Raw genomic sequence first — 220,642 nt, forward strand, 5'->3', positions numbered from 1 at the left:
TCCCGCCCCCCGGGCCAGAACAAGTGGGCCGGCAAGCCGGCCGGCGTGGTGACGGCGTCGATCGCCGCGATCGGCGGCTTTGGCGCCAACCATCACCTGCGCCAGTCGCTGACTTTCCTGGACATGCCCACCCTGCAGCAGCCCGAAGCCTACATCGGCAAGGTTCAGGATCTGCTGGATCCGGCGAACGGAAAGCTGAACAACGACTCGACGCGCGAATTCCTCAGGAAGTTCATGGACAGGTTCGCCGCCTGGATCGAGCGCGTCGTGCCGTCCGACCGGCAATGAATGATTCGGTGAATGCCGAATATGCTCCAGGCTGGCCCGGCAGCGAACCGCGCTGGACCTCGAGCGCGAAGACCGGGGTGGGTACGTCGCTCGGCCCCGGCAGCCAGGTCTGGTTCACGCTGAGCCACGGCATCCTGAACGAGATCTACTATCCGCGCCTCGACTCGCCCTGCACACGCGACATCGGGCTGATCGTCACCGACGGCCGCGAGTTCTTCTCCGAAGAAAAGCGCCACGCATCTTCGCAGGTCAGCTACCCGTTCAAAGGGGTGCCGCTCTACCGGCTGAGCAATGCCTGCGGCGAAGGGCGCTACCGCATCGAAAAGGACATTCTCGCCGATCCGACGCGAGATGCGCTGCTGCAGCGCACGCGCTTCGTCCCGCTCGTCGGCACTCTCGGCGACTATCATCTCTACGTCCTTGCCGCGCCGCACCTCGGCAATCGCGGGTGGGGCAACACCGCCTGGCTCGGGGACTACAAAGGCGTGCCGATGCTGTTCGCGCAGCGCGAGCGCTACTCGCTGGCGATCGCGTGCAGCGCGCCGTGGCGCGGGCGCTCCGCGGGTTTCGTCGGGCGCAGCGACGGCTGGCAGGACCTCGCGCGCCACCGGCGCATGCGCTGGGAGTACGCCCGCGCCGAAAACGGCAACGTCGCGCTCATCGGCGAAGTCGACCTGCAGGCCTGTGCCGGCCACTTCGTGCTGGCGGTTGGCTTCGGCGGGACCCCGGCCGAGGCCGGCCATCACGCGCTCGCGAGCCTCAATCAGGGCTTCGAGGCGACGCAGGAAGTCTACGTGCGCCAGTGGCAGGACTGGCAGCGAAGCTGCCTGCAAGTCGCCGATGATGACCCGGCGGCCGGATACGACGCGTACCGCGTCAGCGTGATGGTGCTGCGCACGCACGAGTCGAAGCTCATGCCGGGCGGGCTGATCGCCAGCCTGTCTTTCCCGTGGGGCTTCACCAAGAGCGACGACGATCTGGGCGGCTACCACCTCGTCTGGCCGCGTGATCTGGTGGAGTCGGCCGGCGCGCTGCTCGCCGCCGGCGCGCATGACGACGTACGAAAGGTGGTGCGCTATCTGCAGACCACCCAGGAGGCCGACGGCCACTGGCCGCAGAACACGTGGCTCGACGGCACCCCGTACTGGAACGGCATCCAGATGGACGAAGCGGCGTTCCCCATCCTTCTTGTCGATCTCGCGCACCGCGAGGGAGCATTCTCCGAGCAGGACCTGGAGCGCTTATGGCCGATGGCGCGGCGCGCGGCGGGCTTCCTGGTGCGCAACGGCCCCGTGACGCAGCAGGACCGCTGGGAGGAAGACGCCGGCTATTCACCCTTCACGCTCGCGGTGGTCATCGCCGCGCTGCTCGTGGCGGCCGAGATGGCGGACGCGTGCGGCGAGCCAGGTGTCGCCGCGTATCTGCGGGAAACGGCCGATGTGTGGAACGACTATATCGAGCGCTGGACCTACGTCAGCGGGACGCCGCTTGCGCAGCGGGTGGGCGTGAACGGCTACTACGTGCGCGTTGCACCGCCCGAAGTCTGCACGGTGGCGTCGCCCGCCGAGGGCTTCGTGCCGATCAAGAACCGTCCCCCGGGCGAAGCGGTGGCCCCGACCGAACAGATTCTCAGCCCCGACGCGCTGGCGCTGGTGCGCTTCGGCCTGCGTGCTGCCGGCGATCCGCGCATCGTCGATACCGTCAAGGTGATCGACGCGCTTCTCAAGCTGGAAACGCCGCGCGGCCCGGCCTGGCATCGCTACAACGATGACGGCTACGGCGAGCACGAAAACGGCGCCCCTTTCGATGGCACCGGCCGCGGCCGCGCGTGGCCGTTGCTCACCGGCGAGCGCGCACACTACGAGCTGGCCGCCGGACGCCCGGATGTCGCTCGCAAGCTGATGCGGACGATGGCGGCGTTTGCCAACGACGGCGGCATGATGCCGGAGCAGGTCTGGGATGCGCCCGATATCGCCCGGAGGGAACTGTGGCTCGGCCGGCCATCGGGTTCGGCGATGCCGCTGGTGTGGGCACACGCCGAATATGTCAAGTTGGCGCGCTCGTTGCGCGAGGAACGGCTGTTCGACATGCCGCCGCAGACCTTCGAGCGCTACGTCGCGCGCAAGGCGGCATGCGCCCATGGCTTCTGGCGCTTCAACCACAAGACGCGTTCGTTCGCGGCCGGCCGCACCCTGCGCATCGAAGTACTTGCTGGCGCGACCGTGCACTGGAGCGACGACGGCTGGCGTACGGTGCACGACACGGCGACGCAAGACACCGGCCTGGGCGTGCACAAGGTCGATCTGCCCACCGAACGGCTGGTGCCCGGCGCGGTCGTTGCCTTCACCTTTTTCTGGCATCAGGCCGGGCGTTGGGAAGGTGCCGATTTCGACGTGCTGGTGAGCTGACGTGACGCAGCGGCCTTTCGACGCGCAGTCTCGTCGAACTGATCGGGATTCTGAAGAAATCGGTCAAGGGCGCAATGATCGTCCATCCGGCGGCGAAGGCACGCCGATACGGGGCCGCAAGGGCACGCGCACGATGAGCGGCGGATCTTCGGCGTGGCGTGAATGCCCATGGCTGCCGGGTGCACCGGCCCGCTGCGCTTCCTCGGACGCGTGGAGGTGTCTGCCGAGGCGCCGGTGCCCGCCATTCGCCGCAGACGCCGGCGCATCGCAGACGACATGGAGGACAGCATGGCCACATCACTCGTGACACCCGACATGGCGCAGGACGTCGATCCGCAGGAGAGCCGGGAGTGGCTCGACTCCCTGGACTCGGTGCTGGAGCACGAGGGCGGCACGCGTGCCGACTATCTGCTCGACATGCTCGTCGACCACGCGCGGCGCTCGGGAACGCACCTGCCATTTCACCCGACCACTGCCTACGTCAACACCATTCCCCCCGCGCACGAGCGCCAAATGCCCGGCGATCCCGCGATGGAATGGCGCATCCGCTCGCTGATCCGCTGGAACGCCCTCGCGATGGTGGTGCAGGCGAACCGGCACAACCCGGGGATCGGCGGCCATATCGCAAGCTTCGCCTCCGCCGCCACGCTGTACGACGTGGGTTTCAATCACTTCTTTCGCGCGCCCAGTGATGCGCACGGGGGCGACCTCGTGTACTTGCAGGGGCACTCGGCGCCCGGATTCTACGCGCGGGCCTTCCTCGAGGGGCGGATCAGCGAGCAGCAGTTGCATGATTTTCGCCGGGAGGTCGGCGTGGATGGTCTCTCGTCGTATCCGCACCCCAGGCTGAAGCCGGACTTCTGGCAGTTCTCCACGGTGTCGATGGGCCTCACGTCGCCGATGGCGATCTACCAGGCGCGCTTTCTGAAGTATCTGCACAACCGCGGCATCCTGGATGCGGCGGACCGCAAGGTGTGGGCGTTCCTGGGCGACGGCGAGATGGACGAACCCGAATCGCTGGGCGCGATCACGCTCGCCTCGCGCGAACGGCTCGACAACCTCATCTTCGTCATCAGCTGCAACCTCCAGCGTTTGGACGGACCGGTGCGCGGCAACGGCAAGATCATCCAGGAGCTCGAGGGGATCTTCCGCGGCGCGGGCTGGAACGTGATCAAGGTCATATGGGGCTCGTACTGGGACCCGCTGCTCGCACGCGACAGCAAGGGCCTGCTGCGCAAGCGCATGATGGAGTGCGTCGACGGCGAGTACCAGGCTTTCAAGGCCAAGGGCGGCGCGTACACCCGCGAACACTTCTTCGGAAAGTACCCGGAGCTGCGCGAGATGGTCGCCCATCTCACCGACGAGGACATCTGGCGGCTCAATCGCGGCGGCCACGATCCGCACAAGGTCTATGCCGCCTACGCCGAGGCCGTGAAGCACGAGGGGCAGCCCACGGTCATCCTGGCCAAGACGGTCAAGGGCTACGGCATGGGCGAGGCGGGCGAAGGCCAGAACATCAGCCATCAGCAGAAGAAGATGGGTGAGGACGCCCTCAGGGCGTTTCGCGATCGCTTCAGCATTCCGATCAGTGACGAGGCGATTGTCGAGGCGCCCTTCTACCGGCCGCCGGATGACAGCCCGGAGATCCGCTACCTGCACGAGCGGCGCAAGGCGCTGGGCGGCTATTTGCCCAGCCGGCGGCGCGCCCACAAAGCGGTCATGGCGCCCGCGCTCGAGCAGTTCGAGGCGCAGCTCGCGGGCACGGGCGAGCGTGAAATCTCCACCACCATGGCCTTCGTGCGTATCCTCGCCGAGCTCCTGCGCGACAAGGCGATCGGCAAGTACGTCGTACCCATCGTGCCCGATGAGGCACGCACCTTTGGCATGGAAGGATTGTTCCGCCAGATCGGCATCTACTCGGCGGCGGGCCAGCTCTACGAGCCGGTCGACGCGGGCCAGATCATGTTCTACAAGGAGACCAGGGACGGCCAGATCCTGCAGGAAGGCATCACCGAGGCGGGCTCGATGTGCTCGTTCATCGCCGCGGGCACCGCTTACAGCAACCACGGGGTCAACATGATCCCCTTCTTCTGCTTCTACTCCATGTTCGGCTTTCAGCGCATGGGAGACTTCGCGTGGGCGGGCGCCGACATGTGCGTGCGCGGGTTCCTGATGGGCGGCACCGCGGGGCGCACAACGCTGGCAGGAGAGGGACTGCAGCACCAGGACGGACACAGCCAGGTGCTCTCAGCCAACATCCCCAACTGCATCTCCTATGACCCCACCTACGCCTACGAGCTGGCGGTCATCATCCAGGAAGGCCTGCGCCGCATGTTTCAGGAAAGGGAGGATGTCTTCTATTACGTCACGATGATGAATGAAAACTACCCGCACCCGGCCATGCCGGAAGGCGTCCGCGAGGGGATCCTGAAGGGGATGTATCTCCTGCGTGAAGGCGGTGCCAAGGGCAAGGAGAGGCCGCCGCGGGTACAGCTGCTGGGCTCGGGCACCATCCTGCGCGAGGTGCTCGCCGCGGCCGACCTGCTCGAGGGCGACTTCGGAGTAGCCGCCGATGTCTGGAGCGTGACCAGCTTTACGGAGCTCTGCCGCGAGGGTACCGACGCAGAACGCTGGTCCATGCTGCACCCGGAGCAGCCGCGGCGGGCGAGCTACCTGGAGACCTGTCTTGCGCAACGCGCCGGGCCGGTCATCGCCGCCACCGACTACGTGCGCCTGTTCGCCAATCAGGTTCGCGCGCTCGTGCCGAGGCGCTACGTGGTGCTTGGCACCGACGGTTTCGGCCGCAGCGATACCCGCGAGCAGCTCAGGCACTTTTTCGAGGTGGATCGCCGTTACGTGGTGATCGCAGCCCTCAAGGCGCTCGCCGATGACGGCGACGTACCCGCTGCGACGGTGACGGAGGCCATCAGGCGATACGGCGTCGATCCGGAGAAACCGAATCCCGTGACGATGTGACCTCGGACATGACTCGTCCCCTGGATCAGGCCGGCGGCGATTTGTACCGGGCGCTCGTGGAGTGCGCAGCGGACGCAATCATCTTTGCCGACCGCGAGGGACTGATACGGCTCTGGAATTCCGGTTCGGAGGCGCTTTTCGGCTACGCCGCGAGCGAAGTCATCGGCCAGAGCCTGGATATCATCATTCCGGAGCGGCTGCGGCGCGCGCATTGGGACGGCTATCGCAGCGCGCTTGCGGCGGGACACACGCTGCACGGGCGCCACGCACTGCCGACGCGCTCGATGCACAGGAATGGCTCCAGGCTCTACGTCGAGCTCAGTTTCAGCGTCGTCAAGGACGCGCAGGGCACGGTGATCGGCGCCATGTCCATCGGACGCGACATCACCGCGCGATACCTGAAGGAGCACGAGCACAAGGCGCGTGCCGACGGATCCGGCGCGTGACGATGGCGCGTTCGGGACATGCCCGGTGCGGGGATCCCCCGGAAGGGCGGAGGGCGATGAGCTGCCCGGCCTCGATCCTAGTAGCCCGCGAACTCCTCGGTGCGGATGTTGTCTTCGTTGACCTTGAGGCCGACCAATAGCTGACGCATCGCCTTGACCATCCCTTCGGGCCCGGACAGGTAGTAGATGGGCCGCGTCAGATCCGGCACGTACTTCTTCACCATCTCCGCGTCGATTCCACCGCGTTCGCCTCGCCAGTCGCCGGGCGCCGAGTCGGCAATCGCCACGTAAGTGAAGTTCGGATTTTCCCCGGCCAATCGCTCGAAGTCGGCCTTGAACGGAAAATCGACCGGCGTGCGGCTGGCGTGCAGCAGCGTGATCCGGTGCGCGGTCCTGTCGTGCGTCGCCTGGGCGATCATGCTGCGCACCGGGGTGACGCCGATTCCGCCGATGATGAACACCGCGGGCGTGGTCTCGGTTTTATGCAGCGTGAAGTCGCCGTAGGGAGCATCGAGTTTCACTTCGGTACCGAGCGGCAAGTCCCTCAACACCCGTTTGAAAGCCGTATCGCGCATGCGTGTCGCGGCGACCAGGTCGGGCTCGTACGGGGCCTGCACCAGCGAGAAGCCCCGGGTATTGCCTTCCGCGTCCGTCTGCGGCGGGTCGATCAGCGTGAAATCGGCGAACTGGCCGGCACGAAAGTCAAAGCCCTCCGGTTTGGCGAAATGAAATGCCATGGTTTCGCGTGCGACCGTCTCTTTCCTGATCAACTTTACCTTTGCGAGCATGAATCACCTCTCGTGTTGTAACTGCGGGGTTCTGACCGCGCCCTTTTCCATGATCAACCGGATGGCGGGAAAGGCCTTCTGCGCGACTTCGGGCACCGGCTTCCAGCGCCTGTCCGGCGCATAGCCGAAGGGCTGCGTCCCGGGCCCGTCCCCGGGCGTGCCGACGACAATGCGACCCACCATGCCGGCGGCTTCGTGCGGTTGACAGAAATAATCGTAGACACCGGGCAGGGAGAATGTGTGCTCGAACGTCGAACCCTTGGCCGGATATTGGGCGAGCAGGATGCCCGAATCCCACGATTGCGCCCGGTCAGGGATGCGCCGCTCGTGATTGCCGTTGCGCGGGTCATACGCCGTTGTGGAATGGTATCCATCGACCTGTACCCAGCGCACGGTATCACCCGGCTGGATGTGAAGGCCGATCGGATCAAAATAGACCCGCGAGCCGTCTTTCGACATGACCGCACGCACATCGAAGGTGCGAGCCGCGGCTGCGGAGCCGGTCAGCAGCGCCGCCAGCAGCACAAGCAACCCATATCGACCGATAGGCCCCCGACGGCGCTCAATCATGGCGTGACATGCCGTGCAGATATCGTCGAAAGCCGGTCGGCCCTATTTGAGATCAGTGTCCTGCCGATGCTTGGTAATCAGCCACTCGATCACGTGGTAGTGAGGCTCTTCGACTCCGGGATGGCCGGGGTTGTAAACGAAATCGGTGTGATCGATTTTCAGATTGCCGAGCTTGTGCCCCATGTTTTCGTAATTCTTGTGGCCATTGAGGTCTTTCAGGGGCACCATGTAGACGACGTTGGCCAGGTGGCCCTTCTTGTCGTAACCCAGAAACGGCCCGATCGGCAGCGTGGCCGGATCGACGTACAGCACCCCCAGTCCGGGCAGATACTCCGGAAGCGTGACGAGCGTACTGACTTTCTTGAAGGCGGCGGGCGGCGTGGTATGGATATCCGCCGCGGCAGACACTCCGGTGATGGCGACCAGACACAGCGCCGACACAGCGCCCAAGACGAACCGATAAACGCGATTCATGGCCATTTCCCCCTGCGTAGTTGGAATAAGACATGCAAGCGACGAATTTGACGCCTCACTCTATCTTCACCAGCATTCATTTCGCTGTCGGGCTTTCATGACAGTTTCTGTCGGATTTCATGGAGACCCTCCGGATAGCGGGCAGCGGCTCCGTCCAGGCTGGCGAGAACTCAACCGTTACGCCGGAAATGGCCCAGGCGCCGCTGGCTGATCGCCGCAGCGCTCTCGCCGTATTCGCTCTCGTGTCGGCGCTCGGCCTGATCGTCCTGGATCTGTCTACCTGGGCTCCGCTAGACGTGGCCTCGATCTATGGCCTGCCTTTGATGCTTGCCGGCGCCACGCGTGATCGAAGGGTGCTATGGATCTTCACGGTGTTGCTCATCGTTGCGACTCTCGTCGTATATGCCCTGCAGTTCGGACCGGGCTCGCATACGCTGCGGGAGCCTGTCTTCTACAACCGGCTGCTCGACGTCGTGTCATTGCTGGCCATGACAGGTCTGCTGCATATCTGGATCACTTCGATACGCACGAGCGAAGCTCGCGCACGGTTGATCAAAGCCCAGGACGAGAGGCTCGAGGCAGCCAGACTTTCCCATAGGCTGGTCGAGGTGCAGGAAACCGAGCGGCGCGCGCTCGCCAATCAACTCCACGACCTGGTCGGACAGAAGCTGACCGCGCTCGGCATCAACTTGGAGATCATGAAAGCGCCATCGGGACCGCCGGACGCGACGAAGGACAACGCGCGGCTGGAGGATTCGGCGAAACTGGTGCAGGAGACGATCGAAAGCATCCGCAATGTGATGGCCGAACTCAGCCCTGCGGTGCTGGGCGACTTCGGCCTTGCGCCGGCGCTGCGCTGGTACGCCGAACAGTTCAACAAGCGCACGGGGGTGGCCATTTCGGTGCAAGAGCAAGGGCAGGCGCGCCGGCTGGCGGCGCGCGCGGAAGAGGAGTTGTTTCGCATCGCCCAGGAGGCGCTCGCGAACGTGACCAAGCACGCCCGGGCCCGGGAAATCGTGGTGACATTGGAGTTCATGCCGCGGGACATCCGCCTGAGCATCGCGGATGACGGGTGCGGATTCGACGCGACGGCGCCTCAAGAGCCTTCGCGGGACGATGGCTGGGGGTTGATGATCATGCGCGAGCGGGCGGCGACGGTGGGCGGGCAATTCGAGGTGGAGTCGGCGCCAGGGCGCGGGACGCGAGTCAGCGTCATCTTGAGGAGTGATGCCCCATGATCAGGGTGCTGCTGGCGGACGATCACGCGGTGGTGCGCGACGGCCTGCGAGCCCTGCTGGAAGCGCAGCAGGACATCGAAGTGGTGGGGGATGCAGCGAACGGACGCGAAGCCCTGCGCCGGACAAAGCAACTGCAGCCGGACGTGGTCGTCATGGATATCGGCATGCCCGAGATCAACGGAATCGAGGCGACGCAGCTCATGCACGATGCGTGTCCCTCGACGCGGGTGCTGATCCTGTCGATGCATTCGACCACCGAGCACATCTTTCGCGCGCTGCAGGCGGGAGCGAAGGGCTATTTGCTGAAGGATGCCGCCGGCCACGAGGTGGTGGACGCCGTGCGCACCGTGCATCAGGGGCTGCGCTACCTCGGCCGCAGGATCACTGCCACCGTGGTCGACGATTACATCGCCGAACGCCGCCAATCAAGCCCCCTGGAAGGCCTGAGCCGGCGCGAGCGACAGATCCTGCAATTGGTGGCGGAGGGGAAAACGAGCGCCGAGGTCGCGACGATGCTTTTTCTGTCGCCGAAGACGGTCGACACCTATCGCAGCCGGATGATGCACAAGCTCGGTATTACCGACCTGCCCGGCCTGGTCAAGTTCGCCATCCAGCACGGGGTGACGCAGCTCGACTAGGCGCTCGCAGCGTTCTGCTGCGTCGGGACCACCGCTGCAGGAGAACCCGGCGCGAAACCGGGCATCAAGGATCCCTCACAGGAAGTGTCGACGTTCCCCGGCACCGTCGCGGACGATCCGACATCACACTCCTGCAAACGCGTCTGCCAGTACGGCGACGCGGGTCTGCGCGCTCGATGAACCACCCGATCGAAACACGCCGTCTCACCGCGAGTCTCCGAAGTGCGGAGAGCGTGGCTCTTCGAGACGCCTCATCAGAAGAAGGAAGCAATATGGACAATCTTCAGGAAATCGGCGCCAACCTGGTTGGCCTCGGCCCTCTGGCCGGTTTGGTCGGTGTCTGGGAGGGAAGCGACGGCACGGATATCTCCCCGGGCAAGCCTGACCGGAAGGTGAACGACACCGAAAGGAGCTATCGCGAGCGGTGGGCATTTGAAGTGATCAGCCCGGCGGTGGAAAACCATGATCAGAAGCTGCGCCAGGTGGTCTGCGATACCAATGCCTGGCGCGGAACCCGATCCACGGCGGGCAAGGAGGCGGGAGAAGCCTTCCACGCGCAAAGGGGTTACTGGATTTGGGATGCCGCCACCAAGATGGTGCTGAACTCGTTCAGCGTGCCGCGCGGTATCGTCATCAACGCCGGCGGCACGGCGGAACCCGACGCGACATGTTTTGAGCTTGTGGCGCAAGCAGGATCGGAGACCTACGGCATTTGCCAGAATCCCTACCTGCTCGAGAACTTCAAGGTGGTGCGCTACAGCCTCAAGCTCACGCTGAACCGGGACGGCAGCTTCGACTACGAGCAAGACACCCAGCTCGAGATCAAGGGTCGCGGACTGCTCCACCATACCGACGCCAACCACCTCAAGCGCAAATCCTGAGCATCGGTCAAGCGGAGCATCAAGGATTCCTGACCGAGACTGTCGGAGATTCCCGATAGCCCGGCAATCGGGCCGGTATGACACTGCTTTCACCGAGGGATTGCTGCGTCGCCATTTTCCGCCTCCCGCAGCGACGCCGCGCGGGCTCTGCGCAAGTGCGATGATTCGCGGGGGCGTGCTTTTCGGGAAACTTCGGCGCATGGACAAGGTTTCCCGTATTCGATCTGGGCATGTTCCCAGCCAAGGAGCGATCGTGGCGACATCGAAAAGGATCCTTGCGTTAGTGCTCGCGGGTGGACAGGGTACGCGCCTGCGCCCGCTGACGAACGAGGATGCGAAGCCGGCACTGCCGTTTGCAGACGGCCATCGCATCGTGGATTTCGTCCTGAGCAATCTCGTCAACTCGCGGATTTCACCCATCTACGTTCTGGCGCAGTACAAGCCGCACTCGCTGATCCAGCACCTGAGCATGTGCTGGGGTCTGTCTTCCCTCGACGAGAATCGTTCGTTGGAGGTCATTCTTCCCGGCAGGGGGAGCAACGCCAGCGGCTATCGAGGCACCGCGGATGCGGTCAATCAGAACCTGCATCTGATCGAACGGCATGAGCCCGACCTGGTGGCCGTGTTCGCGGCCGATCACGTCTATCGCATGAACATCCGGCAAATGGTCGAGTTTCACGAACTGCGCCAGGCGGACGTGACCGTCGCCGCGGTCCCCGTCCCGCTGGAGAGGGCATCGTCCTTCGGGATCATCGGCGCCGATGCCGACGGGCGCATACGCGAGTTCCAGGAAAAGCCGCAGCGTCCCAATACGATGCCGCTCAGGCACGACTACGCCTATGCCTCGATGGGGAATTACCTGTTCATGCCGGAAGCGCTGATCGAGGGGCTGCGCCAGGCGGACGCGCTCGGCGAGTATGATTTCGGCCGGCATGTGTTGCCGCGCTTCGTGCAGAGCCATCGGACCTACGCGTACGATTTCGCCACCAACAGGGTGCCGGGCATCGAGCGCGACGAGGAGTCCGCCTACTGGCGCGACATCGGTACGGTCGAGGCCTACCAGGCGGCGCTCTCCGATGTCGCCGGCCCGAAGCCGCGCTTCCGGCTGTGGAACACCGAGTGGCCGATCCGGGGCAACGCCGCCGAGGCGGTTGCGGGCTGTGCGCTCCGGACCATGGCAGCGCCCATGCTGCAACCGCCCAGGCAAGCAGCGGCGTGTGCCCACATTGCCGGCTGCGAATAGGGGTGACACGGGAATATCGCGGGCGGAGGCTTCGGCTGCGGGGAATCGGCACAACCCGTGTCAAGAATCTCCTACCCGACGCGTCAGGACTTCCCTGTACCGGAACCGCTGGCGAAATGCCATTGTCACCGAACCCCCGCGAGGCTCACGGGCAACCGGTTTCAGCAATGGAGACGACCATCATGGAAATAACCGCGTCCAGGACGCCTGTGGCAGCAGCGATCTTCTGCGCTTTCGCGATGGCGGCATTTGCCACAGCGACTGACGCCGCGGGTCCGGCAACCGAGGTCTACGTCGCCAGGCTGCAACCGATGAACGCCGCGCCGACACATCACGAGACTACGGGCACGGCCAGGTTCGAGGTTCAAGGCGACAAGTTGACGATTACGGTGAGTGTCAAGGGTGCGGCGCCGAACATCACACACTGGCAGCACTTCCATGGGTTGAAGGTGAACCGGGCGGCCGATTGCGCCACGCAGGCGGCCGATGCGAACGGCGACGGATTCATCGACCTGATCGAAACCGAACCGGCATCCGGCACCACGATGGTTCCGTTCGACGACATGCCGGCCGCGATGGACGTCGCCCACGGCACTTATCCGAAGGCGGACGCCCACGGCAACTACACGTACCGCAAGGTCGTTTCGTTGAAGGCGTTGACTGCGGCGTTCGCCAAGGCGTTCGACGGCCAGCCGCTCGGCCTGGACACGCGCGTCCTGCTCATTCACGGCGTGCCGGCCGATACCAGGCTGCCGGCAACGGTGAAGTCGCTCGGCCCGATACCGGCGCACGTCACGTTGCCAATCGCCTGCGGCAGGATCGAACGCGCGGGACGGTAATCCGGACGGCGACCCCAGACTCCCTCGCTCGTGGCCGGGCCGGGTCGAGCTCCCCGGCCTTGCGCACCCATGCGGACCCGCGCAGCGAACGGTTGCGACCCGCCGATCGATTCAGTTCCGCTTTCGTGGTTTCCCGCGTGCGGGCTTTGCCTTGGCGGGCTGTTGAGTGGCGGCGACGTGACGCAGGCCGACCAGCGCCGGCGTGACGTTTTTTGCATCGGCATCCTGCGAATAGACGGCATAGGCGGGGTACAGGAACTCCGGGGCTCCGCGCACCAGGCTCAGGCGGCCGTTGCGCAGATAGGGGGCCACCGAGTGCATCCGGAAATACCCCGAACCGCCTACCTTGAGAATGTACTGGAGTCCGAGGGGACCAAGGTCGACATACGTGCCCGGGTTCGACAGCTCCGGATGGGTCAAATCATGGTGCGCGACGAAATCAGCTCCCCAGTCCACATACACGTAGGCGTCCGGGCGCACCGCACCCTTGCGCCGCGCTTTCGTCACCATCACGAGCTTCTCCTTCATCAGCAGCTCGATCTTCAGTCCCGGCCTGTGCTGCGGGGCATACGTCACCGCGATGTCGATCACGCCCTGGCTCACCTGGTTCATCAGCCCGTCCGGCAGCCCGACTTGCGCGCGCAGCGCGAGGTGCGGCGCCGAGCGCCGCATCCATACCAGCCAATCGAGCAGGAACGGATTCCACAGGCTCAGCTCGCCGGCAACGGCCACGACGGCGCGCAGTCCGGGTGGAACCGCCACCTGCTGCCGGGCCCGCTCCCAGACCTGGACCAGCAGCAACGCGTAGCGCGTGAACTGCTCGCCGGCGGGCGTCAATGAGGCGCCGGCCTTGTTGCGCACGAACAATTTCCGGCCGAGCAGGGCTTCGAGCGTGTGCACCCGCACGCTTACGGCAGTCTGCGTGACGTGGAGCCGCTCGGCGGCGCGCACGAAACTGCCGCAATTCATGATCTCGAGAAAGGTGCGCGCCAACGTGATGTCCATGGGCTGTCTCCGGAGCGGACCCTGTACCCAGCATGAACAATACTCGATTCAAATACGATTAAGTTTCGTTTTACTCGATCCCGATCCAGGTCGAGCATGGTGGCACCAGCCGATAAGGATCGAGGATGGCGACTGAAGGTGACGCGACAGCTGGAACCCGCCGCAAGCGCGCCGACTGCCGGATCAATCGCCGCGGCGTACGCCGGCCGATCAAGCTGAAGCGGGTGTGCGAGAAGCCCGAAGAGGCTGACGGCCTGCGCGTCCTGGTGGACAGGCTCTGGCCACGCGGCCTGAGCCAGGGTCAGGTCGCCGCGGATCTGTGGCTGCGCGAAGTGGCGCCGAGCAACACGCTGCTGCGCTGGTTCGGTCACGACCCGCGCCGCTGGAGCCAATTCCAGCAGAAATACCGGGCGCAGCTCGCCCAGCAGCCGGAATTGCTGCATACGCTTGACGATCTGCGCCGGCGCACGCCGATCACACTCCTCTTCGGTGCGCACGACGAAGCACGCAACAACGCGGTCGTCCTGCGCGACATTCTGGATGCCCGGGGAGGGAGTCCCATGAAAATGGGAGACTCGGATGCCGCCGAAACGCCATCAAACTGAGGAGTAAGCATGAACCGAACCCGGCTGCTGCGCGATCTCGGCCAGAGTCTCTGGCTGGACAATATTACCCGCGAGATCCTCGACAACGGCACACTTGGCCGCTATATCGACGAGTTCTCGATTACCGGGCTGACCTCGAACCCCACGATCTTCGAACACGCGATCGGCAACACCGGCGCGTACGATCGGAGCATTCGCGACAAGGCGGCGGAAGGAAAAGCCGGCGAGGCGCTGTTCGTCGAGCTCGCGCTGGAAGACCTGCGCCGCGCAGCCGATCTGTTCCGGCCGGCGTTCGACGCCAGTGACGGCGTCGACGGCTGGGTATCGATGGAGCTCTCGCCCCTGCTTGCCGACGACACCGCGGGCAGTATTGACGCGGCGGCGCGAATCCAGCGCCAGGCCGAACGGCCGAACCTGTACGTGAAGATTCCCGGTACGCCCGCCGGCATTCCCGCGATCGAGGAATCGATCTACGCCGGCGTGCCGATCAACGTCACGCTGCTCTTTTCGCGCGAGCAATATCTTGCCGCGGCCGAAGCCTATCTGCGCGGGATCGAGCGCCGCATGGACGTCGGCCGCGATCCGCGCGTCGGTTCGGTCGCCTCGCTGTTCGTGAGCCGCTGGGACAAGGCGGTGAGCGGCACGGTTCCAGACGAGCTGCGCAACCGGCTCGGCATCGCGATCGCCGGACGCACCTACCGCGCCTATCGCGAGCTGCTGGGCTCGCCGCGATGGCGCAGGCTCGCCGCCGCCGGTGCGCGTCCGCAGCGATTGCTCTGGGCCAGCACCGGCACCAAGGACCCGCAGGCCTCGGAGACCCTGTATCTCGAGGCGCTGGCGGCGCCCGACACCATCGATACCATCCCGGAAAATACCCTGCACGCCTTCGCCCTGCGCGGAGACGTAGCGGGACCGCTGCGGGACGACGGCGGCGATGCGGAGCGGGTGCTCGCGCAATTCGCGCAGGCCAGGGTGGATGTCGACGCGCTCGCGCTCGAATTGCAGCGCGAGGGTGCGCAGGCGTTCGTCAAGTCGTGGCAGGCCCTGATGCGGCGCATCGCCGACAAGAGCAAGGCGCTCGCCACCGCCGGCTAGGGAAACGCCGGACGGCGGTCCCTCAGACCTGCGCGGGCAGCATGGCCGCGGCCGGGGAATCGTCCGCAACGCTCGCCCGTGCCTCCATGGATGCGAGGAAACGCCACACGAACCCGAGCGTCACCAGCAACAGCCCCGGATAACCCACGCCGGCAAGCAGATACGGCAGCGTCGGGTCGCCATCCACGCGAACCCGCGGCAGATTGAAGCTGAGCAGCCCGAACGTGACGATGGCCCCGAACACCCACATCACCATCAGCCAGATGCCCGCTTCGAACCCGGTGAGCGGCCGGCGCCAGCCAGTGGCGGCGCGGGGCGTTGCCACATCGGCGTGTGCTGCGTTGCGCATGTCACCGCCGGCCGGAATCCGTACCCGTTGCCCCAGCGTGAACAAGTCGTAGGCGAGGATGCCGGCGCCCGTGGCGAAGACGATGCCGAACAGCGGCAGCAGCAGCTTGTAGACGCCCATCGCGGGCGAGACATCGCCGCCGAACCAGTCCAGCCCCAGAATGCGGTAGACATAGATCTGCACCGTGCCGCCGATGGAAAACGCGAACGCCATGCCGAGGATGCCGGTGAATACAAACCAGAACCCGAGCTTGCCCAGGCGCTGATCGTAGTGCGGAGCCTCGCGCATGATCGGTATGGCGAAATAGGCTGCCGCGATGCCGAGCATGCCGAATGTGCCGAAGAGCGCCAGGTGCGCGTGCCCCGCCGTCACCCAGGTGCCGTGTGACCACACGTTGGTGAGCGCGAAGGTCATGATGAAGCCGAGGATGCCCGCGCCGACCAGCTCCAGCACTGTCGAGCCGAGGAGAAAATAGAACGCCGGCGCGTTCTCCAGCGGGAGCTTGTTGGTGTGCGCGTCCAGGTAGATATGCCAGAAGCAGAATACCAGCGGCAGTGGCTCGAGCGCGCTGAACAGAGACCCCCAGAACTGCCAGAACTCCGGCGTGCCGACCCAGAAGTAGTGATGCGCGTTGCCGATCAGCCCGGACAGCCAGACCAGCGTGATGCCCCAGAACACCGCGAAGCCCACCGACCTGATATCGGCCTTGAACATCAGCACCAGGAACATGCCGATCAGGCTGATGTGAATGACCTCCCACACGCCTTCCACCCAGTAGTGCACCACGAACCAGCGGAAGTATTCCTGCAGGTCCAGGCGCGCCACGTAAAACAGGCCGAATACCCACACTGCCATCAGCGCGGTGACGCCGAGACCAAGCCCCCAGTGCACTTCGTTCCACTCGCGCATCGGCGGGAACGTGCGCAGGACCACATAGCAGACGATGGCGAAGCCCACGAGGATCAGCAAGCCGGCAATCCGCCCGGCCTCCAGATACTCCAGCCCCTGCTGCAGCCACGGCTGCCCCAGCCACCAGCCGGCGATGCCGCGTTCGGCCAGGAACTGGGTGAAGAAATTTCCCACCACGATGACGATCATCGCAAGGAACAGCAGCTTGATCAGGCCCGGCGCCACCATCTCCCGCCTGGACAGCAGCGGACTGACAAACAGGATCGCGCCGATGAAGCCGCTCACGATCCACATGATGCCCAGGTTGAGGTGCTCCGCGCGCACGACGTTGAAGTTCATCACGCCTGAGAGCAGGGTCGGGTCGACGTGCTGGGCGGCGAGGATCATGCCGTCGGCGACCTGGATGACGAACAGCACCAGCATCAGCATGAAGAAGCGCAGGCTCAGCCGTTGGGTCTGGTATTCGATCCGCATCACTGCTTCTCCAGGGTGTGGAGGTAGGCCACGATGGCGTTGACTTCATCGTCCTTCAGCAAGGTATCGTAGGCAGGCATCACGCCGGCCGGATAGCCCGCCACGATCTTCGCGTTGGGCTTGAGGATCGATTCACGCAGATACGCATCGTCCGCGGTGACGGTGCTGGCGTCGGCGAGCCTGGTCTTCGAGTTGTACATGCCACCCCAGCCGGGGCCGACCACACGTTTGGCATCGGTCGCATGACAGGCCAGACAGCCGTTGTCCTTCACCAGTTGCGCGCCGCGCGCCGCGGGATCGAGCGCGGCCCTGGCCGGTTCCGGTGCCGCGGCAGCAGGAGCCGCCGGAGCCGCTGGCGCGCCGCCATGCGCAAGCTGCAGGCGGCGAGCCAGGCCCGTCACCTCCACCTTCGGCGGCCAGCCTTCGGTGTTCATTGCGGAGGTGTACTTGAGGAAGGCGATCAGCTGGCCGACTTCATCCTTGGTGAACGGCAGATTGGGCATGTGCGTCGTGCCGCCGCCGCGCCGCTCGATTTGTATCGCCGCACCGGGAAATTTTTTCAGGTAGGCCTCGATCGAGCCGGCGCCGGTATCGGCCTGCTGGTCGGGATCCGGCAGTTGGGCACGGACCGCCCCCATGGTCGGCCAACCTCCCGCCGACGGCAGAAACGCCGCCAGCCATGCGGGCCCTACGCGCTTGTATTCTCCGGTCAGATCCGGGCCCAGGTAGGCGCCGTTGCCAACCAGGGTGTGGCAGCCCATGCAGTTGTAGGCCTGAAACACCCGTTTGCCCTGGTCGGCCGTGTACTTGCCGTAGGTGATCAAGTCCGGCGTCGTCTGGCCGCGCGAGTCCAGAAACGAAAAAATCGACAGCACGATGAAGATCGCGGCCATGAGCGCCAGCATGAGCAGCGCGCCGCGCCGGCGTGGCGTCTCGCAGCTGCTGCCCCCGACGCCGCAGCTCACGAGCGCTTTCCCTTGTCGGCGAGCACGCGCGGATCGGCCGCTGCCGGTGCGGCAACTTCCGACGTGTCATGCAGAAACAGGATGCGAAGGCTGCCGATGAAGACGTAGAACACGTAGACAGCCAGCACGAAGCCGGACACGAAATAGATCCACCATGCCGCGTGCGATTCGGGCCAGTATTCGAAGTCGCGCCAGAATGGCCACGACAGCAGGAAGGCGGCCACGCTGGCCAGCAGTGAAAGGGTGAGATCCGTGAGGCGCTGCGTCATGCGATGACTCCTCGAACGGGTATGCGCGCAGCCCGGAATCGTCGAGCTTCACCAAATCGGCTGCTCGATGGAATCGCGCGAGTGACGACCGTAATGCAGGGGTCAATATTGGCCCCGTCGTCCGGGCGGGGTCAAGCCAGCGCACGCTCGAAAGACCATGCCGGGCGCACGGTTGTTATATGCATTGCCGATGAGGTGCCCCGGCGGCGAACGTGCGTTGACGCGGGTCCACCGCGGGCACTTTCGTGGTTGTACCTACGTGCGGGTTGACTCAGGTCAATGGTCGCCGCCCGCCTTGGCTCATCGTGGCGCCTGAAGTGGGCGCCGTTTAACCAATCGCAAAAGGCTCCCGCCGGAAGCCGCTACGATTTGAGCTTCATCAGGAGGAGGCCCGCTTGTTCCAGATCCGCATACACGGACGCGGCGGCCAAGGGGTGGTGACCGCTGCGGAGATGCTGTCCGTCGCGGCATTCCTCGAAGGCCGCCATGCCCAGGCTTTTCCCAGCTTCGGCTCGGAGCGAACGGGCGCCCCGGTGGTGGCCTATTGCCGTCTGGACGACCGCGAGATCCGCCTGCGCGAGCCGATCATGGAGCCCGACGCGATAATCATCCAGGACCCCACGCTGCTCAACCAGGTGGACGTTTTCGGGGGCCTCGTGCGCGACGGCTACGTCATCATCAACACCTCGCGCACCTTCGATGCGCTGGGCCTCGGGGATTTCGTGAAGGACTTCCCGCCCGAGAAGCTGCATGCCGTGCCGGCCACGGAGATCGCGATGAAGCGGGTCGGCCGGCCTTTGCCCAATGCGGCGCTGCTGGGCGCCTTCGCGGCCGCCACGGGGCTCATATCACTCGAATCCGTCGACAAGGCGATCCGCGAGAAATTCCCCGCCAAGATCGCCGCGGCCAACATCCTCGCGGCGGCCGATGCGTTCAAGCACGTGCGCCACGGGGCAGGAGCGACGAGCCATGCTGAAGCAGGTTGAAGGTTCCAAGGCGGTCGCCGAGGCGATCGCGCTGTGCCGCCCCGAGGTGATCTGCGCCTATCCGATCTCCCCGCAGACGCACATCGTCGAGGGACTGGGCGAGATGGTGAAGAAGGGCGAGCTCTCCCCGTGCGAGTTCATCAACGTCGAAAGCGAATTCGCCGCCATGAGCGTGGCCATCGGCGCTTCGGCAGCAGGGGCGCGGGCCTACACCGCGACGGCAAGCCAGGGACTGCTGTTCATGGCCGAGGCCGTCTTCAACGCCGCGGGAATGGGACTGCCCATCGTGATGACGGTGGCCAACCGCGCCATCGGCGCGCCCATCAACATCTGGAACGACCACACCGATTCCATGAGCCAGCGCGACTGCGGCTGGATCCAGCTCTTCGCGGAGACGAACCAGGAGGCGCTCGACCTGCACATCCAGGCCTTTCGCCTCGCCGAGGAGCTGTCCGTCCCGGTCATGGTCTGCATGGACGGCTTCATCCTCACCCACGCCTACGAGCGAGTGGACATGCCCACGCAGGCGCAGGTGGATGCGTTCCTGCCGCCCTTCGAGCCCAGGCAGGTGCTGGACCCGCAGGAGCCCGTGTCGATGGGTGCCATGGTGGGCCCGGAGGCGTTCATGGAGGTGCGCTACCTGGCGCACGTGAAGCAGATGCAGGCCCTCGAGCTGATCCCGAGCTGGGCGGCCGAGTTCCGCAAGGCGTTCGGCCGCGACTCCGGCGGCCTCATGCACGGGTATCGCATGGAGGACGCCGAAACCGTGGTGGTCGCCCTGGGCTCGGTGCTGGGGACGATCAAGGACACCGTCGACGGACTGCGCGAGAAGGGTCACCGGATCGGCGTGCTGGGCATCACGTGCTTCCGCCCGTGGCCGACGGCGGCCATCGGCGAGGCGCTCGCCAGGGCGAAACGGGTGGTCGTGGTGGAAAAGGCTTTCGGCGTGGGCCTCGGCGGCATCGTCTCGGCCAACGTGCGCACGTCCTGCCCCGGCTCGATGGACGAGGTGCACACCGTCATCGCGGGACTGGGCGGCCGGCCGATCACGCGCGAGTCCCTGGCGCGCGTGATCGTGCAGGCCGAGCAGGGCAGCCTCGCCTCGCTTACCTTCCTCGATCTCAACCAGGCCGCCGTCGATCGTGCGCTCGCGCGCGAGCGCGGGCATCGCCGCACCGGTCCCATTGCCGAGGCGCTGCTTCGGGACGTGGGCCTCGTCACCGCGCAGCTTCGCTAGGAACCGGCCGTGGCCGGGGAACGAGCCGCCAGATTGGAAAAGACATGAGCTTTCAACCGGTCAAGTTCTACCAGACGGGAACCTTCACGGTGGGCAACCGCCTGCTTCCCGATGCCGAGCGCTCGGTGCAGTCGACCGTGCGGCGCACCAACTCGCTCAATTCCGGCCACCGCGCCTGCCAGGGCTGCGGCGAGGCACTGGGAGCGCGCTACGCCATCGACGCGGCCATGGAGGCCACCGACGGCCAGCTCATCGCGGCCAACGCGACGGGGTGCCTCGAGGTGTTCTCGACGCCTTACCCGGAGACCTCGTGGCAGATTCCGTGGGTCCACTCGCTTTTCGGAAACACCGCGGCGGTTGCCACCGGCATCGCGGCGGCGCTGCGCGTGAAGGGGCGCGCGCAGACGCGCGTGGTCGCGCAGGGCGGCGACGGCGGCACCACCGACATCGGCTTCGGATGCCTCTCCGGGATGTTCGAGCGCAACGACGACGTGCTCTACATCTGCTACGACAACGGCGGCTACATGAACACCGGCGTGCAGCGTTCGTCGGCCACGCCGCCGGCCGCGCGCACCGCCACGACGGCCGCAGTGGGCCTCACGCCGGGCAACGTCTTCGGGCAGGGCAAGGACCTGCCGCTCATCGCCATGGCGCACGGCATCCCGTACGTGGCCACCGCGATCGTGTCGGAACTGCGCGACCTGGAGGCGAAGGTCCGCCGGGCGATGGAATTCCGTGGCGCCCGCTACCTGCACATCCTGGTGCCGTGCCCGCTGGGCTGGGGGCACGACTCCGCGCTCACCATCCGCATGGCGCGCCTCGCGCACGAGAGCGGCATCTTCCCCGTCTTCGAGGCGGAAAGCGGCGAGGTGACCGGGGTTTCGAAGATCCGCCACCAGGTGCCGGTCGAGGAGTACCTCAAGCCGCAGAAGCGCTACGCGCACCTCTTCTCGCCCCAGCCGCGCGAGGACGTGATCCGCCGCATCCAGGAAAAGGCGGACCGCAACATCCGCAAGTACGGCCTGCTGGAGCAGGGATCATGAGAAAACCCTTCGCCATCACGCTGGACCCGGGCTCCAGCCTCGCCAACCACACCGGATCGTGGCGCACCAGTCGCCCGGAGTACCTCGATCGCCTGCCGCCCTGCAACCAGGCCTGCCCTGCGGGCGAGAACATCCAGGCGTGGCTATTTCACGCCGAATCCGGCGACTACGAGGCCGCCTGGCGCTCCCTCGTGCAGGACAATCCCATGCCCGCGGTCATGGGCCGCGTGTGCTACCACCCGTGCGAGGGCTCCTGCAACCGCGCGAATCTCGACTCCTCCGTGGGCATCAATTCCGTGGAGCATTTCCTCGGCGACGAGGCGCTCAAGCGCGGCTGGAAATTCGACCCGCCGGCGGCATCCACCGGCAGGAAGGTGCTCGTGGTCGGGGCCGGTCCCTCGGGGCTCTCGGCGGCGTACCACCTCACCCGGCTCGGCCACAAGGTCACGATCCACGAGGCGGGCCCCATGGCGGGCGGCATGATGCGCTTCGGCATCCCCAAGTACCGACTGCCGCGCGACGTGCTGGACGGCGAGGTGAAGCGGATCCTCGATCTCGGGGTGGAGCTCAAGGTCAACACGAAGGTCGACGATGTCCTCGAGGCGAAGAAGGCCGGCGGCTTCGACGCGGTTTTCCTCGCCGTGGGCGCGCACATCGCCAAGCGCGCCTACATCCCCGCGGGAGAGGCGGCCCAGATCATGGACGCCGTGCAGGTGCTGCGCGGCATGGAAGGGGAGACCAAGCCCCTGCTGGGCCGGCGCGTGGTCGTCTACGGCGGCGGCAACACGGCCATCGACGTGGCCCGCACCGCCAAGCGCCTGGGCGCGGAGGAGGCGATGATCGTCTACCGCCGCACGCGCGAGAAGATGCCGGCGCACGACTTCGAGGTGCAGGACGCGCTCGAGGAGGGCGTCCTCATCAAGTGGCTGTCGACCATCAAGGAGGCGGGCGAGGGCGCGATCACCGTCGAGAAGATGGAGCTCGACGCGAAGGGCGTGCCGCAGCCGACCGGCGTGTTCGAGAAGCTCGAGGCGGATTCCGTGGTGCTGGCACTCGGCCAGGACGTGGACCTTTCGCTCCTCGACCGCGTGCCGGGCATGGAGATCGCCGATGGCGTGGTGAAGGTGGGCCCCAACATGATGACAGCGCACCCCGGCATCTTCGCCGGCGGCGACATGGTCCCCGCCGAGCGCACGGTCACGGTGGCGATCGGCCACGGCAAGAAGGCGGCGCGCCACATCGACGCGTGGCTCAATGACGGCGTCTACCAACCTGCTCCGAAGCATGAGGTCGCGATGTTCGCGAACCTCAACACCTGGTACTACTCGGATGCGTCGAAGTCGGTTCGCCCGATGCTCGACATGCAGAAGCGCGTGACCTCGTTCGACGAGGTCGTGATGGCGCTGGACGAGTCGAACGCGCTGTTCGAGGCGCGCCGCTGCCTTTCCTGCGGCAACTGCTTCGAGTGCGACAACTGCTACGGCGTGTGCCCCGACAACGCGGTGGTGAAGCTGGGGCCGGGCAACCGCTTCCGCTTCAACTACGACTACTGCAAGGGGTGCGGCATCTGCGCGGCGGAATGCCCTTGCGGGGCGATCCGCATGGTGCCCGAGGAGATCTAGCGCTTCGCCGGCCCGCGCGTCTGTCCGGCGAGGGTCAGTAGTGCATGCGCGGGGTGACGGGCAGGGGCGCGGTGGAGCGGCAGTAGGCGCGAACCACGGTGCCCTGCGACTCCAGCATCGCCGTCTCGCCCTCGAGGTAAAGCGTCCAGGCGCCGTCCACGTACTTCTCCTGCGCGGCGCTCTCGGCCTTGCGCAGGTTCACCGCCGCGCCATCCACGGTCACCACCGCCTGCATTCCGTCGGGGGTGCGCCGGACCAGCATCTCGCGGCCTTCGGCGCACCGGTAGGCGATGTTCTCGGGAAGGACCGCCATTTCAGGGCCGTAAACGCAGCCGCAGAGCAGGAAGGCGGAAACGAAAGCCGATGCGCGCATGACGTGGGATCCGGGAAGGAATGCCGGATCATATCCCGGGACCGGTTGCCGGGCCCGGCGCCCCCCGCAACCGGCTGCTTGCCGTTCCCCCGTGCCTCCCCGACAATGGGTGTCCGTCCCGCCCCAAAACCAGAAAAATGGCTCTCCCGGCACGCACATACGCGAACGCGCTCGTCCTGGGGGTGGCCGGCAGGCTCGACCAGGACAACTGCGAGGCCTTCCGTGCCGACCTCATGGTGCAAGTCGAGCGATCTGCCCATGACGGAGGCGCGGTCATCCTCGACCTCTCCAGCCTGGAGTACGTCTCGAGCGCAGGGTTGCGCTGCTTCATGCTGGCCTCGCGCCAGGCGAAAGCGCAACACGGCCGGATCTTCGTCGCCGCCCTTCAGCCGATGGTGGCCGAGATCTTCGAGATCAGCCACTTCAACATGGTCTTCCAGGTCTTTCCCACGGTCCGCGAGGCGCTCGCGGCCGCTTCCAACGAGGCCGCGGCGGCCTTCGACCAGGCCTGACCCCGGGTCAGGGACAACATGTCGATGCGCATCCGATTCTGGGGTACCCGCGGCTCGATCCCGGTGGCCCTCACCTCGTTCGACATCCGCGACAAGCTCGCGCGAGCCCTCGTGGAGGCCTCCGGGCGCACCTTTGCCACCTTCGAGGAGGCGCACGCCTACGCCTCGACCGAGCTGGATTTCTCGCTGACGCACACCTTCGGCGGGCACACCCCGTGCGTGGAGCTGGACCTGGGCGCAGACGAGTACTTCGTCTGCGACATGGGCAGCGGCGCGCGTCCCTTCGGCGTGCACGTGCTCGCGAAACAGGCGCGGCGCCCGGCCACCGTGAACGTGTTCATGTCGCACGTGCACTGGGACCACATCATGGGCTTTCCCTTCTTCGGCCCGGCCTACGTGCCCGGCACGAAGATCCGCATCCACAGCTGCCACGACGTTTGCGAGCAGGCATTCCGCCTGCAGCAGGCCGCACCGTGCTTCCCCGTGGATTTCTCCCAGCTCTCCGCCTCGATAGAGTTCGTGAAGCTCGTGCCCGACCAGCCCACCGACGTTTCGGGCCTCACCGTGACGCCGCACCTGCAGCTGCACTCGGGGGATTCCTACGGCTACCGGTTCGAGAAGAACGGCAAGACCGTCATCTACTCGACGGACTCGGAGCACAAGCTCGAGAACCGCGCCGAGGCCGAGGGGTTCGCGGCCTTCTTCCGGGATGCGGACGTAGTGATCTTCGATGCGATGTACGCGCTGGCGGACGCGATCAGCGTGAAGGCCGACTGGGGGCATTCGAGCAACATCGTGGGCGTGGAGCTTTGCCAGATGGCGCGCGCGCGCCACCTCGTCCTCTTCCACCACGAACCGGCCAATGACGATGCGACGCTCGAGGGCCTGCTCAGGGAGGCGCGCCGCTTCGAGGAGCTCACGCGTTCCGGCGAGCCGCTGAAGGTCTCCGCCGCCTACGACGGACTGGAGATCGACCCCTGAACGCTTCGGGGGCGTTTCGCGTCGCGGCGCTCGCCCTTCTTGCGGCGTTCTCCTTCCTGCTCGCGACGTCCCCGCCTCCGGTGGAGCGGATGCGGGGCCTTGTCTTCGACGCCTACCAGCGCGCGATGCCGCGCGAGCGCCGGGCCGACCTGGTGCACGTCGTGGTGATCGACGATCGCGCGCTCGCCGCGTATGGCCAGTGGCCCTGGCCGCGCAGCCGCGTGGCGGAACTCGTCTCCCGGATCGCCGATGCGAAGCCGCTCGCCATCGGGATGGACATCTTCTTCCCGGAACCGGATCGCCATTCGCCGGCGGTGATCGCGCGCAGCATCGGGCAGACGTCGCCCGAGATTGCCGAATGGCTGCAGCGCATGCCCTCCACCGACAAGGCGCTCGGCGACGCGCTTCGCAAGGCCCCGTCCGTGCTCGGCGTGGCGGGGCTGGGCGATCCGGACCCACGCTACGCCGGCGCGCCGCAGGGCCCGGCCGTGCGCTACCTCGATGGTGCGGGAGAGTCGATCCGCCGCTACGCGGGCCACCTGCGCAACATCCCCGAGATCGACGAAGGCGCGGCCAGCCACGGGCTTATCAGCGTGGACTTCGAGGGGGGCGTGGCGCGCCGCCTGCAGCTCGTCGCGCGCTTCGACGCGTCCACGGTGCCCGCGATGGTGGTCGAGATGATCCGCGTCGCGCTGGACCGGCCGCTCACCATCGCGCCGCTGTGGGGCGGGCGGATCGAGATGCGCTTCGGGGACTATGCGGTGCCGGTGCAGGTAGACGGGAGCGCGTTCCTGCACTATGGGCACTCCGATCCCGGCCGGTTCATTCCCGCCTCGGATGTCCTTTCCGGGAAGTTCGATATCTCGCAACTCGGGGGCCAACTCGTCATCGTGGGGTTCACCGGGCTGGGCCTGCAGGACCTCGTCGCCACGCCGCTGGGCGAAACGGTCTTCGGCGTGGAGAACCACGCGCAGCTCGCGGAGACGATCCTCGAGGGCCGGTTCCTCAGCCGCATCGGGCTCGCGCCCCGCGTCGAGGCCGCGCTTCTCGTGGCGTTCGGCCTGGGCATCTTCATCCTCGTGCCGCGATCGAGTTCCCTCAGGGCAACCGCCTTCGTGGGGCTCGGCATCGCAGTGCTCTTCGCGGCCGGAATCGTCGCGTTCCGCTACGCGGGCCTCCTGTTCGATCCGGTGGGGCCCGCATTCGGCGCGATCCTGGTCTTCGGCGCCATCCAGGCCGGCTCGCTCGCGGAGGCCCAGCGCCAGCGCCAGCAGCTTCGCGAACAGGCGGCGCGAATGGCAGGCGAGCTCGACGCCGCCAAGCGCATCCAGATGGGATTGCTGCCCGACCCGAGGGAAGTCTTCGCCGCCGATCGTCGCGTCGACGTCGCGGCGCTCCTGGAGCCCGCGCGCACGGTGGGCGGCGACTTCTACGACTGTTTCATGCTCGATGACCGGCGGCTGTTCTTCCTCGTCGCCGACGTCTCGGGCAAGGGGCTGCCCGCTTCGCTCTTCATGGCGTCCGTGAAGTCGATCCTGAAGAGCTCGGCGCTCACGGTGCAGGGTTCCGTGGGCGGCATCCTCGTTCGGGCGCAGGACGAGATCCATCGCGAGAATCCGGAGTCACTCTTCGTGACCACTCTCGCGGGCGTGCTGGACCTGGAAACGGGCCAGCTCGAGTACGCCAATGCCGGGCACGAGCCGGCGTGGTCGCACCAGCCTCGCGGCCTGCCCGAGCGGCTCGATGCCTCGGGAGGGCCGCCGCTATGCGTGCTCGACACCTACAGCTATCCCACGACGCGGCGAACGCTCATGCCGGGCGAATGGTTGCTCGCTCTCTCGGACGGGGCCACGGAGGCCATGAACCCCGCGAAGGAGTTCTTCGGCTCGGAGCGGCTGCGCACGTCGCTGGCGTGGCTGGGCGACGAGACGGACGCGCTGGCGATCGTGAGGCGGGTGCGCGACGACGTGCGGCGATTCTCGGGAGCGGCGGAACCCGCAGACGATCTGACGCTCTTCGCGATCCGCTGGGTCGGACCCGAAGGCTCCCTCAACGGACGCTGATCTCCACGCGGCGGTTGCGCGGCTCGGAGACGTTTTCATCCGTGACCACCAGGAGCTCGCGCTTGCCGCGCCCGGCGGCCTGGATGCGCTCGGATGCGATGCCGAGGGCGACCATCATTTCACGCAAGCGCTCGGCCCGGGCGAGCGAGAGCTTGTCGTTGAACGCGAGGTTGCCCACGGTGTCGGTGTGGCCGATGACGACGATGTCGGGCGCCGGGCGGCGCTTCAACTCGGCGAAGACCTTTTCCAGCTCCACGCGCGAGGCGGGCGTGAGTTCGTCCTTGCCTTCGAGGAAATAAAGCACGAAGGTCGCCGGGCGGCCCGGCAGCGCCTCGATCGTCGCGCCGAAGGTGCGATTGACTTCCTCTGCGGAGAGCGTGGCAGTTTCGGCGAGACCGTTCGACCCGACGCGGCTCGCGGAATAGGCCCGGTCCAGCACCTGCTCCGTCGCGCCCGTGCGCACCACGATCGAGCCGACGTGGCCCGAGGGGCCGGGGATCACGGCGAAGAGTTCGGGGGCAACCGGCCTCGGCGGAGCACTCGCGCATCCCGCAGCGGCGAGCAGGAGAAGAACGGCCGCGAGGCGCATGAATCCTTCGGGGCTCAGCGCGCGGCGACGGGCGCGGCGGGCGGTTCGTCCACCTGGACCACGAATTCCGTGCCGCGCACGGCCATGACCGAGGAGGGGGTACGGATCTTCATCGATTCAGGGGACTGCTTGACCATCTTGCCCGACACGGCGGCCAGCTTGCCCTTGCGCAGCGACCCCTCGAACTCGCCCGCATAGGTGGTGGTGTCGAAGCTGTACTTGTCGATGGCGAAGACGCTGTTGGGACCCACCGAGACGAGGCTGTTGTCGGAAAAGGTCACGCCGGCAGAGCCGTTGGCGCCCGTGACGAGCACGTCCGAGGAGCGAATCGGCATGCCGACCGTGGCGTCCATGCGCTTGCCCTCGCGCTCGACCTGCACGGCGCCCTTGGCGACCTTGACCTGGCCGATGTCGGCCGCCAGTGCCGTGGTTGCAAATGCCAGGGTCGAAACGAAGATCCAGGACGTCCGCATGGTCGCCTCCTTGAGGGTGCGGGTGGAGAATGGAACCATTCTATAATGCCCGAAACGGTGAAACTGTGAACGCGATCACAACGCGAATAGGGATGTTTCCGTCCCGCCTGGATGCCCTCAAGGGAGCCCGCGAGTTCCTCGAGCGCTTCTGCGCGGGCGCAGGGGTGGCGCGCCAGCCGTGCCTGAAGCTGAACCTGGTGGTGGAGGAGCTCTTCCTCAACACGGTCAAGCACGGCCATCGCGGGGGTTCGGACGCCCCTGTCTGGATCACGCTCGCCTCCGAGGACGGTGCGATCCGCATGACCTACGAGGACAGCGCCCCGCCCTTCAACCCGTTCGCGGCGGCCACGCGCGAGATGCTGGAGGCGCTGGCCGGCTCGAGGCGCGAAGGCGGCCTGGGGATACTCCTCGCGAACGGGCTCACGACGCAAACGGATTACGCCTACCTGTTCGGGCGCAACCGCATCCGCCTTTCGCTCGCGAGCTGACGGATTGAAAAAGGGGACAGACCCACTACTGTCCGGTTAACGTGACGGGGTGAGACAAAAATGTCTTATCTGACGAGACGTTACGGATGATTCAGCTTGGTGCCGACTTGAATGTGATTGCCGGTTTCGGCGATGTTCTCGGGTATCACAAGCCCGGGGACGCTCTGCACGTCGGCAAGACGCTGTTCGCGCAGATCATGGACTTCGTGCCCTGGACGAGTTTCCGGCGCATCGTGACTCGCTACGGTGGCGACCAACGCGTGCGCACACTCAATTGCGCCGAGCAGTTCCGCGTCTTGGCGTTTGCACAGCTGACGTGGCGGGAGAGCCTTCGCGACATCGAAGCGTGCCTGTCGGCGCAAGCCGGCAAGCTCTATCACATGGGTTTGCGCGAAGCGGTAGCGCGCTCCACGCTGGCCGATGCCAACGAGTCGCGCGACTGGCGAATCTGGGCCGATTTCGCGCAAGTGCTGATTCGCCGGGCGCCACTTGTACGCCTCGGACAGCCTTGCCGTGGATCTGGCCAACACGGTATACGCGCTGGATTCGACCACCATCGACCTGTGCCTGTCGGTGTTTCCTGGGGCGCACTTCTGCTCGACCAAAGCCGCGGTGAAGATGCACACCCTGCTCGATCTGCGCGGCAACATCCCGAGCTTCATCCACGTCAGCGACGGCAAGCTGCACGACGTCAATGTGCTCGATCTTCTGGTGCCCGAGTCCGGCGCCTTCTACGTCATGGATCGCGGCTACACCGACTACGCTCGACTCTACGTCCTGCACCAGGCGGCGGCGTTCTTCGTCACCCGCGCCCGATCGAACATGGATGCCAGGCGCCTGTACTCCGCCCCCAGCGACCGCAGCACCGGCGTGATCTGCGACCAAACCATCGCCCTCAACGGCTTCTATGCGAGAAACGACTACCCCGAGCAGTTGCGTCGCATCCGCTTCAAGGTGCCCGAATCGGGCAAGACCTGGTGTTCCTGACCAACAATACGACCCTGCCGGCATTGACGATCGCCGCGCTCTACAAGAGCCGTTGGCAGGTCGAGCTGTTCTTCAAGTGGATCAAGCAGCATCTGCGGATCAAGCGCTTCTATGGCACCACGGAGAACGCCGTCAAGACACAAATCTGGACGGCCGTATCCGTCTACGTGCTGGTGGCCATCGTGAAAAAGGAGTTGCATCTCGAAGCCTCGCTCTACACGCTGCTACAGATTCTCTCGGTCACCGTATTCGAAAAAATGCCGCTGCAACAAGCCCTTGTCGACGATGCGCGACTCTTGACCAACCCCCTCAACCCCAACCAACTGACTCTTCTCGGTTTTTAACCGGACAGTAGTGGGACAGACCCCATTTTCAGGAAAAGGGGTCTGCCCCCTTTTTCACCTCCGCCACTCAGTCGTCCAGCCCGAAGAAGCCGCGGATGCGCGCGAGAATGTCCTCGTGGGGCGCCACGCGCTTGGTGTCCACCCCGACTGACCCGATCCGGTCGGTGAGCTCGGTCTGGCGCGCGGCGAGGACCCTCGAGATCTCGCCGGCGATGTCGGGCCGCGAGCGCAGCACCTTCTCGAAACCGGTCTTGTCGAGCCGGTAGCACCCGACGTCGCTGCGCGCGGTGATGGTGGCGCGGCGCGGCTCGCCGGTCATCATGCCCATTTCGCCGAAGAGGTTGCCCGAGGTGAGCGTGGCCACATGGGTGCGCTCCCCGCCCACTTCGTGCCACACGTCGGCCTCGCCGCTCACGACGAGATAGAGCCAGTGCGCCACGGCCCCCTGCCGGGTGATGGTGTCGCCTTTCACGAACGGCGCGTCGACCAGGTGCTCGGCGAGCTCGCTTCGCTCCTCGTCCGAAAGCGTGGCGAACAGGTCCACCTTCGAGAGGGCGGCCTGGCGGCGCGCCATCTCCTTCTCGTGCTGCGCCTGGCGGTGCGCCTCGTTGTCCTTCACGATCAGGCGTTCCTCGCGCGGGGCGACGATGGGCATGGCGTGCCGCGTGAGCGCGGCCAGCGCGTGCGCCCGCACGATGGAGTCGGTCACGTCGTCGGGCCGCATGTCGGTCAGGAAGTACCGGAGCGCGAAGCGCCCGATCCCGTGCTCGACCCGCATGAGCACCGCCGTGGGCACGGGATCGCTCGCCACGTTCGGAATTTCCGCGTTGGTCACCGCCCTCACGAGCACCTCGCATACGCGCGGCGGCGGGTGCGCGAGATCCAGCTCGAACCAGAGCCACCGGCGCCAGTAGGGCTTGGGATCCGCCCGCGAACCGATCACCGTGAAGCGGTTCTTCACCAGCCAGCCATTGGGGATCACCACCGTCTCGAGGTTGCGCGTCTCTACCGCCGTGTAACGCCAGCGGATCTCGGTCACCCTGCCGGTCGTTTCCTCCACCTTCATCCAGTCGCCCACGCGCAGCGACTGGTCGATCTGCAGGGCGAGGCCGCCGAGGAGGTTGCCGAGGGTCTCCTGCATCGAGAAGGCCACCACGCCCGTGATCACCGCGGAAGTCGCGACGAGGCTGCCCAGATCCACGCCCGAGAGGCGCAGCCACACCAGCCCCCACGCAACCGTGATGCCGGCGGTGACGAGGTCCTCCACGATCGTCGCCGGCGTCCACCGCAGGGCGGGCATGAGGACGCGGAAGATGAGGATGCCCGCCATGCGGATCAGCACGTACCCGACGAGGATCGTGGCGGCATCCGCGAGGATGCCGGCCATCTTTCCCCCGCCCACGGAGTGCATCAGCGCGTCGGCGAACACCACCAGCGCACAGAAGCCGAGCAGCACGAGGGCATTGCGGGTGCTCGCCCGGTCCTTCGGCCGCAGCGCGAGGAGGACGAGTCCCAGCAGGAGCGCCACCGCCATGGCGGTGGCGATTTCCGTGCGAAAGATGCTGGCGGCGTTCACGCCGCTTTCACAGCCGCGACTCGATCTGGTCGCACAGCCTTTCGACGACCGTCACGCGCGCGAGCAGCTTGTCGTTGGCGGCGATGAGGTTCCACGGGCTCGTCTCCGTTGACGTGCGCTCGATCATGTCGCAGATCGCGCGCTCGTACTGAGGCCACTTCTTGCGGTTGCGCCAGTCCTCGTCGGTGATCTTGAAGCGCTTGTAGGCGATCTTCTCGCGCTCCTTGAAGCGCCGCAGCTGCTCCTGCGGCGTCACCGCCATCCAGAACTTGGCGACGATCGCCCCCGCGTCGGAGAGCTGCGACTCGAAATCGTTGATTTCGTGGTAGGCGCGCATCCAGTCGGCTTCCGAGCAGAACCCCTCCACGCGCTCGACGAGCACGCGGCCGTACCACGAGCGGTCGAAGATGACCGCCTTGCCGTGGCCGGGGATGTGCCGCCAGAAGCGCCAGAGGTAGGGTTGCGCCCGTTCCTCGTCGGTGGGCGCGGCGATCGGGATGACGCGGTAGAAGCGCGCGTCCATGGCGCGCGTCATGCGCCGGATCGTGCTGCCCTTGCCGGCCGCGTCCATGCCCTCGAAGACCATCACCAGCGAGCGGTCGCGCATCTTCTTGTCGCGCGTGAGCTGGTTCAGGCGCGCCTGCGCGCTTTCCAGCCGCTTGTCGTAGGCCTTCGGCGCGAGCGCGCGCTTGTAATCGAGGCTGTTGAGGATGTTCTTCCTGTCGATCGGAGGTTCGGGCGGCGGGGCGGCGGGCGACACCCGGGGCGCGGCCCCCTTGAGGCGGGCATTGAGCGCGTCGAGCAGCAGCTTGCCCGCCGTGAGGGAACGGTACTCGGGGTCCGAGCCCTCGATCACCTGCCAGGGCGCCTCCCCGGTGCCCGTCTTGCGCAGCGCATCCTCGCAGATATCGACGAACTCGTCGTAGTGCTTGAAGCGCTCCCAGTCTCCCGCACCCACGCGCCAGGCGGTCTTCCTGCTTGAAAGCAGTTCCTTGAACCGCTTCTTCTGCGCGGCCTTGGAGAGGTGGAACCAGAGCTTCAGGACGAGCGCGCCTTCCGCGACCAGCATGCGCTCGAAGTGCCGGATGCGCTCCAGGCGGTGCTCGAACTGCGCGCGCTTCTCATGGCCCATCACGCGCTTGAGGATGGGGTCGGTGTACCAGGAGCCGAAGAGGATCCCGATGCGCCCCTTGGGCGGCAGCGCCTGCCAGAAACGCCACATCTCGGGGCGCTCGCTCTCGTTGTCGGTCATGGCCCCGAAGGCGTGCGTGTGGATGTGGCGCGGATCCATCCACTCGTTGAAGAGGTTCACGGTCTCGCCCTTGCCGGCCCCGTCCACCCCGTTCACGAGGATCACCACGGGAAACTTCCCGTTGTCGAGGAGATCGTACTGCGCCTTCAGCAGCGCCTGGCGCAGGATCGGTTCCTCGCGCCGGTATTCCGACTTCTTGAGCTTGTGGCCGATTTCAGCGGATTCTAACATCGCGGCTTTTCTCCTGGGCAAGCTTGCCGGGTTTCAAGGTACCTTCAACGGGACCGGTCGTCCAACGCGAGGCGGCGCGCGCTGTCGTCGCGAAGACCGGTGGCCTTGCACAAGGCCGGCGGGCAGCGGAACCGGTAGTAGCGCGCATTCAGGTGCACGGCGACGTCGTCGATCTCGTCCCCGGTCCACGCGAGCCCGAGGTTTTCGCTCCACCGGCGCACCCAGCCGCGCACCGCGTCGAAATCCGCGGCGAGGCGTGCCTTGCGCCCGTGGACGCTCTCGGCATGGCAATCACCGCAGCGGGCCTCATAGAGGATGCGGCCGCGCTCCCCGTCCGCCGCCGGGGCGGCAGGGGACCCTGCAAGCGTCGCGAGGAGGAGGGCAATGGCTGGATACGGAGCGAGGCGCATGGGAGATCCTGCGGGCGCGTGCAACCCAGTCTCGCACCCGGCCTGGGGCGTTGCTTGTCCTGGATCAAGCGGGAGGCGGGGCTTCGGGGACGGGCGGCTTGCGGCGCCAGAAACGGCGCTCCTTCGCGGCGTCGGCGAGCGCCTGGGCGGCCGCTTCGACGCCGGCCGCTTCGCGCGCGGCGAACCAGCCGCGCGCGAACTCGACGAACCCCGCTGGGGCGGAGAGCTCGTGCACGTGCGCAAGCGCGTTGGCGCAATCGTTGGCGAGCCCGAGCGCGTCCTGCGCGCGCGAAAGCCCGCGCACGTGCCGCTTCACCGGCCCGGCCCGGAACAGCGACCCCAGGAACTCCACGGCGTAACGCTGGCGCTTCACCAGGATGCGCAGGCGATGGCGCCCGGCGGCATCCAGTGAGGCGAACGCCGCAGACCGGGCGGCGACGCGCTTGGCACCGGCGCGCAGCCTTCGCGAGGCGAAGTCCTTGAGCGGTTCCGCCTCGTCCGGCGGTTCCGGCGGTTCGCAGACCCGGCGCGCGAGCCGGATCATCGCGAGCCCGTAGCGCGGCGAGACGATGGCTTCGCGCGTGACGCGACGCGCCTCGCGCTGGCGGGCCCGGGCGCGCGCGAGCAGGGCTCGCCCCACCGCTGCGTCACCCTGCGCCGCGATCAGCGGCGGCAGCGTCTCGGTCACGAAGACGTCCCAGTCCCGGCAGCGGCCCAGAATTGCCGCAGCCCAACGCACGTCCTCGGCGAAGGCCGCATCCTCGCCCGGCAGGTGCGCCTGGCGGAACAGCCGCAGCGCCGAGCGCAGGCGGCGAAACGCCACCCGCAGCTGGTGCACGAATTCGATATTGGGGCTGGACAGAACCCCGGCTTCGTTGGCCTGCGCGTGGGCCACGCAGGCGGCAGCCAGGCGTCGCGCCGCTTCGCGCGTGTCCCCGGCATCCTCGATCGACTCGTGCAAGGCATGGACCGGCTTGCGCCCCGAGGCGCCGGCGAGTTCGAGGCCCCGCGCAAGCTTGGAAGCAGGCTCGGGCCGGAGGGCAATCGCCGCGGCGAGGGCTTCGGCCAGGTCGAAGGCGGCTGTGACCGGCCCCTCCAGAACCTCGATCTCGATCTCCTCGATGGGCGAAGCGCGACCGCGCGCGAGGATCTGCCCCTCGTCGAGCGCGACCTCGAGTCGCGAGCCCGGCTGCGGCGACACGATCCAGCGGGTGCGCCGGAACTCGGTCGCGAGGATGGGCGCCAGGCGCTCATGCAGCGTTTCGGCGTCTGGCAGGTCGGCCAGGGGCGTTGCGGCGAAGCGGGAAAGGTCCAGTTCAGGGCCACGCGCGGGGTACTCCCACTCGGGACGCTCGTGCAGTCCGGCCAGGGCTTCGCCCGATGCCTTGAGCGTGGCGAGCCATTGCCTGCCCTCGCGGCGCAGGCGTAGCTCCAGTCCGTGGCGGGCCAGTTCCTGCGTGGGCGTGTCGAAATACAGCGCCGAGCAGCGGCTGCGGCTGGACTCGAGGCCGGCCAGCGCCGGCGCGAGGGTGACGCGAGCGGCTTCGCCCGGGGCCAGCGCGAGCTTCAGTTCGGTTTCGTGGGGAGGGAGCGGCATGGGAGCTTGGGTCGCGGTTCCCACACTACGCAAGATTCGTCTGGCCTTCCACCTCGTCCAGCCTTTCACCTCGGCCGCCCCCGCGGCGCGGCGGGCGCCGTTTGCTACCATGCGCGGATCCTGGCTGGGGCTTCCGGCCGAACCAAGCCTGTAACCGAACCGGTACGGGGCGCGAACTACCCACTGCCATGCACGCTGTCCTTCCCCTCCTCGTCCAGACCGATTTTCCGCCCATCCACCGGCGCGGGGTGGCGATCGTGCAGGCGAACCTCGGATACGTCTGCAACCAGACGTGCCTTCACTGCCACGTGAACGCGGGCCCCACGCGCACCGAATCGATGTCGGGCGAGACCGTGGAGCGGTTGCTCGAGTACCTGGCATGCAGCGGCGCCGGCACGCTCGATCTCACCGGGGGCGCTCCGGAGCTGAACCCGCATTTCCGTCCACTCGTCGCTCGCGCTCGCGCGCTGGGCGCGAAGGTGATCGACCGCTGCAACCTCACGATCCTCGAGGAGCCGGGCCACGAGGACCTCGCGGAGTTTCTTGCCGGGCACCGGGTGGAGGTGGTGGCCTCGCTTCCCTGCTATACGGAGGAGCTGGTGGACCGGCAGCGCGGAAAGGGCGTGTACGAGAAGAGCGTGCGCGCCATCCGCCGGCTCAACGAACTGGGCTACGGCCGCGAAGGCTCCGGGCTCGTGCTGAACCTCGTGTACAACCCGCAGGGCGCGAGCCTGCCCCCTTCGCAGGACAAGCTCGAGGCGGACTACAAGCGCATCCTGGGGGAGACCTTCGGCATCGGGTTCAACCGGCTCTTCACGATCGCCAACATGCCCATCCAGCGCTTCGGCTCGACGCTCATTTCCAAGGGGCAGTTCAACGAGTACATGCAGCTCCTGCGCATGTCGCACGACGACGCGAACCTCGAGGGCGTGATGTGCCGCTCGCTCGTCTCGGTGGACTGGCAGGGCTACGTGTACGACTGCGACTTCAACCAGATGCTGGGGCTTCCCATCCGCGTGGCGGGCAAGTCCCGGCCGCACCTGGCCGACCTGACCCGCCGCGACCTCGGCGGCAACCCGATCGTCGTTCGCGACCATTGCTACGGCTGCACCGCGGGGCAGGGGTCCTCCTGCGGCGGCGCGCTGGGCTGACATCGACTTGGAAGACAGCCCCGGGCGAAGCTGCCCCACCACCTATCGATATTCCCCGCGATCGTTCGACCGCCCTGCGCAGATCGAGGCCGAAACGTTCTACGTGGTTGGCGGGCTCTACGGAAACGTGGAGTCGCTCGATGAGATCGTCGCGATGGCCGCACGGGAAACGCACGCGGTGAAGGTGGTCTTCAACGGCGACTTCCACTGGTTCGACACGGCCGCCGACGATTTCCATCGCCTTTCGGAGGAGGTTTCCCGGCACGCCGCCATCCGCGGCAACGTGGAGACCGAGATCGCAGGCGAGGATTCGGGCGCCGGCTGCGGCTGTGCCTATCCCGCCGACGTGACCGACACCGAAGTGATGCGTTCCAACAAGATCCTCGAGCGCCTGCGCGAGACGGCCCGCGAGCATCCGGCCGCGCGCGAGGCGCTCGCGCGCCTGCCCATGCACCTGGTCGCGCGCGTGGGAGATGCGCGCGTGGGCATCGTCCACGGCGACTGCGCCTCGCTCGCGGGATGGGGGTTCGCCCAGCCGGCGCTGGACGACCCGGGCCAGCGCCGCTGGCTGGAGAATTCGTTCGCCGACGCCAGGGTCGATCTCTTCGCGAGCAGCCACACGTGCCAGCCGGCCCTGCGCTCGTTCGATTTCGGCAGCGGCCCGGTGGCGGTTGCCAACAACGGCGCCGCGGGCATGCCCAACTTCGCGGGCGAGCACTTCGGCGTGCTCACGCGCATTTCGGTCCACCCGGCCGATCAATCGCTTTACGGCACGCGCATCGCCGGTGCCTTCGTGGACGCCCTTGCAATTCGCTACGATGCCCCCGCCTGGGAAAGGCGCTTCCTCGCGAGCTGGCCGGAAGGGTCGAGTGCCCACCAGTCCTATTTCAGGCGCATCGCCAGCGGAACCGGCTTTCCGCGAACGCTCGCGTTGCGGATCGCGGCGTGAAGCGATGAAAGCCGGGAAGGTCCTCGTCGCCGCGGCTCTCGTCGCGCTCGTTGCCGCGTACTTCGCCTTCGATCTCGGGCGCTATCTCTCGCTCGACTACTTCAAGGCGCAGCAGGCTGCCATCGAGGCGTTCTTCCGGTCGAGCCCCCTCGCGTCGGCCGCGATCTACTTTGCCGTCTATGTGGCCGTGACCGGGCTGTCGCTCCCGGGCGCGGCGATCCTCACGCTGGCGGGGGGCGCGATCTTCGGCCTGCCGTGGGGCGTGGTGATCGTCTCCTTCGCCTCCACGATCGGCGCCACGCTGGCCTTCCTCGCCTCGCGGTTCGTGCTTCGCGACTGGGTGCAGGCGAAATTCGGCGACCGGCTGAAGCCCATCAACGACGGCATCGCGAAGCAGGGCGCGTTCTACCTCTTTGCGCTCAGGCTCGTGCCCGCCTTCCCGTTCTTCGTGGTCAACCTCGTGATGGGGCTCACGCCCATCCGCACCGGCACGTATTACTGGGTGAGCCAGGTCGGGATGTTCGCCGGGACGGTCGTGTACGTGTACGCCGGCACGCAGCTCGCGCAGATCACCTCCCTCAAGGACATCCTCTCGCCGGGGCTCCTCGGCGCGTTCGCGCTGCTCGGCCTGTTTCCGTTCTTCGCCAAACGCATCGTCGAGGGACTCGCGGCGCGCAAGGTCTATGCGAAATGGAAGCGGCCGGCGCGGTACGACCGGAACGTGGTGGTGATCGGCGCGGGCTCCGCCGGGCTCGTGACCTCCTACATCGCCGCCGCCGTGAAGGCAAAGGTCACGCTGGTCGAGCGCCACCGGATGGGCGGCGATTGCCTCAACACCGGCTGCGTGCCCTCGAAGGCGCTCATCCGGTCGGCGAAATTCCTGTCGCACGTTCGCCGGTCGAGGGAGTTCGGCATCCGGGGGGCAACCGCCGACTTCGATTTCGCGCAGGTGATGGAGCGCGTGCAGTCGGTGGTGAAGGCGATCGAGCCGCACGATTCCATCGAGCGCTACGCCGGCCTGGGCGTCGATGTGGTCGCGGGCACGGCGCGCATCGTGGATCCGTGGACCGTCGAGATCGCGAAGGAGGACGGCACGAAGTCCACCCTCACGACGAGGAACATCGTGATTGCCGCGGGCGCGCGCCCCGTGGTGCCGCCGATCCCCGGCCTCGCGCAGGCGAACCCGCTCACCTCCGACAACGTCTGGCAACTGCGCGCGCTTCCGAAGCGCCTGGTCGTGCTGGGCGGCGGGCCCATCGGGTGCGAGCTCACGCAGGCCTTCGCGCGCTTCGGCTCGAAGGTGACCCAGGTGGAGATGCTGGAGCGGATCATGATCCGCGAGGACCCCGAAGTGTCGGCGCTCGTACAGCACAGTTTCGAGGCCGACGGCGTGTCGGTCCTCGCGGGCCACAAGGCGAAGCAGGTGGTGGTGGAAGGCGGCGAGAAGTTCCTCGTGGTGGAGAGCGAAGGCGGGGAGAAACGCATCGCCTTCGACGACATCCTGGTGGCCGTCGGGCGCGTGGCGAACACGGCGGGCTACGGGCTCGAGGAACTGGGCATCCCCACCACGAAGACGCGAACCGTGGAGGTGAACGAATTCCTCGAGACCGCCTACCCCAACATCTTCGCCTGCGGCGACGTGGCCGGGCCCTACCAGTTCACCCACACCGCGGCGCACATGGCGTGGTACGCCTCGGTGAACGCGCTCTTCGGGCGGTTTCGCCGGTTCAAGGTGGACTACTCGGTGATCCCCTGGGCGACCTTCACGGAACCGGAGGTGGCGCGCGTCGGGCTGAACGAGCAGGAAGCGAAGGAAAAGGGCATCGCGCACCAGGTCGTCACCTACGGCATGGACGACCTCGACCGCGCCATCGCGGACAGCGAGGCGCACGGCTTCGTGAAAGTGATCGTGAAGCCCGCAAGCGACGTGATCCTCGGCGTCACGATCGTGGGCGAGCACGCCGGCGAGCTCATCGCGGAGTTCGTTGCGGCGATGCGCCACGGCATCGGCCTGAACAAGGTGCTTGGCACCATCCACATCTATCCGACGCTCGCGGAGGCCAACAAGTACGCGGCGGGCGTGTGGAAGCGCTCGACTGTCACGCGCGGGCAGATGGATTTCCTGGGCGCCTTCCACGACTGGACGCGCGGCGCAGGCGGCCTAGGCGGGGTTCTCGGGCGGGTGGGCTCCCTGTGGTTGGACAAGCGTCCCTACCACGACCGGACGGGAGAGTGACCCCGTGATTCGCGCCGCCATTTTCTGCGCCGCCCTGGTGCTCGCCGCTCCGGCGCTCGCTTTCGACCACTCGCACGCCGCGTGGGACGCGCTGGTGAAGAAGCACGTGCGGCTCGTCGACGGCGGCAAGTCGTCCCGGGTGCGCTATGCGGATTTCGCGACGGACCGCGCTGCGCTGAAGGACGTACTCGCGGAATCATCGAAGGTGGACGAGGCGCAGTTCCGGGGCTGGACGAAACCGCAGCAGATGGCGTTCCTCATCAACGCCTACAACGCGTGGACGGTGGAGTTGATCCTCACGAAATACCCCGACCTCAAGTCGATCCGCGACCTGGGGAACATCCTGTTCAACAGCCCCTGGAAGAGGAAGTTCTTCACGCTCTTCGGCCGCGAGTCCTCCCTCGACCAGGTCGAGCACGAGATGCTGAGGAAGCCGGGCGTGTACGACGAGCCGCGCGTTCACTACGCGGTGAATTGCGCCTCGGTGGGCTGCCCGATGCTGCGCGAGGAGGCGTTCGTGGCCGCCCGCCTGGACGCCCAGCTGGAGGAGCAGGCGCGGCGCTTCCTGTCGGACCGGTCGCGCAACCGCTACAGCGCGCAATCGGGAAAGCTCGAGGTCTCCGAGATCTTCAAGTGGTTCAAGGAGGATTGGTCCTCCGGCTACCGGGGCATCGGGAGCGCCGGCCCGGTGAGCTCCCGCGAACAGTACTTCGCGCGCTACGCCGACCTCCTCGCAGACGGGCCCGGGAATCGCAGAGTCGTGGCCGAGGGCCGGGCACCCATCGACTTTCTCGACTACGACTGGTCCCTCAACGACGCGCGCTGAAAAAGGGGTCTGTCCCCCTTTTTTCGGGATAATCCCCGTGTGAACCACCTTTCGATCATCATGCCCGCCCTGGACGAGGCGGCGGGCATCGCCGCCAGCCTCGCCGCGCTCAAGCCGCTTCGCGAGCGCGGCGCGCAGGTGATCGTGGTCGATGGCGGCAGTGGCGACGCCACCGCCGCCATCGCCGCCCCGCTCGCCGACCGGGTGATCGTTTCGCCGCGCGGCCGCGCGGCACAGATGAATGCCGGTGCACGCATCGCCGCGGGCGACACGCTTGTCTTCCTTCACGCCGATACGCGCCTGCCGGAAAGCGCGGACCGGATCGTGCTCGAGGGCCTCGATGCCTCCGGGTGCGACTGGGGCCGCTTCGACGTGTCGATCGAGCCGGGGTCGCCGCTGCTGGCCCTCGTGGCTGCGCTCATGAATGCGCGCTCGCGCCTGACCGCCATCGCCACCGGCGACCAGGCCGTCTTCGCGCGGCGCGAGGTGTTCGCGCGCGCAGGCGGCTTCCCCGAAATCGCGCTCATGGAGGACATCGCCTTTTCGAGGGCCATGAGGCGCCTTGGCCCCCCGCTGTGCCTTCGCGAAAGGGTCGTGACATCGGCACGTCGCTGGGAGCGCGGCGGGACGCTGCGCACGATCCTCCTCATGTGGCGGCTGCGGCTTGCCTACTTTCTCGGCGCCGATCCCGCGCGCCTTGCCGAACGCTATGGCGCCGGCCACGCCATCCGGTAGCGCGGCGCAGGTCGCCGTGTTCGCCAAGGCGCCCGTGCCCGGCGAGGTGAAGACGCGCCTTGTGCCGCTGCTCGGCGCGGGCGACGCGGCGGAGCTGCACGCCACGCTGGTTCGCCATGCGCTGGCCACGGCCCGGAACTCCGGCGTCGGGGCCGTGTCCCTCTGGTGCATGCCGAACACGGGCCATCCCTTCTTCGCCGCGTGCGCCGCGGAATTCGGCGTCGATCTCCACGAGCAGCGGGGCGGGCATCTCGGCGAGCGGATGGCGCGCGCCTTCGATCGGCTGCTCGCTTCCGGTCCGGCGCTTCTCGTCGGTTCCGATTGCCCGTCGCTGCGCGCCGACGACCTGCGCGCCGCGGCCGGATCGCTCTCCACGCACGACGCGGTGATCCAGCCCGCGGAGGACGGCGGCTATGTCCTCGTCGGGCTCGCGCGCACGGCGCCCGGGCTCTTCGAGGGCATCCGCTGGGGCGAAGCGAGCGTGATGCGCGACACGCGCGCCCGCCTGCGCGAAGCGGGCGCCACCTGGCGCGAGATGCCCACGCGCTGGGATGTGGATCGCCCCGAGGACTACCGGCGGCTGCTCGCCTCGGGGCTCCTGGCGGAGAGCGGCCGGTGAGGACGCTGGCCGCCATCGCGGCCCTGCTCGTGACCCTCTGCGCATCGGTGCACGCCCGGGCATCCGGAGCCGACATCGCGCCCTTCTCGCGGGCGAAGCCGGGAGCGGCGCTGCCCGAGGGGTGGCGGGCACTCGATCTTCCCCGCATCGCGCCGCCGGAGATCGCGCTGGTCGAGGAAGGGGGCGCCACGGTCCTGCGTTCGCGTGCCGTTTCCGCTGCCGGCACCGTCGCCTACGCCCTCGACGCCTCGCCGGCCCGGTACCCGCTGCTCGCCTGGCGCTGGAAGGTCGATCGCGTCGTCGCCCGGGCCAACCTCGCGCAGAAGAGCGGCGATGATTTCGCCGCGCGCGTTTACGTCTTCTTCGACGTGCCCGTCGAGGCGCTGCCCTTCGGCGTGCGCCTGAAGGCCTTGCTCGCCCGCGCGGTGTGGGGAGAGACGCTGCCGACCGCCGCGATCTGCTATGTCTGGGACAACCTTCATGCGCCGGGCACCAGTGCATGGAATCCGTACACCGATCGCGTGAGGACCGTGGTCTTGCGAAGCGGCTCGCCGGGCGCCTGGGCCGAGGAGGCACGCGACCTCGAGGCCGACTTTCGGGCCGCGTTCGGCCCGCAATGGATGGGCCCCGCGCCGCGCGTCACGGGCATCGCGGTCGGCAACGACACGGACCAGACCGGGGAGACGGTCACGGCGTGGTTCGGCGATTTCTCGCTGGGGGCGCGGCAATGAAGCGCCTGGTGCTCCTGGGGGGCGGCCATGCGCACGTGCACGTCCTGAAGACCCTCGGCGATGCGCTCGATTCCACGGTGAGCGTGACCCTCGTCACGCCCGTCGAGCGGCAGGTCTACTCCGGAATGGTGCCGGGGTTCGTGGCGGGGCATTACGCGCTCGAGGCGTGCGGCATCGATCTGGTCCCGCTCGCGATGCGGGCGCGGGCGCTCGTGGCGCGATCGGCCGCCACGCTCGTGAACCTGTCGATGCGGGAGGTGATTCTCGCCAATGGCGAGATCGTCCCCTACGATGTGCTCTCGATCGACGTGGGATCGCGCCCGTTCACCGGAAGCGCCCGGGGCGTCGCCGAGCACGCCGTCGCCGTGCGGCCGCTGGAGCGCTTCGTCGAGGGTTGGGAGCGCGTTCTCGCCCGCGCCAGGACAGGGGGCATGAACTCCGTATCGGTGGTGGGTGGCGGAGCGGCCGGCATCGAGCTTGCGTTCGCGATGGCCCACCGCTTTCGCAAGGAGGCCGGGGACGGCGCCCCGCACGTGCGCGTCATGACGGACGCCAACGCGTTCCTGCCCGAGTATCCCAGCGCCGTGCGCGGCCGCCTCCTTCGCCTCGCCGGCGCGCGCAACATCGGCACCCACGTCGCCAGCCTCGTGGCCGAGGTGGGGCCCGGTTTCCTGCGCCTGAAGGACAACATCGAGTTCGCGACCGACGCGACGTTCTGGGTGGCGGGCGCCGCGGCGCTCGAATTCATCCGCGACTCGGGCCTGCAAACGGACGAACGGGGCTTCCTCGCCGTGAACGACTTCATGCAATCGGTTTCCCACCCGGAGGTGTTCGGCGCGGGCGATTGCGCGACGAATCGGGAGAACCCGCGCGCGAAGGCGGGCGTCTTCGCGGTCCGCGCGGGCCCTGCACTTGCCGCCAACCTGGTCGCCGCGCTGCACGGCGGCCTGCTCGAGCGGCACGTGAGCCCGCGACGCTTCCTCGCGCTCATCTCCTGCGGGAGACGCTACGCGGTGGGGGCTTACGGTCCGCTGTCCTTCGAGGGCGGCTGGGTGTGGCGCTGGAAGGACCGGATCGACCGCCGCTTCCTCGCGAAGTACGCGCCGGAAGCGCTGGCGCCGTCGCGCTAGGAGCCCCGGGCAGCCGCGGCATCCCCCGCCGGCGCCTTGCGCGCGCGGATGCGCACCACCTTCACCATGCGGTTCTGCACCTGCAGGATCTCGACGGCGTGCCCGGAGACGATGAGGGCGGTGCCGGGCTCGGGTATGTCCTCGAGCGCCTCCAGCACCAGCCCGTTGATCGTCTTGGGCCCCTCGAGGGGGAAGTGGAAGCCGGCCTTGCGGTTGAGCACGCGCAGCGGGCACGAACCTTCGGCGATGACCGATCCGTCGGCCTCCTTGCGCAGGAGGCCTCCCGACATCGGCTTCTGGCTGGTGAACTCGCCGACGATCTCCTCGAGGATGTCCTGCAGCGTGACCAGGCCCAGGATCTCGCCGTATTCGTCCACCACCAGGCCCATGTGGCGCATCTGGTCCTGGAAGTTGGTGAGTTGCCCGAGGAGCGGCGTGCCTTCCGGCACGTAATAGGGTTCGCGCAGGATCGCGCGAATGCCGTCCCTGTCGAGCGGCTCCCGGCGCGAGGCGTTGAGGAACTTGCGCACGTGCAGGATGCCGGCCACCTTGTCCAGGCTGCCCTCGAAGACCACGAGCCGCGTGTGGTGCGCGGTGGAAATGGCCGTGCGGATGTCGTCGATGTCGTCCTCGAGGTCCACGGCTTCGATCTGCCCGCGCGGCGTCATCGTGTCGTCAACCGTCATGTCCTGCAGCTCGAAGAGGTTGAGGAAGATCGACTGGTGCTTCGGGGGGATGAACTTGCCGCCCTCCAGGACCAGCGTGCGCAGTTCCTCCATCGAAAGCGGCTGCGCGGCCGCCTGGTTCGTGCCCCCGATCCGAAGGACCTTGAGCATGCCGCGCACGAACAGGTTGATGGCCCACATGAGCGGGCGCGTGATGCGGATGAAGCCGGTGAGCGGAAAGGACGCCGCGAGCGCGAGCTGCTCGGAATAGGTGGCGCCCAGCACCTTGGGCACGATCTCCGCGAAGACGAGGATCACGACGCTCGCGCAGGCGGTGGCGATCGCGAGCGCGAATTCCCCCTCTCCGAAGAGGCGCCTGCAGATCTCGGCCACCAGGATGGTGGTGGCCGCGTTGATGATGGTGTTTCCCGCCAGAATGAAGGTGAGCAGCTCGTCGGTCCTGCCCAGGAGTGCGCCGGTGAGCCGGGCGGCGCGGCTGCCCTTGCGGATGAGGTGCTTCAACCGGTAGCGGTTGAGCGACATCATGCAGGTTTCCGACATCGAGAAGAAGCCGGAGGAGGCGAGCATCGCGGCAAGCACGACGAACAGCCAGAGGAGCGGAATGTCGTCCGTCACGAAGGGCGCGTGGCCGCTAGCCGCGCTGCAGGATGATCTCGAGGACGAACTTGGCGCCGACGTAGGACAGCAGCAGCGCGATGAATCCGCCGAGCGTCCAGTACACCGCGCGCTTGCCGCGCCATCCGTAGAAGTAGCGTCCCGCGAGGAGCCAGCCGAAGATCACCCACGACAGGATCCCGAAGACCGTCTTGTGGGTGACCTGGAACGGGCGCTTGAAGAGCTGCTCGGAGAAGAAGATGCCCGAGACGACGGTGAGCGTGAGCAGCACGAAGGCGGCGAAGAGGATGCGGAAGAGAAGCGCCTCCATCTCGAGGAGCGGCGGCACGCTCCTGAGAAAGGGAGGCATCACGCCGCGGTGCAGCCACTTCTGCTCCGCAAGCATGACCACGGCGTGCATCGTCGCGACGATGAAGAGGCTGTAGGCGAGCATCGCGATGGCGAAGTGCAGGGTGAAGAGCGGGTCCCCGCCGTAGTGCACGAGGTAGCGCGCCGGCAGGAAAGCCTGGAGGATCACCGCCCCGAGCGCGATCGGCGCCCACAGGCCCTGGATGCTCGCCAGGCCGGGTACCGCAAGGCTCGCGAGCCAGTAGATGACCACGGTGAGCCAGATGAGGAGCGAAATCGAATTGGAAACGCCGAGGTTCAGGCCTTCGTCGATGACGATGCCGTTGTAGACCAGCATGCCGTGAAGCACCAGGGCCACGGGCAACAGAACGCCCTCGAGTCGAAACGCGCCGCCGGTCGCCGGGCCGCTGGCATGGGCGGAGCGCCAGGCGATCGCTGCGAGGGCGAGCCAGCAGGCGGCGGTGCTAGAATAAAGGGCTGAATCGGGCATTTTCCTGGCCTTCGAAGTCTACACCAATTCCCCTCGGGCCCCTCCCATGCTGGACGCACTGACGCAGCGGCTTTCCTCCGTTCTGAAGACGATGCGCGGCCACGCCCGCCTCACCGAGGAGAACGTGGGCGAGGCGCTGCGCGAGGTGCGCATGGCGCTCCTGGAGGCCGACGTGGGCCTGCCCGTGGTGAAGGACTTCATCGCGCGGGTGAAGGAAAAGGCGCTCGGCCAGGAAGTGCTCGGGAGCCTCACGCCGGGCCAGGCGCTGGTGGGCGCGGTGCACGGCGAGCTGATTGCCCTCATGGGCGGGACGAACGCGCAGCTGAACCTCGCGACGACACCGCCCGCCGTGATCCTGCTTGCCGGCCTGCAGGGCGCAGGCAAGACCACCAGCGCTGGCAAGCTCGCGCGGCTCCTGAAGGGCGCGAAGAAAAAGGTGCTGCTGGTTTCCGCCGACGTGTACCGGCCCGCGGCCATCGAGCAGTTGAAGTCCCTCGCCGGCCAGCTCGCGATCGACCTTTTTCCCTCCGACGCCTCGCAGAAGCCGGTCGAGATCGCCGCGAACGCCCTCGACTGGGCGCGCAGGCACTACCACGACGTCCTCATCGTGGACACGGCCGGGCGGCTGGCGATCGACGAGGCGATGATGGCCGAGATGAAGGCGATCCACGCGGCCGTCAACCCGGTCGAGACGCTCTTCGTCGTGGATTCGATGCAGGGCCAGGACGCGGTCAACGTCGCCAGGGCCTTCGGGGAGGCGCTGCCGCTCACCGGCGTGATCCTCACCAAGCTCGATGGCGATGCGCGCGGTGGCGCGGCGCTGTCGGTGCGCCACGTCACGGGCGCGCCCATCAAGTTCGCCGGCGTCTCGGAGAAAATGGACGGCCTCGAGCCCTTCCATCCGGAGCGCATGGCCTCCCGCATCCTTGGCATGGGCGACATCGTCTCGCTCGTCGAGGAGGCGAGAAAGTCGGTCGATGAGGGGGAAGCGAAGAAGCTCGCCGACAAGTTCCGGAAGGGCAAGGACTTCGACCTCGAGGACTTCAAGGCGCAGATCCAGCAGATGAAGAAGATGGGCGGCGTATCCGCCCTCATGGACAAGCTTCCCGCGCAGCTCACCCAGGCGGCCAGCCAGTCTCCGGACCTGCAGGAGAAGTCGATCCGCCGCACCGAGGGCATCATCAACGCCATGACGCCGCTCGAGCGCCGCAAGCCCGAGCTTCTCAAGGCCTCGCGCAAGCAGCGCATTGCCGCGGGTGCGGGCGTGCCGGTGCAGGAGGTGAACCGCCTCCTCAAGCAGTTCGAGCAGATGCAGAAGATGATGAAGATGATGCGCTCGGGCGGGCTTGGCAAGATGATGCGCAACATGAAGGGCATGCTGCCCGGCATGCGCTGACCTGGCGCCGCCACCGGCGGCGATATTCGGGAGTCGCGATGAAATACTTCGCTTGCACGATAGCCGCACTGGCCGTGCTGCTTGCCCTGCGGACCGAAGCCGCGGACAGGATTGTCGTCGGCCAGTCTGCCCCGCTCACCGGATCGAATGCCGAGATCGGCAAGGACATCCGCGACGGCGCGGCGGCCTGGTTCAGGCGGGTCAACGAGTCCGGCGGCATCCACGGGAAGCAGGTGGTGCTGGTATCCCTCGACGACAGGAACGACCGGAAGACCGCCGGAGCCAACGCGGTGAAGCTCGTGAACGAGGCGGGCGCGGTCGCTCTCTTCGGCTTCGCTTCCGCCACGCTGTCCCTGGACGCGATGCCCATCGTGAAGGAGAAGAAGGTACCCTTCTTCGCCCCGTTCACGGGCGCGGACGCGATCCACAAGCAGGGCAATTTCGTCTTCGTGATGCGCGCCTCCTATGCCGACGAACTGGTGAAGATCCTCGATCACTGGAAGTCGCTGGGCGTCACCCGGGTCACCGTGGTCAATTACGACGACGAGATCGGCAACCAGAACTACGCGACCGTCGCGCGGCTCATGGAGGGCGCCGGCAAGAAGGCGGTGGGCGTGAAGCTCAAGCGCAACGCCGACGTCGAGAAGGCGCAGATCGACGCCATCATCGCGAGCGACCCGCAGGTGGTCGTGGCAACGACCCTCTACGGCGCCACCACGCAGGTCATCCGCGGGCTGAAGGCGGCGGGCAAGCCCTACACCATCACCTCGCTCTCATTCGTCGGCCCCAGTCAGCTTGCCAAGGCCGCAGGACCGGACGCCGCGGGCGTCTCGGTGGCGGGCGTCGTGCCGCCGCCGCCCAAGACCACGGTGCCGGTCGTCAAGGAATGTGGCGACGCGATCCGCAAGGCGGGCCTCCCGGAGCTCAATTACACGAACCTGGAGGCCTGCATGGCGGCCAAGGTCCTCACCGAGGCCATGAAGCGGGCCGGCCCCCACGTCACCCGTGAAAGCCTCTACCGGGCGCTCAACGGGCTGGGAAGCCTCGACGTGGGTGGCTATGTGGTCAATTTCTCGCCGGACAATCGCCACGGCAATCACGACGTGGAGCTCGCGGTCATCGGCAAGAACGGCCAGTTCCGCTTCTGAGGGGGTGTCGGACGGCGTGTCCGGCGCTGCGGCCTGCCGGGTGGGTTTCTCCCTGCGGCCGGGCGAGAAGGCCGGGTGAGGGGCCTATTGCGTGGAGTTCCCCAAGCCCTTATAATGCAAGGCTTTTCCGCTTTCTGGCCAGTCGGCCCGTCAGCACTTTCAGCCACTGTTACCCGTTATCAACGGGATTGGAGCCACCATGGTAGTCATCAGACTGGCGCGCGGCGGCGCGAAGAACCGCCCCTACTACACCGTCGTCGTCGCCGATTCGCGCATGCCCCGCGACGGGCGCTTCATCGAGCGCGTCGGCTTCTACAACCCCAAGGCCGCCGGGAACGAACCGGGTTTCCGGATCGCGCTCGACCGCGTGACGCACTGGGTTGACCGGGGCGCGCAGCCTTCGGACGCGGTGAAGAAGCTGATCAAGCGTGGCAAGGCCCAGCTCACCGCCCAGCCCGAAGCAGCCGCCACCTGATCCCGCGGGTTCCCCGTACGCGGGGGACGAGTCGCGGCTGGTGGTGATGGGGCGCATCCTCGGCCCCTTCGGCATCCAGGGCTGGGTCAAGCTGAGGACGTTCACCGAATCCCCCGACGGCCTCGCGGACCATCCGACCTGGTGGCTGCGGACGAAGGCGGGCTGGCAATCGGCGGCGCTCGAGGACTTCAAGGTCCGTCCCGCCGCCGTCAGCGCAAAGCTTTCGGGCGTGCAAGACCGCACGGCCGCCGAACTGCTCCGGGGCTTCGACGTCGCGGTGACCCGGGAGGATCTCGGGGAGGCAGGCGCAGGCGAGTACTACTGGCTGGACCTGGTGGGGCTCGCGGTGGTGAACCTGCAGAATGAAGCGCTGGGGCAGGTGGAAGAATTGCTGAGGACCGGCGGGTCGGACGTGCTGGTCGTGCGCGGGGAAAGGGAGCGGTTGATCCCCTTCATCGCGGATTACGTGAGGAGCGTCGACCGCGACGCGAAACGCATCACGGTGGACTGGGAAGCGGGGTACGACGTCTGATGATGCGCTTCGACGTGGTCACGATCTTCCCTGAGATGTTCGAGGCGGTGACCCGCCACGGCATCACGCGGCGCGCGCTGGAGGAGGGCGGTTTCGACTTCCAGGCGTGGAACCCGCGCGATTTCGTGAACGACCCGCACCGCACGGTCGACGACAGGCCCTACGGAGGCGGGCCGGGGATGGTGATGATCCCGGGGCCGCTGGAGCAGGCGATCGATGCCGCGGTGGCCAGGCAAAAGGCCGTTGGGGTGGAAAGGCCGCAGGTGGTGCTGCTCTCGCCGCAGGGCGAGCGTTTCGCCGACGCGGTGGCGAGGCAACTCGCCGGGTTGCCGGGCGTGGTGCTCGTCGCCGGGCGCTACGAGGGGGTGGACGAGCGCCTCATCGAACGCAAGGTGGATCGGGAAATCTCGATCGGCGATTACGTGACATCCGGCGGGGAACTGCCGGCGATGGTGATGATGGACGCGATCGTGAGGCTTCTGCCGGGCAGCCTGAACGACGCGTCGAGCGCGTCGCAGGATTCCTTCTCGGAAGGATTGCTGGACTGGCCGCACTACACGCGGCCGGAGGTGTGGAAGGGCGAACGGGTGCCCGAGGTGCTGTTGTCGGGCAACCATGCCGCGATTGCGCGGTGGCGCCGCAAGCAGGCGCTCGCGCGGACGTGGGCGAGGCGGCCGGACCTCATCGAAAGCCGGGCGCTGTCGAAGGAGGACGCAACGCTGCTCGAGGAGCATCGTCGCGAGCAGCAGGAGCAGGAACAGCAGTAGCCATGGGCCGTGAAAAACAAACCCCGCGCACCAGCCATCAGGGCTGCTCTGCCGGAAGGGCCGGAAGGCCGGACATCGAAAGGGAGCATTCATGAATCTGATCCAGAAACTCGAGCAGGAAGAAATCGCGCGGCTGGCGCGCAAGATCCCCGACTTCTCACCCGGCGACACGGTGATCGTGAAGGTGCAGGTGGTCGAAGGCGACAAGAAGCGCGAGCAGGCCTACGAGGGCGTGGTGATCGCCAAGCGCAACAAGGGATTGAACTCCTCGTTCATCGTGCGCAAGATCTCCAGCGGCGAAGGCGTGGAGCGCACGTTCCAGACCTACTCGCCGGCCGTCGCCTCCATCGAGATCAAGCGCCGCGGCGCCGTTCGCCGCGCCAAGCTCTACTACCTGCGCGACCGCTCGGGCAAGAGCGCGCGCATCCGCGAGAAGCTCTCCAGCGTGGCCGCCCGCGAGGTGCTGCCGCCGGTGGACGAGGCTCCGAAGGAGGCTCCGAAGGTTTAGTACCTTCCGCAGCCGCCGGGACGAAAGGGCCGCCTTGCGCGGCCCTTTTCATTGCGCATCGATCTGCGACAATCGACAGGTGCCTCGCATCCACCTCACCCGTATCCCCGTCGCCGCCGCGGACATCGACATCAACGAGCACGTCAACAACCTCGCCTACCTGCGCTGGATGCAGGACGTGGCCACGGCGCACTCGGCGGCGCAGGGCTGGACGCTCGAGGACTACCGCGCTCTTGGGGCCGGGTGGTTCGCCCGCTCGCACTACATCGAGTACCTCCAGCCCGCGCATGCCGGGGATGTCCTGTTGCTGCACACCTGGGTGGCGTCGATGAAGTCGAGCTCCTGCCTGCGCCGCTTCCTGTTCCGGCGCGAAGGCGATGGGAAGGTCGTGGCAACCGCGCAGACGCGCTGGGCCTTCGTCGATTTCGCGACCGGCCGGCCCGTCCGGATTCCGCCCGAAGTCGCATCCGCCTTTTCCATCGTGCCGGATGACGATCCGGAGCTTTTCGCCCTGCCTGCGCCTTCGCGCGCGTTCGACAAGCCCTGACGCAAGGCGAATTGCCGCGACTCGGTCTTCGGGGAGACGGCGCTGGAAGAGAGCGATGGCTTCGTCCTCCACGGGGGTCGCGTAGACTTCGCACTCGACCCACCGGAATTCGGAAGTCGGCGATGGATTCGCGGTTGCGTGGCAGTCTCGTGGCGCTCGTGGCCTTTCTGCTGCAGGGCGATGCGCTCGCGCAGTGGGGAAAGGCACCGGCCGGGCCGGCTACGCGCATCGAGGCGGTCGACGCCTCGGGCACGCCCATCGAAGGCGTCGCCTTTTATGTGATGGAGCACTTCTGGTATCCGAGAGGGCACTCGGGCGGCTACAGCAGCGCCTGCGCGTTGCACGGGACGGGTTTCTCCAAGGGCACGCTGCCCGGCCGCACGATCGCCCTTGAGCGGGCCCACGATCCCGTCGGCCGCACGCCCTTTTCGGACACCTTCCGCGCCGGCCTCGCCTTCAAGCCGGGGTACTGCGCGACGCCGCGCGGTGGCAACAGCTGGTACCTCACGATGCTCGGCCCCGCGCCCGTCGCCACCACCTCCCGCGATCACAAGGCGGAGCAGGGGGAACTCGCGCGCGGCATCCGCGCAGCGCTCGTGCCTTCAAGGGACAAGGGCGCCTATCGCCTGCGCTACCTGCAGCGCGTGGTGCAGGAGGCAGCCTGTGGCCTGGGCGACGACGCCTTTCGCGTGAACGGCGAGATCAACGCGGTCGCGAAGCTGGCGCTCGCGGAGGCCGAGGGCCTCGCGAAATCGCCCTACGAGCGGCGGCTCCTGGTGCGCATTCGCGAGCAACTCCGCCTGCCCGAGTCGGCGGCCGTGTTCGAGAATCCGATGATCGCCGCGGCCGCGCAGAACGACGTGGTCGCGCTCAAGGCCATGCTCGCGGCGCCCACGCAATACCGGGAGGAACTCTGGGTGGGCGCCACGAAGCCGTATCGCACGGTCTCGATCAGCCGCACCTCGGACGGCAAGGAGACGAGGAGCGAGGGGCACACCGGCCGCGTAATCGACTCGGGGCCGGTGTCGCTCGACGGGCCGGGCGAGAGCGGTGCCACGCCCCTGGTGGTGGCCACCCTCGCAGGCGCGGCCGATGCCGTGGATTTCCTCCTCGCGGCCGGCGCCAACCCCAACTTCCGCGTGCAGCCCTGGGACGAGTCGCCCTTCGAGGCGTTGGTCACGAAGATGGTCTCCACCTGGGACGACCGCGTGGACGACGCGCTTCTCGCCCGCTACAAGCGCATCTACGCAAGCTACCTGGATGGCGCCGCGAAGCCCGACATCACCCCGCGCTTTCGCGAGCAACTGGGCCGCAAGACGCTGAAGTCCTACGGGCCACGCCTGCAGCCCGTTTGGGACGCGGTGCTGCCGAAGATCGCGGCTCTGCCCGAAGCGAAGCCTTCGTCGCCGGATTGCGGCGCGGGCGTCTAGCCTTTTCAGGCCATCGGACGACGTCCCGGCCGGCGGGAATGGGGCCTACATCTGGGCGATCTTCCACTCGCCGTAGTGCTTCGCGAAGCTCACGATGCCGCCCGTTCCTCCTTCGCGATCGACCGCGTACTCGGCATGGGCCTCCAGCTGCATGGCTGGAGCGAAACTGCGCACGGTGTCGGCCATTTTCTTCATGTCCGCCGTGGACAGCTTTTCGAGGATGGGGGCCCATTTTTCGAGCACGTTCGGGGTGAGGCACGCGCCTGCGGCCGCGCGGTCGCCCTTGCGCAAGGCCGCCAGGAAAACCTCCCACGTCTTCGTCGGTGTCGCGTAGGTCGGATCCGGCTCGAGGCGAAAGCCCACCCTTGTCGCCTTCGAGAGTCCCGCCGCGGTTGCCGCCGTCGCGCCGCGCGCCGCTTCGAGCTGTTCCGGCGCCAACGGCTTGGCGCGGGCTTCCCGGCCGGGATCGCGGTAGGCGAGCAGGTTGCCGACGAATTGAGCCGCCAGGAAGCCCGTCGGATCGTTGCGCAGCAAGTCGGCGGACAGGTCTCCGGTGTCGGGTTGGGCGAGGAGGGAGTACAGCGTCAGCAACGCGAAGCGATTCGGCCGCGCCGCGCGGATTTCCGCCAGGAACTGCTTGCCGCGGGCGGGCTCGTAAGAGTAGAAAAGCCCCTGGCGCCACGGCATGCCCAGTCCCAGGATGAACACGGCACTTCCCGCCGATTGCGCCGACTCGAGGGTGACGCTGCCACCGAAGCGCTTTCCACCCTTCAGATTGGCGATCTCCGCCTCGATCCACTGTCGCACCCAGTTCTCGCCGACCGTCCCGTTGCCGCGGGTCCACACCGCGTCCTTCGCTGCGCGCCGCCTCGCGAGCAGCGACTCCCATCGCGCGAGGGCGCCCTTCGGGTCCCCGAGATCGTGCTGGAGCGTGTCGGCTGCCGCGACCGCGCTCTCCAGCATCCCCTCCTGGGCGAGGCGGTCAAATTCCGCGAGCGCCTTGCGCGGATTGCCGTGCCGGAAGCGATACCAGAGCGCCGCGGAGTGGCGTCCTTCACGGTAGATGGTCTCGTGTATCCGTCCGTCCGCACCCGCCTCATCGATGCGCTTGCTCCACTGCGCGAGCGATTCCTCCAGTTCGGCGGCCGCCTCGGCCGACACGTCGGTTCCCATGAGCAGCCGGGTGACGCGCTGCGAGGCAAGACTGATCCGGCCCACGGCTTCGCGGGATTCGGCCTCCCGCTTCATGGTCTCCGCGCCCGCCGATCCTTGCGCGACGTTCTTCTCGAGCTGCGTGATCGGATAGTCGAGGCGCTGGTTCCCGGGCTCGCGGGCCTTCGTGGCACGCGCTGCCTCGAGCGTGCGTTTCCAGAGATCCGGATCGGGAATGGCAACGACGGCGCTCGCCGCGTAATCCGCGCCGGCGCCACCGACCGCGACGAGGGCCACGAGGTCGTCACGGCCTTCGGCCACGCGGTGCGACTGGATCGTGCGGACGAGCCCCGGACGAAGAGGTTCCGGAACGGGATCGCCGAGCGAGGCCCGCAGCGCGCGGTAATCCAGCGGCCGCCCGCTCTTGTCGTCGGCGATGGCGCCCAGGAGGATGACCGCATCCTGCAGGGCGGACGATTCGGCCGGGCGCTCCAGGTCCTGCCGGATCCTGGCGAGCATCGCGGGCGGCGGAAGGCGCTCGTCGAGCGCGAGGAGCGCGCGCGAGAGATCGGTGACGAACAGTTCGCCGGGCGGGCGCGTGAGGAGAACCTCCTCGATGAACGGGTGCGCTGCCGTCACCTTGAGGCGCGCCAGCGTCGCGAGGAAGGTCGGCCGCACGGAGGATGGCATGGCTTCCCGCAGCGCGAAGAGGGGTTCGCCGAACTCCGGATTGGCCGTATTGAGCAGCGGCAGGAATCGCGTCTCGGGGGGCCAGACCGGGCCGATCGCCCGTGCCTTGAGCAGGTCGAAAGCCGGCCGCGAGCGCCAGCGGATGGCGTTGAAGATCTGCGAGAGCGCCTCGGTCATTCGCGCGTCCGGCTTCGACCTTGCCAACTGGGCCAGCACCGCGGCTTCGACGACGGCGACCTCGCGCGGCAATTCCTGGCCGTGTTCGTTGGCGAGCGTCGAACCGCCGAGCCCGTCGCGCCACAGGTTGACGAGGCGGGGCGCCCGCATCGCGACGATCGCCTCGAGCCCGTCGACGCGCTTCTCCTCGCCGAGGCGGCGGGCCATGCGCAATGCCGCGTCGCCATGCTCCTGGCCCTTGGCGACCGGCGGCGTGGCGAGCGCCGCTTTCTCCTCGACGCTGAGGGCGGCGAGCGACAGCCCGGGCGACGACGAGATGGCGACGGCGAGCGCGGCGAGCAGGCCGATCGCGCTTCTCACGGCGACCCTGCCGCGAACGTGTCGCACGCCTTGAGGCTGCCCGTATCGAACCCGGTTCGGAACCAGCGCACGCGCTGGGCGGAGGACCCGTGGGTGAAGGAATCCGGGACCACGTGTCCCCCGGACTGCTTCTGCAGCCGGTCGTCCCCGATCGCGGCGGCGGCGCCGAGGCCCTCCTCGAGGTCGCCGGGCTCCAGCAGCCCCCGCTCGCGCTGCGCGCGATGCGCCCAGACGCCCGCGAAGCAGTCCGCCTGCAGCTCGGTGCGCACCGAGATCCGGTTGAACTGCGCGGGGCTCAAGCGGCCGCGCATGCCATCGACCTTGGCGGAGATCCCGAGGAGTTTCTGCACGTGGTGCCCGACCTCGTGCGCGATGACGTAGGCCTGCGCAAAATCCCCAGGCGCTCGGAATCGATCGCGCAGGTCGCGGTAGAACGCGAGGTCGATGTAGACCTTCTCGTCGCCGGGGCAGTAGAACGGCCCCATCGCCGCCTGGCCCGTCCCGCAGGCCGACGGGGTGGACCCGGAAAAGAGCACCAGCTTCGGCCGGCGGTAGGCGGACCCGCCCTCGCGGAAGATGCCCTCCCACGTGTCCTCGGTGCTCGCGAGCACTTTCGAGACGAAAACCGAAAGCTCGTCGCGCGGCGCCCCCTTCGGGGCGGGCTGCCTCGACTCCACGGGGGCGGCGACCTGCGCCGCATCGAGCACCGTCTGTGGATCGATGCCGAAGTACCACGCCACCAGCGCGATCACGATCGTGCCCAGCCCGATGCTGCCGCCGGCGCCGAGGCCGCCGCGGCGGTCCTCGACCTGGTCGCTTTCCCGCTCGCCGTCCAGCTTCATCTCTCGTCCCGCTCGAATAGGGGGGTGCCCATCGTATCGCGCCTCAACCCAGGGCGGCGACCCACAGCGGAATCGTGGCCATCGACAGGACGGTGCCCACCGTGATCTGGGTCGCGACCGACGAGCCGTCGCCGCCCATGCGCACGGCGAGGATGTAGGCGCTGGAGGCCGTCGGAAGCGCTGCCCACAAGACGAGCACTCCGGCCGGAATACCGGTGAGCCCCAGGAACTTCGCGCAGGCGAAGGCGGCCAGCGGCATGGCGAGGAGCTTCACGCCCAGCCACCATCCGTGCGCCGGCGTGCTCGCCCGGCCGCGCTCGATGCGTAGCGCCGCCCCCACCGCGAGGAGCCCGGCCGGCAGCGCCGACGAGCCCAGCAGGCTGAGCGTCTGGTCGAGGAATCCGGGCATTCCCACGCCCGAGAGGTTCCAGGCGAATCCCGCCAGCGTGGCGACGACGAGCGGGTTGCGGGCGAGCTCGAGCCAGAAGTTCGTGCGCGCGTGGGCGGCGAGCATGCCGACGGCCCCGAAGTTCGCGAGCGGAATCACCGTGCCGAAGAGGATCGCCGCGACGGCCACGCCGGGAGGCCCGAAGACGCTGCCCGCAACCGCGAGCCCGATGTAGGTGTTGAAGCGGAAGGCGCATTGGAAGCACGACGCGGCCACCACGGGCTCCACACGGAAAAGCGGGCGCGCGAGCCACGCCAGCGCCATGCCGAGGATCATCACGCCCCAGGCGCAGACCACGACGATGCCCAGGCTCGCGAAGTCCAGCGTCGACACCGCGATCGAGCGCAGCAGCAGGGCCGGGAAGAGGACGAAGTACACGAGCTTCTCGAGCCCCTCCCAGAACCCGCGCCCGTAGTCGAACCCGCGCGCGAGCGCCAGTCCCACGAGGATGAGCACGAAGTTGGGAAGGATGAGGAGGGCGGTCTGCATGGCCCTACAGCGCCTCGCCCTTGCCGAAGGTGTTGTGATAGACGTGCGCCGCCGTGTTGACGAGCGAGACCCGAAGCTCCACGGGGCGGTCGCGAAAGGTGAGCGCCACGCGGCGGATCTCGAGTAGCGGGCTGCCCGGGGGAACGCCGAGCAGGGACGCGTTGGCGCCGGCGGCGAGGCTCGCGCGCAGCCGCTCGTCGGTGCGCAGCACGTTGATCCCGTAGCGGCTCTGGTAGAGGTGGTAGATCGTGTTGTCGCGCGCGGCGAAGATGCGCTCGTTGAGCCCGGGGAAGAGCGCGGCCGGCAGGGTGATGTCGTCCACGATGACCGGCCGGCCTTCCAGCGAGAGCACGTTGCGGATGCGGATCACGCGCTCGTCGCGGCCGATGGCGAGGGCCTCGGCCTCGCCCGCGCCGGCGCGCCCGCGCTCGAAGGACGCGGTGCGCACGTCGGGATAGGCCTTGGTGCCGTCCGCGCCCACGACGTGGAAGAAGTGGAACATGAGCCGGCGCCCGTCGTGGGAGGTGACATAGGTGCCCTTGCCCTGGCGGCGCACAAGCGCGCCCTGCGCGACGAGGTTGTCGACCGCCCTGCGGATGGTGCCGATCGCCACGCCGAAGTGGGCCGCGAGCTCCGATTCCGACGGGATCGCCTGGTTCGCCTTCCAGCGGCCGGCGGCGATGCCTTCGGTCAGGTGCGCGCGCACTTCCTCGTAGAGCGGGCGGTCGGGCGGCAGGGCCGGCGAGGACACGCGGCGGGCAGTGGCGGGCATGGCGGGAGCATAACATGCAACTCATCTAGTTGACTTGCCCGAGAGCCGGGGCTAGGATCGCCGCTTCCGCTATGAGGAGGGCGAAATGATCCATTTCGTGGTGCATGACGAGGGCGATTGCGTCGGCGTGGTGGTGGTCGAGGGCGTGAAGGCCGGCGACACCCTGACCGGCTGGATCATGGACCAGGACCGGGAGATCACGTTCAAGGCCGCGAACGACATCCCCATCGGCCACAAGCTCGCCATCAAGGCGCTGGCGAAGGACGCGACGGTCATCAAGTACGGCACCGACATCGGGCGCGTGGTGGCCCCCATCGGCGTGGGTGAGCACGCCCATGTCCACAACATCAAGACCAAGCGGTGGTGAGTGATGCGGGGGCGAACCCTTGGAACACGGATGAACACGGATAAAGGCAGATGAACACGGATAACGACTAGGCGGGATGCTCCAGTGGCCGCAATAGCCGGTCCGCGAGCCCGATCATGTCAATCTCAAGTTTCCTCCGTGTTCATCTGCCTTTATCCGTGTTCATCCGTGTTCCAGGGCGCTCTCCGGGCGCTTTTTCGGGGGGCGCTCCTCCCGGGGGGGTTTTCCCCTGGCTGGGGTTGCCCGGGGGTGGGCGTCCAAGGGTTCGCTCTTCCAAGGGTTCGCCCTTTCCAAGGTTTGCGGTAACTACATGCACTTGAGGAAATCCAAATGGACCTGAGCAAAGCCAAGTTCTGGGGATACAAGCGGGAGAACGGCCGCGTCGGCGTGAGGAACCACGTCGTCATCCTGCCCGTCGACGATCTGTCGAACGCCGCGGCGCAGGCGGTGGAGAACAACATCAAGGGCACGATGGCGCTGCCGCACCCGTACGGGCGGCTGCAGTTCGGCGCGGACCTCGACCTGCATTTCCGCACGCTCATCGGCACCGGGTCCAATCCCAACGTCGCCGCGGTGGTCGTCATCTGCATCGAGGAAGGGTGGGCGAAGAAGGTGGCCGACGGAATCGCCGCCACCGGCAAGCCCGTCGCCTGGTTCGGCATCGAGCAGCACGGCGACCACGACACCATCATGCGCGCCTCGAAGAAGGCGAAGGAATTCGTGCAGTGGGCGAGCGAGCTTCAGCGCGAGGAGCGCCCGCTCAACGACCTGTGGGTCTCCACCAAATGCGGCGAATCCGACACGACTTCGGGTTGCGGCGCCAACCCGACGGTCGGCAACGCCTTCGACAAGCTCTACCCGCACGGCACCACGCTCTGCTTCGGCGAGACCACCGAGCTCACGGGAGGCGAGCACCTCGTGGCCGCGCGCTGCCGCACGGACGAGGTGCGCAAGAAGTTCCAGTTCATGTTCGACCGCTACCAGGCCCTCGTCGAGCGCCACAAGACGAGCGACCTGTCGGACTCGCAGCCCACCAAGGGCAACATCGAAGGCGGCCTCACCACGATCGAGGAGAAGGCGCTGGGCAACATCCAGAAGATCGGGCGCAAGTGCCTCGTGGACGGCGTCATCGACAAGGCGGAAACGCCCACCGGGCCGGGGCTCTGGTTCATGGATTCATCCTCGGCTGCCGCGGAAATGCTCACGCTGCTCGGGGCCGCGGGCTTCGCGGTGCACTTCTTCCCGACGGGCCAGGGCAACGTGATCGGCAACCCGATCCTTCCGGTGATCAAGCTGTGCGCCAACCCGCGCACCGTGCGCACGATGAGCGAGCACGTCGACGTGGATGTCTCGGGCCTGCTGCGCAAGGAAATGAGCCCGGACCAGGCGGGAGACGCGCTGCTGGAGTGCATGTTCCGCACGGCCAACGGGCGCCTCACCGCGGCCGAGGCGCTGGGGCATCGCGAGTTCGTCCTGACGCGCCTTTACGAAAGCGCCTAGCGACCGCGTCGACGGGGGACGAAAAGGTACGAAATGGGGTCGGGGTACTTTGCATAAAAAACGGGCATTCGAGGTTTCATTGCCCGTTTTTTATGCAAAGTACCCCGACCCCATTTCGATTCAAAGTAATCTGATCCCTTTTCGATTTTCGCGGACAATGGCGCCAACGCCCGGTCACAGGGCGTCCCGGAGGAGTGGATGAGCCAGCCCGCAGCGCCCGACGACGACCTTCTGCCCGACGACGGGCTTACCGAGGAACTCCGGCACAAGGTCGAGGAGTTCATCGCGGAGGAGGAAGGCAGCTTCAACCGCTACAAAGGCTGGCTGGCGGCGTTTCTCACCCTGGTCGCGGTCGGCACCTCCGCCTTCCACCTCTACGCGGCCTACGGAATCGTCCGCACGGACCTGTTGCGCGGCATCCACGTGGGCCTGATCCTCTTCCTGTCCTTCATGCTGTTCCCCGTGGCGAAGCGATTCCGCGACCGCCTCATGTGGTTCGATGTGGCGCTTGCGCTGCTGTCGCTGGTGGTGATCGGCTGGATGATCTTCGGCGGGGATGCTTTCGTCGACCGCAACACGGACCCGGAGACCTGGGACATCATCTTCGGCGTGGCGCTCATGCTGCTCGTGGTCGAGGCGACGCGCCGCACCTCGGGCTGGATCATGCCCATCGTCATCGCCTTCTTCATCGCCTACGCGTTCGCTGGGCCGTGGCTGCCGCACCCGTGGACGCACCGCGGGTACGACCTGGGGCGCCTCGTGGGGCACATGTACATGACGCTCGAGGGCATCTTCGGCACGGCCGTGGACGTTTCCGCGACGCTGATCATCCTCTTCACCATCTACGGTGCGTTCCTGCAGTATTCGGGCGCGGGCAAGTTCTTCCTCGACTTCTCGTTTTCGCTCATGGGGGGCAAGTCCACCAGCGCCGGGCGCGCGGTGGTGATGTCCTCGTTCCTTCTCGGCGGGCCGTCGGGTTCGGGCGTGGCCACCACGGTCACCATCGGGGCGGTGGCCTACCCGATGCTCGCGAAGGCCGGTTACGAGCCCGCGGCCGCGGGCGGCCTGCTGGCGGCGGGCGGCCTGGGCGCGATCCTTTCGCCTCCCGTGCTGGGCGCGGCGGCTTTCCTGATCGCGGAGTTCCTCAAGATCTCCTACCTCGACGTGGTGAAGATGGCGGTGATCCCGACCCTCCTCTACTACTTCTGCCTGTATTTCATGGTGGAGCTCGACGCGCGCAAGTACGGGATGAGCGAGTCCACCTACGAGGCGGTGGAGAGCGCCTGGACGCTCAGCAAGCGCTACTGGTACCACTTCCTGTCGCTCTCCTCGATCGTCATCTTCATGCTGATGGGCTTCTCGCCCACGCTCGCGGTCTTCTGGGCGACGGTGACCGCGTTCCTGGTGAGCTTCTTCCGGCGCGAGTCGGCGCTCTATCCGCGGCGGTTCATCAAGGCGATGGAGACGGGCACGACGGGCGTGCTCAACGTCGCGGCCACGTGTGCCTCGGCGGGCATCATCGTGGGCGTGGTGACGCTCACCGGCCTGGGGCTCAAGTTCTCCTCGATCGTGATCGACTACGCTGGCGGCAGCCTCGCACTCACGGCGATCTACACGGCCCTCACCGTCTGGATCGTGGGCCTGGCCGTTCCGGTGACGGCCTCCTACATCATCTGCGCGGTGATCACGGCGCCCGCGCTCATCACGCTGGGCGTTCCCGACTACGCGGCGCACATGTTCATCTTCTACTACGCCCTGCTTTCCGAGGTGTCGCCCCCGACCGCACTCTCGTGCTTCGCCGCCGCCGCCATCACCGGCGCGGATCCGTACAAGACCACGCTGCAGGCCTGGAAGTACACGATGCCGGCGTTCGTCGTGCCCTTCTTCTTCGTGCTCGACCCGATGGGCAGCGGCGTGCTCCTCGTGCTGCCCAAGGGCGCGAACTGGTGGGAGGTGGCCTGGGTCGTCTTCCTCGTCTTCGTGGCCATTGCCGCGCTGGCCGCCGGGCTTCAGGGTTGGCTGCTCAAGAAGACGAACCTCCTGGAGCGCACGCTTCTCGTCCTGGCGGGCTTCCTCGTCATCATCCCGGTGAACAGCCTCGATGCCGTCGGCGTCGGGCTCTTCGCCCTCGTCTTCGTAATCCAGATGCTGCGCCACCGGCGCGTGCCCGTCCCCACATGACCGAGCGATACGCCCCCGCCCCGCTCCTGGATCTCATGCGCCGCGCGCTCGAGAACTCGGGCGCCACGCCCGCGATGGCCGCGGCCACGGCCGCCGCACTCGTTGCGGCGGAACTCGACGGCATCCCTTCGCACGGCGCGTCGCGCATCCCGCAGTACTGCGGGCACGTGAAGAACGGCCGCGCCACCGGCTCGGCCGTGCCGCGGGTCGTGCGCGAGAAGGGCGGTGCCTGCCTCGTGGACGCGGGCGGCGGGCTCGCGTTCGAGGCGTGCGCGCTTGCGGTGCGCGAGGCGATCGCGCGCGCCCGGCAACACGGCGTGGCCTTCGCCTCGGTGACCAACAGCAACCATTTCGGCGTGGCCGCATTCCACGTCGAGCCCATCGCACAGGCCGGCCTCGTCGGTCTCGCCTTCGCAAATTCCCCGGCCGCCATGCCCATGTGGGGCGGCAGGCGCGCTCTCTTCGGAACCAATCCGATCGCCGCGGCCTTCCCTCGCCGCGACGCTCCCCCGATCGTCGTGGACTTGAGCCTTTCCGAGGTGGCGCGCGGCAAGCTCATGGTCGCCGCGCGCGAAGGCAAGGCCATCCCGCAGGGATGGGCACTCGACCGGGACGGCCACCCGACGACCGATGCCAAGGCAGGTCTCGAGGGCATGATGCTGCCCGCCGGCGGAGCCAAGGGCGCCATGCTCGCGCTCACGGTGGAGCTCCTCGTGTGCGCGCTCTCGGGGGCGTCGTTCGGTTTCGAGTCCGACAGCTTTTTCACCGACGCGGGCCGACCTACGCGAATCGGCCAGGCCTTTCTGGTCATCGATCCCGATGCGCTGGCGGGCCGCGAGGTGTTCCTGGAACGCATCGAGACGCTCGTCGCCGCGATGCTCGCGGATGCGGGCGTGCGGCTGCCCGGCGACCGGCGCCGCGCCAACCGCGAGCGGATCGCGGCCGAAGGCATCGCGCTCGCGCCGGAACTCGCCGCGAAGATCCGTGCCCTGGCGGGAGAAGGCTGAAATCGGTGGCGCCCTTCCAGGCCTGCGTCCGCGCGCCCTTCGGCACCCTCGGCGTGTCGGCGACGGATACGCATGTCACGGGAATCCGCTACCTCTCGCCCGACGTGCCGGCGATGGCCCCGAGGAAGAATACGGTCGCCTACCTCGCCTGCGTCCAGCTGCAGTTCTACCTGGACGATCCCGGCTTCGAGTTCGAGCTGCCGCTCAAGCTGGCGGGGACGCGCCACCAGCTCGCGGTGTGGGAGGCGATGCAGGCGATCCCGGCCGGCCAGACGCGCACGTACGGCGAACTCGCGAAGCAGATCGGGTCCTCGGCGCGCGCAGTGGGCGGCGCCTGTGGCGCGAACCCCATTCCGGTCGTGGTCCCGTGCCATCGCGTCGTGGGCGCGGGCGGCGCCCTGGGAGGCTTCATGGGCGCGCGCGAGGAAGGTTTCGAACTTTCGATCAAGCGATGGCTGCTTGCGCATGAAGGCGCCCGTCGAGGGTGACCTTCGCCTCATCGAGCGCTTCTGCGACTCGCTCTGGCTCGCCGACGGACTGGCGCGCAACACGCTCGAGAGCTACCGGCGCGACATCACCCAGTTCGCGGCATGGCTCGCGGCCGATCCGGGGGCGGGGCTCCTCGCGGCCGGACCCGGGCACCTGCATCGCCACCTCGCCTGGCAGGTGGAGGCGAAGAAGGCGAAGCCGCGCAGCACCGGGCGGCTCGTCTCCACCCTCAAGCGTTTCTACCGCTTCGCGCTGCAGGAAGGACTTCGCCCCGACGACCCTTCGGCCGACATCGAGGCGCCCAAGCTTCCGCGATCGCTGCCCAAGTCGCTCAGCGAGGCGCAGGTCGAGGCGCTGCTCGCGGCGCCGGACCCCGAAGCGGACCTCGGGCTTCGCGACAAGGCGATGCTCGAGACGCTCTACGCCAGCGGGCTGCGCGTCTCCGAGCTGGTCGGGCTCAAGGTGCAGCAGGTGAGCCTGGACATGGGTGTGGCCAGGGTGCTCGGCAAGGGGGCGAAGGAGCGGCTCACGCCGTTGGGCGAGGAGGCGCTCGACTGGATCCAGCGTTACCTGAAGCTCGGCCGCCCGGCGATCCTCGGGGCGAAGAAAAGCGACGCGCTCTTCGTCACCGCGCGTGGTGGCCCGATGACGCGCCAGGCGTTCTGGGGGCTGGTGAAGCGCTACGCGGCGCGGGCGGACATCCGTACCGCCATCTCGCCGCACACGCTGCGCCATGCGTTCGCCACGCACCTCATCAACCACGGGGCGGACCTGCGCGTCGTGCAGATGCTTCTCGGGCACGCCGACATCTCCACCACGCAGATCTACACGCACGTGGCGCGCGAGCGCCTGAAGCGCCTGCACGCGAAGCACCACCCCCGCGGATGAGCGAGCTCGCGCAGCTTCCGGCCGTCTTCTGGATCGTGGCCCCGATCACGATCCTCTTCGCCTACACGGTGTTCGGCATGTCGGGTTTCGGGTCGACGGTGATCGCCATTCCGATCCTGGCCAACTGGCTGCCGCTCACTTACCTCGTGCCGCTCATGGCGCTCGGGGATCTCGTGGCGGCGATCACCGTGGGCGGCTCGAACCGCCGCCACGTGAGCGGGCCCGAGCTCAAGCGGCTGCTGCCCTTCATGATCCTGGGCATCGTGCTGGGCGTCACGGCGCTCGTGAACGTCCCGCAACCGCCGCTCAAGGTCGGGCTCGGAACATTCACGATCGTGGTGGGCCTGCACTCGATCCTCAATCCGGCGCCCCGGGGAACGATCTCGCCGTGGTGGTGCGTTCCCGCCGGGACCGTGGCGGGGATCCTCGCGGCGGTATTCGGCGCGGGAGGCCCGGTCAACGTGGCCTATCTCGCGGGCCGGCTGCGGGACAAGAGCGAGATCCGTTCCACGATCTCGACCATCATTTCCGTCTCCGCGGCGCTGCGCACATTGCTTTACGCGATGGCGGGCCTCGTCCTCAAGACCGGGCTTTTCGCCGGCTTCGCGCTCGCCGCGCCGTTCGCGTGGGCGGGGCTGGCTCTCGGGTCGCGGATCCACGTGGGGTTCACGCAGACGCAGATGCGGCGCGCCGTCGGCGGCGTGCTCATGGCGAGCGGCGTCGTGCTCCTCGCGCGCATGCTGCCGGGGTGAACGGGGCCGGGCTGAATGGGGTCGGGTTACTCCTTCACCAGTGCGCCGATGTGCGATCATTCATGGCTTCGCTGGAGGCGCAACCCGACCCCGGGAAGCCGCAAGGACGCGTAACCCGACCCCATGCACACCGGAACACCGGCCACCGCCTTTCTCGCACAGCATGGCGTGGCCTACACCGAGCATCTCTACGACTATATCGAGCACGGCGGCACGGCGGTGTCGTCCTCGTCGCTGGGCGTGCCCGAGCACGAGGTGGTGAAGACGCTGGTCATGGAGACGGACAAGGGCGAGCCGCTCGTGGTTCTCATGCACGGCGACCGCAAGGTCGCCACGAAGGAGCTCGCGCGCGCAGCGGGCGCGAAACGCGTCTTCCCTTGCAAGCCGGAGGACGCGACGCGCCACTCCGGCTACCTCGTCGGGGGGTGCTCCCCGTTCGGCACGAGAAAGAACATGCCCGTGTACATGGAAAGCTCGATCCTCGCGCTCGGGCGCATCTACATCAACGGCGGGCGACGCGGCTACCTGCTGGGCATGCCGCCCTCGGAGTTGACGCGCGTGCTCTCGCCCATTCTTGTTGCCGTGGGGCGCGAAGAGTAATCTCGCCCGCTCCCCATCCGAACGACGGACACGCGCATGCACGCCAGCGAACCAGGCCTTCCGCTCCCGGGACCGGCCGCCAACGACCCCGGGCCCGCCAGGCTGGTGATGCCGGGCCGGAAGGTGCGAGCCGGCGCGGGCGTGGACTGGGTTGCCGACGGCTGGAGGCTCTTTCGCAAGGCGACTCTCATGTGGATCGTCTTCCTCGTCCTTTTCTGCCTCATCCACCTGGGCCTGGCGATGGTTCCGCGGGTCGGAATGCTGCTTGGCAATCTGGTCTCGCCGATCCTGCTGGGAGGCATCGCGCTGGGCTGCCGGTCCCTCGAGACGGGTGGCGAGCTGGAACTCGAGCACTTCCTGGCCGGATTCAGGCGCAATACGGGCCCGCTCGTGGCCATCGGGGTGCTCTACACGCTGGGAGAGGTCGTCATCCTGGCCGTGTTCGCGCTCTTCGCGGGGATGGCGTTCGTGTCGGCCATGGTCCGGGGCGACGAGGCCGCGATCCTGTCCACGCTTCCCGCCGACCCGTTGTGGCTCGCGCTGGGAGGGCTGGTCTGTGCGTCGCTGGCGATGCCGCTCATGGCGGCGTACTGGTTCGCGCCCGCGCTTGCGATGCTCCATGACATCCCCGCGATCCCGGCGATGAAGGAGAGCCTCGTCGCGTGCGTTCGCAACTGGCTTCCGATGCTCGTTTACGGCCTCGTGACCGGCGCTCTCCTGGTGCTCGCGATCATTCCGCTGGGCCTCGGGCTCATCGCGTGGGCGCCGCTCATGCTGGCGACGATCTACACCGCCTATCGCTCGCTATTCACCGAGCCGGACGACGAACCCGCCTAGAGGATTCGCCCCATGGCCGTGAGGGCGAGCGAGATCAGCACCGTGGTGGTGATGGGCAGGTACACGAGGCGGCCGCGGAAGCGCACGGTGATGTCGCCCGGAAGCCGCCCCAGCCCCATCTTCGAGAACTGCGGGGCGAAGAATGACAGGACCACCACGGCCACGACGATCACCAGCACCCACTTCAGCATGGGGCGCTCACTTCGCCGGCGCGCCGGATCGCTCGATGGTGACGCCTACCTTGCGCACGTTCCGGATGTGCCCCAGCTTCGCGACGGAAAGTCGCACCCAGGGCGACTTAAATTCTCCCGTGACGATGCCGGCCAGGTGCTCGGCCAGTGCCTCCAGCAACCCGAAGCGGCGCGCAGCAAGCTCGGCCGTGAAGCGTTCCACGACCTTCCCGTAGTGAACCGTGTCGTGGATGTCGTCCGTGCGTCCCGCGGCCGTGCCGGGGATGCCGATCTCCACCTCGAGCTCGAGCGTCTGGGGCCTGAGCTTTTCCCAGTCGTAGATGCCGACCCAGGCGTCGACGCGAAATTCACGGATGAAGATGGTGTCCATCGGGGAGCCGGGAGAAGGGGATTTTCGAGGGCGTATTGTAGAGTATCGACATGATCGCACTCTTGGCCGTCGTCATCGCCTACCTCGTCGGCTCCATCCCCTTCGCGGTGGTCGTGACCCGAGCGATGGGCCTGCCGGATCCGCGCACCTTCGGCTCCGGCAATCCCGGCGCCACCAACGTGCTGCGCTCGGGAAACAAGGCGGCCGCGGTGCTCACCCTGGCCGGCGACGCCCTCAAGGGCTGGGTCGCGGTGTGGGGGGCCTCGGGGCTCGGGCTTTCGGCGGGAGTCGTGGCGATCGTTGCCGTGGCGGTGTTCCTGGGCCACGTGTTCCCGGTCTGGCTTCGCTTCAGGGGGGGCAAGGGCGTGGCAACCGCGGCCGGCGTGCTCTTCGCGATCGACTGGCGCGTGGGCCTGGCGGTCCTCGTGGCCTGGCTCTGCGTCGTGGCCGTGAGCCGCTACTCGTCCTTGGGCGCGCTCACGGCATCGCTTTTCGCCCCGGTGGCGGTATATTTCGTTCTCGGCGCCGGTCCGCTCCTGGCCGCCACGTGCGCGATGTGCGCCGTGCTAGTGTGGCGCCATGAAGCCAACATCCGTAAGCTCCTGCGCGGCGAGGAAAGCCGCATCGGCGCCAAGAGGACCGGGACATGACCCCGAATAAGCCGGCCGTGGAGTCCGACGACCTGGATTTCACGAAGCCTGCCGCAATCCAGCCGCCGGCCCCGACGCCGCAGCAACTCGCCACGGCCCACAAGGAGGCAGCCTCGGGCGGCGCGGAACTGCGCCAGGCCGGCTATTACGTCGCCATCGCGCGGCGCGCCGCAGCCAAGGTGCCCCCGCGCAACGGCGAGCGCCACGCCCTGCTCGTGATCGAGGACGACCCGGATCTGTCCAACCTGCTCGCGGAGATCTTCAGCGTCGCGGGCTTCGAGGTGCGCCGCGCCGCCAATCGCGCCCAGATCAACGCGGAAATCAACAAGCCCATGATGCCGGACCTGATCCTGCTCGACATCGTGCTGCCGGATGCCGACGGGCTGCAGATCCTCTCGCGCCTTCGCGCCCATCCCAAGTACGCGCGCATGCCCGTCATCATGATGACGGGCAAGGCGGAGGCCGCCGACGTGAAGGCGGGGCTCGCCGCCGGCGCCGACGGCTACGTGAGCAAGCCGTTCAGGATGAGCGCGCTCGTGGCCGCCGTGAGTCTCGTGCTGGGCAAGACCTAGCCGCGCCGCGGAGGGATTCGCCACCACGTCGCGGCGACGAACGCCCCGAAGGCGACGTAAACCGTCGTGAACACCCACCCCGGCGCGTTCCAGTAGAGCAGCGCGCGCACCCCGCGCTGGATGAACCCGGCATCGTCCGCGCTGCCCCGAAGGGCGTCCTCCCAGATCGTGAGCGGGCAGGCGTAGCCGAGCGCCGATTGCACGGCCACGAACGCGATGGCGGCCAGGTGCAGTCCCCGGAACCACGGGTTCCTTGCCCAGCTTCGATCGAAGGCAGCGCCCGCCCAGATCGCCACGAGCCCGCCCGCCACGAAGAGGACGAAAGCGGCGTGCAGCAGGAGGACCAGGTCGGCGAGCATGGCGTGGGGACCGGAAAAGGGCGGGGTGCGACCCCGGGTGGCTGCAGCCACTATAATCGGCGCTCGCCGGGGGGTCACCGAGGTCTGCAAGGGCCGCCCTTCGCCCCAATCGATGGAGGCCGACCACCATGCACAGACTCCTCTTCCGTTCGCTTGCCGCCACCTTCTTCATCGGATTCGCCACCGGCGCTCTTGCGCAGAAGACCGCGGGCGACATCCCGGTCGAGACGTTCTTCAAGCGCGCCCAGTACGGGCAGGTGACGCTTTCGCCCGACGGCTCGCGGCTCGCGGCCCTCACGCCGCACAAGGGGCGCAATAACCTCGTCGTCCTGGATCTTGCCAAGCGCGCGCGCAACGTCATCACGGCGTTCGACACGATGGACGTCGCCGACTTCTTCTGGATCAACAACGAGCGCCTGTGCTTTCGCGTGGCCGACGGCCAGGACGTGACCGGGCGCTTCACCTACCGCGGCTCCTACTGCGTGGACCAGAGCGGCGACAACGTGCGCGACTTCACGCGCTTCGGCCTGCGCGGGCTGACGCTCCTTGCCCGGGTCAACGACGACTCCGGCAACGCGATCATGTCGATGTCCGCCCGCACGAGGGACTCGCAGGACGTGTACCTGCTCGACACGAAATCGGGCCGCTTCGATCTGCTGACCTTCGATTCGCCGGGGCGCGTCTCGCGCTGGGTGATCGACCGCGACAACGTGCCGCGCGTGGCGGTGAGCCACCCCGAGCGCAAGGACCGGAACTCGCTCGCCTGGACGCAGGTCTGGTACCGGGACGGCAAGGAGGCCAAGTGGGAGATGCTCTGGGAGTATTCCGAATTCGCCCAGGGCGCCCGGAGCGATGAATACGCCCCGATCGCATTCGACTACGACAACGCGACTCTCTACGTGTCCCACAACGCCGGCCGTGACAGGATGGCGATCCACAAGTACGACACCCGGGCCCGCAGAATGGGCGAGCTGGTGGTCGAGCATCCGCTCATCGACCTCGATGGCACGGACGGCTATTCGCGCCTCGTTTTCAGCCGCCAGCAGAAGAAGCTGCTGGGCATCCGCTACAGCGCCGACCGGCCATCCGTCGCGTGGTTCGACACGGACATGGCGAGGCTGCAGAAGCAGCTCGACGGAACCTTCCCCAAGACGATCAACGCCATCACCCTCGCCGAGGACAACGAGAAGCTTGCGCTGGTGTACGCCTACTCCGATACCGATTCCGGCATGTACCACCTGCTGGACAGGTCGAAGCCGTCGCTCGAAAGCCTGGTGCGCACGCGGGAGTGGCTGCCGCCCGAGCTGATGTCGGAGCGCAGGTTCATCAAGTACAAGGCGCGCGACGGTCTGGAGATTCCCGCCTGGGTGATCATCCCCAGGGGTTCGTCGGGCAAGAACCTGCCGCTCATCGTCCACGTGCATGGCGGGCCATGGGTGCGTGTGTACGGAGGGGCGGACTGGGGTCGCCCGGACGGGCAGTTCTTCGCCTCGCGCGGCTACGTCGTGCTGGAGCCCGAACCGCGCGCCTCGACGGGCTTCGGGAAGAAGCACTACCGGGCCGGGTTCAAGCAGTGGGGCCAGGCCATGCAGGACGACCTGAACGACGGGGCGTTGTACCTCGTGAAGGAGGGCATCGTCGATCCGAAGCGCATGGGCATCTTCGGGGGCAGCTACGGGGGTTATGCCGCCGCCTTCGGCCCGGCGCGCGACCCGGATTTCTGGAAGTGCGCGGCTCCGTTCATCGCGGTCACGGACCTGGGGCTCATGCAGACGATCGCCTATTCCGACACCACCCGGCTTTCCGACTTCCTGGAGACCGACTTCAAGAAGATGGTGGGCGACTCGGATGCCGATCGCGAGATGTTCGCGAAGACTTCCGCCATCCAGCAGGCCGGGCGGATCAAGGTTCCGATCTTCCTGAGCATGGGCTCCGACGACGAGCGCGTGCCGATGGCGCACGGCGATCGCTTCAAGAGCGCGCTCGATGCGGCAGACAGGAAGGACGTGGAGTACGTGATCTACCCCGGCGAGGGGCACGGCTACAACAAGGACGAGCACGTGTTCGACTTCTACAGGCGGCTGGAGAAGTTCTTCGCCGGGAACCTGAAGTAGGAAAAAGGGGACAGACCCCATTTCCCCGCAAATCGGGGAATGGGGTCTCTCCCCTTTTTCTACTTCAGAAGGGTGCGCCGGATGAACTCCACCGTCGCCTGGAACTGGAAATCCAGGTTGGACTTCTTCCGGAACCCGTGGCCCTCGTCGTTCGCCAGGAGGTACCACGCCGGCGTGCCGTTCTTCTTCAGCGCCTCCACGATCTGCGCGGATTCCGTCCAGGGAACGCGCGGATCGTTCCTGCCGTGCACGATGAGCAGGGGCTTCGTGATCTTCGTGGCGTGGTTCAGCGGCGTGATCGACTTCATGAACTCGCGCATCGACGGGTCGCGCTCGTCGCCGTACTCGACGCGGCGCAGGTCGCGCCGGTAGGATTCGGTCCGCTCGAGGAAGGTGGCGAAGTTGGATATGCCGAAGGAGCTCACCGATCCCGCGATGCGGTCGGCATAGCGCACGGACGCCGCCAGCGACATGTAGCCGCCGTAGCTGCCGCCCATGATCATCACCCGGTTCGCGTCGAGTCCCGGCTGCGTGTCGATCCAGTCGAGGAGCGTGCCCAGGTCCTTCACGGAATCCTCGCGCAGCTTCCCGTTGTCGAGCGTGAGGAAGGTCTTCCCGAATCCCGATGAGCCGCGCACATTGGGGTAGATGACGGCGATGCCCAGCTCGTTCACGAGGTAGTTGTTGCGGCCGATGAAGCCCGCGCGTGCCTGCGACGCGGGCCCGCCATGCACGATGACGACGACCGGCCGCACGCCTTCGAATTGCGCCGGCGGATGGTAGTAGAGCCCGGTGATCTCGCGCTCGTCGAAGCTCGTCCAGCGGATGATGCGCGGCTCGGAGAACGCGGTCGCGTTGAGGGACGGGCTGTTGCCGTTGGTCCACCGCGTGACCCGGTGCTCATTCACATCGTAGGAAAAGACATCGCCCGGCGACCGGGACGACGCATGCGTGAAGGCGATCTCGCTCCCGTCGCGGCGCCACCGCAGGCCCGAGATCACACCGGATACGAGGGCGGGGCGGGGCGTCTCCTTCAGCGTGCCGATGTCCAGGAAGCGCAGCACGTGCGCGCCCGCCTCGTTGGTCACGAACGCAAGGCGCCGGGCCGCCGCCGACAGGGCGATGTCCTCGACGTCGAACTTGAGGTTGGCCGCCAGCGCCTTCTCGCGCCCCGTCGCCAGGTTGATCCACGCGACGTGCCGGAACTCGGCGCCGCGGTCGCTGATCGCAAAGAGGCCCTTGCCGTCGGGCGCAAAATGCGGGTCCGCGTAGTACACGGGCTCGCCCTTCGTGGCCGGCGTCAGCCTGCGCCGCTTGCCCGTGGCGACGTCCATCAGCCACACGTGCGATTCCTCGGCGGACACGTACTCGATGTAGGCGAGGCGCCGGTCGTCGGACGAGAAGCGGAAGGACGTCCAGCCCCCCCCGGGGAGCACCGCCAGCACGCGGGACTTGTCGGGAGCGAGCGGATCGGCCAGGGTCACCGTCGTCTTCACCTCGCGCGAGGCGTTGTGGCGGTCGATGGGCACCGTCGTGAACACGATGCGATCGCCCTTGTGGTTCCACTCGGGCGCGCTCGCCCTTTCTCCCGCCGGGCTCACCGGGAAGGCCGCCTTCGTGGCGGGGTCGTAGCGGTGGATGCGATAGACCTCGTCGCCGCCGCTGCCGCTCGTGTAGAGCAGCCACGCGCCGGCCCGGGGCTCATAGCGGCCGCCGGAGACCGCCTCGGGGAAGTCCGTCAGGGCCTCGGGTGCAATTCCCGGTTCGGTGACGCGATGGATCTGGGTCGTGTTGCCGAGCCGCTGCGTCACCAGGATCTCGCGCCGGGCCGGATGCCAGCCGAGCATGCCGCTGGGCTTGAATTCGGAATAGGGCGCGGTTTTCGCCGCGATCGCGGCCGGGATGGGCGGCAGTCCATCGAGGACGAGGCTGGAGGGCGGGGTGAGGACTTCGCCCTGCGCCTGCGCGGCGAGGGCGGTCGCGGCGAGCAGGGCGGCGGCGAGGCGCAGGCGCGCAACCCTCATCTTGCGATCACTTGGCCCCGGTGGCCACGGGCCGCGAGGGATCGGCGCACCACTCGCTCCACGAGCCGGGATAGAGCCGGGAGCCGGTGAGCCCCGCGAGTTCCATCGCGAAGAGGTTGTGGCAGGCGGTGACGCCGGAGCCGCAGTTGTGCACGACGGTCGAGGGCGGCACATCGCCGAGCTCCTCGAGGAACTCGGCGCGCAGTTCCTCGGCCGACAGGAACCGGCCGCCGTAGCCGAGGTTGTGCTGCCAGAAGCGGTTGATCGCCCCGGGGATGTGGCCCGCCACCGGGTCGAGCGTTTCGTTCTCGCCCAGGAACCGGGTGGCCGCGCGCGCGTCCACGAGGACCATGCCGGCGCCCTGCAGTCCCTTCGCCACGGCGCTCGCGTCCACCAGGGCGCCCGGCGCCGGAACGGGTTCGAAGCGGCCCTCGCGCGGCGCAGGCACGGCCGCGTCCAGGGGACGGCCCTCGCGCTTCCAGGCGGCGAAGGCGCCATCGAGCAGCGCCACGCGGTCGTGCCCCAGCCAGCGCAGCATCCACCACAGGCGCACCGCGAAGCTGCCACCGCCGTCGTCGTAGATCACGACCTGCCGGCCGGGCGCCACGCCGCAGCGGTTCATGCGCAAGGCGAACGCCTCGATCGCGGGCAGCGGGTGGCGGCCGTTCCTGCCCGTCCTGGCCCCGGCGAGGTCCTCGTCCAGGTGCATGAAGTACGCCCCCGGGATATGCGCCTCCTTCCAGGCGTCGCGGCCCTTTTCCGTATTCGCGAGATCGAAGCGGGTGTCGAAGACGATCCATTCGGGATCGTCCAGGTGCGCCGCGAGGGTTTGCGTCGAGACGAGCAGTTCAGCTTTCAAATCCGGCCTCCTCCACTTGTTCCTTCTTTTCGACGCGAAGGGCGATGAGGCCGCTCGCGACGATGACCACGATGCCCGCCAAGCCCATCGGAGCGAGCCTGTCGTCCCAGATCGTCACCATGAACAGGGTGGAGAACACGATCGTCGAATACGACAGCGACCCCACCACCAGCGTGTTCCCCGTCCGGTAGGCGCGCGTCATGGCCAGTTGCGCGGCCGTGCCCGTGACGCCGATCCCGGCCAGCATCCACGCATTGTCCCAGCGCACGGGGTGGAAGGTCGAGAAGGCGAGCTGCCAGGCCGCGCATCCCACGGTGCCGAGGGAGGCGAACCAGAAGAGGATCCGCCATTCCGGCTCGCCCTGCTGGCTCAGGTTCCTCACGCCGAGGTAGGCCCACGAGGCGAGGAGCCCCGAGAAGAGCCCCACCATGGCCGCGCCCTCCCTCCCTGCGGCGAACGTGGGCTGCAGGAGCATCGCCACGCCCACGAAGCCCAGGATGATGGCCACGAGGAGCCAGCGCGAGAACTTCTCGCGCATGACGACGGTGGTGGCCACGGCCAGGAAAAGGGGCGAGGTGTAGTTGAGCGTGGTGGCGGTGGCGAGCGGCAGGTTCGAGATGCCATAGAAGTAGGCGATGATCCCGAAGGTGCCCGCCAGGCTGCGCAGCAGGTGCGTTCCCATGTGCGGGTTCCATACCCGCTCGCGTTTCGCCACGACATAGCCTGCGATGAAGACAAACGCCACCAGCGAGCGGTAGAAGCCGAGCTCGATCGCCTCGAAGTGTGCGCCGCCGAGCTTCACGAAAAGGGCCATGGCGGCGAAGAAGAAGCCCGCCACGAGCATCCAGGAGGAGGTCATCCGGGGGGTGCAGGGGGTGGGCACCCCGAGGGCGCCCGAAGCGGGGAATTATACGGGCCCGGCCGGGAATACGGCGGGCGGTGCGGCGGCAGCCGGCCCCGATCGGCTGTCCCGGGCGGCGATAATAAATTCCGGCGATGATAATAAATTTCGCTATAATTTGCAGGGATGTAAATTATTGTTCATTCTCCGGCTTCGGCGGCCGCCCCGCCTTCCCGGCAAACCCATGACGAAATCGCCCCGCAATCCCGCGATGGCCCAGCGCATCGCACGCGTGCTGCCTGCGCTGACCCGTTCGCACCGGAGGATCGCCGACTACGTGCTGGCGCATCCGCTGCAGGCAGCCACGATGCCCATCGACGAGCTGGCCTCCACGGTCGGGGTCTCGGTGGCCACCGCGAATCGCTTCGCAAGGGCCCTCGAATTCGAGGGCTACTCCCAGTTCCGGGCGGCGCTGGTGCTGGGCTTCGAGTCCACGCTCGCTCCGGTTGAGCGGCTGCGCAGCAAGGTCGAGCGTCCCGCCTCGGTCTGCGACGTGTTCGCGGCCGCCCTCGCGGAAGCGGGAAACAACATCGACCTTACGCAGCGGTCCCTCGATGCCGGCAGCTGCGAGCAGGCGGTGAACGCGATCCTCGGCGCGAAGCGCATCTACATCGTGGGGTTCGGCAGCAGTGCCTGGCTGGGCGGGCTGCTGCAACGCTACCTGGACCGATATCACGACAACGTCCAGCTGCTGGCAAGCGTCGAAGGGTCCTCCCATGGCGCGCGCATCCTGACACGCCTCACCCCCGCCGACCTGCTGATCGCCATCGCGTATCCCCGCTATTTTTCCGACACCGTCCTGCTGGCGCGGCGCGCGCGCGAAGCCGGGGTGCCCATCCTCGCCCTCACCGATCGCGTGGCCTCCCCGCTGGCTCCGCTGGCGACGATCGCGCTCTACGCCCACACCGACAGCCAGTACTTCGCCAACTCCGAGGCCAGCGTGCTGGCCCTCATAGAAGCGCTGGCCAGCGCCGTGTCGCACCACCGCAAGGGCTCGGTCCTGGCAGCCGCGCAGCTCGCCGAGTCGGTGCTACCCTGGCTCCACGGCAAGCATGCGAGCCGCCCCTCGACACCGCCGCGGAGCCCTTCAACCGCGCCCCGGGCCACCCTGGTGCGTTCGAAATCACGAAAGGCCAGACGTTGAACGCAACCCGCCCTGTGCCGGTCATCGCCATCCATGGCGGAGCCGGCGTACTGAACCGCGCCAGCATCTCCCCCGACCGGGAGGCGGCGTACCACGCGGCCTTGAACGACATCCTCGCCGCCTCGCAGCACCTGCTCGCCGACGGCGCAGCCGCGCTCGACGCGGTGAGCCTGGCCGTGGACATGCTGGAGGACTGCCCGCTTTTCAACGCCGGCGTCGGCGCCGTGTTCACGAGCGCCGAAACCCACGAACTGGACGCGGCGATCATGGACGGCGCAACCCTGCGCGCCGGTGCCGTGGCCTGCGTGAGCCGCATCCGCCGCCCGCTGCGGGCCGCGCGCGCGGTGATGGAGCGCAGCGAGCATGTGCTGATGGTGGGCGCGGGGGCGGAAGCCTTCGCCGCATCGCTCGGTTTCGAGATGGTTTCGCCCGACTACTTCTCGACCGAGGCCCGTCGCGAGCAACTGCATCGCGCCATCGCGGCGGGGACGACCGCATTGGACCATGACGCAGAGGCCGCCACCTTCCCCAGCTTCGGTGGGGCCGCGCCCCTGGACGAGTCGCGAAAGCTCGGCACGGTCGGTGCCGTGGCCCTGGACGTAAACGGGAACCTTGCTGCCGCCACCTCCACGGGCGGGGTGACCAACAAGCGCCCGGGCCGGGTCGGCGACTGCCCCGTGATCGGCGCGGGGACCTATGCCGACAACCGCACGGCGGCGATCTCCTGCACGGGCGCCGGGGAGATGTTCATCCGCGTCGCGGCGGCGCACGACATCTGCGCTCGCATGGCCTACAAGGGGCAGTCCCTCGACGAGGCCGCCCGCGAGGTGGTGCTGAAGATCCTGCCGCCGATCCACGGTCGCGGCGGCCTGGTCGCCGTCGATGCGCGCGGCAACGTGAGCATGCCCTTCAACACCGAAGGCATGTATCGTGGTCACGCCCGCGTGGGCGAGGCGCCGAAGACGGCCATCTTCCGCTGATCGCCACCCTGCCAACCGCAAACGACCCGGCGCCCCGCCCATGAATGCCGTCGTAGCCGACCCCATCAAGACCAGCGTCCTGCCCGAGGCCCGGGTCGTGCAGGTCGATGGCCTGTCGGTGCGTTTCGCCACTTCCGAGCGCATCGTGGATGCCGTGCGCGGAGTCTCCTTCCACGTCGATCGCCAGGAAACGCTCGCGATCGTCGGGGAGTCCGGATCGGGCAAGTCGGTGACCGCGCTGGCGCTGATGCGGCTGGTGGAACACGGCGGCGGCCGCATCATCGGCGGCCAGATGACGTTCCGCCGCCGCCGCGGCGAAGTGCTGGAGCTGTCCGGCGCGCGCGAGTCGACGATGCGCAGCATCCGCGGCGCCGACATCGCGATGATCTTCCAGGAGCCCATGACCTCGCTCAACCCGGTATTCACCGCCGGGGACCAGATCGCCGAGTCGATCCGCGAGCACCAGGGCAAGGAGGCCGGCGCCGCCCGTGCCGAGGCCCTGCGCATGCTGGAGCTGGTTCGCATCCCCGAGGCGAGGAACGTCCTGGACCGCTATCCGCACCAGCTCTCCGGCGGCATGCGCCAGCGGGTGATGATCGCCATGGCGCTCTCGTGCAAGCCATCGCTGCTGATCGCCGACGAGCCGACGACGGCCCTCGACGTGACCATCCAGGCGCAGATCCTGCAGCTGATACGCTCGCTGCAGGAAGAGATGCACATGGGCGTGATCTTCATCACGCACGACATGGGCGTGGTGGCCGAGGTGGCCGATCGCGTGCTGGTGATGTACCGCGGGGACAAGGTCGAGGAGGGCGCCTCCGAGGAGGTGTTCGCGCGGCCGCGGCATCCCTACACGCGCGCCCTGCTCTCCGCGGTGCCGCGCCTGGGGGCGATGCAGGGCAGCGACCTGCCGCGCAAGTTCGAACTGCTGCGCCCAGACGAGGCGGGCGCCCCCGCGCCCGAGCCGCCCTGCCCGCAGGACACCGTGCGTGCCGGGGCCGCCCCCATCCTGCGGGTGCAGGACCTGGTGACCCGCTTCGACGTGCGCAGCGGCCTGCTGGGGCGCGTCCGGCGCCGCGTGCATGCGGTGGAGCGAGTGAGCTTCGACCTGCGGCCCGGAGAGACGCTGGCCCTCGTCGGCGAATCCGGCTGCGGCAAGTCCACCACGGGGCGCTCCCTGCTGCGCCTCGTCGACAGCCAATCGGGCGTCATCGAGTTCGGCGGGCAGAACATCCGCGAACTGCCGACGGACACGCTGCAGGGCCTGCGCCGCAACATCCAGTTCATCTTCCAGGACCCGTACGCCTCGCTGGACCCGCGCCTCACCGTGGGCTTCTCCATCATGGAGCCGTTGCTGGTGCACCGGATCTCCAGCGGCGCCGAGGCGAAGGCGCGCGTGGACTGGCTGCTCGAGAAGGTGGGACTTCCCGCCGAGTGCGCCCAGCGCTATCCGCACGAGTTCTCCGGCGGGCAGCGCCAGCGCATCGCCATCGCCCGCGCCCTGGCCCTGAACCCCAAGGTCGTGGTGGCCGACGAGTCGGTGTCGGCGCTGGACGTGTCCATCCAGGCGCAGATCGTGAACCTGATGATGGACCTGCAGCGCGAGCTCGGGGTCGCCTACCTGTTCATCTCGCACGACATGGCCGTGGTCGAGCGCGTGAGCCACCGTGTGGCCGTGATGTTCCTGGGCCAGATCGTCGAGATCGGTCCGCGCCGCGCCGTCTTCGAGGACCCGCGTCACCCCTATACCCGCAAGCTCATGGAGGCCGTGCCCGTCGCCGATCCCACGCGCCGGCGCCGCCACCGCGAGCTCCTGTCGGACGAGATTCCCAGCCCCATCCGCAGCGTCGGCGACGAGCCCGTCGTTGCCCCGCTCGTGGAAGTCGCCCCCGGCCACTTCGTCGCCGAGCACCGCATCGCCGGCGTCTATTGACCCTTTTCCCCGCCCCCCAGAAGGAGCCCCGCCATGAAGAGACAGACACCCACCTCCCGCTGCCGCGCCACGGCAGCCGGCATCCTGACCCTGATCGCCCTTGCGGCGCAGCCGTCCTTCGCCTCGACCGACGTGGTGCTGGCCATCGGCGGGCAGCCCGACTCGCTGGATCCGTACAACACCAACACCACGCTTACGCAGGCCCTGCTCAAGAACTTCTACCAGGGGCTCTTCGGCTTCGACAAGGACCTGAAGATCCAGAATGTGCTCGCGGAAAGCTATACCGTCTCGAAGGACGGGCTCACCTACGACTTCAAGCTGCGCCCGGGCGTGAAGTTCCACGACGGCTCGCCGTTCAATGCCGAGGCGGTCAAGGCGACCCTCGATCGCGCGGCGAACCCCGAGAACAAGCTCGCGCGCCACACGCAGTTCAACCGCGTTGCCAAGGTCGAGGCGACCGCGCCCCTCGCGGTGCGCGTCACCCTGAAGGAGCCGTTCGCGCCGTTCATCAACTCGCTGGCGCACCCCTCCGCGGGGATGATCTCCGCCGAGGCGCTGAAGAAGTACGGCAACAAGGACATCGCCTTCAACCCGGTGGGGACGGGCCCGTTCGTGTTCGTCGAGTGGAAGCAGACGGACTTCGTGAAGATGAAGAAGTTCGACGGCTACTGGAGGAAGGGATATCCCAAGGTCGACAACGTCACCTGGAAGCCGGTGCTGGAGAACAACACGCGCGCCGCGATGCTGCAGACGGGCGAGGCGGACTTCGCCTTCCCGCTGCCCTACGAGCAGGCCGCCGACCTGCGGAAGAACGCGAAGCTGAACGTCACGGTGGGCCCGTCGATCATCACGCGCTACGTGAGCTTCAACATGCTGCACAAGCCCTTCGACGACCTGCGCGTGCGCCAGGCGATCAACTACGCCATCAACAAGGAAGCGATCGCCAAGGTGGCCTTCGGCGGGTTCGCCTTTCCGGCCGAAGGCGTGGTGCCGCAGGGCGTGCGCTATGCGCACAAGATGGCGCCCTGGCCCCATGATCCGAAGAAGGCGCGCGAGCTGCTGAAGGAGGCGGGCTATCCCAACGGCTTCGAGTCCGTCCTGTGGAGCGCGTACACGACGACCACCGCCCAGAAGGCCATCCAGGTCCTGCAGCAGCAGCTCGCGCAGGTCGGCATCAAGGTTTCCGTGCAGGCCCTGGAGCCCGGGCAGCGCACGGAGTGGGTGCAGGCGGCGCCGGACCCGAAGACCGCCCGGGTGCGCATGTACTACGCCGGCTGGTCCTCCTCGACGGGCGAGGCCGATTGGGCGCTGCGCCCGCTGCTCGCCACGGAATCCTGGCCGCCGAAGAGCAACAACACGGCGTATTACAGCAGCCCGATCGTCGATGGCGCCATCGCGGCCGCGCTCAAGTCCGTTGACGAGAACGAGAAGACGGCCCTCTACAGCAAGGCCCAGGAGCAGATCATGAAGGACCTGCCGTGGGCGCCCCTGGTGACGGAGCAGAGCATCTACGCCACCAGCAAGCGGATCAGCGGAATCCACGCCATGCCGGACGGCAACATCAACATGGACGAGATCGCCGTCGTCAAGTAAACGTCCGAACGAAGCCCTGCGCGCGCCTGCCCCGGCCGGCGCGCGCAATCCAACCTCCCCCTGCCATGTTCAACTACTTCATCAAGCGGCTCATGGGACTCACGCCGACGCTGCTCATCGTCGCCGTGCTGGTTTTCCTGTTCGTCCACATGCTGCCGGGCGACCCGGCGCTGCTGGCCGCCGGGCAGGATGCGGACCAGGCGACGGTCGAGCTGGTGCGCCAGGACCTGGGCCTCGACAAGCCGCTGCCGGAGCAGTTCGCCGCCTTCTTCGTGAACATGGTCAAGGGCGACCTGGGCAGGTCGCTGCGCACACGCCGCCCGGTGGCCACCGAGATCTCGGAGCGCTTCCTGGCGACCTTCACGCTCACGCTGTCGAGCATGGCGTGGGCGGTGACCTTCGGCATGTCGATCGGCGTGGCCTCGGCGGTCTTCCGCAACCGATGGCCCGACCGCGGCGGCATGACGCTCGCCGTCTCCGGCATCTCGTTTCCGTCTTTCGCCCTCGGCATGCTGCTGATGCAGGTCTTCTCGGTGAAGCTGGGCTGGCTGCCCACCGTCGGCGCCGACACCTGGAAGCACTACATCCTGCCGTCGCTCACGCTGGGCGCCGCCGTGGCCGCCGTGATGGCGCGATTCACGCGGGCGTCGCTCGTCGAGGTGATCCAGGAGGATTACGTCCGCACGGCGCGCGCCAAGGGCCTGCGCGAGAGGGTCGTCATCCTGCGGCACGCGCTGCGCAATGCCCTCATTCCCGTGGTCACGATGATGGGCCTGCAGTTCGGTTTCCTGCTGGGCGGCTCGATCGTCGTCGAGTCCGTCTTCAACTGGCCGGGGCTGGGGCGGCTGCTCGTGGATTCCGTGAACAGCCGCGACTACCCGGTCATCCAGGCGCTGGTGCTGCTCTTCTCGCTGGAATTCATCCTCATCAACCTGGCCGTGGACCTGGTCTACGGGCTCATCAATCCCACCATCCGCTACAGGTGAGGCGACGATGACTGCGACCGCGGGCAACGACACTGTCACGACGACCGCCATCGCGGCGTCCACGGCCGTGCGCACGCCGTGGAGCGAGTTCTGGCGCAAGTTCAAGAAGCAGCCCGTGGCGATGGGAGCGCTCGCCTTCGTGGTGCTGCTCGTGCTGCTCGCGGTCTTCGCGCCGCTCATCGCCCCGTACGACGCCGAGAACTTCTTCGACTACGACCGCCTCAATTCGCCTCCATCGGCCGCGCACTGGCTCGGCGTGGACCCGCTCGGGCGAGACATCCTCAGCCGCATCCTGATGGGGTCGCGCATCTCGCTGGCGGCCGGCTTCTTCTCGGTGGTGCTGGGCGGGCTCGCAGGCACGACGCTCGGGCTGCTCGCCGGCTACTACGAGGGCTGGTGGGACCGCATCGTCATGCGCATCTCGGACGTTCTCTTCGCCTTCCCCGGCATCCTGCTCGCGCTGGGCGTGGTGGCGATCCTGGGCAGCAGCATGGTGAACGTGGTGGTGGCGGTGTCGGTGTTCAGCGTGCCCGCCTTCGCGCGCCTCGTGCGCGGCAACACGCTCGCCCTCAAGCACATGACCTACGTCGAGGCAGCGCGAAGCATCGGCGCCTCCAACTGGACCATCGTCGTGCGCCACATCCTGCCGGGCACGATCTCCTCGATCGTCGTGTACTTCACCATGCGGCTGGGCACCTCCATCATCACCGCGGCGAGCCTGTCGTTCCTGGGGATGGGCGCGCAGCCGCCCACGCCCGAGTGGGGCGCCATGCTCAACGAGGCGCGCGCCGACATGGTCAACGCCCCGCACGTGGCCCTCTTCCCCAGCCTCGCGATCTTCCTCACGGTGCTGGCCTTCAACCTCCTGGGCGACGGCCTGCGCGATGCCCTCGACCCGAAGATCGACCGCCAGTAGGGCTGCCCGGCCATGATCGCCCGCGAGCGCCTTCCGCGGATCGGCATCCTGCCCTCGGGCGGACGCGATGCCATCACCGACGTGGCCGGCGTGACCGTGGGCCACTGCACCCTCGACGAGGGCGAGGTGCAGACGGGCGTTACGGTGATCCGGCCCCACGCCGGAGACCCGTTTCGCGACCGCGTGCCCGCCGCCGTCTCCGTGATCAACGGATTCGGCAAGAGCGTGGGGCTGATGCAGGTCGAGGAGCTGGGCGTTCTGGAAACCCCGATCGCGCTGACCAACACCTTTTCCGTCGCGGCGGTGGCGCAGGCCCAGATCCGCCACTGCATCGCGGCCAACCCCGGCAGCGGACGGAACCTGCCCACGGTGAATCCGCTCGTGTTCGAGTGCAACGACGGCTACCTGAACGACATCCAGCGCATGGCGGTCACGGCAGGCCACTACGACCGCGCGTGCGAGGGGGCGGGCATCGAGGTGGAGGAGGGCTCGGTCGGCGCCGGCCGCGGCATGTCGTGCTTCGGCGTGAAGGGCGGCATCGGGACGGCCTCGCGGCGCGTGGCGACGCGCGGCGGCGGCGAGTTCACCGTCGGCACGCTCGTGCTGGCCAATTACGGCAGGACCGGGCAACTGGTGATGGCGGGACGCGCGATCGGAGACCGGCTTGCGGCATTGCTGGCCGGAAAAACCGCGCCGCCGCGCGAAGGGCCCGAGAAGGGCTCCATCATCATGCTCGTCGCCACCGATGCACCGCTCGACGCAAGACAGCTCAGGCGGCTCGCGCTGCGCGCCGGCGCGGGACTGGCGCGCACGGGCTCGGTGTTCGGCCACGGCAGCGGCGACATCGCACTGGCCTTTTCCACCGCCTGCACCGTTCCGCAGGAAGCCGACAGGCCCATGCCCGCCCGGGCAATGCTTCACGACACCCTGCTGGACCTCTTGTTCCAGGCCGCGGCCGACGGCACCGAGCAGGCCATCGTTCACGCGCTGTGGCGCGCCTGCGCGGTGACCGGGCGCAACGGCCACCATCGGAGCGCCTTGTCCGACCTGCTGGCGGATTGGCCCCCGTTCCCCGAACCGACGACTTCTTCCGCGAGCCTTGCATGAAAATCCTGATCTCCACCGATATCGAAGGCGTGGCCGGCGTCTTCCACCCGGACCAGACGCGCCCCGGGAATCCGGAATACGAACGCGCACGGGTCCTCATGACGCATGAGGCCAACGCCGCCATCGCCGGCGCGTTCGATGCCGGCGCGGCGCAGGTCCTGGTGAACGATTCGCACGGCAACTTCCGCAACATGCCGCCGGACCTGCTCGACGCGCGCGCCCGGGCCGTGCAGGGCAAGCCGCGCTACCTGAGCATGATGGCCGGCGTCGAAGAGGGCGTGGACGCGGTTTGCATGATCGGCTACCACTCGCGGGCGAAGGGACGCGGCATCCTCGCGCACACGATCAACGGCTTCGCCTTCGCGCGCGTGTTCTTCAACGACCGCGAGCTCGGCGAAGCCGGCATCTACGGGGCCCTCGCCGGCGAATACGGCGTGCCCGTGGTGATGGCGAGCGGAGACGACGCCTTCGTCGAGGAGCACCGCCCCCTGTTCCCGCACGCGGTCTTCGTGGAGACCAAGCGCGCGACCGGAAACACCAGCGGGGTGAGCCTGTCGCCCGCGCAAGCCTGCGAGGCCATCCGCGCCGGCGTGGCGGTGGCGCTCGCGCAGGGCAAGGCGGCCAGCCCGTTCGTCATCGCGGGGCCCGTCGCCGTGCGCATCCAGACGCAGACGCCGGCGCTGGCGGACCTCTTCTGCCAATGGCCCGTGCTCAAGCGGACGGGCGGTGACGAGGTCGCGTTCGGCGCCGCCACTGTGGAAGCCGCAGTGCGGATGGTGAACTGCCTTTCGGCCATGTCGGCCATGCTTCGCTAGCCGCGCACGCCCTTTCCGGACTTCTTCGCGGAACCCGCAGGACACGATCATGCCCACTGTCGCATCCGTTCATTGCCCGCACATCGTCGGAATCCTCGGCGGCATGGGTCCCGCGGCGGGCGCCGACTTCCTGCGCCACTTCGTGCACGCCTGCGCCGTCCGCCTGCAGGAACTCGGCATGGCGGTGAACGACCAGGCGTTTCCCGAGCATTGGCTGGCCCAGGTTCCCGTGCCGGACCGGACGCACGCCCTGCTCGCCACGGGCCCGGAACGCAATGCGCCCCTGGAGCCGATGGCCCGCGCAATAGGCCAGCTGGAGACCCTGGGCGTCCGCGCCGTGGCGATTGCCTGCAACACCGCCCATGCGTGGCATGCCGAGCTGCAAGCCGGGTTTCCGGGCATCGAGCTCCTTCACGCACCCCGCGAGGTGGCGGCGCGCCTGAAGGCCGCGGGTCGGCGCGAGGCGGCGCTCATGGCCACGCAGGGCACCTATCTCACCGGGCTCTACGAAACCGCCCTCGCCGAGGCCGGCATCGCGTGCCACCTGCCGACCGAAGAGGAGCGGGCACAGCTGATGCGCGGCATCTACCAGGGCGTGAAGGCCGATGACATCGACGGCGCCCGGATGTGTTTCGTCGAGGTGGGCAGGAGTCTCATCGAGCGCCACGGCGACGTGGCGCTCATCATGGGCTGCACCGAGATCCCGCTGCCGCTGGTGAGCGCACCGCAGGCGAGGGCATGGACGCTCGTCAACTCGACCGATGTGCTGGCTTGCGCGCTGGCCGACCGGGCCTACGCGAATATCGCTGGCGAGTCCCCCTGAACCGCAGCCGGGGGCCGGGCAGCAGCGATCAGGGACCGGATGCCAACAGACCGATCGCCGTCACCAGCATGGCCAGGATCGCCTTCATGAGGGACTCGCCCGCGATAAGCCCCGAAGCGATCGGCACGCTGTAGGAGTCCTGGTTCTTCGGCGCCGCCTTGTTCCAGACCCAGACGACGATCGCGCCGATCGTGAACGCCAGCGCGTTGCTGAAGAACACGATCCAGCCGAGTCCGAGTCCCATGGCCGAAGGCAGCCACGGCCGCGACCTGGGAACGAGCTTTTCGAGCACCGGGATCAGCACGCCGACCAGCGCGCCGATCACGATGGCGTATCTCGCGGACATCGGCAGGCTTTCCAGCCCGCCAGAGAGCACGCGCGCCACCGCGACCCAGGTCTGCGTGGCGGGCAGCGGATATTTCTCGAGGGCCGCCTGGTCGGGAATCATGAGATACCAGGCTGGCACGATCGCGAGCGTGCCGAAGAAGACGCCCACGAACTGCGCCAGGAACTGCTTGCGGGGGTTGGCGCCCAGGAGGTAGCCGCTCTTGAGGTCGGTCAGCAGGTCCGCGGCGGAACTCGCGCTGTTGGCGCCGATGCCGGCCGACATCAGGTTATGGGTGATGCTGGCCTGCAGCCCCACCGCCGCCGGCGGCGAGATCAGCGCGAACAGCAGCTGCATCACCTTGCCCATCGCGCCGATGGGGGTCGTGTCGGTTTCCCCCGTCGCGCGGCAGGCGACCAGCGCCAGGACGAAGGACATCGCGACGGCGATGATGCCCGCCCACCACGAGATCCCGAACGCGACGATCTGGATCGCGACCATCGCCAGCGAGATCGGGACGAGGCCGGCAACCAGCCAGGACGTGGGCACCTCGACCTGCGCCATGGCGATATCGATGTCCGCAGTCGAGCGCGGTGTCGTGCCGCGCCGGAACATCGTGAACGACCGCACGACCGTGTTCCACTGCAAAGCCAGGGAGGTGAGGCTCGCGAAGACCATGACGGCCGTCCCCCCCCAGAGCGCCCACCGCACAGCGTGGAACAGGGCGCCGCCGCCGACCAGCGGGATCGATGCGATGTAGCCGGGCACGCCGGCGCTCTGCGCGTCGATCGCCTGCAGCCACGGCGCGATCACGAAATGCAGCGCCGCCGAGGCGGCGAGCATCGACAGCGAGACCCTCATGCCGACGATCATGCCCGCGCCGATGAGCAGCACGCTGGGTTCGAACGCGAAGCCCACGACCGGCTTGCCCGCGATCGACATGAAGCCGTGTTCGGGAATCTGCTCCGGCAGGTGGACGTCGAAGAGATGGCTGCGCATCCACTCGAAGAACCGGCCGAGCGCCGCAAACTGGTCCTCGGCGGTGTTGAGCACGCCCACCACGGCGCCGGCGACCAGCGCGGCGACCAGCGCGTAGGCTCTCCTGAGGGCTTCGGTGCCACGACTGTAGAGGCTGCGCAGGGTCGTGGCCGCGGCAATTCCCGAGGGGAACGCAAGCTGCTCCTGGTTGATCATCTGCCGCTTCAGCGGAATGGCCATGAACACGCCCATGAGGCCCGTGACGAGCGTGAACGAGGCGACGATCAGCCACGGCTGGTGCCGATGGGCTGGGTCGAGGATCAGCAAGGCGCCGAAGGCGGTCGCGATGGTCGAGCCGGTCGAGTAGCCGGCGGCCGACGCCGTGGACTGCATGCAGTTGTTCTCCAGGATCGACATCTGCGTGAGGCGGCCGGCCGACGCGCCGCGGAAGACATTCCAGACCACGAACGACATCACGCAGGACGTGATCGCCACCCCGAAGGACCAGCCGACCTTCATCGTCGTGTAGAGGTTGGATATCGACATCAGCATGCCGAGCACCGAGCCCATCGCCACCGCGCGGAACGTGAGCTGGGGCATGCGATCGCCCTGGTAAACGTTGCTGTACCAGTACCGGTCCTTTTCCTCCGGCGTCGCATCCGCGGGCAGGGGTGCAACCTCGGGCGCCAAACCGGTCGAGTCCCCGGTGGTCCTGCCGGCCGGCTGCTGGGCGGATTCGCTGGGCATCGTCTTCCTCCGTGGGAGAGCTTTCGCAGGCTATCCGGGCCGGATCGCCCGGCAAACAACAGCGTCTCGTCGCGCGGGGAGCCTGCGCCCGATCAAACGCGTCGGGATCCGGTGACGAAGTACATGTCGATCTGGCCTTTGCCCTTGGCGTCCACCTTGCCGCGGTACTCGCAATCGAACTCTTCCCGAATCAGATCGTAGGTGTAGGCCGAGATATTGACCCGGCCAATCTCGCCAGCGCTTTCCATGCGGGACGCGATATTGACGGTATCCCCCCAGATGTCGTAGGCATATTTTCGCTTGCCGACGACACCTGCCACCACCGGACCGGAATGCACGCCAATTCGAACTGACCACTTGAAGGCGGCTGTCCGGTTTCTGTTCTCGAGATAATCGATCATGCGCAGTCCCACGCGTACGCAGCGTTTTGCATGATCGGAACAAGCCTTTGGCAATCCGGCTGCGGCCATATAGGCGTCGCCGATGGTCTTGATCTTTTCAACGCCATACTCGTCCGTGATGCTGTCGAACGCCGCAAATATCTCATTGAGCTCGCCGACCATCCGGTCAGCCGGCATGGCGGAGACAGCCTGCGTGAAACCGCCGAAGTCGGTGAACAGGATGGTCACGGACTCATGCCGGGCCGGACGGGCGCTGCCTGTGGCAGACAGTTCGTCCGCGATTTCGACTGGAAGGATATTGTGCAGCAACTCCTTGGTACGAATCTGCTCGTGCTGAAGCTCCAGGGTGCGCCGAGAGACCTTTTCTTCCAGTTCGCGCTCCGATCGCTGCAGGCCTTCAATAAGGGCGGACTGCGACTCGAGCAACTCGCGTGCCTTGCGCTCGTTATCGACGGATAGACGCACCACGACGGGATAGAGCGCGGCGCCGCAGAGCAAGGATGCCAGGCAGACCATGAGTGCCGCCGACAGGGAGCTGGCGGAAATCTGCTCCTTCTGCCATTGTGGAACGACGCGGATTCCCTCGAAATAGCCGGTGATCGGCCCGGTGGTGTCGGTTGGCGATTTGCGCAAGGGGATGAAGATGCGCACGATCCAGCGCTTGCCTGGAAGTTCAAAACTGGCGTACGACGCAGCGGTGTAGGTCGGGGTGTCATGATGGGGCAGAGCCGATTCGACCGCGGCGCCATTGCTGGTCATCGCTTCGGCCAGCTTGCGCCCCTGGCTGTCGTAGAGTTCGGCGATGTCAAACAGGCCGCCGGAAATGGATTGGGCTGCGAGCGTGGCACGTTGGGTGGCCTCCTCGCCGGTGAGATCGGTCGCGTTGAAGTGATCGATCAAGCTGCGTGATTCTTCGGTGGCCAGGGCGATGATCGCTTCCTCTGCCCCTTCGCGCGCAATGAGCCATGAAACAGGGCTGGCAATCGAAGCCAGAAGAATGCTGACGGCAGCGATTCGTATCGCGGCGCGCTTCCGGAAGGGGTTCATCGCATGGGGTCGTTGTTATGGGGCCGAGTGCGCTCGAAAGATGCAATTGCGCATGCCACGTGTCTGGTGAATCGAGATCGGAAGCCGAAGCGCGAGTTTGACAGCAGAATGCATCTGCAAGCAATGGAGGCAAAGGAATCGATTGCCGGCGGCTGATCTGACAATGCATGCGCCCACGGATGCCCCGGCGCCATGGGGTTCTCTTTCCGGTTGAAGGGAGAACCACTTTGCCCCGAGCATCGGCGGCGGCGCTCGTGACGAGGCAGGCAGCGGGGTGGAGCGACGGCGATCGAGCACCGGTGCCCACCGCCAAGCCCCGACCCGAAGCAGAGGCGGCGACTAGCTCTTGAACGCCTGCGCCACGCGAAGCACGAAGCCCGCCGAATGCTCGCCGTCGAGCCAGCGGGCAACGACCACCGCATCGTTTTCCGGATCGATCCACGTCATGTGGCCGCCCGCGCCGAGCATGAACCAGCTCGTGCGCGAGGCATCGGCGAACAGGCGTGCGTCGCGATTGAGCCAGGCAAGCCAGCCGTAGAAGGGTGCCACCGCGCAGGGTGCGTGCATGCGCTGCACCCACTCGCGCGCAAGGACCTGACGGCCCTCGTGCGCGCCGCCGTGCAGCAGCAGCTGGGCGATACGCGCCTGGTCGCGCGCGCTGATCCTCACGCCGCCGCCCCAATGCGTGCCGCCGGGTACCGACTGTAATCGCTGCCCGTCGATCTCGACCCGGGCATCGTCGTAGCCCTCCCAGCGGAAATCGCGGCCGCCGCCGATCGGCTGCAACACGCTTTCGAGGAACACCTCCGGCAGCGGCCGCCTGAAGAGGTGGAGCAGCGCCAACGAGAGCTGGTTGATGCGCACGTCGTTGTATTCCCAGTAGCTGCCCGGCTCGCGCAGCGGGCGCAGCTCGCCCTTCCTGCCTGCGGGTGGCTTGGGGTCGTGAGACACGCGCCGGTAATGCTCCACCTGGTCGGGCATGCCGAAGCATTCGCCCTGCCATTCGCTGGTCTGCGTGAGCAGGTGCTCCCACGTGATCACGCGGTTGTGCGCTGAATCGAAGCCGATGCCCGGCAGACGCTCGCTCACGCACTCGCCCGGTTCGAGCAGCCCGCGCGCATGCGCGATGCCCGCGAGCAGCGCGAGGTAAGTCTTCGCGACGCTGAAAGTCTGGTCCGCCGAATCGGGTTCGCCCCAGGCGGCGACTTCCTCATCGCGCACGCGGACGACGCCGGAGACGCCACCGCGCGGATGCACCGGCCCGCGCAGGCGGTTGAATGGCTCCGGGTCATCGTGGTGGACGCCCCAATGCGCGGGGTCGGCTGCCGGATCACGCGGCCACGGGATCTCGTGCGACTGTGCAAAGGCGATTGCTTCGTTGAACGGCATCACGAGGCCGACTTGCGATCCTGTCGGGCCTTGTCGAGCGCCCTCCGGCGATCGGAAAGGCGGGCGTAGTCCACCCAGGAGCCCCACAGGCCCATGGCGCCCAGCAGGACCGATCCCCAGAAGGACATCTCGGCGGGAAGAATGACGTTGTAATGCCAGAGCGCGAGGGTGACACCGCTTCCCACGGCGATCCATGGCGGCCCCTCGGAAAAGACACCGCCACTGTTTTCCCCCATGGCGAGCACCACCAGCCAGGCGGTCGCCAGGTTCGCCATGATGACCACTATCGCGATCAGGCCTGCGTAGGAGGGAATGGAGGAGTCTGTCATTTTCCGGGCTTTCGCGATGCGTGATCGACTCGTCGGTCTGGCGCCATTCAACCAGTATGACCGGCCTTCGGTGGCACCGCGTGATTTATAGCTGCCGCCGGGGAGGAAAGCAACACGCCGGGCATCGTGCCCGGGAATGACTGTCCCTTTCGCGCCTGCAGGAGCCCGCTACTTCCCGGGATCGACAACCACCTTGTCGAGGACCTTGAGCCAGAAGGCAAGTTCCTCGCGGTATTCCCCGGCGGAAATCGGCGTGCCCTTCTCGACGGGGATGTACACGGAGATGTGCCAGTACAGCGAGGCCGACCGTGCCTCGAGGTTGCAGCTGCCGGTATTGAGCACGGTCGCTTCCCGGTCGCAGAGCGCGCCCTTGACGAAGGTGAACCCCGGCGGCAGCAGGTCCCTCGCCTCCGGAAGCAGGAAGCGCCAGTCGGTTTCGACTTCCTCGAATGTCGATGTCCGGGGCGGCGCATTCCGGAAATTCACGATCAGTTGCGATCCGTGGGGAGCATCGGGCGCGATGGATTCGCGTTCCTGAACGAACTTCGGCAGGGACCCGGAATAGACCTTGCCCTCGGCGCTGCGGCTGAACACGAAGGTGCCTGCGTCCTCGCAAACCATCGGGCGGCTGTCCAGGTCGCATCTGAGCATGTGCGGCGTGCTTGCCAGCCTCTCGCTGATGCATACGAAAGTCAGTTCGGCCTTGCCGAACTTCGTGCTCGCGTGCTCCGTCCGGTCGGCCGGGCACTTGATGGCCGCGAGTTCCGGCGCCAGGGGAGCCTGGCGATGGCAGGCGGCCAGTGTCAAGGCAAGCACGATCGGCACGACACAACGGGTGGCAGGCATGGCCAGCCAGGTCGAGGCGCCCGGCAGTTCAGTGCAAATCGGGAATGGCATGTCCTGGCTCCCGGGAGGTTATCGTCGCCCGCGCGCCTTCGCCTTGTGAAGCGAGCCCAACGACCGCGCACTCTTCCCCGCGTAGCGCGGCGGGGGTGTGGTTGCCGCGGTGCCGCCGGCGCGCTCGAGGGCGGCGCGGATCAGGAACTCCGACCGATCCTCGCCGCGGGCCTTGGCGACCCGGTCTATCAGCGCGAGGGCCGAGCGCTTCGCGGTGATGTTCACCCGCACGGTTTCGTCGGCCATGAAATCGAGGTTCACCTCGACCAGCGCGAATACGCCATCGGCAAAATCGGGGTCGCGTGCCCACCGGTCCAGTGGCGAGGGTACGGGCGCGTTCGCTTCGCCGTGGAGGTAGGTCTCGACCGCCTCCTGGACGTTGCGCAGGGCCTCGTCGAGCGTGTCGCCGGCGGTGACGCAGCCGGGAAGGTCGGGGACCGTGACGCCATAGGCGCTTCGGGGTTGCTTGTGGACGACGACCGGAAAAAGCATGTTTCTCAACTCCATCCCGCTTGTCTGAAGATTGCCCGAAGCGTTCCCGCGGGAAGGTCCTTGCCGGGTGCGGGACGACCACGATGCCACCGCGAATCGGATGCTTCAGCTACACGTGGCTGCCCTTCTGGTGGGTCCGAATCCACCCCTCGCGCCGAAGCCTTCGAAGAATGTCGGTGCTCGAGGCAGTGTGTATCATACACACTGGGGACGGACCGCGGAAGCGTTCGCTTCCATCGACCTGCCTGGATTGCCTGTCCCATCGCCCCGGCCGGCGTCGAAAGCCCGACGCAGGTCCTGCGCCACCTTCCCGCCCTGCAGCACGATCACGCGGCCCGCCGAAGCGATCGTTTCCGGCCGGTGCGCGATGAGGATGCGCGTGAGGTTGAGCCCCCGGATCGCCTCGTTCACCTGGCGCTCGCGCTGCACGTCGAGGGCGCTGGTGGCCTCGTCCAGGAACAGGATGCACGGCTGCTTGTAGAGGGCGCGCGCGAGGAGGATGCGCTGGCGCTGCCCGCCCGACAGGGCCGCCCCCATGTCGCCGATGAGGGTGTGGTAGCCCATCGGCATCGCCGCGATGTCGTCGTGCACGGCGGCCAGGCGCGTGCAGCGCTCGATCGCCTCCTGGCTGGGGTCGGGGTCGAAGAAGCTCACGTTGTCCGCGATCGATCCGGCAAACAGCGGATCGTCCTGCATCACCGTCCCGACGAGGCGGCGGTAGGGATCCACGCCCAGTTTCTGGATGTCCATGCCGCCCACCAGCACCTGTCCGTCGGTCGGGGCCAGGAGTCCGAGCATCAATTTCGCCAGCGTGGTCTTGCCGCAACCCGAAGGGCCCACGATCGCAACCGATTCTCCCGGCTCGATCCGGAACGAGCAGCCGTGCAGCACGAAGGGCTCGGTGTCGGAGTACCGGAAGGAGAGATTCGTCACCTCGATGGACGCCTCTTCGACGCGAGGCACGGGAGTCGGCGCCTCCTCCTCGGCCGCCGTGAGCACGATGTCGGCGAGGCGCTCGCCCTGCAACTGCAGCATCTTCAACTCGATCAGCTTGTCGATGAGACCCGCCACGCGGGCCGAAAACTGTTCCTTGTAGGCCATGAACGCGAAGAGCATCCCGATGGAGAACGCGGAATCGAGAACGAGGGTCGCGCCCACCCACACCACGACAATCCGCTCGGCGCCGAAGACCAGGCCGTTGGCGGAGCGGAAGCCGAGCGAGAGCTTCTGCACGGCAAGGTCCCGGTTGGTGGTGTCGACCACGAGGTTGAGGTAACGGGAGCGCCGCTCCCCCTGCCGCCCGAAGAGCTTGATCGACTGCACGCCGCGCACGGTCTCGAGGAAATGACTCTGCTGACGCGCGGCATGGACGATGTGCTCCTCGGTTGCGCGGCGCAGGGGCGCGTAGAACGCGGCGCGCGAAATCGCATAGGCGGCCACCGCAACGCTCGCGATGGCCGTAAGCCGGCCGCTGTACACCAGCATCATCGCGACGGTGGCCACGGCCATCAGGCCGTCGATGAGTGCCTCGACGAAGCTCGACGTAAGGGTCCGCTGGATCGTCGTCACCGCGCCGAATCGGGACACCACGTCGCCCAGGTGCCGCTTCTCGAACCACGCGACCGGAAGCTTCAGCAGGTGCGAGAAGACGTTCGCCAGCCACTGCAGGTTGAGCGTCGTCCCGAGGTAGAGCACGACCCAGGATCGAAGGCCGGCCACCGCCACCTGGATCGCTGCCAGCAGGAGAAAGCCCAGGCCCAGGACGGCGAGCAGGTCGCGGTCGGCCGAAACCACGGCCCCATCGACGACCCACTGCATGTAGAAGGGCGCCAGGATCGCGAACGACTGGAGCACGAGCGCGAGCAGGAGCACCTGCACGAGCGAGCGGGAGAGCCCCGTGACCGGCCCCGTGAGGTCGCGCAGGCGCACCCGGCGGCGCTCGTCGGCCGGACGAAACTCGACCGTGGGAACGAGTTCGAGGGCGATGCCCGTGAAGTGCTTCGAGACTTCGGCCATCGACAGGCGGCGCACGCCGAAGGCGGGATCGTGGATGACCGCCTCGCGCGCCGTCGCCGACTTGAGCACGACGAAGTGGTTGAGGTCCCAGTGCAGGATGCAGGGGGTCTTCAGTTGCCGGATCTCGTCCAGCTCCAGTCGCAGGGGCCGGGGCGCGAGGTGAAGCCTGCCGGCCACCTGCATCAGGTAGGCAAGCGTGGCGCCCTTGAGCGAAAGCGTGAAGCGCCGGCGCAGCCCCGCCAGGTCGATGCGGTGCCCGTGGAAGCTGGCGACCATCCCGAGGCTCGCCAGGCCGCACTCGGCCGCCTCCGTCTGCAGGTACACAGGCAGGCGCGCTCCGCCGCCGAATTCCACACCCGCCAGCGAGACCACTTCAACTCCTTTCGGAAAGGCTGAACAGGGGCTCGAACACCCACTCGATGAGCCGGCGCCTGTCGAGCAGCACGTCCGCCTCCACCTGCATGCCGGCCTGCAGGAGTTCGGCGCGGCCGTAGGCGGCGACCGTTTGCGTACCGAGTGCCACCTTGACGCGATAGACGGGTTCGCGCGAGCCGTCGGGCGGCGTGAAACCCAGCTCCGCGGGCGCGATGGCGCTTCGTGACACCGACAGCACGCGGGCGCGGTGAATGCCGAACTTCTGGTACGGGAATGCGGGGTAGCGCAGCAGCACCTCCTGGCCCGCGCGAATGAACCCGACGGCTCGTGACGGGGCGAACAGGTGCGCTTCCAGCGGCGAGCCTTCCGGGAGCAGCGTCAGGAGGTTCGTGCCGCTTGCGACGAGCTGGCCGGGTTCGACGAGCAGGGCCGCCACGGTCCCCGCCGCCGGCGCGGTCACCACCGCATCGGCCAGGGCACGCCGCTCGACCTGTTCCTGGGCCAGGGCGGCGAGCTGTGCGTCGAGCGCGGCAAGCTGGGCGCGCGACCGCGATTCCGATTCGGTGACGGCCAGGCGAAGGCCGGCGATCTCGCGCGCCATGGCCATTCGCGTGCGGGCCGCCGCGTGCCGCCGGGAGCGATGCTCGAGCGAGTCCTCCTCCTTCTGCTGCCGCTGTGCCGGCGACGCGAACCCCCGGCGCTCGAGCTCGTCGTGGCGCTGCAGCGATCGCAGCGCCAGCGCCTCGCGGGCAAGGAGCGCCTCAAGCTCGCCATCGAGCTGGGACGCCTCGGCCTCGAGGCCGGCGATGCGGCCCCGCAGTCCCTCGCGCTCGCTCAGGCTGGCGGCCAGGATGTCGTTGCGCTGCCGTCGCGTGGTCGCGATTCGCTGCTCCGCCAGGACGATCGTGGCCGCGCCGACCGGACCGTCGTCGCGGGTGACGCGCGCGTCCACAAGTTGCAGCAGCGCTTCACCGGCCGCAACCCGTTCGCCTTCCCTTACGCGGCGCTCGCGCACGAGCCCGGACTGCGGCGCCACCACCCTGATCGTGCCCGAGGATGGAACGAGGATTCCTGCAAGGGGCGCCTTCTTCGCGTAATCGGCGAGGACCAGGTACGAGAGGATGGCTGCGGCGATGGCGACGGCGGTGGTGGTGAGCACCCCGAATGAAAGCGGGCGAATCAGGACGATGGTCCCCAGCGCTGCGTGGGCCTGCTCGGCGCGGACTTCCTCCCGGAATGCGGGAAATCTCACGGACACGTACGTGACTTGAGGCTACCGGCCGTCTGCGTTTCTCACGTCCGTGCGCGACATCCAGAGATAGGCCGGAAGGGCGACAACGACGAACGCGAGGCAAGCAACCGAAATGGCCCAACTGGAAAGACGGGCTGGATCGGCGACTGGTGGCGTGAGGATGACCTGCCCCATGAGGGGCCACGACACCAGGACGTTGAACGCGGCGTGGACCAGGATGCTTGCGCGGAGCGTCCCCGTGCGCCGCAGCACGCAGATGTAGACAACCGAACCCAGGAAGGACGATGCGATGAAATTGGGATGGCAAATGCTGAAGAGAGCCGACGTGAGCAGGAGCGACGGAATCCAGCCCCATTGCCGTTCCCACGCGCGGTAGATGAATCCGCGAAAGACCAGTTCCTCGATGATGGGCCCAACGACCCAGGAGAAGACGAGCATCCGGATCAGGCCGAGAGGTGACAGCGCCCAGTCCCGTGCCTTGACCGGATCGACGTGGTTGAGATCGAACGCGAGCCTTCCGGGCTCTCCAATCGAGAATGCCCAAAGGACCATGGCACCGATGACTGCAAACGGAATGGCGACCTTTGCCGCCGGGACGAGGACCAGCTCTCGCCCCGCTCCTCGCGGGAGCGCGCGTGCCAACTCGCCGGTGCAGAACCTGCGCAACGGACCAACGGCCACCAGGAGCAATGCCCCTGCCCCGCATGCGATGGCTTGTCCGAGAAAATCAAACGACTCGCGCGGCCAGGAAAGTCTCGCGACAGCGAACGAGGCGGCCAGCATCGAGAAGAACTCGACCGCGAGTACCAGGAAGGCGATTCGAAAGCCGGTGGCCATCGGTATGGAAGACCTTGCAAGGAAGGGCTGCGATCGCGCAGCCCTTTGGGTTTGTCGAGCGTTCAGGCGGTTCCGCTTCCCCCGGCGATGCGCTCGATCACATGCGACGTGAAGTCGACGAGATTTTCGTACGCCGACTTGAAGGATTCGGTGAGCGTCAGGTACTCCTCGGCGGTGCAGAAATTGACGCCCCCCGCCACCTCCTCCACCTGCGTCGTGTCAAGTTCGTTCTTGTCGAGGGTCTTCGAAACATCGGATTTGTTCATGGCTGTCTCCTTAGGGTTGGTCGTGTGCTTCACTTCACGGGCATGAAAGGCTGCGGGTCGATCGGACTGGGCAGCGGTTCGGGAAACGGCCCCACGGGATTTTGTGGGTATTCGACGGGACAGGGAAACTGCGGGAAACCGTCTCCGTCGGGCGAGTAACCGCCCGAGACTTCAGGAACATCCGTCTGCAGGATGTCTTTCATGGTGCTCTCCTTGGAATGTGGTCGCGGGAACGACGACGCCGCGCACGGCGACCGGACAGGCGCGGCGCTCGGGTCAATCGGACGCGGCCCTGGGGTGCCCGTCGGCCGCGAGGTCGGCGAATTCCATGGGATCGCGAAGCGGTTCCGCGGGCGCGCGGTACAGCACTTCGTCGAGCGCTGCGCCGGGCGGCTGGCCGCCGGCAATGGCGAGGACTTCGCGTTCGCTCAACTCTTTCATGGGCTCCTCCCGGGTCTGCCAGCCAGCGCCGGAGCGCGACTGGATTGGAGCCCATGCTGGAGGCGCGTTCGAGCCTGCGCGCGCGAGAATCCCGGAAACAAAATGCGCGATTTCACGGGGTCCGGAAATCGTGCCGGAATGTCCTAGGCGCCGGGCGCCCGGCCGTGCGTGGCGAAGAACCGCCGCGCCGACTTCACGAACCACGCAATGTGCTTGAGCCCCTTCGAGGCGGCCTGGCCCCCGTGGTGCACGATCCTCACCTGCGGGCAGTACGCCACGGTGCTCACTTTCGACAGCCTCAAGGTCAGGTCGAAATCCTCGAAGTAGAGGAAGTAGCCTGGGTCGAATCCCTTCACCGCGTTCAGCGCCGCGCTGCGGCAGCAGAGGAAGCACCCGCTCGCGATCGTCACCGGTGACTGTTCCTTCTCCCAGTCGAGGTGCCTCAGCTCGTAGACATCGAGCGATTCGCGGAACAGCCCGTGCAGGAACCGCGGCACGAATCCCCGGACGAAGAGAACGCCGGGCGAGGGATAGGTCTTCACCAGGTACTCGCGCTTCCCGTCGGCTCCGTGCACCGAAGGCGTGAGGGCGCCCACCTCGGGATGCGCGTCCAGGTAGCGAAGGGCCGCGTCCAGCGCATCGCGATCCAGCTCCACGTCGGGGTTCAGGACGAGATGGAAGTCGGCCGTCGATGCCGCGATGGCGAGGTTGTGGCCGCGCCCGAAGCCCACGTTGCCATGGCCGGAGATCACTTCCAGCGTCGTGCCCTGCGCGCGGGCGAGCGCAGCCTCCCCCAGTATCGCCAGCATCGGCGCGAGTCCCTCGGGGCCGTTATCGACGATCTGGAGCCGCGTGGCGCCCAGCGAACCGCGCTCGCGGGCAAGGGCGATCGCATCGGCCGTGCTCGCCAGCGTCCGCGCGAGCAGGCGTTCGTCGGGCGCGTAAGTGACGATCGCGATCGAAAGCGAAGCGGGTGTCATGTCCGGACTCATGCGCGCGGCGCGGGACGCAATCGCGTCATGGCGTCAGGGGGCGCATTGCGCAAGGGTCTCATCCACGGCCGCGAGGACCGACTGCACGGAAATCTCCTGCATGCAGCGGGGCACGGGGCACTCGGAGACCCCGCGCGTGCAGCGTCTGACCCAGGTGACGTGGCGCTTGAAAAGCAAGTCCTGGTCGCGGCAGGGGAAGGGGTCGATCGAGACGCTGGCGCCGGGGCAGTTCGCCCAGAACCGGCCCGGTCCGCCCAGGACGCGGCCGCTCGGCCCGTACAGAACCACGGTCGGCGCAAAGGCCGCGCGGCTGATGTGCGCGACGCTCGTGTCCCCCGTCACGACGAGGCTCGCGTTCGCGAGGAAGTCCCAGAGCTGCGGCAGGTCGAGGAGCCCGGCGAAGTTGCGCTGACGCGAGCTTCCGGGGATGGCGGCGACCAGGGCCTCCTCGCCCGGCCCCGCGCTCCAGCACGGGGTGATCGCGCGCGCCTCGAGCGCAGCCGCAACGCCGGCCCACTGTGCCGCAGGCCAGGTCTTGTGCATCGTGCTCGCTCCGACATGCAGCACGGCGTAGCATCCGGCGGGCCGCTCGTAGGGACGGAACGGCGGGGCTTGCCAGTGCCCGCGCGCGTAGGGCGGCGGCGGCGGTCCCGGCACGAGGGTCGTGACGAGATCGGACCAGGACATCGGTTCGTCCGGCATGGGAAGCGAGTCGGTGACGGGCCAGCTCTTGTACGCGGGCCGGTCGCCGGCGAATGCCGCGATTCGCCGTGCGCCGATGGCGCGGGCGAGCCAGCTGAATCGCGAGTCGCCGTTGATGAGGGCGAGGTCGAAGGACCCCAGCCGCCACAGGGCTTGGAGGCTTGCCGGGTCGCGCACACTCCATCCCACTGCGTCCACGCCAAAGGGCCGGCTCGCGAATAGCGGCGTGAACGCGCGGGGCATCACGTGCACGATCTCGGCCGCCGGGTAGAGCGCGCGCAGTTTCGCGGCGCAGGCGGTAAGCAGGATCGTGTCGCCCAGAAGCGAGTGGTGCGGCAGGAGGATGCGGCGAGGCGGCTGCGCGCCGGCCGGTCCCGGCAGCACCGTGTTCCGCAGGGCCCGCGCGTAGATCGCGAGCCAGGTGCGCGACCGCGAAGACACGGCGCCGGCGCCTACTTCACCACCCGCAGGCGGAAGAAGAGGCTGTTGGCCGGGAACATGAACGCGAAGTGTTTCTCGTAGCGGCGCGGGGACAGGGCGAAAAGCCCTTTCGCGACGAACGAGAGCGGGAAGGACTTCCCGAAGTCCAATTCGCGCGACACCATCTCGAAGCGGCGGTCGGTGTAGAAATTGGAGTGCCGCGTGTCCGTGGTGAAGTAGTCGAGCGACTCGAACGAGAGATGGCGGACGTGCGTGGGATCCTGGTACGAATAGACGCTCGAGAAATGCGGCGTGGTGATGAAGACCTCCGCGCCGGGCTTGCCCGCGCGGTGGATCTCCTCCATGAGCTTCACCACGTCCGGCACGTGCTCGATCACGTTGCGGCAGAAGATCGCGTCGTAGGCGTCGCTCGCGACCGGGTAGGGAAAGATGCCCAGGTCGTGCCGCACGTCGGCCTCGCTCGCCACCGCGATGTCGATCCCCGTCGAGCCCGGGATCTTGTCCCGACCGCATCCCACGTCGAGGCACTTGCGCCCCTTCGCGTACTCCGTCATCTGCGCCGTGTCCATCGTCCGTTCTTCCTCGGGATCCCTGTCGCGCATCAGCGCCGCGCCGACCGGGCGGCCACCGTGAATACGTCGAGCATCCGCGCCACCATACGCTCGTCGCCGAAGCGCCGCAGCGCCGCGTCGCGGGCGCGGGAGCCGAGCTCGCGGCGAAGGCCCGCGTCGGCAAGCAGGGTCTCGATCGCCGTCCGGAGCGCGGCGGCGTCCTGCGGGGCGACGAGGCGGCCGGTGTCGCCGTCCTGCACGATCTCGCCGATGCTGCCCACGGGCGTGGTCACGACCGCAAGCCCGCAGGCCATCGCCTGCATGAGCGCCTGCGGCACGCCCTCGTTGGCGTAGGAGGGCAGGCAGAAGAGGTCGAGGGCGCGCATCCACGGCGCCACGTCGGCCTGGTTCCCCGCGAAGCGCACGCGCCCGGCGATGGCCAATGCCTTCGCCTGGGCTTCGAGCGCCTCGCGCTGCGGCCCGTCGCCCACCACGACGAGGCGTGCCGTGCGGTCGGCAAGGCCCGCGAACGCCTCGAGGAGGTAACGATGGCCCTTCCAGCTGCGCAGCGTGGCGACGATCCCGATCAGTACGCCCTCCGGATCGAGGCCGAGGCAAGATCGCGCGCGGGCCGCGTCGCCGGGGGTGAAGCGCTCCAGGTCGATGCCGGTGGGAATGGACACCACGCGATCCGGGTTCACGCCGGTCTCCTCGATCACCTGGAGGCGAAGGCGCTCGCCGGTGGTCACGATGCTTTGCGTCGCATCCCGGAAGAGCCAGCGGTTTGCGAAGTTGCGCGGCACGGGCGCGGAAATGTGCCGGGTCCGCACGATCGGCGGCGCCCGTTGCAGGCAGCAGGTCGCGACTGCGGCGAGCCAGCTGTCGGTGGAACTGTGCGTGTTGATCACGTCGAAGCCGCGGTTGCGCACGAGCCCCATCATGCCGCGCAGCCCCGCAACGGACTTCCGGGCGATGGGTATCGCGATCGCCTCGACGCCGTACTCCGGCGCCTGCCTGAGAATGCGCGACTGCGCCGGCGCCGCGATCGCCACCTCGTGGCCGAGCCGGGCAACGCCGCGCGCCTCGGTGAGCACGCGGATCTCCTGCCCACCCCAGCCGAGCGAGGACTCGGTGTGCAGGATGCGGAGCTTGTCGGCGCCCAAGCGCTACGCCCCGGCGAACTGGAGGCGGTGCAATCCCGCGTAGATGCCGCCGGCCGCGATGAGGTCGGCGTGCGCGCCTTCCTCGACGATGCGCCCCTGCGCGAGGACCACGATCCGGTCGGCGTTCTCGACGGTGGACAGGCGGTGCGCGATCACGATCGTGGTGCGCCCCTGCATCAGCGTCTCCAGGGCCGCCTGCACGGCGCGCTCGCTTTCGGTGTCGAGCGCGGAGGTGGCTTCGTCGAGCAGCAGGATCGGCGCGTCCTTCAGGATCGCGCGCGCGATCGCGATCCGCTGGCGCTGCCCCCCGGAGAGCTTGGCGCCGTTCTCGCCAATCTGAGTGGCGAGCCCCTGCGGCAGCTCGCGGATGAATTCCATGGCGTGCGCGGCCTCGGCGGCGCGCACGATGTCGGCCTCGGCCGCGCTCTCGCGCTGCCCGTAGGCGATGTTGGCCGCGACGGTGTCGTTGAAGAGCACCACCTGCTGCGACACGAGCGCGATCTGTTGCCTCAGGCTCTCGAGGGTGAGCGCCTCGAGCGGATGCCCGTCCAGCGTGATGCGCCCGGCCGTCGGGTGATAGAAGCGCGGCAGCAGGTGCACGAGGCTCGACTTGCCGCTGCCCGACGCCCCCACCAGAGCGACCGTCTCGCCGGGGCGGATGTCCAGCGTGATGCCGTCGATCGCCGGGTGCGTGCCCGTGCGGTAGGTGAGCGAGACGCCCTCGAAGCGCACGGCGCCCTCGGCGCGGCCCAGGACCACGGTGCCGCGATCTTCCTCGGGCTTTTCGTCCACCAGGCCGAAGACGCTCTCGCACGCGGCGAGCCCGCGCTGCAGGTGCTCGTTCACGCCGGTCAGTCGCTTCAGGGGCTGCAGCAGCATGCCGGTGGCGGCGAGGAACTCGACGAAGTGGCCGATGTCCGTTTTTCCCTCGAACGCCTGGCCGGCGGCGAGGTAGATGATGACGGCCACCGCGATGGAGAGGAAGAACTGCGAGATCGGCACCGTGGCCGCCGCGGCCGCGGACTGCTTCATGTTGAAGCGGCGGATCAGCTGCGCGGCCTTGTCGAAGCGCTCGCGCTCGTAGGCCTGGCCGCCGAAGACGCGCACCACGCGCTGGTTGCTGATCGATTCGTCCAGCACCTCGGCCACGCCGCCGATGGCCTTCTGGCTCGCGCGGCTCATGTCCCGCAGGCGCTTGCTGAAGTAGCGCACGGCGAGAAGGACCGGCGGCACCACCGCGAAGGTGATGAGCGTGAGCCGCCAGTTGGACCAGAGCAGGATCGCGAGCAGCGCGATGATGGTGATCGTGTCGCGCACCAGGGTTGCCAGCACGCTGGTGGAGGCCGAGGCGATCTGCGTCACGTCGTGCGTGAACCGCGAGACCAGGCGCGCGGTGGTGACCTCGTCGAAGAACGCCGGCGGAAGCCGCAGCACGTTGGCGAACATCGCGGCGCGCAGGTCGAGGATGACCTTGTTGTTCACCCACTGGATGAGGTACCCGGAGGAAAAGCTCGCGAGACCGCTCACCAGGAAGACGGCGACCACGGCCAGCGGCAGGAGGATCGCCAGGTCGCGGTTTCGGTTCACGAACAGCTCGTTCACCATCGGGCCCGTGAGCTTCACGAGCGCGGCGTCGGAGAGCCCGCCCACGATCATGGCCGCGATGGCGCCGAAGAGCGCGGCCCGGTAGGGCCACACGTGCTTGAGGAGCCGGGCGTAAAGCGTGCGGCCGTCGGGCTGCGTGGCGGTCATGGCGGCATTATCCCAGTTTGCCCGCCAGGAGCCTTTCATAGAGGGCGAGGTACTCGCGGCCCATCGCCTCGGGGGTGAACGGCGCCACGGCGTCGCGGGCGGCCGAACCCAGGCGCCGGGCCGTCGCCGGATCGAGGCGGTCGAGGCAGAGCGCCAGCCCCTCCACGTCCAGCGCGTCGCGCACGAACCCGGTCTCGCCCTCGCGGACGATTTCCGCCGCGCCGCACTTCGTGCTCGTCACCAGGGGCAGGCCGGCCGCCATCGCCTCGAGCGCGGCGTTGGGAAACGGGTCGTAGAGCGTCGGCAGCACGAAGGCGTCCGCGGCCGCGAGGTACGGGCGCACGTCCGACACGCCTCCCACGAATCGCACCCGCGCGGCGATGCCCAGCCGCGTAGCGAGCGAACGGTACCGCGCGGCATGCTTGTCCTTGCCCGCGACGATCGCCCAGGCCGGGTCCCGCCGCCGGGCAAGGGCCGAGAGGAACGGGCCCAAGCCCTTGCGCTCGAACCCGGAACCCACGAAGGCGAATACCGCCGCGTCGTGCGGGATGCCGACCTGCTGGCGGACGGCGGAGCCGAATTCCTGCCGCAGGCCGGGGTGAAAGCGCGCGCCGTCCACGCAATTGCGGATGAGGACGAGTGTTTCCGCCGGCGTCGGGAAGCGCTTCGCGATCTCCTCGCGCACCATCTCCGAATTGCAGATCACGGCCTTCAGGCGCGGGGAAGCGAAGAGCTCGCGTTCGGCGGCGAGCAGGTAGCGGTGGTGCGCGGAGAGCGAGGTGGCCAGGCGCGCCAGGGGCGACTGGATTCGCGCGCGCTGCGCCAGCCACTCGGCGTGCACGCCGTCGCCGGCGCGGTAAACGTCGCAGCAGGCGATGCGCTCGTGGGACTGCACGAGGTCGAAGCGGCGCCTGGCCAGCTCCGCGCACACGGCGCGCGCAAAACCGCGATCGCGCCAGAGGCTGCCGAGGAAGAACGGGTCGAGGACGATGGCGCTGCCGTCGCTGTCGGGCCAGCGGCGCGTGACGAGCGTGAGGCAGGCGCCCTGCGCACCGAGCGCGGCGATGGCCGACTGCACGAAGCGCTCGGCGCCGCCAAACGCGTCGAAGCGGCTGCGCACCAGCGCCACGCGGGGGCCGCTCGCGCCTCGCCCCCGGGTCGTCGGGCTCACGGCTGCGCGAGGAGCTCGTTGATCGCCGAGTGCACCCGATCGACCGGCAATTGCGTGAGGCACTCGCTCACCTTGCTGCCTCCGCACCCGTCGTTGCCGCATGGCCGGCAGGAGTGCCCGCTCTCGACGACGCGATGCGGCACCATCCACGGACCCCACTGGTGCTCGCCGCTGGGGCCGAAGAGCGCGACCACCGGCGTGCCCATTGCCGCGGCGATGTGCATGGGCGCGGAGTCCACGCCGACGAAGAGCCGCGCGCGGGCCGCGAGCGCGCCCATCTCGCGCAGGGTGAGCTGCCCCGACAGGTCCGTCACGGCCACGCCGGCGCGATCGAGGATCCGCTTCACGATGGCCTGCTCTCGCGCGGTGGGGGCGCCAGTGAGCGCGAGGCGATGGCCGTCCCGCACGAGGCGCTGCAGGAGTTCGGCGTTGCGCTCGTCGGTCCAGGCCTTGAAGAGCCAGCGCGAGGTGGGGTGGATGTGCAGGAAACCCTTGTGCGCCAGGCCGTGATGCGCGAGGAGGGCATCCACCCTGGCCTCTGCCTCGGGCCCGGGCACCATGACCAGGCGCTTCTCGTCCTCCCCGGGGTACACCCCCATGCGGCGCAAGGCATCGAGGTTCGATTCCACCGTGTGCCGGGGCGTCGCCCTGGGGAGCGCATAGCGATGCGAAAAGCAGGTGTTCCACAGCCAGCCCGCGCGCGCAGGCGCGACCGACCAGCGCGGGCGCAGCAATTGCACGAGCCAGGCGCCACGCCAGTGGTCAGTGAGGTGGATGATGAGCTGGTAGCGGCGCTCGCGAAGCTGCGAAAGAAGGGCGGCCTCCCGCCGAGCCTGCAGGAGGAGCCCCTGGCGCTTCCATTCGCGGTCGATCGTGTGGATGCGCGAGACCGCCGGATGCCCCGTCAGCATGTCGCGCGTGTCGGCATACACCAGGGCATCGATCTCGGCTTGCGGCGCGCGCGCCGCCAGGACGCGCAGGACGGGGGAGGCGAGCAGCACGTCGCCGTGGTGGCGAAGCTTCACCACCAGAGCGCGCCGCAGGGAGTCGATGCCGATCGGGTCGGGGACCATGGGTGCCAGATTAGCAGCCGGCCCCGGCCCGGGGAAGGCGGATCCCCGGCGACCGGGCGCTCAGAAGGCCTCGTAGCGGAAGTTGAGCATGATGGCGCGTCGCGGCGCGTCGTACCCCACCGTGTTCTCGTATCGCTTGTCGAAAAGGTTCGAGGCGACCAGCTCGAGCGTCCAGTTCTTGTCGGCCGAGTAGCGCAAGGTCGCGTCGGCGATGCCGTAGCCGGGCAGACGCGAGGCCGGCGCCTCGTCGGTCGAGTCGTACCTTTCGCTGCTTGCGGTGACGCCGCCGGCAACGTACCAGGACCCCATCGAGCGTGAGGCCTCCAGGCGCCCGAAGCGCTCGGCGCGGCCCGGGAGCTGGGCGCCGGTGTCTTCGTTGCGCGGCTTCTGGAACGCGGCCATGGCCTTCACGCGCGTGCCCATGACCTCGCCCTCGACGACGGCCTCGATGCCCTTCGTGCGCGCGTTTTGCACGTTCTGCATCGTCGGATAGACGTAGGTGATGAGGTCCTCGATGCGGTTGTCGAACCACGTGAGCCGCCAGCCCAGGGCCGACTTCGCCTCGCTGCGTATGCCGATCTCCAGGCTCTTGCTGGTCTCCGGCCGCAGGTCGGGATTGGGCACGTAGTAGTCGGACGATGGGGCGTACAGGTCGAAGAAGGTCGGCGCGCGAAAGCCGCGGCCGAAAGTCGTCGTGACGAGGCCCACGCCCTGCCACGCCGACCCCAGGCTCACCGCGCCCGTGGTGCGCCCGCCGAACTGGTCGTCGTCGTCGTGGCGAACGGAGGCTTCCAGCCGCTGGCCCTGCCACGATTCGTTGAGCGCCACCCACGCGGACCTGGTTTCGCGGTGCGTCTGCGTGAAGGTGCTCGAGGAGATGACGCGCTGGCGCAGCCCCTCCATCGCGGCGATCAAAGTACCGGCCGGCGTGGCGAACTCGTTCACCCAGGAGGCCTGGTCCTGCCGGGTCTCGAAGTTGGCTGGATCGAAACCCTCGATGGAGAACTTGTCGCTGCCCTCGCCGAACGTGAGGCGGCTGGTCCACCACGGGGTGTAGGCCATCCCGGAGCTCACGCTCGCGCCGGCGAGCGTCTGCACGTTGCGGTCGCTGGCGAACTGGCCCTGCGCATCGGGGCAGCCGTCGAAGCGCGTGCGTCCCTGGCTCGCGAAGCCGTTGAAGGAGAGCGTCTCGGTCGCCGTGAGCCGGTTCACGATCCGCAGGTTCGCGAACCCGTTGCTGTAGGGGTCGCGGTCGGGGTCGTGACACCAGGCGCGGTCGTTGGTCGCGCTGGGCGCATCCACGGAGCGGCCTCCCGCCGAGAACGAGACGGTGGTCGCGCCCTCGGTCGCCGTGAAGCCTCCCGAGAGACGCCCGTCCGAATTGGTGCCGTAGCCCGCGGCGGCGAAGAGGCGCGGTTTCGTCGAGGCGCGCGTGAAGATCTGCACGACGCCCCCGATCGCGTCGGCTCCGTAAAGGCTGGAGAGCGGGCCCTTCACCACCTCGATGCGCTCGATGAGGTCGAGCGGGATGTTCTCGATGGAGGTCGTGCCCACCGTGGCCGATCCGACGCGCAGGCCGTCGATCAGCACGAGCGTCTGCCCGGCGTTGGCGCCCCGCAGGAAGAGGCCGGCTGGCTGGCCCGGGCCGCCGGTGCCGCGGTATTCGACGAGGGCCTGGCGTTGCAGCAGCTCGGCAACGGTCACGGGGCCGGCGCGGTCGATGTCATCGCGCGTGATCACCTCGATGTCGCGCAGGGCGTCGCCGGCGCGTTGCGGGGTGCGGGTGGCGGTGATGACGATCGAATCGAGCGGCTGGAATGCGAGCGTGAGTGCTTGCGTTGGAGCCGCCTGCTGGGCGTGGGCGCCAAAGGCCATCGCGACGGCAAGGCCGGCGAGTAGCTGGGCTTTCATGGGGATTCCTTCAGTTCGCGAGCGTAGCGTCCCCGCAGGCTCGCAATGTTGATCCACCCGTTAACGGGGTCCTTTGCCATCGGGCCGGTCTCCGGGCTCGCCAGACTTGACCACCGCCTTCCCGCGGCCGTGAAGGCCGCAGTGGCTGGGAGGGGGTCCACACTGACTTACCGTTGCGGGGGCAGCGCCGGCATTTCACCGGCTTCCCGTACACCCGAGGGCAGTGGCCATGATACGCCGGGAGCCGGATCGGCGCCTACGGTTACATTCGAAACCACTTTCAAAATAAGGGCTTACACATTGACTTGGAACCATTTTTCCAATAGGGTTCGCACATGGATTCCGAGCTTTCCGCCCTCGAAGCCAAGGTCGAACAGACTGTCGCGCAACTGAAGCAGTTGCGGGAAGAAGGGCGCGATCTTCGCCAGCAACTGGCCGCCCGCGCCGATGAAAACGTGCGCCTGACGGAGAAGCTTGCCGCGGCGAAAGTGCGCATCGAGGCGCTGCTCAAGCAGATTCCCGAGTCCGAACCGTGAGCGCCGACGAAGCGAAGGCCCGCGACAAGGGGCTCACGATCCAGATCCTGGGGCGCGAGTTTCGCGTGGCCTGCCCGGAGGGCGAGGAAAAGCAGCTGCAGTCCTCCGTCGATTTCCTGAACGATCGCATGCGGGCGCTGCGCGACACCGGCAGAATCACCGGAAACGAGCGCATCGCGATCATGGCGGCGCTCAACATCGCGCACGAGTTCCTCGCGCACAAGCCGGCCAAGGCGACGTCTTCCGTTGACGGTGCGGACTTTCGGCGTAGAATCGCCTTGATGCAGGAGACGCTGGATTCGGCGCTCGCCGTCGACCAGGACAAGCTCTTCTAGCGGCGCAAAAACGCCGCGTGACCGGCCTGCCGGGTTTCCTGCGGTGTTCGTCCGGGCTTACATCTTCGAGCCGATAAATTGGTAAGCATGGACGCCCGCCCCATGAGTGCTATTGTGCGCGTCCCATGCGGATGTACCTGCGGCACTCGGTAGGCGACCGCCTTGGACCCTTGGGTTCGAGTGCAGCCCGGGCGAACACCGCAGGAAATGAGATCAGGGGGAATGGGGTCAGGTTGCTTTGCACACGCCACGAGCCTCGGCCTCGCGGGGCGATGAGTGAAGCAACCTGACCCCATTGCCTTTCGCCACCGGCCCCGGTCTCGCCGAACGACGAGTTGAAGCAACCTGACCGCATTGCCTTTGCGAATGTCCCATTGGCTCATGAAGTCCGAGCCGGATGAGTTCTCGATCGACGACCTTGTCCGCGCGCCGAAGAAGACCACGCCGTGGTTCGGCGTGAGGAGCTATCAGGCCCGAAACTTCATGCGCGACTCGATGCGCGTGGGCGATGGCGTGCTCTTCTACCATTCGAGCTGCGAAGTGCCGGGCATCGCGGGGCTGGCCCGTGTGTCGAGCGGCCCGTATCCCGACGAATCGCAGTTCGACCGCAAGAGCCCGTACCACGACCCCAAGTCCACGCGCGAGAATCCGCGCTGGGTGCTCGTGGACGTGAAGCTCGTGAAGAAGACGCGCCTGGTTTCGCTCGGGGAACTGCGCGGTCGCCCCGACCTCGCGGACATGGTGGTGCTGCGCCGCGGCAACCGCCTCTCGATCACCCCGGTCACCCCCGACGAATGGGCGATCGTCACCATGCTCCTCGCGCACGATGCCCGGTGAAGCGCTCACCTGGCTGATCTACGCCGCGCTCGGCGTCTTCGTCGGCTTCTTCTCGGGGCTGCTCGGCATCGGCGGCGGATCGATGATCGTGCCGATCCTGGGCCTGGTGTTCGTCGCGTTCGGCTTCGCGCCCGACCAGGTGATGCACATCGCGCTCGGAACCTCGCTCGCGGCGATCCTGCTCGCCACGGCCTCCGGGGCCCGCGCGCACCACGCGCACGGCGCGGTGCGCGGCGACATCGTGAAGGGGCTTGCGCCGGGCATCGCGGCGGCCGGGCTTGCGGCAGGGGCCATCGCGCGGGTGGCGCCTGTCGCGTTCCTCAAGTACTTCTTCCTCGCCTTCGTGCTCTACGTCACCACGCAGATCCTCTTCGGGATGAAGCCCGTGTCCGCGCGGCCGATCCCCGGCGCCCGGGGCCTCTTCGGGGTCGGGGCGCTCATCGGCGGCCTCTCGGGCCTGGCGGGGGTCGGCGGCGCGATGATCTCGCTGCCGTTCATGAACTCGTGGGGCGTGCCCTTCAAGGCGGCGATCGGCACCTCGGCCGCGATCAGCTTCGTGGTGGCTGTCGCGGGCACGGTCGGCTACATGGTCGCCGGTTTCACCGTGCCTGCGCTGCCGCCCTGGACGGTGGGCTATGTGTACATGCCGGCGCTGCTGGGGATTTCGGTCACGAGCGTGTTCATGGCGCCGGTGGGCGCGCGGCTCGCGCATCGATTGCCGGTCCCGATCCTGAAGAAGGTCTTCGCCGTCTTCCTGCTGGCCCTCGCGATCAAGCTGATCTCCTCCCTGTGACCGCCCCGGCAGCGCACTGTCCCGACCCGGCGTAAGATTCGCGCAGCCAGCCCGCAAAGAGCCCATTTCCCCTTGAAGATCCTCATCCTCGGCGCCGGCCAGGTCGGTGCCAGCGTGGCCGAGAGCCTGGTTTCCGAGAAGAACGACGTGACGGTCGTGGACACCAGCGCCGAGCGACTGAAGGACCTGCAGGGCCAGTTCGACCTGAGGACGGTCGTCGGCAACGCCGCGCATCCGGAGATCCTCGCCGACGCCGGGGCCGCGGATACGGACATGCTCTTCGCGGTGACCGCGAGCGACGAGACGAACCTCGTGGCCTGCAAGGTGGCGCATGCGATCTTCAACATCCCGACGCGCATCGCACGCATCCGCTCCACCTGGTTCGAGCGCCACCCGGAGCTGCTCGAGGGCGACTGCTTTTCCGTGGACCACGCCATCTGCCCGGAGCAGATCGTGACCGAGTACATCGAGCGGCTGATCGAGTTTCCGGAGGCCCTCGAGGTGGTTGAGTTCGCAGGCGGCAAGGTGGACCTGGTCGCGGTGCGCACCTTCCAGGGCGGCACCCTCGTGGGTCACCCGCTGCGCGACCTGGAGACGCTCCTGCCGGACATCGACGCGAAGGTGGCTGCAATCTACCGCAACGACCGGCCGCTCGTCCTCACGCCCGAGACGGTGGTGCACTCGGGCGACGAGGTCTTCATCCTCGCCGACGCGAAGGAGATCCGCGAGGTGATGACCGAGCTGCGCAAGATGGACCGGCCGGTGCGCCGCGTCATCATCGCGGGCGGCGGCAACATCGGCCTGCGCCTGGCGCGCGCCATCGAGGGGCGGATGAACGTGAAGGTGATCGAGGCCTCGAAGCGGCGCTGCGAGTTCCTGGCCGGGCAGCTCTCCGGCGCCCTGGTGCTCAACGGCGACGTGAGCAACGAGGACCTGCTGGGCGACGAGAACGTGGACGAGACCGACCTGTTCGTCTCCGTGACCAACGACGACGAGGCGAACATCATGTCGGCCCTCCTCGCCAAGCGCATGGGCGCGCGGCGCGTGATCGCGCTAATCAACCGCCGTGCCTACGGCGACCTCATGCAGGGCGGGCAGATCGACATCGCCATCTCGCCCGCCCAGGCGACTCTTGGCAGCCTTCTCGAACACGTGCGCCGCGGCGACGTGGTGGCCGTGCACAGCGTGCGCCGTGGGCGCGCGGAGGCGCTCGAGCTCATCGCCCACGGCGACCGCAAGACTTCGCGCGTGGTCGGCCGGCGCATCCGCGAGATCAGCCTGCCTCCCGGGGCCACGATCGTCGGGATCATCCGCGGCGACAGGGTCATCGTCGCCGAGGACGACGAGCACATCATCGAACCCGACGACCACGTGCTCATCTTCCTCACCCAGAAGCGCATGATTCCGAAGATCGAGAAGCTGTTCGAGGTCTCGGTGGGATTCTTCTAGGCGATGAGCCGCCCGATACCGTCGGCGCGACCGGCCCCGGAGGGCGGCCGTGCCTTGGGTGCGGTGCTGCGCTATTTCCCGGTGCTGCACGTGCTCGCGGGCGCCGCGCTGCTTTTCTCGCCGGCATTCCTGGTGCCGCTCGCCTTCTCGATGGTCCTCGAAGACGGCGCGCATGCCGCCTACGAGACCGGCTTCCTGGTCACTTTCGTCACGGGGCTCTTCACGTTCTTCGCCACGCGCGGGCGCCACCGTCGCGAGCTGCAGCCGCGCGACGGCTTCCTGCTCGTGTCGCTGGTGTGGACCGTGGTGCCCGCGTTCGCCACCATTCCGCTCCTGCTGGCGATTCCTGGGACGAGCTTTACCGACGCGTATTTCGAGGCCGTGTCGGGCATGACCACCTCGGGCGCCACGGTGCTCGCGGGCCTGGACACGCTGGAGCCCTCGGTGAACATCTGGCGCACGCTCCTCGTCTGGATCGGCGGCATGGGCATCATCGTGCTCGCGGTCGCCATCCTGCCGCTGCTGGGCGTGGGCGGCAGCCAGCTCTTCAAGGCCGAAAGCCCGGGCTGCATGAAGGACACCAAGCTCACGCCGCGCATCGGCGACACCGCCAAGGGCCTGTGGGGGGTGTACTCCGCCGTCACCGCGGTCTGCATGGTGTCCTTCCACCTGGCCGGGATGACCTGGATCGATGCCGTGATCCACGCCTTCTCGACGATGGGGTTGGGCGGGTTCTCGTCGCATGACGCGAGCTTCGCGTTCTTCAACTCGCCGGCCATCGAGGCGGTGACCACGCTCTTCATGCTCGCGGCGAGCCTCAATTTCGCGACGCACTTCCTCGTCGTGCGAAGGCGCTCGTTCCGACCCTACGCCCGGGACGCCGAAGCGCGCCGGGTGATTGTCTGGATGGTCGGCTCGTCCCTGGGCATCGCTGCCTTCCTCGTGGCGAAGGGCACCTATCCGGACTTCGCGACCGCGTTCCGGCACGCCTCGTTCAACGTGGTGTCGATCGCCTCGACGACGGGGTTCTCCTCGGTGGACTTCGCGCAGTGGCCGGTGTTCGCGCCCCTGTGGATGATCTTCCTGTCGTGCTTCGCGACCAGCTCCGGCTCCACGGGCGGCGGGATCAAGATGGTCCGCGCCGTCGTGCTCTTCAAGCAGGCGATCCGCGAGATGACGCGCATCATCCACCCGCGCGCGGTGCTGCCGGTGAAATTCGGCGAGCAGGTGATCGGGAACAACGTGATCTTCGCCGTGCTCGCCTTCATGCTCATGTACGGCGGGACCGTGATCGTGATGACGATGCTGCTGATCGCGACCGACCTGGACCCCCTCACGGCCATCACGGCCGTGCTCGCCTGCATCAACAACATGGGCCCGGGCCTGGGGGCCGTTGGGCCGTCCACGACCTACGCGGTGCTGACCGACTTCCAGACCTGGGTCTGCACGATGACGATGCTGCTCGGCCGCCTCGAGCTCTTCACGATGCTCGTGCTCTTCACGCCGGCGTTCTGGCGCAAGTAGCCGGCGGCTGCGCGGGAACCTAGGCGCCGCACCAGCGGCGCATGAGGGTGGCGAAGACGTCCACCGACTGCTCGATGCGGGACATCGAGCACCACTCGTCCGTCTGGTGCGCGAGCTTCGGCTCGCCCGGCCCCAGGATCACCGCGGGCGGGCCGCCATAGCCGCGCTTCAGATCGGCGCCGTCCGTGGAGAACGTGATCGTCCTGGGCGTCGGGCGCCCGTCGAGGAACGGCGCGCACACCTCGAAGACTTCCTGCACCCAGGCGTTCCCGGGCTCGGTGTAGAGCGAGGGCGTGTCCACGATGGGCTTGACCGTTGCGCCGCGCGGGCCCAGCAGGTGCGAGAGCGAGTGGCACAGGTGGCCGTGGTCGATTCCCGGCACGGTGCGGATGTCCACCGTGATCTTTGCCGAGTCGGGCACGGAGTTCGTGTTGAGGCCGCCGCGGATGGTGCCCACGTTCAGGGTCGGGTTGCCCATCACCGGATGGGACTCGACGGGAAAGCTGAAATGCTCGAGGTCGCCGATCACGCGGGCCATCTTGTTGATCGCGTTGTCGCCCACCTCGGGCATCGAGCCGTGGGCCGTCACGCCCGTGGTCTCGATCTCGAACCACACCAGGCCCTTGTGCCCCACGTACGGATAGTTGGAGGTCGGCTCGGCCACGACGATGGCGCCCGCGCGGCCGAGCAGCTTCGCATCCGTGAGGTATTTCGCGCCCTCGCAGCCGATCTCCTCGCCCGCGGTGATGACGAGCACGACGCCCGGCCCCTTCGCGAGCAGGGGCGCCAGCTCGACGGCCGCCGCGACAAACGCGGCGATGCCGCTCTTCATGTCCGTGGAACCGCGCCCGTAGAGGCGGTCGCCGTCGGTCTCGCCGGCGAAAGCATCCTTCGTCCACGCCTTCGCGCCCAGCGGCACGGTGTCGATGTGGCCCGTGAAGCAGATGGGCGGCCGGTCCGGGTCGCCGCCGATTTCCGCCACCAGGCTCGTGCGCGCCTCGGCGAACTCGTGGTACCCGGTGCGGAACCCCGCCGACTCGAGAATCGCACCGAGGTGGCGCGCGCACGCGCGTTCCATGCCCGGCGGGTTGATGGTGTTGAAGGCGAGCAGTGCCTTCGTGAGCGCCCTCGAATCGATTCGGGTCTTCATTCGTGCCTCCTCGCCGTTCAGGCGCCCTTCAGCCGCCTGCGACGGCGCCGGGCCCAGTGATTGAGCGTCTCCACGGCAACCGAGAAGGCGAGCGCGAAGTAGATGTAGGCCTTGGGCATGTGCATGCCGAAGCCGTCGGCGATGAGGACGACGCCGATGAGGAGCAGGAAGGAAAGCGCCAGCATCTTCACCGTCGGGTAGGCGGAGACGAAGTTCGCCAGCGGGTCCGAGGCGATGATCATGATGATCATGGCAAACACCACCGCCGCCACCATCACCCACAGCTTGTCGGCCATGCCCACCGCGGTGATCACGGAATCGAGCGAGAAGATGATGTCGATGATCGCGACCTGGATCACCACGCCCCGGAACGTGACGCCGGTGGCGCCGTGGGGCGTGTCAGGCGCGCCCTCCTCCTTCTCGACCATCTCGTGAATCTCGACGGTCGCCTTGTAGAGGAGGAAGAGCCCACCCGCGACGAGGATGATGTCGCGCCAGGAGAAGTCCTTTCCGGCCACCGTGAAGACGGGCTGCGTGAGGCCCACGATCCAGGCGAGCGTGGCGAGCAGCAGGAGCCGCGTGAGGAGCGCCAGCGAAAGCCCCACCTTGCGGCCCAGCGAGCGCTGGTGCTCCGGGAGCCGCCCGGTGAGGATCGCGATGAAGACGAGGTTGTCGATGCCCAGCACGATCTCGAGGGCGGAGAGCGTGACGAGGGAGAGCCAGATCTGCGGGTCGGTGACCCAGGCGAAGGTGAAGAATTCCATGGCGGGGGAAGGAGTGAGCCAGCGCGCATTCTCTCACGCAGGCGCGGCCGGTCCGGACCTGGCCTTCCCGGGTCCGGACGCCGCAACGCGAGCTCAGCGGGAAAGCAAGTCCATGTCGGCGAGCTTTGCGCGCGTCTCTTCGACGCCGCGGACGACGTAGGCCTCGATCCCGCAGGACCGCGCCCCTTCCACGTTGACGGCGTTGTCGTCGAAGAATACGGCCGCGTCCGCGCCGATGCGCAGCTCGGCGAGCGCCAGCTCGAAGAAGGCCCGGTCGGGCTTGATCTCGCCCACGTGGTGCGAGGCGATGACTCGCCCGACGCGCTCGAACAGGCCGTAGGAGGCCGCGATGGGCCAATGCACGCCACTGATGTTGGTGAGGATGGCCGTGTCGTGGCGCGCGGCGAGTTCGTCGAGGAGCTCGTGTGCCCCGTCGTAGGGGCCACGGAGCCACCCCCTGAAATGCACGAGGAACTCCTCGGGGGTGACCGAAAGCCCGAATTCGCGCACGGCGGCGCGGGTGAACTCGCCCGTTTCCATGCGGCCCGTCTCGTGGGCGCGGACCGCCGGGGAGGCGAGCCAGCGCCGCCACATCTCCGCGGCGGTGAGGTTGCCGCCCATCAGCTCGAGGAAGGGCCGCTCGCCGCCCAGCTCCACGAGTACGCCCCCCATGTCGAGGAGGACGGCCCGTCTCATGCGCAGAGCCGCTTGAGCGCCTCCTGGTACTTCTCCGAGGTCTTCAGCGCCACCTCGCGCGGCACTTGCGGCGCCGGGGGCTTCCTCGCGAAGCCGATCGAATCGAGCCAGTTGCGCACGTACTGCTTGTCGAAGCTCTCCGGGCTCTCTCCCACCTTGTACGTCGCGAGCGGCCAGAAACGGGAGGAGTCCGGCGTGAGGATCTCGTCGATGAGGTGCAGCGTTCCGCCCGCGTCCGTGCCGAACTCGAACTTGGTGTCGGCGATGATGATGCCCTTCGTGAGCGCGAACTCGGCCGCCGTCGTGTAGAGCCTGATCGCGACGTCGCGCACTTCCTTCGCGCGCGCTTCCCCCACGATCTGCGCCATTCGCTCGAACGTGATGTTCTCGTCGTGCATCCCGGCCTCGGCCTTGGTGGCCGGGGTGAAGATGGGCTGCGGCAGCTTGGAGGCGCGCTCGAGTCCCGGCGGCAGCTTGATGCCGCACACACTCTGCGATTCCCGGTACTCCTTCCACCCCGAGCCCTCGAGGTAGCCGCGAACGACCGCTTCCACCGGCAGGGGCTTGAGCTTCTTCACCACGATCGAGCGGCCGCGCACCTGCTCGCGCTCCTGCGGCGCCACGACGCTTTCCGGGTCGATGCCGGTCAGGTGATTCGGCACGACGCCGGCGAGCTTCGCGAACCAGAAGTTCGCCACCTCCGTGAGGACACGGCCCTTTTCGGGGATGGGCGTGGGCATCACCACGTCGTAGGCGGAAAGGCGGTCGCTCGCCAGGAGCAGCATCCTGTCGTCGCCTACGGCGTAGATGTCACGCACCTTCCCGCGCGCGATGAGCGGCAGCGACTCCAGGCTGGATTCGAAGACGTCCATGGGTGTCAGACGACGACCGCCTTCAGCTCGCCCTTCGCATAGCGAGCCGCCATCTTCTCCAGCGTGACGGGCGCGAGCTTCGAGCCCTGGCCGGCGCAGCCGAACTGCTGGTAGCGCTGCCTGCAGATCTCCTTCGCGGCCGCGCGTGCGGGCTTCAGGAAGTCGCGCGGATCGAAGGCGCTCTTGTTCGCGTTGAGGTACTTGCGCACCGCGGCGGTCATCGCGAGACGGATGTCGGTGTCGATGTTCACCTTGCGCACGCCGTGCTTGATGCCCTCCTGGATTTCCTCGACGGGCACGCCGTAGGTTTCCTTCATCTCGCCGCCGTTGTCGCGGATGATCTGCAGCAGGTCCTGCGGCACGCTCGAGGAGCCGTGCATCACCAGGTGCGTGTTCGGGATGCGCGCATGGATCGCCTTGATGCGGTCGATGGCGAGGATGTCGCCGGTGGGCTTCCTCGTGAACTTGTAGGCGCCGTGCGAAGTGCCGATGGCGATGGCGAGCGCGTCCACGCCGGTCTTCTTCACGAAGTCGGCGGCCTGCTCGGGGTCGGTGAGGAGCATCTCGCGCGTCATCTTGCCCTCGGCGCCGTGCCCGTCCTCCTTGTCGCCCATCATCGTCTCGAGCGACCCCAGGCAGCCCAACTCGCCCTCGACGGAGACGCCGAGGCGGTGCGCCATGTCGACCACCTGTTTCGTCACATCCACGTTGTATTCGTAGGAGGCGATCGACTTGCCGTCGGCCTGCAGCGAGCCGTCCATCATCACGCTGGAGAAGCCCAGCTTGATGGCGCCTTCGCACACCGCCGGCGACTGGCCGTGGTCCTGGTGCATGGCGACGGGTGTGTTGGGATAGGTCGCGACGGCCGCCTCGATCAGGTACTTGAGGAAAGTCTCGCCGGCGTATTTCCGCGCGCCGGCGGAGGCCTGCATGATCACCGGGCTGTCGGTCTCGGCGGCCGCCTCCATGATCGCCTGCACCTGCTCCAGGTTGTTCACGTTGAAGGCGGGAAGGCCGTAGCCGTTCTCGGCCGCGTGGTCCAGCAGTTGACGCATCGATACGAGTGCCATGGTTCCTCCGGGGTCTGTCAGCGGGTGCCGGCGAGCGGCCGGCAAGATGGGATCATTTTACGGCGATTGCATTCAGGAACCGTGTTGCTCTCCGACGCGGACGATCTTCATCGTGTTCGTCCCCCCGGACTTCCCGATGGGCTCGCCGATGGTGAGGACGATGAGATCGCCTTCCTTCACGGCACCGCTCTGCACGAGCACCGCCTCGGCTTCCGTGAGCAGCTCCTCCCGGTCGTGGCCGATGTAGCGAACGATGAGGGGAAAGACGCCGCGGAACAGCGTGGTGCGGTAGCGGGTCGAGGTCTGCGAGGTGAGGGCGTAGATGGGAACGCCGCAGTTCAGGCGGCTCATCCACAGCGCGGTCGAACCCGATTCCGTGAGGGAGGCGATCGCCTTCACCTTCAGGTGGAAGGCGGTGAAGAGCGCGGCCATGGCGATCGACTGATCGACGCGCTGGAAGACGCGGTCCAGGAATTCCTTGTCGAGCGTCACGGTCTGCGACTTCTCGGCCTCGACGCAGATGCGGCTCATGGCCTCGATCGTCTCGACGGGGTACTGGCCCGAGGCGCTTTCGGCCGAGAGCATCACCGCGTCCGTGCCGTCGAGGACGGCGTTGGCCACATCGGACACTTCCGCGCGCGTGGGAACGGGCGAGGAGATCATCGATTCCATCATCTGCGTGGCGGTGATCGTGAGCTTGTTGAGCTCCCTGGCCTGCCGGATCATGCGCTTCTGCAGCGAAGGCACCGAGGCGTCGCCCACTTCCACGGCGAGGTCGCCCCGGGCCACCATGATGCCGTCGCTTGCCCGCATGATGTCGTCGAGGGCGGGGATCGCCTCGGCGCGCTCGATCTTGGCGATCAGGAGGCCGTGGCCGCCGCCGGCGCGCAGCAGCTCCCCGGCCATGTACATGTCGGCGCCGCTCTTCGGGAACGAGACCGCAAGGTAGTCCACCTTGAGGCGCGCGGCCGTGCGGATGTCCTCGATGTCCTTGGGCGTGAGCGCCGGCGCGGTGAGCCCGCCGCCCTGGCGGTTGATGCCCTTGTTGTTGGACAAGGCGCCGCCATGGCGGGTGACGGTGCGGATCTCGCTCCCCTGGACTTCCTTCACGTCGAGGACGATCTTCCCGTCGTCGAGGAGCAGCACGTCGCCCACCTTCACGTCGCGCGGCAGCTCCTTGTAGTCCAGGCCGGCGCGCGTGTCGTCGCCCAGCTCGCACTCGGCATCGAGGATGAACGCCTGCCCGGGCTTGAGGGAGATTCTCCCCTCCTTGAACTTGCCGACGCGGATCTTGGGTCCCTGGAGGTCGGCCATGATGCCCACCGTGCGCCCGACCTTGCGGCAGACCTCGCGCACCATCTGCGCGCGCGCCTCGTGGTCCGCGGAGGTGCCGTGCGAGAAGTTGAGGCGCACCACGTCCACGCCGGCGCGCATCATGCGCTCGAGCACAGCCGGGTCGCTCGAGGCGGGCCCGAGCGTGGCCACGATCTTGGTGTTTCGCATTCTTCCGGGGCTCCCCTTGGTTGTTGGTTTCGATGCTACCCCGTAGCAGGAATCGGGCCTATCCGTCGGCTCGCGATTCCAGGATCTCGACGGCCGGAAGCACCTTGCCCTCGAGGAACTCGAGGAATGCGCCGCCTCCCGTGGAGATGTAGCCGATCCTGTCGGTGACGCCGTACTTGGCGATGGCCGCGAGCGTGTCGCCACCGCCCGCGATGGAGAAGGCGGGCGATTGCGCGATGGCTTCGGCCAGCGCCTTCGTGCCGCCGCCGAATTGCTCGAACTCGAACACGCCCACCGGGCCGTTCCACACGATGGTGCCGGCGGTCTTCACGATCTGCGCGTAGCGCATGGCCGTCTGCGGACCGATGTCGAGGATCAGGTCGTCGTCGCCCACGTCCTTCGCGGCCTTGACCGTGGCGGGCGAATCGGCGGCGAACGCCTTCGCGCACACCGCGTCGGTGGGCACGGGCACGCGCGCGCCGCGCGCCTCCATCATCACCAGGATCTCCTTCGCCTCGGGCGCGAGGCCAGCTTCGCAGAGCGATTTTCCGACGGGCAGGCCGGCGGCCAGCATGAAGGTGTTGGCAATGCCGCCGCCCACGATCAGCTGGTCAACCCTGGCGGAAAGGCTCTTCAGGATGGTGAGCTTGGTCGAGACCTTCGAGCCGGCCACGATCGCCACCAGCGGGCGCTTCGGGTTCGCGAGCGCGCGTCCCAGCGCTTCCAGTTCCGCCGCGAGCAGCGGCCCCGCGCAGGCTACCTTGGCGAATTTCGCGATGCCGTGCGTCGTGGCTTCGGCGCGGTGGGCGGTTCCGAAGGCGTCGTTCGCGTACACGTCGCAGAGCGCCGCCATCTTGCGCGCGAGCGCCTCGTCGTTCTTCTTCTCGCCCTTGTTCACGCGGCAGTTCTCGAGCATCACCACCTGGCCCGGCTCGACCGCCACCCCGTCCACCCAGTCGCGCACCAGGGGCACGTCGCGGCCCAGCAGTTGCGCCAGTCGCCGGGCCACGGGAGCCAGGGAATCGGCCGGCGCGAGCGTGCCTTCCGTGGGGCGCCCGAGGTGCGAGGTCACCATCACCGCGGCGCCCTTGTCGAGCGCCAGGCGGATGCCCGCCACGGAAGCGCGGATGCGCGTGTCGTCGGTGATCGATCCGTCGCCGGCCTGCGGCACGTTCAGGTCCGCACGGATGAACACGCGCTTGCCCTCGAGGTCGAGATCGGCGAGCTTGAGGACTTTCATGGCTTCGCCTCGGGCGGCTACTTCGCAGCCATCAGGGCGATGGTGGTGTCCAGCATGCGATTGCTGAAGCCCCACTCGTTGTCGTACCAGGAGCTCACCTTCACGAGTCGGCCGGAGACCTTGGTGAGCGTCGCGTCGAACGTGGAGGAGGCGGGGTCGTGGTTGAAGTCTATCGACACCAGCGGGCCCGTGTTGTAGTTGAGGATGCCCTTGAGCGCGGCCGACCCGGAGGCCTCCTTCATGATCGCGTTCACCTCGTCGACGGTGGTGTCGCGCGCGGCGATGAAGGAGAGGTCGACGAGGGACACGTTGATGGTGGGCACGCGAATCGCGTAGCCGTCGAGCTTGCCGTTGAGTTCCGGGAGCACCAGGCCCACGGCGGCCGCGGCGCCGGTCTTGGTCGGGATCATCGACATGGTGGCCGAGCGGGCGCGGCGCAGGTCCTCGTGGTACACGTCGGTGAGCACCTGGTCATTGGTGTAGGCGTGGATCGTGGTCATGAGGCCGTTCACCAGGCCGATCCTGTCGTTCAGCGGCTTCACCATGGGGGCCAGGCAGTTGGTGGTGCAGGAGGCGTTGGAGATCACGGTGTGCGAGGCCTTCAGCACGCCCTGGTTCACGCCATAGACGACGGTTGCATCGACGTCCTTGCCGCCGGGCGCGGAAATGATCACCTTCTTCGCTCCGCCCTTGAGGTGCGCGCCGGCTTTCTCCTTCGTGTTGAAGAAGCCCGTGCACTCGAGCACGACGTCCACCTTAAGCTCGCCCCACGGCAACTGCGACGGGTCGCGGTTGGCCAGCACGCGAATGCGGTCGCCGTTCACGACCATGTGGTCGCCATCGACCGTCACCGTCCCCGGGAACTTGCCATGGGCGGTGTCGTAGCGGGTGAGGTGGGCGTTGGTCTCGGCGTTGCCGAGGTCGTTCACCGCGACGATGACGATGTCGTGCTTCTTGCCGTCCTCATAGTGGGCGCGGAGGATGTTGCGGCCGATGCGGCCGTAGCCATTGATGGCGACGCGGATAGTCATGTTGGGGGCTCCGAGGCGGAAAGGTGCGGGGAAAGCGCTATTTTAAGCCAAAGGCCGGAGCGCACTTTGACGAGGGTCACCAATCCTCCTGCGTGCCCGTGCGTCCTCCGGGTTCGCTGTGCTCAATTCTTCTGGAGCACCGACCTTACCGCGGCCACGACGTGGTCGGCGTCGACGCCGAAGTACTTGTACACGACGTCCGCGGGGGCGGATTCGCCGAACCGGTCGACGCCGATCGCGGCGCCCTCGAGGCCCACGTACTTGCGCCAGAAGTCGGTGACGCCCGCTTCCACGGACACGCGCGGCATGCCCCCGGGCAGGACGGCGGCGCGCCAGGCGGCGTCCTGCCGGTCAAAGGCGCTGGTGCAGGGCATGGAGACGACGCGCACCGGGATTCCGGCTTCGGCCAGCGTCTTCTGCGCGGCCAGGGCCAGCGAGACTTCCGATCCCGTGGCGATGATCGCGGCCTTCGGTGCGCCCGCGGCCTCCGAGAGCACGTAGCCGCCCCGGCGGATGGCTGCCACCTGCTCCGGCGCGCGCTTCACGAAGGGCACGTTCTGGCGCGACAGCGCGAAGGCGGTCGGCCCGTCACGGCGCTCGATCGCCGCGGCCCAGGCCACGGCCGTCTCGACCGTGTCGCAGGGACGCCAGAGGTCCATGCCCGGGATCAGGCGAAGGCTCGACACGTGCTCGACGGCCTGGTGGGTGGGTCCATCCTCGCCCAGGCCGATGGAGTCGTGCGTGAAGACGAAGATGTTCCTCAGCTTCATGAGCGCGGCCATGCGCAGGGCGTTCCGGGCGTAGTCGCTGAAGACGAGGAAGGTGCCGGAATAGGGAATGAAGCCGCCGTGCAGCGCGATGCCGTTGAGGATCGCGGCCATGCCGAACTCGCGCACGCCGAAGTTCACGTAGTTGCCCGCGCTGGTGGCGGAGACGGACTTCGAGCCTGACCAGTTGGTGAGGTTCGAGCCGGTGAGATCCGCGGAGCCCCCCAGGAAGCCGGGCAGGTGCGGCGCGATGGCCTCGATCGCGATCTGGGAAGCCTTGCGGGTGGCCACGGTCTCGGCTTTTTCGCAGGCCCTGGCGAGCATGGCCTCGACCACCTCGCCCCAGTTCGCCGGCAAATCGCCGGCCATGCGGCGGCGCAATTCGCGGGCCAGCTCGGGGTGCGCCTTCGCGTAGGCGTCGAAGCGCCCGTTCCAGTCGGTCTCGAGCCCGGCGCCGCGTGCGCGCTGGTCCCAGGCCGCGTAGATGGGCGCCGGGATCTCGAACGGCGGGTACGGCCAGCCAATGGCCTGGCGCGTGGCGGCCACTTCCTTCTCGCCCAGCGCGGACCCGTGAACGCCTTCCGTGCCCTGCTTGTGGGGCGAGCCCTTGCCGATGATCGTCTTGCAGCAGATGAGCGTGGGCCGGGACGAATCGGCCCTCGCCTCCGCGATGGCGCCCTCGACGGCCTTCGCGTCGTGGCCGTCCACGTTCGGGATCACGTGCCAGCCGTAGGCGGCGAAGCGCATCGGCGTGTTGTCCCGGAACCAACCGTCGACGTGGCCGTCGATCGAAATGCCGTTGTCGTCGTAAATGGCGATGAGCTTGCCCAGCTCGAGCGTGCCCGCAAGCGAGCATGCCTCGTGCGAGATGCCCTCCATGAGGCAGCCGTCGCCCACGAAGACGTAGGTCTGGTGGTCCACGACCGTGTGGCCGGGGCGGTTGAACTCCGCCGCGAGAAGTTTCTCGGCGAGCGCCATGCCCACGGCGTTGGCGAGCCCCTGGCCGAGCGGGCCCGTGGTCGTTTCCACCCCGGGCGTCACGCCGACCTCGGGATGGCCCGGCGTCTTCGAGTGCAACTGCCGGAAGGCCTTCAGGTCGTCCAGGCTGACCGCGTAGCCCGTGAGGTGAAGCAGCGCGTACTGCAGCATCGAGCCGTGCCCGTTGGAGAGCACGAAGCGGTCGCGGTCGGCCCAGGACGGGTTGGCCGGGTTGTAGCGCAGGAACCGGCGCCACAGCACCTCGGCGATATCGGCCATGCCCATGGGCATGCCGGGGTGGCCGGAATTGGCCTTCTGGACGGCGTCCATCGCGAGGGCGCGAATGGCGTTGGCGAGGTCGTGCGGCGTTACGGAGGTCGTGGTCATGCGCTTGGGGGGGGCGTGAGTGCGGACTGCGTGAAGGGGGCTTTCGGTTCGTATTATCGGGCATGGGCGCCGCGGCCGCTACGGGCGGCGGCCGGCGCGGTCATCGCGAGATGATCTGCTTCCTGCGCTCGATCAGGCGCCAGATCATCGGCGTGAAGATGGTCTGCATGGCCAGGTCCATCTTGCCTCCGGGCACCACGATCGTGTTGGCGCGCGACATGAAGGAGTCGTGCAGCATCGACAGCAGGTACGGGAAATCGATGCCGCGCGGGTTCGCGAAGCGGATGACGAGGAAACTCTCGTCGGGCGTGGGGATGTAGCGCGCCACGAAGGGGTTCGAGGTGTCCACCGTCGGCACGCGCTGGAAGTTGATGTGGGTGCGCGAGAACTGCGGGGTGATGTAGTGCACGAAGTCGTGCATCCGGCGCAGGATCGTGTCGGTCACCGCTTCCGTCGAGTAGCCGCGCATGTTGCGGTCGCGGTGCAGCTTCTGGATCCACTCCAGGTTGATGACCGGCACCACGCCGATGAGCAGGTCCGGATGCTTCGCGACGTCGAAGCCGTCGCCCGCCACCGCGCCGTGCAGCCCTTCGTAGAAGAGGAGGTCGGTGCCTTCCGGAATCTCCTCCCAGGGCGTGAACGTGCCCGAGGGCTGCTTGTAGGGCGCGGCCTCGCCGTCGTCGTGCAGGTACTTGCGCCGCTTGCCGCGGCCGGTTTCCGCGTAGGCGCGGAAGAGTTCCTCGAGCTCGGGGAACAGGTTCGCCTCGGGGCCGAAGTGGCTCATGTTCCGCTTCCCGGTGGCGAGGGCCTCGGCCATCTTCGCCTTCATCTCGGCGCGGTCGTAGCGGTGGAAGCTGTCGCCCTCGATGAAGGCGGCGTTCACGTTCTCGCGCCGGAAGATCTGCTCGAACGTGCGCATGACCGACGTGGTTCCGGCACCCGAGGAACCGGTGATCGCGATGATGGGGTGCTTCGCCGACATGGGAAATCCTCTCTCGGAAAAAGCGGAAGAAGGGGTCTGTCCCCTTTTCAGGCCTTGGTGAAGAGCGAGCGCTCGTGGAACAGCGGCGGGGCCGTCGGAGGCGCCACGCCCGCGTCGTGGTCGTGGTGGTAGGACTCGATGCGCGCGACCTCGTCGCGCGAGCCGAGAATCACCGGGACGCGCTGGTGCAGGGAGGCGGGCTCCACCTCGAGGATGCGGCCCCGGCCCGTGGAGGCGGCGCCGCCCGCCTGTTCGATGATCATCCCCATCGGGTTCGCCTCGTACATCAGGCGAAGCCGCCCGGGCCTGGTGGGGTCCTTGGTGTCGCGCGGATACATGAAGAGGCCGCCGCGCACGAGGATGCGGTGCACCTCGGCCACCATCGAGGCGATCCAGCGCATGTTGAAGTCGGCGCCACGCGGCCCCGACCTGCCCTGCACGCACTCGGACACGTAGCGGCGCACAGGCGGCTCCCAGAAGCGTTCGTTCGAGGCGTTGATCGCGAACTCGCGCGTGGCGGCCGGGATCTTCATGTCGGGGTGCGTGAGGATGAACTCGCCCATGTTGCGGTCGAGCGTGAAGCCGTGCGTGCCCCGCCCCAGGGTGAGCACCAGCATGGTGGTGGGGCCGTAGATCGCGTAGCCCGCGGCCACCTGGCGCGTGCCGGGCTGCAGGAAATCCTCCGTGCGCGGCTCGGTCACGCCATCCGGGCAGCGCAGCACCGAGAAGATGCTGCCCACCGAGACATTCACGTCGATGTTGGACGAGCCGTCGAGCGGGTCGAACACGAGGAGGTAGCGTCCGCGCGGGTGCTCCTCCGGGATGGGGATGGGTTCCTCGCGCTCCTCGGACACCAGCCCGGCGAGGGTGCCGCTCCACTCGTTGGTCCGCACGAAGATCTCGTCGGCCAGCACGTCCAGCTGCATCTGGGTCTCGCCCTGGACGTTTTGCGAGCCGGCCGTGCCGCCCGTGCCCGACAGGGCTCCCTGGCCGATCACATGGGCGATGCGCTTGCAGGCGAGGCGGACGTTGTTCACGACCGCCGTGAAGGCGCCCGTGGCGGCCGGGACCCGGCGCTGCTCGCGCAGCAGGAATTCCGTGATCGTGGGCCGGGTTTCGACCTGGAAGGTCTGTTTCATGGAAACTCTCCTCGGTCAGCCTGCCGTCGCCGCGGTGCGCGCGTGCATCCGCTCGAGGGCCTCGAGCGAGAGCCAGGCGCCGCCGGCGCGGTTCGCCGATGCGGCGTCAAGCGGCGTGCCCAGGTCGCCCAGGTGCGGCAGCGTGAGGTCGGCCTCGCCGAAGTCCTGGCTCGCGGTCCAGCGCGTGGGCGTCACCACCGTGAACAGCCCCGCGGCCTTGGCGGCAGCCAGGCCGTTGGCGGAATCCTCGAAAGCGACGGCCTGCGAGGCGCCAAGCCCCAGCGTCGACAGAGCGAGGCGGTAGATGTCGGGCGCGGGCTTCTTCGCCGGCACGACGTCGCCGCAGGCGATGACCGCGAAGCGCTTGTGCGCGTTGCTGCCCAGCTCGGCATCCAGCAGCGCCGCGACGTTCGCCGAAGTGGTGGTGGAGGCGATTCCCACGCGGATGCCTGCCGCGGTCGCCTCCTCGAGCAGGCGTGCAATGCCGGGGCGAAGCGGGGAGCCGCCGCTGGCAACGAGTTCCGCGTAGCGTTCGGTCTTCACGCGGTGCAGCCCCGGCACGTTGGCGAGCAGCCGGCCGCGTTCCTCGCGCGTGACCGGCAGCCTCTCGAAGAAATGCGCGAGCCGCTCCTTCCCGCCGGAGATGCGCAGCAGCACTTCGTACTGCTCCGGGCTCCAGTCGTAGGGCAGCCGGAACTCCAGGAAAGCCGAGTTGAATGCCTGGCGGTGGGTTTCCTCCGTGTCGGCGAGAGTGCCGTCAACGTCGAACAGGAGAGCGGAGAGCGCCATGGTGGTTCCTTTCCGGTTGACGGCTCGTCCCCCGGCCCGTCAGGCCGCGGTGCCGCGATGGATCACGAGCGCCGTGCCCTGCGTCTGGCGCAGCTTGTCGTAGCCGACGAGGCGCACGTGGTTGCCGGGGTTCGCCTTGCGGCAGGCCTCGGCTTCCGCGAGCACCTTGTCCGCGCTCGTCTCCCCGAACATCGGCAGCTTCCACATGTACCAGTAGGATCCCGTGGCGTGCTGCGGTTCCGCATGCTCGATGGCCGGCGCCCAGCCCTGCGCGAGAAGGTACTCGACTTGCCGGCGAAGGTCCTGCGCGGACATCGGGGGCAGGTAGGAGAAAGTGCCGAACTTGCGGCTGGCGGAATCCGACAGCCTCGAGTGGTAATCCTGGATGACGCTCATGGGGGTCCCCTCCGGTCTCAGGCGTGGGCGACGTCGAGCTTGTCGACGACATCGAATTCGAACTTGATTTCCTTCCAGGTCTCCATCGCGACGCGCAGCTCCGGGCTGGACTTCGCGGCGGCAACGAGGATCTCCTTGCCTTCCTTCTCGACCGGGCGGCCGGCGTTGCGGGCCTCGACGCACGCTTCCAGCGCAACACGGTTGGCGGCCGCGCCGGCCGCGTTGCCCCAGGGATGGCCGAGCGTGCCGCCGCCGAACTGGAACACCGCGTCGTCGCCGAAGATGGCGAGCAAGGCGGGCATGTGCCAGACGTGGATGCCGCCGGAGGCGACTGCGAAGGCGCCGGGCATGGAGCCCCAGTCCTGGTCGAAGAAGATGCCGCGCGAGCGGTCCTCCTTGATGTAGCGGTTGCGCAGCAGGTCGATCCAGCCCAGCGTGGACTGGCGGTCGCCCTCGAGCTTGCCGACGACGGTGCCGGTGTGCAGGTGGTCGCCGCCGGACAGGCGCAGCGCCTTGGTGAGCACGCGGAAGTGGATGCCGTGGTGGCGGTCGCGGTCGATGACCGCGTGCATGGCGCGGTGGATGTGCAGGAGCATGCCGTTGTTGCGGCACCAGTTGGCCAGGCCCGTGTTGGCGCAGAAGCCGCCCGTCAGGAAGTCATGCATGATGATCGGCATGCCGAGTTCCTTGGCGAATTCGGCGCGCTTGTACATCTCCTCCGGCGTGGGGGCGGTCACGTTGAGGTAGTGGCCCTTCCTCTCGCCCGTCTCGGCCTCGGCCTTGCGGATGGCTTCGGCCACGAAGGTGAAGCGGTCGCGCCAGCGCATGAAGGGCTGGGAATTGACGTTCTCGTCGTCCTTCGTGAAGTCGAGTCCGCCGCGCAGGCACTCGTACACGGCGCGTCCGTAATTCTTGGCCGACAGGCCCAGCTTGGGCTTGATCGTGCAGCCCAGCAGCGGGCGGCCGTACTTGTCCATCTTGTCGCGCTCGACCTGGATGCCGTTGGGCGGGCCGCCGCAGGTCATCACGTAGGCGATCGGGAAGCGCACGTCCTCCAGGCGCAGGGCGCGGATCGCCTTGAACCCGAAGACGTTGCCGACCAGCGAGGTGAAGACGTTCACGACCGACCCTTCCTCGAAGAGATCGATGGGGTAGGCGATGAAGGCGTAGAAGCAGGTGTCGTCGCCCGGAACGTCCTCGATGCGGTAGGCGCGGCCCTTGTAGTGGTCGAGGTCGGTGAGCAGGTCGGTCCACACCGTGGTCCAGGTGCCGGTGGACGATTCGGCCGCCACCGCGGCGGCCGCCTCTTCGCGATCGACACCGGCCTGCGGGGTGATCTTGAAGCAGGCCAGGATGTCGGTTTCCCTGACCGCGTAGTCCGGTTCCCAGTAGGTGTGGCGGTATTCCTTGACCCCGGCGCTGTAGGCCTTGGCGGCTGGCTTCATTCACGGCTCCTCGGTGGCGTCTGTATGGTAAGAATGTAAGTGTTCCGTTTCATAAGAGACAGTCACGGCTTGTTATCATTGTCATAAGCTCCAGCTGATCATTCACCGCAGCGTCACCGGAACAGCCCGAGGTAGAGCAGCGGCAGCCGTTCGGGCAGGTGTTCCACGCGGTCGACGACGGCGTAGCGGTTGGCCCCGAAGATGCGCGAAACGTAGTCGTCGGCCGCGGGATCGAGGCTGATGCAATAGGTGCCGACGCCGTCGCGGGCGAGCGCCTCGACGGCCTTGCGCGCGTCCGCGCGCAGGTATTGCGGATCGCGCACGTCCACGTCCGAGGGCGCGCCGTCCGTGAGCACGATGAGGAGCTTGCGCTTGTGCGGCTGGCGCGCGAGCAGGGCGCCCGCGTGGCGAATCGCCGCCCCCATGCGCGTGGAAAGCCTTCCGGTCATCCCGGCCAGCCGCGCCTTGGCGGGCGCCGCCCAGGGTTCCCCGGCGTCCTTGAAGCGCAGGTACTCGACCTCGTGGCGGCCGTCGGAGGCGAAACCGTGGATGGCGAACGGGTCGCCCAGCCTCGCCATGGCGTCGGCAAGCAGCGCCGTGGCCTCGCGGGTGAGAGCGAGCACGGTCGTGTGGCCGCCGCGCATGGTCTCGTTGGTCGATTGCGAGAGGTCGAGGAGCAGCGTCACGGCAAGGTCGCGCGTGTGCCGCACGGTCCGCTTGTGGATGCGGGTGTCGGGTGCACGGTTCATCCGCAGGTCGACCACGGCGCGCAGGGCGGCCTCCAGGTCGATCTCGTCTCCTTCCTCCTGCCGGCGCAGCCTTTTCGCGCCCTGCGGTCGCAAGGCTTCGATGAGGCGCCGCAGCCGCGAGACCAGGGGCCGATGGGCGGCGATGACGGCGTCGATCGTGGCGGCGTCGCCCGCGGGCGCGGGCCTTTCGAGCACCGTGACCCAGTCCGGGCGGTCGGCACCGAGCTGGTAGTCCCATTCCGGATAGTGGACGGGATCGGCGACTGGCGGCCGGCCCTCGCGTTCGTTGTAGCTGCGCCCGTCGTCCTCGTAGGGGAAAAGCTCGGTCGGCAGCGTCCAGATTTCCTGCGCGTCGTCGCCGGCCGTCTCGATGTCCGTCGCGTTCACGAATTCCATCAGGCTAACCCGCCGGCGCACCTGCCGGTCCATCCACGGCGCGGCGTTCGCGAAGGCGTTCGCCTCGTCGAACTGCCACAGGAAGCGGTTGTCGTCGCGGTAGGCCACAGACCCCAAGTCCTCGCGAGGATGGAACGCGATACGGAACGGGGCAAGCTCTGCCGCCAGGCCGACCCCGAGATCCCACGATACGCCGTTGCCGCCAGCCGCCAATGCGCCTTCGGTCCACTGCCGGCGCAGGCGATCCACGACCGGGTGAGGGTCGCGGTACCCGGGGTCGGCGAGCGCTCGCGCCACCCGGTCGAGCAGGTCGCCGATGCGCCCGCCGCGCTCCGGCGTCGCCGCGTGCAGCCGCCGCCATAGCGGCGCGAGGCCCGGAAAATCGGCGGCGGCCAGCCGCTCCACCCGGGCATCCTCGACCGCGCCGATGGCGGCCATCTGCAGGGGGGTGAGCCCCTCGGCCGACAGCGGTTCACGGGTGTACACGAGATGCGCGGCGGCATGGGCGACCATGGCGCGATACAGGTCGAGTCCGCTCGCATGCCCTCCCGGGATCGCGAGGTCGTCCATGGCGTCGGGCACGTGGATGATGAAATCCTCGATGAAAGGCCGGCGCCCTTCGCGGCTTTCGTGATCGCCGCTCGTGGGGCGCAGCCAGAAGTCGCGCCCCCAGAGGGCGCGCAGGTACATCCCGAGCCGACGCTGCACGTCGATGAAGAGCGTTCCCTTGCGCTCCTGCTGCAGTATCGAGAGCGACTCCGGGCTCTCGAGGGCGAAATAGCGTTCCTGCGCCGCGAAGTCCGTGCGGTGCGCCCTTGCGCCCCAGAAGGCCCAGCGCCGCAGCCCGCCGAGCGTGAGGCTGCCGAGAAGCCGGTCGAGGTGCTCGAGCATCGGGCGCACGCCGCGCGGGGCCTGCGCGAGGAGCTGGTCGATGAATCCGAGCCAGGCGCCGAAGAGCGCCGGGTCCCCGAGGCGCCGCGCGGCGGTGGGGCTCGTCGAGATGACGAGGGCGATGACGGCGCCGCTCGTGCGCGAGGCCATCGCGAGCGAGGACCGGGCGAGCTGCGCCACCGCGTCCTCGCCGAGCTCGCGAGCGACCACCGGCGCTTCCTGGATGAAGCTCGCCACCGGATCGGCGCCGCGCCCGAGGTCGTGCAGGGCCTGTGCCGCCCGCAGCCAGTCCTCCAGCCCCTTGGGCGTGAAGGTCCGCGACGCCTCCTGCCACGAGGCGCGCAGCATCTCGGTGGCACGCGGGCCGAGATCGCTGCTCAGCTCGCTGAAGTCCTCGAGGTTCAGGCCCAAGGGAGCGCTCCGGGGCGGCCGTCAGAAGTAGGTGGTGACGGCGGCGTCCAGCGCATCGCGCATGTCGGGGTCGTCGGTGATGGGTCGGACCAGCGCCATGCGGCAGGCGGCCACGGGCTCCACCCCGCGCGCCATCAGCGCGCCGGCGTGCACCAGCATGCGCGTGGAGATTCCCTCGTCCAGCCCGTGCCCCTTCAGGTTGCGCGCGCGCTGCGCGACGCCCACCAGCTTGTCCGCGATCCCGGCGTCGATTCCCGCCTCGTGCGCGACGATCTCGGTTTCGACCTCGTGCCCCGGGTAGCCGAAATCGAGCGCGCCGAAGCGCTGCTTGGTCGACTGCTTGAGGTCCTTCATGAGGTTCTGGTATCCGGGGTTGTAGGAGATGACCAGCTGGAAGTCCGCGTGGGCATGCACCAGCTCGCCCTTCTTCTCGAGCGGGAGCGCGCGCCGCGTGTCGGTGAGGGGGTGGATCACGACGGTCGTGTCCTGCCGCGCCTCGACCACCTCGTCGAGATAGCAGAGGGCTCCGTGGCGCGCGGCCAGGGCGAGGGGGCCGTCCTGCCAGCGCGTGCCGGAGGCGTCGAGGAGGAAGCGCCCGACGAGGTCCGAGGCGGTCATGTCCTCGTTGCAGGCGACCGTGACGAGCGGCTTGCCGAGCTTCCACGCCATGTATTCCACGAAGCGAGTCTTGCCGCAGCCCGTCGGCCCCTTGAGCATCATCGGCATGCGCGCCCCCCATGCGGCCTCGAAGAGCGCCACTTCGTCGGCGACGGGCCGGTAGTAGGGCGCCTCGCGGATGCGGTGCGAGGCCAGGGGGTCGGCGGCTGCGGTCATGGGAAGGCTCCGATTGCGGGAAGGGCGTCCCGCGAATCTAGTCCCCGAGGTTCATAAGGTAAACTCACGTTTCTTTATCGTTACCATAAGCTTTTCAACCCCGATGCCGCTTCGCCACATCACGCTGCGCCAGCTCAAGGTGTTCGAGGCCGTCGCGCGGCACCTGTCCTTCTCGCGCGCCGCCGAGGAACTCCACCTCACGCAGCCCGCGGTCTCGATGCAGGTGAAGAGCCTGGAGTCGCAGGCGGGGCTGCCGCTCGTCGAGCAGGTGGGCAAGAAGATCCACCTCACGGAGGCGGGCGCCGAGGTGGCGCGTTTCGCGCTCGAGGTGCACAGCGGGCTCAAGGACTGCGAGGACACGCTTGCGGCCATCCGCGGCGTCTCCGGCGGCCGCCTGCACCTGGCGGTGGTGAGCACGGCCAAGTACTTCGCGCCCCGGCTGCTGGCCGAATTCTCCCGCCGCCATCCCGGGGTCACGGTGAAGCTTTCGGTGACCAACCGCGAGCAGGTGATCGGGGAGCTTCAGGCGAACCAGGTGGACCTGGCGATCATGGGGCGCCCGCCCCGCGGGCTGGACGTGGAGGCCACCCAGTTCGCGAAGCACCCGCACGGCATCATCGCTTCGCCCGAGCACCCCCTCGCCCGCCGGCGCGGGCTCGAGCTGTCGAAGCTGGCCGGCGAGAACTTCCTCATCCGCGAGCCGGGGTCGGGGACCCGCATGGCGATGGAGCGCGTCTTCGCGGACCATGGCGTCAAGCCCGCGAGCAGCATGGAGCTCGCGAGCAACGAGACGATCAAGCAGGCGGTGATGGCGGGAATGGGCCTGAGCTTCCTCTCCCTGCACACCGTCGGCCTGGAACTCGCGGCGGGAAAGCTCGTGCGCCTGGACGTTCGCGGCACACCGGTCACCCGCGACTGGCACGTGGTGAGCCGCAAGGGCAAGCGCCTTTCGCCGCTGGCGGAGAGTTTCCGGGCGTTCCTCGCCGCCGAGGGCGCCAAGCTGATCGAGGAGACCACCGGCGTTCGCGTGCGCGCGAATACGGCGCCCATCGCCACGAAATCTTGAAATAAGCCGCGCGTTTCGCGCAGAATACCGTTACAATTCCACGCTTTAGTCACCGCACAACATACTGCTTGGGCATTCCTCCGCAGAAAGGGCCTCACCCGCCGCCTCTGGTCCCCGGGCGCCGCCGCGTTTCCTGAACGCACGCGGTTGCCCCGGCTCCCCGGGCGACTGGTCCCGTCACCTGCAGGGCGCTGCCAGAAAAAATGGGGGTAACGGAGTGAAGGGACTGCACATCATCGCCGACCTGTACGGCTGCCGTAATCGCGAAATGCTGGCCTCGTCCGCCAAGCTTCGCGAGACCTGCGTGAAGGCCTGCAAGGACGTGGGTCTCACGGTCCTCGGGGACCACTTCTACCAATTCGAAGGCCTGGATGCGACGCAGATCGGCGGCGCGACCGGCGCGGTCGTCTTCGCGGAATCGCACCTTGCGGTCCACACCTGGCCCGAGCGCGACGGCGCCACCCTCGATGTCTATGTCTGCAACGTGACCTGCGACAACAGCGCCAAGGCCGAGAAGCTTTACGAGACGCTCGCCGCGAGCCTGCAGGCCGACGACGTGATGGTCGAGCGCATCTGGCGCGGCCGCGACCTGCCCCTCAGGAAAACGCGTCTCGCCGCAGTGAAATAAGCCGGCCGGCCACCGCGGGGCGACGCACGCCTGGCGGCTCAAGCAATCGATCGGGGCGCATCCCTGATGTCCGAGAAGATCTTCGAATCCCTCAACGGCGCGAGCGGCGTCTGGTTCGACGGCACGCTCGTCGAGCGGCGCCAGACGCCCTTCCAGCTCCTCGAGGTCTGGGACACGCCGGAGCTCGGCCGTCTCTTCCGGCTCGACGGCTTCAACATGACGAGCGAGCGTGACGAGTTCTTCTACCACGAGAACCTCGTCCATCCCGCGGCGATCGCGCATCCGGCGCCCCGCCGCGCGCTGGTGATCGGTGGCGGCGACGGCGGCTCCTCCGAGGAATTCCTGAAGCACTCCACCATCGAGCTCGTGCACATGGCCGAGCTCGATCCGGAAGTCATCGAAGTGGCCAAGGCGCAGTTCGGGCGCGTTCACCGCGGCGCGTTCGACGATCCGCGCCTGAAGGTGACCGTGGGCGACGGACTCGCCTACCTGCGCGCGACCGACGTGCGCTACGACCTGGTGGCCATGGACCTCACCGACCCGGTCGGGCCCTCGGTGGATCTCTATTCGAGCGCCACGTTCGTGCTCGCCAAGGGCGCCATGGCCGACGGCGGCGCCCTGGTCCTGCACCTGGGATCGCCTTTCTCGCATCCGCAGCGCCTGCGCGAGACGCTCGCGAACCTGCGCAGCGCGTTCCGCATCGTGGCCCCGTACTTCGTGCACATCCCGCTCTACGGCTCCATCTGGGGGTTCGCCTGTGCCTCCGACGCGCTCGACCCCCGCTCCCTGGAGCCCGCCGAGGCCGACCGTCGCATCGCCGCGCGCGGCGTGGGAGACTTGCAGTACTACAACGGCGAGGTTCACCGCGCGATGTTCGCGCTGCCGAATTACGTGCGCGGGCTGGTCGGCTGAGGCCGCCGCCCGGCGATCGAGGGGGGAGGGGATGCTCAAGAAGCTGCGCAAGTCCTCGAGCCGCGTAACGCTGGTCCTCATCGGGCTGGCCGGCCTGGCCGGCTGCGGGGAAGACCGCCGCGACGTCTACGCCTCGCGGGAGGACTGCCTCGCCGACTGGGGCAACAAGCCCGAGGACTGCACGCCCGCCACGCAGTCGCAGCACTCGCGCAACGGCTATTACTACGGGCCGTCCTATATCCACCGGAGCTGGGGCTCCAGCGGGGGCCGCGGTTCCGGTTCGCTCTCTTCCTCGCGGTCGGGGTCCTCGAGCCATTCGTCGGGCTCGTCTGGCTCGACTTCACGCGGCGGATTCGGCTCTTCCGGTCATTCCTCCTCGAGCTGAGACCCCCCATGCAACGCGAAGAGCGCATCCCGCGCATCGACTGGCCGCGCAAGGTGGAGGAGCTGGGCTTCCGCTTCCATTCGATGGACGGCGTCTATTGGGACGAGCGCGCCTGCTACCGGTTCACCTCGGCGGAGGTGGACAAGCTCGAACTCGCCACCGGGGAGCTGCAGTCGCGCTGCATCGACGCGGCCGGCAGCGTGATCGAGCGCGGCGACTACGGGCGCTTTCGCATCCCCGAGGCGTTCATTCCCCTCATCGAGCAGTCCTGGAACGACGACGAGAAGTCGCTCTTCGGCCGCTTCGACCTCTCCTGGAACGGCAGCGGCGAGCCGAAGATGCTCGAGTACAACGCCGACACGCCCACGGCGCTCCTCGAGGCGAGCGTGGTGCAGTGGTACTGGCTGAAGGATGTCTTTCCCTCGCACGACCAGTTCAATTCCCTGCACGAGCGCCTGATCGAGCGCTGGAAGCAGATGGCCGGGGATTTTCCCGCCGACCGGATCGTGCACTTCACCTGCGTGTCCGAGAGCGAGGAGGACCAGGGCAACCTCGACTATCTGCGCGACACCGCGACGCAGGCCGGCGTCGACGCGCGCGCAATCGACATCGCCGACGTCGGCTGGGACGGGAAGCTCTTCCGCGACCTGGACGAGCGCGCGATCACCGTGCTCTTCAAGCTCTATCCGTGGGAATGGCTGATCCGCGAGGAGTTCGGGAAGAACCTGCTTGCCAGGACGGTGCGCGTGATCGAACCGGCGTGGAAGATGCTGCTTTCGAACAAGGCCATCCTGCCGGTCCTGTGGGAGATGTTCCCGGATCACCCGAACCTCCTGCCCGCGTTCTTCGAGCCCGGGAAGTTCGCCACCGACTTCGTGAAGAAGCCGCTCTACTCCCGCGAGGGCGCCAACGTCTCCATCACCGCGGGCGGGCGAACGATCGAGGAGCCGGGCGAGTACGGCGAGGAAGGGTTCATCTGGCAGGGCTATCACGAGCTCCCGCGCTTCGCGGACAACTACACGGTGATCGGCTCCTGGATCGTGGGCGAGGAGCCCGCGGGCATCGGCATCCGCGAGGACGCCTCGCCGATCACGAAGAACACCAGCCGCTTCGTTCCCCACCACTTCACCTGACCGTCCAATCCGTCGCAAAGGAACTTCCCATGGGCAACGTGCTCGCCTCTTTCTCCGGCTTCGACGACTTCCTCGCGTACTTCGCGGTCGCCCTGGTCCTGCTCGCGTGCTTCGTGACGATCTACATGCGCGTCACCCCCTATCGCGAGCTGCACCTCATCCGCGAGGGGAACATGGCCGCCTCGTTCGCCATTTCCGGGGCGCTCCTGGGATTCATCATTCCGCTCTGCTCGGCGATCAAGTACAGCGTCGGCCTGGTGGACATGGTGATCTGGGGCCTGATCGCGCTCGTGGTCCAGGTGTCGGCCTACGTGAGCGTGAAACTCATGGTGCCCACGATCTCGGGCGACATCATCGCGGGCAAGCAGGCGCAGGGCTTCTTCCTCGGCGCGCTCTCGATCGGTGTCGGCCTCATCAACGCCGCCTGCATGACCTATTGATCGACTGGGGACAGGTCGGGCTCGAGCACCCGACCTGTCCCCTGACGATCACGGTGCCCGACACCGTGCTAGCATCGGTTCGACCGCCGTTCTCCGCAGCTCCCCCATGCCTTCCCCCCGAATCCATTGCGACATCCGGCTCGGCCCGGGCGCCCAGTTTCCCCTTCCCCAGGACGCCGCCAATCACGTGGGCCGGGCGCTGCGCCTGCGCGTGGGCGATACGCTCGCGGTCTTCGACGGCCGCGGCGGGGAGTACGAGGCGACGATCCTGCGCATCGACCGGGACCGCGTTGACGTGAAGACCGGTGCCTTCCGGGATGCCGATCGCGAATCCCCCCTGCAGGTCGGGCTGGTGCAGGGCCTTCCCGAGGCGGACAAGATGGACTGGATCCTGCAGAAGTCCGTGGAGCTCGGCGTGGGCTGGGTCCAGCCCGTGATCTGCGAGCGCAGCGTCGTTCGCCTTTCCGGAGACCGCGCGGCGCGCCGCGAATCGCATTGGCAGCGGGTGGTGATCGCCGCCTGCGAGCAATGCGGCAGGAACCGCGTGCCGGAGGTGCGCCCCACCGCCGCCTTCCGCGATTGGGCCGCGCAGCCCGCGCAGGCCGTGCGCTGGATGCTGGCCCCCGGCGGCGGGGAGCCTCTTTCGTCGCAGGCGGCGCCCACCGGGCCCGTCGAATTGCTGGTCGGCCCCGAGGGGGGCCTTTCGGAGCGCGAGCTGGATATCGCCGCCACCATCGGGTTCGCCCCGGTGTCGATGGGCCCGCGCGTACTGCGCACGGAGACCGCCCCGCTCGCCGCCCTCTCCGCGATGCAGGCCCTGTGGGGCGACTTCCGCCGGTAGAATCCGCCTCGCGATCCCCTCGAATCCCGACGATGCCCAAGCCCCCCGAACTCAAGACCGAAGCCTTCGTGAAGTGGTTCCGGTCGGCCACGCCCTACATCCACCAATGGGGCGGGGCGACGTTCGTCATCGCCTTCGGGGGCGAGGTGCTGGCCGATGGCGAGTTCCAGCAGCTCACCCACGACATCAACGTGCTCATGAGCCTGGAGGTTCGCGTCGTGCTGGTGCACGGCGCGCGTCCGCAGATCGAGGAGCAGATGCGCCAGCACGGCGTGAAGCCCCGCTACGCGGGCAACCGGCGCGTGACCGACGACAAGGCGCTCGCCTGCGTGAAGGAGGCGAACGGCATCGTGCGCGTGGAAATGGAGGCGATCCTGTCCATGGAGCTCGCCAACAGCCCGATGTGGGGCGCGGACATCCGCGTGTCTTCCGGGAATTTCGTCACCGCGAAACCGGTTGGCGTCGTCGGAGGCGTCGATTTTGGCCACACGGGAGAGGTGAGGAAGATCGACGCCGAGGGCATCCGCAGGCGCCTGGACGACGACGAGGTCGTGCTCATCTCCCCGGTGGGTTTCTCCCCCACGGGCGACGTCTTCAACTGCACGCTCGAGGACGTGGCGACCTCGACCGCCATCGCGCTTGCGGCCGACAAGCTCATCTTCCTCACCGAGACGGCAGGCGCTCTCGACGCGAAGGGGCAGCTCATCTCGGAGCTCACGGTGAAGGAGGCGGGCGAGCTCGTGGCGGCCAACGGCAAGCTGCCCGAGGACGTGCAGATCTACCTGCCCTGCGCCATCAAGGCGTGCTCGAGCGGCGTGAAGCGCTCGCACCTCATCAGCCGGCACGTGGACGGGGTGCTCCTCATCGAGCTCTTCACCCACCACGGCATCGGCACGATGGTGGTGCCCGAGTCGCCGGAGGTGATTCGCGACGCGTTGCCCGCCGACATCCCGGGCATCGTGCAGATCATCGAGCCCCTCGAGCAGCAGGGCATCCTGGTCCGCCGCGACAGGGCCAAGCTCGACAGCGAGATCGACCGCTTCTTCGTGATCGAGAGCGAAGGCAACATCCTCGGGTGCGCGGCGCTCTATCCCTTTCCGGAGGAATCGACGGCCGAGCTCGCCTGCCTGGCGGTGAATCCGTTCTACCGGGACGGCGGGCGCGGCGAGCGCCTGCTCGCCTTCGCCGAGACGCGCGCGCGGAAGGCGGGGCACGAGTCGGTCTTCGTCCTCTCGACCCGCACGACGCACTGGTTCATCGAGCGCGGATTCGCAGAGGCGGACATCTCGCGGCTGCCCGGGCGCAAGCAATCGCTCTACAATTACGAACGTCGCTCCAAGATCTTCATGAAGGGACTCTAACCATGGCCAGGACGGTCAACTGCATCAAGCTGAAGAAGGACGCCGAGGGCCTCGATTTCCCCCCGTATCCCGGCGAACTGGGCAAGAAGCTCTGGGAGAGCGTCTCCAAGGAGGCGTGGAAGATGTGGCTCGAGCAGCAGAAGATGCTGGTGAACGAGAACCGCCTCAATCTCGCGGACCCGAAGGCGCGCAAGTACCTCGAGGAGCAGATGCGCAGGCACTTCTTCGGCGAGGGCGCCGACGCGGTGCAGGGGTACGTGCCGAAGGGGTGAGGTGGGGAGTTAGGCAACCGGTAAACCTTGGAACACGGATGAACACGGATAAAGGCGGATGAAGCAAGATGGATTCGTGTTGTGGTTCATCGGGGCAATTCGGATAGCGCTAACGTGTCTCCCGGAAACCACGGAAAGACAGCCTTCGTTCTTCATCCGCATTTATCCGTGTTCATCCGTGTTCCAAGGTTTACCACTCGCGTAACTCGCTCGAGCCAATGAAAAAAGCCGCCCTCGAGCGGCTTTTTCTTCGCTTTCACCTCAGCGCGGCCGGTCGATGCGCCTTACCCCTTCCGGGGTGCCCAGGAGCAGGACGTCCGCCGGCCGGCGGGCGAAAAGGCCGTTCGTCACCACGCCCGGCATCTGGTTCAGCTCCGACTCGAGGGCGGCGGGATCGAGGATCGCAAGCCCATGCACGTCGAGGATCACGTTGCCGTTGTCGGTGACCACGCCCTCGCGCAGCACGGGACGCCCGCCCAGCTTCACGATCGCGCGCGCGACAAGGCTCCTTGCCATCGGGATCACCTCGACCGGCAGGGGAAATGTCCCGAGCACGGGAACGAGCTTCGAGGCATCGGCGATGCAGACGAATTGCCGGCTCGCCTGCGCCACGATCTTCTCGCGCGTGAGCGCCCCGCCGCCGCCCTTGATCATGGCCAGGTGCTCCGTCACCTCATCGGCGCCGTCCACATAGACGTCGCAGCCGTCGGTGCCGTTCAGGTCCATGACCGGGATCCCCGCTTCACGCAGCCGCTTTGCGCTCGCCTCCGAACTCGAGACCGTCCCGGTGATTCGCGCCTTGCGCGCCGCCAGCGCGGCGATGAAGTGGTTGACCGTCGAGCCGGTGCCCACGCCCACCATCATGTCGTCCTCGACGAAGGCGAGGGCCGCCTGCGCGCACAGCTTCTTGAGGCCTTCCTGATCCATGGGAGGAATCATATATTGGTATTCTTGCGGTCTGGGAGAATCATGAAGACCGACTACCTGCGCAGAATACTCACGGCCCGCGTCTATGACGTGGCCATCGAAAGCCCCCTGGAGCTCGCGCCCGCCATTTCCCGGCGTACCGGCAACCACATCCTCCTCAAGCGCGAGGACAAGCAGGCGGTCTTCTCGTTCAAGCTGCGTGGCGCCTACAACAAGATGGCGCACCTGAAGCCGGAAGTCCTGGCGCGCGGCGTGATCTGCGCGAGCGCGGGCAACCATGCCCAGGGCGTGGCGCTTGGCGCGCAGAAGCTCGGAACGAAAGCCACGATCGTGATGCCGGTCACGACCCCGCGCATCAAGGTCTCGGCGGTGGCCGCGCGCGGCGCGAAGGTGGTCCTTTTCGGCGACAGCTACCATGAGGCGGCGCAGCACGCCAAGGCGCTTGCGAAGAAGCAGGGCCTCGCGTTCGTGCACCCGTACGACGACCCCCTCGTCATCGCCGGGCAGGGCACGATCGGCATGGAGATCCTGCGCCAGCACCAGCACCCCATCGAGGCCATCTTCGTCCCGGTGGGCGGCGGCGGGCTCATCGCGGGCATCGCCTCGTACGTGAAGCGCCTGTCGCCCGCGACGAGGATCATCGGGGTGGAGCCGGTGGACTCCTGCGCGATGGCGGCCTCCCTCAAGGCCGGTCGGCGCGTGACGCTGCCGCACGTGAACATGTTCGCCGACGGCGTGGCGGTGCGGCAGGTGGGCCGGGAGACCTTCCGGCTGTGCCGCGAACTGGTCGATGAAATGGTGCTGGTCGATACCGACGAGATCTGCGCGGCCATCAAGGACATCTACGAGGACACGCGCACCGTGGTCGAGCCTTCCGGGGCGCTCGCGCTCGCGGGAGCCAAGCGCTGGCTCGCTCGGCGCCGGCTCAAGGGAAAAACGGTGGTGGCGATCGCGTGCGGCGCCAACATGAACTTCGACCGCCTGCGCTTCGTGGCCGAGCGCGCGGAGCTGGGCGAGCACCGCGAGGCCGTTCTGGCGGTGACCATCCCCGAGAAGCCGGGCAGCTTCCGGGCGCTGTGCGAGCTCCTCGGGCGGCGCAGCGTCACCGAGTTCAACTACCGCATCGCGGACGCAGCAGAGGCGCACGTCTTCATCGGCGTGTCGGTGTCCGGCCCCGAGGAAACCGAGCGTCTGATCGCGCAGCTCGACCGGGCCGGGCTGAGGGCCGTGGACCTCTCGGACAACGAGATGGCCAAGCTGCACGTGCGCCACCTTGTGGGGGGGCACGCGCCGGCGACAGCGGGGGAAAGGGTGTACCGGTTCGAGTTTCCCGAGCGGCCGGGCGCGCTCATGAACTTCCTGAAGCGCATGGGCTCGGGCTGGAACATCTCGCTCTTCCACTACCGCAACCACGGCGCGGACGTGGGGCGCGTGCTGGTGGGCCTGCAGGTGCCCGACAAGGACGGCATCGCGTTCCGCCGGTTCCTGAAGGAACTGGGCTACGACTACGCGGACGAGACGCGCAATCCCGCCTACCGGCTGTTCCTGAAGTAGGGCGCGTCCTTCAGGGCCGGGAGGCTTCCTCCCGGTCGCCTTGGGGCCATCGGCACGGGCCCCGGGCGGAAAATGTGGTGCTGTTGAGTGGACTCGAACCACCGACCTACTGATTACGAAGTAGGTGACCCGAACTCCACGCCAGCCATGATTCTACGGGCGAATCGAGGGCACCGAAAGCGCGATTTTCAGAAAAATGGAAGGGAGAGATCGCGCCCGCATTCACTCTTGCGCCCGGTGGGTTCTGAAAGCCCTACGCGCCCTTGATCTTGGGGTTCGGCCGCAGCTGCACGACGCCTCGGCGGTAGACGCGGCGGGTCGTCGCCTGGGTCGCGTGCCCCCCGAAGTCGGCGCCGTCCTGGCCGGCGCGCCACGCGTCCGTGATCGCCCGGGCCCGCAGGTCGTGGAAGTGCACGTCGAGGGCGCGCACGGTGTATGCCATTTGGCATACATCCGGAGTCTCGATCCCCTGCGCCTTGAGCCGCGCCCGCGCCACGCGAGCCTTCGCCCTGCGCACCATCGCCTGGAAGCCGCCCGAGCTGTAGGGCTGGCCGGACGGGCCCGAGACGAACATGTACGGGCTCGCGATCTTCTTGTAGCCCGGGAGGTCGCGGTCCCGGATCATCGTCCGGCGCTTGAGCGCCGCGGCGCGCGCGAGGACCTCGGCGAGCTCGTCCGTGCGCTCGAAGAGCTGCTTTCGGCGCGCCTGGCCGCGCTTCACCTTCGCTGGGACCACCATGAGGCCGGCGGCCGTCCAGTCCGCCTCCATGATCCGCAGCAGGTCGCCCGCACGGCTCCCGATCATCGTGGCGAGGTCCATGAGGCACCGGAGGACGGGGCTCGCGGCCGCGTAGAGGTCGAGGAAGAGCTGGTCGTCGGGGAGCTGCTCGCGCGGGACCTCGGGGTTGCGCTGGGCGCCACGGCAGGGGTTGTACTCGGTGAGGCCGCATTCCTTCGCGAAGCGGAAGACTGAGCCCAGGACGGCCGCGTCGCGGTTGCCCTGGGGGCCCTTCCCGGCGTCTTCGGCCCCCCGGAGGTGCTGGGACACGTCCATCGTGCGGAAGAAGCCGCCACGGGCCGCCTCTGCCTCGCTGCGGGCGTATTTCCGGTCGCCGTGGGCCGCCCGGAGCTTCTTCACGATGCGCTTGTACTCGCGCTGGGTCCGCGGGGCGTACTTGGGGCGCGGTTCCCCCCGCACGTGCACCACGCGGGGCAGCTCGTCCTCCTCGAAGCGCTCGAGGAGCTCGGCGATGGTGCCGGCGGCCGGGGGCTCGTGGTCACGGAAGCCGAAGATCTCGGCCCAGCGCTTCCGGGCGGCCTCGGCATCCCGCCCGCAGGCGACCGAGGACTTCCCGCCCAGCCGGCGACGCCCTTCCTCGTCGAAGGCCTTCAGGTAGAACCGACCGGCGGCGTCCTTGTAGAGGCCCCGGGGGAGGTCCTTGTTGCGGCTGCGGGGTCGTCCCATGGGTCGCATAGGCTACCCCGCCGCGGTCTCCGGCGCCACGAGCGCGCGGATGCTGGTTAGGATCTCGGCGTGCTCCCGAACGGCCCTGGCGCGCTCCTCGGTGAGCTCGTAGGTGGTCCAGCGGTGGCCGCAGCGGGCGCACTTCCGGCGCCGGCGAATGCAGGCGTCCTGCTCGACGGTCGAGATCACCCCGTGGTCCTCGGAGCTGCAGATCACGCACTTCACCGCGGGCGCTCCCGGATGCCCGCGATGCGGAACACGCCCTGCACCTGCGCGCCCAGCTCGCCGTCCAGGACCGCAGCTCCACGCCGCCCCTCGACCATCACGGTGCCGTCGCGCATGAGGTAGGCGCGCGCCCAGGCCGCGCCGTCATCGAGCGGGTCGCCGGTCGGCGGCGCCTCGCGAGGCCGGAATCGCCCCTTGACGCTGAGCAGGCGCACGGTGCGGTGCGGCAGGGAGGCGAGGGTAGTCACGCGTTCGCGATCGCGAGGAGCACGTCGGCGTGGCACGGCTTGTCGAGCGGGCACCAGCAGGCGAGGTTCTTGCCGTGCAGGAATGTCCGCACCTCACACACTTTTCCAGGCATCGTCAGGATCATGTGCCGGTGCGCCGCTACAACCTGCTCGATGCTTTCGAGGGTGGCGACCGCCATCCAACTCGGTGCGGGCATCCCAATCGCGTAGCAGTTGCCCCAATGGCTGGGCCGCGCCACGCTCACCGCGTTCTCGGGCATCTTCCAGCCCTTGCGGCGGGAGAGCTGGATGCGCTGAGGCTTCATCGCGGGCTCGTTCACTTCGCGCCCCTTGCCGCGTCAATGGCGGCGTCGGTGACGCGGAGCAGCTCGGAGAACGCCAAGTGAACGTCGGGGATGTTTCGGTGCCATGTCGTGTTCTGCTCCCGCGTCCACCGCCGCGGGCAAAGCGCCTCCCGCAACGCATTGCGCTCGGCCTCCGCTGCGGCGAGGTCACGCTGCAACTCGTCGCGTGTCATCGCGATTTCCTGTCCGCTGATCAACTTCCAGCACGGAACGCACACCATGCCGTTGATCGTGTTCCCCTGCTGATGCTCCCCTTTGGGGGGCGCGGCGAAGTGGACAACGCGGGCAACGGGGGTGTCGCAAACGCCGCAGTACCCTCTGCCGAACGGCAAGTCGTGGACTTCATGCAGCACGAATGAATTGGCCAACAAGGCTTTAAGCGCACCCGTCCTCGGCGTGTCGCTCATTTCGCTTTCCACCGTTTGTTCCACGCGATGCGGGCCGCGTCCTTCGCCCACTTACCGTTGTGGAGTCGCGCGTTCTCAAACATCGGGCCTTCTGCGCCGCACTCGGAGCATATGACCCGGTGCATCTCGTGCCACAGGCGATCGAGTGCTGGGCCATCTTCACTCCCGCAAAACGGGCATGGCGCAAGCCCCTCGCGTTCGCTCATTTCGCCTCCACGAATCGGATCATGTGCGGCTCGCCTTCCTTGCGCTCGATCTCGCCAGCGCGGTCGAGTAGGGCGATGCAGCCGGTAAAGTAATCATCGTTAGGGACCGTGCCGCCGGTGCCGTCGATGGTCTCGGATGTATCCCACCACCCATCGCCTTCCCAGAGACACTCGCTATCGACCAACGCTCGCAGGCTACCAAGCCCCTCCTCCGCGAGGTCGGCGAGGAGCGCGCATGAGGACGGGGATAGCGTGACCCCCCCGCCGTTGCGCATCATGGCAATCAGCTCGCGCGCCATCACTTCGGGAACCCCTTCGCGATCTCCGGCTTCTTGTCGGAGACGGGCTTGATGAGCGGCACGATCTGCACGATGGGCTTCTCCGGCTTCGCCGGCGCGGCCACCTTCGCCTTGGCCTTGTCCGCAGCCTTCAACCCCCGCTCGATCACCTTCCGGTCCACCTTGTAGAGCTTCGCGATCACCGCGCGATCCTCGTCTTTGTCGTAGACCTGGCCCACGATGCAGTCGAAAAGCACGGCCTCGAGCTCGCGGCGGGTCGCCTTCCCAAAGTCGAGGTCCGCCGTGAAGTCAGCCACCTCGCCGTCGATGTCGTACAGGTCATAGGCGTCTCTCACGACCTGGGCGAATGCTTCGTCCGTGAGCCCCTCCTCGAGGATCGCCTCCCGGATCGCCTTGTGCCAGGCAACCTCCACCCGCCGCTGGAACTCGCGGTCGTCAGCCTGCGCCTTGCCCGCGGTCGGCGCGGACCGGTCCTTGTCCTTGGCGGCCCACTTACAGCCAGCCTTCACCAGTGCCTCGCGGGCGTCCGTTTCCTTCACCAGCCGCACCCACTCGCCGCGGTGCGTCGGGTGCTCGACCAGCGTCACCGGCGGCAGCGCCTTGCCCAGGCGCTTCGAGAGCGGCAGTCGCTCCGGGTCTCCGCGCATGGATTCGCTCGTGCGCAGGTAGCCGCGCGGCGAGCTGTACTCGTGGGGAAAGACCTTCTTTGCGTCCTTCCCGGTGAGCACGATGAAGCCCTTCGCGCGCTTCGCCTCCGCGTCCTGGGCGACGTGGGCCTCGGTCTTCGCCTCGAAGCACGCTGGGTCGGTGCAGGTGTCGCCGCTCTTCACGTCGTCGAAGAGGTCCGGGGCGTTGCCAGTGCGCTTGGGGCACTCGGCGCAGGCCGGGCCGATGGGCTGGGCGGAGGTCTTCCCTGCGAAGTAGGGCACACGCACGTCGAATGGCGCCTGGGCAAGCGCGAGCATGTACCGGCGCGCGATCTCTTCGCGGACCCTGGCGAGCGTCATGGGGTACGGACCGCCGGCGATCTTGAAGATCTCGACCTGCTGCGCATCGGGGAAGCGCGCGATGAGGAGCGCCCTCGACACGTCGATCTCCCCGGCCTCCAGAGCCTCGCGCGCCTTCGGCACGAGCCCCGTGAGGCGCATGCGCTGGTAGACGTAGCTCTTCGACTTGCCCACCTTGGCGGCGATCTCCTCGGCGCTGTAGCGGGTGCCGTCGGCGTGCGTGCAGGCGAGAAGGGCGGCGTAGCCGTCGGCCTCCTCGAGCGGCGCCAGGTCCGCGCGCTGGAGGTTCTCGATCACCTGGATCTCGAGCGCCTCGCCGTCCGAGAGCGTTCGCACGACGGCGGGGATTTCGTCGAGGCCCGCGGCCTTGGCAGCGCGGAACCTGCGCTCACCGGCGACGACCTCGTGGGTGATGGGCTTGCCCTTGCCGTCGATTGGCCTGGCGAGGATGGGCTGCAGGACGCCATGCTTGCGGATCGACTCCGCCAGCTCGTCGATCGCGGCCTGGTCGAAGTGCTTGCGCGGGTTCGTCTTCGATGCGCGCAGGCGGGAAATCAGGATGCTTCCGGGGGTGGTCATGGGGTGCGGCCTCCTAGCCGAAGTGCTTGTTGTGCAGGTCGACGAGCCAGTCCAGCTGCTTGTCGGACAACTGGCTGACGCTGCCCTGGTCACGGATGGCGACCATGCGGGACACGAAGTCGGCCTCGCGGATGGTGAGGTCGCGGGTGTGCAGCAGCCCGGATAGCTTCTCGATCATGGTCTGGGTGGAGACGGTGACGGTCAAATCATCGCTCCCCGTTCAATCTTCGTTACCGCCTTCTCCATTTCGATCATTGCGAACCCATTGGCGGAGGTCAGGGTTCTCCCGGAAGACAAGGCCACAGCCTTCATCCTGGTATCGGCCTGCAAGGCTTCGACGATCCGCGTAGCCGCATTGAGGGCGACCCTTGCGTTGTCGAGGTCGATCTCGTTGTTGATGCTGGCAGACATCACGCTGGACAACAGCGCCACGAGGCCGCGCATATCGGTCGGCGCTTCCGTCTTCCTATCGGCGAATCCGAGTTTTGCCATTTTGTAGAACCCCTTCAGTTTCGGTTATGAGGATGATTGCGGCGCGCGTTTGCGCACAGCCTTCAGACATCGACTTTTGCACGCTCCTTTTTCTCAGTGCCAGTTCCCGATGAGCTACTGCCAGATGAACACCGGGGAGGTGAATCGGGTGCTGTGGACGTATGCGGCCTTCGACAAATTCCGCGAATCCAATTCCGGCGGCGCCATCGTTGAGTACATAACGACATTGAAGGTGATAGCGCTTGCAAAAGATGCCCAGGAACTTGCCGATGTCGCATGCGAGAAGCTGCCCCTGCATGTATCTGCGCAGCGCCCTACCGGCAAGCTGTTCAATGAAGGCCGATCGCCGGATGCGATAGCAATGTCCATAAGTCAGTAGATGCGTGATGCGAGAACCATCACACTTCCCCACGACCCTTCTGAGAAAGGCGAACAGCGGTATGCCCTCCCGTCGCCAGACGGGCACTGTTTTCACAACTCCACGATGCATTACCGGGATCATGCTAGGTTCGTTTCCAGGCGCGGCAGCCGGCGCGCCTCGTGTCAGTGGGTTGCGCGAGCCCCATGCGCTGCAGCTCGGGCATGCGCCGCGCGATGGCGACGTGGTCGAGCCCGGTGCGCTGGGCCAGTTCCTTGATCGTGAGCGCCCCCTCCAGCGCCGCGAGAATGCGGGTGCGGTGCCCGTCGGCGAACGACGCGGCGCGCTTCGCGGCCTCGTGGCTCGTCTCCGGGTCGCGGCGACGCGCCATGGGCATGGGCAGGACGAGGGTGAGCTGGACGGCCACGGCTAGAACGGGATGTCGTCTTCCATGTCATCGAACGCCGTGCCTGCAGCGCGTGGGTCGCCCTTCGGCTTCTCGGGCGCCTCGCGCCGCTCGCCCTCGGGCTTCGAGCCGAGCATCTGCATGCGGTCGAGCACGATCTCCGTGGAGTAGCGGTCCTGGCCGTCCTTGTCCTGCCACTTTCGCGTCTGCATCCGGCCCTGCACGAAGACTTGGGAGCCCTTCCGGAGGTACTCGATGCAGATCTCCGCGAGCTTGCCAAAGACCGCGCAGCGGACCCACTCGCAGCCCTCCTTGTCCTTCGATTTCCAGCCACACGCGACGGAGAAATTGGCGACGGCCGAGCCGTCCTGCAGGTAGCGCGACTCAGGGTCCTTTCCCAAGCGGCCGATAAAAGAGCATGAATTGAGGTCGTTGGCCATGGTCAGTCGATCCGCACGCGGTAGGACTGGATGAGCTGCGCGCCGGGGATCTCGAGCCCGGCCTTGAGCGCCTCGGAGAGCGCCTTCTTGTCCGGCTCAGCCTGCGGAGGCGGCGGCGGCTCGGGCACGCGCATGAACTCCGCCGGGAGCGACAGAATGTCCGTGATGTTCACCGCCGGCGGGTTCTTCACCAGGAGGACGCGCATGTCGCCGTGCTTGGCCTCCTTCACGCCCGCCCGCATGAGCTGCGTGGCGAGATAAGCCTTGAGACCGTCGGCGACCGTCTGCGCGCGCTTGGAGCGGGCCTGCAACTCCTTCGCGCGGGCGCCCAAGAGCGCGGCCTCGTCCTCGACGTTGCGCACGAACGCCGCGACGCTGGTGGCCTTGACCTCGAGGTCTCCCTTGAGGGAGTCGAGGGTGTCGGTGACGACCTCGGCGGGGAGGTCCTCGCGCGCGGCCAGATCGCGCAGCGCGATAAGGTAGTCGTCGGTGACGCTGTAGAGAGTCACGCCGGTGCCGGGCGCGTTCATGCCGCCGCCTTCTCGGTGATGCCCAGGGCCTTCTTGCGGGCGTCCTTGGCAGCGACCACGAGGTTCGTGAGCATCGGCAAGCCGAAAGCGTGGATCTCGCTGTAGGCACGTTTGTATCGGTGCACGAGGGTGTCCTCGTCGCCGGCCTCCTCGATGGAGGCGCACCAATCGGCCGTCTTCGTCTCCTGCTCGGCGGTGGGCTTCGTTGCCGGTTTGGCCTCCGGGGGCGGTTGTCGCGTGGAGGCGCCGCGTTCGCGCTGCGCGGCCGTGGCCTTCTCGCCATCGTCGTCCTCGGAAGCCATCCCGAGGAGCGCCTGCGCGCCGTAGCGCCGGCCGTAGGTGATGGCCGAGCCGATCTCTTGTGGCGTGGCGCCGTTCGGCAGCGGCATCGCGAGCGTCTCGCCGATCCACTCGCCGGACTCGTGGATGATCTGGGTCTCGATCTCGACGGCCGAGCCGGTGTCGGCGATCCGCGCGCCCTGCATCAGCGCGAGCTTCTGCTCGGCGAGGACCGGGCGGGCGATCTGGAGCGTGTCCGGGAGCGTGGCGTAGCTGTAGTTGTATTTCCCTCCTGACTTGGTCGCCACCTGCGCGGTCTCGCTCTTGGTCACGTCCTCGATCTTGGCGAGGGCGACGACGAGCGCCGGGGCGATCTTCGTGATGCTCTGCGACGTCTTCATTCGTGGTTCTCCTGGGTGGTGGGCGGCTCGGCCGGCCGCTCGGTGGATTCCCGCTGGCCGTCGTCCTCGGCGGGGGTGAAGAATGCGTCGCGCTCGGGGTTCACTTGCGGCCCCGCAGGTTCAGGCGCTGCACGTCGGCATCGCTGGCGATCTCCGCGAGCCGCACCTGCGCCTCCGCGGGCGTGCGCGCGTCGATCACAAAGGTGAGGCGGGGGAGGGCGCGTGCCGAGCGTTCGGCCGCAAGCTGCGCCTGTGCGTCCTCGCGGGCTGCGCGCTCCATGTCGAGCTGGTCCTGGCAGTCGAACGCCGAGACGGCCAGGAAGCACCCGACGAGGGCTACCAACTGCGCGGCGCGGATCGCGTCCTGGCGGTGGGTGATCCACCACACGCGCAGGCGCCCGCGATTCAGCCCCCGGATGCGCGGGCTCATCGCCGGTCCTCCAGCACTGCCTCCGCATCCATGGTGTGGCAGGTGAGGACGTAGTCGATCGCGTGCTCGACCAGGCGCTTCCCGATCTCGGCGCAGCGCTCCTCGAACGTGGGCAGCCCGTGCGCGTTCATCGCGGCCGTGAGGTCCGCGTAGATGCCCGTGACCATGTAGGGCGTCTCGGTGAACGGCTCGGCGCGAGCGTGGCCCGCCCAGGTCGCGTAGAGCTGTGCGGCGACGGCGCCGCGATGGAGGTCTTCGAGGAGATCCTCGAAGCTGATGTCGTCGAGTTCGCGGGCGAGGACCTTGCGGGCTGCGACCTTCCGGCGCCAGGCGCCCTCCTCGTGCGTGGTCTGGCCGCGCTCTGAGTCGATCCGGGCGATGGCCTCGGGCAGGAAGTCCCGCTCGGGCCGGGAAAGTCGCCCGGACTGCTCGCCGCCGGAGACCGCTTCGCTCTCTTCCCGCAGATCCATCATCGTTCCCTCCTGGAAGGCCCCATTGGTGGGCCGTGTAAGCAATCTTACCGAAGTCTCCGATAATGTCAAGCATACTTACCATGCAGGCGAAAATAGCCCCGCCAGCGGGCGGGGGTGTGGTGTATCTGGGACGCTACAAGCCGCCGAAAGACGTGCTGGGGCTGACGAAAGGCATTGCTGAGGGGGGAACCTGCGGTTTACAGTTCAGTCATAGGAGACCGGCACCCCCACCAGGGCCCCCAAGAGGGCAGGGGAGGCCGGACGGCCCGGGAGAGCCGTGCAACACCATGAGAGCGGGAACCATGAGCACCAAGGTGAAATCAGGAAGCAAGCCGGCGCCCAAGCGCAGGGGCGCAACCGCCGTCCACGCGACGGACGGCAAGAAACACGTGATCGGGATTGACGCGCTGCGCGTACTCATCCTCGAAGACGAGGGCGGGTACTTCGCCCAAGGGCTCGAGATCGACTATGCCGCGTCCGGAGAGTCCGTCGACGAGGTCAAGCAGAACTTCTCGCAGGGCCTCATGCTCACCATGGATGAGCACCTGAAGATGCACGGCCACCTGGAGAAATTCCTCGTGCCGGCGCCCGCCGAGGCATGGAAGGAGTTGTTCCACCCGCCTGCTGGGACCGTGAAGGCGAAGTTTTCGTGTGTGCGCCTGGTCGACATCGAGCGTAAGGTCGCGAAGCCGCGGGCCGCCTCGCGGATCTCCGCGCTATTTCCGTTTGGGAACTTGGCATTCATCGAGCCGCAACGGGCCGCGGCTTGATCGATTGTGGCCGGAACCAACGGAGCTGAGGAGGGCAGCGTAACCATCGAGACCGTCCTAGCCGTGCTCGGGACATGCCTCACCGGGAGCGCGACATCGCACTCCTGGGATGGAGCGAATCTGATCATCGTGAAGGACGGCGTGCCGGATGTGGTCCAGCTTGGGACACGCGTGCGCCGCAAGATGTTGCAGTGGATCTCGAAGCGCTACGGGATCAACATCGAGTTCTTCTACCACCCTCATATGTGCGCGCCGGGATCAGGCACCGCGCAGTAGCTGCCCGGCACAACGCTGCTGACGCAGCTACCTGCCGCCCGTCCACCTAGAGAAATCACACCTTTCGGCGATGGACTGAGGCAGCACGGCATTCAGGCAGTCGCCCGCTTCACTCTCGTAAACCGTCGAGTCCAGCGGCTCTGTCCGCGTCGGGCAGCGGTTCGCGGCCATGACGCCCAGCGTCAGCGAAATTGAATGGAGCTCCGCAATTCGACGCAGCTGCCGGTTCGACTCGCGTGACGTGCTGTCGTCCATCTTGCCTCGCACGTGGTCCATCTCGATCTTCTTTAGTGACATCTCTATCTGTCCATTGAGCTGTGCGCACCTCCCGTCGATGGAGGCTGCCGGCTTCGTCGATTGTGCGTTGGCGTGAATCGACCCCCCGAGCAGGATAGCCGCGCACCATGCACTCTTGACGATCACTTGAGCGCCATCCCGAGAGCCCCCAGAAACAGGGCAACGGCGAATGCGATCGCGCCGATGAGGAGTGCCGCCGGGATAGCGGCAAGAGTCAGCTTGACGAGCAGCGTGACCATCTGCCCGAATGAAATGTCGATATCCACGACCTTCACCAAGACGGGAAGCAAATCAGCCGGAGGCGCTGGGCGAGGTGTTGGTGTGGTGTTTTGATCGGTCATCGCATTACCTCCCATTCAGGATCCGTCACCACGACCCCTCATCCGGATCACGTGGCTCTATTGTAGATATTCCGCGCGGCACGATAGCGGAGACGAAATGCATCGCCTTCACCTCATCGAACGAAAGCGTGAGCTGGTTGTGCCTCTGGTTGATTGAGCCGAGCGCGATCCCTCCGCCTCGGCGCCACAGCAACTGCTTCACCATCTTTCGGCCGTCGTGGCACGAAACCATGACATCGTCGCCTGGTTGCACCTGCCGATTCGGCTCCATGACGATTATTTCGCCTGGGCGAATTCTGGGCTGCATCGAATCGCCCCGGACGAGCAGGGCGTACGCATTCTTGTCTCGCGTTGGCCAAGGGACGTATCCATCGCCGTGCCCCACTGGGAAATCAGCGTCGCTAAAGTGACCATCATGCTCCGGGCTCGCAAGCGCGTAGCCGACGATGGGCACGTCGACCGCTGCGAGCGCCGAGGTCGCCGCCGTCGCGGCGCCGCGATCGACGTTCTCGCCATACAGGAGGGTCTTCGGGTCCACGCCCAATAACTCGGCAGCACTCAGCAGGTTTGCAGGCTTCATCCCCTTGGACTCGCCGCTCTCGAGCTGAGAAACAGCGCTTCGCGAAATGCCGAGGTGCTTGGCCAGAGAAGAAACGGATACCTGCTTCTCCTCGCGAAGTCGTTTCAGCCTCTCCCCGAATGTCTCGATCATTCCCATTGGTGTAAGGCTACTTACTCCTGCGGTTAGGATGCTTGACGGCTGGCCGGTAAGTATGCTTATCATAGCGGCCATGAAGAAGTCCGAAGCCTTGGCCCATTTCGACGGCAGCGTTGCAAAGCTCGCGGAGGCACTGGGAATTTCGCGCCCGGCCGTCTACCTGTGGCCTGACGAGCAGATCCCAGAGCTGCGCGCGTTCCAGATCGCGAAGATCGTGGCCGAGCGCGGGGCGATCCCGGAATCGGACGACTGCAAGGTGAGGGCGGCATGAGCATGCAGCGCAAGGTGCCCCGCGCGGAGACAGCCGACAAGCTCAACGACGCGCGGCCGGTGACACGGCCAGCCGACGAGGTTGCCTATTGGCCACGCAGCGATGGGGAGCACCTGATGGTCAGGATGATGCGCGACGCCTTCGCCGCAGAGCGCGCAGCCATGACCGCAGATCGTGATGCCGGCCTGGCCCCCTTCAACTTGGGGGCCGCCTCGGCATTGTGGAGGCTCCTCGGCGAGGAGGCCGGGCGCAGGGCTACGAAATCTGCAGCCGCGCTACTTGTTGCGAGCAATCCCAGTTCTGCGCGTAGACGTGGACCGCGCCATGGAGGCGGCTCTTGAGGGCCATCCTTCCGCCCGCGCGCTCGTCCCATTCCAGGATGTCGCCGACTTTGAGCTCCATCCACGAAACGAGTTCGAAGATGGCGTACCCCCGCCCGCGCAGCTGACCATGAACATGCCTCTCCGCTCGTTGATGCCGGCGATGGTTCCGGTCTCCAAGGCTTTCTCCAGAACTCCGGGCCCGCGATGACCCCGATCGACGCAGCCTATCACGTCGTACACGACCACCCGGGTGGCGCCAAGGCGCTCGCTCCCCGGCTCGGCAAGAGCTTCGGGCACCTGTGCCACGAGGTCCGTCCGAGCCCTGACTCGACGGCGAAACTCGGCCTGGTCGACGCCCTCAAGATTTCTGAGCTCACGGGCGATCACCGAATCCTCATGGCGTTCGCCGAGTCGCTCGGCTACCGCTGCGTGCGCGTGGAGATCCCGCGCGCTCGCGGGGCGCTCCTCGAGGCAGTGAGTCGTTTCGCTCGAGAAACCGGCGAGGCGCTCGTTGCGATGCACGAGGCCATCGAGGACGGCCGCATCACCGAGAACGAGGTCCAGAAGTTCGAGCGCCAGGTCGCCGACATTGCGCCGGCGGCGCTCGCCCTCGCGGAGCGCATGCGTGAAGCCGAGCGCCACCCACGCATCGCGAGGGCGGCATGAACCAGGTCGAATTCCTCGTCCCGTTCGCCAAGCCCCATGGCAAGGCGCGGCCGCGGGTCACCTCGCGCGGAACGTTCACGCCGGCCGCCACGCGCACGGCGGAGCGCAAGGTGGCAACGCATGCCCAGCTCGCGATGCGTGGCAGGAAGCCCTTCCAGGGGCCTGTGGTGGCCACGATCGACGCCTTCTTCCCGATCCCGCCGAGCTGGCCGAAGTGGCGCCAGGCGGCTGCACTCGCCAACACGGTGGCGCCCACGGTGCGCCCGGACTGCGACAACGCGGCGAAGCTCGCCCTGGACGCGTGCAACGGCGTGGTCTTTGACGACGACTCGCAGGTCGTGTCCCTCCTGGTCAGGAAGCTCTACGCGGCGCATGGCGGCCTGCGGGTGTCGGTCTCCGAGATCCCCACGAAGGAAGGATGATGGCTGGCAACTGGATCAAGATGGGAGTGGGGCTCCGTACGCATCCCAAGGTCGTCAGAATGGCGTCCGCGCTGAAAGCGGACAGGTTGCGCGTGATCGGCGGCCTGCATGCCGTATGGTCGATATTCGATGCGCACACTGCAGACGGATTGCTCGAGGGCTACACCAGCCAGGCAATCGATGAAGATCTGGGGTGGCGCGGGTTCGCGGACGCCATGCGCGCCGTCGGCTGGCTCATCGCCAGCGATGACGGTCTTCGCGTCCCCGAGTACACCGAGCACAACGGCGCCACCGCGAAGCGACGAGCCATGGAGACGTCTCGCAAGGGGCGCTCCCGCAATCCGTCCGCTATCGATGCGCCTAAATGCTACGCAAATGTCCCGCAAGAATTCGGACAAATGTTCGCATCCAATGCGGACAAAGTGCGGAACAGAGAAGAGAAGAGTAGAGAAGATCTTACCAAGGAAGCTGACGCTTCCTTGGACCCGGTAGTTCTGGGTGGGGGTGCAGTACAAACCCCTGAAAAACTCCCTGCTGTAACCGACGGAGTATCCGCGCGCGAGCCTCCGACGCGTGCCGTCTGGGAGGCGTACTCCGCGGCCTACGAGGTGCGCTACGGTCAGCCGCCGGTGCGCAATGCTCGGGTCGCGGGCCAGCTCGCGGCGTTCCTGAAGCGCGTCCCAGCTGCCGAGGCGCCAGGTATCGCGGCGTGGTTCGTCCGGTCGAACAAGGCGTTCTACACCGCGAAGGGGCACCCGGTATCGCTGCTCCTGGCTGACGCGGAGGCGCTGCGCACGGACTGGGCAACTCGTGCCCAGCGCACGGAAACCGAGGCCCGCCAGGGCGACAGGACGCAGGCCACCGGGAACGTGTTCAACAAGCTCATCGAGGAGTTCCATGGACCCCAGCCGCCAGTTGCTTGAGGCGATCGCCATAACGGCCGAGCTGACCGGGACGCAGCTGTCGGCTGGTGCCGCCTGCGTGTTCGCGGCCGACTTGTCGGCCTACCCAGAGCACCAGGTTCTCGGGGCGCTCGTGCGCTGCCGGCGCGAGGTCAAGGGTCGGCTCTCGCTCGCCGATGTGATCAGCCGCCTGGACGATGGCCGCCCTGGTCCCGAGGAAGCCTGGGCGATGATCCCCAAGGACGAAGCCGGAAGCGTCGTCTGGACGGACGAGATGGCGCAGGCCTTCGGCGTCGCCAGCCCGCTCATGGAAGAGCCCATCCAAGCTCGCATGGCGTTCTTGGAGGCATACCGGGACCGTGTGCGCATCGCCCGCGACCAGGGGAGCCCTGTGCGCTGGACGCCATCGCTTGGGCATGACCCCGCTGGCCGCGAGGTGGCGCTCGCTGATGCCGTGCACCACGGCAGGCTGAGCGCAGCGCACGCCCAGGCACTCTTGCCGCATTCCGCCGATCCGGGTGTGCGTGCCCACCTGGAATCGATGGTCGCAACGCTCGCGATAGCGAAGGCCGCATGAGCCTCAACGCCGCCGAGTTCACCGGCTTCACCGCACCGCCGCCACCCAAGCGCCGCGGCCGGCGCGTCACCCCCATGGGCCCCGACGAGGCCCCGACCACCCAGGAGACCACCATGCCCACAGGCGTCTACGTGAGGAAGCCAAAGGCCGCGAAGGCGGTCGAGAAACAGGAAGCCGTGAAGGCCAAGAAACCGGCCGCCAAGGTGCGCAAGACGACCCGGGCCGCCCGCGCCACCAAGGCGACCCGAAAGTCTCCCCTCAAGCCCGCCAGCGCCCCGCGTTTCGGCGTGTTCGATGACGGAACGATCGAGCTGCGCCTACCTGGCTGCACCGGGACCATCGGGACCGACGACGCGAAAGAGCTCGTCGGGTTCATGCGTCTGATCGGCATCGAGGCCTGATGGAGCGCGCGATCGTCCTCCTCGACGAGGCCCGTCGGGCCCGTGCGGTGGAGGCCATCGCCGCCTGCCGCGTGGGTGGCGCTACCCCGCTCGAGGTCGTGATCCGCCCCAAGCGCAAGCCCAAGACCCTCGACCAGCTGGCCCTGTACTGGGTGCTGTGCACCGAGATCGGCGCCGCCATCGGCTACGCCAAGGACGAGATGAGCGAGGTCTTCGTCGAGAAGTACGTGCCACCGATCGCTCGCGTGCTCCCAAGCGGGGAGACCGTGCTCGTGAAGAAAACCCCCTCCAAGTGGTCCAAGGCCGAGGCGAGCCAGATCATCGACCACATGCTGCGCTTCGCGGCCGAGGAGGGGATCGAAACCCACCACCCAGGAGACCTCCAATGAACGACCACACCGAAGCCGCCACGCTGCAGCTGCCCGAAGGGCACGCCGTAGAACTCGCCCGCGAGACCCTCGGGCGCGACCTCCTCGAGGCGCTGATCATGGAGATCCGCCTCATGCCCGACGTGTGGGAGAAGCTCGGCCAAGAGGCCCAGGACGACGTGCTCGACCGCCTCCGGAACCGCGTGCGCGACCTCACGCGCCAGGCCGTGGGCCTCATCGTCTCCAGCGAGCGCACGGTGCTCGCCGCAACCGTCGAGAGCGTCACCTTCAAGGACGGCATCAAGGCCACCCTCAAGATCGCGAAGACCGCTCGCGGCCGGCACGACCTGGCCGACCAGAAAGGCGCCGACGTGGTCGTCGTGATCGCCGACCCCGGCGAGTACCTGCAGGGCATGGACGCGGTCCGCGGGGAGGACGAGCAGCTCACCCTGCAGGGGATCGACAAGGCCACCGGGGAGATCATCGCCCGAGTGCAGGCAGCCGACGCTCAAGGCGGCGCCGACGCGCAGTTCGACGAGCGCCTCCGGAAGGCTCGCGGCGGGGAGAAGTAACACCGGCGGCCTTCGGGCCGCAGTTCACATTGGAGGGGAAGGGTGGAGAAAAGCGTGATTCCGGAGTCCATGGCCATCGTGGTCGACGCCATCGGCGTCTCGGCCACGATCTCGGTGATTCAGGTCTTCTCGGGCACCAGGCTCTACGTCCCGATGCCCGAGAACATGGGCGACGAGCACCCCATCTGCAGGCTGCTGGGACGGCCGCTGGCCGAGAAGCTCTGCTCCGCCGTCCGCGGCGACTACTTGGCCGTGCCTGTCTTCCGCCCCCTCATTCGCGAGGAGCTCGAGCGCGACATCACGGGCCGGGCCCGCGCCGGCGAGAGCTACGCCTCCATCGCGCGCAGCCACCGGATGAGCGAGCGGGCCGTCAGCGACGTCGTGAAGCGGGCGAGGGAGCGGGCGTGACCACACCCAGGAAGCCGCCCGGCGAGAAACAGAAACGCGCGAAAACTCAGATCGGAGGCGGCAAGCCGGGGCCTGGTCGACCGAAGGGGCTGCCCAACAAGGTCACCACCGAGGCTCGGGAGATCTTCAAGGGCATCGTGGAGAGGAACGCCGGAAAGGTGGAGGCGTGGCTCGCAGAGGTGGCCAAGGAGAACCCCGCCAAGGCGACCGAGCTCTTCCTGAAGCTCGCGGAGTTCAACATCCCGAAGCTCACGAGGATGGAGGTGCCCGCCGGCGAGGGTGGCGCGGCCATCATCCAGTTCATCCGGGTCCCGAAGTCGATCGAGGTCGACTGATGCTGGTGCGCCTGCGCCGTCCTGGCGGCCTCGAGGTCACGCTGCGCGTTCGGGACGAGCACCTGCAGGCGGTCCTCGACCGCGCCTGGCGCGAGTTCGGCGACCCCGGGAAGGTCGAGCAAATCCCGGCGCCGCGGATTGAGCCGAAGCCCGAGCCGATTCGCCGGAGGCGCTGGGCGTGATGCACCGGGACAGGCGGCTCCTCGACTCGGCCAACGGGAAACCCTGCGCTGGGTGCGGGCGCAACGACGGCACCGTGGTGGCCGCGCACTCGAACGACTTGGCGCACGGCAAGGGGGTGGGCCACAGGGCGCACGACATCTTCCACGCCCGCCTGTGCCACGCATGCCACGACTTCGTGGACGGCCGCCGCAAGGACGAGCCGACGGGGCTCTATCCTGCGACGCGTGATGGGCGCCGTGAGTGCTGGCGCCGCGCCTTCGACAGAACAATCCTCGCGCTCGCCATGGAGGGCCGGATCGGTTCCACGTGAAGCGCGTGATCGAGCTGCCCGAGCTGCACCCCGGGCAGCGGCGCATCCGGCGGGCCATGAAGCGCTTCAACGTCGCCAGAATGGGCCGGCGGTGGGGGAAGACCACCTTCGGCCTGGACTACCTGGTCGGTGGAGAGGAGGGCGAGCGCGGGCTGGCGGCTGGCTTTCCCTGCGGGTGGTTTGCACCCACCCACAAGGTGCTCGCGGACGGCTGGCGCGAGTCGAAGGCGATCTTGAGCCCCATCATCGTCGCCAAGGAAGAGCGGGACCACCGGCTGGAGCTCGCGACGGGGGGGTCGCTCGAGTTCTGGACCCTCGACATCGACGACCCGGCCCGCGGCCGCAAGTACGGCCGGATCTTCGTGGACGAGGCAGCCCAGGTCCGAAACCTCAAGGACAAGTGGGAGCAGGCCATCCGGCCGACCCTCACGGACTACCGCGGCGAGGCCCTCTTCGGCTCCACGCCGAAGGGCAAGAACTTCTTCCACGAGCTTGACCAGAGGAGCCTCACCCGGGAGAACTGGGCGAGCTTCCACGCCCCGAGCCACGAGAATCCGCACCTGCCGGCCGACGAACTCGAGGAGGCGCGCGGCGACCTCCCGGAGCTCGTCTACCGTCAGGAGTACCTCGGTGAGTACGTCGACTTCGCCGGCGTCGTGGTGCGTCCGGAGTTCCTTCAGCATGGACTGCCGGAGGGGGAATTCCCGATAGTGATCGGCGTCGATCTTGCGATCTCCCTCAAGGACGAGGCCGCCTACACCGCCATGGTCGCGATGTGCCGTGACCGCCCGCTCGGGCGGGTATTCATCCTGGGAGCCCTGCGCTTCCGCGCGACGTTCAACACGATCGTCGAGCAGATCATCGCGTTCGCCGCGTCGATCTCCGCAGAATTCGGGGGGCGAGCGGTGACCGTCCTGGTCGAGGAGGTCCAGTTCCAGGCCGCCGTGGTCCAGGAGCTGCTGCGGCGCTCGAAACTGATCGTTCGTGGCGTGAGGCCGGATAAGGACAAGCTCACGCGGTTCCTGCCGCTCGCGGCCCGATACGAGCAACGCATGGTCTACCACGCGCCCACGCTCCCGGCCTACTTCGCCCAGGAGATCCTCGCGCTCCCGGTCCCTGACTTCTGGGACCAGATCGACGCTTCGAGCATCGCCTACGCGGGCCTGCCCGCCTCGACCGCAGCCGTGGCGAGCGCCGGCCGGAGGACCTTCTGATGGCCGAAGTCACGAACCTCAAGGGCAAGGCGGTGCGCAGCGGGCCGCTCTTCTCCGAGCAGGCGGTCGACCCGCTCCTCAAGTGGATGACCACGGTCTCGGACCCGGACGAGGCGCTCCGGAAGGCCGGGATCACGCGCCCGTCGCTTCGCGTGTGCCTGTCGGACGCCGACATCACGGCGGCCTTCGACACGCGCAAGGAGGCGCTGCTCGCGACGCCGTGGCGCCTGGAGGCCCCCGAGACGGCTGCGCGCGACTTCGTGTGGTCCGAGCTGGAGGACTGGCTCGAGCCGATGGTCCGGTGCGTCTTCAACAGCCTGCCGTTCGGCTACTCGGTGGGCGAGCTCGTCTTCGAGGCGAAGGCCCGGGGGGTCGGGATCAACCGATTCTACGAGAAGCAGTTCGAATGGTTCCGCCCGCAGCAGGATGGCACGCTGCTGTGGGTCCCGACTGATCGGCCGCAGGGCGTCCCGGTCTCGCCGGAGAAGTACGTCGTCACGGTGAGGGAGCCCTCGTACCGCAACCCCTACGGCGAGGCGCTGCTGTCGCGGCTCTACTGGCCGTGGTTCTTCCGCACGCAGGGCTGGCGCTTCTGGGCGAAGTGGCTGGAGCGCTTCGGCTCTCCGCTCCTTGTGGGGAAGACCAGCGGGGACGCGCAGGCGATGGCCACGGCGCTCGCCCGCGCCGTGCAGGACGCCGCCGTCGCGGTGGGCAATGGCGATGAGGTCGAGGCGGTCGAGCAGGGCAGCGGATCCTCGCACTTCGAGGCCTTCGACCGGGCCGTCGTGTCCATGTTCCAGCGGTTGATCCTTGGCCAGACGCTCACCTCGGACGTGGGGACCAACGGCAGCGGCTCGCGGGCCTTGGGCCAGGTGCACAACGAGGTCCGAATGGACCGGCGCAACGCCGACATCCGGCTCACTCGGCGCTCGGTGCAGCGCGTGGTCGACACCCTCTGGAGGCTGAACGGCTTCGCGGGAGAGCCGCCCGAATTCTGCATGGAGGACGACACCGGGCTGGAGGCCGAGCGGGCGCAGCGCGACGCGGCGCTCGTGAACGCGAAGATCCTGAAGCTCACGCCCCAGTACCTCTCCCGGGTCTACGACTTCGAGGAGGGAGATTTCGAGGTGCCGGAGCAGGCCGAGCCATCCGCTGGGCCCGACGCGAAGGACCAACCGGAAGATCCCGATGCCGAGCCTGTGCAGGCGGCCGGTGGGCCGCGCCAGACGCGCTTCACGCCCGGCCAGCAGGCCGTCGATGACGAGGTCACGCGAGTCCTGCGTGGGGTGCGCTCGCCCATCTCCCCGGAGGCGATCCGCGCGGCGATCGATGAGGCGGTGAGCGCCGAGGACCTGTCGATCCGGCTCGCCGCCATGTGGGGCGACGCGGACACCGACGCCTTCCAGATGGTGCTCGCACGCGCGATGTTCGCGGCGGACATGACCGGCTTCGCCCACGCCGGGGGGGCGCCTCGCGAGGCCCAGGCGCCGGTGAGGCAAGAGATCGACCTGAAACTCACGCTCGGCCAGGAGCCGACGACGACCCGCATTCGCAAGGATGGCGACGGATGGATTGCCGAGAAAGGTAGCGCATGACGATGCAACGAAGTGTCGCGGTGAACAACGCGCGGCTCGACGCGGTAGAGACCACCGTTGGGACCGCCCCGAAGCTGCGCATCTACTCGGGGGCGCAACCCGCGAACTGCGCGGCAGCGCGCACCGGGACGCTCCTGTGCGAGATCACGCTGCCCTCAGACTGGATGGCTGCTGCTGCCGCCGCCGTGAAGGCGAAGGCCGGAACGTGGAGTGGTACGGGCGCAGCTGCAGGGACGGCCGGGCACTACGCGATCATGGATACCGCCGGGACCAACTGCCACGAGCAGGGATCGGTCACCGCGACCGGTGGCGGCGGCGACATGACGGTGGACAACACGTCGATCGCCATCGGCCAGGCGGTCACGGTGAACACCTTCCAGTGGACCGCGGGGAACCAATAATGAATGTCACCAGGAAGATGGAATACGCGGTGCAGGCCCTGCGCTCGATCGCGGAGCACGACGACGCGCCGATCGGGGAGGTCAAGTCGGCGCTGGAGACCCTGAAGAAGCACGCGGACGCCATGCTCGCGCAGGCGGTGAAGCGGCGTGCTGCGAAGAAGGTGAGCTGAGATGGCCGGCCCCGTCGCCGCCTTTGCGCAGCACTAGCGGGAGCGCATCGAGGCTCCCATGCTGCTGCTCACCAGCATCAACGACATCGTCCGCGTAATCACCAGCGCGGCGGCCGACATCGAGGTCCACGCCTCCTATGTAGACCACGCCTCGGGGACGATCACGCCGGGGCGAACGAACACCGCGTCGATCACGACGGCCACGACCACTACCGTCGTCCCGAGCCCTGGCGCCTCGACGCAGCGCAACCTGAAGCACCTGAACATCACGAACAACCACGCCTCCGTGTCCTGCGCGGTGACCGTGGAGCACACCGACGGCACCAACCCGGTCGAGCTGATGTCGTTCATCCTGCTCCCCGGCGAGAATATGATCTTCAACGCAGAGGGGCGGTGGGCACACCGAGACACTCAAGGCGCGGAATACCCCCCCGCTGGCCTCGGTGCCTATACGGGTTTCCCCGTGGGATTCATGAAATCCGGCACGGCCTCCGACGCGGTGGGCTACTGGTACTGCACGGCGAAAGACGCAGGCTTCCCGGGCGCGTGGGCAGTCGGGACGCCGGGCGTCAACGGGCGCGTGACCGATGGGACCGCGGCTGCCGACGCGGGCTGTATCCCGATCAAGAATCCGTCGGTCGGTGCGAACTTCCTCACCGAGATGCAGATGGCGGCGGCCGTCAACCACTCGCACCTACTGTTCGATGTCCTGTGGGTGAACTCCGGGCTCGTCATCACGACGACCGGCGCCCAAGCCATCACGTCGCCGACGCTGCCCGCGCGAGACGTGAACGGCACGACGAATGGCGAGGGCTGCATGATCGCCATCCTGTGCACGGCCGCGGTCGGCCTGGCGGCGGTGGCATCGAACGCGACGGTGAACTACACGAACTCCGATGGGACGGCGGGGCGGACGGCGACGCTCTCCGCCATCGTCGGCTCCCAGGCGCCCGCGACGCCCGTCATCGGCACGCTGATCTGGTTCAACCTGGCTGCCGGCGACAAGGGCGTGCGCTCGATCCAGGGCATCACGCTGGGCACGAGCTGGGTGTCGGGGTCGATCTCGCTCATGATCACCCGCGACATCGCGACCATCGGCACGACGATCCCGAACGTGTCCGCGCAGAAGGTCATCGGCTCGCCGGGCATCAGGCTCTACAACGGCACGTGCATGCTGCACTGCGCGCTGACCAGCGCGACGACGGCGACCTTCTTCAGCGGCGAGCTCACGATAGCCGAGAAGTAACCGATGGCCGCGATTGGACAATTCGATCCCGGCCTGCGCATTGAGAGCTGGTTCGCCAGCGAGCTAACGATCGAGGGCTGGTTCGACGCCGACCTGGTCGTGACTCCTGCTGCCGGCGGAGGCGTCAACGCCGCCCTGGACGTCACCGAGGCACCGGACGCCCTATCCGCTGCAGCGAGCGTTGCCGTGCAGGTCGCTGGCAGCGTCTCGGAGGCGGGTGACACCTTGGCGGCCACGGCGGCCGCCCTGGTCACGGCCAACGCGGGCATCACCGAGGCCGGAGATACCGTCAGCTCGGCATCGAGCGCCACCGTCACGGCGGCGGGGTCGATTGCCGAAGCGGCGGATACGCTCTCGTCCGCGGGCGCTGTCGCCATCGCGGCGACCTTGAGCACGACCGACGCTCCGGATACGCTCACGGCGGACGGATCGGTTCTGGTCACAGCCAATGGGACCATTTCGGAGGCTGGAGACGCCCTCAGCGCGGATGGGACGGTCGGATCGACCACGATCACTGCCGACGCGTCGATCACGGAGGCCGGGGATAGCCTTTCGGCGGACGCGTCGATCGCGATCGCCTTCACGGCCAGCATCACGGAGGCTGGCGACACGCTTTCCGCTGATGGGTCCGTCTTCGGGACGCTCACCGCTGACGCCTCCATCCAGGAGGCGCCGGACACCCTGAGCGCAGCTGCGTCGAACGGAGATAAGCAGCCGCAGCAGGGCGGCGGGCGGGCGTTCCGAGGGTGGGCGCACGTCAACAGGAAGCCCGCGGCAGCGCCGCGCGCGCGGCTCGCGCCGATCGTGGCGGATGCGATGATCCAGGAGGAAGGCGACAACGTCGTCAGTCTTGCCGAGGTCCGCGAGGCCCGTCAGGCCGCCACGCCGCCGGGTGTAATGCCGCCACGTGAGCCGGGGCCCGCGCCGGTGATCGAACTGCGCAGGCCAGCGCCCGCGGTAGTTGACTCCCCCGCCGTGGTAGTTGACTCCCTTGGCGAGGACGACGAGGCGATCGCCATCCTTCTCGCGCTGGTGGCCTGATGATCTCGATCTCGTTCCGGCTCCCGTTCTCGCAGGCCGTGGCCGCCGCTCGTCGCCGCAATGTCATGTTGCCCGCGGACTACTACGCGCTGCCCGCCGAGTACCGGCGCCAGGCGTTCACGGTCACGGGGCTCGCCACGCTCGACCAGATCCAGCGCGTACGCGATAGCCTCACCGCGGCGATCGGGGACGGGCAGACCTTCATGGAGTGGAAGAAGGGGCTCGACGTGACCGCCCTTGCGCTCCCTCGCGCCCGACTTGACCTGATCTATCGCCAGGCGGCGCAAACCGCCTACATGGCTGGGCACCAGCGAACGCTGGAGGGGAACACCGACCGGCGCCCGTTCTGGATGTACTCGGCCATCAACGATCACCGCACGCGCCCGACCCACCGGGCCATGAGCGGGTTCGTTGCGCGCCACGACGACCCGGTGTGGAAGCGGTGGTTTCCACCATGCGCCTTCAATTGCCGGTGCACCATCGTCTCGCTGACCGAGGAACAGGCGAAGCGCCGCGGCTATCCAATGGCGCGCCCGCCCGTCGAGCCGGACCCCGGCTTCCGAAATGCCCCGCTTGACGAAGGCGAGAAGCTGGACCAGCTGCTGCGCGATCGCGTGCTCGTGGCGGGCGGCGTGTTCGCGGTGGCCTACGAGAGGGCGGTGGCACGGATGCTCGCTCCGGACTGGCTGCCATCAGCATCGCTCCTTGAAGGGGAGATCGCGCTCCTGGCTGCCATGAGGGGAGATCCGAGATACGCGGTACTCACGCCGGCGGAGGTCTACTCGATAGGCGCTTACACGGGATCCTCTTTCTCGTGGCTCAACGAGCACCTGCGCGGGAACGTGGAGGAGCTCTCAGCGATCCAGATAGGGATGGTCCAGAGCTTGGGATCCGCCGTACGCAAGCTCGAGCAGGGAGTCGAACGCACTCTTTGGCGCGGGTTCACTGTGGACGAGGGGCGCCATGCGGGGTTGCGCGGTAAATTCGTCCGTGGCGAGGTTGGGGAATCCGAGGCATTCCTGTCGACGTCGGACAGCCAGGTAATTGCGACGGCGAGGGCTCGTCCAGCCGGGCGCCTTCGCGGAGTTCTCATCGAGATTCGAACCTCTCGAGGTGCCGATGTCCACGACTTCGTCGACCTCCAGGAGGGAGAGATTATCATCGCGCCCCAGGCGCGCTTCCTTGTTGTGTCGGTGCGCGAGGAAGGGGGTATTCTGTACGTTCAGCTGCGCGATGCAGCGGGGCAGGCAGGATTCGGGTTCAGCGCATGAAAAGGAAGTGGACCGAGCAGGAACTGCGAGCAGTCCGTCCCGGGCTCACCGGGGTCGAGATTGCGGACCTCCTCCTGCGGGTGAACCGCCCGTCGACGCCGTACGCCAACCGGATGGACGCGGACGATCCGGGGCTCGTGAACTGCATTCTCAACCCGCCTCCGCGTGATAAGGACGGGCTCACGTCGGCGATGCGCAAGGTCAACGCCTTCGCCGACCAGCGCGGCCTGCCCATCCCCTTCCCCCCGAAGTAGCTTCAGCATCACCTGCTTCAGCATGGACGCCCCGGCGCTCGCCGTCGAGGATTCGCGGCATGCGCAAGTCCAAGCCGCTCCATCTGTCGTGCCCGGCCACCTTCTCGGGAGAGAAGACCGGCCCGCGCAACTTCGAGGGCATCGCCTACTCCGGTGGGGTCGTCACCGACCACCCGTGGTTCTCGCGCGTCGCCTTCGACCTGGCTTCCACCACCTTCGACACCCCGGCGCCCGCGCTCTACAAGCACGGCGAGCCCGTCGGCGTGATCCAGAGTTCGGTGATCGAGAAGGAAATCAAGATCGCTGGCCAGATCTTCAGCGACTCCGACGAGATCGCCAAGGGGATCGCCGACAAGGCCGACCGTGGCATGCCCTGGCAGCTCTCCGTGGGCATCTGGCCCGGCGACGTGGACGAGATCGGCCGCGGCAAGAAGGTGCAGCTGAACGGGCGGACCCTCGAGGGCCCGCTCACGATCTTCCGCAACAACCGAATCCGCGAGACCTCGTTCGTCGCCCTGGGCGCGGATGCGGCCACAGCGGCCCAGATTTTCGAGGCACGTGAAGGAGAACGGAACATGGAACGCGAGCAGGAACTGCAGCAGGAAGTCGATGCGCTGAAGGCGAAGAACGTGGCCCTCGAAGCGGAGAAGAAGGCCGGGGCGGACAAAGCAGCCGCTCTGCAGGAGCAGTTCGAGGCGAGCCGGCGTGCGACGCGCACCGAGGCCGTGAAGACGCTCTTCAGCGCGATCGGCCGCGAGTTCAAGGAAGACGACGCGAAGCCCTACGTCGAGATGAGCGACGAGGCCTTCTCGGCCGTCTCCAAGGACCTCGCCAAGAAGCCGGCGCTGCCCGCCCACCTGTCCGGCGAGCAGGCGACCCACGGCGCCGGCGAGATCAAGGGCACCGCCAAGATCATGGACGCCGCCCAGCAGTTCATCGCCGCGCAGGCCGCTCTCGGCCGCACCGTCTCCGTCTCGGACGCCGTGACGCACGTCACCGCCGAGGCGAAGAAGGCCGCCTGACCCATCGACTGAGGAGACCGAAATGCTGAACCCCCTGCTCACCAAGGCCTTCACCGCGGGCGCCGCCGTTGCCCAGAACCGGATCGTGAAGATGGGCGCCGCCGACGGCGCCGTGATCGTTGCGGCCGCCGTTTCCGACAAGCCGATCGGCGTGTCCGTCGCCTCGATCGACGCAGCCTCTGGCGGTCGCGTCGACGTGGTCCTCGCCGGCGTCTACGAAGTGAAGGCGGGCGGCACGATCACCCGCGGCGACCCGATCACCTCGGACGCCACCGGCCAGGCGGTGACCGCCGCCCCGGCCGCCGGCACGAACAACGGGATCATCGGCCGCGCCCTCCAGAGCGCCGTTTCCGGCGACATGGTCGACGTGCTGATCTGCCCCTCCAGCTTCCAAGGCTGACCCCGAAAGGACCATGACCATGAACCACTTCAAGACCACGCTCGCAGCTCTCCTGATCGCCGCCACCGCCTTCGCGGGCACGGCCTCGGCGGCCATCCGCGCCAACGCCACGCAGCTAGCCTTCCTGGGCACCGTCGGCGCGGCCTACAGCCTCGGCCTCGTCTCTCCGGAAGCTGCTTCGCTCGGCGTCGCTTTCCTGGGCGTGACCGGCCTCGCGCCCTTCCCGGTGCAGGAGGACCTCACCGCGATCGCGCTCATGTACCGCAACAAGAGCACCATCGCGGACGACGTGATGCCCCGGGTGACGGTCAACAAGCAGGCCTTCAAGTACTTCAAGCACACCCTGGCCGACGGCTTCACCATCCCGGACACGAAGGTTGCGCGCGCGTCCGCGCCGAACCGGGTGGAGTTCACGGCGACCGAGACCACCGACCAGACGGTCGACTACGCCCTGGACGACTCGATCCCCTTCGAGGACATCGAGAACTCCTCGCCCGGCATGAACCCGCAGGGCAAGGCGACCGAGTACATCTCGAACCTGATCGCGCTGGACCGTGAGGTCCGCGTGGCCACGGCCGCCTTCACGGCGGGCAACTACGCCGGCGGCAACCAGTCGACCCTCTCGGGCACGTCGCAGTGGTCCGACTTCACGAACTCGGACCCCATCAGCGCGATCCTCACGGCGATGGATTCCATGGTCATGCGCCCGAACGTGATGGTGCTGGGGCAGGCCGTGTGGACCAAGCTCTCGACCCACCCGAAGCTCGTGAAGGCCTTCTACGGCACCTCCGCCGACACCGGCATCGTGACCCGCGAGTTCATCCGCCAGCTCTTCGAGTTGGACGGCCTCTTCGTGGGCCAGAGCTGGTACAACACGGCGCGCAAGGGCCAGACGGCAACGCTCGCCCGCGCGTGGGGCAAGCACTGCTCGCTCATCTACCGCGACAACCTCGCGAGCGTGGACCGCGGCACGACCTGGGGCCTCACGGCGCAGTACGGCTCCCGCGTGGCCGGTTCGTTCGAGGACCGCGACGTGGGCATGCGCGGCGGCGTCCGGGTACGCGCCGGCGAATCGGTGAAGGAAGTCATCACCGCCAACGACCTGGGCTACCTCTTCGTGAACGCGGTGGCCTGAGCATTCATCGTCTCCTCCTGGAGAAGTGATCGCCGCCGCAAGGCGGCTTGCGAAGGGCGCCGGAGCAATCCAGCGCCCTCTTTTTCTGACGACGAGAAGACACCATGAAAGAATACACGACGATTCGGCGCGTTTCCCACGACAACCGCGACTACGCCATTGGCGAGCCCATCGAGCTGGACGACGACCACGCCCAGGCGCTGCTCGCGGTGGGTGCGATCGCCGAGAAGGAACCGGCCGAGGGTGAAGCGAAGCCCAAGGGCAAGAAGAAGTAGGCCCTGAGGCATGGGCTACTGCGCGCAGGCTGACCTCGAGGCGCGGTTCGGCGCCGAGGAGCTGAAGCAGCTCACCGACGAGACGAACGTCCCGCCGGCGACGATCGAGGTGGCGGAAGTGGCGAACGCCTGCGCGGAGGCCTCCAGCCTCATCGACGGCTACCTCCGCAGCCGCTACACGCTCCCCCTCTCGACGATCCCGGACGTGCTCAAGAAGTGGGCCTGCGACATCGCGCGCTTCTACCTCTGGGACGACCGGGCTGGGGAGGGCACGCCCGTGCGGGCGGCCTACGACGACGCGCTGAAGCAGCTCGAGGCGGTGGCCAAGGGCACCTTCGCCCTCGTCACGTCGGCCGGCGCGGACGTATCCCAGGGGACGGGCTCGATCGCCATCTCGACCTCCGACCGGGTCTTCACGGACGACCTGCTGTCCCTGATGCCGTGAAGATCCTGATCGAGGTCCGAGACGAGCAGGTGACCCGCCTGCTGTCCAGGCTCTCGGAGCTGGGGACGAACCTGCGCCCGGCCATGAACGCGATCGGCGAAGCGGTCGTGAATTCCACGCGCCTTCGCTTCGCGGAGTCCGCGGCGCCGGATGGGAGTGCGTGGAAGCCGCTCGCGTTCGCTACCCTTATCGCGCGCAGCCGGCGCGGACGCAGGGGCTCGCGAATCGTGTCCGTGGGATCCGGCCAGCCGCTCCTGGATACCGGGCAGCTGCGCAACTCGATCAGCTTCGGGGCGTCGGATCGCGAGGTAGTGATCGGGACGCCGCTTTCCTGGTCGCGCGTCCACCAGTTCGGCGGGCAGGCCGGGCGTGGCCACAAGGTGCGCATCCCGGCGCGGCCGTTCCTGGGCATTTCGCAAGAGGACCGAGCCGAGATAACCGCCATCCTCGCGGACCACCTCGGGAGTGCTGCGTGATCGTCTCGCCGTGGGTTGCCCGCCTCAAGGAATCCGGCACGCCGTTCCGGCAGGTGGGGGGTGCCGCCGAGCTCGATGCGGCCCTTACTGGCGGGCTCAAGGCCGCGCCGGCCGCGTTCCTGCTGCCCCTGGCCGAGACGGCGAGCGAGAACCAGCGCGTGAACGCCGTGTTGCACCAGGTAGGCGCCGCGGTGGGCGTGGTGATCGTCGTGAGGAACCTCGCGGATGCGCGCGGGGACCAGGCCGTCGGCGATCTTGAGACTGCGCGCGCGTGGGCGCGCACCAAGCTCCTCGGGTGGCAGCCCTCGGGAGCTCACGACCCCGTGGAGTACGCCGGCGGGCGGGTGCTCGCGCTCGCGAACGGCTACCTGTGGTGGCAGGACGACTGGGAGACGGCCTACGTGATCACGAGTCCGTAGCCGCTTCAGCATGGACGCCGGAGGCGTCGATTCCTACCCTCCGGTGCGTACAGCGTGGAATTCACTGGAGACCGACATGGCCCGCAAACCCGATCCCGAGACCACCACCCCGACCACGGCGAGCGCGCCAGTCGGCGCCGGCGGCCGGTACGTCAACAACCCGGACGGCACCACCTCGCTGGTGGAGCGCACCGAGCAGCGCGATCCGCGCATCAGCGAAGAGCCCGCCGAGGCGCGCCCGGCGCCCGCGGAGCAGCCCCGTCCCGCCGCGCCGTCCACGACCCACCCCGAGGAGTAAACCATGCCTCTCTACATGCGCCGCGCCCTCGTGATGGCGAAGATCGAGTCCACCTACGGCACGGACCCCACCCCCGCTGGCGTGGACGCCGTGCTGCTGCGCAACCTGCGCATCAAGCCCATGGCCGCGGAGTTCGCGCCTCGCGACCTGATCCGCTCGTTCTTCGGCAACTCGGAGAACCTGCCCGCCGCGATCCACGCGGAAGCGGAGTTCGAGATCGAGGTGGCCGGCAGCGGAGCGGTTGCCACGGCCCCCAAGTGGGGCATGTTCATGCGCGCGTGCGCCATGAGCGAGACCACCACGGCGGCCGACGTGACCGGGGCTGCCCAGGCGGGCGCTGCGACCACCGTCACCCTCGCCGCCGGTGCCTCCGCCGTGGACAACTTCTACAACGGCATGAAGGTCGACATCACGGCCGGCACCGGCTCGGGCTCCACCGGCATCATCGTGGGCTACGTCGGCGCCACCAAGATCGCCACCGTGGCAGCTCCGTGGGTGGTCAACCCGGCCGCCGCCTCCACCTACGCGATCCGGGCCAACGTGCAGTACCGCGGCGTAAGCACCGCCATGGAGAGCGTGGCGTTCGTGTGCAACTACGACGGCGTCCAGCACAAGTTCCTCGGCGGGCGCGGCAAGGTGAGCCTCACGCTCAACGCCAAGGGCATCCCGGTGTGGAAGTACAGCCTCATGGGGCTCTACCAGACGGTGACGGACACCGCGCAGGTGACCCCGGACTACGCGGCGTGGAAGTCCCCCATCACGGCCAACAGCACCAACACGCCGGTGTTCCACCTGCACGGCGTCACTCCGGTGGTGGACACCTTCGCCATGGACCTGGCGCAGAACGCCATCTACCGCGCGCTCATCGGCTTCGAGCAGGTCCTGGTGACGGATCGCAAGCCCAAGGGCAGCATCAAGTTCGACGCCACCCTCGTGGCCACGAAGGATTGGTGGACCATCGCCAAGAATGCCACCCTCGGCCCCGCGGCGTTTCGCCACGGCGCCGTGGGCGGCAACATCGTCCAATGCTCATTTCCGGCGGTGCAGATCGAGCCGCCGGAGTACGAGGATTCCGATGGCGTCCTGATGGTCAACGCAGGCCTCATCCCGGTGCCCGTCCTGGGCAACGACGAGGCCTACATCACGTCGATGTAACGGAGGCCTCATGGCATTCAAGCTGTCCAAGCACCCCACTTTCACCGCCGTGGTCGAGCTGAGCATGACCGGGCCCGCGGGGAACTTGCTGCGCGGCGCGATCAAGGGCGTGTTCAAGCGCCTCGACCGCTCCGAGATCAAGGATTTCCTCGAGCGGTACAACAAGCTGATCGCCGACCACGCGGCCGTGGACGACCTGCTGGCCGAGGTGCTGGTGGGGTGGGCCGAGATGCAGGACGACGACGGGTCCGAAATGCCGTTCACGCGAGAGAACCTCAACCGGGTGCTGGAAAACATCCCGGTGGCGGGCCTCGCGTTCATGCAGTCCTACTTCAAGCATGCCGCGGGAGGACGAGAGGGAAACTGATCGGCGCGGCTCGGTACTGGGCACTCGGAGACGAACGGGCCGCGCGAGATCTGAAAGAAGTCGTCAGGCAGCTTCGCGCCGGGGGTGCCCCCGAGGTGGAGATTGCCAAGCTCGCCGGACAGGAAGGGGACGGCGGGGACTACGAAATCTGGCCCGAGAACGCAGATGCGCTCCGGGCTTTTTCATTTTGCGAGAGCCAATGGCGCGTGGCCTTTGGCCCGATGGGAGGGGCGGTGTGGATGGGGTTGCGATGGGACGCCGTGGACCGCGCGCTGCGGATCTTCGGCATCCCGGACAACGAGGAGACCTGGTGGGCCATCCGGGTGCTTGAGCGCGAGGCATCGGCAGCACTCAACGAAAAGGCGGGCGAAAAGTGAGCGCTAATATCACCTTCGGGGTACGGATCACGGCGGACAACCAGGTGTTCGTTAACGGTGTGCGCGCGTCCACCGAGGAGGTGAACAAGCTCGGCGAGGGCTTGAAGCGCGTCTCCAAGGACGCCGACGGGGCCGCCGGCAGCCAGGAGAGCCTTACCGGCGCGGTCGCCAAGGGCTCGATCGCGGCGGACGTAGCGATGAAGGCCGTCCAGTTTCTGGGTGACACCTACGCCGGGATGAAGGAACAGACGCGCCAGGCACAGCAGGAGCAGCTGCGGCTGGAGAGCGTGCTCAACGCCACGCAGGGGGCGGCGGGCAGGACGGCGGAGCAGATCTCGGAACTCGCGAATGCGATGGCGAAAGCCACGCGCTTCGATGGCGACGGGATCAAGAAGGCCGCGGCCCAGCTCGCCGCTTTCGGGGACATCGCCGGGAAGACGTTCGACCGCACGATCAAGGCGGCCGGGGACCTGGCCGCGGTGTTCGGGGGCGATCTTGAGACTCGCACCTTGCAGCTCGCCAAGGTGCTGACCGAGCCGGGGACCTCGCTGGGGCAGTTTGAGCGATCGTTCGGCAAGTTTGAGCCGGAGGTGAAGAAGGCGATCGCGAACGCCCTCGAATTGAACGACGTCATGATGGCTCAGAAAATCATCCTGGACAACCTAGAGGGGCGCGTCGGCGGAGCGGCGGTGAACGCATACCGCGGGCTGGAGCGGCAGATCGAAGGGACGAATAAGGCCTGGGACGACCTCCTCAAGGCGATGGGCGAGCGCGTCTTCGATGCGCAGTCGAAAGACGCGTCGGCATTCGAGACGGTTCTTCGTTCCTTGGGGGACACGATAAGGGCGACCTCGAGCGACTGGGAGAGAGCCGCGTTGATCGCCGAGGAGTCCGGGATCAACATGTTCAATCCCCTCGCGATCCCGGCGATTGTTGGCTCCGCTGCCCAGCAGCGTGAGCAAGAGCGCCTGCTTGCCGGTGACGGTGCGCGGCGCCCCGGAGCAAGCGCAGATCCCAACAGACAACGAGCTGCAGACGAGTTTAAGCGGCTCCTGGAGGGGTCGAGCAAAGCGGAGAAGTTCGCCTCCGAGTGGCGTCACGCTTGGGCCACCATCATCCAGGACGGAAAGGTTGGGACGGCCGAGGCGAGCCAGATCATCGAGTCCATCGTGGCGAAGTACACGTCCGCCGTCAAAAGGACTTCGGACGAATCGAAGACGCGCACCGAGGAAGCCTACGACGCCGCTCAGCAGGTCGACCGCATGGAGGAGGAGGCCAACGCCGAGCGCGAGAAGGGGGCGGCCTTCGTCGCCAAGATGCTCAGCGACATGAACGGCATCGTGGCCACCGCGGAAGAGGACGTGGCCCTGTGGGGGGTCCGCTCGGAATACGCCGGCAACATCCGCAAGGCGCGGGAGCTGACCAAGAAGCTGGAGGGCGAGATTTGGCTCGTGGACGAGAACCAGGCGAAGGCGATGCGCGACATCCTCGCCTCGACGCTGGCCGCCATGGACGCCAGAACCGCCACCATCATCCTCTTGAAGGAGGAGAAAGCGATCACCGAGGCCAGGATCGAGGCCGAGAAGCGGTTGGGCGCCGAAATCGAGAAACAGAACGAGCAGATCGGCCAGTCGCTCACCGATGCCCTGTTCCGGGCCTTCGAGAGTGGCGAGGGGTTCGGCCGGGCGTTCGCCCAGACGCTCATGAACACCATCAACGCCATGGTGTTGCGCCCGATCATCAACCCAATCTCCAGCGCGGTGGGCGGGGCGGTCAACGCCGGTCTTTCGTCGGCAGGGAACGCGGTCGCCGGGTACTTGGGATATGGCAGCATCGGCACTGCGAGCCAGTTCGTTGGCGGGCTCACCGGGGCGATCCCGGCGGGCGCGATCGGCGCAGAGGCGGTTGCGGCGGGCGTCGGCGTGGATTCGTTGTCGGCGTCCATCGGGTCCGCATTGCTGGGGCTCGGCCCGGTGGGTTGGGCAACTATCGCTGCAGCAACCGTAGCCGCCTACGTGGGACTGCGTGATCCCGGGCCTGCGGAGCGGCAGGGAACCTTTGGCCAGGTGACCGGGGACACCCAGGGGCTCGCCTACTCGGCCCGTAGCCGGTTTAGCCAGTTCGGTTTCTCCGACATGGCGTGGGGTTCGGACGCCGACATGAAGCCCACGATCACGGCGTTCCTCGGAGGGCTCACCACCTTCGAGAACGCCCTGTACGCGGCCATCAAGCCCGACCAGCGGGAGGCGGTGTCCACCGCCCTTGCGGGGTCCACGCGCCGGTACTCCCTCGGGACGGAGCACGAGGACTTCGGCGCCCAGCTGCTCGGCATTGCGCGCGATCGCCTGGCGACGATCGTGGGGGCCATCTACCCCTCGCTGGAACACCTCATCATCGGCTTCGAGGGCACGGGCGAGGAGCTGCTCAACTTCGTGTCCGGCCTCATGCGCACGCAGCAGATCATCAATGCGATGGTGGACGCCAACCCCATGGAGGCGGCCACCACCCAGTTCCGCAACGCGCAAAACGGTATCGCCACGGCGCTCAACGCCAACAACAGCCGCATGCGCACCCTGATCGAGACCTTCGACGGCACGGCCGCCGGCGCCGACGCGCTCACCCAGGCCACCAACCAATACTACATGGCGCAGGTGCAGCTGCTGGTCCAGATGGAGGAGATCAGGCAGTCGGTTGCCGGCATGTTCGGCGACACGCGCCGCTCCATCGAAATGGGTGGGCTCACCGACCAGGAGCGGTACAACTACCTGCAGAACGAGGCCGACGACCTGTACAGCCAGGTGCTCGCATCCACCAACCCCGAGGAAATCCAGCGGTGGGCGCAGCGCATCAACCAGGACATCCTCGATTCGTTCAACCTTCTGGCTCCGGAGCAACAGCGATCGGAGCGCGAGAACTTCCTCTCGCGGCTGGACACGGTGAGCACCGCCACCCAGGCGCGCATCGCGTCGCTGCAGACCCAGGCGGCTGCCGCCACCCGGGCCAACATGGATCGCGTGGCCGATCTGTGGGAGGAGGCCTCCACCGAGCAGAAAGCGGCGGCGGCCGTGCAGCTCGCCGCGGCCAAGCTCAACTACGAGAACTCGGCGGGGTACTCGCCCTATTCCGGGCCGCCGATCCCCACGAAGCAACCCGGCGATTACGCCAAGAGCTACGTGCTGACGGACGGAGGCTGACATGCCGCGCAAGATTTCCACGGCACTCGACACCGAGCTCGCGAAGACGATCACCTCTGTCGGATACCTGATCGAGATGGTCATGTCGTCGACGCTGCGCATGTCCAACCTCGGGACGGTGTCGTGGGACGGCTACCCCTGGGTGGGTGTCGACTTCTCGCTCGACAACATGGAGGCCTCGGAGGCCGGGCGCATGACCCCCTCCCTCGCGATCCAGAACCTCGACAGCGCCATGGCCGCCCTGTTCCTCACCGACAACATGGCCGACGTGCGCGTGACGTGTCGCCAGTTTGCTCGAGGCGCGCTGGGGGTTGCCGACGTGGTGACCCTGTTCACGCTCGCCGTGGGAGAGGCCCGCATCGGCCTGAAGGAGATCGTCATCCAGCTGGTGCCGGAAATGAACGCCGCGTTCTCGCCGCGGCGCCGGGTCGATCCGTCGTTCGGCTTCTCCTACGCCTTGCCGCGCGGCTCCCAGGTGGCGTGGGAAAACGAGATCTTCACGACGGAGGCCGCCAATGGCTGATTACCCGGTGGCCAAGATCGATGTGGCCGGCTCGAAGTTCACGTGGAAGGACGCCATCCTGCTGTCCACCGCGCGGGACGGCGGCACCAAGGCGCGCCGGCTCGCTGCGGCCAAGAAGCGGGCGTGGAAGCTCCACCACGCGTTCCTGAACGCCTCCGAGTACGCCGCGCTGGAGTCGTTCTACAACACCTATCGAGCCGACACGTTCAATTTCACCTGGCGCGGAGTCGTGTACGAGGTGCTGTTCGCGGACAGCGAGATCGACTTCGCCCCGCTCAAGAGCGAGAACAGCGATGTCACCATCACCCTGATGGAAGTCTAGTGGCCAAAGACCGGGTCATCCCCTCCGTCATCATCAACCTGCCCAGGGACCCGTCTGGGCAAGCGCCGCCGACCACGCTCAACGCGGCCGCGCAGGCCTCCACGCAGGCGCAACTCATCACCGCCGGGCGCGACAGCTACATCCCCATCACCTACGGCGGTCCGGATCGCGTGGCGGGGCTCCTGTACTTCTGCCGCGTCCACAACGGCAATCTCGTGGTCGTGCAGATCCTCGGCCACGGCCCGATGGAGAGCATCACGGGTGTGGACATGGACGACGGGGCGCTGCCAGCGAGCGTGACGGTCGCCACCTACCTTGGCACGGACACCCAGAACGAAGACCCCACGCTGGTGGCGGCCATCCCGGGATTCGCCGAGAAGATGCGCGGCACGGCCTACCTGGTCGCCGTGGTCCCGCCGGGTGTGTCCAGAGGATTCCCGCGCTTCACCGCGCTGGTCAAGGGCGTCAAGGTGTACGACCCCCGCGAGAACGTGATCACGTACTCCAACACGTTCTCCAACGCGGCGTGGACCAACTCGCTGTCCACCCTCACCCAAGGGGCGCTGGCCCCTGACGGCACCCCCACCGCATGGACTCTGACGGACAGCAACGCGGCGGGCTACGGGGCCCTCTCGCGCAACTTCGCGATCGCGAACGACACCGCCAGCTACGCCATGTCGATCCGCGTGAAGAAGACCGCGGGCGGTACTGCCCCCACGTTCGGCATCAACGTCAACCTCGTGGGCGGCACGGGCGTCACGCGGCACCTGCGGCTCAACACCGACACCGGGGTGGATGCGTTCGGCAATTGGACGGTCACGACCGACCTGCGCGATCCCACCTTCTGGCTGTGCGCCGCGGTCGTCACCAACAACGCGTCCGGAAACACGAACCTCGCGTACGCCCTCTACCCCGCCACGAGCGCCTACGGCGGCGGAGCGTCCGACACGGTGGCGGCCACCGGCAGCGCGGTGTGCTGCTGGGCGCAGGGAAATAACGGGGCCACCATCCTGCCGTACACCCCGACCACCTCGGCAATCGTGCTCCCCGGTACGCGGTGGAGCGACAACCCTGCGCTCGCCCTCGCGGACTTCGCGGTCAACACGGTGTACGGGTGTCGCAAACTCGCCGACTGGACGCAGGTGGCCTATGCCGCGGCGTACTGCGACGAGCTCGTGGGCGCCACGCCCGAGAAGCGCAACCTGCTGTCCCTCACCATCCTCGAGAAGCGCACGACCGACGAGTGGGTGGACGTGCTGCGTGCCTACGTGCCGGCGTTCGTGGAGTGGGACGGCGACATCATGTACATGACGCACGACGGCCCGCGCCCGAGCGATCACGCCTTCACCGCCGCCAACATCGACACCTCCCCGGAGCCGGCGCTGATCAACCGGGGCCTGCAGGATCGGGCCAACGTGGTGGAGATCGGCTTCATGCGCACGGACGTGACCCCGTGGGTGATGGATTTCGCCACCGCCGACAACGCGCCATCGGTGCGCTACAAGAGCCGCGTGGACCTCCCCGGCATCCGCCGGGCCACGCAGGCCTACCGTTTCGCAGTCGAGCGGCTGAACCACTACACGCTGGAGCGCCTCGAGGCGATCTTCGGGGCGTTCGAGCAGGCCCTGAAGGTACGCGTCGGCGACGTCGCCACGGTGACGGACGACATCGGGATGTCGGGACAGCTCATCCGCGTGACCGCGCGCACGGATCGCGGGCATGGCCGCTGGCTCGTGGGCGGGAGGTTCTACTCCGCCGCAGCGTTCTCAGATTCCATCGCCACGGGGGCGGCGGGGAACGCCACCAACCTGCCCAACCCGCGCATCGTGCCCGCTCCCGCCTCCATCACGGTGACGGAGACGGTCTACGCGGAGAAGGAAGTGACGGCGGACGCCCTCGGGCGCGGCTTCATCTATCAGAGCCGCCTGGACGTGACCTGGCCCGCGGTGTCGCACCCCTACAAGGTCAAGTACCGGGTGCAGTTCCTCGATGGGGCCCAGGTGATCCACGAGGGCACCACCCCGGACCTGTCCTACTCGTCCCCGGCGGTGCAACAGGGCATCACGTACACCGTCAAGGTGTGGGCGTTCAACAACCTGGGCTTCGAGTGCGACACCCCGGTGTCCACCAACCATGCGGCGCTGGGCAAGCTCCTGCCGCCTGGCAACGTGCCGGCCATCACGCAGGCGGTCGAAATCGGGGGCGATGTGCTGCTCTCGTGGTCGCCGGCCATCGACATCGACGTGGTGCGCTACGAGTGGCGCTACGCCTCGCCCGGGGCCTTCGTGTGGTCGAGTGCCACGCTGATCGATCGCCCGGACGGGCTGCGTGCGGTGTTCAAGGGGCTCCCCGTGGGGACGTGGCGCCTCGGCGTCAAGGCCATCGACTCGGTGGGCAACTACTCGGCCACCGAGACCACGGTGGATCTCACCATCACCACGGACGCCAACTCGTTCGCCCAGGAGCGCGAGTTCACGAGCCCCACGCTCACGAACATGGTGGCCATCCCGCCTCTTGAGGGGGTCAACAAGTCCCGCTGGGCGACGCGCATCGCGGCCGATCAATGGAACAGCGTCATGCCCAACCCGGTCAACTCGGGCGGCAACCCGGTCATTTCGTACCACGCCTCGGGCGATCAGAAGTGGCTCGGGGAAACGTGGGATCTCGCCAACACCATCGCCGGGGATTGGTCCCTGATCCCCTACGTGTCCGTGCTGTCGGGCAGCGCCATCTACTCCATCGAGACGAGCCCGGATGGCAGCACGTGGACTCCGCATACCGGCACCGCGTGGAACGGCAGCACGCGCTTCATCCGTCCCGTCATCCAGGCGCTGGGCACCTCCACCATCGTGGTGTACCAGCCGCCGAAGATCGCGTTCATCGCCACCATCAAGAAGTCCAGCGGCGGCCCGGTCACCTCGCTCGCCTCCGGCGGCAAGACTATCGTGCTGCCGGACCACTACGCGCAGCTGGCCACCAAGATCACCCCGCTCGGGACCACCGCCCGCATGGCCACGGTGGACAACGTGGTGATCAACGGCACGGATAGCCGCATTGCCGTCCCGTGCTACGCCGGGACCCTGTACGCCATCCGGCCGGCGGACAGCACGGTGTCCATCTCGGCACTCGCCACCACGACGGGCGCGACGAGCGCGTGCTACTGCCCCTCGAACGGAAAGCTCTATGTCGCCTGTTACGGGGCAATCACCGTGGTGGATCCCATCACGCGCGCGGTGTCGTCCACCATCACGCCGAGCGGGGCGGTGAGCTTCTGCGATATCGCGTATTGCCCCACGAACGATCGGCTGTATTGCGTCGACCAGGGCGCCAACCGCGTCACTGTGATCGACCCCAGCAACAACTCGGTGATCACCAACATCGGCACCACTACCGGGGGGCAAGGCATAGCGTATTGCGCGTCCAATGACCGCCTGTACGTCAGCATGCGCGCGGCCGGTACTGTGAAGGTGATCGACCCCACGAACAACACGGTGGCCACCACCATCGCCTCCGGCCTCGCGGACGCCTACGGGATCATCTACGTGGCGCAGCGCGACCGCGTGTACGTGTGCAACTTGACCGGCACCGGCACCGTGATCGCCATCAAGCCGAGCGACAACACGGTGGAGGCCACGTGCACGGGGCTGACCTATCCGTCGCACCTCGCCTACTGCCCCATCAACGATCGGCTGTACGTCACCAAGTGGGATTCCGCAGCTGGCGGGCTCCACAAAGTGAACCCGGCAACGATGGCTACGGACGGCAGCATCATCGCCCTCACAGGTGGGTACTCGTCGTTGAGCGTGGCATTCAGCCCCCAAGGCAACACCATGTGGGTGTCGGACTACGGCGCAGGGAAGCTGACCCCGGTCCCGGTGGCCACTGGGACGCCTGGCACGGCAATCACCGTCGGGACCACGCCGTTCTGGGTCAAGGAATTCACGCTGAAGGACAACTCGTTCGACGTTTACCTGTTCGACCAGGCAGGCACGCAGGTTGCCTCGTCGTTCGAGTGGGCCGCCGAGGGATTCTAAGGAGACACCATGACCACCCCCGCCTACACTGACCTCGACTCCAACGCGCCCGACGGCGCGACCAGCCCGACCACGTACAGCGGGGCGGACCTCTCCAATGTGCGCTCGCTGCGCGACAAGGTCATCACGGGCCGCTGCAAGGGTTTCGTGCAAACGCGCACGACCGGCACCGGGCCGGATGCCATCCGACCGCAGTACATCACCTGGTTGCACGCCACCTTGAACGTGGGATTCCGCATGAAAAGCACGTGGGGCGGCACGGGCAACTACCAGCAGACGAGCGTGGAGTGGGAATGGACCAACGATGCGGGGTCCTCGTGGACCTCGATGGGGACGGCGCAAGCCAACACGTTCGACGCGAACGACAACATCACCGGCACCACCAATAGCGGCGGAGTCGTCACGCTCGTGATGGAGCTGTGGACCAAGTGCCTGCGCGTGGTGGCCGGGCTCGCCACCCACATCGCCGGCACCGGCACCGGCGTTCACGGTCTCGGGGACATGAGCGTGCAGAACGCCAACGCAGTGGCCGTCACCGGGGGGGCGGCCAACGGCATGACGCTGGGCCAGTCCACCGCAAAGGAAGTCGACGCCACCCGCGTGCGCGAGACGTTCCACGACTACGGGACAATTGCCGCCGCCGGCACGGTGACGTTGGAACTGGACAAGTACGCCCACTTCGCCTTCACCCCGGACTCCACCACCAGCAGCACGTGCACCATCGCGTTGAGCGGCGCGCCGGCGTCCGGGAAGGCGCAGGTGTGGACGCTGGAAATCTTCAACGGGCGCCGCAGCGCGGACGGCAAGATCATCTACCCCGGCGCCTTCAAGTGGACCGGGGGCGCGTCGGTGCGCGTGCTCGATACCGTCCTCGAGCTGTCCGGGCGGAACATCTACGTGATGCAGACCCGCGATGGCGCCACCCGCATGGAGATCACGCACATCGGGAAGGGCGGCTGATGATCAAGCAACGCGCGGCCTTCCGCGCCCTCCTGCTCGCTGGCCTGATCGCGACCTTCGACGCGACCGCCGTCGACCATCGCCTGTACATCGAGGACCGCCCACCGCAGGGCACGGTGATGCGCATCGATGGCCTCGATCAGGTAATCGGGTCGCTGGCCGGGGTCGGCGTGGGCATGATGCGCATGATGGCGAGGAGCCTGTCCATGGGGCCGCGCGTCGACCTCGTGGTCACCGGGCTCACCTACGGGCCGCTGGACATGTACACGTCCTCGGGCAGTCCCATCGACCCGCTGGTGTGCGTTCTCACGATCAACTCCAACGGCATCCTCGTTGGGCAGGGCGTGCGCAACTGCACCCTGTGCAACACCCACCTCGCCAACGAGGAAGCGCTGCGCACCGGCACAGGCTGGCCGGCAGGGAGTGCGCTCTACATCATCAACAAGGGCGTCATCACCGGGGCTGGCGGGCGCGGCGGGCACGGGCAGGATGACCAGTACTACCACCCGTGGAACGGCTTCTACTACATGGACGACGGCGAGGCGGGGTCGGACGCCATGTACCTGCAGTTCCCCATCTCCATCGACAACAGCGCCGGGTACATCGGCGGTGGTGGTGGTGGCGGGGCCGGCGGTGGTGGCGTGCAACTTGGACTCGGTGGCGCATCGGGAGGCGGCGGAGGCGGCGGCTCGGGGTATGGCACCGGAGGCGGGGCTGGCGCGTACGGGGGCGCCGGGAACGGGGCCAGCGCGGGCGCGTGGGGCGGAGGAGCGGCCGGGGCCGGTGGCGCCGATGGATTCTATGGCCAGTACGGCGGAGCAGGCGGCGCGGGCGGTGGTCCCGGCCTCGCCGGCGCGAACGGCTCGCCGTCCCCAACATCCGGTGGCGGGTCGGGTGGCTCGGGCGGGTGGCCGGGCTACGCCATCCGCACCAACGGCTATGTGGCCACGTTCACCGGCGGCTACAACGGCACTCAAGTCGCGGGGACCATCGGATGAGCGACTACGAACTGCGCCCCCGCGGCGTTTACTCCCGGATCACCAACAGCGTCATCACGCCCGCGGACGCGGAGTGGGCGCAATACGAGGCGCAGCTGCGCGCCGGCGTCCCACCTGACGCCCAACAACCGCTGCCGCCACCACCACCGGCGCCATTCGATTTCCGTGCGGCAGGGGCCGCCCGTGATGAGCGCGCCCGCGCGAAGAAAGCCCTGACCGACCCGCTGCTCGCAGCGATTCTATCCTTGGAGAAATGACATGGCATCGATCCGACTGCACGTTGACCCCGCCACCCCGCACGGGAAAATGCTCGTGGAGGTGGCCGACCACCTGTACGAAGCGGTGGACAAGATCGCCCGGCTGAAGGCCATGATGGGGGCCGCCGTGCGCACCGAGTCCCCCCCGCTCGTGGACGCCGACTTCGCCCCCCTGCAGGCCGAGCTCGGCATGACAGGCGTCACCGACGCCAAGACGCTCTTCTACCTGCTCAACAGCGTGGCCACGGCGGTGGACGCGGCCCCCGTGATCCGGGAATTCATGCAGCAGATCGACCAGGGCTAGAGCTTCAGCATGGCCATCCCTGTTTAACGGACGTAAAACGCGCCATGGACGCTTTCTCCGTGGTTGCGTTGCTCCTGTTCCCGGCCTCGAACGGGGCCGGGTTTTTCTAGGGGGATGGGATGTCCGACCTCGGTGGGCTCAATCCTCACCATGCGGTCGCCGGCTTCGGGGGCGGCCTGGCCTATCTCCCCTTCATGCCGCCCGGCGGGCGCCTGGCCGCACTCGGATCGATCGTGGCGGGCGTCACCACCGCCGCATTCCTCACCCCGGTTGTGGTCGAAGCACTCCAGCGCTTCGCGACCTGGCAGATGAGCGCGAAGGCCGAACTGGGGCTCGCGTTCCTCCTGGGCCTCACCGCGATGATCACGATCCCGGCGACGCTGGCCGCCGCCACGTGGGTCCGCGAGAACATCGCGCGGCTCATGGAGCGGGTGACCGGAGTGGCCCCAAAGCCTCCCGATGGGGGGGCTTGATGGACTACATCGTCCACATGGCCGCCTCCGCGACCATCGTCCTCGGGTGCATCCTCCACATGAACGCGATGACCCCGCGTTCGCCGAAGATCGAGATGGCGCTCTGGTGGATGCTCGGAGTCGGGGCGTGTGCCGAACTGCTGTGGATCGACTTCGAGCCGGGGTGGCCCGACACGATGTCGACCATTGCGATGGCCGGCCTCGTGGTCCTCTACACGCAGCCGCAATGGCGGCCATGGCTTGCCGAGCGGCGTGGCGGCTCTCTGCTGGAGTCCGGCGGCCACATGGAGCGACGCCAGCAATGATCACCCTCGCGTCGCTCCTCGCGGTCATGCCGCGCGCGGGGTCGCGAGCCGCTGCCTTCCTCGCCCCCCTCTCGCGGGCGATGGCGCGCTACGAGATCGCGGACTCCGAGGCCCGCATTGCCGCATTCCTGGCACAGGGCGCCCACGAGAGCGCGGAGCTGACGCAGCTCGAGGAGAACCTGAATTACTCCGCGAGCGGCCTCGTGCGCACCTGGCCGCGTCGGTTCTCGCTGGAGCTGGCGCTCGCCTGCGAACGTCAGCCGGAGAGGATCGCGAACGTGGTCTACGCGAACCGGCTGGGCAACGGCGACGAGGCCTCGGGCGACGGCTGGCGGTTCCGGGGCCGTGGCATCTTCCAGCTCACCGGCCGCGAGAATTACGCGGACGCCTCCCTGGCGATCTGCGGTGACGCCTCGGTCCTCGTCGAGTCGCCGCAACTCGTGGCCGAGCCCGAGTACGCCTGTGAGACGGCTGGCTGGTATTGGCAGGCGCGCGGGCTCAACGAACTGGCCGACGCCGGCGAGTTCACCGCCATCACCAGGCGCATCAACGGCGGCACCCTCGGGATCGAGGAGCGCACCGCCTACTGGAAACGCGCCATCGGGGCGCTCGCATGACTCCGGACCTCCCGACCCTCCTCCTCGAGCTGTGCATCGTCGTGGCGCTCGCCGCCGTGGTCGTGCACATCTTCTGGGGTGAGGACGAGGAGGATTTCACCCCGCCCTTCAGAAAGGACCCCCCATGAAGATCGATCCCGCAGCGCTGGAAGAAGCCATCGTTCGCCGACTTCCGGCGCTGGATCGCAACGGCGACGGCAAGGTGAATCGCGACGACATCGAGAGCGCGATCGCCTATGCCCGAGGCGAGGTCGAGTCCCGCGCGAAGGCGGACCCCGTGCGCGCGCTCCTCGTGGGCGTCGTGCTCGGCGCCGTCGTGGGCGCGACGTTGGCCGTGACGGTCATCAAGATCGCGTCGTGACCCGTGCCCTGGGCGCTGCTCCTCGACCCCCGCGTCCTCGTGGCGGCGTTCCTCACGGCGCTGGTCGCCGGCCCGCTCGCCTTCTGGGCGGGCAAGTGGAAGGGCGGCTCGGAGTGCCGCGCGCGAATGGAGGCGCTCGCCACGGCTGCGGACCAGGTGGTAGAGGCCGAGGCGGAGGGCCTACGGGACGATTTCGCGGCCCGGGAGGCATCCTTGCAGGCGCAGCTCGCGAGCGCGCGCCAGAGACGGCCAGCGGCCATCCAGGAGGCCATCCGTGAACTTTCCCCGGCCGCTCGCGACTGCCCTCGCTGGCCTGATTCTCTCGTCGTGCGCCTCAACCGCGCCGCCGCAGGTGAGCTCGTGCCCCTTCACGGCGACGGCGCTGCAAGGCTGCCCGGCGTCGGCGTTCCTGCTCCGGGACGGAACGGAGGAGGCGAAGGTGGAGGCGCTGACCGACGCGGCGCTCAACTTCCAGGAGTGCCGCGCGCTCCATGAAACGCTGCGGGCCGAAGCCCAGGCCTGCATGAAGTCCGCCGAGCGGCTCCGGAAGCGGCTCGACGCCATCTACCGGTAGAGGAGGTCCGCCATGTTGAGACTCGCCGTCATCGTCCTCTCGCTCACGCTCGCCGCGTGCGCGGGCATCGACAAGAACTACGCCGCGCTCCTCGCTAGCCAGGAGGCGATCGCCACTGCGCGCGCGGACGCCGAGAAGGCCCGCTTCGCCGCCATCGCGGAGATCGCCAAGGGATCGGCCGACCCCGCGGCGCGCACCGCCGCCGTGATGGCGCTCGCGCTTGGCGGGGGGGCGAACGCGGCGCCGATCGCGCTGCCACCGCCGCCGGAGAGCGACGGCTACAAGTGGGCGGCGCTAATCCTCGGGCCGGTGACCAACATCGCGAGCGGGTACTTCGGCTATCGGCTCGGCGTCACGCAGAGCGACAACGCGGCGATGGCGACGATCGCGAGCTACTCGACCTTCGGGCAGATGGGTGGGGCGATCGAGCGCGCCGGCGTTGCGGGCTATCCCTTCGTCCAGGCGCCGGGTCCCGTGACGACGACCACGACGACGAACACCACCACGAACTCGAACAACACGACGCGGACGTGCACGGGTGGTCAGGCCGGCAATGGCGCAGGCACCACGACCGGGGGCGCCGGTGGCGCGGGTGGCCCGGCGAGCTGCTGAGGGGGGCGTGGCCGCCGGTCGGCCGCTGCCTCCTCTCGGCGTGCTCGGCGAGGACTTCTCGCTCCTGGTGCGCCCTCCGCGACGACTTCGCGTGACGCGCCGGACAGGGCGGGCGCTGCCGAGACATCCGGGCGCGAGGGTTGCGCTGCTGAACTAGGAGCGCGGACACCGGATTCTGAAAACGTTCCGAAAAGTCCGCTTTTCTGAAAACGACTCGCGAGCGCAAGTCGTTGAAGTGGATGGTGCTGTTGAGTGGATTCGAACCACCGACCTACTGATTACGAATCAGTTGCTCTACCAGCTGAGCTACAACAGCACGCGAGCCGGGCATTATATCGCGAGAGCCTGCCTTCCGCGACTGGGTCGGGGCGGGCGAAACCGGGAAGGACCGCCCGTTCCGTTCGTCGGCCGCGCGGCGCCTCGCGTCGGGCCGATTGGCGCGCCCCGGACCGGGCCACTAGCATCCGAATCGTCATTGGAGGAATTCATGAAGAACGCATCCGGCTTCACCCTGATCGAGATCATGATCGTCGTGGCGATCGTCGGCATCCTGGCGGCCATCGCCGTGCCGATGTACACCGACCACATCACCCGTGCCCAGCTCGTGGAGGGCCACACCGGCCTTTCGGACCTGCGGGTGCGCATGGAGCAGTTCTACCAGGACAACCGCACCTACGATGGTGGCGGGCTGGGCAACTGCGGCGCCGCCAACCCCGCGAACCGCACCAACTTCACGTACGTCTGCCTCTCCGCCGGCCAGACCTACCTGGCGACCGCGAACGGCACCGCGGGCCGTGTGGTGGGCTTCTCCTTCACCGTGAACGAAACCAACACCCGGCAAACGACCGCGACCGCCGCCGGCTGGGAACCCGCGGTCATGCCCTCTCCCTGCTGGGTCACGAGGAAAGGCTCCTGCTGATGAGCCGCGCCGCCCAGTCGGGCATCACCCTCGTCGAGATCCTGGTCGCCGTTGCGATCATCGGGATCGTGATGGCGCTGGGCATGCCGGCCTACGGGACCTGGATCCAGAACGTCCAGATCCGCACGGCGTCCGACGCGATCCTGAACGGCCTGCAGGTGGCGAAGAACGAAGCCATCCGCCGCAACGCGAGCGTGCAGTTCAAGCTGGACGCCGGCACCACGACCCAATGGCGGGTCAACCTCTCGCGCGACCCGGACGGCACCCCGATCCAGAGCCGCGTCGCCGAGGAAGGTTCGCCCAACGCGACTGTTGCCCTCACGCCAGGCGACGCTGATACGGTCACCTTCAGCGCGCTCGGCCGCGTGGCTCCCAACGGCGATGCGTCGACGAGCCTTGCCCAGGTTGACATCGACAACCCGATGATCTCCGTCGTCGCCGACCGCCGCAGCCTCCGAATCGTCATCCCCACGGGGGGCGCCATCCGCCTGTGCGACCCGAAGGTTGCCGCAACCGATCCGCGCTCCTGCTAGCCGACCATGAAAACGATACCCCGACAGCAAGAGCAAGAGGGCGTGATCCTCCTGGAGGCCCTGATCGGCATCCTGATCTTCTCGTTCGGCATCCTCGCCCTGGTGGCGATGCAGGCGATCTCGGTGAGCAATGTCTCCAACGCGCGCTACCGCACCGAGGCCGCCTTCCTCGCCAACGAGATCATCGGCGACGCCTGGGTGGACCGGGGATTGAACTACGCCAATCTCGCGAATTTCACCGTGTCCAGCGGCGCCGCCACCTACCCGACGACCCAGGCGTGGGTGAACAAGGTCAACGCGATGCTGCCGGGTACCGTGGCGAACCCGCCGGATATCGCCGTCGTGACGCCTGCCGAAGGCGGACGCCAGATCACGGTCACGGTCCGCTGGCGCGCTCCCGATGCGGTGGCGCCCAGCAACCACGTGGCGATCGCGTTCATCAGCGACCCTTAGGGCGAAACCCGGATCCCGATCATGAGAAAACACTTTCCCCGCGGTTCCCGCGGCTTCACGCTCGTCGAGATGATGGTCGGCGTGCTGATCGGCCTGATCGGCACGGTCGTCATCTTCCAGGTCTTTGCGGTATCGGAAGCACAGAAGCGAACGACGATGGGTGCGGGCGACGCCCAGCAGAACGGCGTCTTCTCCCTCTTCCAGCTCGAGCGCGACGCGCGCATGGCGGGCTTCGGCATCAACCACATGACGCTGATGGGCTGCCAGGTCAACGGCTGGAACACGCAGACCGGGCAGCCCATCGCCTTCCCGCTGCTCCCGATCACCATCACCAACGGCGCCGGCGGCGCGCCCGACAGCGTCACGATCGCCTACGGTGACGCGGACCTCTTCTCGGCGCCGGACATGCTCCGATTCCCCATGACGGGAACCGCCGATTACTACCGGGTCAGGTACTTCTACGGGTACCGGCCGGGCGATACGCTGGTCGCGGCCGAGAGCGGCAAGCCCTGCACGCTGGCGCAGGTCTCGTCGACCGGCGGCTCCGACGTCAATCACGTGAGCGGCTCCTTCACCAACCTGCAAGGCCAGATCGAGGCGACGCGGTTCAACCGCCCGGGCGGCCTGCCGGCGCCCAACAACATGATTTACACGGCCTACAAGGACGCGACCCAGACCGGCGGCCGGCTCTTCAACCTGGGGCCGCGGCCGGTGGTGATGCGCTATTCCCTGGTGGCCGGACAGCTCTCCGCGACCGACCTGCTGTCACCGGGCGACGCGACGGCCACGGTGGCCATCGCCGACGGCATCGTGCAGATGCAGGCCCAATACGGCTTCGATGCGAACGGCGACGGGCGCCTCGGGGCCGGCGTGCCCAGCGTGGGGACCATCAACGTGATTCCCGCGACCGGCGACCAATGGGGCGACGCGATGCCCGCCGGGGCGGTGGCCGCCGACTGGGCCAAGGTCATCGCGGTGAGACTCGTGGTTGTCGCCCGCAGCATCACGCCCGAGCGCCCCGATCCCGGCACGGGCCTCTGCAACACGACGACGGTCCTCCCGAAGTGGGTGGCTCCCGCGCCTCCCGCCGGGATCGACCTCGACGTGACGGCTGCGTTCGCTGACGCCAACGAATGGCGCTGCTATCGCTATCGCACGTTCGAAGTGGTCGTTCCCCTGCGCAACATGGTCTGGTTCGCGCAGCCGACCTGATGCCCGTCCTCCCATGAGCCTCGCCATGACGACATTTCCCGCCATTCGCCTTCCCGCCCGCTCGCACGGCCCGCGCAGCGCGCAGGGCGGCATCGTGCTCTTCATCTCCCTCATCGTGCTGGTGGCGATGACGCTTGCCGGCGCCGCGCTCATGCGCTCCGTGGACACCTCCGTGGTCGTCTCGGGGAACATGGCGTTCAAGCAATCGGCCATTTCGGTGGCCGACCGCGGCACGCAGGTCGCGGTGCAGTGGCTGCAGGCCAACAGCGCGGGCACGACACTCCACAACGCCAACACCGCCGCCGGGTACTACGCGAACATCCTTCCGAGCGTGCAGGACCCCGACTGGTTCGACATCAACAGCTGGAGCGACGCCTTCGTCGTGAACGGCGGCGCGCCCGATGCGGCCGGCAACGTGGTCCGCTACGTGATTCACCGCATGTGCGACGCCGTGGGCGTCCCCTCGAGCTGCGGCCTGTATTACGGCACCAGCGGGGCGGCGTCCGGGGGAAGCATGGCGGTGGGCTCTCCGGTTTTCCTGGGAACTCCGCAGCTCTACTACCGGGTGACGACTCGCGTGGACGGCCCCCGCGACACGGTAAGCGTGATCCAGTCGAGTGTCCTCGTCGGCACCTGATGCAACCCCATTTGAAGGAGCCACCCGCATGACATTCTCTTCCCGCATCAGACGCTTCACGGCCGCGGCCTGCGCGCTTGCCCTGGCCGGTCTTCTCGGCGCCCGGCACGCGGACGCGGAGATTGCCGACCTGGCCAATGTGCCGCTCGCGAACTCGCCCTCCGACGCGGTGCTGCCGAACCTCATGTACATCCTGGACGACTCGGGCTCGATGGCGTGGAACTACATGCCCGACCAGATCTACCGGAACAGCAACAACGTCGAGTTCTACAACTGCAAGAAATGCTCGACGAGTTCGTGCTCGGGCCCCGGTGGCTCGTCGTCGTCGAACGGCTTCCAGTGCGGCAACGACCAGAGCAGCGCGAGCTCGACGCCCAGTGCGAGCGGCATCCCGACCTACGGCGAGGCGCCCTTCTACGCTCCGGTCTTCAACAAGATCTGGTACAACCCGAACATCACATACTCCCCGGCCATCGACTCCGCGGGAACCAGCCTGGGCAACGCGAGCCTCACCAACGCGAGCGACGACCACTACCTGGGCGGCGGCAACACCAACGTCGTGAGCGGTTTCGAGGAAGTCGTCTACTGCAACACCTCGAGCCCCTCGGCGGGCAACCTCACGGACCCCACGAAGTGCCGCAAGAACGGCATCCACAACGTCTCGCCCTACCTCGGCGGGCAGCCCACGTACTTCCTCTACTGGACGAGCGGCGGCACCAACATCGGCCTTCCGACGACGTCGTTCTCCAACAAGATCCGGATCACCACGTCGAACGCCCAGTACTACAACATCACGCCGCACGAGTACTGCAGTGACGAGAGCCTCGTGAGCTGCGCGCTTGCCACCGCGGCAGGGGCTTCGCCCGGCGGGACGAACACGATCGCCGCGCCGCTGCGCTGGTGCAAGTCCGCGACCGATGCCACCTCGACCAGCGCCATTTCGGGCAATTCGGGCTCGCCGGCGAAGCCGCGGTGCCAGAAGAAATTCAGCACGAGCACTTACATGTATCCGCGCTACGGGCGCTTCACGCGCGTGGACATCGTCGCCTCCACTGCCACCTATCCCAAGGGCGCCGGGGCCGTGCGGACGGACTGCGCGTCGGCGACGAGCTGCACGTACGCGGAAGAGATCCAGAATTTTGCCAATTGGTGGGAGTACTACCGCACCCGCATGGCGCTCATGAAGTCGGCCACGGGCCGCGCCTTCCTGGCGATCGACGACCGCTTCAAGGTGGGGTTCATCACCATCAACCCCAACGGCCCGGTGACGTCGAACAAGTTCCAGCCGATCCTCAAGTACGACGCCGCGCAGAAGAGCTCGTGGTACACCAAGCTCTACGCCCAGGCCACCAACGGGAGCACGCCGAACCGCACCGCGCTGCACCGCGTGGGACGCCACTACCAGGGGGAAACGGGCGGCATCAACGACGGCATGATCGACGGCACGGCAGCGAAGCCGGACCCGTTGGAGTACTCGTGCCAGCAGAACTTCGCCCTGCTCACGACCGACGGCTACTGGAACGACAGCTTCTCGTCGATCGGCAACGTGGACAACGCCAACAGCGGCTACACGACACGCGCCTATGGGGCGTACGACGGCGGCCTTTCGGGCGCCTCCAGCACGCTGGCGGACGTGGCTGCGTACTACTACAAGACGGACCTGCGAACCTCCGGCACCGTCTCGCAGAACAACGTGCCCACCTCCGAGCGCGACCAGAACCCTGCGCAACACATGGTCACCTTCACGCTCGGCCTGGGCCTCGAGGGTTTGATGGACTACCAGTCCGACTACGAGACGTCCTCCTCCGGGGACTTCGCGAAGATCAAGGCGGGAAGCTCGAACGCCTGTTCCTGGACGACGGGAACCTGCAACTGGCCGGTGCCCTCCGCCAGTGACCCGAGCACGCTGGACGACCTCTGGCATGCGGCGGTGAACGGGCGCGGCAAGTACTTCAGCGCGGGCGATCCGAACTCGCTCACCCTCGGCCTGCAGGAGGCGCTCGCCGCGCTCAATATCCAGACGGCGGCGGCGGCGGCTTCGGCGACGTCGAGCCCGAACATCACGGAAACGGACAACTTCATCTACAGCTCGACCTTCCGCACGGTCAAGTGGGACGGTGAGATCGTCGCGCGGCGGATCAACACGACTACCGGCTCAGTGCTTCCGGCGGTCGTCTGGTCCGCGCAGGCGCTCCTCGACGGGCGCACCACGGCCAACAGCGATTCGCGTGTCATCCTCACCTACGACGAATCGGCCGGTGGCAAGCGCAAGCTCTTCACCTATTCCAACCTGACCGCGGCGCCCGTGGGCGCGCGTGCGGCCGAGCGCACCTACTTCGACAACAAGTGTGCCCCGGCCTTCTCGCAGTGCGCGCTCCTTACCGCCTCGCAGAAGGTCGTGTCCAACGACGGCGCCAAGCTGGTCAGCTACCTGCGCGGCCAGCGCGAGAACGAGCTCTACACCAGCCCGGAGACGAATCCGCCGTTCAGGGCGCGCGAGCACGTGCTGGGCGATCCCGTGAACGCCACCCCGGCTTTCATGTCCTCGCCCAAGCTCCAGTTCGGCGATGCGGTGACCCCCACTTACGATTCGTTCCGCACCACCTGGGCGTCGCGGCAAGCCACCCTCTTCCTCGCCGCGAACGACGGGATGCTGCATGCCCTGAACGGAGACAGCGGCCAGGAAATGTGGGCCTATGTCCCGCGGATCATCATGCCCAAGCTGCACAAGCTCGCGAACCAGAACTGGTCCGTGGTCCACGAATACTCGGTGGACGGCTCGCCGACCACCATGGATGCCTACTTCGGCGGCAACTGGCACACCGTGCTGGTCGCCGGGCTGAGCGGCGGCGGGCGCGGCTACTACGCCCTGGACGTGACCGACCCGACGAGCCCGACGGTTCTGTGGGAAATCTGCTCGGACAACACCGTCTGCTCGATCGTGGACCAGGACATCGGCTTCACGCACGGCAACGTCGTCATCACCAAGCTGGCGAGCGACCCCGCCGCGACCGCGAGATGGGTGGCGATCTTCTCCTCCGGCCTCAACAACGTGGTGCCCGGCACGGGGCGCGGGTACCTCTACGTGGTCGACCTGGCGACGGGCACCATCCTGAAGAAGGTCGACACCGGCGCGGGCGACACCACGACGCCTTCCGGGTTCAACCACCTCAGCGGATACGCGGACAACTTCTCCGAAAACAACACGGCCAAGTACGTTTACGGCGGCGACCTGCTGGGCAACGTCTGGAAGTACGACATGCAGACCGCGACGCCGACCCGCACCCTGCTTGCCACGCTCAAGGACGGCGGGGGCAAGCCGCAATCCATCACCACGCGGCCGGAACTCGCGGTGATCAACGGGTTCCCGATCGTGTACGTGGGAACGGGCCGTTACCTCGGAACCGACGACCTGGTCGATCCGGCAACGCTCACGCCGCCGAACCAGTGGGCCTATCAGCAGTCCCTGTACGCCATCAAGGACCAGGGGACGGCCTACGGAAACTTCCGCAACGGCAACGTGGTGGAGAACATCATCTCGGTGTCGGGCCCCGTGTCGCGCACGACCACGAACAATGCGGTGGACTGGGCGGTGAATGACGGCTGGTTCGTGGACTTCAATCCGGGCAACGATTCGCCCGGCGAGCGCGTGAACCTCGACCCGCAACTGGTCCAGGGCAACCTGCTGGTGGTGACGAACGTGCCGAACAACAGCGCGTGCACGGTCGGCGGCGACAGCTTCATCTACCAGTTCAACTACAAGAACGGCACGTACCTGCAGACCGCCGCGCTCAACGAGGCGGGACACAAGTTCGTGGGCCAGATCACGGTCGGACTCGTGGTGGTCCGGCTTCCCAGCGGCCTGTTCAAGGGCATCGCGACGGGCGCAACAGGAGCCATGACCCCCTTTGACGTCTTCGGCGGCGGCGCCGCCGGCAGCGCGCGCCGGATTTCGTGGCGCGAACTCATGCAGAGGTGACGATCATGGCGAGACGATTCCCGGCGTGGATGATCCTTCCGGCTGCGGCGGGCCTCGCGCTCGCGGCAGCCGTCCAGGGCGCGATGCCCGAGTACGAGCCGCAGCAGCGCCTGCGCACCGCGCTCGACACCTGCCTCAAGACCGAGGTGATGAAGGGCGCCTACTGCGTGCGGCAGTGCGGGGCGGGGTTCAAGATGGACATGTCGGGCACGAAGCCGAAATGCGTCGGGCTGACGTCGGGCGCGAGATACAAACCGCCCGAGCCGCAGTTCAAGCCACCGCCGGCAGGCGCCCGGCCGCCGCAGGGAGCCCCCGGATACTAGGGCTTACGGTCCCGCGCGGGCGATCGAGCGCGGGAGCGGAAAAGTGACACTCTCGGTGATGCCCTCGAGCTCGCGCACGCGGGCCACCCCCATGCGCTGCAGGCAAGCGATCACCTCCTGCACCAGCACTTCCGGGGCGGAGGCGCCCGCGGTCACGCCGATGGTGCGTGCCCCGGCTATCCACTCGGGGCGGATCTCCTCGGCGCGATCGACGAGGTAGGCGCGCTTGCCGATGTTCTCGGCCACTTCGCGCAGGCGATTCGAATTCGAGCTGTTGAGCGAACCCACGACGATCACCACGTCGCAGCGCGGCGCCATGAACTTCACGGCGTCCTGGCGGTTCTGCGTGGCATAGCAGATGTCGTCCTTCTTCGGACCCTGGATCGACGGGTAGCGCGCCCTCAGGGCCGCCACGATGCGCGCCGCGTCGTCCATGGACAGGGTCGTCTGGGTCACGTAAGCGAGGTTTGCGGGGTCCTTCACCTCCAGGCGGGCTACATCCGCCTCGCTTTCCACGAGGTACATGCCCGAGTCCGATTGCCCCATGGTGCCTTCGGCCTCGGGGTGGCCCTGGTGGCCGATCATCACCACTTCGCGGCACTGCTCGCGCATGCGGGCGACCTCGGCGTGCACCTTGGTGACCAGGGGGCAGGTGGCGTCGAAGACACGCAGGCCGCGCCCCTCGGCTTCCTTGCGCACCGTCCGGGATACGCCGTGCGCCGAGAAGATGACGGTGCCGCCGGCCGGCACCTCGTCGAGCTCCTCGACAAAGACGGCGCCTTTCCTCGCAAGTCCTCCACGACGAACTTGTTGTGCACGATCTCGTGGCGGACATAGATGGGTGCGCCGTGCACCTCGAGGGCGCGCTCGACGATGGCGATGGCGCGGTCCACCCCGGCGCAGAATCCGCGCGGCGTGGCCAGCACGACTTCGATCGGTTCGGTCATCGGTCTTTCCGTTCCTCGCCTAGCGGCTCTCGGGGCGGGCGGCGAGGATGTCGCGCAATCCGTCCCAGAGGATGAGCGCCACGCCCACCGTGATCGCCGAGTCGGCGACGTTGAAGGCAGGCCAATAGTATCCCGCCGCGTGCAGCTGGATGAAGTCCACCACGTGACCGAGGGTGAGGCGATCCCAGAGGTTTCCGGCGGCGCCCCCCAGCACGAGAGCGAGTCCGCCGGCCAGCACCCGGTTGCCGCCACTTTTCCGGAGCATCGCCAGGAGGGCCGCGGAAACGGCGAGCGTCACGACGACGAAGAACCAGCGTTGCCAGCCGCCGGCCCCCGCCAGGAAGCTGAAGGCCGCGCCGGTGTTGTGCCAGAGCACGAGGTTCAGGAAGGGAGTGACCCCATGCACTTCGCCGGCCGTGAAGGCGGCGCTCACCCAGGCCTTGGTGGCAAGGTCGAGCAGGGCGACAGCGGCCGAGAGGATCAACCATCGAGGCCACGGTGCTCTTCCGCGATCAGGCATGCCGCCGTTCCTCGCCGGGCCCTTCGATGTTCGATACGCACCGGCCGCAGATGCCGGGATGTCGCGGGTCCGAGCCGGTGTCCTCCCGGTAATGCCAGCACCGCTCGCACTTCGCCTGCGTGCTGGCGGACACGCGAACCGCCAGCGATTCCCCGGTCTCGACCGTAGCGGTGGAGGTGATGAGGACGAAGCGCAGGTCGTCGCCGAGGCTCTCGAGCAGCGTGCGGTCGCCCTCCGGCGCGGCGATCTCGACCTCGGCCTGCAGCGACGAGCCGATGCTGCCCGACTGGCGCAGCTCCTCGAGCTGCTTCTGCACGAGCGCGCGGATCTCGCGCAGCCTTTTCCACTTCACCAGCAGCGCCGCTTCTCCCTCCTGTTGCGGCAGCACGCCGTCCCAGGTGTGGAAGAAGAGGCTCTCTTCACGCCCCGGATGCAGGACTGTCCACGCTTCCTCGGCGGTGAACGAGAGGATCGGCGCCATGAGGCGAAGGAGGATCTGCGTGATGTGGTGCAGCGCCGATTGCGCCGCGCGCCGCGCCCGGGAATCGCGGCCGCAGGTGTAGAGCCTGTCCTTGAGGATGTCGAGGTAGAAGCCGCCGAGATCCTCCGAGCAGAACGTCTGGATGCGCTGCGTCACGACGTGGAATTCGAATCGCGCATAGTCGGCGGTGGCGGCCTCGGCCATCTCCCGCGTCATCGCAAGGGCGAACCGGTCGATCTCGGGCCAGCGCTCCGGCGGCAGCAGGTCCTTGCCCGCATCGAAGTCGGCGGTGTTCGCGAGCAGGAACCTCAGCGTGTTGCGGATGCGCCGGTAACCCTCGACCACGCGCTTGAGGATCTCGTCCGAGATGTAGAGCTCCCCGGAGTAATCGGCCGAAGCCACCCACAGCCTGATGATCTCCGCGCCCAGCGTGTCGGACACTTTCTGCGGGGCGATCACGTTGCCGAGCGACTTCGACATCTTGCGGCCCTGGCCATCGACGACGAAGCCATGGGTGAGGAGCGAGTCGTAGGGGGCGCGTCCGTGCATGGCGCAGCTGGTGAGCAGGCTCGACTGGAACCAGCCGCGGTGCTGATCGGAGCCCTCGAGGTAGAGGTCGGCGGGCCACTTCTGCCCCTTGAGGCCGCGCAGCACCGAGAAGTGCGTCGTGCCGGAATCGAACCAGACGTCCACGGTGTCGGTGATCTTGCGGTACTTCGCGGGATCGATGCCGAAATCCTCGCAAGTGGCCGCGAACCACGCCTCGATGCCGCCCTTCGCGACGCGCGCGGCGGCCTCCTCGAGCAGCCGTTCGGTCTCGGGGTGAAGCTCGTCGGTTTCGCGGTCGAGGAAGAAGGGCAGGGGCACGCCCCAGTTGCGCTGGCGCGAAAGCGTCCAGTCGGGGCGGTTCGCAATCATCGCCTCGATGCGCGAGCGCCCCCAGGCCGGGTAGAAGGTCGTGTTCGCGATGGCCTGCTTCGCCGTCTCGCGCAGGGTGAGGCCATCCTCCCCCGGCTTGTCCATGCCGACGAACCACTGCGTCGTCGCCCGGAAGATGATCGGTGTCTTGTGACGCCAGCAATGGGGATAGCTGTGGCGGAAGGGCTCGTTCCTGAAAAGGGCGCCGTTGGACGCCAGCAGATCGAGGATCGGCTTCTCCGCCTCGCGCACGCCGAGCCCGGCGAAGTGCGGCACGGAAGGCTTGAAGCGGCCGCGGTCGTCCACCGGCTGGTCGAGCGGCAGGCCGAATGCCACGCCGGCGATGAAGTCCTCGGCGCCGTGCGCAGGGGCGGTGTGCACGAGGCCGGTGCCCGCCTCGAGCGTCACGTGCTCGCCCAGGATGAGCGGCACCTCGCGCGGCTCGAACGGGTGGAGGAAGGCGAGGCCGGCAAGCGCGTCGCCCGCTGCGTGGCCCAGGACTTCCCCGGCCTCGAGGCCATAGCGCTTCAGGCACGCCTCGCGAAGCTCGGCCGCAAGGATCAGCGCGCCGCGCTCGGTGGCGACCAGCTCGTATTCGTGGCCGGGGTGCGCGGCGATGGCCTGGTTGCCCGGCAGCGTCCACGGGGTGGTCGTCCAGATGACGGCGAATGCCCGGTCGGGTGCTGTTGCGAGGCCGAACGCGCGCGCCACCGCTCCCGGGTCGGCTGCCAGGAAGGCGACGTCGATGGCGGCGGAAGTCTTGTCCTCATACTCGACCTCGGCCTCCGCGAGCGCCGACGCGCAGTCGATGCACCAATTGACGGGCTTGAGGCCGCGATAGAGCAGGCCCTTCTGCCAGATGCGGGAGAGCGCCCGGATCTCGTCCGCTTCCGTGGCGAAATCCATGGTCTTGTAAGGGTGCTCCCAGTCGCCCAGCACGCCCAGCCGGCGGAAGTCCGCCTTCTGGCGCTCGATCTGCTCGGCGGCGTAGGCGCGGCACAGCTCGCGGGCCTTGTTGCCCTCCAGGTGGCGGCCGTGCTTCTTCTCGATCTGGTGCTCGATGGGAAGGCCGTGGCAGTCCCATCCGGGCGTGTAGGGGGCATCGAAGCCGGCCAGGGTCTTCGACTTCACGATGATGTCCTTGAGGACCTTGTTCACCGCGTGGCCGATGTGGATGTCGCCGTTTGCATACGGCGGGCCATCGTGAAGCACGAACAGGGGGCGTCCCCGGCAGGCCTCGCGGATGCGGCGGTAAAGGGCCTTCTCCTGCCACGCCTTCACCCACTCCTGTTCGCGCCGGGCGAGGTCGCCGCGCATCGGGAAAGGGGTGTCGGGCAGGTTGAGGGATTGCTTGTAGTCGGTCTCCGCAGCGTTTGCCATCAGGTCCCCGTTTCGCGGAAAAAGGCCCGCGCCGCGTCGCAGTCCGCGCGGATCTGCGCCACGAGCTCGTCGAGCGAGGCGTATTTCGCCTCGTCGCGCAGCTTCTTGAGGAACTCGATGGAGAGGCGACGCCCGTAGAGGTCGCCCGAGAAATCGAAGAGGAACGCTTCGAGAGTCGCCGGGCCGTTGCTGGCAACGACCGGCTTGTATCCCAGGCTCGCCACTCCCTCGAGTCCGCGAGTTGCCGCACCGAAGCATCTTACCGCAAAGACCCCCGTCATCACGGGGCGCCCGGGTGGCAGCGCCAGGTTGGCCGTGGGAAACCCGAGGTTGCGCCCGAGCTTCGCGCCGTGAACGACGCGGCCGCAGATGGCGTAAGGCCGCCCGAGGAGCCGCGCGGCAAGGTCGAGATCGCCGCAGGCGAGCGCTTCGCGAACGCGCGTGCTCGACACTTTCTCGGCGCCTTCCGCGACCGTGGCGAGCGTCTCGACCTCATAGCCGAGGCGCGCGCCCTCGGCGGCGAGCAGGGCGACATCGCCCAGGCGCCTCGCCCCGAACCGGAAGTCGTTGCCGACCAGCACGCGCCTTGCGCCGTGCGCCTGCCTCAGGCGAAGCGCGAATGCCTGCGGCGAAAGCGCGGCGAACTCGCGCGTGAAGCGGCAGACGTAGGCCATCCCTATGCCGGCCGCCTCGAAGGCGTGCAGCTTCGCCGACAGCGACGACAAGCGGGGCGGCGCACGGTCCGGAAACAGCAGCTCCCGGGGAAGCGGCTCGAACGTGAGCACGGCAGGCACCACGCCGAGCGCCGCCGCCTCGCGGACGACGCGGGCAAGCAGCGCATGGTGGCCGAGGTGGACGCCGTCGAAGCTGCCGATGGCGATTACCGCATCGGGAGCGCCGGACTTCGGGTCGCGGATGACGGAGAGCGTCATTCGTGCCGGACGAACTGGCCGAGGCGATAGCCCAGTGCCCACAAGGTTGCGAAGTAGGCGGTCATGGCCCCCAGGATCACCAGCGAGAGCTTGAGGGCGCGTGCGGCCGTGGGGATGGCGAACCACGATTGCTCGGTCCCCATGCCGAACCAGATGACGCCGCCCATCATGTAGACCGCCACGGCCACCTTCAGGAGGAACGCGCCCCAGTCGGGGCCGGGCTCCCACGCGCCTGAGCGGCGCATCAGCCACCAGAGCCAGGCGGCATTGAAGGTGGCGCCCACCGAGATCGCGGCGGCCAGCCCGGCGTGCCTGAGCCACGGAACGAGCGCGAGGTTGGCCAGCTGGGTGACGACCAGGGTCGCGAGCGCGACCTTCACCGGCGTGCGGATGTTCTGCCTGGCGTAGAACCCGGGCGCGAGGACCTTCACGAGGATGATTCCGGCCAGCCCGATGGCATAGGCCACCAGGGCCGAGCGGGTCATCAGCACGTCGTGCCGCGTGAATTCGCCGTGCCAGAAGAGCGTGGCCACGAGCGGGACGGAGAGCATGGCGAGCCCCACCGCGGCGGGCAGCGCCAGGAGGAGGGTGAGCCTTAGCCCCCAGTCGAGCAGTTGGGAATAGGCGGCCGCGTCCTGGTTGTTGTGGTGCTTCACGAGCGACGGAAGGAGCACGGTGCCCAGCGCCACCCCCAGCAGCGCCGATGGAAACTCCATCAGCCGGTCGGCGTAGTAAAGCCAGGACACGGGCCCGTCGCCCAGCCACGACGCGATGTGGGTATTGATGACCAGGCTCACCTGCGCGACCGACACGCCGAGCGCGGCTGGCGCCATGAGCTTGAGGACCCGGACCACGCCCTCGTCCTTCGGGTCCCATTTGGGCATCGGCAGCATGCGGATGCGCAGCAGGAAGGGAATCTGGAAGGCGAGCTGCAGCACCCCGCCCGCGAAGACCGCCCAGGCCAGCGCCAGGATGGGGCGGTCGAAATACGGTGCGGCGAAGAGGGCAAACCCGATGAATGACAGGTTCAGCAGGACCGGGGTGAAGGCGGGCACCTTGAAATGCCCCCACGTGTTGAGGATCCCGGCGGCAAAGCTGGTGAGCGAGATGAAGAAGATGTAGGGGAAGCAGATCCTCAGCATCGTCACCGTCAGGGCGAACTTGTCGGCATCCTTGGAGAAGCCCCACGCGCTCGCGTACACCAGCAGCGGGGCCGCCACCACCCCCACCACCGTTGCCACCAGAAGCGCCACCGACAGCGATCCCAGGACCCGCGCCGCGAGCGCCCGCGTGGCCTCCTCGCCCTGCCTCGACTTGTACTCGCCCAGGATGGGCACGAACGCCTGCGAGAACGCGCCCTCCGCGAAGAGGCGGCGCAGCAGGTTCGGGAGACGGAAAGCGACCACGAAGGCGTCCATCGCGAACCCGGCCCCGAAGGCGATGGCCAGGAGCGTATCGCGCACGAATCCCGTGATGCGCGAGACGAGCGTCATCGCGCTGACCGAGACCGCTGCCTTGAGGAGGTTCATGGTCGCTGGGGCGCGGTGCGGGCCGCGGCGGACGGGAAAAGCGAAGGAGAAGCTAGGGCTTTGTTTTGACAGGACAAGCGTTGTATAATATCAGGCTTCGTTTTCGAACTCCCGACCCAGGATCACAACATGGCCAACTCCAAGCAGGCCGCGAAACGTGCCAAGCAGGCGGTAAAGCAGCGCACCGCCAACATGGGCCTTCGCACCACCCTTCGCACCGCGATCAAGAAGGTGCATACCGCGATCGCCGCGGGCGATGCCAAGGCCGCCCAGGCCGCGTTCGACGCGAACGTCTCGACGATCGACCGCATCGCGGACAAGAAGATCATTCACAAGAACAAGGCCTCGCGCCACAAGAGCCGCTTGGCGCAACAGGTCAAGGCGCTCGCCGGCCGCGCCTAGTTTCCACCGCCGGGGGCTTCCCCGCCCCCGGGCACGAGGGTGATGCCCGGCACCGGGCAGTGCTGCGCCGGCTCTTCCGGGGGGCGCGGATCGATCACCCTGCGTTCGTTCATCGGCGGCCGCCCCGCCGCGGTTGCGGCACCCGCAGAATTTGCCGATAATCGTTCTCCCTGGATCCACGGCGGCGCGAGGCCGCCGTGATCGTTTTTGCGAGGCGAAAATGACAGCCGTCCACCTCATGAAAACCTATTCGCCCCAGCCCGTGGCCTTCGCCCGCGGCGAAGGGGCGTGGCTCTGGGATACCGAGGGCCGGCGATATCTCGACGCGCTCGCGGGCATCGCGGTGAGCGGCCTCGGGCACGGTCACCCGGTGCTCACGAAGGCGATCGCGGACCAGGCCGCCAGGCTCATCCATACCTCCAACCTCTTCCGCGTGGTCGAGCAGGAACGGCTGGCGGACAAGATCTGCGCGCTTGCCGCGATGGACAACGCGTTCTTCTGCAACTCGGGGGCGGAGGCCAACGAGTGCGCCATCAAGATCGCGCGCCTGCACGGCCACCAGCGCGGCATCGAGAACCCCTCGATCGTGGTGATGGAGAAGGCCTGGCACGGCCGCACGCTCGCCACGCTCTCCGCCACGGGTTCCCGCAAAGCGCAGGCCGGCTTCGAGCCGCTGATGGGCGGGTTCCTGCGCGTCCCCTACAACGACCTGGGCGCCATCGAGCGGTTGAGCGAGCACCCGTCGGTGGTGGCAATCCTGATGGAAGTGCTGCAGGGCGAGGGCGGGATCCACGCCGCGGACATGGACTACCTGAGGAAGCTGCGCGAGATCTGCGACCGCCGCCAGTGGCTGCTCATGATCGACGAGGTGCAAAGCGGCATCGGGCGCACCGGCAAGTGGTTCGCGCACCAATGGGCGGGAATCGTCCCGGACGTGATGCCGCTCGCCAAGGGCCTCGCCTCCGGCGTCCCCGTCGGCGCGTGCCTGGCGCGCGGCGTGGCGGCCGACGTGTTCAAGCCGGGCAACCACGGCACGACGTTCGGCGGCGGCCCCCTCGTGTCCGTCGCTGCCCTGACGACGCTCGAGATCATCGAGAAGGACGGACTCCTCGCCAACGCCGCGCGCCAGGGCGAGGCGATCATGCAGGGGCTCGCGCGGGAGTTTTCGGGGGTCGCTGGCGTGAAGGAAATCCGCGGCAAGGGACTCATGATCGGCATCGAGCTCGACCGCCCCTGCGGGGAACTCGTGCGCCGCGGCCTGGAGGCCGGGATCGTGATCAACGTCACCGCGGACAAGGTGGTGCGGCTGCTGCCGCCCCTCATCTTCGGCGACGCGGAATCGCGCGAGCTGGTCGCCCGCCTGGGGCCCCTGGTGAAGGCCTTCCTCGCGGAGGCGCCGCCGGCCGCCGCTGGCTGACCGCCATGAGGCATTTCCTGCAGTTCCGCGACTTCACCGCCGAGGAGTTCGAGCATCTCTTCAAGCGCACCCGCGTGATCAAGGAGCGGTTCAAGAACTACGTCGCCTACCAGCCGCTCTCCGACCGGATGCTCGCCATGGTCTTCGAGAAGAGCTCGACGCGTACGCGCGTCTCCTTCGAGGCGGGCATGTTCCAGCTCGGCGGCGTCTCGATCGTGCTCAACATGGGCGACACGCAGCTCGGGCGCGGCGAGCCCATCGAGGACGTCGCGCGCGTGGTCTCGCGCATGGTGGACATCGTGATGATCCGCACCTTCGAGCAGTCGATCATCGAGCGCTTCGCGGCGCACTCGCGCGTTCCCGTGATCAACGGCCTTACCGACGAATACCATCCGTGCCAGGTGCTCGCGGACATCTATACCTTCGTCGAGCACCGCGGTCCCATCGCGGGCAGGACCGTGGCGTGGATCGGCGACAGCAACAACATGTGCAACACCTGGCTCCAGGCCGCCACGCTTCTCGGATTCAAGCTGAATGTCGCAAGCCCCACGGGCTACGAGCTCGAATCCTCCCGGGTGGCCGGGATCGGGCGCGACCACCTCGAGCTCTTCGGTGACCCGATCGCCGCCGCGCGCGGTGCCGACCTCGTCACCACCGACGTGTGGACGAGCATGGGCCGGGAGCACGAGACCGACGCGAGGAAGGACGCCTTCGCCGCCTTCACCGTCGATGCCGAGATGATGGCCGCGGCCCGCAAGGACGCGCTCTTCATGCATTGCCTTCCCGCGCATCGCGGCGAGGAGGTTTCCGCCGAGGTTCTCGACGGGCCGCAGAGCGTGGTGTGGGAAGAGGCTGAAAACCGCCTGCACGCCCAGAAGGCGCTCATGGAGTACCTCCTTCTCGGCCGCGTCGAGACCTGAACGCGCTGCGGCCGGGAATCGCGGCCGGGCGCGACCGCAATCAACTTCCCGGAGGGACCATGCCATCCTTTGACATCATGTGCGAGGCCAACGCGGTGGAGGTCAAGAACGCCGTCGAGCAGGCCAACAAGGAGATCTCGAACCGCTTCGACTTCAAGGGGTCCGACGCGAGGGTCGAGCAGAACGAGCTGGAACTCACCGTCTTCGCCGACGACGACTTCAAGCTCGGGCAGGTGCGCGACGTTCTCAACGCCAAGTTCGCCAAGCGCGGGGTGGACGCGCGCTTCCTGACCGTGGACAAGCCCGAGAAGATCGGCGGCGACAGGGTGAAGCAGGCGATCACCGTCAAGAACGGCGTCGAGACGGAGGTGGCGAAGAAGATCGTGAAGATGCTCAAGGATGCGAAGCTCAAGGTCACGGCCTCGATCCAGGGGGACGCGGTTCGCGTCTCCGGCGCCAAGCGCGACACGCTGCAGGAGGCGATCGCGCTCGTTCGCGCAGGCGTGACCGAGGTTCCGCTCTCGTACCAGAACTTCCGCGACTAGCCCCGATCGAGCCCCTCGATCCAGCGCCCGTACAGGCGCCTGGCCGTGTCCGCGAGAACGGGCAGCCGTTCCCCGGACTGCCCTTCGATCGCAAGCGTGCCCTGCACCGCGGGGCTGTCCCGGCTCTCGGCGATCTCGCGCGCTCCCGTCTCGCACCAGCTCCGGACAAGATCGGATGTCATCTCCACATGGCACTGCATTCCGAGGTGGCGCCCTGCGACCACGTAGGCCTGGTTCGCGCAATGCTCGCCGCGCAGGATGCGGCTCCCGCCGGGCGGGATCGTGAACGTCTCCCCGTGCCACTGGAACGTCGTGAACGTCCGCAGGTCCGGCCCGAACCACTCGCGTGCCTCGGGCGTATCTTCCACATCGACACGATGCCAGCCGATTTCCTTCACGGGGTTCGCCGTGACGCTGCCGCCCAGCGCTTTCGACAGGAGTTGCCCGCCAAGGCAATGGCCGATCACGGGGATCCTGCGCCGGACCGCATCGCGGATGAGGGCGAGCACGGGTTGCGTCCACGAGAGGTCGTCGTTGGCGCTCATGGGTCCGCCCATGAACGAAAGCCCGGCGAACCCTTCGGCGATTTCCGGAACGGGCTCGCCCTCGTCGAGCTTCACGAGGTGCCATTCGATCCGGTGGTTCTCGAGAAAAGTGGCAAAATACCCCGGCCCCTCCGTGGGGGCATGGCGAAAGACGGCGACCGGCTTCATCGAATGGGCCTCCTCGAACGGATCCGGCATTCTATGGCGGCTGCCCTTGTCGTGGCGCTGCCCGCGGGCGCGACCGAAGTGAACGTGATCGGCCTCTTTCCCGGCAAGGCGGTCGTCGTGATCGATCGCGGCGTGCCGCATACGATGTCGGCCGGCCAGCGCACGGCGGAGGGCGTGTTGCTCATCGCAGCGGACTCGCGCTCGGCCACGCTCGAGATCGACGGCAAGCGGCAGGTCCTCGAACTGGGGCAGCACGCGGAGTCGGCGGCTCTCACGGGGGCCCTGCAAGGCGTCACGCTGGCGGCGGACGGCAACGGCCACTTCACGACCGAGGGGCAGATCAACGGCGCCCGCATCCGGTTCCTGGTGGACACGGGTGCCACCCTGGTCACGATTCCCGCGTCCGAGGCCCGGCGCCTCGGCATCGATTACCTGCGCGGCCAGCAGGTGGTCTCGCAGACGGCCAACGGGCGGGTGATCGTCTATCGGGTCCGGCTCGATTCCGTGACGGTGGGAACCATGACCCTCCTCGCGGTGGACGCGGTGGTCCACGATTCCCCGGGGCTCGAGATCGCGCTCCTGGGAATGAGCTTCCTCAATCGCACGCAGATGCGCCGGGAGGGAGAGAACCTCACCCTCACCAAGCGCTACTGACGGACGGCGGGTACGCTCAGCAGGCCGGCCAGTTCTTTCGCACCATCGCGTAGGCCGAATGATTGTGGATGGATTCGAAGTTCTCCGATTCCACGACGTAGGCCTCGATCCTCGGGTCCAGGTTCAACCTGGCCGCGATGTCGCGGACCATGTCCTCGACGAACTTCGGGTTGTCGTAGGCGAGTTCGGTCACGTATTTCTCGTCAGGGCGCTTGAGCAGGCCGTAGAGCTCGCTCGAGGCCTGCTTCTCGACGAGGTCGATCAGCTCCTCGATCCACACGAAACTCTGCACGCGCGCCGCCACCGTCACGTGCGAGCGCTGGTTGTGCGCCCCGTACTCGGAGATCTTCTTCGAGCAGGGGCACAGGCTCGTCACGGGCACCTGCACCTTGAGCGCGAACTGCTCGCGGCCCTCGATGATCTCGCCGATGAAGACGACCTCGTAGTCGAGCAGGCTCTGCACGCCTGACACCGGAGCCTTCTTCGCGACGAAGTAGGGAAAGCTCATCTCGACATGGCCTGTCTCGGCCTCGAGCTTCTTCACCATCTCGCGCAGCATGGCGCGGAAGGAGTCGACGGTGATCTCGCGCTCGTGGGCGTTGAGGATCTCCACGAACCGCGACATGTGCGTGCCCTTGAACTGGTGCGGCAGCCCCACGTACATGTTGAAGGTCGCGATGGTGTGCTGAATCCCCCCGGCCCGCTCGAGGATCCTCATCGGGTGACGGATGGCCTTGATCCCCACCTTGTCGATGGCGATTCTGCGGACGTCGGGTGTGGCCTGGACGTCCGGGATGGGCAGCTGGCTTCGCTGGTTCACGGGGTTCCTTTCGGTCAGCCGTAGAGTATAAAAGGCGCCGATAGTTGAGTAAACCGCTCAACTATGGGGCGTTCGACTCACGGTTGAATTCACTGCCTGGAGTAGGGATAGGCGGCATTGCCCTTGAACGGAGGTTCCCGGCCCACGAGCGACTCGAGAAGGATCAGCTCGTCGTCCGAGTGGTTCTGGAAGGGCCCGGGTTCGGCGTCCATGATGCCGCCGCGTTGGCTGATGACGAGGGGTTGCTCATGGTGCGTGGTCGTCACGGTCTTCGTGGACATGCCGGGACCATCGATCCCGGCTTCCCCGTAGCAGAGGCAAAAGTAGACCTTTTCGGGGTCCACCTCGAGGTACGCCCCGGTGCCGCGGATGCCGATGGTCGCATTGCCCGCCTTGATCACCACCGGTTTCTTGCCGAAGACGGAGAGTACGCGGCCGGTCTGGATCAGGATCCGGCTCATCACGCCGCCGGACTCCGCGAACTCCAGCGTGGTGTTCTCGCGGACCAGGAAGGCATCGTCCCGAATCACGACGATGGCCATGCTGCCGGGCCCCGTGCTCACCTTGTCGCGGGCGGAAACCGGCGTTCCGACCTGCGCCGGGCGACCATTCACCATGGCGGTTCCCTTCAGCTGGTTTACGCCCGGGATCGCCGGGAGGTCCCCCTTGGCAAGCGCGCGACTCATGAAGCCGGAAAGGCCGCCCGCCCCGATTGCGGCGCCGGCAGCCATCCGCGCGATGAAACGCCGACGTTCGCGGGAAGTCCGGTCAGGCTGTTCGTTGTTCATTAAGGTCTCCGGTGTCGGCGGGGCGCTTGCGAAACACGATGTCCCATGAGTCATGGCCCAGGCGCAGCCCGCGCCGCTCGAACTTGGTCTCCGGGCGCATTGCTGGCCGCACGGCGAAGCCTGCATGGGTGTTCTCGAGCGATGCTACCGCGGAAAAGGTCGCCAGGATGTGCTCGGCGTATTCCTGCCAGTCGGTGGCCGCATGCAGGCAACCACCGGTCGCCAGCCGTGAGGCCAGCAATTCGGCGAAGGCGGGCTGCAGGAGCCGGCGCTTGTGATGCCGCTTCTTCGGCCACGGATCGGGAAAGAAGACATGGATGCCCGCCAGCGAGCCGGGCGGGACCATGGTCGTGACCACTTCGACGGCGTCGTGCTGGATGATTCGAATGTTGGTGAGCGCATGCTCATCGATCTGCTTCAGGAGTGCGCCAACGCCCGGAGAGTGGACTTCGATCCCAAGATAGTCATTTTCCGGGGTCTGTATGGCGATTTTCGCCGTCGTCTCTCCCATGCCGAAGCCGATTTCGAGGATTTTTGGGGAATTTCGGCCAAATACCGAAGAAAGATCGAGCATTCGGCCCGAAAACGGTATTCCGAAGCGTGGCATGAGCGTTTCGTAGGCACGCTGCTGCCCGGGCGAAAAGCGACCCTGGCGGAGGACGAAGCTGCGAATGGGCCTTGTTGTTGCATCCATGCGTCAATTTTACCCAAGCGCGGCGGCGATCCCCGGGTTTTCGTTGACGCCCCCAGACGACCTCCGCACTATCAGGGCATGTCCGCCTCCCGATTCTGGCCGCTGGCCTTGGCTCTTGTCGTCTTTCCCGCTGTCAGTGCGGCTGGCGATTACGTGGGGGTCCTGCGCCTGCCGGGAGCTCCCGCCGCGTTGGCCATTCCGGAGCCCGGCTTCTATTGGTCACAGGTTGAGCTGCTCGGCGGCGGGCTTGCCCCAGCCCCGGGAGCCGAGGGGCTCAAGCTGAAGCTCGGCTATCGCTATTCCCCGTATCTCTCGGTGGAAACCGGCTACGCGGATTCCGGCCTGGAGGCGGCTCAATGGCCGTTTTCCGCGGCCTCTTCGCGGTCTCGCGGCTACACCATGGAGACCATCGGCTCCGTCCCATTCGGGACGCGCGCGGCATTCTATGGCCGGGTGGGCGCTTGGCGCTCGGGGGGTGGGCCCTTCCTGCTTTCCGAGGGGGACGCGCCCAGCCGGCCGGGCGCCGGCCTTCACTATGGATTGGGGTTCAAGGTCGACCTCACGCGCCAGATCGGGCTGCAGGCCGAGATGGAGCGCATCTCGCCTCTCGACCGCTGGGGAACCCGCGAGCCCGACGCCGACCATGTTTCCGTCGGCGTGACCTGGCGCTTCTAGGCTTTGTGTCCGATGAGCCCTTCAGTGGGCGAACTGGCAGCCGCGGCGTAGGGCTTCTTCGCCATGCGGCCGGCGCGCCAGGCTTCGCGCCCCGCCTCCACCGCGAGCTTCATCGCTCTCCCCATCCGGACGGGATCGAGCGCCTTGGCGATCGCGGTGTTCATGAGCACGCCGTCGCAACCCAGCTCCATCGCCACAGCGGCGTCGGAAGCGGTGCCGATGCCCGCATCCACGAGGACCGGGATCTTCGCGCGGTCCAGGATGATCTGCAGGTTCCAGGGGTTGAGGATTCCCATTCCGGAGCCGATGAGGGAGGCAAGCGGCATCACCGCCACACAGCCCGCGTCCTCCAGCTGGCGCGCGAGGATCGGATCATCGCTGCAGTAGACCATCACCTGGAAACCCTCGGCAACCAGCGTCTTCGCGGCAGCGAGAGTTTCCGGCATGTTCGGAAAGAGGGTCTCGGCATCGCCCAGCACCTCGAGCTTCACAAGCGAGTGCCCGTCCAGCAGTTCGCGCGCCAGGCGCAGTGTGCGCACGGCGTCCTCGGCCGTGTAGCAGCCGGCGGTGTTGGGCAGGATCGTGTACCGGGAAGGGGGAAGCACCTCGAGCAGGCTCGGCTCGTTCGCGTTCTGGCCGATGTTCACTCGCCGGATCGCCACGGTGACGATCTCGGCGCCGCTCGACTCGATCGCGAGGCGGGTCTGCTCGAAATCGCGGTACTTGCCGGTGCCGACCAGCAGGCGCGAGCCGTAGGCCTTTCCGGCGATGACCAGACGGTCGTCCATCAGCCTCCTCCCACGGCCACGACCACCTCCAGGCGGTCGCCGTCGGCCAGTTCGGTTTCCGAATAGCGGCTGCGCGGCACGATCTCCCCGTTCCTCTCGATCGCGATGCGCCTGCCGTCGTAGCCCAGTTCCCCGACGAGCCCCTGCACCGTGAGCGGTGGAGCGAAGCGCCTGTCCGCGCCATTGACCTTCAGCAGCAATTCCATGGGGGAATTCTAGCGCGGGAAGCGCCTGCCCGGCCTTGAGGAAGGTCACATCTGCCGGAAGCGGTGGGCGTAGGCGCGCGAGACAGGGAGCTCGGTCCTGCGAGTATCCTTCAGGCGCACGAATACCCGCCCGCCCAGGTCGCGCCGGGTGGAAGCAACGAAATTCAGGTTGACGAGGGTGGAGCGGTGCACTTGCGCGAACGCAGCGGGATCGAGCTGCGTTGCTATATCCGAGAGCGCGGTGCGGATGAGTGACTCCCCGTCTGCCGTCACCACGCACGTGTACTTGTCCTGCGCCTGGAAGTAGAGGACTTCCTCGACGGGAATCTGGTGCACCTCCTCGCCCTTCAGCGCCCGCACCCAGCGCAGGAATCCTGCGCCTCCTCCCGGCAGCGAGGCGGCGATCCGGGCGAGAATCTCCCCGATCCCGGGCGGGGTCTCGCGCGCCGCGATCCTGGCCTTCAGGCGCTCGATTGCACGCGCGAGGCGCTCGTCCGCCACGGGCTTCACGAGGTAATCGACCGCGTTCCGGTCGAAGGCCTCGACCGCGTACCGGTCGAAGGCGGTCACGAAAACCACGTGGGTGGGGCTTTCGATGCGTGCGGCGAGCTCAAGACCCGTCAGACCCGGCATGCGGATGTCTAGGAAGGCGGCATCCGGCTCGCGTTCGCGAATCGCCGCGAGCGCCTCGATTCCGTTGCGTGCAGAGGGAAGAAGCGAGGCCTCGGGCCACAGGGCGGCGAGCCGGCCGCGCAGGTACTGCGCGAGCGCTGGCTCGTCGTCCGCCACGAGGACCTTCGGCGCCGTGGCACTCATGGCGCGGCCACCGGAAATTCAAGGGCGACGACCGTGCCTTGCGGCACGTTGTCGCGCACCGAGAGCCGGGCCGCCTCGCCGTGCGACAGGCGCAGCCGCTCGCGCACGTTGGCGAGCCCGACTCCGCCTGCCGTCGCGTCGGAGAATCCCACCCCCGTGTCGGCGATTTCGAGGAGCAACCGGCCTTCGATCCTGCGAGCCCGCAATTCGATCGTGCCACCCTCGACCTTCGGCTCGATCCCGTGCCGGATCGCGTTTTCGACAACAGGCTGGACGAGCATCGGCGCGATCTCGATAGCGGCGAGCTCGGCCGGCAGGTCCATGCGGACCTCGAGGCGATCGCCCATGCGGATCTTCAGGACCTCGAGGAAATCGCGGATGAGGGAGAACTCGTCGGCGAGCGACGTGCTGGTTCGCCGCGTCCCGGCGAGCGTGGCGCGCAGGAAGCGAATGAAGGTCTCCAGCATGTGCCGCGCGCGCGCCGGATCCGCGTCGATGAGGCTCGTCACGTTGGCGAGCGTATTGAAGAGGAAGTGCGGCTCGATCTGCGCCTGCAGGGCGCGCAGGTTCGCGACCGTGGCCTCGCGCTCGATATCCGCCGCGCGGCGTTGCTCGCGCGCGAGCGCCGCCTCCGCGAGTGCGCTCTTCTGGCGCCAGAAGAAGATGATCCCGATCACGATCGAGATCACCAGGCTCGTCATCGCGATGGCGAGGATCCAGCCAGGATCTCCCAGTCGCGGCAGGATTTGGTGCCCCAGCAGCCCGGTGGCGAGCCAGAACCCGATGACCACGCCCGCGGTGCTGATCGTCATGTAGTAGGCGGTGACGATAACGCGGCCGGAGCGCAGGACCGCCGGCTCGATCGTCCGCCCGGCAAGCATGAAAATCAGGTGCAGCGTGTAGCCGACGCACATCGAGACCACGAAGTTGATCCACAGCCAGTTCGCCGACGGCAGCCGCCAGTTCGACGCGAGTCCGAAGAAGGTGAACAGGACCGCGAAGCCCATGCTCCAGATGAAGGTGTAGAGGAGATTGCGCGCGAAACCCGGCTTCCAGCGCCTGAACCAGGGGAACATCTCGAGCGGGTGCGAGCCGGCGCGCGCGCGCAGAACCTGTTCGCGCTCCGCAGGGGAGAAGACAGGGTTGAAATTCGCCATGGCGAGCATCCTATCCCGGGAAGGCTCGCCGGGAAGCCGGGATGCGACGGACGGGCCGTCGAGGGCGCCGGTGGCGCCAGCCCGGCGCCAACGATCCTGCTACGACGGGCGAAAAGACCTCGGGTAGAATGGCGCCTCGCTGCGGGTGTAGCTCAATGGCAGAGCAGAAGCTTCCCAAGCTTACGACGAGGGTTCGATTCCCTTCACCCGCTCCAAAACCCCCTGCAATGCCTTCCCGGACTCCCTCTTTCGCCGCCCGCATCGTTGCGTGGCAGCGTCGCCACGGCCGCAGCGACCTTCCCTGGCAGGGCACGCGCGACCCGTACCGGATCTGGATCTCGGAGATCATGCTGCAGCAGACCCAGGTGGCGACCGCCATCCCCTATTTCGATCGCTTTCTGGCGCGCTTCCCCGACGTGGCGGCGCTCGCCGCGGTTCCCGAGGATGAGGTCATGCGCCTGTGGAGCGGGCTGGGCTACTACGCCCGGGCCCGCAACCTGCACCGGGCCGCGCGTGCGATCGTCGCGGAGCATGGCGGGCGTTTTCCCCTGTCGATGAAGGAAGCGCTTGTCCTGCCGGGCATCGGCCGCTCCACCGCCGCTGCGATCCTGGTCTTCTCGACCGGAGAAGCGCACGCGATCCTCGACGGAAATGTGAAGCGGGTGTTCGCGCGCCATTTCGGGATTCCGGGGGCCGTCGACTCCGCGGCGACGCTGGCGCAGCTGTGGCGGCTGGCGGAGTCGCTTGTGCCCCCGAAAGACGCCGAGCGCTACACGCAGGGCCTGATGGATCTTGGGGCCACCGTCTGCACGCGGACGAATCCGGGCTGCGCGAACTGTCCCGTCCGGAGCAGTTGCGTTGCCCTTCGCGACGGGCGCATCGCTCAGCTTCCAGGCCGGAAGCCCGCGCGTACTTCGCCGGTCCGCGAGGTGGCGATGCTCGTCATTGTTTCTCGCGGCGAGGTGCTGGTCGAGAAGCGCCCCTCCCCGGGGATCTGGGGCGGACTGTGGAGCCTTCCCGAGGCGCCCGTCAATGCGGAGCCTGCGGCGTGGGCAGCGAAGGTCCTGGGGCTGCGCGTGGACCGCGCCGATGCCCTGGAGCCGTTCAAGCATGCGTTCACCCACTTCACGTTGGGCGCGAAGCCGTGGCTACTCCGGTTGAAGGGCAAGGTCCCGGCTGCGCGCGAGGCGGGCGCGATGTGGCTTCCCCTGCAGGAAGTCGCGGCAGCCGCGCTTCCGGCGCCGGTGAAGCGGCTTCTTGCGCGCCTGGCCAGGGCGCGCGCCTAGCCGAGCAGTTTCCGCTCGATCAGGAAGCGGTGCAGGACCGCGAGGCGCGCGCCGGGGTCGGTGAGTTCCAGCAGCTTCTGCTTCGCGTCGTTTCGAAGCGGCAGGATTTCGGCGAGGCGGAAGCCCACCCAGCTCGCCTCGTCGTATCGAAAGGGCTGCGCGAAGCGCGCCGGGCCCAGGGCGGCCACGACGCTGCGCACGAAGTCGGCACATGGCGCGAGCTCGGGCGTCTGCACGGGGCCTTCGGCGGGAATGCGCTCGATCTCGCCCAGGATCAGCCCCGAGGGCGTGGTCTTCGTCGCGAGCAGGCGCAAACGCTCCAGCCCTTCGGCCGTCACCTTGAGAATGCCGACGGTTTCCATGTCCCAATCCGCCATTCGCGCGAGGCATCCCACCGGCTCCGGGACCGCGGGCGTGCCCACCTCGGCGCCCTCCCGGATGAGGCAGACCCCGAACACGGAATCGTCCTTGAGACAGGCTTTGGCCATTTCCAGGTAGCGCTGCTCGAAGATGCGGAGCGGCAGGCGCATTCCCGGGTATAGCACGGTCGAAAGCGGGAACAAGGGCACGGTCTCGACGGGCCTGGTCCCCGCGGAGAGGAGGTTCATGACAAGCACGTCCGGCGCGTCCCTATTCCCGCTCGAGGTCTCGGTGGCGGACGATCAGCGGGTGATTGGGGCGCAGGAGATCGGCGAGACCCTCCACGAGATACACGGAGCGGTGGCGCCCTCCGGTGCAGCCGATGGCCACCGTGAGGGCGGCGCGGCGATCGAGCGTGAACTTCGGCAGCCAGCGCTCCATGAATCGGTGGATGTCATCGAGCAGCAGGCGAGCCTGCGTCTCGCGCTCGAGGAAGGAGGCCACCTCCGGGTCGCGGCCTGATTTCGGCCGCAACTGCGGGTCGTAATACGGGTTGGGCAGGAAGCGCGCGTCGAAGACGAAATCCGCGTTGAGCGGCACGCCGCCCTTGAAGCCGAAGGACTCCAGGCACACCACCAGGCGCGACGGATCGGTCACGAGGAGGTCGTGGATCCATGCGCGAAGCTGCACCGGAGTCAGGGAGCTCGTATCCACGCGATGGCCCAGTTCCGCGATGGGTGCGAGCAGGGAGCGCTCCATCGCGATGGCCTCTTCCAGCGTGCGGCCCTCGCCTGCCAGCGGGTGAGGTCGGCGCGTCTCGGAAAAGCGTCGCACCAGGCTCGCGTCGCTCGCGTCGAGGAAGACAAGGCGCACATCGGCGCCGTTGGCGCGTTCTTCCTCCACGACTTTCGGAAGGATTCCGATCGTGTCGGCGCTGCGCGCATCGGCGCTCACCGCGACGCGCGGCTCTCCGCGCGAGGCAACCCAGGACACCAGCCCGCCGATGAGGCTGGGCGGGAGGTTGTCGACGCAGAAATAGCCCGCGTCCTCGAGCGCCTTGAGGGCGACGCTCTTCCCCGAGCCGGATACGCCACTGACGAGAGTGAGCTGCATCAGTCGCCTCGCGGCTCGCGGTCGGGGGAATCGCCGGCGCGCATGGCGGCCGCCTGGCGCGAGATGAAGTCGCGTGTCGAATCGATGCCCCGGGTCATCAGGATGTGGTTGCGAACGGCGGCCTCGACCAGCACCGCGAGGTTACGGCCCGGCGCGACCGTGAACGTCACGGTCGGGATCTCCACGCCCAGGACGGTCCGCGTGCCGGAGCGCGTGGCGAGGCGCTCGCGCTCCCGGTAGCCTTCCGTCGGAAATTCGAGATGGACGATGAGGCGCAAAGCCTTGCGCGGGCGCACGGCCGTCTCGCCGAAGATGGAGCGGATGTTCAGGACGCCCAGGCCCCTCACCTCGAGGAAGTCGCGCAGCATGGGCGGGCAGCGGCCCTGCACCGTCTCCGGACCGATCTGCTGCAGTTCCACGACGTCGTCGGCCACCAGGCCGTGGCCGCGCGAGACGAGCTCCAGCGCGAGTTCGCTCTTGCCGATCGAGGATTCGCCCGTGATGAGGACCCCGATCTCCAGGACGTCCAGGAAGACACCGTGCAGCGAAGTCACCTCGCCCAGCTCGCCCTGCAGGTACGGGCGCAGGACGTTGATCACCTGCTGGCTCGACTCGCGCGCGGCGAGAAGGGGAATGGCAGCCTTCGTCGCGGCACGTTCCAGCGCGGACGGGACGGCAAGGTCGTCGCCGACGACGATGCACAGCGTGTCGCCGCCCGCCAGGCGATCGAGCATCTCGTTGCGTGCCGCTTCGCTCATCCGCGCGATGTAATCGAGCTCGCTCGATCCGAGCACCTGGACGATGAGCGGGTGGATGAGGTTCAGGTGGCCGATGAGCCCCAGTCCCGGCCGCGAGAGCATCTCGTTGGTGAGCTCGCGGTGGCTGCCCGAGGCGCCCGCGGCCCAGGCTAGCCCCAGGCGTTCGCGCCGGTCCTCAAAGAGCTGCTGAACGCTGAGGCGTGGCATACGGCGACCACTGCGTGAGCAGGCGGTGGGCCGCGTCGGCGTCGCCCGCGGCAAGGAGGCGTTCGCGCAACTCGCCGTCGCTGAACATCTGGGCCAGGTCCGACAGGATCTCCAGGTGCTGCTCGGTGGCGTGCTCGGGAACCAGCATCGCCAGGACGAGCCGAACCGGCTGGCCATCCGGAGATTCGAAGGGCACGGGCGACTGCGTGCGCACGAAAGCGCATAGCGTTTCCTTGAGGTTCTTCAGCCGGCCGTGCGGGATGGCGACTCCGTAGCCCAGCCCCGTCGACCCCAGCTTCTCGCGGTCGAAGAGGCTGTCGAAGACGCGCGCTCGCGGGATCTGCCTGGAGTTCTCGAACAGGAGTCCGATCTGCTCGAAAAGCCGCTTCTTGCTGCCCACGTCGAGATCCAGCGCGACGTGTGCGGGGGGAAGCAGGGGCGAGAGCCTGTTCATCGGGGTAATCCCGGACGAATCCGCCTGCGCCTCAGGTGCCGGTTCGCTTGTTGCTGGCCGCATGGCGCCCCTCCTGGAACTTCTCCTTGTGCTTGATGATCTGGCGGTCGAGCTTGTCCACCAGGGCGTCTATCGCGGCATACATGTCGGCATCGTGGCACTCCACGTGAATATCCTTCCCCGAAACATGGACGGTCGCTTCGATCATCTGGTCGAGCTTCTGCACAGAAATGATCACGTTCATGTCGATGACCTGATCGAAATGCCGCTTGATCCGTCCGAGCTTGGAGACGACGTATTCGCGGATCGACGGCGTGATTTCGACGTGGTGTCCGGTAAGTTGGAGGTTCATCGAGTGCTCCTTTGCGTTGCGTTCAGAGGGACTTTCTCATGTTTGCGGGATGGATGTGCATCGCCTCGCGATACTTCGCCACTGTCCTTCGTGCAACCTGGATTCCCTGCTGCGCGAGGATGTCCGAGATGCGGTGGTCCGAAAGCGGCTTCCTGCCGTCCTCGGCGGCCACGAGCTGCTTGATGAGCGCCCGGATCGCCGTCGAGGAGCACGCGCCGCCCGTATCGGTGGCGACGTGGCTGCCGAAGAAGTACTTGAGCTCGAACATGCCGCGCGTGGTCAGCATGTACTTCTGCGTGGTCACGCGCGAGATCGTGGATTCGTGCAGGCCCACGGCCTCGGCGATCTCGCGCAGCACGAGTGGGCGCATGGCGACCTCGCCGTGCTCGAAGAAGTTCCTCTGCCGGTCCACGATGGCCTGGGTCACGCGCAGGATCGTGTCGAAGCGCTGCTGCACGTTCTTGATGAGCCAGCGCGCCTCCTGAAGCTGACCGGAGAGGTTCCTGCCGCCGTTGTCGCGCGAGGCGTGCAGGAGGTCGGCATACATCTTGTTGATGCGAAGCCGCGGCATCGCGTCGCGGTTGAGCTGCGCGACCCAGCGGCCGCCCACCTTCTTCACGGTGACGTCGGGCATCACGTACCTTACGTCGCCCTCGCCCCACGCGCGGCCGGGTTTCGGGTCGAGCGTCAGGATGAGTGCGCGTACCTCGCGCAGCTCCTCGTCGGTGATGCCGAGCAGTCGCTTCAGCTTGTTGAAATCGCGGGCCGCGAGCATGTCCAGGTGGCGCGAGGCCAGCTCGATCGCGCAGCCGCGGTGGGGCGTGGCCGGATCCATCGCCTTCAACTGCAGCACGAGGCACTCGGCCAGATCCCTGGCGCACACGCCGGCCGGCTCCAGGTTCTGCACCTGGCGAAGGGCGATCGAGACTTCCTCGACCTCGAGGTCCGGGATTTCCGACAGGCCGGAGGCGTGCAGTTCCTCCAGGCTTGCCGTGAGGTACCCGTCGCCGTCCAGGTTCGTGATCACGAGAAGGGCCAGGCGCTTGTCGCGCTCGCTCATCGCGGTGAGCTGCAATTGCCGGATGAGGGCTTCCTGCAGCGCAGGCTCGGCTGCGGCGATTTCCGTGAAGTCGTCTCGATCCTCGTCATTGCGCCGGGTGCCGCCCGAGGGTTCGTCCCCGAAGGAAATCGAGTCCTCGGGCTGCGCGGAGGACTCGGTCTCGGAGGAGGGCGCGGCATCGGCGCCCGGGGCGGCAGGCGCTTCGTCGCCGGCGAGGTCGGCGCGCTCGAGGAGCGGATTTTCGGCCAGGTAGCGCTCGAGCTCCTGGTTCAGCTCGACCGTCGACAGCTGGAGCAACCGGATCGATTGCTGCAGCTGCGGCGTAAGCGTGAGATGCTGGGATAGCTTGAGCTGGAGGCTGTGCTTCATTTCGAGCGCCGCAGGGGGTAAGACGCGAGTCCGCTAGAGGCGGAAATTCTCCCCGAGATAGACCTTTCGGACAGCCTCATTGTAGATGATTTCGTCAGGCTTCCCGAATGCGAGGACGGTGCCCTGGTTGATGATGTAGGCGTGGTCGCAGATGCCGAGCGTCTCCCGTACGTTGTGGTCCGTGATGAGGACGCCGATTCCGCGTTCCTTCAGGAAGCGGATGATCTGCTGGATGTCGAGGACCGCGATGGGATCGACGCCGGCAAAGGGCTCGTCGAGGAGGATGAAGCGCGGGTTCGTGGCGAGCGCGCGGGCGATCTCGACGCGGCGCCGTTCGCCGCCCGAAAGCGACAGCGCCGGGCTCGCGCGCAGGTGACCGATGTGCAGGTCGTCCAGCAGGTTCTCCAGGCGCGCGTCGATCTCCTCTTCTCCCAGCCCCTGCAATTCCAGTACCGCCTGGATGTTCTGCGCAACGTTCAGGCGGCGGAAGATCGAGGCTTCCTGCGGCAGGTAGGAGAGCCCCAGGCGCGAACGACGATAGATCGGCAGGTGCGTGACGTCCCGGTCATCGAGCCGGACGGAGCCCTGGTCGATCGGGACGAGGCCCAGGATCATGTAGAAGCAGGTGGTCTTTCCGGCGCCGTTGGGCCCGAGCAGGCCGACGACTTCGCCGCTTTCGACCGTGAGCGAGACATCCGAGACCACCGTGCGCTTCTTGTAGCGCTTCATGAGCGCTTCGACGCGCAGCACGGAAGACTTCGGTTCGTATTGCACGAGAGAGAGGCGCTGGGCGGAAGCGCTCGCGGTCATTGCGGGGCGCTCGTTCCCGGGCCCTTGTCCGGCTTGAGGTCGATCGATGGCGCCTCGGCGCGCGGCAGGGGCTTGCCATCAGGTCCCTTCTTCTGCGGGACGATGGTCGCCTTCACGCGCGAGCCGGGTACCTCCGGAGCGCCGGGCGCGGCGCCCGTCACCTGGAAGAACTCCTTGCCGCGGTCGTACGAAATGAAGTCGCCGGTGAGCTCGCCCTGGGAGCTGTGCAACCGCGCCCGGTTGAACAGCTTGAGAAGCTCGCTGCGGTCGTCGAATTCGGCACGCTCGGCGGAGCCGTCCATCCAGTCATCGACCTTGTCGCGCTTCTGGCGGAAGGTGACCGGGGCGCCCGTCGCGATGTAGGTGCGATAGCCCTGCGCATCTTCGCGAACGACGATCCTCGCGGAGGTGATGCGCATCGTGCCTTGCGTGACGATCACGTTGCCCTCGTACACCGCCTCCTTTTTCGCGTCGTCCGCCGTAAGCCGGTCCGCGAGCACCTGGATGTCCTTTTCCCGGTCGGCCTTTTCGGCGTGGGCGGTGGCCGAGACGGCGAGCGCGCAGGCGAGCAGGAGCCGCGAGGCGAGGGCGATCGGAGTAGTGGTTGAATGGCGCATCAGCGGCGGGGCTTGAGAATGGCGCGCACGTGATCGAGCTTGAGAATGCGCGTCTGGTTGTTCAACTCGAGGCCCGACGCCTCGACGCGGGCTTCGGGGTTCACCATCAGCACCGGCCCGGTGGTGCGGGCCACGCCGGCGTCGGGGAGGACGAGAAGGCGTTCCGTCGTGACCGTGGAAGCTTCGTATCGTTCGTCCGCCTCGCGCACCAGCACGACGTTTCCCTCGAACCAGATCTTGTCGCCGCCCTCGAGGAGCCGGCCCTTGTCCGAGGCGACGGTCACGCGGGGCTGCCCGGGCTCGAACGACTCGAGAGCGAGCTTGTCCATGAGCGCCGAATCGTCGTCAGGATAATGTACCATCTTGCGCGCCGTGAGGGTGTAGAGGGTCCGGCCGTCCTCGCCGAACTTGCGCGCGCTGAAATTCTCGACGATGAGGTCCGGGTCGTGGCGCAGCTTCGCGTCGGCGCGGATGCCCTTGGGTTGCACCAGCTGGTCGAGCCACCAAGTGAGGGCGACAAGCAAACCGAGGATGCCCAGAGGCAGCCACGACGAGGGGCGGACCACCGGCTATCCCCGGTTCCCGTGGCGGCCGGCGACGCTCTCGAGCGTGCCCTGCGCGCGCATCACGAATTCGCAGAATTCGCGCACCGCCCCGTGGCCGCCGCCGGCCTGCGTGACGAGATGGGCGATCGCTTTTACCTCCGGCACCGCATTGGCGACCGCGGCCGCCAGGCCGCAGCGCGCAAGCACGGGGGCGTCGGGAAGATCGTCGCCCATGAACGCGCATTGCGAGGCTTGCAGGCCCAGCTGCGCTCGCAGTATCTCGAAGTGCTCGACCTTGTCGTCGGCGCCCAGGATCACATGGGGCATTCCCAGCTCCCGCGCGCGCGCGGCGGCGGCTTCGGAGCGGCGGCCCGACAGCAATCCCGTGGCCACGCCCGATTGCGCGAGCATCTTCAGGCCATGCCCGTCGAGGATGTTGAACACCTTCATCGCTTCGCCCGCGGGACCGTAGTAGAGGCGCCCGTCGGTCAGCACGCCGTCGACGTCGAAGAGCGCGAGGCGGATGGCGCGGGCGCGGGCGATAACGTCGGGCATCTTCACGGTGTCAGGTTGCGCGTCTGCGGGGGCCACGATGGATCGGTCATCGGCGTTCTCGCGGCGGAGCAACCTGACCCCATTCAGATGACCCCGGCACGCAGGAGGTCGTCCACGTGCAGCGCGCCGACGAGCTTTCCCGCGTCGTCCACGACGAGAAGGCGGCCGCTGACGTGGTGCGCCTGCATCACCTGCGCGGCCTCGGCGGCCAGGCGCGAGGGTGCGATCGAGCGCGGGCTTCTCGTCATCACGTCGGCAACCTCGAGGCCGCGGATATCCTCGTGCTTCTCCAGCGCGCGGCGAAGGTCGCCGTCGGTGAAGAGGCCTGCCACCCGGCCGTCCGCTTCCACGATGGCGGTCATGCCCAGGCCCTTCTGGCTCATCTCCAGGATGGCTTCCTTGAGCGTGGCGCCCACGCCCACCTGCGGGAGCCGCTCGCCGGTGTGCATCACGTCCGAGACATGCAGGAGCAGCTTGCGGCCGAGCGTGCCACCCGGATGGTGCAGCGCGTAATCCTCGCTGCCGAATCCGTGCGCCTGCAGCAGGGCAACGGCAAGCGCGTCTCCGAGGGCAAGGGCAGCGGTCGTGCTCGCGGTGGGTGCCAGGTTCATCGGGCACGCCTCCTTCTCGACTGCCGCGTCGAGGTGGACGTCGGATTCGCGTGCGAGCGTCGATTGCGCACGGCCGGTGATCGCGATCACTCTCGCGCCGCGGCGCTTGATGAGCGGAAGGATGCGCAGGATCTCGTCGGATTCTCCGGAGTGGGAGATCGCGATGACGACGTCGCCCGAGGCGATCATGCCGAGGTCGCCATGGCTCGCCTCCGCGGGGTGCATGAAGAACGCAGGCGTTCCGGTCGAGGCGAGCGTTGAGGCGATCTTGCCTCCGACGTGCCCCGACTTTCCCATGCCCGTCACGACGACGCGGCCCTTCGAGGCGAGGATCACCTCCACCGCCGCCAGAAAGGGCGCGCCGAGGCGATCGGCGAGCGCCAGCACGGCGGCCGCCTCGACTTCGAGCACTTCCCTCGCGAGCGAGATGATGCGCGCCGCATCGGTAAGCGGGAGGGGATGGTGTAGATTTGTCACGGGGCAAAGTATAAAGGGATTGCCCTTCCCCCGCCGCCTGCGCCCACGATGCACGAAGCCCTTCCCGTCGCTCTCATCCTTCTCGGCTCCGCGGTCGCGGTGGTCCTGCTATTCCGGCGCCTTTCCATGCCGGCTATCCTGGGCTACCTGATCGTGGGCGTTGCCATCGGGCCGGCCGCACTCGGGTTCGTCGCCGCTTCCGAGGAGAAGCGCTACCTCGCGGAATTCGGGGTCGTGTTCCTCATGTTCTCCGTGGGCCTGGAATTCAGCCTGCCGCAGCTCATGGCGATGCGGCGAACGGTGTTCGGCTTCGGCGGCGCGCAGGTGACTCTGACGATGGTGCTTGCCGCTGCCGTGGCGCTCGCGGCCGGAGAATCGTGGAAGACGGGGCTCATCGTGGGCGGCGTGCTGGCGATGTCGTCCACCGCCATCGTTTCCAAGACGCTTTCCGAACAGGCCCAGCTGCACACGCCGGCGGGGCGCAGGATCATGGGCGTGCTCCTGTTCCAGGACCTCGCGGTCATCCCGCTCCTGGTCCTCATCCCGGCGCTGGCGCTTCCGGCGGAAGCCCTCGCGGGTGCGATCGCGGTCGCGATGCTGAAGGCCGCGGTGGTGCTGGCCGTGGTGCTTTTCGTCGGGCAGCGGCTCATGCGCCCGCTCTTCCACGCGGTGGCGAAGCAGAAGTCCTCGGAACTCTTCGTGCTCTTCGTGCTGCTGGTCACGCTCGGGCTTGCGTGGGTCACCGAGATCACGGGGCTGTCGCTGGCCCTGGGCGCCTTCCTGGCCGGCATGCTCATTTCGGAGACCGAGTACCGCTACCAGGTGGACGACTACATCAAGCCGTTCCGCGACGTGCTTCTCGGCTTCTTCTTCGTGACCATCGGCATGCTGCTGGATCCGCGCGTGGTGCTCGCGCAATGGTTCCCGGTCACTCTGGTGCTGGTGGCCCTGCTTGCCGTGAAATTCGCGCTGATCTTCTGGCTGGGGCGGGTATTCGACAACGAGAAGCCGACGGCGCTTCGTTGCGCGCTCGCTCTCGCGCCGGCCGGCGAATTCGGGTTCGTGCTGCTTTCGCTCGCGGGGCGCGAGGGCGCGATGGCGCCGGCCACCCTCCAGGTGGTTCTTGCCGGAGCGCTCCTGTCGATGCTGGTGACCCCGGTGCTCCTGGCCCACTCCGAGCGCATCGTCCTTTACTTCGTCGAGAGCGAGTGGACACAGCGCGCGATGGCGCTGCACCAGCTCGCGGTGAAAACGATGGCCACGCAGGGGCACGTCATCGTCTGCGGATACGGGCGCAGCGGGCAGGCGCTTGCCCGCTTTCTCGAGCGCGAAGGCGTTTCGGTCATCGCGCTGGATGCCGATCCGGAGCGCGTCCGGCAGGCGGCGGCGGCGGGCGATTCCGTGGTTTTCGGCGACGCCGCGCGCCGCGAGGTGCTGGTGGCCGCGGCGCTGACCCGTGCGGTGGCGGTAGTGGTGAGTTTCGCGGATACGACCAAGGCCCTCACCATCCTGGCGCACGTGCGCGAGATGCGCCCGGAGCTGCCGGTCATCGTGCGCACGTGGGACGACACGGACGTGGGCAAGCTTCGCGAAGCCGGCGCGGCAGAGATCGTGGCCGAGGTGGTCGAGGGCTCCCTCATGCTTGCCACGCAGACCATGCTGCTGCTGGGTGTGCCGCTCAACCGCGTGCTGCGCAGGCTACGCGAGGTCCGCTCGGAGCGGTATCACCTGATGAGCGGCTTCTTCCCCGGTTCCACGGACACCGAGGACGATGCCGAGGCGGCGCAGCCCCGCCTTCGCTCGGTGATGGTCGGCCCCAGCGCTGCGTCAGTGGGCATGACCCTCGAGAGCCTGAATCTCGAGGCGATGCAGGTCGAGGTGACGGCGGTGCGCCGGCAGGGGGTCCGCGAGACCAATCCTTCGCGCGGCATGCGGCTGCGCGAGAACGACATCGTCGTCCTGCTGGGTTCGCAGGAAGCGCTGGCCAAGGCGGAGATCCGCCTCCTTCAGGGGTAAAAAAAACGGCCCGCGCGAGGCGGGCCGCCCATTTCGATTCGACGATCCGTCAGAAGACGTAGCAGACGGTGTACGAGGTTGCGTCGTCGATCGCGGCGGTCGCTACCGCCGCCGTGCCCAGCGCGGAGCCCACGGCAACGGCGCGCATCGAGCCGCCGGCGGTATTGCTGTCGTCCATCTGCACGTCGAGCTGCTTCACGAACTTGCCCAGGATGCCTTCCGAGCAGATCTGGTAGGTGCCGCTCATCCCGGAGATCTGGAGTTGTGCCGTAGCCGCACTGCTGATGCCGAGCTTGCCGCCCAGGGCGTTCTTCGGAATGTAGTCCGCATCGGCGGTGGCGGTGGGGCCGGGGGCGAGGTTCGCCAGGCGAACGTGCTGCCAGAAGAGGATGGATTCATCGGTCAGGG

The 220,642-nt window shown here is 67.6% G+C and carries 239 protein-coding genes, 2 tRNA genes, 4 pseudogenes and 1 riboswitch (2 of these 246 cut by a window edge); of the genes and pseudogenes, 136 read left to right on the forward strand and 109 right to left on the reverse strand.

The window, feature by feature from the left end:
* The 4 genes from IPP91_10380 to IPP91_10395 all read left to right on the forward strand — a co-directional run.
* A protein-coding gene (locus IPP91_10380) for an NAD(P)H-dependent oxidoreductase (GenBank protein MBL0142478.1) crosses the window boundary here: on the forward strand, window positions 1-288 show its 3' portion. 285 nt of this gene lie to the left of the window's left edge; the window shows 288 of its 573 coding nt (coding positions 286-573); its start codon lies off the left edge, out of view; the stop codon is at window positions 286-288.
* Window positions 285-2,696 carry a glucan 1,4-alpha-glucosidase gene (locus IPP91_10385; GenBank protein ID MBL0142479.1) on the forward strand — a complete coding sequence of 804 codons (2,412 nt, stop codon included), beginning with the start codon at window positions 285-287 and terminating at the stop codon, window positions 2,694-2,696. Before IPP91_10380 ends, IPP91_10385 begins: the two co-directional genes overlap by 4 nt.
* 315 nt (window positions 2,697-3,011) lie before the next feature.
* On the forward strand, window positions 3,012-5,672 hold the full coding sequence (aceE, locus tag IPP91_10390; GenBank protein ID MBL0142480.1) for a pyruvate dehydrogenase (acetyl-transferring), homodimeric type: 2,661 nt from the start codon (window positions 3,012-3,014) through the stop codon (window positions 5,670-5,672).
* Window positions 5,673-5,680: 8 nt separating this feature from the next.
* The gene (locus IPP91_10395) at window positions 5,681-6,118 is read left to right on the forward strand and encodes a PAS domain S-box protein (protein MBL0142481.1); all 438 of its coding nucleotides are present in this window, start codon (window positions 5,681-5,683) and stop codon (window positions 6,116-6,118) included.
* Window positions 6,119-6,195: 77 nt separating this feature from the next.
* Here the strand turns inward: IPP91_10395 and IPP91_10400 are convergent, their stop codons facing one another.
* The 3 genes from IPP91_10400 to IPP91_10410 are packed head-to-tail and all read right to left on the reverse strand — an operon-like array spanning window position 6,196 to window position 7,926.
* The gene (locus IPP91_10400) at window positions 6,196-6,906 is read right to left on the reverse strand and encodes an FAD-dependent oxidoreductase (GenBank protein MBL0142482.1); all 711 of its coding nucleotides are present in this window, start codon (window positions 6,904-6,906) and stop codon (window positions 6,196-6,198) included.
* Window positions 6,907-6,909: 3 nt separating this feature from the next.
* The gene (locus tag IPP91_10405) at window positions 6,910-7,476 is read right to left on the reverse strand and encodes a hypothetical protein (GenBank protein MBL0142483.1); all 567 of its coding nucleotides are present in this window, start codon (window positions 7,474-7,476) and stop codon (window positions 6,910-6,912) included.
* 42 nt (window positions 7,477-7,518) lie between these two features.
* Window positions 7,519-7,926: a hypothetical protein gene (locus tag IPP91_10410; GenBank protein ID MBL0142484.1), complete on the reverse strand. Its 408-nt coding sequence runs from the start codon at window positions 7,924-7,926 to the stop codon at window positions 7,519-7,521.
* A gap of 143 nt (window positions 7,927-8,069) precedes the next feature.
* Between IPP91_10410 and IPP91_10415 the strand changes: the two genes are divergently transcribed.
* The 5 genes from IPP91_10415 to IPP91_10435 all read left to right on the forward strand — a co-directional run bounded on the left by IPP91_10415 (window position 8,070) and on the right by IPP91_10435 (window position 12,789).
* Window positions 8,070-9,188 carry a sensor histidine kinase gene (locus IPP91_10415; GenBank protein ID MBL0142485.1) on the forward strand — a complete coding sequence of 373 codons (1,119 nt, stop codon included), beginning with the start codon at window positions 8,070-8,072 and terminating at the stop codon, window positions 9,186-9,188.
* Window positions 9,185-9,826: a response regulator transcription factor gene (locus IPP91_10420; protein MBL0142486.1), complete on the forward strand. Its 642-nt coding sequence runs from the start codon at window positions 9,185-9,187 to the stop codon at window positions 9,824-9,826. Before IPP91_10415 ends, IPP91_10420 begins: the two co-directional genes overlap by 4 nt.
* 272 nt (window positions 9,827-10,098) lie before the next feature.
* Entirely contained in the window at window positions 10,099-10,707 is a 609-nt protein-coding gene (locus tag IPP91_10425) for an FABP family protein (protein MBL0142487.1), read from the forward strand.
* Window positions 10,708-10,906: 199 nt separating this feature from the next.
* Window positions 10,907-11,950 (forward strand): NTP transferase domain-containing protein, encoded by a 1,044-nt coding sequence (locus IPP91_10430; GenBank protein MBL0142488.1) that lies wholly within the window; start codon window positions 10,907-10,909, stop codon window positions 11,948-11,950.
* Window positions 11,951-12,117: 167 nt separating this feature from the next.
* The gene (locus tag IPP91_10435; GenBank protein ID MBL0142489.1) at window positions 12,118-12,789 is read left to right on the forward strand and encodes a hypothetical protein; all 672 of its coding nucleotides are present in this window, start codon (window positions 12,118-12,120) and stop codon (window positions 12,787-12,789) included.
* 111 nt (window positions 12,790-12,900) lie between these two features.
* Here IPP91_10435 and IPP91_10440 read toward each other — a convergent pair whose 3' ends face one another.
* The gene (locus tag IPP91_10440) at window positions 12,901-13,794 is read right to left on the reverse strand and encodes a LysR family transcriptional regulator (protein ID MBL0142490.1); all 894 of its coding nucleotides are present in this window, start codon (window positions 13,792-13,794) and stop codon (window positions 12,901-12,903) included.
* A gap of 125 nt (window positions 13,795-13,919) precedes the next feature.
* Between IPP91_10440 and IPP91_10445 the strand changes: the two genes are divergently transcribed.
* Entirely contained in the window at window positions 13,920-14,399 is a 480-nt protein-coding gene (locus IPP91_10445) for a DUF488 family protein (protein MBL0142491.1), read from the forward strand.
* A 9-nt stretch (window positions 14,400-14,408) separates the two neighbouring features.
* Window positions 14,409-15,494 carry a transaldolase gene (gene tal / locus IPP91_10450; protein MBL0142492.1) on the forward strand — a complete coding sequence of 362 codons (1,086 nt, stop codon included), beginning with the start codon at window positions 14,409-14,411 and terminating at the stop codon, window positions 15,492-15,494.
* Between the two features lie 22 nt (window positions 15,495-15,516).
* Here the strand turns inward: tal and IPP91_10455 are convergent, their stop codons facing one another.
* The 3 genes and pseudogenes from IPP91_10455 to IPP91_10465 all read right to left on the reverse strand — a co-directional run bounded on the left by IPP91_10455 (window position 15,517) and on the right by IPP91_10465 (window position 18,460).
* Window positions 15,517-17,226: a cbb3-type cytochrome c oxidase subunit I gene (locus IPP91_10455; protein ID MBL0142493.1), complete on the reverse strand. Its 1,710-nt coding sequence runs from the start codon at window positions 17,224-17,226 to the stop codon at window positions 15,517-15,519.
* Window positions 17,226-18,128 (reverse strand): cytochrome c, encoded by a 903-nt coding sequence (locus IPP91_10460; GenBank protein MBL0142494.1) that lies wholly within the window; start codon window positions 18,126-18,128, stop codon window positions 17,226-17,228. The genes IPP91_10455 and IPP91_10460 overlap by 1 nt, the downstream gene beginning before the upstream one ends.
* Before the next feature lie 125 nt (window positions 18,129-18,253).
* A pseudogene (locus IPP91_10465) lies at window positions 18,254-18,460 on the reverse strand (hypothetical protein).
* A gap of 395 nt (window positions 18,461-18,855) precedes the next feature.
* Here IPP91_10465 and IPP91_10470 point away from each other — a divergent pair.
* From IPP91_10470 to IPP91_10485, 4 genes are read left to right on the forward strand one after another with little or no spacing between them, the layout of a single operon-like run.
* Window positions 18,856-19,446, forward strand: a complete 591-nt coding sequence (locus IPP91_10470) for a 2-oxoacid:acceptor oxidoreductase family protein (GenBank protein ID MBL0142495.1) — start codon at window positions 18,856-18,858, stop codon at window positions 19,444-19,446.
* Window positions 19,430-20,683, forward strand: coding sequence for a pyruvate ferredoxin oxidoreductase (gene porA / locus IPP91_10475; protein MBL0142496.1), 1,254 nt, complete (start codon window positions 19,430-19,432; stop codon window positions 20,681-20,683). The genes IPP91_10470 and porA overlap by 17 nt, the downstream gene beginning before the upstream one ends.
* A gap of 44 nt (window positions 20,684-20,727) precedes the next feature.
* On the forward strand, window positions 20,728-21,726 hold the full coding sequence (locus IPP91_10480; protein MBL0142497.1) for a pyruvate ferredoxin oxidoreductase: 999 nt from the start codon (window positions 20,728-20,730) through the stop codon (window positions 21,724-21,726).
* Complete coding sequence (locus IPP91_10485) at window positions 21,723-23,348, forward strand: NAD(P)-binding protein (GenBank protein MBL0142498.1); 1,626 nt, start codon at window positions 21,723-21,725, stop codon at window positions 23,346-23,348. The genes IPP91_10480 and IPP91_10485 overlap by 4 nt, the downstream gene beginning before the upstream one ends.
* A 34-nt stretch (window positions 23,349-23,382) precedes the next feature.
* Here IPP91_10485 and IPP91_10490 read toward each other — a convergent pair whose 3' ends face one another.
* Entirely contained in the window at window positions 23,383-23,721 is a 339-nt protein-coding gene (locus tag IPP91_10490; protein MBL0142499.1) for an MliC family protein, read from the reverse strand.
* 137 nt (window positions 23,722-23,858) lie between these two features.
* Here IPP91_10490 and IPP91_10495 point away from each other — a divergent pair, with 137 nt between their 5' ends.
* The 3 genes from IPP91_10495 to IPP91_10505 all read left to right on the forward strand — a co-directional run bounded on the left by IPP91_10495 (window position 23,859) and on the right by IPP91_10505 (window position 27,277).
* Window positions 23,859-24,233 (forward strand): STAS domain-containing protein, encoded by a 375-nt coding sequence (locus IPP91_10495; GenBank protein MBL0142500.1) that lies wholly within the window; start codon window positions 23,859-23,861, stop codon window positions 24,231-24,233.
* Window positions 24,234-24,257: 24 nt separating this feature from the next.
* On the forward strand, window positions 24,258-25,214 hold the full coding sequence (locus tag IPP91_10500; protein MBL0142501.1) for an MBL fold metallo-hydrolase: 957 nt from the start codon (window positions 24,258-24,260) through the stop codon (window positions 25,212-25,214).
* A gap of 80 nt (window positions 25,215-25,294) precedes the next feature.
* Window positions 25,295-27,277, forward strand: coding sequence for a SpoIIE family protein phosphatase (locus IPP91_10505; protein ID MBL0142502.1), 1,983 nt, complete (start codon window positions 25,295-25,297; stop codon window positions 27,275-27,277).
* Here the strand turns inward: IPP91_10505 and IPP91_10510 are convergent.
* Both IPP91_10510 and IPP91_10515 read right to left on the reverse strand, forming a co-directional pair.
* A complete protein-coding gene (locus IPP91_10510; protein ID MBL0142503.1) occupies window positions 27,264-27,866 on the reverse strand; it encodes an OmpA family protein in 603 nt (200 codons plus the stop codon). The two genes, IPP91_10505 and IPP91_10510, sit on opposite strands and share 14 nt — an antisense overlap.
* Before the next feature lie 14 nt (window positions 27,867-27,880).
* Complete coding sequence (locus IPP91_10515) at window positions 27,881-28,339, reverse strand: FecR domain-containing protein (GenBank protein ID MBL0142504.1); 459 nt, start codon at window positions 28,337-28,339, stop codon at window positions 27,881-27,883.
* A 92-nt stretch (window positions 28,340-28,431) separates the two neighbouring features.
* Here IPP91_10515 and IPP91_10520 point away from each other — a divergent pair, with 92 nt between their 5' ends.
* Window positions 28,432-28,827 carry an ATP-binding protein gene (locus IPP91_10520; GenBank protein MBL0142505.1) on the forward strand — a complete coding sequence of 132 codons (396 nt, stop codon included), beginning with the start codon at window positions 28,432-28,434 and terminating at the stop codon, window positions 28,825-28,827.
* Between the two features lie 164 nt (window positions 28,828-28,991).
* Window positions 28,992-30,158 (forward strand): annotated as a pseudogene (locus IPP91_10525) (IS4 family transposase).
* A 67-nt stretch (window positions 30,159-30,225) separates the two neighbouring features.
* Here IPP91_10525 and IPP91_10530 read toward each other — a convergent pair.
* The 4 genes from IPP91_10530 to IPP91_10545 form a co-directional block, all read right to left on the reverse strand.
* Complete coding sequence (locus IPP91_10530) at window positions 30,226-31,734, reverse strand: mechanosensitive ion channel (GenBank protein ID MBL0142506.1); 1,509 nt, start codon at window positions 31,732-31,734, stop codon at window positions 30,226-30,228.
* 7 nt (window positions 31,735-31,741) lie between these two features.
* Complete coding sequence (gene pap, locus IPP91_10535) at window positions 31,742-33,217, reverse strand: polyphosphate:AMP phosphotransferase (protein ID MBL0142507.1); 1,476 nt, start codon at window positions 33,215-33,217, stop codon at window positions 31,742-31,744.
* A gap of 44 nt (window positions 33,218-33,261) precedes the next feature.
* Window positions 33,262-33,627 (reverse strand): hypothetical protein, encoded by a 366-nt coding sequence (locus IPP91_10540; protein MBL0142508.1) that lies wholly within the window; start codon window positions 33,625-33,627, stop codon window positions 33,262-33,264.
* Window positions 33,628-33,691: 64 nt separating this feature from the next.
* Window positions 33,692-35,224 (reverse strand): CHAD domain-containing protein, encoded by a 1,533-nt coding sequence (locus IPP91_10545; protein MBL0142509.1) that lies wholly within the window; start codon window positions 35,222-35,224, stop codon window positions 33,692-33,694.
* A 188-nt stretch (window positions 35,225-35,412) separates the two neighbouring features.
* On the opposite strand from IPP91_10545, the gene arsS reads away from it, so the two are divergent.
* Genes arsS through IPP91_10585 form a run of 8 tightly spaced genes read left to right on the forward strand, consistent with a single transcriptional unit; the run spans window position 35,413 to window position 43,601 of the window.
* On the forward strand, window positions 35,413-36,375 hold the full coding sequence (gene arsS / locus IPP91_10550) for an arsenosugar biosynthesis radical SAM protein ArsS (GenBank protein ID MBL0142510.1): 963 nt from the start codon (window positions 35,413-35,415) through the stop codon (window positions 36,373-36,375).
* A 1-nt stretch (window position 36,376) separates the two neighbouring features.
* Window positions 36,377-37,324, forward strand: a complete 948-nt coding sequence (locus IPP91_10555; GenBank protein ID MBL0142511.1) for a hypothetical protein — start codon at window positions 36,377-36,379, stop codon at window positions 37,322-37,324.
* Window positions 37,325-37,328: 4 nt separating this feature from the next.
* Window positions 37,329-39,560, forward strand: coding sequence for an FAD-dependent oxidoreductase (locus IPP91_10560; GenBank protein MBL0142512.1), 2,232 nt, complete (start codon window positions 37,329-37,331; stop codon window positions 39,558-39,560).
* 7 nt (window positions 39,561-39,567) lie between these two features.
* The gene (locus IPP91_10565) at window positions 39,568-40,386 is read left to right on the forward strand and encodes a DUF547 domain-containing protein (GenBank protein ID MBL0142513.1); all 819 of its coding nucleotides are present in this window, start codon (window positions 39,568-39,570) and stop codon (window positions 40,384-40,386) included.
* A gap of 60 nt (window positions 40,387-40,446) precedes the next feature.
* Window positions 40,447-41,121: a TIGR04283 family arsenosugar biosynthesis glycosyltransferase gene (locus tag IPP91_10570; protein MBL0142514.1), complete on the forward strand. Its 675-nt coding sequence runs from the start codon at window positions 40,447-40,449 to the stop codon at window positions 41,119-41,121.
* Window positions 41,096-41,740 (forward strand): TIGR04282 family arsenosugar biosynthesis glycosyltransferase, encoded by a 645-nt coding sequence (locus IPP91_10575; GenBank protein ID MBL0142515.1) that lies wholly within the window; start codon window positions 41,096-41,098, stop codon window positions 41,738-41,740. The genes IPP91_10570 and IPP91_10575 overlap by 26 nt, the downstream gene beginning before the upstream one ends.
* Window positions 41,737-42,471: a DUF3047 domain-containing protein gene (locus tag IPP91_10580; protein MBL0142516.1), complete on the forward strand. Its 735-nt coding sequence runs from the start codon at window positions 41,737-41,739 to the stop codon at window positions 42,469-42,471. Before IPP91_10575 ends, IPP91_10580 begins: the two co-directional genes overlap by 4 nt.
* Window positions 42,468-43,601, forward strand: a complete 1,134-nt coding sequence (locus IPP91_10585; GenBank protein MBL0142517.1) for an FAD-dependent oxidoreductase — start codon at window positions 42,468-42,470, stop codon at window positions 43,599-43,601. Before IPP91_10580 ends, IPP91_10585 begins: the two co-directional genes overlap by 4 nt.
* Here IPP91_10585 and IPP91_10590 read toward each other — a convergent pair.
* Together IPP91_10590 and ccsA are read right to left on the reverse strand one after the other, a co-directional pair.
* Window positions 43,598-44,854: a DUF21 domain-containing protein gene (locus IPP91_10590; GenBank protein MBL0142518.1), complete on the reverse strand. Its 1,257-nt coding sequence runs from the start codon at window positions 44,852-44,854 to the stop codon at window positions 43,598-43,600. The two genes, IPP91_10585 and IPP91_10590, sit on opposite strands and share 4 nt — an antisense overlap.
* Before the next feature lie 64 nt (window positions 44,855-44,918).
* Window positions 44,919-45,740 carry a cytochrome c biogenesis protein CcsA gene (gene ccsA, locus IPP91_10595; GenBank protein ID MBL0142519.1) on the reverse strand — a complete coding sequence of 274 codons (822 nt, stop codon included), beginning with the start codon at window positions 45,738-45,740 and terminating at the stop codon, window positions 44,919-44,921.
* A 46-nt stretch (window positions 45,741-45,786) separates the two neighbouring features.
* Here ccsA and ffh point away from each other — a divergent pair, with 46 nt between their 5' ends.
* From ffh to IPP91_10635, 8 genes are all read left to right on the forward strand, one after another.
* A complete protein-coding gene (gene ffh / locus IPP91_10600; protein MBL0142520.1) occupies window positions 45,787-47,136 on the forward strand; it encodes a signal recognition particle protein in 1,350 nt (449 codons plus the stop codon).
* Between the two features lie 38 nt (window positions 47,137-47,174).
* The gene (locus tag IPP91_10605; protein MBL0142521.1) at window positions 47,175-48,284 is read left to right on the forward strand and encodes an ABC transporter substrate-binding protein; all 1,110 of its coding nucleotides are present in this window, start codon (window positions 47,175-47,177) and stop codon (window positions 48,282-48,284) included.
* A 199-nt stretch (window positions 48,285-48,483) separates the two neighbouring features.
* Window positions 48,484-48,759: a 30S ribosomal protein S16 gene (rpsP, locus tag IPP91_10610; protein MBL0142522.1), complete on the forward strand. Its 276-nt coding sequence runs from the start codon at window positions 48,484-48,486 to the stop codon at window positions 48,757-48,759.
* 46 nt (window positions 48,760-48,805) lie between these two features.
* The gene (gene rimM / locus IPP91_10615; GenBank protein ID MBL0142523.1) at window positions 48,806-49,291 is read left to right on the forward strand and encodes a ribosome maturation factor RimM; all 486 of its coding nucleotides are present in this window, start codon (window positions 48,806-48,808) and stop codon (window positions 49,289-49,291) included.
* Between the two features lie 2 nt (window positions 49,292-49,293).
* A complete protein-coding gene (gene trmD, locus IPP91_10620) occupies window positions 49,294-50,058 on the forward strand; it encodes a tRNA (guanosine(37)-N1)-methyltransferase TrmD (GenBank protein ID MBL0142524.1) in 765 nt (254 codons plus the stop codon).
* Window positions 50,059-50,149: 91 nt separating this feature from the next.
* Window positions 50,150-50,566 carry a 50S ribosomal protein L19 gene (rplS, locus tag IPP91_10625; GenBank protein ID MBL0142525.1) on the forward strand — a complete coding sequence of 139 codons (417 nt, stop codon included), beginning with the start codon at window positions 50,150-50,152 and terminating at the stop codon, window positions 50,564-50,566.
* A gap of 34 nt (window positions 50,567-50,600) precedes the next feature.
* Window positions 50,601-51,113, forward strand: coding sequence for an acyl-CoA thioesterase (locus tag IPP91_10630; protein MBL0142526.1), 513 nt, complete (start codon window positions 50,601-50,603; stop codon window positions 51,111-51,113).
* Window positions 51,114-51,235: 122 nt separating this feature from the next.
* The gene (locus IPP91_10635; GenBank protein ID MBL0142527.1) at window positions 51,236-52,543 is read left to right on the forward strand and encodes an ankyrin repeat domain-containing protein; all 1,308 of its coding nucleotides are present in this window, start codon (window positions 51,236-51,238) and stop codon (window positions 52,541-52,543) included.
* 45 nt (window positions 52,544-52,588) lie between these two features.
* Here the strand turns inward: IPP91_10635 and IPP91_10640 are convergent, their stop codons facing one another.
* From IPP91_10640 to IPP91_10655, 4 genes are read right to left on the reverse strand one after another with little or no spacing between them, the layout of a single operon-like run.
* Window positions 52,589-54,922, reverse strand: coding sequence for a hypothetical protein (locus tag IPP91_10640; GenBank protein ID MBL0142528.1), 2,334 nt, complete (start codon window positions 54,920-54,922; stop codon window positions 52,589-52,591).
* Complete coding sequence (locus IPP91_10645) at window positions 54,919-55,764, reverse strand: neutral zinc metallopeptidase (protein ID MBL0142529.1); 846 nt, start codon at window positions 55,762-55,764, stop codon at window positions 54,919-54,921. The genes IPP91_10640 and IPP91_10645 overlap by 4 nt, the downstream gene beginning before the upstream one ends.
* Before the next feature lie 43 nt (window positions 55,765-55,807).
* On the reverse strand, window positions 55,808-56,701 hold the full coding sequence (locus IPP91_10650; GenBank protein ID MBL0142530.1) for an AEC family transporter: 894 nt from the start codon (window positions 56,699-56,701) through the stop codon (window positions 55,808-55,810).
* Window positions 56,702-56,705: 4 nt separating this feature from the next.
* Window positions 56,706-57,473, reverse strand: a complete 768-nt coding sequence (locus IPP91_10655; protein ID MBL0142531.1) for a GntR family transcriptional regulator — start codon at window positions 57,471-57,473, stop codon at window positions 56,706-56,708.
* A gap of 85 nt (window positions 57,474-57,558) precedes the next feature.
* Between IPP91_10655 and IPP91_10660 the strand changes: the two genes are divergently transcribed.
* The 8 genes from IPP91_10660 (at window position 57,559) to IPP91_10695 (ending at window position 66,094) form a co-directional block, all read left to right on the forward strand.
* Window positions 57,559-57,840 carry a flagellar biosynthesis protein FlgA gene (locus IPP91_10660; GenBank protein MBL0142532.1) on the forward strand — a complete coding sequence of 94 codons (282 nt, stop codon included), beginning with the start codon at window positions 57,559-57,561 and terminating at the stop codon, window positions 57,838-57,840.
* Between the two features lie 330 nt (window positions 57,841-58,170).
* Entirely contained in the window at window positions 58,171-59,340 is a 1,170-nt protein-coding gene (locus tag IPP91_10665; GenBank protein ID MBL0142533.1) for a UxaA family hydrolase, read from the forward strand.
* 198 nt (window positions 59,341-59,538) lie between these two features.
* Complete coding sequence (locus IPP91_10670; GenBank protein ID MBL0142534.1) at window positions 59,539-61,521, forward strand: TRAP transporter fused permease subunit; 1,983 nt, start codon at window positions 59,539-59,541, stop codon at window positions 61,519-61,521.
* Window positions 61,522-62,116: 595 nt separating this feature from the next.
* Window positions 62,117-63,016 carry a methylated-DNA--[protein]-cysteine S-methyltransferase gene (locus IPP91_10675; GenBank protein MBL0142535.1) on the forward strand — a complete coding sequence of 300 codons (900 nt, stop codon included), beginning with the start codon at window positions 62,117-62,119 and terminating at the stop codon, window positions 63,014-63,016.
* Window positions 62,994-63,905: a site-specific tyrosine recombinase XerD gene (xerD, locus tag IPP91_10680; GenBank protein ID MBL0142536.1), complete on the forward strand. Its 912-nt coding sequence runs from the start codon at window positions 62,994-62,996 to the stop codon at window positions 63,903-63,905. Before IPP91_10675 ends, xerD begins: the two co-directional genes overlap by 23 nt.
* Entirely contained in the window at window positions 63,902-64,657 is a 756-nt protein-coding gene (locus IPP91_10685; protein ID MBL0142537.1) for a sulfite exporter TauE/SafE family protein, read from the forward strand. Before xerD ends, IPP91_10685 begins: the two co-directional genes overlap by 4 nt.
* A gap of 123 nt (window positions 64,658-64,780) precedes the next feature.
* Window positions 64,781-65,257 carry an aminoacyl-tRNA deacylase gene (locus IPP91_10690; GenBank protein MBL0142538.1) on the forward strand — a complete coding sequence of 159 codons (477 nt, stop codon included), beginning with the start codon at window positions 64,781-64,783 and terminating at the stop codon, window positions 65,255-65,257.
* Between the two features lie 36 nt (window positions 65,258-65,293).
* Entirely contained in the window at window positions 65,294-66,094 is an 801-nt protein-coding gene (locus IPP91_10695) for a hypothetical protein (protein ID MBL0142539.1), read from the forward strand.
* Here IPP91_10695 and IPP91_10700 read toward each other — a convergent pair.
* On the reverse strand, window positions 66,091-66,285 hold the full coding sequence (locus IPP91_10700; protein MBL0142540.1) for a DUF2905 domain-containing protein: 195 nt from the start codon (window positions 66,283-66,285) through the stop codon (window positions 66,091-66,093). The two genes, IPP91_10695 and IPP91_10700, sit on opposite strands and share 4 nt — an antisense overlap.
* A gap of 7 nt (window positions 66,286-66,292) precedes the next feature.
* Window positions 66,293-66,655, reverse strand: coding sequence for a dihydroneopterin aldolase (locus tag IPP91_10705; GenBank protein MBL0142541.1), 363 nt, complete (start codon window positions 66,653-66,655; stop codon window positions 66,293-66,295).
* A 50-nt stretch (window positions 66,656-66,705) separates the two neighbouring features.
* Here IPP91_10705 and plsY point away from each other — a divergent pair, with 50 nt between their 5' ends.
* Entirely contained in the window at window positions 66,706-67,305 is a 600-nt protein-coding gene (gene plsY, locus IPP91_10710) for a glycerol-3-phosphate 1-O-acyltransferase PlsY (protein MBL0142542.1), read from the forward strand.
* The gene (locus IPP91_10715; protein MBL0142543.1) at window positions 67,302-67,877 is read left to right on the forward strand and encodes a response regulator transcription factor; all 576 of its coding nucleotides are present in this window, start codon (window positions 67,302-67,304) and stop codon (window positions 67,875-67,877) included. The genes plsY and IPP91_10715 overlap by 4 nt, the downstream gene beginning before the upstream one ends.
* Here the strand turns inward: IPP91_10715 and IPP91_10720 are convergent.
* Window positions 67,874-68,236, reverse strand: a complete 363-nt coding sequence (locus tag IPP91_10720; GenBank protein MBL0142544.1) for a DUF2784 domain-containing protein — start codon at window positions 68,234-68,236, stop codon at window positions 67,874-67,876. The two genes, IPP91_10715 and IPP91_10720, sit on opposite strands and share 4 nt — an antisense overlap.
* Window positions 68,237-68,364: 128 nt before the next feature.
* Here IPP91_10720 and IPP91_10725 point away from each other — a divergent pair, with 128 nt between their 5' ends.
* Window positions 68,365-70,350 (forward strand): S9 family peptidase, encoded by a 1,986-nt coding sequence (locus tag IPP91_10725; protein ID MBL0142545.1) that lies wholly within the window; start codon window positions 68,365-68,367, stop codon window positions 70,348-70,350.
* 59 nt (window positions 70,351-70,409) lie between these two features.
* Here IPP91_10725 and IPP91_10730 read toward each other — a convergent pair whose 3' ends face one another.
* From IPP91_10730 to IPP91_10740, 3 genes are read right to left on the reverse strand one after another with little or no spacing between them, the layout of a single operon-like run.
* A complete protein-coding gene (locus IPP91_10730) occupies window positions 70,410-72,374 on the reverse strand; it encodes a S9 family peptidase (GenBank protein ID MBL0142546.1) in 1,965 nt (654 codons plus the stop codon).
* 7 nt (window positions 72,375-72,381) lie between these two features.
* Window positions 72,382-73,233: a sulfurtransferase gene (locus IPP91_10735; GenBank protein ID MBL0142547.1), complete on the reverse strand. Its 852-nt coding sequence runs from the start codon at window positions 73,231-73,233 to the stop codon at window positions 72,382-72,384.
* Window positions 73,223-74,092 (reverse strand): DMT family transporter, encoded by an 870-nt coding sequence (locus tag IPP91_10740; protein MBL0142548.1) that lies wholly within the window; start codon window positions 74,090-74,092, stop codon window positions 73,223-73,225. The genes IPP91_10735 and IPP91_10740 overlap by 11 nt, the downstream gene beginning before the upstream one ends.
* A 226-nt stretch (window positions 74,093-74,318) precedes the next feature.
* Between IPP91_10740 and IPP91_10745 the strand changes: the two genes are divergently transcribed.
* From IPP91_10745 to IPP91_10785, 9 genes are all read left to right on the forward strand, one after another.
* A complete protein-coding gene (locus tag IPP91_10745; GenBank protein ID MBL0142549.1) occupies window positions 74,319-75,278 on the forward strand; it encodes a MurR/RpiR family transcriptional regulator in 960 nt (319 codons plus the stop codon).
* Window positions 75,275-76,258: an isoaspartyl peptidase/L-asparaginase gene (locus IPP91_10750; protein MBL0142550.1), complete on the forward strand. Its 984-nt coding sequence runs from the start codon at window positions 75,275-75,277 to the stop codon at window positions 76,256-76,258. The genes IPP91_10745 and IPP91_10750 overlap by 4 nt, the downstream gene beginning before the upstream one ends.
* A 40-nt stretch (window positions 76,259-76,298) precedes the next feature.
* The gene (locus IPP91_10755) at window positions 76,299-78,191 is read left to right on the forward strand and encodes a dipeptide ABC transporter ATP-binding protein (protein ID MBL0142551.1); all 1,893 of its coding nucleotides are present in this window, start codon (window positions 76,299-76,301) and stop codon (window positions 78,189-78,191) included.
* 33 nt (window positions 78,192-78,224) lie between these two features.
* Window positions 78,225-79,784 (forward strand): glutathione ABC transporter substrate-binding protein GsiB, encoded by a 1,560-nt coding sequence (gsiB, locus tag IPP91_10760; protein MBL0142552.1) that lies wholly within the window; start codon window positions 78,225-78,227, stop codon window positions 79,782-79,784.
* A gap of 65 nt (window positions 79,785-79,849) precedes the next feature.
* The gene (gsiC, locus tag IPP91_10765) at window positions 79,850-80,770 is read left to right on the forward strand and encodes a glutathione ABC transporter permease GsiC (GenBank protein ID MBL0142553.1); all 921 of its coding nucleotides are present in this window, start codon (window positions 79,850-79,852) and stop codon (window positions 80,768-80,770) included.
* A gap of 7 nt (window positions 80,771-80,777) precedes the next feature.
* Window positions 80,778-81,686, forward strand: coding sequence for a glutathione ABC transporter permease GsiD (gene gsiD, locus IPP91_10770; protein ID MBL0142554.1), 909 nt, complete (start codon window positions 80,778-80,780; stop codon window positions 81,684-81,686).
* Between the two features lie 12 nt (window positions 81,687-81,698).
* Entirely contained in the window at window positions 81,699-82,793 is a 1,095-nt protein-coding gene (locus IPP91_10775) for a P1 family peptidase (protein MBL0142555.1), read from the forward strand.
* Window positions 82,790-83,608, forward strand: a complete 819-nt coding sequence (locus tag IPP91_10780; protein MBL0142556.1) for a M55 family metallopeptidase — start codon at window positions 82,790-82,792, stop codon at window positions 83,606-83,608. The genes IPP91_10775 and IPP91_10780 overlap by 4 nt, the downstream gene beginning before the upstream one ends.
* Before the next feature lie 49 nt (window positions 83,609-83,657).
* Window positions 83,658-84,431 (forward strand): aspartate/glutamate racemase family protein, encoded by a 774-nt coding sequence (locus tag IPP91_10785; protein ID MBL0142557.1) that lies wholly within the window; start codon window positions 83,658-83,660, stop codon window positions 84,429-84,431.
* Window positions 84,432-84,459: 28 nt separating this feature from the next.
* On the opposite strand, the gene IPP91_10790 is transcribed toward IPP91_10785, so the two are convergent.
* The 20 genes and pseudogenes from IPP91_10790 to IPP91_10885 form a co-directional block, all read right to left on the reverse strand.
* Window positions 84,460-86,481 carry an OPT/YSL family transporter gene (locus tag IPP91_10790; protein MBL0142558.1) on the reverse strand — a complete coding sequence of 674 codons (2,022 nt, stop codon included), beginning with the start codon at window positions 86,479-86,481 and terminating at the stop codon, window positions 84,460-84,462.
* Window positions 86,482-86,573: 92 nt separating this feature from the next.
* Entirely contained in the window at window positions 86,574-87,929 is a 1,356-nt protein-coding gene (locus IPP91_10795; GenBank protein ID MBL0142559.1) for a hypothetical protein, read from the reverse strand.
* Between the two features lie 339 nt (window positions 87,930-88,268).
* Window positions 88,269-89,318, reverse strand: a complete 1,050-nt coding sequence (locus IPP91_10800) for a serine hydrolase (GenBank protein MBL0142560.1) — start codon at window positions 89,316-89,318, stop codon at window positions 88,269-88,271.
* Window positions 89,318-89,647: a hypothetical protein gene (locus IPP91_10805; GenBank protein ID MBL0142561.1), complete on the reverse strand. Its 330-nt coding sequence runs from the start codon at window positions 89,645-89,647 to the stop codon at window positions 89,318-89,320. Before IPP91_10805 ends, IPP91_10800 begins: the two co-directional genes overlap by 1 nt.
* A gap of 168 nt (window positions 89,648-89,815) precedes the next feature.
* The gene (locus IPP91_10810; GenBank protein MBL0142562.1) at window positions 89,816-90,544 is read right to left on the reverse strand and encodes a hypothetical protein; all 729 of its coding nucleotides are present in this window, start codon (window positions 90,542-90,544) and stop codon (window positions 89,816-89,818) included.
* Between the two features lie 18 nt (window positions 90,545-90,562).
* Window positions 90,563-91,036, reverse strand: coding sequence for a type II toxin-antitoxin system HicB family antitoxin (locus tag IPP91_10815; GenBank protein MBL0142563.1), 474 nt, complete (start codon window positions 91,034-91,036; stop codon window positions 90,563-90,565).
* Window positions 91,037-91,231: 195 nt separating this feature from the next.
* Window positions 91,232-93,406: pseudogene (locus IPP91_10820) on the reverse strand (peptidase domain-containing ABC transporter).
* A 19-nt stretch (window positions 93,407-93,425) separates the two neighbouring features.
* Window positions 93,426-94,679 (reverse strand): HlyD family efflux transporter periplasmic adaptor subunit, encoded by a 1,254-nt coding sequence (locus tag IPP91_10825; GenBank protein MBL0142564.1) that lies wholly within the window; start codon window positions 94,677-94,679, stop codon window positions 93,426-93,428.
* A gap of 21 nt (window positions 94,680-94,700) precedes the next feature.
* The gene (locus tag IPP91_10830) at window positions 94,701-95,516 is read right to left on the reverse strand and encodes a CPBP family intramembrane metalloprotease (protein MBL0142565.1); all 816 of its coding nucleotides are present in this window, start codon (window positions 95,514-95,516) and stop codon (window positions 94,701-94,703) included.
* Window positions 95,517-95,578: 62 nt separating this feature from the next.
* On the reverse strand, window positions 95,579-95,782 hold the full coding sequence (locus IPP91_10835) for a hypothetical protein (protein ID MBL0142566.1): 204 nt from the start codon (window positions 95,780-95,782) through the stop codon (window positions 95,579-95,581).
* A gap of 29 nt (window positions 95,783-95,811) precedes the next feature.
* On the reverse strand, window positions 95,812-95,985 hold the full coding sequence (locus IPP91_10840; protein ID MBL0142567.1) for a hypothetical protein: 174 nt from the start codon (window positions 95,983-95,985) through the stop codon (window positions 95,812-95,814).
* A 73-nt stretch (window positions 95,986-96,058) separates the two neighbouring features.
* Window positions 96,059-96,223, reverse strand: a complete 165-nt coding sequence (locus tag IPP91_10845) for a hypothetical protein (protein MBL0142568.1) — start codon at window positions 96,221-96,223, stop codon at window positions 96,059-96,061.
* 143 nt (window positions 96,224-96,366) lie between these two features.
* The gene (locus IPP91_10850; GenBank protein ID MBL0142569.1) at window positions 96,367-97,215 is read right to left on the reverse strand and encodes a glycosyltransferase family 2 protein; all 849 of its coding nucleotides are present in this window, start codon (window positions 97,213-97,215) and stop codon (window positions 96,367-96,369) included.
* A gap of 33 nt (window positions 97,216-97,248) precedes the next feature.
* Complete coding sequence (locus tag IPP91_10855; GenBank protein ID MBL0142570.1) at window positions 97,249-98,358, reverse strand: glycosyltransferase family 9 protein; 1,110 nt, start codon at window positions 98,356-98,358, stop codon at window positions 97,249-97,251.
* Window positions 98,359-98,369: 11 nt separating this feature from the next.
* Entirely contained in the window at window positions 98,370-98,927 is a 558-nt protein-coding gene (locus tag IPP91_10860; protein MBL0142571.1) for a methyltransferase domain-containing protein, read from the reverse strand.
* 32 nt (window positions 98,928-98,959) lie between these two features.
* Window positions 98,960-100,072, reverse strand: a complete 1,113-nt coding sequence (locus IPP91_10865) for a glycosyltransferase family 4 protein (protein MBL0142572.1) — start codon at window positions 100,070-100,072, stop codon at window positions 98,960-98,962.
* A gap of 3 nt (window positions 100,073-100,075) precedes the next feature.
* Complete coding sequence (gene msbA / locus IPP91_10870) at window positions 100,076-101,824, reverse strand: lipid A export permease/ATP-binding protein MsbA (GenBank protein MBL0142573.1); 1,749 nt, start codon at window positions 101,822-101,824, stop codon at window positions 100,076-100,078.
* A 7-nt stretch (window positions 101,825-101,831) separates the two neighbouring features.
* A complete protein-coding gene (locus IPP91_10875) occupies window positions 101,832-103,097 on the reverse strand; it encodes a glycosyltransferase family 4 protein (protein ID MBL0142574.1) in 1,266 nt (421 codons plus the stop codon).
* Window positions 102,992-104,068: a putative lipopolysaccharide heptosyltransferase III gene (gene rfaQ, locus IPP91_10880; protein MBL0142575.1), complete on the reverse strand. Its 1,077-nt coding sequence runs from the start codon at window positions 104,066-104,068 to the stop codon at window positions 102,992-102,994. Before rfaQ ends, IPP91_10875 begins: the two co-directional genes overlap by 106 nt.
* Before the next feature lie 60 nt (window positions 104,069-104,128).
* Window positions 104,129-105,979 (reverse strand): TonB-dependent receptor, encoded by a 1,851-nt coding sequence (locus IPP91_10885; GenBank protein MBL0142576.1) that lies wholly within the window; start codon window positions 105,977-105,979, stop codon window positions 104,129-104,131.
* A 64-nt stretch (window positions 105,980-106,043) separates the two neighbouring features.
* Window positions 106,044-106,212, reverse strand: a riboswitch (cobalamin riboswitch).
* A gap of 102 nt (window positions 106,213-106,314) precedes the next feature.
* Here IPP91_10885 and IPP91_10890 point away from each other — a divergent pair.
* The 6 genes from IPP91_10890 to IPP91_10915 all read left to right on the forward strand — a co-directional run bounded on the left by IPP91_10890 (window position 106,315) and on the right by IPP91_10915 (window position 111,453).
* On the forward strand, window positions 106,315-106,515 hold the full coding sequence (locus tag IPP91_10890) for a hypothetical protein (protein ID MBL0142577.1): 201 nt from the start codon (window positions 106,315-106,317) through the stop codon (window positions 106,513-106,515).
* Window positions 106,512-106,850, forward strand: coding sequence for a cell division protein ZapA (locus IPP91_10895; GenBank protein MBL0142578.1), 339 nt, complete (start codon window positions 106,512-106,514; stop codon window positions 106,848-106,850). The genes IPP91_10890 and IPP91_10895 overlap by 4 nt, the downstream gene beginning before the upstream one ends.
* A 366-nt stretch (window positions 106,851-107,216) precedes the next feature.
* Window positions 107,217-107,687: an EVE domain-containing protein gene (locus IPP91_10900; GenBank protein ID MBL0142579.1), complete on the forward strand. Its 471-nt coding sequence runs from the start codon at window positions 107,217-107,219 to the stop codon at window positions 107,685-107,687.
* Window positions 107,677-108,480 carry a sulfite exporter TauE/SafE family protein gene (locus IPP91_10905; GenBank protein ID MBL0142580.1) on the forward strand — a complete coding sequence of 268 codons (804 nt, stop codon included), beginning with the start codon at window positions 107,677-107,679 and terminating at the stop codon, window positions 108,478-108,480. Before IPP91_10900 ends, IPP91_10905 begins: the two co-directional genes overlap by 11 nt.
* A gap of 72 nt (window positions 108,481-108,552) precedes the next feature.
* Entirely contained in the window at window positions 108,553-109,929 is a 1,377-nt protein-coding gene (gene trkA, locus IPP91_10910; GenBank protein ID MBL0142581.1) for a Trk system potassium transporter TrkA, read from the forward strand.
* Window positions 109,930-109,932: 3 nt separating this feature from the next.
* Window positions 109,933-111,453, forward strand: coding sequence for a TrkH family potassium uptake protein (locus IPP91_10915; protein MBL0142582.1), 1,521 nt, complete (start codon window positions 109,933-109,935; stop codon window positions 111,451-111,453).
* A gap of 19 nt (window positions 111,454-111,472) precedes the next feature.
* Here IPP91_10915 and IPP91_10920 read toward each other — a convergent pair whose 3' ends face one another.
* From IPP91_10920 to IPP91_10995, 16 genes are all read right to left on the reverse strand, one after another.
* Complete coding sequence (locus IPP91_10920; GenBank protein MBL0142583.1) at window positions 111,473-112,603, reverse strand: M20 family metallopeptidase; 1,131 nt, start codon at window positions 112,601-112,603, stop codon at window positions 111,473-111,475.
* 17 nt (window positions 112,604-112,620) lie between these two features.
* Window positions 112,621-113,367 carry a TerC family protein gene (locus IPP91_10925; GenBank protein MBL0142584.1) on the reverse strand — a complete coding sequence of 249 codons (747 nt, stop codon included), beginning with the start codon at window positions 113,365-113,367 and terminating at the stop codon, window positions 112,621-112,623.
* A gap of 93 nt (window positions 113,368-113,460) precedes the next feature.
* Complete coding sequence (locus tag IPP91_10930) at window positions 113,461-114,063, reverse strand: HAD-IA family hydrolase (GenBank protein ID MBL0142585.1); 603 nt, start codon at window positions 114,061-114,063, stop codon at window positions 113,461-113,463.
* A complete protein-coding gene (locus IPP91_10935) occupies window positions 114,060-114,935 on the reverse strand; it encodes a phosphoribosylaminoimidazolesuccinocarboxamide synthase (protein MBL0142586.1) in 876 nt (291 codons plus the stop codon). Before IPP91_10935 ends, IPP91_10930 begins: the two co-directional genes overlap by 4 nt.
* A 5-nt stretch (window positions 114,936-114,940) precedes the next feature.
* Window positions 114,941-116,005 (reverse strand): fructose-bisphosphate aldolase class II, encoded by a 1,065-nt coding sequence (locus tag IPP91_10940; GenBank protein MBL0142587.1) that lies wholly within the window; start codon window positions 116,003-116,005, stop codon window positions 114,941-114,943.
* A gap of 72 nt (window positions 116,006-116,077) precedes the next feature.
* Window positions 116,078-117,508: a pyruvate kinase gene (pyk, locus tag IPP91_10945; GenBank protein MBL0142588.1), complete on the reverse strand. Its 1,431-nt coding sequence runs from the start codon at window positions 117,506-117,508 to the stop codon at window positions 116,078-116,080.
* Window positions 117,509-117,566: 58 nt separating this feature from the next.
* Entirely contained in the window at window positions 117,567-118,748 is a 1,182-nt protein-coding gene (locus tag IPP91_10950; protein MBL0142589.1) for a phosphoglycerate kinase, read from the reverse strand.
* 17 nt (window positions 118,749-118,765) lie between these two features.
* Window positions 118,766-119,779, reverse strand: a complete 1,014-nt coding sequence (gene gap / locus IPP91_10955; protein ID MBL0142590.1) for a type I glyceraldehyde-3-phosphate dehydrogenase — start codon at window positions 119,777-119,779, stop codon at window positions 118,766-118,768.
* Between the two features lie 122 nt (window positions 119,780-119,901).
* Window positions 119,902-121,911: a transketolase gene (gene tkt / locus IPP91_10960; protein ID MBL0142591.1), complete on the reverse strand. Its 2,010-nt coding sequence runs from the start codon at window positions 121,909-121,911 to the stop codon at window positions 119,902-119,904.
* 100 nt (window positions 121,912-122,011) lie between these two features.
* The gene (locus IPP91_10965; GenBank protein ID MBL0142592.1) at window positions 122,012-122,893 is read right to left on the reverse strand and encodes a phosphoribulokinase; all 882 of its coding nucleotides are present in this window, start codon (window positions 122,891-122,893) and stop codon (window positions 122,012-122,014) included.
* A 47-nt stretch (window positions 122,894-122,940) separates the two neighbouring features.
* The gene (locus IPP91_10970) at window positions 122,941-124,032 is read right to left on the reverse strand and encodes a class 1 fructose-bisphosphatase (protein MBL0142593.1); all 1,092 of its coding nucleotides are present in this window, start codon (window positions 124,030-124,032) and stop codon (window positions 122,941-122,943) included.
* Window positions 124,033-124,047: 15 nt separating this feature from the next.
* On the reverse strand, window positions 124,048-124,821 hold the full coding sequence (locus IPP91_10975) for an HAD-IA family hydrolase (protein ID MBL0142594.1): 774 nt from the start codon (window positions 124,819-124,821) through the stop codon (window positions 124,048-124,050).
* A 39-nt stretch (window positions 124,822-124,860) separates the two neighbouring features.
* Complete coding sequence (locus IPP91_10980; GenBank protein MBL0142595.1) at window positions 124,861-125,217, reverse strand: ribulose bisphosphate carboxylase small subunit; 357 nt, start codon at window positions 125,215-125,217, stop codon at window positions 124,861-124,863.
* A gap of 17 nt (window positions 125,218-125,234) precedes the next feature.
* The gene (locus tag IPP91_10985; GenBank protein MBL0142596.1) at window positions 125,235-126,662 is read right to left on the reverse strand and encodes a form I ribulose bisphosphate carboxylase large subunit; all 1,428 of its coding nucleotides are present in this window, start codon (window positions 126,660-126,662) and stop codon (window positions 125,235-125,237) included.
* Between the two features lie 113 nt (window positions 126,663-126,775).
* Window positions 126,776-129,109: a VWA domain-containing protein gene (locus IPP91_10990; GenBank protein MBL0142597.1), complete on the reverse strand. Its 2,334-nt coding sequence runs from the start codon at window positions 129,107-129,109 to the stop codon at window positions 126,776-126,778.
* 21 nt (window positions 129,110-129,130) lie between these two features.
* On the reverse strand, window positions 129,131-129,943 hold the full coding sequence (locus IPP91_10995) for a CbbQ/NirQ/NorQ/GpvN family protein (protein ID MBL0142598.1): 813 nt from the start codon (window positions 129,941-129,943) through the stop codon (window positions 129,131-129,133).
* Between the two features lie 103 nt (window positions 129,944-130,046).
* Between IPP91_10995 and IPP91_11000 the strand changes: the two genes are divergently transcribed.
* The 9 genes from IPP91_11000 to IPP91_11040 all read left to right on the forward strand — a co-directional run bounded on the left by IPP91_11000 (window position 130,047) and on the right by IPP91_11040 (window position 136,981).
* On the forward strand, window positions 130,047-131,009 hold the full coding sequence (locus IPP91_11000) for a LysR family transcriptional regulator (protein MBL0142599.1): 963 nt from the start codon (window positions 130,047-130,049) through the stop codon (window positions 131,007-131,009).
* 217 nt (window positions 131,010-131,226) lie between these two features.
* Complete coding sequence (gene speD / locus IPP91_11005) at window positions 131,227-131,637, forward strand: adenosylmethionine decarboxylase (GenBank protein ID MBL0142600.1); 411 nt, start codon at window positions 131,227-131,229, stop codon at window positions 131,635-131,637.
* A 66-nt stretch (window positions 131,638-131,703) separates the two neighbouring features.
* The gene (speE, locus tag IPP91_11010) at window positions 131,704-132,549 is read left to right on the forward strand and encodes a polyamine aminopropyltransferase (GenBank protein MBL0142601.1); all 846 of its coding nucleotides are present in this window, start codon (window positions 131,704-131,706) and stop codon (window positions 132,547-132,549) included.
* Between the two features lie 31 nt (window positions 132,550-132,580).
* Window positions 132,581-132,934: a hypothetical protein gene (locus tag IPP91_11015; GenBank protein ID MBL0142602.1), complete on the forward strand. Its 354-nt coding sequence runs from the start codon at window positions 132,581-132,583 to the stop codon at window positions 132,932-132,934.
* 8 nt (window positions 132,935-132,942) lie between these two features.
* A complete protein-coding gene (locus IPP91_11020) occupies window positions 132,943-134,067 on the forward strand; it encodes a glutathionylspermidine synthase family protein (GenBank protein MBL0142603.1) in 1,125 nt (374 codons plus the stop codon).
* Window positions 134,068-134,096: 29 nt separating this feature from the next.
* Window positions 134,097-134,507 carry a DUF350 domain-containing protein gene (locus IPP91_11025; protein ID MBL0142604.1) on the forward strand — a complete coding sequence of 137 codons (411 nt, stop codon included), beginning with the start codon at window positions 134,097-134,099 and terminating at the stop codon, window positions 134,505-134,507.
* A 106-nt stretch (window positions 134,508-134,613) separates the two neighbouring features.
* The gene (locus tag IPP91_11030) at window positions 134,614-135,348 is read left to right on the forward strand and encodes a 16S rRNA (uracil(1498)-N(3))-methyltransferase (protein ID MBL0142605.1); all 735 of its coding nucleotides are present in this window, start codon (window positions 134,614-134,616) and stop codon (window positions 135,346-135,348) included.
* Window positions 135,349-135,380: 32 nt separating this feature from the next.
* Complete coding sequence (gene argA / locus IPP91_11035) at window positions 135,381-136,709, forward strand: amino-acid N-acetyltransferase (GenBank protein MBL0142606.1); 1,329 nt, start codon at window positions 135,381-135,383, stop codon at window positions 136,707-136,709.
* A gap of 2 nt (window positions 136,710-136,711) precedes the next feature.
* Window positions 136,712-136,981: an oxidative damage protection protein gene (locus IPP91_11040; protein MBL0142607.1), complete on the forward strand. Its 270-nt coding sequence runs from the start codon at window positions 136,712-136,714 to the stop codon at window positions 136,979-136,981.
* Between the two features lie 261 nt (window positions 136,982-137,242).
* On the opposite strand, the gene rpiA is transcribed toward IPP91_11040, so the two are convergent.
* On the reverse strand, window positions 137,243-137,908 hold the full coding sequence (gene rpiA, locus IPP91_11045) for a ribose-5-phosphate isomerase RpiA (GenBank protein ID MBL0142608.1): 666 nt from the start codon (window positions 137,906-137,908) through the stop codon (window positions 137,243-137,245).
* Between the two features lie 42 nt (window positions 137,909-137,950).
* On the opposite strand from rpiA, the gene ilvA reads away from it, so the two are divergent.
* Complete coding sequence (gene ilvA, locus IPP91_11050) at window positions 137,951-139,462, forward strand: threonine ammonia-lyase, biosynthetic (protein ID MBL0142609.1); 1,512 nt, start codon at window positions 137,951-137,953, stop codon at window positions 139,460-139,462.
* 253 nt (window positions 139,463-139,715) lie between these two features.
* Here the strand turns inward: ilvA and IPP91_11055 are convergent, their stop codons facing one another.
* The 10 genes from IPP91_11055 to IPP91_11100 are packed head-to-tail and all read right to left on the reverse strand — an operon-like array spanning window position 139,716 to window position 144,734.
* Window positions 139,716-140,927, reverse strand: coding sequence for a hypothetical protein (locus IPP91_11055; GenBank protein ID MBL0142610.1), 1,212 nt, complete (start codon window positions 140,925-140,927; stop codon window positions 139,716-139,718).
* A 12-nt stretch (window positions 140,928-140,939) separates the two neighbouring features.
* Window positions 140,940-141,152: a hypothetical protein gene (locus tag IPP91_11060; protein MBL0142611.1), complete on the reverse strand. Its 213-nt coding sequence runs from the start codon at window positions 141,150-141,152 to the stop codon at window positions 140,940-140,942.
* A complete protein-coding gene (locus IPP91_11065; protein ID MBL0142612.1) occupies window positions 141,149-141,400 on the reverse strand; it encodes a hypothetical protein in 252 nt (83 codons plus the stop codon). Before IPP91_11065 ends, IPP91_11060 begins: the two co-directional genes overlap by 4 nt.
* Window positions 141,397-141,705, reverse strand: a complete 309-nt coding sequence (locus IPP91_11070) for a DUF4326 domain-containing protein (GenBank protein MBL0142613.1) — start codon at window positions 141,703-141,705, stop codon at window positions 141,397-141,399. The genes IPP91_11065 and IPP91_11070 overlap by 4 nt, the downstream gene beginning before the upstream one ends.
* An 11-nt stretch (window positions 141,706-141,716) precedes the next feature.
* Window positions 141,717-142,151, reverse strand: coding sequence for a hypothetical protein (locus IPP91_11075; protein ID MBL0142614.1), 435 nt, complete (start codon window positions 142,149-142,151; stop codon window positions 141,717-141,719).
* Window positions 142,148-142,357 carry a Lar family restriction alleviation protein gene (locus tag IPP91_11080; GenBank protein ID MBL0142615.1) on the reverse strand — a complete coding sequence of 70 codons (210 nt, stop codon included), beginning with the start codon at window positions 142,355-142,357 and terminating at the stop codon, window positions 142,148-142,150. The genes IPP91_11075 and IPP91_11080 overlap by 4 nt, the downstream gene beginning before the upstream one ends.
* Window positions 142,354-142,656, reverse strand: a complete 303-nt coding sequence (locus IPP91_11085; protein MBL0142616.1) for a hypothetical protein — start codon at window positions 142,654-142,656, stop codon at window positions 142,354-142,356. Before IPP91_11085 ends, IPP91_11080 begins: the two co-directional genes overlap by 4 nt.
* Window positions 142,656-144,242 carry a ParB/RepB/Spo0J family partition protein gene (locus tag IPP91_11090; GenBank protein ID MBL0142617.1) on the reverse strand — a complete coding sequence of 529 codons (1,587 nt, stop codon included), beginning with the start codon at window positions 144,240-144,242 and terminating at the stop codon, window positions 142,656-142,658. Before IPP91_11090 ends, IPP91_11085 begins: the two co-directional genes overlap by 1 nt.
* Window positions 144,243-144,255: 13 nt before the next feature.
* Window positions 144,256-144,420 carry a hypothetical protein gene (locus IPP91_11095; protein ID MBL0142618.1) on the reverse strand — a complete coding sequence of 55 codons (165 nt, stop codon included), beginning with the start codon at window positions 144,418-144,420 and terminating at the stop codon, window positions 144,256-144,258.
* Between the two features lie 23 nt (window positions 144,421-144,443).
* Window positions 144,444-144,734, reverse strand: a complete 291-nt coding sequence (locus IPP91_11100; protein MBL0142619.1) for a hypothetical protein — start codon at window positions 144,732-144,734, stop codon at window positions 144,444-144,446.
* Between the two features lie 109 nt (window positions 144,735-144,843).
* On the opposite strand from IPP91_11100, the gene IPP91_11105 reads away from it, so the two are divergent.
* Window positions 144,844-145,113: a hypothetical protein gene (locus IPP91_11105; protein ID MBL0142620.1), complete on the forward strand. Its 270-nt coding sequence runs from the start codon at window positions 144,844-144,846 to the stop codon at window positions 145,111-145,113.
* A gap of 124 nt (window positions 145,114-145,237) precedes the next feature.
* Here IPP91_11105 and IPP91_11110 read toward each other — a convergent pair whose 3' ends face one another.
* The 6 genes from IPP91_11110 to IPP91_11135 form a co-directional block, all read right to left on the reverse strand.
* Complete coding sequence (locus IPP91_11110) at window positions 145,238-145,519, reverse strand: winged helix-turn-helix domain-containing protein (protein ID MBL0142621.1); 282 nt, start codon at window positions 145,517-145,519, stop codon at window positions 145,238-145,240.
* 2 nt (window positions 145,520-145,521) lie between these two features.
* Entirely contained in the window at window positions 145,522-145,938 is a 417-nt protein-coding gene (gene ssb / locus IPP91_11115; protein MBL0142622.1) for a single-stranded DNA-binding protein, read from the reverse strand.
* Window positions 145,939-145,940: 2 nt separating this feature from the next.
* A complete protein-coding gene (locus tag IPP91_11120; protein ID MBL0142623.1) occupies window positions 145,941-146,468 on the reverse strand; it encodes a siphovirus Gp157 family protein in 528 nt (175 codons plus the stop codon).
* Window positions 146,465-147,148, reverse strand: coding sequence for an ERF family protein (locus IPP91_11125; protein MBL0142624.1), 684 nt, complete (start codon window positions 147,146-147,148; stop codon window positions 146,465-146,467). The genes IPP91_11120 and IPP91_11125 overlap by 4 nt, the downstream gene beginning before the upstream one ends.
* A 100-nt stretch (window positions 147,149-147,248) precedes the next feature.
* Window positions 147,249-147,578, reverse strand: a complete 330-nt coding sequence (locus tag IPP91_11130; GenBank protein ID MBL0142625.1) for a hypothetical protein — start codon at window positions 147,576-147,578, stop codon at window positions 147,249-147,251.
* Window positions 147,575-148,048 carry a hypothetical protein gene (locus IPP91_11135; protein ID MBL0142626.1) on the reverse strand — a complete coding sequence of 158 codons (474 nt, stop codon included), beginning with the start codon at window positions 148,046-148,048 and terminating at the stop codon, window positions 147,575-147,577. The genes IPP91_11130 and IPP91_11135 overlap by 4 nt, the downstream gene beginning before the upstream one ends.
* Before the next feature lie 305 nt (window positions 148,049-148,353).
* Between IPP91_11135 and IPP91_11140 the strand changes: the two genes are divergently transcribed.
* The gene (locus tag IPP91_11140; GenBank protein MBL0142627.1) at window positions 148,354-148,821 is read left to right on the forward strand and encodes a hypothetical protein; all 468 of its coding nucleotides are present in this window, start codon (window positions 148,354-148,356) and stop codon (window positions 148,819-148,821) included.
* 63 nt (window positions 148,822-148,884) lie between these two features.
* Entirely contained in the window at window positions 148,885-149,097 is a 213-nt protein-coding gene (locus IPP91_11145) for a hypothetical protein (protein ID MBL0142628.1), read from the forward strand.
* Window positions 149,098-149,124: 27 nt separating this feature from the next.
* Here IPP91_11145 and IPP91_11150 read toward each other — a convergent pair whose 3' ends face one another.
* The 3 genes from IPP91_11150 to IPP91_11160 all read right to left on the reverse strand — a co-directional run bounded on the left by IPP91_11150 (window position 149,125) and on the right by IPP91_11160 (window position 150,447).
* Window positions 149,125-149,394, reverse strand: coding sequence for a hypothetical protein (locus IPP91_11150; protein MBL0142629.1), 270 nt, complete (start codon window positions 149,392-149,394; stop codon window positions 149,125-149,127).
* Window positions 149,395-149,516: 122 nt separating this feature from the next.
* Window positions 149,517-149,735, reverse strand: a complete 219-nt coding sequence (locus IPP91_11155; protein MBL0142630.1) for a hypothetical protein — start codon at window positions 149,733-149,735, stop codon at window positions 149,517-149,519.
* A gap of 25 nt (window positions 149,736-149,760) precedes the next feature.
* Complete coding sequence (locus tag IPP91_11160) at window positions 149,761-150,447, reverse strand: helix-turn-helix transcriptional regulator (protein MBL0142631.1); 687 nt, start codon at window positions 150,445-150,447, stop codon at window positions 149,761-149,763.
* 79 nt (window positions 150,448-150,526) lie between these two features.
* On the opposite strand from IPP91_11160, the gene IPP91_11165 reads away from it, so the two are divergent.
* Window positions 150,527-150,724, forward strand: a complete 198-nt coding sequence (locus tag IPP91_11165) for a hypothetical protein (protein ID MBL0142632.1) — start codon at window positions 150,527-150,529, stop codon at window positions 150,722-150,724.
* Between the two features lie 255 nt (window positions 150,725-150,979).
* Here the strand turns inward: IPP91_11165 and IPP91_11170 are convergent, their stop codons facing one another.
* Window positions 150,980-151,126 (reverse strand): hypothetical protein, encoded by a 147-nt coding sequence (locus IPP91_11170; protein MBL0142633.1) that lies wholly within the window; start codon window positions 151,124-151,126, stop codon window positions 150,980-150,982.
* A 125-nt stretch (window positions 151,127-151,251) separates the two neighbouring features.
* Here IPP91_11170 and IPP91_11175 point away from each other — a divergent pair, with 125 nt between their 5' ends.
* From IPP91_11175 to IPP91_11390, 44 genes are all read left to right on the forward strand, one after another.
* Window positions 151,252-151,713 (forward strand): hypothetical protein, encoded by a 462-nt coding sequence (locus IPP91_11175; GenBank protein ID MBL0142634.1) that lies wholly within the window; start codon window positions 151,252-151,254, stop codon window positions 151,711-151,713.
* Window positions 151,710-152,135, forward strand: coding sequence for a RusA family crossover junction endodeoxyribonuclease (locus IPP91_11180; protein ID MBL0142635.1), 426 nt, complete (start codon window positions 151,710-151,712; stop codon window positions 152,133-152,135). Before IPP91_11175 ends, IPP91_11180 begins: the two co-directional genes overlap by 4 nt.
* Window positions 152,135-153,058 (forward strand): hypothetical protein, encoded by a 924-nt coding sequence (locus IPP91_11185; protein ID MBL0142636.1) that lies wholly within the window; start codon window positions 152,135-152,137, stop codon window positions 153,056-153,058. The genes IPP91_11180 and IPP91_11185 overlap by 1 nt, the downstream gene beginning before the upstream one ends.
* Window positions 153,033-153,614 (forward strand): hypothetical protein, encoded by a 582-nt coding sequence (locus tag IPP91_11190; protein MBL0142637.1) that lies wholly within the window; start codon window positions 153,033-153,035, stop codon window positions 153,612-153,614. The genes IPP91_11185 and IPP91_11190 overlap by 26 nt, the downstream gene beginning before the upstream one ends.
* Window positions 153,611-154,015: a hypothetical protein gene (locus IPP91_11195; GenBank protein MBL0142638.1), complete on the forward strand. Its 405-nt coding sequence runs from the start codon at window positions 153,611-153,613 to the stop codon at window positions 154,013-154,015. Before IPP91_11190 ends, IPP91_11195 begins: the two co-directional genes overlap by 4 nt.
* The gene (locus IPP91_11200) at window positions 154,015-154,404 is read left to right on the forward strand and encodes a recombination protein NinB (protein ID MBL0142639.1); all 390 of its coding nucleotides are present in this window, start codon (window positions 154,015-154,017) and stop codon (window positions 154,402-154,404) included. Before IPP91_11195 ends, IPP91_11200 begins: the two co-directional genes overlap by 1 nt.
* Complete coding sequence (locus IPP91_11205; GenBank protein MBL0142640.1) at window positions 154,401-154,955, forward strand: hypothetical protein; 555 nt, start codon at window positions 154,401-154,403, stop codon at window positions 154,953-154,955. Before IPP91_11200 ends, IPP91_11205 begins: the two co-directional genes overlap by 4 nt.
* A gap of 54 nt (window positions 154,956-155,009) precedes the next feature.
* A complete protein-coding gene (locus tag IPP91_11210) occupies window positions 155,010-155,363 on the forward strand; it encodes a hypothetical protein (protein MBL0142641.1) in 354 nt (117 codons plus the stop codon).
* Complete coding sequence (locus tag IPP91_11215) at window positions 155,360-155,698, forward strand: hypothetical protein (GenBank protein MBL0142642.1); 339 nt, start codon at window positions 155,360-155,362, stop codon at window positions 155,696-155,698. The genes IPP91_11210 and IPP91_11215 overlap by 4 nt, the downstream gene beginning before the upstream one ends.
* Window positions 155,698-155,880 (forward strand): hypothetical protein, encoded by a 183-nt coding sequence (locus tag IPP91_11220; GenBank protein ID MBL0142643.1) that lies wholly within the window; start codon window positions 155,698-155,700, stop codon window positions 155,878-155,880. Before IPP91_11215 ends, IPP91_11220 begins: the two co-directional genes overlap by 1 nt.
* Entirely contained in the window at window positions 155,880-156,191 is a 312-nt protein-coding gene (locus tag IPP91_11225; GenBank protein ID MBL0142644.1) for a DUF1364 family protein, read from the forward strand. Before IPP91_11220 ends, IPP91_11225 begins: the two co-directional genes overlap by 1 nt.
* Entirely contained in the window at window positions 156,188-157,405 is a 1,218-nt protein-coding gene (locus tag IPP91_11230; GenBank protein ID MBL0142645.1) for a hypothetical protein, read from the forward strand. The genes IPP91_11225 and IPP91_11230 overlap by 4 nt, the downstream gene beginning before the upstream one ends.
* Entirely contained in the window at window positions 157,405-159,000 is a 1,596-nt protein-coding gene (locus IPP91_11235; protein ID MBL0142646.1) for a DUF935 family protein, read from the forward strand. The genes IPP91_11230 and IPP91_11235 overlap by 1 nt, the downstream gene beginning before the upstream one ends.
* A complete protein-coding gene (locus IPP91_11240; GenBank protein ID MBL0142647.1) occupies window positions 158,997-159,401 on the forward strand; it encodes a hypothetical protein in 405 nt (134 codons plus the stop codon). Before IPP91_11235 ends, IPP91_11240 begins: the two co-directional genes overlap by 4 nt.
* Window positions 159,401-159,571 (forward strand): hypothetical protein, encoded by a 171-nt coding sequence (locus IPP91_11245; GenBank protein MBL0142648.1) that lies wholly within the window; start codon window positions 159,401-159,403, stop codon window positions 159,569-159,571. Before IPP91_11240 ends, IPP91_11245 begins: the two co-directional genes overlap by 1 nt.
* Window positions 159,572-159,629: 58 nt before the next feature.
* The gene (locus IPP91_11250; protein ID MBL0142649.1) at window positions 159,630-160,817 is read left to right on the forward strand and encodes a hypothetical protein; all 1,188 of its coding nucleotides are present in this window, start codon (window positions 159,630-159,632) and stop codon (window positions 160,815-160,817) included.
* 3 nt (window positions 160,818-160,820) lie between these two features.
* Window positions 160,821-161,858 (forward strand): hypothetical protein, encoded by a 1,038-nt coding sequence (locus tag IPP91_11255; GenBank protein MBL0142650.1) that lies wholly within the window; start codon window positions 160,821-160,823, stop codon window positions 161,856-161,858.
* The gene (locus IPP91_11260; GenBank protein MBL0142651.1) at window positions 161,858-163,129 is read left to right on the forward strand and encodes a minor capsid protein; all 1,272 of its coding nucleotides are present in this window, start codon (window positions 161,858-161,860) and stop codon (window positions 163,127-163,129) included. Before IPP91_11255 ends, IPP91_11260 begins: the two co-directional genes overlap by 1 nt.
* Window positions 163,126-163,383, forward strand: coding sequence for a hypothetical protein (locus IPP91_11265; protein MBL0142652.1), 258 nt, complete (start codon window positions 163,126-163,128; stop codon window positions 163,381-163,383). Before IPP91_11260 ends, IPP91_11265 begins: the two co-directional genes overlap by 4 nt.
* Window positions 163,384-163,442: 59 nt before the next feature.
* Window positions 163,443-164,405, forward strand: a complete 963-nt coding sequence (locus IPP91_11270; GenBank protein MBL0142653.1) for a hypothetical protein — start codon at window positions 163,443-163,445, stop codon at window positions 164,403-164,405.
* Window positions 164,406-164,427: 22 nt separating this feature from the next.
* On the forward strand, window positions 164,428-164,805 hold the full coding sequence (locus IPP91_11275) for a DUF2190 family protein (GenBank protein MBL0142654.1): 378 nt from the start codon (window positions 164,428-164,430) through the stop codon (window positions 164,803-164,805).
* A 256-nt stretch (window positions 164,806-165,061) separates the two neighbouring features.
* Window positions 165,062-165,940: a major capsid protein gene (locus IPP91_11280; GenBank protein MBL0142655.1), complete on the forward strand. Its 879-nt coding sequence runs from the start codon at window positions 165,062-165,064 to the stop codon at window positions 165,938-165,940.
* A gap of 104 nt (window positions 165,941-166,044) precedes the next feature.
* A complete protein-coding gene (locus tag IPP91_11285; GenBank protein ID MBL0142656.1) occupies window positions 166,045-166,215 on the forward strand; it encodes a hypothetical protein in 171 nt (56 codons plus the stop codon).
* Between the two features lie 10 nt (window positions 166,216-166,225).
* Window positions 166,226-166,660 (forward strand): DUF1320 domain-containing protein, encoded by a 435-nt coding sequence (locus tag IPP91_11290; GenBank protein ID MBL0142657.1) that lies wholly within the window; start codon window positions 166,226-166,228, stop codon window positions 166,658-166,660.
* On the forward strand, window positions 166,657-167,136 hold the full coding sequence (locus IPP91_11295) for a phage virion morphogenesis protein (GenBank protein ID MBL0142658.1): 480 nt from the start codon (window positions 166,657-166,659) through the stop codon (window positions 167,134-167,136). Before IPP91_11290 ends, IPP91_11295 begins: the two co-directional genes overlap by 4 nt.
* Window positions 167,133-167,555, forward strand: coding sequence for a hypothetical protein (locus IPP91_11300; GenBank protein ID MBL0142659.1), 423 nt, complete (start codon window positions 167,133-167,135; stop codon window positions 167,553-167,555). Before IPP91_11295 ends, IPP91_11300 begins: the two co-directional genes overlap by 4 nt.
* A 76-nt stretch (window positions 167,556-167,631) precedes the next feature.
* The gene (locus IPP91_11305; protein MBL0142660.1) at window positions 167,632-167,853 is read left to right on the forward strand and encodes a hypothetical protein; all 222 of its coding nucleotides are present in this window, start codon (window positions 167,632-167,634) and stop codon (window positions 167,851-167,853) included.
* 3 nt (window positions 167,854-167,856) lie between these two features.
* Entirely contained in the window at window positions 167,857-169,008 is a 1,152-nt protein-coding gene (locus IPP91_11310; GenBank protein ID MBL0142661.1) for a hypothetical protein, read from the forward strand.
* A gap of 10 nt (window positions 169,009-169,018) precedes the next feature.
* Window positions 169,019-169,375, forward strand: a complete 357-nt coding sequence (locus IPP91_11315; protein ID MBL0142662.1) for a hypothetical protein — start codon at window positions 169,019-169,021, stop codon at window positions 169,373-169,375.
* Window positions 169,376-169,470: 95 nt separating this feature from the next.
* Window positions 169,471-169,752 (forward strand): DUF1799 domain-containing protein, encoded by a 282-nt coding sequence (locus IPP91_11320; GenBank protein ID MBL0142663.1) that lies wholly within the window; start codon window positions 169,471-169,473, stop codon window positions 169,750-169,752.
* Window positions 169,749-172,946, forward strand: coding sequence for a phage tail length tape measure family protein (locus IPP91_11325; GenBank protein ID MBL0142664.1), 3,198 nt, complete (start codon window positions 169,749-169,751; stop codon window positions 172,944-172,946). The genes IPP91_11320 and IPP91_11325 overlap by 4 nt, the downstream gene beginning before the upstream one ends.
* Window position 172,947: 1 nt before the next feature.
* Window positions 172,948-173,469 carry a hypothetical protein gene (locus tag IPP91_11330; protein ID MBL0142665.1) on the forward strand — a complete coding sequence of 174 codons (522 nt, stop codon included), beginning with the start codon at window positions 172,948-172,950 and terminating at the stop codon, window positions 173,467-173,469.
* The gene (locus IPP91_11335; protein MBL0142666.1) at window positions 173,462-173,791 is read left to right on the forward strand and encodes a hypothetical protein; all 330 of its coding nucleotides are present in this window, start codon (window positions 173,462-173,464) and stop codon (window positions 173,789-173,791) included. Before IPP91_11330 ends, IPP91_11335 begins: the two co-directional genes overlap by 8 nt.
* Entirely contained in the window at window positions 173,791-177,825 is a 4,035-nt protein-coding gene (locus IPP91_11340) for a hypothetical protein (protein ID MBL0142667.1), read from the forward strand. The genes IPP91_11335 and IPP91_11340 overlap by 1 nt, the downstream gene beginning before the upstream one ends.
* 9 nt (window positions 177,826-177,834) lie before the next feature.
* Window positions 177,835-178,785 carry a hypothetical protein gene (locus IPP91_11345; GenBank protein ID MBL0142668.1) on the forward strand — a complete coding sequence of 317 codons (951 nt, stop codon included), beginning with the start codon at window positions 177,835-177,837 and terminating at the stop codon, window positions 178,783-178,785.
* Window positions 178,785-179,783, forward strand: coding sequence for a hypothetical protein (locus IPP91_11350; GenBank protein MBL0142669.1), 999 nt, complete (start codon window positions 178,785-178,787; stop codon window positions 179,781-179,783). Before IPP91_11345 ends, IPP91_11350 begins: the two co-directional genes overlap by 1 nt.
* The gene (locus IPP91_11355) at window positions 179,780-180,040 is read left to right on the forward strand and encodes a hypothetical protein (GenBank protein MBL0142670.1); all 261 of its coding nucleotides are present in this window, start codon (window positions 179,780-179,782) and stop codon (window positions 180,038-180,040) included. Before IPP91_11350 ends, IPP91_11355 begins: the two co-directional genes overlap by 4 nt.
* A gap of 1 nt (window position 180,041) precedes the next feature.
* Window positions 180,042-180,344, forward strand: a complete 303-nt coding sequence (locus tag IPP91_11360; protein MBL0142671.1) for a hypothetical protein — start codon at window positions 180,042-180,044, stop codon at window positions 180,342-180,344.
* A gap of 119 nt (window positions 180,345-180,463) precedes the next feature.
* Entirely contained in the window at window positions 180,464-180,817 is a 354-nt protein-coding gene (locus IPP91_11365; GenBank protein ID MBL0142672.1) for a hypothetical protein, read from the forward strand.
* Window positions 180,817-181,122, forward strand: a complete 306-nt coding sequence (locus tag IPP91_11370; protein MBL0142673.1) for a hypothetical protein — start codon at window positions 180,817-180,819, stop codon at window positions 181,120-181,122. Before IPP91_11365 ends, IPP91_11370 begins: the two co-directional genes overlap by 1 nt.
* A complete protein-coding gene (locus tag IPP91_11375; protein ID MBL0142674.1) occupies window positions 181,119-181,739 on the forward strand; it encodes a glycoside hydrolase family 19 protein in 621 nt (206 codons plus the stop codon). Before IPP91_11370 ends, IPP91_11375 begins: the two co-directional genes overlap by 4 nt.
* Before the next feature lie 124 nt (window positions 181,740-181,863).
* Window positions 181,864-182,100 (forward strand): hypothetical protein, encoded by a 237-nt coding sequence (locus IPP91_11380; GenBank protein ID MBL0142675.1) that lies wholly within the window; start codon window positions 181,864-181,866, stop codon window positions 182,098-182,100.
* A gap of 274 nt (window positions 182,101-182,374) precedes the next feature.
* The gene (locus IPP91_11385) at window positions 182,375-182,674 is read left to right on the forward strand and encodes a hypothetical protein (protein ID MBL0142676.1); all 300 of its coding nucleotides are present in this window, start codon (window positions 182,375-182,377) and stop codon (window positions 182,672-182,674) included.
* Window positions 182,675-182,686: 12 nt separating this feature from the next.
* Window positions 182,687-183,286, forward strand: coding sequence for a hypothetical protein (locus IPP91_11390; protein ID MBL0142677.1), 600 nt, complete (start codon window positions 182,687-182,689; stop codon window positions 183,284-183,286).
* 240 nt (window positions 183,287-183,526) lie between these two features.
* Here the strand turns inward: IPP91_11390 and IPP91_11395 are convergent.
* A tRNA-Thr gene (locus tag IPP91_11395) sits at window positions 183,527-183,602 on the reverse strand.
* Between the two features lie 171 nt (window positions 183,603-183,773).
* Here IPP91_11395 and IPP91_11400 point away from each other — a divergent pair.
* Genes IPP91_11400 through IPP91_11430 form a run of 7 tightly spaced genes read left to right on the forward strand, consistent with a single transcriptional unit; the run spans window position 183,774 to window position 191,342 of the window.
* Window positions 183,774-184,205, forward strand: a complete 432-nt coding sequence (locus IPP91_11400; GenBank protein ID MBL0142678.1) for a prepilin-type N-terminal cleavage/methylation domain-containing protein — start codon at window positions 183,774-183,776, stop codon at window positions 184,203-184,205.
* On the forward strand, window positions 184,205-184,738 hold the full coding sequence (locus IPP91_11405) for a GspH/FimT family pseudopilin (protein MBL0142679.1): 534 nt from the start codon (window positions 184,205-184,207) through the stop codon (window positions 184,736-184,738). The genes IPP91_11400 and IPP91_11405 overlap by 1 nt, the downstream gene beginning before the upstream one ends.
* A gap of 6 nt (window positions 184,739-184,744) precedes the next feature.
* Window positions 184,745-185,191: a hypothetical protein gene (locus IPP91_11410; GenBank protein ID MBL0142680.1), complete on the forward strand. Its 447-nt coding sequence runs from the start codon at window positions 184,745-184,747 to the stop codon at window positions 185,189-185,191.
* Between the two features lie 21 nt (window positions 185,192-185,212).
* Window positions 185,213-186,403, forward strand: coding sequence for a PilW family protein (locus IPP91_11415; protein ID MBL0142681.1), 1,191 nt, complete (start codon window positions 185,213-185,215; stop codon window positions 186,401-186,403).
* Between the two features lie 25 nt (window positions 186,404-186,428).
* The gene (locus tag IPP91_11420; protein MBL0142682.1) at window positions 186,429-187,040 is read left to right on the forward strand and encodes a hypothetical protein; all 612 of its coding nucleotides are present in this window, start codon (window positions 186,429-186,431) and stop codon (window positions 187,038-187,040) included.
* A gap of 28 nt (window positions 187,041-187,068) precedes the next feature.
* Window positions 187,069-191,019, forward strand: a complete 3,951-nt coding sequence (locus IPP91_11425; GenBank protein ID MBL0142683.1) for a pyrrolo-quinoline quinone — start codon at window positions 187,069-187,071, stop codon at window positions 191,017-191,019.
* 5 nt (window positions 191,020-191,024) lie between these two features.
* Entirely contained in the window at window positions 191,025-191,342 is a 318-nt protein-coding gene (locus IPP91_11430) for a hypothetical protein (protein MBL0142684.1), read from the forward strand.
* Between the two features lie 3 nt (window positions 191,343-191,345).
* On the opposite strand, the pseudogene ispH reads toward IPP91_11430, so the two are convergent.
* The 5 genes and pseudogenes from ispH to murJ form a co-directional block, all read right to left on the reverse strand.
* A pseudogene (gene ispH / locus IPP91_11435) lies at window positions 191,346-192,289 on the reverse strand (4-hydroxy-3-methylbut-2-enyl diphosphate reductase).
* Between the two features lie 19 nt (window positions 192,290-192,308).
* Complete coding sequence (locus tag IPP91_11440) at window positions 192,309-192,809, reverse strand: lipoprotein signal peptidase (GenBank protein MBL0142685.1); 501 nt, start codon at window positions 192,807-192,809, stop codon at window positions 192,309-192,311.
* Entirely contained in the window at window positions 192,802-195,588 is a 2,787-nt protein-coding gene (ileS, locus tag IPP91_11445; GenBank protein MBL0142686.1) for an isoleucine--tRNA ligase, read from the reverse strand. Before ileS ends, IPP91_11440 begins: the two co-directional genes overlap by 8 nt.
* Complete coding sequence (locus IPP91_11450) at window positions 195,588-196,520, reverse strand: bifunctional riboflavin kinase/FAD synthetase (protein MBL0142687.1); 933 nt, start codon at window positions 196,518-196,520, stop codon at window positions 195,588-195,590. Before IPP91_11450 ends, ileS begins: the two co-directional genes overlap by 1 nt.
* Complete coding sequence (murJ, locus tag IPP91_11455) at window positions 196,517-198,049, reverse strand: murein biosynthesis integral membrane protein MurJ (protein ID MBL0142688.1); 1,533 nt, start codon at window positions 198,047-198,049, stop codon at window positions 196,517-196,519. Before murJ ends, IPP91_11450 begins: the two co-directional genes overlap by 4 nt.
* A 129-nt stretch (window positions 198,050-198,178) precedes the next feature.
* On the opposite strand from murJ, the gene rpsT reads away from it, so the two are divergent.
* The 4 genes from rpsT (at window position 198,179) to IPP91_11475 (ending at window position 201,333) form a co-directional block, all read left to right on the forward strand.
* Window positions 198,179-198,451 carry a 30S ribosomal protein S20 gene (gene rpsT, locus IPP91_11460; protein MBL0142689.1) on the forward strand — a complete coding sequence of 91 codons (273 nt, stop codon included), beginning with the start codon at window positions 198,179-198,181 and terminating at the stop codon, window positions 198,449-198,451.
* Window positions 198,452-198,689: 238 nt separating this feature from the next.
* A complete protein-coding gene (locus IPP91_11465) occupies window positions 198,690-199,868 on the forward strand; it encodes an aspartate aminotransferase family protein (protein MBL0142690.1) in 1,179 nt (392 codons plus the stop codon).
* Window positions 199,869-199,873: 5 nt separating this feature from the next.
* On the forward strand, window positions 199,874-200,788 hold the full coding sequence (gene argF, locus IPP91_11470; GenBank protein ID MBL0142691.1) for an ornithine carbamoyltransferase: 915 nt from the start codon (window positions 199,874-199,876) through the stop codon (window positions 200,786-200,788).
* Window positions 200,789-200,847: 59 nt separating this feature from the next.
* Window positions 200,848-201,333 carry a YajQ family cyclic di-GMP-binding protein gene (locus IPP91_11475; protein MBL0142692.1) on the forward strand — a complete coding sequence of 162 codons (486 nt, stop codon included), beginning with the start codon at window positions 200,848-200,850 and terminating at the stop codon, window positions 201,331-201,333.
* On the opposite strand, the gene IPP91_11480 is transcribed toward IPP91_11475, so the two are convergent.
* On the reverse strand, window positions 201,330-202,046 hold the full coding sequence (locus IPP91_11480; protein MBL0142693.1) for a type 1 glutamine amidotransferase: 717 nt from the start codon (window positions 202,044-202,046) through the stop codon (window positions 201,330-201,332). The two genes, IPP91_11475 and IPP91_11480, sit on opposite strands and share 4 nt — an antisense overlap.
* Window positions 202,047-202,067: 21 nt before the next feature.
* Here IPP91_11480 and IPP91_11485 point away from each other — a divergent pair, with 21 nt between their 5' ends.
* Window positions 202,068-202,700 (forward strand): TIGR02281 family clan AA aspartic protease, encoded by a 633-nt coding sequence (locus IPP91_11485; protein MBL0142694.1) that lies wholly within the window; start codon window positions 202,068-202,070, stop codon window positions 202,698-202,700.
* Between the two features lie 16 nt (window positions 202,701-202,716).
* Here IPP91_11485 and IPP91_11490 read toward each other — a convergent pair whose 3' ends face one another.
* From IPP91_11490 to trmB, 3 genes are all read right to left on the reverse strand, one after another.
* Entirely contained in the window at window positions 202,717-203,520 is an 804-nt protein-coding gene (locus tag IPP91_11490) for a GTP cyclohydrolase I FolE2 (protein MBL0142695.1), read from the reverse strand.
* A gap of 89 nt (window positions 203,521-203,609) precedes the next feature.
* A complete protein-coding gene (locus tag IPP91_11495) occupies window positions 203,610-204,308 on the reverse strand; it encodes a FecR domain-containing protein (protein MBL0142696.1) in 699 nt (232 codons plus the stop codon).
* A complete protein-coding gene (gene trmB / locus IPP91_11500; GenBank protein ID MBL0142697.1) occupies window positions 204,289-205,002 on the reverse strand; it encodes a tRNA (guanosine(46)-N7)-methyltransferase TrmB in 714 nt (237 codons plus the stop codon). The genes IPP91_11495 and trmB overlap by 20 nt, the downstream gene beginning before the upstream one ends.
* A 78-nt stretch (window positions 205,003-205,080) precedes the next feature.
* Between trmB and IPP91_11505 the strand changes: the two genes are divergently transcribed.
* Window positions 205,081-205,677, forward strand: a complete 597-nt coding sequence (locus IPP91_11505; protein ID MBL0142698.1) for an outer membrane beta-barrel protein — start codon at window positions 205,081-205,083, stop codon at window positions 205,675-205,677.
* Here IPP91_11505 and IPP91_11510 read toward each other — a convergent pair.
* From IPP91_11510 to IPP91_11525, 4 genes are read right to left on the reverse strand one after another with little or no spacing between them, the layout of a single operon-like run.
* Complete coding sequence (locus IPP91_11510) at window positions 205,674-206,465, reverse strand: thiazole synthase (protein MBL0142699.1); 792 nt, start codon at window positions 206,463-206,465, stop codon at window positions 205,674-205,676. The two genes, IPP91_11505 and IPP91_11510, sit on opposite strands and share 4 nt — an antisense overlap.
* Entirely contained in the window at window positions 206,465-206,671 is a 207-nt protein-coding gene (gene thiS / locus IPP91_11515; GenBank protein ID MBL0142700.1) for a sulfur carrier protein ThiS, read from the reverse strand. Before thiS ends, IPP91_11510 begins: the two co-directional genes overlap by 1 nt.
* Window positions 206,672-206,716: 45 nt before the next feature.
* A complete protein-coding gene (locus IPP91_11520) occupies window positions 206,717-207,487 on the reverse strand; it encodes a response regulator transcription factor (GenBank protein MBL0142701.1) in 771 nt (256 codons plus the stop codon).
* Entirely contained in the window at window positions 207,484-208,644 is a 1,161-nt protein-coding gene (locus tag IPP91_11525) for a histidine kinase (protein ID MBL0142702.1), read from the reverse strand. The genes IPP91_11520 and IPP91_11525 overlap by 4 nt, the downstream gene beginning before the upstream one ends.
* A gap of 141 nt (window positions 208,645-208,785) precedes the next feature.
* Here IPP91_11525 and IPP91_11530 point away from each other — a divergent pair.
* Window positions 208,786-208,859, forward strand: a tRNA-Gly gene (locus tag IPP91_11530).
* A 12-nt stretch (window positions 208,860-208,871) separates the two neighbouring features.
* The gene (gene mutY / locus IPP91_11535; GenBank protein MBL0142703.1) at window positions 208,872-209,930 is read left to right on the forward strand and encodes an A/G-specific adenine glycosylase; all 1,059 of its coding nucleotides are present in this window, start codon (window positions 208,872-208,874) and stop codon (window positions 209,928-209,930) included.
* Here mutY and IPP91_11540 read toward each other — a convergent pair.
* The 11 genes from IPP91_11540 to IPP91_11590 all read right to left on the reverse strand — a co-directional run bounded on the left by IPP91_11540 (window position 209,927) and on the right by IPP91_11590 (window position 218,173).
* On the reverse strand, window positions 209,927-210,538 hold the full coding sequence (locus tag IPP91_11540) for an LON peptidase substrate-binding domain-containing protein (GenBank protein MBL0142704.1): 612 nt from the start codon (window positions 210,536-210,538) through the stop codon (window positions 209,927-209,929). The two genes, mutY and IPP91_11540, sit on opposite strands and share 4 nt — an antisense overlap.
* Window positions 210,539-210,560: 22 nt before the next feature.
* Window positions 210,561-211,403: an RNase adapter RapZ gene (gene rapZ, locus IPP91_11545; GenBank protein MBL0142705.1), complete on the reverse strand. Its 843-nt coding sequence runs from the start codon at window positions 211,401-211,403 to the stop codon at window positions 210,561-210,563.
* The gene (locus IPP91_11550; GenBank protein MBL0142706.1) at window positions 211,403-212,368 is read right to left on the reverse strand and encodes an HPr kinase/phosphorylase; all 966 of its coding nucleotides are present in this window, start codon (window positions 212,366-212,368) and stop codon (window positions 211,403-211,405) included. Before IPP91_11550 ends, rapZ begins: the two co-directional genes overlap by 1 nt.
* The gene (gene ptsN, locus IPP91_11555; GenBank protein MBL0142707.1) at window positions 212,337-212,822 is read right to left on the reverse strand and encodes a PTS IIA-like nitrogen regulatory protein PtsN; all 486 of its coding nucleotides are present in this window, start codon (window positions 212,820-212,822) and stop codon (window positions 212,337-212,339) included. Before ptsN ends, IPP91_11550 begins: the two co-directional genes overlap by 32 nt.
* 31 nt (window positions 212,823-212,853) lie before the next feature.
* Window positions 212,854-213,174 carry a ribosome-associated translation inhibitor RaiA gene (gene raiA / locus IPP91_11560; GenBank protein ID MBL0142708.1) on the reverse strand — a complete coding sequence of 107 codons (321 nt, stop codon included), beginning with the start codon at window positions 213,172-213,174 and terminating at the stop codon, window positions 212,854-212,856.
* A 22-nt stretch (window positions 213,175-213,196) separates the two neighbouring features.
* The gene (locus IPP91_11565; protein MBL0142709.1) at window positions 213,197-214,603 is read right to left on the reverse strand and encodes an RNA polymerase factor sigma-54; all 1,407 of its coding nucleotides are present in this window, start codon (window positions 214,601-214,603) and stop codon (window positions 213,197-213,199) included.
* Window positions 214,604-214,636: 33 nt separating this feature from the next.
* Complete coding sequence (gene lptB / locus IPP91_11570; protein ID MBL0142710.1) at window positions 214,637-215,413, reverse strand: LPS export ABC transporter ATP-binding protein; 777 nt, start codon at window positions 215,411-215,413, stop codon at window positions 214,637-214,639.
* On the reverse strand, window positions 215,410-216,030 hold the full coding sequence (gene lptA / locus IPP91_11575; protein ID MBL0142711.1) for a lipopolysaccharide transport periplasmic protein LptA: 621 nt from the start codon (window positions 216,028-216,030) through the stop codon (window positions 215,410-215,412). The genes lptB and lptA overlap by 4 nt, the downstream gene beginning before the upstream one ends.
* The gene (lptC, locus tag IPP91_11580) at window positions 216,030-216,596 is read right to left on the reverse strand and encodes an LPS export ABC transporter periplasmic protein LptC (GenBank protein MBL0142712.1); all 567 of its coding nucleotides are present in this window, start codon (window positions 216,594-216,596) and stop codon (window positions 216,030-216,032) included. The genes lptA and lptC overlap by 1 nt, the downstream gene beginning before the upstream one ends.
* Before the next feature lie 3 nt (window positions 216,597-216,599).
* Window positions 216,600-217,130, reverse strand: coding sequence for an HAD family hydrolase (locus IPP91_11585; GenBank protein MBL0142713.1), 531 nt, complete (start codon window positions 217,128-217,130; stop codon window positions 216,600-216,602).
* A gap of 83 nt (window positions 217,131-217,213) precedes the next feature.
* Window positions 217,214-218,173, reverse strand: a complete 960-nt coding sequence (locus IPP91_11590; protein MBL0142714.1) for a KpsF/GutQ family sugar-phosphate isomerase — start codon at window positions 218,171-218,173, stop codon at window positions 217,214-217,216.
* 93 nt (window positions 218,174-218,266) lie between these two features.
* Here IPP91_11590 and IPP91_11595 point away from each other — a divergent pair, with 93 nt between their 5' ends.
* Window positions 218,267-220,234 (forward strand): cation:proton antiporter, encoded by a 1,968-nt coding sequence (locus IPP91_11595; protein MBL0142715.1) that lies wholly within the window; start codon window positions 218,267-218,269, stop codon window positions 220,232-220,234.
* A gap of 49 nt (window positions 220,235-220,283) precedes the next feature.
* On the opposite strand, the gene IPP91_11600 is transcribed toward IPP91_11595, so the two are convergent.
* On the reverse strand, window positions 220,284-220,642 hold the 3' portion of the coding sequence (locus tag IPP91_11600) for a prepilin-type N-terminal cleavage/methylation domain-containing protein (GenBank protein ID MBL0142716.1). It continues 295 nt past the right edge of the window; the window shows 359 of its 654 coding nt (coding positions 296-654); the start codon falls outside the window, past its right edge; the stop codon is at window positions 220,284-220,286.

It is taken from the genome of Betaproteobacteria bacterium (assembly GCA_016720855.1).
GTDB lineage: Bacteria > Pseudomonadota > Gammaproteobacteria > Burkholderiales > Usitatibacteraceae > FEB-7.

Coding starts and splice junctions, on each gene's coding strand:
- IPP91_10385 (MBL0142479.1), top strand. CDS start 285: ATGAATGATTCGGTGAATGCCGAATATGCTCCAGGCTGGCCCGGCAGC.
- aceE (MBL0142480.1), top strand. CDS start 3,012: ATGGCGCAGGACGTCGATCCGCAGGAGAGCCGGGAGTGGCTCGACTCC.
- IPP91_10395 (MBL0142481.1), top strand. CDS start 5,681: ATGACTCGTCCCCTGGATCAGGCCGGCGGCGATTTGTACCGGGCGCTC.
- IPP91_10400 (MBL0142482.1), bottom strand. CDS start 6,906: ATGCTCGCAAAGGTAAAGTTGATCAGGAAAGAGACGGTCGCACGCGAA.
- IPP91_10405 (MBL0142483.1), bottom strand. CDS start 7,476: ATGATTGAGCGCCGTCGGGGGCCTATCGGTCGATATGGGTTGCTTGTG.
- IPP91_10415 (MBL0142485.1), top strand. CDS start 8,070: ATGGAGACCCTCCGGATAGCGGGCAGCGGCTCCGTCCAGGCTGGCGAG.
- IPP91_10420 (MBL0142486.1), top strand. CDS start 9,185: ATGATCAGGGTGCTGCTGGCGGACGATCACGCGGTGGTGCGCGACGGC.
- IPP91_10425 (MBL0142487.1), top strand. CDS start 10,099: ATGGACAATCTTCAGGAAATCGGCGCCAACCTGGTTGGCCTCGGCCCT.
- IPP91_10430 (MBL0142488.1), top strand. CDS start 10,907: ATGGACAAGGTTTCCCGTATTCGATCTGGGCATGTTCCCAGCCAAGGA.
- IPP91_10435 (MBL0142489.1), top strand. CDS start 12,118: ATGGAGACGACCATCATGGAAATAACCGCGTCCAGGACGCCTGTGGCA.
- IPP91_10440 (MBL0142490.1), bottom strand. CDS start 13,794: ATGGACATCACGTTGGCGCGCACCTTTCTCGAGATCATGAATTGCGGC.
- IPP91_10445 (MBL0142491.1), top strand. CDS start 13,920: ATGGCGACTGAAGGTGACGCGACAGCTGGAACCCGCCGCAAGCGCGCC.
- tal (MBL0142492.1), top strand. CDS start 14,409: ATGAACCGAACCCGGCTGCTGCGCGATCTCGGCCAGAGTCTCTGGCTG.
- IPP91_10455 (MBL0142493.1), bottom strand. CDS start 17,226: ATGCGGATCGAATACCAGACCCAACGGCTGAGCCTGCGCTTCTTCATG.
- porA (MBL0142496.1), top strand. CDS start 19,430: ATGCTGAAGCAGGTTGAAGGTTCCAAGGCGGTCGCCGAGGCGATCGCG.
- IPP91_10480 (MBL0142497.1), top strand. CDS start 20,728: ATGAGCTTTCAACCGGTCAAGTTCTACCAGACGGGAACCTTCACGGTG.
- IPP91_10485 (MBL0142498.1), top strand. CDS start 21,723: ATGAGAAAACCCTTCGCCATCACGCTGGACCCGGGCTCCAGCCTCGCC.
- IPP91_10490 (MBL0142499.1), bottom strand. CDS start 23,721: ATGCGCGCATCGGCTTTCGTTTCCGCCTTCCTGCTCTGCGGCTGCGTT.
- IPP91_10495 (MBL0142500.1), top strand. CDS start 23,859: ATGGCTCTCCCGGCACGCACATACGCGAACGCGCTCGTCCTGGGGGTG.
- IPP91_10500 (MBL0142501.1), top strand. CDS start 24,258: ATGCGCATCCGATTCTGGGGTACCCGCGGCTCGATCCCGGTGGCCCTC.
- IPP91_10510 (MBL0142503.1), bottom strand. CDS start 27,866: ATGCGCCTCGCGGCCGTTCTTCTCCTGCTCGCCGCTGCGGGATGCGCG.
- IPP91_10515 (MBL0142504.1), bottom strand. CDS start 28,339: ATGCGGACGTCCTGGATCTTCGTTTCGACCCTGGCATTTGCAACCACG.
- IPP91_10520 (MBL0142505.1), top strand. CDS start 28,432: ATGTTTCCGTCCCGCCTGGATGCCCTCAAGGGAGCCCGCGAGTTCCTC.
- pap (MBL0142507.1), bottom strand. CDS start 33,217: ATGTTAGAATCCGCTGAAATCGGCCACAAGCTCAAGAAGTCGGAATAC.
- IPP91_10540 (MBL0142508.1), bottom strand. CDS start 33,627: ATGCGCCTCGCTCCGTATCCAGCCATTGCCCTCCTCCTCGCGACGCTT.
- IPP91_10545 (MBL0142509.1), bottom strand. CDS start 35,224: ATGCCGCTCCCTCCCCACGAAACCGAACTGAAGCTCGCGCTGGCCCCG.
- arsS (MBL0142510.1), top strand. CDS start 35,413: ATGCACGCTGTCCTTCCCCTCCTCGTCCAGACCGATTTTCCGCCCATC.
- IPP91_10560 (MBL0142512.1), top strand. CDS start 37,329: ATGAAAGCCGGGAAGGTCCTCGTCGCCGCGGCTCTCGTCGCGCTCGTT.
- IPP91_10570 (MBL0142514.1), top strand. CDS start 40,447: ATGCCCGCCCTGGACGAGGCGGCGGGCATCGCCGCCAGCCTCGCCGCG.
- IPP91_10575 (MBL0142515.1), top strand. CDS start 41,096: ATGGCGCCGGCCACGCCATCCGGTAGCGCGGCGCAGGTCGCCGTGTTC.
- IPP91_10585 (MBL0142517.1), top strand. CDS start 42,468: ATGAAGCGCCTGGTGCTCCTGGGGGGCGGCCATGCGCACGTGCACGTC.
- IPP91_10590 (MBL0142518.1), bottom strand. CDS start 44,854: ATGCTCGCCTCCTCCGGCTTCTTCTCGATGTCGGAAACCTGCATGATG.
- ccsA (MBL0142519.1), bottom strand. CDS start 45,740: ATGCCCGATTCAGCCCTTTATTCTAGCACCGCCGCCTGCTGGCTCGCC.
- ffh (MBL0142520.1), top strand. CDS start 45,787: ATGCTGGACGCACTGACGCAGCGGCTTTCCTCCGTTCTGAAGACGATG.
- IPP91_10605 (MBL0142521.1), top strand. CDS start 47,175: ATGAAATACTTCGCTTGCACGATAGCCGCACTGGCCGTGCTGCTTGCC.
- rpsP (MBL0142522.1), top strand. CDS start 48,484: ATGGTAGTCATCAGACTGGCGCGCGGCGGCGCGAAGAACCGCCCCTAC.
- rimM (MBL0142523.1), top strand. CDS start 48,806: ATGGGGCGCATCCTCGGCCCCTTCGGCATCCAGGGCTGGGTCAAGCTG.
- trmD (MBL0142524.1), top strand. CDS start 49,294: ATGCGCTTCGACGTGGTCACGATCTTCCCTGAGATGTTCGAGGCGGTG.
- rplS (MBL0142525.1), top strand. CDS start 50,150: ATGAATCTGATCCAGAAACTCGAGCAGGAAGAAATCGCGCGGCTGGCG.
- IPP91_10635 (MBL0142527.1), top strand. CDS start 51,236: ATGGATTCGCGGTTGCGTGGCAGTCTCGTGGCGCTCGTGGCCTTTCTG.
- IPP91_10645 (MBL0142529.1), bottom strand. CDS start 55,764: ATGAAGCTGGACGGCGAGCGGGAAAGCGACCAGGTCGAGGACCGCCGC.
- IPP91_10650 (MBL0142530.1), bottom strand. CDS start 56,701: ATGCAGACCGCCCTCCTCATCCTTCCCAACTTCGTGCTCATCCTCGTG.
- IPP91_10655 (MBL0142531.1), bottom strand. CDS start 57,473: ATGCCCGCCACTGCCCGCCGCGTGTCCTCGCCGGCCCTGCCGCCCGAC.
- IPP91_10660 (MBL0142532.1), top strand. CDS start 57,559: ATGATCCATTTCGTGGTGCATGACGAGGGCGATTGCGTCGGCGTGGTG.
- IPP91_10665 (MBL0142533.1), top strand. CDS start 58,171: ATGGACCTGAGCAAAGCCAAGTTCTGGGGATACAAGCGGGAGAACGGC.
- IPP91_10670 (MBL0142534.1), top strand. CDS start 59,539: ATGAGCCAGCCCGCAGCGCCCGACGACGACCTTCTGCCCGACGACGGG.
- IPP91_10675 (MBL0142535.1), top strand. CDS start 62,117: ATGGGCACTCGACCGGGACGGCCACCCGACGACCGATGCCAAGGCAGG.
- xerD (MBL0142536.1), top strand. CDS start 62,994: ATGAAGGCGCCCGTCGAGGGTGACCTTCGCCTCATCGAGCGCTTCTGC.
- IPP91_10685 (MBL0142537.1), top strand. CDS start 63,902: ATGAGCGAGCTCGCGCAGCTTCCGGCCGTCTTCTGGATCGTGGCCCCG.
- IPP91_10690 (MBL0142538.1), top strand. CDS start 64,781: ATGCACACCGGAACACCGGCCACCGCCTTTCTCGCACAGCATGGCGTG.
- IPP91_10695 (MBL0142539.1), top strand. CDS start 65,294: ATGCACGCCAGCGAACCAGGCCTTCCGCTCCCGGGACCGGCCGCCAAC.
- IPP91_10700 (MBL0142540.1), bottom strand. CDS start 66,285: ATGCTGAAGTGGGTGCTGGTGATCGTCGTGGCCGTGGTGGTCCTGTCA.
- IPP91_10705 (MBL0142541.1), bottom strand. CDS start 66,655: ATGGACACCATCTTCATCCGTGAATTTCGCGTCGACGCCTGGGTCGGC.
- plsY (MBL0142542.1), top strand. CDS start 66,706: ATGATCGCACTCTTGGCCGTCGTCATCGCCTACCTCGTCGGCTCCATC.
- IPP91_10715 (MBL0142543.1), top strand. CDS start 67,302: ATGACCCCGAATAAGCCGGCCGTGGAGTCCGACGACCTGGATTTCACG.
- IPP91_10720 (MBL0142544.1), bottom strand. CDS start 68,236: ATGCTCGCCGACCTGGTCCTCCTGCTGCACGCCGCTTTCGTCCTCTTC.
- IPP91_10725 (MBL0142545.1), top strand. CDS start 68,365: ATGCACAGACTCCTCTTCCGTTCGCTTGCCGCCACCTTCTTCATCGGA.
- IPP91_10730 (MBL0142546.1), bottom strand. CDS start 72,374: ATGAGGGTTGCGCGCCTGCGCCTCGCCGCCGCCCTGCTCGCCGCGACC.
- IPP91_10740 (MBL0142548.1), bottom strand. CDS start 74,092: ATGACCTCCTCCTGGATGCTCGTGGCGGGCTTCTTCTTCGCCGCCATG.
- IPP91_10745 (MBL0142549.1), top strand. CDS start 74,319: ATGACGAAATCGCCCCGCAATCCCGCGATGGCCCAGCGCATCGCACGC.
- IPP91_10755 (MBL0142551.1), top strand. CDS start 76,299: ATGAATGCCGTCGTAGCCGACCCCATCAAGACCAGCGTCCTGCCCGAG.
- gsiB (MBL0142552.1), top strand. CDS start 78,225: ATGAAGAGACAGACACCCACCTCCCGCTGCCGCGCCACGGCAGCCGGC.
- gsiC (MBL0142553.1), top strand. CDS start 79,850: ATGTTCAACTACTTCATCAAGCGGCTCATGGGACTCACGCCGACGCTG.
- gsiD (MBL0142554.1), top strand. CDS start 80,778: ATGACTGCGACCGCGGGCAACGACACTGTCACGACGACCGCCATCGCG.
- IPP91_10775 (MBL0142555.1), top strand. CDS start 81,699: ATGATCGCCCGCGAGCGCCTTCCGCGGATCGGCATCCTGCCCTCGGGC.
- IPP91_10780 (MBL0142556.1), top strand. CDS start 82,790: ATGAAAATCCTGATCTCCACCGATATCGAAGGCGTGGCCGGCGTCTTC.
- IPP91_10785 (MBL0142557.1), top strand. CDS start 83,658: ATGCCCACTGTCGCATCCGTTCATTGCCCGCACATCGTCGGAATCCTC.
- IPP91_10790 (MBL0142558.1), bottom strand. CDS start 86,481: ATGCCCAGCGAATCCGCCCAGCAGCCGGCCGGCAGGACCACCGGGGAC.
- IPP91_10795 (MBL0142559.1), bottom strand. CDS start 87,929: ATGAACCCCTTCCGGAAGCGCGCCGCGATACGAATCGCTGCCGTCAGC.
- IPP91_10800 (MBL0142560.1), bottom strand. CDS start 89,318: ATGCCGTTCAACGAAGCAATCGCCTTTGCACAGTCGCACGAGATCCCG.
- IPP91_10805 (MBL0142561.1), bottom strand. CDS start 89,647: ATGACAGACTCCTCCATTCCCTCCTACGCAGGCCTGATCGCGATAGTG.
- IPP91_10810 (MBL0142562.1), bottom strand. CDS start 90,544: ATGCCATTCCCGATTTGCACTGAACTGCCGGGCGCCTCGACCTGGCTG.
- IPP91_10815 (MBL0142563.1), bottom strand. CDS start 91,036: ATGCTTTTTCCGGTCGTCGTCCACAAGCAACCCCGAAGCGCCTATGGC.
- IPP91_10830 (MBL0142565.1), bottom strand. CDS start 95,516: ATGGCCACCGGCTTTCGAATCGCCTTCCTGGTACTCGCGGTCGAGTTC.
- IPP91_10835 (MBL0142566.1), bottom strand. CDS start 95,782: ATGAACAAATCCGATGTTTCGAAGACCCTCGACAAGAACGAACTTGAC.
- IPP91_10840 (MBL0142567.1), bottom strand. CDS start 95,985: ATGAAAGACATCCTGCAGACGGATGTTCCTGAAGTCTCGGGCGGTTAC.
- IPP91_10845 (MBL0142568.1), bottom strand. CDS start 96,223: ATGAAAGAGTTGAGCGAACGCGAAGTCCTCGCCATTGCCGGCGGCCAG.
- IPP91_10850 (MBL0142569.1), bottom strand. CDS start 97,215: ATGAGTCCGGACATGACACCCGCTTCGCTTTCGATCGCGATCGTCACT.
- IPP91_10860 (MBL0142571.1), bottom strand. CDS start 98,927: ATGGACACGGCGCAGATGACGGAGTACGCGAAGGGGCGCAAGTGCCTC.
- msbA (MBL0142573.1), bottom strand. CDS start 101,824: ATGACCGCCACGCAGCCCGACGGCCGCACGCTTTACGCCCGGCTCCTC.
- IPP91_10875 (MBL0142574.1), bottom strand. CDS start 103,097: ATGCGGCAACGACGGGTGCGGAGGCAGCAAGGTGAGCGAGTGCCTCAC.
- rfaQ (MBL0142575.1), bottom strand. CDS start 104,068: ATGGTCCCCGACCCGATCGGCATCGACTCCCTGCGGCGCGCTCTGGTG.
- IPP91_10885 (MBL0142576.1), bottom strand. CDS start 105,979: ATGAAAGCCCAGCTACTCGCCGGCCTTGCCGTCGCGATGGCCTTTGGC.
- IPP91_10890 (MBL0142577.1), top strand. CDS start 106,315: ATGGATTCCGAGCTTTCCGCCCTCGAAGCCAAGGTCGAACAGACTGTC.
- IPP91_10900 (MBL0142579.1), top strand. CDS start 107,217: ATGTCCCATTGGCTCATGAAGTCCGAGCCGGATGAGTTCTCGATCGAC.
- IPP91_10905 (MBL0142580.1), top strand. CDS start 107,677: ATGCCCGGTGAAGCGCTCACCTGGCTGATCTACGCCGCGCTCGGCGTC.
- IPP91_10915 (MBL0142582.1), top strand. CDS start 109,933: ATGAGCCGCCCGATACCGTCGGCGCGACCGGCCCCGGAGGGCGGCCGT.
- IPP91_10920 (MBL0142583.1), bottom strand. CDS start 112,603: ATGAAGACCCGAATCGATTCGAGGGCGCTCACGAAGGCACTGCTCGCC.
- IPP91_10925 (MBL0142584.1), bottom strand. CDS start 113,367: ATGGAATTCTTCACCTTCGCCTGGGTCACCGACCCGCAGATCTGGCTC.
- IPP91_10930 (MBL0142585.1), bottom strand. CDS start 114,063: ATGAGACGGGCCGTCCTCCTCGACATGGGGGGCGTACTCGTGGAGCTG.
- IPP91_10935 (MBL0142586.1), bottom strand. CDS start 114,935: ATGGACGTCTTCGAATCCAGCCTGGAGTCGCTGCCGCTCATCGCGCGC.
- IPP91_10940 (MBL0142587.1), bottom strand. CDS start 116,005: ATGGCACTCGTATCGATGCGTCAACTGCTGGACCACGCGGCCGAGAAC.
- pyk (MBL0142588.1), bottom strand. CDS start 117,508: ATGCGAAACACCAAGATCGTGGCCACGCTCGGGCCCGCCTCGAGCGAC.
- IPP91_10950 (MBL0142589.1), bottom strand. CDS start 118,748: ATGAAAGTCCTCAAGCTCGCCGATCTCGACCTCGAGGGCAAGCGCGTG.
- gap (MBL0142590.1), bottom strand. CDS start 119,779: ATGACTATCCGCGTCGCCATCAATGGCTACGGCCGCATCGGCCGCAAC.
- tkt (MBL0142591.1), bottom strand. CDS start 121,911: ATGACCACGACCTCCGTAACGCCGCACGACCTCGCCAACGCCATTCGC.
- IPP91_10965 (MBL0142592.1), bottom strand. CDS start 122,893: ATGTCGGCGAAGCACCCCATCATCGCGATCACCGGTTCCTCGGGTGCC.
- IPP91_10970 (MBL0142593.1), bottom strand. CDS start 124,032: ATGAAACAGACCTTCCAGGTCGAAACCCGGCCCACGATCACGGAATTC.
- IPP91_10975 (MBL0142594.1), bottom strand. CDS start 124,821: ATGGCGCTCTCCGCTCTCCTGTTCGACGTTGACGGCACTCTCGCCGAC.
- IPP91_10980 (MBL0142595.1), bottom strand. CDS start 125,217: ATGAGCGTCATCCAGGATTACCACTCGAGGCTGTCGGATTCCGCCAGC.
- IPP91_10985 (MBL0142596.1), bottom strand. CDS start 126,662: ATGAAGCCAGCCGCCAAGGCCTACAGCGCCGGGGTCAAGGAATACCGC.
- IPP91_10995 (MBL0142598.1), bottom strand. CDS start 129,943: ATGACCGCAGCCGCCGACCCCCTGGCCTCGCACCGCATCCGCGAGGCG.
- IPP91_11000 (MBL0142599.1), top strand. CDS start 130,047: ATGCCGCTTCGCCACATCACGCTGCGCCAGCTCAAGGTGTTCGAGGCC.
- speE (MBL0142601.1), top strand. CDS start 131,704: ATGTCCGAGAAGATCTTCGAATCCCTCAACGGCGCGAGCGGCGTCTGG.
- IPP91_11015 (MBL0142602.1), top strand. CDS start 132,581: ATGCTCAAGAAGCTGCGCAAGTCCTCGAGCCGCGTAACGCTGGTCCTC.
- IPP91_11020 (MBL0142603.1), top strand. CDS start 132,943: ATGCAACGCGAAGAGCGCATCCCGCGCATCGACTGGCCGCGCAAGGTG.
- IPP91_11025 (MBL0142604.1), top strand. CDS start 134,097: ATGGGCAACGTGCTCGCCTCTTTCTCCGGCTTCGACGACTTCCTCGCG.
- IPP91_11030 (MBL0142605.1), top strand. CDS start 134,614: ATGCCTTCCCCCCGAATCCATTGCGACATCCGGCTCGGCCCGGGCGCC.
- argA (MBL0142606.1), top strand. CDS start 135,381: ATGCCCAAGCCCCCCGAACTCAAGACCGAAGCCTTCGTGAAGTGGTTC.
- IPP91_11040 (MBL0142607.1), top strand. CDS start 136,712: ATGGCCAGGACGGTCAACTGCATCAAGCTGAAGAAGGACGCCGAGGGC.
- rpiA (MBL0142608.1), bottom strand. CDS start 137,908: ATGGATCAGGAAGGCCTCAAGAAGCTGTGCGCGCAGGCGGCCCTCGCC.
- ilvA (MBL0142609.1), top strand. CDS start 137,951: ATGAAGACCGACTACCTGCGCAGAATACTCACGGCCCGCGTCTATGAC.
- IPP91_11055 (MBL0142610.1), bottom strand. CDS start 140,927: ATGGGACGACCCCGCAGCCGCAACAAGGACCTCCCCCGGGGCCTCTAC.
- IPP91_11070 (MBL0142613.1), bottom strand. CDS start 141,705: ATGAAGCCTCAGCGCATCCAGCTCTCCCGCCGCAAGGGCTGGAAGATG.
- IPP91_11075 (MBL0142614.1), bottom strand. CDS start 142,151: ATGAGCGACACGCCGAGGACGGGTGCGCTTAAAGCCTTGTTGGCCAAT.
- IPP91_11080 (MBL0142615.1), bottom strand. CDS start 142,357: ATGAGCGAACGCGAGGGGCTTGCGCCATGCCCGTTTTGCGGGAGTGAA.
- IPP91_11085 (MBL0142616.1), bottom strand. CDS start 142,656: ATGGCGCGCGAGCTGATTGCCATGATGCGCAACGGCGGGGGGGTCACG.
- IPP91_11090 (MBL0142617.1), bottom strand. CDS start 144,242: ATGACCACCCCCGGAAGCATCCTGATTTCCCGCCTGCGCGCATCGAAG.
- IPP91_11095 (MBL0142618.1), bottom strand. CDS start 144,420: ATGATCGAGAAGCTATCCGGGCTGCTGCACACCCGCGACCTCACCATC.
- IPP91_11100 (MBL0142619.1), bottom strand. CDS start 144,734: ATGGCAAAACTCGGATTCGCCGATAGGAAGACGGAAGCGCCGACCGAT.
- IPP91_11105 (MBL0142620.1), top strand. CDS start 144,844: ATGAGCTACTGCCAGATGAACACCGGGGAGGTGAATCGGGTGCTGTGG.
- ssb (MBL0142622.1), bottom strand. CDS start 145,938: ATGGCCAACGACCTCAATTCATGCTCTTTTATCGGCCGCTTGGGAAAG.
- IPP91_11120 (MBL0142623.1), bottom strand. CDS start 146,468: ATGAACGCGCCCGGCACCGGCGTGACTCTCTACAGCGTCACCGACGAC.
- IPP91_11125 (MBL0142624.1), bottom strand. CDS start 147,148: ATGAAGACGTCGCAGAGCATCACGAAGATCGCCCCGGCGCTCGTCGTC.
- IPP91_11130 (MBL0142625.1), bottom strand. CDS start 147,578: ATGAGCCCGCGCATCCGGGGGCTGAATCGCGGGCGCCTGCGCGTGTGG.
- IPP91_11135 (MBL0142626.1), bottom strand. CDS start 148,048: ATGGATCTGCGGGAAGAGAGCGAAGCGGTCTCCGGCGGCGAGCAGTCC.
- IPP91_11140 (MBL0142627.1), top strand. CDS start 148,354: ATGAGCACCAAGGTGAAATCAGGAAGCAAGCCGGCGCCCAAGCGCAGG.
- IPP91_11150 (MBL0142629.1), bottom strand. CDS start 149,394: ATGTCACTAAAGAAGATCGAGATGGACCACGTGCGAGGCAAGATGGAC.
- IPP91_11155 (MBL0142630.1), bottom strand. CDS start 149,735: ATGACCGATCAAAACACCACACCAACACCTCGCCCAGCGCCTCCGGCT.
- IPP91_11160 (MBL0142631.1), bottom strand. CDS start 150,447: ATGATCGAGACATTCGGGGAGAGGCTGAAACGACTTCGCGAGGAGAAG.
- IPP91_11165 (MBL0142632.1), top strand. CDS start 150,527: ATGAAGAAGTCCGAAGCCTTGGCCCATTTCGACGGCAGCGTTGCAAAG.
- IPP91_11170 (MBL0142633.1), bottom strand. CDS start 151,126: ATGGAGCTCAAAGTCGGCGACATCCTGGAATGGGACGAGCGCGCGGGC.
- IPP91_11175 (MBL0142634.1), top strand. CDS start 151,252: ATGACCCCGATCGACGCAGCCTATCACGTCGTACACGACCACCCGGGT.
- IPP91_11180 (MBL0142635.1), top strand. CDS start 151,710: ATGAACCAGGTCGAATTCCTCGTCCCGTTCGCCAAGCCCCATGGCAAG.
- IPP91_11185 (MBL0142636.1), top strand. CDS start 152,135: ATGGCTGGCAACTGGATCAAGATGGGAGTGGGGCTCCGTACGCATCCC.
- IPP91_11190 (MBL0142637.1), top strand. CDS start 153,033: ATGGACCCCAGCCGCCAGTTGCTTGAGGCGATCGCCATAACGGCCGAG.
- IPP91_11195 (MBL0142638.1), top strand. CDS start 153,611: ATGAGCCTCAACGCCGCCGAGTTCACCGGCTTCACCGCACCGCCGCCA.
- IPP91_11200 (MBL0142639.1), top strand. CDS start 154,015: ATGGAGCGCGCGATCGTCCTCCTCGACGAGGCCCGTCGGGCCCGTGCG.
- IPP91_11205 (MBL0142640.1), top strand. CDS start 154,401: ATGAACGACCACACCGAAGCCGCCACGCTGCAGCTGCCCGAAGGGCAC.
- IPP91_11220 (MBL0142643.1), top strand. CDS start 155,698: ATGCTGGTGCGCCTGCGCCGTCCTGGCGGCCTCGAGGTCACGCTGCGC.
- IPP91_11225 (MBL0142644.1), top strand. CDS start 155,880: ATGCACCGGGACAGGCGGCTCCTCGACTCGGCCAACGGGAAACCCTGC.
- IPP91_11235 (MBL0142646.1), top strand. CDS start 157,405: ATGGCCGAAGTCACGAACCTCAAGGGCAAGGCGGTGCGCAGCGGGCCG.
- IPP91_11240 (MBL0142647.1), top strand. CDS start 158,997: ATGACGATGCAACGAAGTGTCGCGGTGAACAACGCGCGGCTCGACGCG.
- IPP91_11245 (MBL0142648.1), top strand. CDS start 159,401: ATGAATGTCACCAGGAAGATGGAATACGCGGTGCAGGCCCTGCGCTCG.
- IPP91_11250 (MBL0142649.1), top strand. CDS start 159,630: ATGCTGCTGCTCACCAGCATCAACGACATCGTCCGCGTAATCACCAGC.
- IPP91_11255 (MBL0142650.1), top strand. CDS start 160,821: ATGGCCGCGATTGGACAATTCGATCCCGGCCTGCGCATTGAGAGCTGG.
- IPP91_11260 (MBL0142651.1), top strand. CDS start 161,858: ATGATCTCGATCTCGTTCCGGCTCCCGTTCTCGCAGGCCGTGGCCGCC.
- IPP91_11265 (MBL0142652.1), top strand. CDS start 163,126: ATGAAAAGGAAGTGGACCGAGCAGGAACTGCGAGCAGTCCGTCCCGGG.
- IPP91_11270 (MBL0142653.1), top strand. CDS start 163,443: ATGCGCAAGTCCAAGCCGCTCCATCTGTCGTGCCCGGCCACCTTCTCG.
- IPP91_11275 (MBL0142654.1), top strand. CDS start 164,428: ATGCTGAACCCCCTGCTCACCAAGGCCTTCACCGCGGGCGCCGCCGTT.
- IPP91_11280 (MBL0142655.1), top strand. CDS start 165,062: ATGTACCGCAACAAGAGCACCATCGCGGACGACGTGATGCCCCGGGTG.
- IPP91_11285 (MBL0142656.1), top strand. CDS start 166,045: ATGAAAGAATACACGACGATTCGGCGCGTTTCCCACGACAACCGCGAC.
- IPP91_11290 (MBL0142657.1), top strand. CDS start 166,226: ATGGGCTACTGCGCGCAGGCTGACCTCGAGGCGCGGTTCGGCGCCGAG.
- IPP91_11305 (MBL0142660.1), top strand. CDS start 167,632: ATGGCCCGCAAACCCGATCCCGAGACCACCACCCCGACCACGGCGAGC.
- IPP91_11310 (MBL0142661.1), top strand. CDS start 167,857: ATGCCTCTCTACATGCGCCGCGCCCTCGTGATGGCGAAGATCGAGTCC.
- IPP91_11315 (MBL0142662.1), top strand. CDS start 169,019: ATGGCATTCAAGCTGTCCAAGCACCCCACTTTCACCGCCGTGGTCGAG.
- IPP91_11330 (MBL0142665.1), top strand. CDS start 172,948: ATGCCGCGCAAGATTTCCACGGCACTCGACACCGAGCTCGCGAAGACG.
- IPP91_11335 (MBL0142666.1), top strand. CDS start 173,462: ATGGCTGATTACCCGGTGGCCAAGATCGATGTGGCCGGCTCGAAGTTC.
- IPP91_11345 (MBL0142668.1), top strand. CDS start 177,835: ATGACCACCCCCGCCTACACTGACCTCGACTCCAACGCGCCCGACGGC.
- IPP91_11350 (MBL0142669.1), top strand. CDS start 178,785: ATGATCAAGCAACGCGCGGCCTTCCGCGCCCTCCTGCTCGCTGGCCTG.
- IPP91_11355 (MBL0142670.1), top strand. CDS start 179,780: ATGAGCGACTACGAACTGCGCCCCCGCGGCGTTTACTCCCGGATCACC.
- IPP91_11360 (MBL0142671.1), top strand. CDS start 180,042: ATGGCATCGATCCGACTGCACGTTGACCCCGCCACCCCGCACGGGAAA.
- IPP91_11365 (MBL0142672.1), top strand. CDS start 180,464: ATGTCCGACCTCGGTGGGCTCAATCCTCACCATGCGGTCGCCGGCTTC.
- IPP91_11370 (MBL0142673.1), top strand. CDS start 180,817: ATGGACTACATCGTCCACATGGCCGCCTCCGCGACCATCGTCCTCGGG.
- IPP91_11375 (MBL0142674.1), top strand. CDS start 181,119: ATGATCACCCTCGCGTCGCTCCTCGCGGTCATGCCGCGCGCGGGGTCG.
- IPP91_11380 (MBL0142675.1), top strand. CDS start 181,864: ATGAAGATCGATCCCGCAGCGCTGGAAGAAGCCATCGTTCGCCGACTT.
- IPP91_11390 (MBL0142677.1), top strand. CDS start 182,687: ATGTTGAGACTCGCCGTCATCGTCCTCTCGCTCACGCTCGCCGCGTGC.
- IPP91_11400 (MBL0142678.1), top strand. CDS start 183,774: ATGAAGAACGCATCCGGCTTCACCCTGATCGAGATCATGATCGTCGTG.
- IPP91_11405 (MBL0142679.1), top strand. CDS start 184,205: ATGAGCCGCGCCGCCCAGTCGGGCATCACCCTCGTCGAGATCCTGGTC.
- IPP91_11410 (MBL0142680.1), top strand. CDS start 184,745: ATGAAAACGATACCCCGACAGCAAGAGCAAGAGGGCGTGATCCTCCTG.
- IPP91_11415 (MBL0142681.1), top strand. CDS start 185,213: ATGAGAAAACACTTTCCCCGCGGTTCCCGCGGCTTCACGCTCGTCGAG.
- IPP91_11420 (MBL0142682.1), top strand. CDS start 186,429: ATGACGACATTTCCCGCCATTCGCCTTCCCGCCCGCTCGCACGGCCCG.
- IPP91_11425 (MBL0142683.1), top strand. CDS start 187,069: ATGACATTCTCTTCCCGCATCAGACGCTTCACGGCCGCGGCCTGCGCG.
- IPP91_11430 (MBL0142684.1), top strand. CDS start 191,025: ATGGCGAGACGATTCCCGGCGTGGATGATCCTTCCGGCTGCGGCGGGC.
- IPP91_11440 (MBL0142685.1), bottom strand. CDS start 192,809: ATGCCTGATCGCGGAAGAGCACCGTGGCCTCGATGGTTGATCCTCTCG.
- ileS (MBL0142686.1), bottom strand. CDS start 195,588: ATGGCAAACGCTGCGGAGACCGACTACAAGCAATCCCTCAACCTGCCC.
- IPP91_11450 (MBL0142687.1), bottom strand. CDS start 196,520: ATGACGCTCTCCGTCATCCGCGACCCGAAGTCCGGCGCTCCCGATGCG.
- murJ (MBL0142688.1), bottom strand. CDS start 198,049: ATGAACCTCCTCAAGGCAGCGGTCTCGGTCAGCGCGATGACGCTCGTC.
- rpsT (MBL0142689.1), top strand. CDS start 198,179: ATGGCCAACTCCAAGCAGGCCGCGAAACGTGCCAAGCAGGCGGTAAAG.
- IPP91_11465 (MBL0142690.1), top strand. CDS start 198,690: ATGAAAACCTATTCGCCCCAGCCCGTGGCCTTCGCCCGCGGCGAAGGG.
- argF (MBL0142691.1), top strand. CDS start 199,874: ATGAGGCATTTCCTGCAGTTCCGCGACTTCACCGCCGAGGAGTTCGAG.
- IPP91_11475 (MBL0142692.1), top strand. CDS start 200,848: ATGCCATCCTTTGACATCATGTGCGAGGCCAACGCGGTGGAGGTCAAG.
- IPP91_11480 (MBL0142693.1), bottom strand. CDS start 202,046: ATGAAGCCGGTCGCCGTCTTTCGCCATGCCCCCACGGAGGGGCCGGGG.
- IPP91_11495 (MBL0142696.1), bottom strand. CDS start 204,308: ATGAACAACGAACAGCCTGACCGGACTTCCCGCGAACGTCGGCGTTTC.
- trmB (MBL0142697.1), bottom strand. CDS start 205,002: ATGGATGCAACAACAAGGCCCATTCGCAGCTTCGTCCTCCGCCAGGGT.
- IPP91_11505 (MBL0142698.1), top strand. CDS start 205,081: ATGTCCGCCTCCCGATTCTGGCCGCTGGCCTTGGCTCTTGTCGTCTTT.
- IPP91_11510 (MBL0142699.1), bottom strand. CDS start 206,465: ATGGACGACCGTCTGGTCATCGCCGGAAAGGCCTACGGCTCGCGCCTG.
- thiS (MBL0142700.1), bottom strand. CDS start 206,671: ATGGAATTGCTGCTGAAGGTCAATGGCGCGGACAGGCGCTTCGCTCCA.
- IPP91_11520 (MBL0142701.1), bottom strand. CDS start 207,487: ATGAGTGCCACGGCGCCGAAGGTCCTCGTGGCGGACGACGAGCCAGCG.
- IPP91_11525 (MBL0142702.1), bottom strand. CDS start 208,644: ATGGCGAATTTCAACCCTGTCTTCTCCCCTGCGGAGCGCGAACAGGTT.
- mutY (MBL0142703.1), top strand. CDS start 208,872: ATGCCTTCCCGGACTCCCTCTTTCGCCGCCCGCATCGTTGCGTGGCAG.
- IPP91_11540 (MBL0142704.1), bottom strand. CDS start 210,538: ATGAACCTCCTCTCCGCGGGGACCAGGCCCGTCGAGACCGTGCCCTTG.
- rapZ (MBL0142705.1), bottom strand. CDS start 211,403: ATGCAGCTCACTCTCGTCAGTGGCGTATCCGGCTCGGGGAAGAGCGTC.
- IPP91_11550 (MBL0142706.1), bottom strand. CDS start 212,368: ATGCCACGCCTCAGCGTTCAGCAGCTCTTTGAGGACCGGCGCGAACGC.
- ptsN (MBL0142707.1), bottom strand. CDS start 212,822: ATGAACAGGCTCTCGCCCCTGCTTCCCCCCGCACACGTCGCGCTGGAT.
- raiA (MBL0142708.1), bottom strand. CDS start 213,174: ATGAACCTCCAACTTACCGGACACCACGTCGAAATCACGCCGTCGATC.
- IPP91_11565 (MBL0142709.1), bottom strand. CDS start 214,603: ATGAAGCACAGCCTCCAGCTCAAGCTATCCCAGCATCTCACGCTTACG.
- lptB (MBL0142710.1), bottom strand. CDS start 215,413: ATGACCGCGAGCGCTTCCGCCCAGCGCCTCTCTCTCGTGCAATACGAA.
- lptA (MBL0142711.1), bottom strand. CDS start 216,030: ATGCGCCATTCAACCACTACTCCGATCGCCCTCGCCTCGCGGCTCCTG.
- IPP91_11585 (MBL0142713.1), bottom strand. CDS start 217,130: ATGCCCGACGTTATCGCCCGCGCCCGCGCCATCCGCCTCGCGCTCTTC.
- IPP91_11595 (MBL0142715.1), top strand. CDS start 218,267: ATGCACGAAGCCCTTCCCGTCGCTCTCATCCTTCTCGGCTCCGCGGTC.